Annotated in this window: 222 protein-coding genes (2 of these 222 cut by a window edge); 136 read left to right on the forward strand and 86 right to left on the reverse strand. The window is 70.1% G+C overall.

Features of this window, described 5'->3' with window-relative positions:
- The 5 genes from QU602_RS03400 to QU602_RS03420 all read left to right on the forward strand — a co-directional run.
- Positions 1-324 carry the 3' portion of an ABC transporter permease gene (locus QU602_RS03400; RefSeq protein ID WP_308798762.1) on the forward strand. Its footprint begins 801 nt before the window's first position, so only the last 324 of its 1,125 coding nucleotides appear in the window; its start codon lies beyond the left edge, outside the window; its stop codon occupies positions 322-324.
- Positions 321-1,496 (forward strand): ABC transporter permease, encoded by a 1,176-nt coding sequence (locus tag QU602_RS03405; RefSeq protein WP_308798763.1) that lies wholly within the window; start codon positions 321-323, stop codon positions 1,494-1,496. The genes QU602_RS03400 and QU602_RS03405 overlap by 4 nt, the downstream gene beginning before the upstream one ends.
- On the forward strand, positions 1,496-2,704 hold the full coding sequence (locus QU602_RS03410) for a substrate-binding domain-containing protein (protein WP_308798764.1): 1,209 nt from the start codon (positions 1,496-1,498) through the stop codon (positions 2,702-2,704). Before QU602_RS03405 ends, QU602_RS03410 begins: the two co-directional genes overlap by 1 nt.
- A 137-nt stretch (positions 2,705-2,841) precedes the next feature.
- Complete coding sequence (locus tag QU602_RS03415) at positions 2,842-3,711, forward strand: sugar phosphate isomerase/epimerase family protein (RefSeq protein WP_308798765.1); 870 nt, start codon at positions 2,842-2,844, stop codon at positions 3,709-3,711.
- Positions 3,708-4,751, forward strand: coding sequence for a sugar phosphate isomerase/epimerase family protein (locus tag QU602_RS03420; RefSeq protein WP_308798766.1), 1,044 nt, complete (start codon positions 3,708-3,710; stop codon positions 4,749-4,751). Before QU602_RS03415 ends, QU602_RS03420 begins: the two co-directional genes overlap by 4 nt.
- 80 nt (positions 4,752-4,831) lie before the next feature.
- On the opposite strand, the gene QU602_RS03425 is transcribed toward QU602_RS03420, so the two are convergent.
- Positions 4,832-5,575 (reverse strand): amidase domain-containing protein, encoded by a 744-nt coding sequence (locus QU602_RS03425; protein ID WP_308798767.1) that lies wholly within the window; start codon positions 5,573-5,575, stop codon positions 4,832-4,834.
- A 245-nt stretch (positions 5,576-5,820) separates the two neighbouring features.
- Here QU602_RS03425 and QU602_RS03430 point away from each other — a divergent pair, with 245 nt between their 5' ends.
- The 3 genes from QU602_RS03430 to QU602_RS03440 all read left to right on the forward strand — a co-directional run bounded on the left by QU602_RS03430 (position 5,821) and on the right by QU602_RS03440 (position 10,398).
- The gene (locus QU602_RS03430; protein ID WP_308798768.1) at positions 5,821-6,567 is read left to right on the forward strand and encodes a response regulator transcription factor; all 747 of its coding nucleotides are present in this window, start codon (positions 5,821-5,823) and stop codon (positions 6,565-6,567) included.
- Positions 6,564-8,153 carry a sensor histidine kinase gene (locus QU602_RS03435; RefSeq protein ID WP_308798770.1) on the forward strand — a complete coding sequence of 530 codons (1,590 nt, stop codon included), beginning with the start codon at positions 6,564-6,566 and terminating at the stop codon, positions 8,151-8,153. The genes QU602_RS03430 and QU602_RS03435 overlap by 4 nt, the downstream gene beginning before the upstream one ends.
- Before the next feature lie 247 nt (positions 8,154-8,400).
- Complete coding sequence (locus QU602_RS03440; protein WP_308798771.1) at positions 8,401-10,398, forward strand: serine hydrolase; 1,998 nt, start codon at positions 8,401-8,403, stop codon at positions 10,396-10,398.
- A gap of 181 nt (positions 10,399-10,579) precedes the next feature.
- Here QU602_RS03440 and QU602_RS03445 read toward each other — a convergent pair whose 3' ends face one another.
- The 3 genes from QU602_RS03445 to QU602_RS03455 form a co-directional block, all read right to left on the reverse strand.
- A complete protein-coding gene (locus tag QU602_RS03445; RefSeq protein WP_308798773.1) occupies positions 10,580-10,975 on the reverse strand; it encodes a RidA family protein in 396 nt (131 codons plus the stop codon).
- Between the two features lie 289 nt (positions 10,976-11,264).
- Positions 11,265-11,723 (reverse strand): MarR family winged helix-turn-helix transcriptional regulator, encoded by a 459-nt coding sequence (locus tag QU602_RS03450; protein WP_308798774.1) that lies wholly within the window; start codon positions 11,721-11,723, stop codon positions 11,265-11,267.
- Position 11,724: 1 nt separating this feature from the next.
- Complete coding sequence (locus QU602_RS03455; protein WP_373692878.1) at positions 11,725-13,470, reverse strand: MDR family MFS transporter; 1,746 nt, start codon at positions 13,468-13,470, stop codon at positions 11,725-11,727.
- A gap of 405 nt (positions 13,471-13,875) precedes the next feature.
- Between QU602_RS03455 and rplJ the strand changes: the two genes are divergently transcribed.
- Positions 13,876-14,391 (forward strand): 50S ribosomal protein L10, encoded by a 516-nt coding sequence (rplJ, locus tag QU602_RS03460; protein WP_308798775.1) that lies wholly within the window; start codon positions 13,876-13,878, stop codon positions 14,389-14,391.
- Positions 14,392-14,440: 49 nt separating this feature from the next.
- Positions 14,441-14,830, forward strand: a complete 390-nt coding sequence (rplL, locus tag QU602_RS03465) for a 50S ribosomal protein L7/L12 (protein WP_067947898.1) — start codon at positions 14,441-14,443, stop codon at positions 14,828-14,830.
- A gap of 353 nt (positions 14,831-15,183) precedes the next feature.
- Here rplL and QU602_RS03470 read toward each other — a convergent pair whose 3' ends face one another.
- Positions 15,184-16,395 carry a DUF4185 domain-containing protein gene (locus tag QU602_RS03470; RefSeq protein ID WP_308798776.1) on the reverse strand — a complete coding sequence of 404 codons (1,212 nt, stop codon included), beginning with the start codon at positions 16,393-16,395 and terminating at the stop codon, positions 15,184-15,186.
- Between the two features lie 223 nt (positions 16,396-16,618).
- Between QU602_RS03470 and QU602_RS03475 the strand changes: the two genes are divergently transcribed.
- The 8 genes from QU602_RS03475 to QU602_RS03510 all read left to right on the forward strand — a co-directional run bounded on the left by QU602_RS03475 (position 16,619) and on the right by QU602_RS03510 (position 27,410).
- Positions 16,619-17,653: a LacI family DNA-binding transcriptional regulator gene (locus QU602_RS03475; protein ID WP_308798777.1), complete on the forward strand. Its 1,035-nt coding sequence runs from the start codon at positions 16,619-16,621 to the stop codon at positions 17,651-17,653.
- 200 nt (positions 17,654-17,853) lie between these two features.
- Positions 17,854-18,978: an ROK family protein gene (locus tag QU602_RS03480; RefSeq protein ID WP_308798778.1), complete on the forward strand. Its 1,125-nt coding sequence runs from the start codon at positions 17,854-17,856 to the stop codon at positions 18,976-18,978.
- A complete protein-coding gene (locus QU602_RS03485; protein ID WP_308798779.1) occupies positions 18,975-20,909 on the forward strand; it encodes a class I mannose-6-phosphate isomerase in 1,935 nt (644 codons plus the stop codon). Before QU602_RS03480 ends, QU602_RS03485 begins: the two co-directional genes overlap by 4 nt.
- A 47-nt stretch (positions 20,910-20,956) precedes the next feature.
- Positions 20,957-22,228: an ABC transporter substrate-binding protein gene (locus tag QU602_RS03490; RefSeq protein WP_308798780.1), complete on the forward strand. Its 1,272-nt coding sequence runs from the start codon at positions 20,957-20,959 to the stop codon at positions 22,226-22,228.
- A gap of 7 nt (positions 22,229-22,235) precedes the next feature.
- Positions 22,236-23,195, forward strand: coding sequence for a carbohydrate ABC transporter permease (locus tag QU602_RS03495; RefSeq protein WP_308798781.1), 960 nt, complete (start codon positions 22,236-22,238; stop codon positions 23,193-23,195).
- A gap of 2 nt (positions 23,196-23,197) precedes the next feature.
- Positions 23,198-24,010 (forward strand): carbohydrate ABC transporter permease, encoded by an 813-nt coding sequence (locus tag QU602_RS03500; RefSeq protein ID WP_308798782.1) that lies wholly within the window; start codon positions 23,198-23,200, stop codon positions 24,008-24,010.
- Positions 24,011-24,051: 41 nt separating this feature from the next.
- Positions 24,052-26,229: a hypothetical protein gene (locus QU602_RS03505; protein WP_308798783.1), complete on the forward strand. Its 2,178-nt coding sequence runs from the start codon at positions 24,052-24,054 to the stop codon at positions 26,227-26,229.
- Entirely contained in the window at positions 26,226-27,410 is a 1,185-nt protein-coding gene (locus QU602_RS03510) for a GDSL-type esterase/lipase family protein (RefSeq protein ID WP_308798784.1), read from the forward strand. The genes QU602_RS03505 and QU602_RS03510 overlap by 4 nt, the downstream gene beginning before the upstream one ends.
- A gap of 195 nt (positions 27,411-27,605) precedes the next feature.
- Here QU602_RS03510 and QU602_RS03515 read toward each other — a convergent pair whose 3' ends face one another.
- Positions 27,606-28,622, reverse strand: a complete 1,017-nt coding sequence (locus QU602_RS03515; RefSeq protein ID WP_308798785.1) for a LacI family DNA-binding transcriptional regulator — start codon at positions 28,620-28,622, stop codon at positions 27,606-27,608.
- 280 nt (positions 28,623-28,902) lie between these two features.
- Between QU602_RS03515 and QU602_RS03520 the strand changes: the two genes are divergently transcribed.
- The 4 genes from QU602_RS03520 to QU602_RS03535 all read left to right on the forward strand — a co-directional run bounded on the left by QU602_RS03520 (position 28,903) and on the right by QU602_RS03535 (position 34,355).
- Positions 28,903-30,261 (forward strand): ABC transporter substrate-binding protein, encoded by a 1,359-nt coding sequence (locus QU602_RS03520; RefSeq protein WP_308798786.1) that lies wholly within the window; start codon positions 28,903-28,905, stop codon positions 30,259-30,261.
- Between the two features lie 141 nt (positions 30,262-30,402).
- Entirely contained in the window at positions 30,403-31,371 is a 969-nt protein-coding gene (locus tag QU602_RS03525; protein ID WP_308798788.1) for a carbohydrate ABC transporter permease, read from the forward strand.
- Positions 31,368-32,366, forward strand: a complete 999-nt coding sequence (locus QU602_RS03530; protein ID WP_308798790.1) for a carbohydrate ABC transporter permease — start codon at positions 31,368-31,370, stop codon at positions 32,364-32,366. The genes QU602_RS03525 and QU602_RS03530 overlap by 4 nt, the downstream gene beginning before the upstream one ends.
- A 78-nt stretch (positions 32,367-32,444) precedes the next feature.
- Positions 32,445-34,355 (forward strand): ABC transporter ATP-binding protein, encoded by a 1,911-nt coding sequence (locus QU602_RS03535; protein ID WP_373692880.1) that lies wholly within the window; start codon positions 32,445-32,447, stop codon positions 34,353-34,355.
- A 36-nt stretch (positions 34,356-34,391) separates the two neighbouring features.
- Here QU602_RS03535 and QU602_RS03540 read toward each other — a convergent pair whose 3' ends face one another.
- From QU602_RS03540 to QU602_RS03550, 3 genes are all read right to left on the reverse strand, one after another.
- Positions 34,392-35,096: a DUF305 domain-containing protein gene (locus QU602_RS03540; RefSeq protein ID WP_308798791.1), complete on the reverse strand. Its 705-nt coding sequence runs from the start codon at positions 35,094-35,096 to the stop codon at positions 34,392-34,394.
- On the reverse strand, positions 35,093-35,776 hold the full coding sequence (locus tag QU602_RS03545) for a DUF3105 domain-containing protein (RefSeq protein ID WP_308798793.1): 684 nt from the start codon (positions 35,774-35,776) through the stop codon (positions 35,093-35,095). The genes QU602_RS03540 and QU602_RS03545 overlap by 4 nt, the downstream gene beginning before the upstream one ends.
- A gap of 138 nt (positions 35,777-35,914) precedes the next feature.
- Entirely contained in the window at positions 35,915-36,637 is a 723-nt protein-coding gene (locus QU602_RS03550) for an SDR family NAD(P)-dependent oxidoreductase (RefSeq protein WP_308798794.1), read from the reverse strand.
- A gap of 184 nt (positions 36,638-36,821) precedes the next feature.
- On the opposite strand from QU602_RS03550, the gene QU602_RS03555 reads away from it, so the two are divergent.
- The 3 genes from QU602_RS03555 (at position 36,822) to QU602_RS03565 (ending at position 41,054) form a co-directional block, all read left to right on the forward strand.
- Positions 36,822-38,348, forward strand: a complete 1,527-nt coding sequence (locus tag QU602_RS03555; RefSeq protein WP_308798796.1) for a sugar porter family MFS transporter — start codon at positions 36,822-36,824, stop codon at positions 38,346-38,348.
- A gap of 123 nt (positions 38,349-38,471) precedes the next feature.
- Positions 38,472-39,839, forward strand: coding sequence for a cystathionine beta-synthase (locus tag QU602_RS03560; RefSeq protein ID WP_308798797.1), 1,368 nt, complete (start codon positions 38,472-38,474; stop codon positions 39,837-39,839).
- 54 nt (positions 39,840-39,893) lie between these two features.
- On the forward strand, positions 39,894-41,054 hold the full coding sequence (locus tag QU602_RS03565; RefSeq protein ID WP_308798798.1) for a cystathionine gamma-synthase: 1,161 nt from the start codon (positions 39,894-39,896) through the stop codon (positions 41,052-41,054).
- Here QU602_RS03565 and QU602_RS03570 read toward each other — a convergent pair.
- On the reverse strand, positions 41,051-41,779 hold the full coding sequence (locus QU602_RS03570) for a hypothetical protein (RefSeq protein WP_308798800.1): 729 nt from the start codon (positions 41,777-41,779) through the stop codon (positions 41,051-41,053). The genes QU602_RS03565 and QU602_RS03570 overlap by 4 nt on opposite strands.
- A 117-nt stretch (positions 41,780-41,896) precedes the next feature.
- On the opposite strand from QU602_RS03570, the gene QU602_RS03575 reads away from it, so the two are divergent.
- The 11 genes from QU602_RS03575 to QU602_RS03625 all read left to right on the forward strand — a co-directional run bounded on the left by QU602_RS03575 (position 41,897) and on the right by QU602_RS03625 (position 56,186).
- The gene (locus QU602_RS03575; protein ID WP_308798801.1) at positions 41,897-43,210 is read left to right on the forward strand and encodes an APC family permease; all 1,314 of its coding nucleotides are present in this window, start codon (positions 41,897-41,899) and stop codon (positions 43,208-43,210) included.
- Between the two features lie 57 nt (positions 43,211-43,267).
- Positions 43,268-44,098 carry an aldo/keto reductase gene (locus tag QU602_RS03580; protein WP_308798802.1) on the forward strand — a complete coding sequence of 277 codons (831 nt, stop codon included), beginning with the start codon at positions 43,268-43,270 and terminating at the stop codon, positions 44,096-44,098.
- Positions 44,095-45,495 carry an MFS transporter gene (locus tag QU602_RS03585; protein WP_308798804.1) on the forward strand — a complete coding sequence of 467 codons (1,401 nt, stop codon included), beginning with the start codon at positions 44,095-44,097 and terminating at the stop codon, positions 45,493-45,495. Before QU602_RS03580 ends, QU602_RS03585 begins: the two co-directional genes overlap by 4 nt.
- 137 nt (positions 45,496-45,632) lie before the next feature.
- The gene (locus QU602_RS03590; RefSeq protein WP_308798805.1) at positions 45,633-46,640 is read left to right on the forward strand and encodes a LacI family DNA-binding transcriptional regulator; all 1,008 of its coding nucleotides are present in this window, start codon (positions 45,633-45,635) and stop codon (positions 46,638-46,640) included.
- A 231-nt stretch (positions 46,641-46,871) separates the two neighbouring features.
- A complete protein-coding gene (gene mmsA / locus QU602_RS03595) occupies positions 46,872-48,392 on the forward strand; it encodes a multiple monosaccharide ABC transporter ATP-binding protein (protein ID WP_308798806.1) in 1,521 nt (506 codons plus the stop codon).
- Positions 48,389-49,741, forward strand: coding sequence for a multiple monosaccharide ABC transporter permease (mmsB, locus tag QU602_RS03600; RefSeq protein ID WP_308798807.1), 1,353 nt, complete (start codon positions 48,389-48,391; stop codon positions 49,739-49,741). The genes mmsA and mmsB overlap by 4 nt, the downstream gene beginning before the upstream one ends.
- Before the next feature lie 51 nt (positions 49,742-49,792).
- Entirely contained in the window at positions 49,793-50,911 is a 1,119-nt protein-coding gene (locus QU602_RS03605; protein WP_308798808.1) for a substrate-binding domain-containing protein, read from the forward strand.
- Between the two features lie 149 nt (positions 50,912-51,060).
- The gene (locus tag QU602_RS03610; RefSeq protein WP_308798809.1) at positions 51,061-51,765 is read left to right on the forward strand and encodes an L-ribulose-5-phosphate 4-epimerase; all 705 of its coding nucleotides are present in this window, start codon (positions 51,061-51,063) and stop codon (positions 51,763-51,765) included.
- The gene (locus QU602_RS03615) at positions 51,762-53,498 is read left to right on the forward strand and encodes a xylulokinase (RefSeq protein WP_308798810.1); all 1,737 of its coding nucleotides are present in this window, start codon (positions 51,762-51,764) and stop codon (positions 53,496-53,498) included. Before QU602_RS03610 ends, QU602_RS03615 begins: the two co-directional genes overlap by 4 nt.
- Positions 53,499-53,569: 71 nt before the next feature.
- Positions 53,570-55,093 (forward strand): L-arabinose isomerase, encoded by a 1,524-nt coding sequence (gene araA, locus QU602_RS03620; RefSeq protein WP_308798812.1) that lies wholly within the window; start codon positions 53,570-53,572, stop codon positions 55,091-55,093.
- A 4-nt stretch (positions 55,094-55,097) separates the two neighbouring features.
- Positions 55,098-56,186, forward strand: a complete 1,089-nt coding sequence (locus QU602_RS03625; RefSeq protein ID WP_308798813.1) for a LacI family DNA-binding transcriptional regulator — start codon at positions 55,098-55,100, stop codon at positions 56,184-56,186.
- A 42-nt stretch (positions 56,187-56,228) separates the two neighbouring features.
- On the opposite strand, the gene QU602_RS03630 is transcribed toward QU602_RS03625, so the two are convergent.
- A complete protein-coding gene (locus QU602_RS03630) occupies positions 56,229-56,600 on the reverse strand; it encodes a VOC family protein (RefSeq protein WP_308798815.1) in 372 nt (123 codons plus the stop codon).
- Positions 56,601-56,754: 154 nt separating this feature from the next.
- Between QU602_RS03630 and QU602_RS03635 the strand changes: the two genes are divergently transcribed.
- The 4 genes from QU602_RS03635 (at position 56,755) to QU602_RS03650 (ending at position 60,916) form a co-directional block, all read left to right on the forward strand.
- Complete coding sequence (locus QU602_RS03635) at positions 56,755-57,339, forward strand: HhH-GPD-type base excision DNA repair protein (protein ID WP_308798816.1); 585 nt, start codon at positions 56,755-56,757, stop codon at positions 57,337-57,339.
- Positions 57,340-57,450: 111 nt separating this feature from the next.
- Positions 57,451-58,749, forward strand: a complete 1,299-nt coding sequence (locus QU602_RS03640) for a sensor histidine kinase (protein WP_308798817.1) — start codon at positions 57,451-57,453, stop codon at positions 58,747-58,749.
- Entirely contained in the window at positions 58,746-59,417 is a 672-nt protein-coding gene (locus QU602_RS03645; protein WP_308798818.1) for a response regulator transcription factor, read from the forward strand. The genes QU602_RS03640 and QU602_RS03645 overlap by 4 nt, the downstream gene beginning before the upstream one ends.
- Before the next feature lie 167 nt (positions 59,418-59,584).
- Positions 59,585-60,916 carry an acyltransferase family protein gene (locus QU602_RS03650; protein ID WP_308798819.1) on the forward strand — a complete coding sequence of 444 codons (1,332 nt, stop codon included), beginning with the start codon at positions 59,585-59,587 and terminating at the stop codon, positions 60,914-60,916.
- On the opposite strand, the gene QU602_RS03655 is transcribed toward QU602_RS03650, so the two are convergent.
- Positions 60,905-61,732: an alpha/beta fold hydrolase gene (locus QU602_RS03655; RefSeq protein ID WP_308798820.1), complete on the reverse strand. Its 828-nt coding sequence runs from the start codon at positions 61,730-61,732 to the stop codon at positions 60,905-60,907. The genes QU602_RS03650 and QU602_RS03655 overlap by 12 nt on opposite strands.
- Positions 61,733-62,157: 425 nt before the next feature.
- Here QU602_RS03655 and nrdH point away from each other — a divergent pair, with 425 nt between their 5' ends.
- The 6 genes from nrdH to QU602_RS03685 all read left to right on the forward strand — a co-directional run bounded on the left by nrdH (position 62,158) and on the right by QU602_RS03685 (position 68,042).
- Positions 62,158-62,391, forward strand: a complete 234-nt coding sequence (gene nrdH, locus QU602_RS03660) for a glutaredoxin-like protein NrdH (protein ID WP_308798822.1) — start codon at positions 62,158-62,160, stop codon at positions 62,389-62,391.
- A gap of 82 nt (positions 62,392-62,473) precedes the next feature.
- Positions 62,474-62,884 (forward strand): class Ib ribonucleoside-diphosphate reductase assembly flavoprotein NrdI, encoded by a 411-nt coding sequence (nrdI, locus tag QU602_RS03665; protein WP_308798823.1) that lies wholly within the window; start codon positions 62,474-62,476, stop codon positions 62,882-62,884.
- Positions 62,885-62,910: 26 nt separating this feature from the next.
- Positions 62,911-65,016 (forward strand): class 1b ribonucleoside-diphosphate reductase subunit alpha, encoded by a 2,106-nt coding sequence (gene nrdE / locus QU602_RS03670; RefSeq protein WP_308800265.1) that lies wholly within the window; start codon positions 62,911-62,913, stop codon positions 65,014-65,016.
- A gap of 37 nt (positions 65,017-65,053) precedes the next feature.
- A complete protein-coding gene (gene nrdF / locus QU602_RS03675) occupies positions 65,054-66,079 on the forward strand; it encodes a class 1b ribonucleoside-diphosphate reductase subunit beta (protein WP_308798825.1) in 1,026 nt (341 codons plus the stop codon).
- A 256-nt stretch (positions 66,080-66,335) separates the two neighbouring features.
- Positions 66,336-66,767, forward strand: a complete 432-nt coding sequence (locus tag QU602_RS03680; RefSeq protein ID WP_308798826.1) for an MDR/zinc-dependent alcohol dehydrogenase-like family protein — start codon at positions 66,336-66,338, stop codon at positions 66,765-66,767.
- Between the two features lie 33 nt (positions 66,768-66,800).
- Entirely contained in the window at positions 66,801-68,042 is a 1,242-nt protein-coding gene (locus QU602_RS03685; protein ID WP_308798827.1) for a TMEM175 family protein, read from the forward strand.
- A gap of 169 nt (positions 68,043-68,211) precedes the next feature.
- Here the strand turns inward: QU602_RS03685 and QU602_RS03690 are convergent, their stop codons facing one another.
- From QU602_RS03690 to QU602_RS03700, 3 genes are all read right to left on the reverse strand, one after another.
- Complete coding sequence (locus QU602_RS03690) at positions 68,212-69,180, reverse strand: methyltransferase family protein (RefSeq protein WP_308798828.1); 969 nt, start codon at positions 69,178-69,180, stop codon at positions 68,212-68,214.
- A gap of 25 nt (positions 69,181-69,205) precedes the next feature.
- A complete protein-coding gene (locus tag QU602_RS03695; protein ID WP_308798829.1) occupies positions 69,206-69,613 on the reverse strand; it encodes a VOC family protein in 408 nt (135 codons plus the stop codon).
- A gap of 203 nt (positions 69,614-69,816) precedes the next feature.
- Positions 69,817-70,674, reverse strand: coding sequence for a hypothetical protein (locus QU602_RS03700; RefSeq protein WP_308798830.1), 858 nt, complete (start codon positions 70,672-70,674; stop codon positions 69,817-69,819).
- A gap of 50 nt (positions 70,675-70,724) precedes the next feature.
- Between QU602_RS03700 and QU602_RS03705 the strand changes: the two genes are divergently transcribed.
- Positions 70,725-71,282 (forward strand): GNAT family N-acetyltransferase, encoded by a 558-nt coding sequence (locus QU602_RS03705; protein WP_308798831.1) that lies wholly within the window; start codon positions 70,725-70,727, stop codon positions 71,280-71,282.
- On the opposite strand, the gene QU602_RS03710 is transcribed toward QU602_RS03705, so the two are convergent.
- Complete coding sequence (locus QU602_RS03710; RefSeq protein WP_308798832.1) at positions 71,279-71,659, reverse strand: SRPBCC family protein; 381 nt, start codon at positions 71,657-71,659, stop codon at positions 71,279-71,281. The genes QU602_RS03705 and QU602_RS03710 overlap by 4 nt on opposite strands.
- 88 nt (positions 71,660-71,747) lie before the next feature.
- Here QU602_RS03710 and QU602_RS19095 point away from each other — a divergent pair, with 88 nt between their 5' ends.
- Positions 71,748-71,924: a hypothetical protein gene (locus QU602_RS19095; RefSeq protein WP_373692881.1), complete on the forward strand. Its 177-nt coding sequence runs from the start codon at positions 71,748-71,750 to the stop codon at positions 71,922-71,924.
- On the opposite strand, the gene QU602_RS03715 is transcribed toward QU602_RS19095, so the two are convergent.
- The 4 genes from QU602_RS03715 to QU602_RS03730 form a co-directional block, all read right to left on the reverse strand.
- On the reverse strand, positions 71,854-72,240 hold the full coding sequence (locus QU602_RS03715; RefSeq protein WP_308798833.1) for a hypothetical protein: 387 nt from the start codon (positions 72,238-72,240) through the stop codon (positions 71,854-71,856). The genes QU602_RS19095 and QU602_RS03715 overlap by 71 nt on opposite strands.
- Before the next feature lie 32 nt (positions 72,241-72,272).
- A complete protein-coding gene (locus QU602_RS03720; protein ID WP_308798834.1) occupies positions 72,273-72,878 on the reverse strand; it encodes a nucleotidyltransferase domain-containing protein in 606 nt (201 codons plus the stop codon).
- A gap of 83 nt (positions 72,879-72,961) precedes the next feature.
- Complete coding sequence (locus tag QU602_RS03725) at positions 72,962-73,957, reverse strand: hypothetical protein (protein ID WP_308798835.1); 996 nt, start codon at positions 73,955-73,957, stop codon at positions 72,962-72,964.
- Positions 73,951-74,301 (reverse strand): GntR family transcriptional regulator, encoded by a 351-nt coding sequence (locus tag QU602_RS03730; RefSeq protein ID WP_308798836.1) that lies wholly within the window; start codon positions 74,299-74,301, stop codon positions 73,951-73,953. Before QU602_RS03730 ends, QU602_RS03725 begins: the two co-directional genes overlap by 7 nt.
- A 26-nt stretch (positions 74,302-74,327) precedes the next feature.
- Between QU602_RS03730 and QU602_RS03735 the strand changes: the two genes are divergently transcribed.
- On the forward strand, positions 74,328-74,528 hold the full coding sequence (locus QU602_RS03735; RefSeq protein WP_308798837.1) for a hypothetical protein: 201 nt from the start codon (positions 74,328-74,330) through the stop codon (positions 74,526-74,528).
- A gap of 24 nt (positions 74,529-74,552) precedes the next feature.
- Here QU602_RS03735 and QU602_RS03740 read toward each other — a convergent pair whose 3' ends face one another.
- The 5 genes from QU602_RS03740 to QU602_RS03760 all read right to left on the reverse strand — a co-directional run bounded on the left by QU602_RS03740 (position 74,553) and on the right by QU602_RS03760 (position 78,947).
- Positions 74,553-75,284 carry an alpha/beta fold hydrolase gene (locus QU602_RS03740; protein WP_308798838.1) on the reverse strand — a complete coding sequence of 244 codons (732 nt, stop codon included), beginning with the start codon at positions 75,282-75,284 and terminating at the stop codon, positions 74,553-74,555.
- 133 nt (positions 75,285-75,417) lie between these two features.
- Positions 75,418-76,707, reverse strand: a complete 1,290-nt coding sequence (locus QU602_RS03745; protein WP_308798840.1) for a saccharopine dehydrogenase family protein — start codon at positions 76,705-76,707, stop codon at positions 75,418-75,420.
- 1 nt (position 76,708) lies between these two features.
- The gene (locus QU602_RS03750) at positions 76,709-77,725 is read right to left on the reverse strand and encodes a carbohydrate kinase family protein (protein WP_308798842.1); all 1,017 of its coding nucleotides are present in this window, start codon (positions 77,723-77,725) and stop codon (positions 76,709-76,711) included.
- Entirely contained in the window at positions 77,701-78,039 is a 339-nt protein-coding gene (locus QU602_RS03755) for a hypothetical protein (protein WP_308798844.1), read from the reverse strand. Before QU602_RS03755 ends, QU602_RS03750 begins: the two co-directional genes overlap by 25 nt.
- The gene (locus QU602_RS03760) at positions 78,039-78,947 is read right to left on the reverse strand and encodes an SIS domain-containing protein (RefSeq protein ID WP_308798845.1); all 909 of its coding nucleotides are present in this window, start codon (positions 78,945-78,947) and stop codon (positions 78,039-78,041) included. The genes QU602_RS03755 and QU602_RS03760 overlap by 1 nt, the downstream gene beginning before the upstream one ends.
- 172 nt (positions 78,948-79,119) lie before the next feature.
- On the opposite strand from QU602_RS03760, the gene QU602_RS03765 reads away from it, so the two are divergent.
- Genes QU602_RS03765 through QU602_RS03800 form a run of 8 tightly spaced genes read left to right on the forward strand, consistent with a single transcriptional unit; the run spans position 79,120 to position 86,001 of the window.
- Positions 79,120-80,418 (forward strand): ABC transporter substrate-binding protein, encoded by a 1,299-nt coding sequence (locus tag QU602_RS03765; protein WP_308798846.1) that lies wholly within the window; start codon positions 79,120-79,122, stop codon positions 80,416-80,418.
- A complete protein-coding gene (locus tag QU602_RS03770; RefSeq protein WP_308798848.1) occupies positions 80,418-81,359 on the forward strand; it encodes a carbohydrate ABC transporter permease in 942 nt (313 codons plus the stop codon). The genes QU602_RS03765 and QU602_RS03770 overlap by 1 nt, the downstream gene beginning before the upstream one ends.
- Before the next feature lie 9 nt (positions 81,360-81,368).
- Entirely contained in the window at positions 81,369-82,292 is a 924-nt protein-coding gene (locus QU602_RS03775) for a carbohydrate ABC transporter permease (RefSeq protein WP_308798849.1), read from the forward strand.
- Positions 82,289-83,296 (forward strand): D-2-hydroxyacid dehydrogenase, encoded by a 1,008-nt coding sequence (locus QU602_RS03780; RefSeq protein WP_308798850.1) that lies wholly within the window; start codon positions 82,289-82,291, stop codon positions 83,294-83,296. The genes QU602_RS03775 and QU602_RS03780 overlap by 4 nt, the downstream gene beginning before the upstream one ends.
- Positions 83,280-84,059 (forward strand): DeoR/GlpR family DNA-binding transcription regulator, encoded by a 780-nt coding sequence (locus QU602_RS03785; protein WP_308798851.1) that lies wholly within the window; start codon positions 83,280-83,282, stop codon positions 84,057-84,059. The genes QU602_RS03780 and QU602_RS03785 overlap by 17 nt, the downstream gene beginning before the upstream one ends.
- Positions 84,053-84,928: a class II fructose-bisphosphate aldolase gene (locus QU602_RS03790; RefSeq protein ID WP_308798852.1), complete on the forward strand. Its 876-nt coding sequence runs from the start codon at positions 84,053-84,055 to the stop codon at positions 84,926-84,928. The genes QU602_RS03785 and QU602_RS03790 overlap by 7 nt, the downstream gene beginning before the upstream one ends.
- Positions 84,929-84,940: 12 nt before the next feature.
- Positions 84,941-85,324 (forward strand): hypothetical protein, encoded by a 384-nt coding sequence (locus tag QU602_RS03795; protein WP_308798854.1) that lies wholly within the window; start codon positions 84,941-84,943, stop codon positions 85,322-85,324.
- Positions 85,321-86,001 (forward strand): polysaccharide deacetylase family protein, encoded by a 681-nt coding sequence (locus tag QU602_RS03800; protein WP_308798855.1) that lies wholly within the window; start codon positions 85,321-85,323, stop codon positions 85,999-86,001. The genes QU602_RS03795 and QU602_RS03800 overlap by 4 nt, the downstream gene beginning before the upstream one ends.
- A 198-nt stretch (positions 86,002-86,199) precedes the next feature.
- Here QU602_RS03800 and QU602_RS03805 read toward each other — a convergent pair whose 3' ends face one another.
- The gene (locus tag QU602_RS03805; RefSeq protein ID WP_308798856.1) at positions 86,200-86,901 is read right to left on the reverse strand and encodes a hypothetical protein; all 702 of its coding nucleotides are present in this window, start codon (positions 86,899-86,901) and stop codon (positions 86,200-86,202) included.
- 70 nt (positions 86,902-86,971) lie between these two features.
- On the opposite strand from QU602_RS03805, the gene QU602_RS03810 reads away from it, so the two are divergent.
- From QU602_RS03810 to QU602_RS03830, 5 genes are read left to right on the forward strand one after another with little or no spacing between them, the layout of a single operon-like run.
- Positions 86,972-87,811: a fumarylacetoacetate hydrolase family protein gene (locus QU602_RS03810; protein WP_308798858.1), complete on the forward strand. Its 840-nt coding sequence runs from the start codon at positions 86,972-86,974 to the stop codon at positions 87,809-87,811.
- Between the two features lie 26 nt (positions 87,812-87,837).
- A complete protein-coding gene (locus tag QU602_RS03815; protein WP_308798859.1) occupies positions 87,838-89,205 on the forward strand; it encodes a family 4 glycosyl hydrolase in 1,368 nt (455 codons plus the stop codon).
- Positions 89,202-91,043 carry an IlvD/Edd family dehydratase gene (locus QU602_RS03820; protein ID WP_308798860.1) on the forward strand — a complete coding sequence of 614 codons (1,842 nt, stop codon included), beginning with the start codon at positions 89,202-89,204 and terminating at the stop codon, positions 91,041-91,043. The genes QU602_RS03815 and QU602_RS03820 overlap by 4 nt, the downstream gene beginning before the upstream one ends.
- Before the next feature lie 9 nt (positions 91,044-91,052).
- Positions 91,053-91,541, forward strand: coding sequence for a Rossmann-fold NAD(P)-binding domain-containing protein (locus QU602_RS03825; RefSeq protein ID WP_308798861.1), 489 nt, complete (start codon positions 91,053-91,055; stop codon positions 91,539-91,541).
- Positions 91,523-92,431: a 1-phosphofructokinase family hexose kinase gene (locus QU602_RS03830; RefSeq protein ID WP_308798862.1), complete on the forward strand. Its 909-nt coding sequence runs from the start codon at positions 91,523-91,525 to the stop codon at positions 92,429-92,431. The genes QU602_RS03825 and QU602_RS03830 overlap by 19 nt, the downstream gene beginning before the upstream one ends.
- 48 nt (positions 92,432-92,479) lie before the next feature.
- On the opposite strand, the gene QU602_RS03835 is transcribed toward QU602_RS03830, so the two are convergent.
- Both QU602_RS03835 and QU602_RS03840 read right to left on the reverse strand, forming a co-directional pair.
- On the reverse strand, positions 92,480-93,124 hold the full coding sequence (locus tag QU602_RS03835) for a M15 family metallopeptidase (protein WP_308798863.1): 645 nt from the start codon (positions 93,122-93,124) through the stop codon (positions 92,480-92,482).
- 108 nt (positions 93,125-93,232) lie between these two features.
- Positions 93,233-93,922 carry a TetR/AcrR family transcriptional regulator gene (locus QU602_RS03840; RefSeq protein ID WP_308798864.1) on the reverse strand — a complete coding sequence of 230 codons (690 nt, stop codon included), beginning with the start codon at positions 93,920-93,922 and terminating at the stop codon, positions 93,233-93,235.
- A gap of 99 nt (positions 93,923-94,021) precedes the next feature.
- Between QU602_RS03840 and QU602_RS03845 the strand changes: the two genes are divergently transcribed.
- From QU602_RS03845 to QU602_RS03860, 4 genes are all read left to right on the forward strand, one after another.
- Positions 94,022-95,050, forward strand: coding sequence for an NAD(P)-dependent alcohol dehydrogenase (locus tag QU602_RS03845; RefSeq protein WP_308798865.1), 1,029 nt, complete (start codon positions 94,022-94,024; stop codon positions 95,048-95,050).
- Positions 95,051-95,218: 168 nt separating this feature from the next.
- A complete protein-coding gene (locus tag QU602_RS03850) occupies positions 95,219-95,788 on the forward strand; it encodes a hypothetical protein (protein WP_308798866.1) in 570 nt (189 codons plus the stop codon).
- A gap of 163 nt (positions 95,789-95,951) precedes the next feature.
- Complete coding sequence (locus tag QU602_RS03855) at positions 95,952-96,620, forward strand: GNAT family N-acetyltransferase (RefSeq protein ID WP_308798867.1); 669 nt, start codon at positions 95,952-95,954, stop codon at positions 96,618-96,620.
- A gap of 126 nt (positions 96,621-96,746) precedes the next feature.
- Positions 96,747-98,654, forward strand: coding sequence for an FAD-binding monooxygenase (locus QU602_RS03860; protein ID WP_308798868.1), 1,908 nt, complete (start codon positions 96,747-96,749; stop codon positions 98,652-98,654).
- Here QU602_RS03860 and QU602_RS03865 read toward each other — a convergent pair.
- The 3 genes from QU602_RS03865 to QU602_RS03875 all read right to left on the reverse strand — a co-directional run bounded on the left by QU602_RS03865 (position 98,622) and on the right by QU602_RS03875 (position 103,438).
- Positions 98,622-99,275, reverse strand: a complete 654-nt coding sequence (locus QU602_RS03865) for an IclR family transcriptional regulator (RefSeq protein ID WP_373692967.1) — start codon at positions 99,273-99,275, stop codon at positions 98,622-98,624. The two genes, QU602_RS03860 and QU602_RS03865, sit on opposite strands and share 33 nt — an antisense overlap.
- A gap of 136 nt (positions 99,276-99,411) precedes the next feature.
- On the reverse strand, positions 99,412-100,851 hold the full coding sequence (locus QU602_RS03870) for an MFS transporter (protein ID WP_308798871.1): 1,440 nt from the start codon (positions 100,849-100,851) through the stop codon (positions 99,412-99,414).
- A gap of 223 nt (positions 100,852-101,074) precedes the next feature.
- Positions 101,075-103,438 (reverse strand): glycoside hydrolase family 65 protein, encoded by a 2,364-nt coding sequence (locus tag QU602_RS03875; RefSeq protein ID WP_308798872.1) that lies wholly within the window; start codon positions 103,436-103,438, stop codon positions 101,075-101,077.
- A gap of 307 nt (positions 103,439-103,745) precedes the next feature.
- On the opposite strand from QU602_RS03875, the gene QU602_RS03880 reads away from it, so the two are divergent.
- The 3 genes from QU602_RS03880 (at position 103,746) to QU602_RS03890 (ending at position 105,934) form a co-directional block, all read left to right on the forward strand.
- A complete protein-coding gene (locus QU602_RS03880) occupies positions 103,746-104,579 on the forward strand; it encodes an alpha/beta fold hydrolase (protein ID WP_308798873.1) in 834 nt (277 codons plus the stop codon).
- On the forward strand, positions 104,576-105,337 hold the full coding sequence (locus tag QU602_RS03885; protein WP_308798874.1) for an alpha/beta fold hydrolase: 762 nt from the start codon (positions 104,576-104,578) through the stop codon (positions 105,335-105,337). Before QU602_RS03880 ends, QU602_RS03885 begins: the two co-directional genes overlap by 4 nt.
- 90 nt (positions 105,338-105,427) lie before the next feature.
- Positions 105,428-105,934, forward strand: a complete 507-nt coding sequence (locus QU602_RS03890; protein ID WP_308798875.1) for a bifunctional nuclease family protein — start codon at positions 105,428-105,430, stop codon at positions 105,932-105,934.
- Positions 105,935-106,035: 101 nt separating this feature from the next.
- On the opposite strand, the gene QU602_RS03895 is transcribed toward QU602_RS03890, so the two are convergent.
- The 6 genes from QU602_RS03895 to QU602_RS03920 form a co-directional block, all read right to left on the reverse strand.
- A complete protein-coding gene (locus QU602_RS03895) occupies positions 106,036-106,839 on the reverse strand; it encodes a triose-phosphate isomerase family protein (protein WP_308798877.1) in 804 nt (267 codons plus the stop codon).
- Positions 106,833-107,324: a ribose-5-phosphate isomerase gene (locus tag QU602_RS03900; RefSeq protein ID WP_308798878.1), complete on the reverse strand. Its 492-nt coding sequence runs from the start codon at positions 107,322-107,324 to the stop codon at positions 106,833-106,835. Before QU602_RS03900 ends, QU602_RS03895 begins: the two co-directional genes overlap by 7 nt.
- Complete coding sequence (locus tag QU602_RS03905; RefSeq protein ID WP_308798879.1) at positions 107,321-109,087, reverse strand: dihydroxyacetone kinase family protein; 1,767 nt, start codon at positions 109,085-109,087, stop codon at positions 107,321-107,323. The genes QU602_RS03900 and QU602_RS03905 overlap by 4 nt, the downstream gene beginning before the upstream one ends.
- Positions 109,084-110,094, reverse strand: a complete 1,011-nt coding sequence (locus QU602_RS03910) for a 3-hydroxyacyl-CoA dehydrogenase family protein (protein ID WP_308798880.1) — start codon at positions 110,092-110,094, stop codon at positions 109,084-109,086. The genes QU602_RS03905 and QU602_RS03910 overlap by 4 nt, the downstream gene beginning before the upstream one ends.
- The gene (locus tag QU602_RS03915; RefSeq protein ID WP_308798881.1) at positions 110,091-111,077 is read right to left on the reverse strand and encodes a sugar phosphate isomerase/epimerase family protein; all 987 of its coding nucleotides are present in this window, start codon (positions 111,075-111,077) and stop codon (positions 110,091-110,093) included. The genes QU602_RS03910 and QU602_RS03915 overlap by 4 nt, the downstream gene beginning before the upstream one ends.
- Before the next feature lie 224 nt (positions 111,078-111,301).
- Positions 111,302-112,000 (reverse strand): GntR family transcriptional regulator, encoded by a 699-nt coding sequence (locus QU602_RS03920; RefSeq protein WP_308798882.1) that lies wholly within the window; start codon positions 111,998-112,000, stop codon positions 111,302-111,304.
- A 229-nt stretch (positions 112,001-112,229) separates the two neighbouring features.
- Between QU602_RS03920 and QU602_RS03925 the strand changes: the two genes are divergently transcribed.
- The 5 genes from QU602_RS03925 to QU602_RS03945 all read left to right on the forward strand — a co-directional run bounded on the left by QU602_RS03925 (position 112,230) and on the right by QU602_RS03945 (position 119,247).
- Entirely contained in the window at positions 112,230-113,582 is a 1,353-nt protein-coding gene (locus QU602_RS03925) for an ABC transporter substrate-binding protein (protein WP_308798883.1), read from the forward strand.
- Positions 113,583-113,656: 74 nt separating this feature from the next.
- The gene (locus QU602_RS03930; protein ID WP_308798884.1) at positions 113,657-114,604 is read left to right on the forward strand and encodes a carbohydrate ABC transporter permease; all 948 of its coding nucleotides are present in this window, start codon (positions 113,657-113,659) and stop codon (positions 114,602-114,604) included.
- Positions 114,601-115,533, forward strand: coding sequence for a carbohydrate ABC transporter permease (locus QU602_RS03935; protein WP_308798885.1), 933 nt, complete (start codon positions 114,601-114,603; stop codon positions 115,531-115,533). The genes QU602_RS03930 and QU602_RS03935 overlap by 4 nt, the downstream gene beginning before the upstream one ends.
- Positions 115,534-115,576: 43 nt before the next feature.
- A complete protein-coding gene (arfA, locus tag QU602_RS03940) occupies positions 115,577-117,085 on the forward strand; it encodes an arabinosylfuranosidase ArfA (protein ID WP_308800266.1) in 1,509 nt (502 codons plus the stop codon).
- An 80-nt stretch (positions 117,086-117,165) separates the two neighbouring features.
- A complete protein-coding gene (locus QU602_RS03945) occupies positions 117,166-119,247 on the forward strand; it encodes a family 43 glycosylhydrolase (protein ID WP_308798886.1) in 2,082 nt (693 codons plus the stop codon).
- 391 nt (positions 119,248-119,638) lie between these two features.
- On the opposite strand, the gene QU602_RS03950 is transcribed toward QU602_RS03945, so the two are convergent.
- From QU602_RS03950 to QU602_RS03970, 5 genes are all read right to left on the reverse strand, one after another.
- Positions 119,639-120,076 carry a MarR family winged helix-turn-helix transcriptional regulator gene (locus QU602_RS03950; protein WP_308798887.1) on the reverse strand — a complete coding sequence of 146 codons (438 nt, stop codon included), beginning with the start codon at positions 120,074-120,076 and terminating at the stop codon, positions 119,639-119,641.
- Positions 120,077-120,084: 8 nt separating this feature from the next.
- Entirely contained in the window at positions 120,085-120,321 is a 237-nt protein-coding gene (locus tag QU602_RS03955) for a hypothetical protein (RefSeq protein WP_308798888.1), read from the reverse strand.
- Between the two features lie 72 nt (positions 120,322-120,393).
- Positions 120,394-121,770, reverse strand: a complete 1,377-nt coding sequence (locus QU602_RS03960) for an FAD-binding oxidoreductase (RefSeq protein WP_308798889.1) — start codon at positions 121,768-121,770, stop codon at positions 120,394-120,396.
- A 137-nt stretch (positions 121,771-121,907) separates the two neighbouring features.
- Positions 121,908-124,955 (reverse strand): aminotransferase, encoded by a 3,048-nt coding sequence (locus QU602_RS03965; RefSeq protein ID WP_308798891.1) that lies wholly within the window; start codon positions 124,953-124,955, stop codon positions 121,908-121,910.
- A gap of 176 nt (positions 124,956-125,131) precedes the next feature.
- Positions 125,132-127,159, reverse strand: a complete 2,028-nt coding sequence (locus QU602_RS03970) for an MOSC domain-containing protein (protein ID WP_308798892.1) — start codon at positions 127,157-127,159, stop codon at positions 125,132-125,134.
- Positions 127,160-127,415: 256 nt separating this feature from the next.
- On the opposite strand from QU602_RS03970, the gene QU602_RS03975 reads away from it, so the two are divergent.
- From QU602_RS03975 to QU602_RS04015, 9 genes are all read left to right on the forward strand, one after another.
- Positions 127,416-129,035, forward strand: a complete 1,620-nt coding sequence (locus QU602_RS03975) for an ABC transporter substrate-binding protein (protein WP_308798893.1) — start codon at positions 127,416-127,418, stop codon at positions 129,033-129,035.
- A 4-nt stretch (positions 129,036-129,039) separates the two neighbouring features.
- Positions 129,040-130,221 carry an ABC transporter permease gene (locus QU602_RS03980; RefSeq protein WP_308798894.1) on the forward strand — a complete coding sequence of 394 codons (1,182 nt, stop codon included), beginning with the start codon at positions 129,040-129,042 and terminating at the stop codon, positions 130,219-130,221.
- The gene (locus tag QU602_RS03985; RefSeq protein ID WP_308798895.1) at positions 130,218-131,102 is read left to right on the forward strand and encodes an ABC transporter permease; all 885 of its coding nucleotides are present in this window, start codon (positions 130,218-130,220) and stop codon (positions 131,100-131,102) included. Before QU602_RS03980 ends, QU602_RS03985 begins: the two co-directional genes overlap by 4 nt.
- On the forward strand, positions 131,099-131,941 hold the full coding sequence (locus tag QU602_RS03990; RefSeq protein WP_308798896.1) for an ABC transporter ATP-binding protein: 843 nt from the start codon (positions 131,099-131,101) through the stop codon (positions 131,939-131,941). The genes QU602_RS03985 and QU602_RS03990 overlap by 4 nt, the downstream gene beginning before the upstream one ends.
- Positions 131,934-132,701, forward strand: coding sequence for an ATP-binding cassette domain-containing protein (locus tag QU602_RS03995; protein ID WP_308798897.1), 768 nt, complete (start codon positions 131,934-131,936; stop codon positions 132,699-132,701). The genes QU602_RS03990 and QU602_RS03995 overlap by 8 nt, the downstream gene beginning before the upstream one ends.
- Complete coding sequence (locus QU602_RS04000) at positions 132,698-133,762, forward strand: P1 family peptidase (RefSeq protein WP_308798898.1); 1,065 nt, start codon at positions 132,698-132,700, stop codon at positions 133,760-133,762. Before QU602_RS03995 ends, QU602_RS04000 begins: the two co-directional genes overlap by 4 nt.
- Before the next feature lie 47 nt (positions 133,763-133,809).
- On the forward strand, positions 133,810-134,865 hold the full coding sequence (locus tag QU602_RS04005) for a P1 family peptidase (RefSeq protein ID WP_308798899.1): 1,056 nt from the start codon (positions 133,810-133,812) through the stop codon (positions 134,863-134,865).
- A 112-nt stretch (positions 134,866-134,977) separates the two neighbouring features.
- Positions 134,978-136,054, forward strand: coding sequence for a C45 family peptidase (locus QU602_RS04010; protein ID WP_308798900.1), 1,077 nt, complete (start codon positions 134,978-134,980; stop codon positions 136,052-136,054).
- Between the two features lie 19 nt (positions 136,055-136,073).
- On the forward strand, positions 136,074-137,084 hold the full coding sequence (locus QU602_RS04015; protein ID WP_308798902.1) for a LacI family DNA-binding transcriptional regulator: 1,011 nt from the start codon (positions 136,074-136,076) through the stop codon (positions 137,082-137,084).
- A gap of 120 nt (positions 137,085-137,204) precedes the next feature.
- On the opposite strand, the gene QU602_RS04020 is transcribed toward QU602_RS04015, so the two are convergent.
- The 3 genes from QU602_RS04020 to QU602_RS04030 form a co-directional block, all read right to left on the reverse strand.
- The gene (locus QU602_RS04020) at positions 137,205-137,543 is read right to left on the reverse strand and encodes a hypothetical protein (protein WP_308798903.1); all 339 of its coding nucleotides are present in this window, start codon (positions 137,541-137,543) and stop codon (positions 137,205-137,207) included.
- 86 nt (positions 137,544-137,629) lie between these two features.
- Positions 137,630-138,202, reverse strand: coding sequence for a GNAT family N-acetyltransferase (locus QU602_RS04025; protein WP_308798904.1), 573 nt, complete (start codon positions 138,200-138,202; stop codon positions 137,630-137,632).
- A 111-nt stretch (positions 138,203-138,313) separates the two neighbouring features.
- Positions 138,314-139,174, reverse strand: a complete 861-nt coding sequence (locus QU602_RS04030; protein ID WP_308798905.1) for a CPBP family intramembrane glutamic endopeptidase — start codon at positions 139,172-139,174, stop codon at positions 138,314-138,316.
- A 110-nt stretch (positions 139,175-139,284) separates the two neighbouring features.
- On the opposite strand from QU602_RS04030, the gene QU602_RS04035 reads away from it, so the two are divergent.
- The 5 genes from QU602_RS04035 (at position 139,285) to QU602_RS04055 (ending at position 142,314) form a co-directional block, all read left to right on the forward strand.
- Positions 139,285-140,139, forward strand: a complete 855-nt coding sequence (locus tag QU602_RS04035) for a DUF1345 domain-containing protein (RefSeq protein ID WP_308798906.1) — start codon at positions 139,285-139,287, stop codon at positions 140,137-140,139.
- A gap of 56 nt (positions 140,140-140,195) precedes the next feature.
- On the forward strand, positions 140,196-140,486 hold the full coding sequence (locus QU602_RS04040) for a hypothetical protein (protein WP_308798908.1): 291 nt from the start codon (positions 140,196-140,198) through the stop codon (positions 140,484-140,486).
- 107 nt (positions 140,487-140,593) lie between these two features.
- The gene (locus tag QU602_RS04045; protein WP_308798909.1) at positions 140,594-141,067 is read left to right on the forward strand and encodes a cupin domain-containing protein; all 474 of its coding nucleotides are present in this window, start codon (positions 140,594-140,596) and stop codon (positions 141,065-141,067) included.
- 169 nt (positions 141,068-141,236) lie between these two features.
- Positions 141,237-142,085 (forward strand): alpha/beta hydrolase, encoded by an 849-nt coding sequence (locus tag QU602_RS04050; protein ID WP_308798910.1) that lies wholly within the window; start codon positions 141,237-141,239, stop codon positions 142,083-142,085.
- A gap of 16 nt (positions 142,086-142,101) precedes the next feature.
- Entirely contained in the window at positions 142,102-142,314 is a 213-nt protein-coding gene (locus tag QU602_RS04055) for a helix-hairpin-helix domain-containing protein (RefSeq protein ID WP_308798911.1), read from the forward strand.
- Positions 142,315-142,335: 21 nt separating this feature from the next.
- On the opposite strand, the gene QU602_RS04060 is transcribed toward QU602_RS04055, so the two are convergent.
- Complete coding sequence (locus QU602_RS04060; protein ID WP_308798912.1) at positions 142,336-143,277, reverse strand: hypothetical protein; 942 nt, start codon at positions 143,275-143,277, stop codon at positions 142,336-142,338.
- A gap of 156 nt (positions 143,278-143,433) precedes the next feature.
- On the opposite strand from QU602_RS04060, the gene QU602_RS04065 reads away from it, so the two are divergent.
- Positions 143,434-144,336 carry an RNA polymerase sigma-70 factor gene (locus QU602_RS04065; protein ID WP_308798913.1) on the forward strand — a complete coding sequence of 301 codons (903 nt, stop codon included), beginning with the start codon at positions 143,434-143,436 and terminating at the stop codon, positions 144,334-144,336.
- Here QU602_RS04065 and QU602_RS04070 read toward each other — a convergent pair.
- From QU602_RS04070 to QU602_RS04095, 6 genes are all read right to left on the reverse strand, one after another.
- Positions 144,293-145,288 (reverse strand): alpha/beta fold hydrolase, encoded by a 996-nt coding sequence (locus tag QU602_RS04070; RefSeq protein ID WP_308798914.1) that lies wholly within the window; start codon positions 145,286-145,288, stop codon positions 144,293-144,295. The genes QU602_RS04065 and QU602_RS04070 overlap by 44 nt on opposite strands.
- The gene (locus tag QU602_RS04075) at positions 145,285-146,169 is read right to left on the reverse strand and encodes an SDR family oxidoreductase (RefSeq protein ID WP_308798915.1); all 885 of its coding nucleotides are present in this window, start codon (positions 146,167-146,169) and stop codon (positions 145,285-145,287) included. The genes QU602_RS04070 and QU602_RS04075 overlap by 4 nt, the downstream gene beginning before the upstream one ends.
- 12 nt (positions 146,170-146,181) lie before the next feature.
- Positions 146,182-146,952 carry an SDR family oxidoreductase gene (locus QU602_RS04080; protein WP_308798916.1) on the reverse strand — a complete coding sequence of 257 codons (771 nt, stop codon included), beginning with the start codon at positions 146,950-146,952 and terminating at the stop codon, positions 146,182-146,184.
- Positions 146,953-147,071: 119 nt separating this feature from the next.
- Positions 147,072-147,455, reverse strand: coding sequence for a sigma-70 family RNA polymerase sigma factor family protein (locus QU602_RS04085; protein ID WP_308798917.1), 384 nt, complete (start codon positions 147,453-147,455; stop codon positions 147,072-147,074).
- Positions 147,452-148,354: an RNA polymerase sigma-70 factor gene (locus QU602_RS04090; protein WP_308798918.1), complete on the reverse strand. Its 903-nt coding sequence runs from the start codon at positions 148,352-148,354 to the stop codon at positions 147,452-147,454. Before QU602_RS04090 ends, QU602_RS04085 begins: the two co-directional genes overlap by 4 nt.
- Positions 148,355-148,477: 123 nt before the next feature.
- Positions 148,478-149,212: an alpha/beta fold hydrolase gene (locus QU602_RS04095; RefSeq protein ID WP_308798919.1), complete on the reverse strand. Its 735-nt coding sequence runs from the start codon at positions 149,210-149,212 to the stop codon at positions 148,478-148,480.
- Between the two features lie 305 nt (positions 149,213-149,517).
- Here QU602_RS04095 and QU602_RS04100 point away from each other — a divergent pair, with 305 nt between their 5' ends.
- Entirely contained in the window at positions 149,518-150,414 is an 897-nt protein-coding gene (locus QU602_RS04100) for a dihydrodipicolinate synthase family protein (protein ID WP_373692883.1), read from the forward strand.
- Positions 150,407-151,225 (forward strand): aldo/keto reductase, encoded by an 819-nt coding sequence (locus QU602_RS04105; RefSeq protein ID WP_308798921.1) that lies wholly within the window; start codon positions 150,407-150,409, stop codon positions 151,223-151,225. Before QU602_RS04100 ends, QU602_RS04105 begins: the two co-directional genes overlap by 8 nt.
- 18 nt (positions 151,226-151,243) lie before the next feature.
- On the opposite strand, the gene QU602_RS04110 is transcribed toward QU602_RS04105, so the two are convergent.
- Positions 151,244-152,245, reverse strand: a complete 1,002-nt coding sequence (locus tag QU602_RS04110) for a LacI family DNA-binding transcriptional regulator (RefSeq protein ID WP_373692884.1) — start codon at positions 152,243-152,245, stop codon at positions 151,244-151,246.
- A gap of 209 nt (positions 152,246-152,454) precedes the next feature.
- Between QU602_RS04110 and QU602_RS04115 the strand changes: the two genes are divergently transcribed.
- The 5 genes from QU602_RS04115 to QU602_RS04135 all read left to right on the forward strand — a co-directional run bounded on the left by QU602_RS04115 (position 152,455) and on the right by QU602_RS04135 (position 157,047).
- A complete protein-coding gene (locus QU602_RS04115; protein WP_308798922.1) occupies positions 152,455-153,429 on the forward strand; it encodes a carbohydrate ABC transporter permease in 975 nt (324 codons plus the stop codon).
- Positions 153,430-153,433: 4 nt separating this feature from the next.
- A complete protein-coding gene (locus tag QU602_RS04120) occupies positions 153,434-154,354 on the forward strand; it encodes a carbohydrate ABC transporter permease (RefSeq protein WP_308798923.1) in 921 nt (306 codons plus the stop codon).
- A gap of 72 nt (positions 154,355-154,426) precedes the next feature.
- A complete protein-coding gene (locus QU602_RS04125; RefSeq protein ID WP_308798924.1) occupies positions 154,427-155,710 on the forward strand; it encodes an ABC transporter substrate-binding protein in 1,284 nt (427 codons plus the stop codon).
- Between the two features lie 114 nt (positions 155,711-155,824).
- Entirely contained in the window at positions 155,825-156,472 is a 648-nt protein-coding gene (locus QU602_RS04130) for a helix-turn-helix domain-containing protein (protein WP_308798925.1), read from the forward strand.
- Positions 156,469-157,047 (forward strand): hypothetical protein, encoded by a 579-nt coding sequence (locus QU602_RS04135; protein ID WP_308798926.1) that lies wholly within the window; start codon positions 156,469-156,471, stop codon positions 157,045-157,047. Before QU602_RS04130 ends, QU602_RS04135 begins: the two co-directional genes overlap by 4 nt.
- 26 nt (positions 157,048-157,073) lie before the next feature.
- Here the strand turns inward: QU602_RS04135 and solA are convergent, their stop codons facing one another.
- Positions 157,074-158,285, reverse strand: coding sequence for an N-methyl-L-tryptophan oxidase (gene solA / locus QU602_RS04140; RefSeq protein WP_308798927.1), 1,212 nt, complete (start codon positions 158,283-158,285; stop codon positions 157,074-157,076).
- 157 nt (positions 158,286-158,442) lie between these two features.
- Between solA and QU602_RS04145 the strand changes: the two genes are divergently transcribed.
- The 4 genes from QU602_RS04145 to QU602_RS04160 all read left to right on the forward strand — a co-directional run bounded on the left by QU602_RS04145 (position 158,443) and on the right by QU602_RS04160 (position 161,449).
- A complete protein-coding gene (locus tag QU602_RS04145; protein ID WP_308798928.1) occupies positions 158,443-158,994 on the forward strand; it encodes an SRPBCC domain-containing protein in 552 nt (183 codons plus the stop codon).
- Positions 158,991-159,302: an ArsR/SmtB family transcription factor gene (locus QU602_RS04150; protein ID WP_308798930.1), complete on the forward strand. Its 312-nt coding sequence runs from the start codon at positions 158,991-158,993 to the stop codon at positions 159,300-159,302. The genes QU602_RS04145 and QU602_RS04150 overlap by 4 nt, the downstream gene beginning before the upstream one ends.
- 41 nt (positions 159,303-159,343) lie before the next feature.
- The gene (locus tag QU602_RS04155; RefSeq protein WP_308798931.1) at positions 159,344-160,936 is read left to right on the forward strand and encodes an ABC-F family ATP-binding cassette domain-containing protein; all 1,593 of its coding nucleotides are present in this window, start codon (positions 159,344-159,346) and stop codon (positions 160,934-160,936) included.
- Positions 160,937-161,017: 81 nt separating this feature from the next.
- On the forward strand, positions 161,018-161,449 hold the full coding sequence (locus QU602_RS04160) for a hypothetical protein (RefSeq protein WP_308798933.1): 432 nt from the start codon (positions 161,018-161,020) through the stop codon (positions 161,447-161,449).
- 47 nt (positions 161,450-161,496) lie between these two features.
- On the opposite strand, the gene QU602_RS04165 is transcribed toward QU602_RS04160, so the two are convergent.
- Entirely contained in the window at positions 161,497-162,003 is a 507-nt protein-coding gene (locus tag QU602_RS04165) for a nitroreductase family deazaflavin-dependent oxidoreductase (protein ID WP_308798934.1), read from the reverse strand.
- A gap of 170 nt (positions 162,004-162,173) precedes the next feature.
- Between QU602_RS04165 and QU602_RS04170 the strand changes: the two genes are divergently transcribed.
- Positions 162,174-163,091, forward strand: coding sequence for a M23 family metallopeptidase (locus tag QU602_RS04170; RefSeq protein ID WP_308798935.1), 918 nt, complete (start codon positions 162,174-162,176; stop codon positions 163,089-163,091).
- A 27-nt stretch (positions 163,092-163,118) separates the two neighbouring features.
- Here the strand turns inward: QU602_RS04170 and ectB are convergent, their stop codons facing one another.
- The 3 genes from ectB to QU602_RS04185 all read right to left on the reverse strand — a co-directional run bounded on the left by ectB (position 163,119) and on the right by QU602_RS04185 (position 165,344).
- Complete coding sequence (gene ectB / locus QU602_RS04175) at positions 163,119-164,390, reverse strand: diaminobutyrate--2-oxoglutarate transaminase (RefSeq protein WP_308798936.1); 1,272 nt, start codon at positions 164,388-164,390, stop codon at positions 163,119-163,121.
- A gap of 101 nt (positions 164,391-164,491) precedes the next feature.
- Entirely contained in the window at positions 164,492-164,875 is a 384-nt protein-coding gene (locus tag QU602_RS04180; RefSeq protein WP_308798937.1) for a YciI family protein, read from the reverse strand.
- Position 164,876: 1 nt separating this feature from the next.
- Entirely contained in the window at positions 164,877-165,344 is a 468-nt protein-coding gene (locus QU602_RS04185; RefSeq protein ID WP_308798938.1) for a VOC family protein, read from the reverse strand.
- A 150-nt stretch (positions 165,345-165,494) separates the two neighbouring features.
- Here QU602_RS04185 and QU602_RS04190 point away from each other — a divergent pair, with 150 nt between their 5' ends.
- Positions 165,495-166,280 carry an SDR family NAD(P)-dependent oxidoreductase gene (locus QU602_RS04190; RefSeq protein ID WP_308798939.1) on the forward strand — a complete coding sequence of 262 codons (786 nt, stop codon included), beginning with the start codon at positions 165,495-165,497 and terminating at the stop codon, positions 166,278-166,280.
- 68 nt (positions 166,281-166,348) lie between these two features.
- Here the strand turns inward: QU602_RS04190 and QU602_RS04195 are convergent, their stop codons facing one another.
- Positions 166,349-168,094: a multicopper oxidase family protein gene (locus QU602_RS04195; RefSeq protein WP_308798940.1), complete on the reverse strand. Its 1,746-nt coding sequence runs from the start codon at positions 168,092-168,094 to the stop codon at positions 166,349-166,351.
- Positions 168,078-168,575, reverse strand: a complete 498-nt coding sequence (locus tag QU602_RS04200; protein ID WP_308798941.1) for a COX15/CtaA family protein — start codon at positions 168,573-168,575, stop codon at positions 168,078-168,080. The genes QU602_RS04195 and QU602_RS04200 overlap by 17 nt, the downstream gene beginning before the upstream one ends.
- 186 nt (positions 168,576-168,761) lie before the next feature.
- Here QU602_RS04200 and QU602_RS04205 point away from each other — a divergent pair, with 186 nt between their 5' ends.
- The 10 genes from QU602_RS04205 to QU602_RS04250 all read left to right on the forward strand — a co-directional run bounded on the left by QU602_RS04205 (position 168,762) and on the right by QU602_RS04250 (position 176,981).
- Complete coding sequence (locus QU602_RS04205; protein ID WP_308798942.1) at positions 168,762-170,858, forward strand: sensor histidine kinase; 2,097 nt, start codon at positions 168,762-168,764, stop codon at positions 170,856-170,858.
- Positions 170,859-170,862: 4 nt separating this feature from the next.
- Positions 170,863-171,552, forward strand: coding sequence for a response regulator transcription factor (locus QU602_RS04210; RefSeq protein WP_308798943.1), 690 nt, complete (start codon positions 170,863-170,865; stop codon positions 171,550-171,552).
- A gap of 65 nt (positions 171,553-171,617) precedes the next feature.
- Positions 171,618-171,815: a hypothetical protein gene (locus QU602_RS04215; protein ID WP_308798944.1), complete on the forward strand. Its 198-nt coding sequence runs from the start codon at positions 171,618-171,620 to the stop codon at positions 171,813-171,815.
- Between the two features lie 63 nt (positions 171,816-171,878).
- Complete coding sequence (locus tag QU602_RS04220; RefSeq protein ID WP_308798945.1) at positions 171,879-172,967, forward strand: winged helix DNA-binding domain-containing protein; 1,089 nt, start codon at positions 171,879-171,881, stop codon at positions 172,965-172,967.
- A gap of 58 nt (positions 172,968-173,025) precedes the next feature.
- The gene (locus tag QU602_RS04225) at positions 173,026-173,766 is read left to right on the forward strand and encodes a DUF998 domain-containing protein (RefSeq protein WP_308798946.1); all 741 of its coding nucleotides are present in this window, start codon (positions 173,026-173,028) and stop codon (positions 173,764-173,766) included.
- Positions 173,763-174,125, forward strand: a complete 363-nt coding sequence (locus tag QU602_RS04230) for an ArsR/SmtB family transcription factor (RefSeq protein WP_308798947.1) — start codon at positions 173,763-173,765, stop codon at positions 174,123-174,125. Before QU602_RS04225 ends, QU602_RS04230 begins: the two co-directional genes overlap by 4 nt.
- Positions 174,122-174,673, forward strand: coding sequence for an SRPBCC family protein (locus QU602_RS04235; RefSeq protein WP_308798948.1), 552 nt, complete (start codon positions 174,122-174,124; stop codon positions 174,671-174,673). Before QU602_RS04230 ends, QU602_RS04235 begins: the two co-directional genes overlap by 4 nt.
- Entirely contained in the window at positions 174,670-175,509 is an 840-nt protein-coding gene (locus tag QU602_RS04240) for an alpha/beta fold hydrolase (protein WP_308798949.1), read from the forward strand. The genes QU602_RS04235 and QU602_RS04240 overlap by 4 nt, the downstream gene beginning before the upstream one ends.
- A gap of 107 nt (positions 175,510-175,616) precedes the next feature.
- Positions 175,617-176,090 carry a recombinase family protein gene (locus QU602_RS04245; RefSeq protein WP_308798950.1) on the forward strand — a complete coding sequence of 158 codons (474 nt, stop codon included), beginning with the start codon at positions 175,617-175,619 and terminating at the stop codon, positions 176,088-176,090.
- Between the two features lie 30 nt (positions 176,091-176,120).
- Positions 176,121-176,981 (forward strand): alpha/beta fold hydrolase, encoded by an 861-nt coding sequence (locus tag QU602_RS04250; protein ID WP_308798951.1) that lies wholly within the window; start codon positions 176,121-176,123, stop codon positions 176,979-176,981.
- On the opposite strand, the gene QU602_RS04255 is transcribed toward QU602_RS04250, so the two are convergent.
- Positions 176,965-177,561, reverse strand: a complete 597-nt coding sequence (locus QU602_RS04255; protein WP_308798952.1) for a dihydrofolate reductase family protein — start codon at positions 177,559-177,561, stop codon at positions 176,965-176,967. The genes QU602_RS04250 and QU602_RS04255 overlap by 17 nt on opposite strands.
- Before the next feature lie 64 nt (positions 177,562-177,625).
- Between QU602_RS04255 and QU602_RS04260 the strand changes: the two genes are divergently transcribed.
- The 4 genes from QU602_RS04260 (at position 177,626) to QU602_RS04275 (ending at position 180,982) form a co-directional block, all read left to right on the forward strand.
- On the forward strand, positions 177,626-178,198 hold the full coding sequence (locus QU602_RS04260) for a TetR/AcrR family transcriptional regulator (RefSeq protein WP_308798953.1): 573 nt from the start codon (positions 177,626-177,628) through the stop codon (positions 178,196-178,198).
- 94 nt (positions 178,199-178,292) lie between these two features.
- Positions 178,293-178,751 (forward strand): DUF1801 domain-containing protein, encoded by a 459-nt coding sequence (locus QU602_RS04265; RefSeq protein WP_373692885.1) that lies wholly within the window; start codon positions 178,293-178,295, stop codon positions 178,749-178,751.
- The gene (locus tag QU602_RS04270) at positions 178,748-179,566 is read left to right on the forward strand and encodes a VOC family protein (protein WP_308798955.1); all 819 of its coding nucleotides are present in this window, start codon (positions 178,748-178,750) and stop codon (positions 179,564-179,566) included. Before QU602_RS04265 ends, QU602_RS04270 begins: the two co-directional genes overlap by 4 nt.
- A 51-nt stretch (positions 179,567-179,617) precedes the next feature.
- Positions 179,618-180,982, forward strand: coding sequence for a cryptochrome/photolyase family protein (locus QU602_RS04275; RefSeq protein WP_308798957.1), 1,365 nt, complete (start codon positions 179,618-179,620; stop codon positions 180,980-180,982).
- A gap of 3 nt (positions 180,983-180,985) precedes the next feature.
- On the opposite strand, the gene QU602_RS04280 is transcribed toward QU602_RS04275, so the two are convergent.
- Complete coding sequence (locus QU602_RS04280) at positions 180,986-181,492, reverse strand: hypothetical protein (protein WP_308798958.1); 507 nt, start codon at positions 181,490-181,492, stop codon at positions 180,986-180,988.
- Between the two features lie 247 nt (positions 181,493-181,739).
- On the opposite strand from QU602_RS04280, the gene QU602_RS04285 reads away from it, so the two are divergent.
- The 6 genes from QU602_RS04285 to QU602_RS04310 all read left to right on the forward strand — a co-directional run bounded on the left by QU602_RS04285 (position 181,740) and on the right by QU602_RS04310 (position 186,846).
- On the forward strand, positions 181,740-181,997 hold the full coding sequence (locus QU602_RS04285) for a ribbon-helix-helix protein, CopG family (RefSeq protein WP_308798959.1): 258 nt from the start codon (positions 181,740-181,742) through the stop codon (positions 181,995-181,997).
- The gene (locus QU602_RS04290) at positions 181,994-182,371 is read left to right on the forward strand and encodes a PIN domain-containing protein (RefSeq protein WP_308798961.1); all 378 of its coding nucleotides are present in this window, start codon (positions 181,994-181,996) and stop codon (positions 182,369-182,371) included. Before QU602_RS04285 ends, QU602_RS04290 begins: the two co-directional genes overlap by 4 nt.
- 138 nt (positions 182,372-182,509) lie before the next feature.
- Complete coding sequence (locus QU602_RS04295) at positions 182,510-183,985, forward strand: FAD-dependent monooxygenase (protein ID WP_308798962.1); 1,476 nt, start codon at positions 182,510-182,512, stop codon at positions 183,983-183,985.
- Between the two features lie 67 nt (positions 183,986-184,052).
- Positions 184,053-184,649, forward strand: a complete 597-nt coding sequence (locus QU602_RS04300) for a carboxymuconolactone decarboxylase family protein (protein ID WP_308798963.1) — start codon at positions 184,053-184,055, stop codon at positions 184,647-184,649.
- Positions 184,646-185,539: an RNA polymerase sigma-70 factor gene (locus QU602_RS04305; protein WP_308798965.1), complete on the forward strand. Its 894-nt coding sequence runs from the start codon at positions 184,646-184,648 to the stop codon at positions 185,537-185,539. The genes QU602_RS04300 and QU602_RS04305 overlap by 4 nt, the downstream gene beginning before the upstream one ends.
- Before the next feature lie 206 nt (positions 185,540-185,745).
- Positions 185,746-186,846, forward strand: a complete 1,101-nt coding sequence (locus tag QU602_RS04310) for a Fic family protein (RefSeq protein WP_308798966.1) — start codon at positions 185,746-185,748, stop codon at positions 186,844-186,846.
- 212 nt (positions 186,847-187,058) lie between these two features.
- Here QU602_RS04310 and QU602_RS04315 read toward each other — a convergent pair whose 3' ends face one another.
- Positions 187,059-187,724, reverse strand: coding sequence for a hypothetical protein (locus QU602_RS04315; protein WP_308798967.1), 666 nt, complete (start codon positions 187,722-187,724; stop codon positions 187,059-187,061).
- Positions 187,725-187,855: 131 nt separating this feature from the next.
- On the opposite strand from QU602_RS04315, the gene QU602_RS04320 reads away from it, so the two are divergent.
- Entirely contained in the window at positions 187,856-188,443 is a 588-nt protein-coding gene (locus tag QU602_RS04320; RefSeq protein WP_308798968.1) for a hypothetical protein, read from the forward strand.
- Here the strand turns inward: QU602_RS04320 and QU602_RS04325 are convergent.
- The 4 genes from QU602_RS04325 to QU602_RS04340 are packed head-to-tail and all read right to left on the reverse strand — an operon-like array spanning position 188,436 to position 192,267.
- Positions 188,436-188,993: a hypothetical protein gene (locus QU602_RS04325; RefSeq protein ID WP_308798969.1), complete on the reverse strand. Its 558-nt coding sequence runs from the start codon at positions 188,991-188,993 to the stop codon at positions 188,436-188,438. The genes QU602_RS04320 and QU602_RS04325 overlap by 8 nt on opposite strands.
- 8 nt (positions 188,994-189,001) lie before the next feature.
- On the reverse strand, positions 189,002-189,211 hold the full coding sequence (locus QU602_RS04330) for a KTSC domain-containing protein (protein ID WP_308798970.1): 210 nt from the start codon (positions 189,209-189,211) through the stop codon (positions 189,002-189,004).
- A gap of 37 nt (positions 189,212-189,248) precedes the next feature.
- A complete protein-coding gene (locus tag QU602_RS04335) occupies positions 189,249-191,078 on the reverse strand; it encodes an ATP-binding protein (RefSeq protein WP_308798971.1) in 1,830 nt (609 codons plus the stop codon).
- A complete protein-coding gene (locus QU602_RS04340) occupies positions 191,071-192,267 on the reverse strand; it encodes an SIR2 family protein (protein ID WP_308798972.1) in 1,197 nt (398 codons plus the stop codon). Before QU602_RS04340 ends, QU602_RS04335 begins: the two co-directional genes overlap by 8 nt.
- A 216-nt stretch (positions 192,268-192,483) precedes the next feature.
- Here QU602_RS04340 and QU602_RS04345 point away from each other — a divergent pair, with 216 nt between their 5' ends.
- Both QU602_RS04345 and QU602_RS04350 read left to right on the forward strand, forming a co-directional pair.
- Positions 192,484-195,105 carry an ATP-dependent Clp protease ATP-binding subunit gene (locus QU602_RS04345; RefSeq protein ID WP_308798973.1) on the forward strand — a complete coding sequence of 874 codons (2,622 nt, stop codon included), beginning with the start codon at positions 192,484-192,486 and terminating at the stop codon, positions 195,103-195,105.
- Between the two features lie 318 nt (positions 195,106-195,423).
- Positions 195,424-196,212, forward strand: a complete 789-nt coding sequence (locus tag QU602_RS04350) for a CPBP family intramembrane glutamic endopeptidase (RefSeq protein WP_308798975.1) — start codon at positions 195,424-195,426, stop codon at positions 196,210-196,212.
- A 163-nt stretch (positions 196,213-196,375) separates the two neighbouring features.
- Here the strand turns inward: QU602_RS04350 and QU602_RS04355 are convergent, their stop codons facing one another.
- Positions 196,376-197,032: a hypothetical protein gene (locus QU602_RS04355; RefSeq protein WP_308798976.1), complete on the reverse strand. Its 657-nt coding sequence runs from the start codon at positions 197,030-197,032 to the stop codon at positions 196,376-196,378.
- Between the two features lie 111 nt (positions 197,033-197,143).
- Here QU602_RS04355 and QU602_RS04360 point away from each other — a divergent pair, with 111 nt between their 5' ends.
- Both QU602_RS04360 and QU602_RS04365 read left to right on the forward strand, forming a co-directional pair.
- The gene (locus QU602_RS04360; protein ID WP_308798977.1) at positions 197,144-197,575 is read left to right on the forward strand and encodes a hypothetical protein; all 432 of its coding nucleotides are present in this window, start codon (positions 197,144-197,146) and stop codon (positions 197,573-197,575) included.
- A gap of 91 nt (positions 197,576-197,666) precedes the next feature.
- Complete coding sequence (locus QU602_RS04365) at positions 197,667-198,308, forward strand: VOC family protein (protein WP_308798978.1); 642 nt, start codon at positions 197,667-197,669, stop codon at positions 198,306-198,308.
- A 152-nt stretch (positions 198,309-198,460) separates the two neighbouring features.
- Here QU602_RS04365 and QU602_RS04370 read toward each other — a convergent pair whose 3' ends face one another.
- Positions 198,461-198,646, reverse strand: a complete 186-nt coding sequence (locus QU602_RS04370; protein ID WP_308798979.1) for a hypothetical protein — start codon at positions 198,644-198,646, stop codon at positions 198,461-198,463.
- 24 nt (positions 198,647-198,670) lie between these two features.
- The gene (locus QU602_RS04375) at positions 198,671-199,081 is read right to left on the reverse strand and encodes a hypothetical protein (protein ID WP_308798980.1); all 411 of its coding nucleotides are present in this window, start codon (positions 199,079-199,081) and stop codon (positions 198,671-198,673) included.
- Positions 199,082-199,190: 109 nt separating this feature from the next.
- Here QU602_RS04375 and QU602_RS04380 point away from each other — a divergent pair, with 109 nt between their 5' ends.
- Together QU602_RS04380 and QU602_RS04385 are read left to right on the forward strand one after the other, a co-directional pair.
- Complete coding sequence (locus QU602_RS04380; protein ID WP_308798981.1) at positions 199,191-199,505, forward strand: hypothetical protein; 315 nt, start codon at positions 199,191-199,193, stop codon at positions 199,503-199,505.
- A gap of 51 nt (positions 199,506-199,556) precedes the next feature.
- Positions 199,557-200,423 carry an Fpg/Nei family DNA glycosylase gene (locus QU602_RS04385; RefSeq protein ID WP_308798983.1) on the forward strand — a complete coding sequence of 289 codons (867 nt, stop codon included), beginning with the start codon at positions 199,557-199,559 and terminating at the stop codon, positions 200,421-200,423.
- Here QU602_RS04385 and QU602_RS04390 read toward each other — a convergent pair.
- The 6 genes from QU602_RS04390 to QU602_RS04415 form a co-directional block, all read right to left on the reverse strand.
- Positions 200,420-200,668 carry a hypothetical protein gene (locus tag QU602_RS04390; RefSeq protein WP_308798984.1) on the reverse strand — a complete coding sequence of 83 codons (249 nt, stop codon included), beginning with the start codon at positions 200,666-200,668 and terminating at the stop codon, positions 200,420-200,422. The two genes, QU602_RS04385 and QU602_RS04390, sit on opposite strands and share 4 nt — an antisense overlap.
- Before the next feature lie 44 nt (positions 200,669-200,712).
- The gene (locus QU602_RS04395) at positions 200,713-201,219 is read right to left on the reverse strand and encodes a hypothetical protein (protein WP_308798985.1); all 507 of its coding nucleotides are present in this window, start codon (positions 201,217-201,219) and stop codon (positions 200,713-200,715) included.
- A 68-nt stretch (positions 201,220-201,287) separates the two neighbouring features.
- A complete protein-coding gene (locus tag QU602_RS04400) occupies positions 201,288-201,773 on the reverse strand; it encodes a hypothetical protein (protein WP_308798986.1) in 486 nt (161 codons plus the stop codon).
- Positions 201,774-201,968: 195 nt separating this feature from the next.
- Complete coding sequence (locus tag QU602_RS04405) at positions 201,969-202,745, reverse strand: hypothetical protein (protein ID WP_308798987.1); 777 nt, start codon at positions 202,743-202,745, stop codon at positions 201,969-201,971.
- 227 nt (positions 202,746-202,972) lie between these two features.
- Complete coding sequence (locus QU602_RS04410; RefSeq protein WP_308798988.1) at positions 202,973-203,632, reverse strand: response regulator transcription factor; 660 nt, start codon at positions 203,630-203,632, stop codon at positions 202,973-202,975.
- On the reverse strand, positions 203,619-206,021 hold the full coding sequence (locus QU602_RS04415; protein ID WP_308798989.1) for a sensor histidine kinase: 2,403 nt from the start codon (positions 206,019-206,021) through the stop codon (positions 203,619-203,621). The genes QU602_RS04410 and QU602_RS04415 overlap by 14 nt, the downstream gene beginning before the upstream one ends.
- 139 nt (positions 206,022-206,160) lie before the next feature.
- Between QU602_RS04415 and QU602_RS04420 the strand changes: the two genes are divergently transcribed.
- The gene (locus QU602_RS04420) at positions 206,161-207,246 is read left to right on the forward strand and encodes an alpha/beta hydrolase (protein WP_308798990.1); all 1,086 of its coding nucleotides are present in this window, start codon (positions 206,161-206,163) and stop codon (positions 207,244-207,246) included.
- Between the two features lie 30 nt (positions 207,247-207,276).
- Here the strand turns inward: QU602_RS04420 and QU602_RS04425 are convergent, their stop codons facing one another.
- The gene (locus QU602_RS04425) at positions 207,277-208,284 is read right to left on the reverse strand and encodes an NAD(P)/FAD-dependent oxidoreductase (RefSeq protein WP_308798992.1); all 1,008 of its coding nucleotides are present in this window, start codon (positions 208,282-208,284) and stop codon (positions 207,277-207,279) included.
- Positions 208,285-208,355: 71 nt separating this feature from the next.
- Between QU602_RS04425 and QU602_RS04430 the strand changes: the two genes are divergently transcribed.
- The 5 genes from QU602_RS04430 (at position 208,356) to QU602_RS04450 (ending at position 212,918) form a co-directional block, all read left to right on the forward strand.
- Positions 208,356-208,958, forward strand: a complete 603-nt coding sequence (locus tag QU602_RS04430) for a helix-turn-helix domain-containing protein (protein WP_308798993.1) — start codon at positions 208,356-208,358, stop codon at positions 208,956-208,958.
- A gap of 51 nt (positions 208,959-209,009) precedes the next feature.
- Positions 209,010-209,705 carry a TetR/AcrR family transcriptional regulator gene (locus QU602_RS04435; protein ID WP_308798995.1) on the forward strand — a complete coding sequence of 232 codons (696 nt, stop codon included), beginning with the start codon at positions 209,010-209,012 and terminating at the stop codon, positions 209,703-209,705.
- Positions 209,705-210,601: an alpha/beta fold hydrolase gene (locus QU602_RS04440; RefSeq protein ID WP_308798996.1), complete on the forward strand. Its 897-nt coding sequence runs from the start codon at positions 209,705-209,707 to the stop codon at positions 210,599-210,601. The genes QU602_RS04435 and QU602_RS04440 overlap by 1 nt, the downstream gene beginning before the upstream one ends.
- A 71-nt stretch (positions 210,602-210,672) precedes the next feature.
- The gene (locus QU602_RS04445) at positions 210,673-211,950 is read left to right on the forward strand and encodes a GyrI-like domain-containing protein (RefSeq protein ID WP_308798997.1); all 1,278 of its coding nucleotides are present in this window, start codon (positions 210,673-210,675) and stop codon (positions 211,948-211,950) included.
- 50 nt (positions 211,951-212,000) lie between these two features.
- Entirely contained in the window at positions 212,001-212,918 is a 918-nt protein-coding gene (locus QU602_RS04450) for an oxygenase MpaB family protein (protein WP_308798998.1), read from the forward strand.
- 39 nt (positions 212,919-212,957) lie between these two features.
- Here the strand turns inward: QU602_RS04450 and QU602_RS04455 are convergent, their stop codons facing one another.
- The 7 genes from QU602_RS04455 to QU602_RS04485 form a co-directional block, all read right to left on the reverse strand.
- On the reverse strand, positions 212,958-213,719 hold the full coding sequence (locus QU602_RS04455) for a GntR family transcriptional regulator (RefSeq protein ID WP_308798999.1): 762 nt from the start codon (positions 213,717-213,719) through the stop codon (positions 212,958-212,960).
- Positions 213,720-213,825: 106 nt separating this feature from the next.
- Positions 213,826-214,536, reverse strand: coding sequence for a deoxyribose-phosphate aldolase (gene deoC, locus QU602_RS04460; RefSeq protein WP_308799000.1), 711 nt, complete (start codon positions 214,534-214,536; stop codon positions 213,826-213,828).
- Between the two features lie 94 nt (positions 214,537-214,630).
- Positions 214,631-215,086 (reverse strand): D-ribose pyranase, encoded by a 456-nt coding sequence (gene rbsD / locus QU602_RS04465; protein ID WP_308799002.1) that lies wholly within the window; start codon positions 215,084-215,086, stop codon positions 214,631-214,633.
- A gap of 70 nt (positions 215,087-215,156) precedes the next feature.
- The gene (locus tag QU602_RS04470) at positions 215,157-216,698 is read right to left on the reverse strand and encodes a sugar ABC transporter ATP-binding protein (protein ID WP_308799003.1); all 1,542 of its coding nucleotides are present in this window, start codon (positions 216,696-216,698) and stop codon (positions 215,157-215,159) included.
- Positions 216,698-217,726 (reverse strand): sugar ABC transporter substrate-binding protein, encoded by a 1,029-nt coding sequence (locus QU602_RS04475; protein WP_308799004.1) that lies wholly within the window; start codon positions 217,724-217,726, stop codon positions 216,698-216,700. Before QU602_RS04475 ends, QU602_RS04470 begins: the two co-directional genes overlap by 1 nt.
- Positions 217,727-217,789: 63 nt before the next feature.
- Positions 217,790-218,800, reverse strand: a complete 1,011-nt coding sequence (locus QU602_RS04480; RefSeq protein WP_308799005.1) for an ABC transporter permease — start codon at positions 218,798-218,800, stop codon at positions 217,790-217,792.
- Positions 218,797-219,729 carry a ribokinase gene (locus QU602_RS04485; RefSeq protein ID WP_308799006.1) on the reverse strand — a complete coding sequence of 311 codons (933 nt, stop codon included), beginning with the start codon at positions 219,727-219,729 and terminating at the stop codon, positions 218,797-218,799. Before QU602_RS04485 ends, QU602_RS04480 begins: the two co-directional genes overlap by 4 nt.
- 220 nt (positions 219,730-219,949) lie before the next feature.
- Between QU602_RS04485 and QU602_RS04490 the strand changes: the two genes are divergently transcribed.
- Positions 219,950-223,669 carry a phosphodiester glycosidase family protein gene (locus QU602_RS04490; protein WP_308799007.1) on the forward strand — a complete coding sequence of 1,240 codons (3,720 nt, stop codon included), beginning with the start codon at positions 219,950-219,952 and terminating at the stop codon, positions 223,667-223,669.
- A gap of 102 nt (positions 223,670-223,771) precedes the next feature.
- On the opposite strand, the gene QU602_RS04495 is transcribed toward QU602_RS04490, so the two are convergent.
- Positions 223,772-224,605, reverse strand: coding sequence for an alpha/beta fold hydrolase (locus QU602_RS04495; protein WP_308799008.1), 834 nt, complete (start codon positions 224,603-224,605; stop codon positions 223,772-223,774).
- 108 nt (positions 224,606-224,713) lie between these two features.
- Positions 224,714-225,852 carry the 3' portion of a hypothetical protein gene (locus QU602_RS04500; protein ID WP_308799010.1) on the reverse strand. 910 nt of this gene lie beyond the right edge of the window, so only the last 1,139 of its 2,049 coding nucleotides appear in the window; its start codon lies off the right edge, out of view; the stop codon is at positions 224,714-224,716.

Consider the following 225,852-nt stretch of genomic DNA (forward strand, 5'->3'; position numbering starts at 1 on the left):
CTCGGCGGCACCCTGCTGATGGGCGGTCGCGGGTCGATCTGGGGCACCATCGGCGGCGTCGCGATCTTCGCGGTCGTCGACAACGTGATGAGCGTGCTGCAGGTCAACCCGTTCCTCAAGGACGTGGTGCGGGGCATCGTCATCGTCGCGGCCGTCGCGATCTACACCAGCCGACAGCTCGACCGCCGACGGCCGAGGTTCGGGCCGGGCGGCCTGATCGGCCCGGCGGGCGGCGGCGGGCCGGGTCCGACCACGGCGGCGAGCCCGCACCGCGCCGACGGCGAGTCCGAAGCCGGCGCCGAGACCAAGGAGGTGCAGGCATGACCGCGACCACGCCCCGGACGGCTGCCGAGCAGCCGACCTTCCTCGACCGGCTCGCGCAGTTCGGCCGGACGCTCGTGAGCCCGCGCGGCGCGGTGTTCCTGCTGCTCATCGTGCTGCTCGTCGCGATCACCGTCATGAACCCGTCGTTCGCGGAGCCCGGCCAGTTCATCCGGTTCATCCAGCGCGTCGCCCCAATCGCGATCGTCGCGATCGGCCAGTACTTCGTGATCGTCGGTGGCGAGTTCGATCTCTCCATGGGGTCGGTCGTGACCGCGCAGGTCGTGATCGCGGGCAACCTGATCGGGCAGGACGAGTCGAAGATCGTCCCGGTGACGATCTTCATGTTCGCGTTCGGTGCGCTCATCGGGCTCGTCAACGGCCTGATCGTCTCGTTCCTCCGGGTGCCGAGCTTCATCGTCACGCTCGGCATGATGCTCGCGCTGCTCGGCGCGGTGCTCTACTGGACCGGCGGGGCGGCGACCGGCAACCCGGCCGACTCGTTCCGCGAGATCGGGCGTGGCGGCATCCGCGACATCCCGGTGCTCGAGATCCTGCCGTGGTCGGTCGTGGTGCTCACCGTGATCCTGGCCGTCGCGATCTGGTTCGCGCGCCGGCCGTTCGGCCGCTCCATCATCGCGCTCGGCGACAACCCGGTGACCTCCCGGTATGCGGGCGCCCGGGTGTGGTGGGTCAAGACGTCGACGTTCGTCATCTCGTCGCTCTCCGCGACCGTCGCAGGCATCCTGCTGGTGGGCTACGCGGGTGTGCACCCGAGCGTCGGCCGCGGCTACGAGTTCACCGCGATCACGGCGGTCGTGCTCGGCGGGGTCGTGCTCGGCGGCGGGCGCGGGTGGGTGGTCGCGGCTGCGGCCGGTGCCTTCGCGCTCGAGGCGCTGTTCACCCTGCTGAACTTCGCAGGCGTGCCGTCGACCTACCGTGACGCCGTCCAAGGCGCGATCATCATCCTCGCCGTCGCCTACGCGGCGACGACCTTCCGCGCGCGCCGTCGTGGCCGCGCCCTCGAGACTTCACCCGGCGGGCCCGACCAAGCCCCACCCTCTGCACCTGGGGCCGCCGAGTCGAAGGAGTCGGATGCCACCACGGCGCCGTCTCGTCCTGCACCCGTTCCCTCGACGCCGAGGGCCGACAACGACACCAAAGGAGGTTCGTGATGCGACGCAGGATCACTGTGGCATCCGCCATGATCGGCGCACTCGCGCTGTTCACGCTCGCCGGCTGTACCACCGATCCCAATGTGGGAACGACCGAGTCCGCCGCGCCCGAAGAGACCGAGGAGTCGGTCGACTGGTTCGACCAGGCCCTCTTCGACAAGCAGGACGCCGAACGTGACGTCGTGCCCGAGGGGCCCGAGGGCGAGCCCTATCTGCAGTACATCAACGCCGAGTTCGTGGACACGTCCCAGTACGCGAGCCAGGGCGCCAAGAAGGCCTGCTTCGCGAACGCCTCGATCTCGAACCCGTGGCGGCAGACCGGCTGGATCACCATGAACCAGCAGCTGCAGGTGCTGCAGGAGGCCGGCGCGATCTCCGAGATGGAGACGCGTGACGCGCAGGACTCCGACGACACGCAGATCGCCGACATCGACTACTTCATCGATGAGGGCAACTGCGACGTCTTCATCATCTCGCCGAACTCCACGGCCGCGATGACGCCGGCGGTGCAGCGCGCATGCGACACGGGCAAGCCTGTGATCGTGTTCGACCGCGGTGTCGAGACCGACTGCCCGGTCACGTTCATCCACCCCATCGGTGGATTCGCGTGGGGCATCGACACGGCCGAGTTCCTCATCGAGAACCTGAACGAGGGCGACAAGGTGGTGGCGCTCCGCATCCTGCCGGGTGTGGACGTGCTGGAACAGCGCTGGGCCGCGGCCGACAAGCTGTTCGAGGAAGCCGGCATCGAGGCGGTCGACTACTTCACCGGGGCCGACCCCGCTGAGATCAAGAAGATCATCTCCGACGAGCTCGCCAAGGGCGACGTGCAGGGCGTGTGGATGGACGCCGGTGACGGCGCCGTCGCCGCCATCGAGGCGTTCGAGGACGCCGGCGCGGACTACCCCGTCATGACGGGTGAGGACGAGATGAGCTTCCTCCGCAAGTGGAAGGAGACGGGCCTCACCGGTCTCGCACCGGTGTACTCGAACTTCCAGTGGCGGACGCCGCTGCTCGCCGCGCAGATGATCTTCGCGGGCCAGCAGGTGCCGAAGGAGTGGGTGCTCCCGCAGAGCCCGATCACGGCTGAGGAGGTCGACGAGTACCTCGCGCTGAACGAGGGCATGCCCGACGGCCACTACGCCAAGTTCGGCGGCGAGAACCTGCCCGGCTACCCGCAGGTCTGGGAGGACCGCGTCATCCCCTAACCCCCACCCACCCACCCACCACCCACCCACCCACCACCCCAATCCGCCGAGTGTTAACGATCTGCACCGACTGAGGCCGAAATGATGGCCGATTTCGGGTAGATCGTTAACACTCGGTGCTGGTGAGAGGAGACCGCATGCGGCGCACGATCGGTGTGAACACCTGGGTCTGGGTGTCGCCTCTGACGGACGGCCCGCTACCCCAGCTTGCGGCGAAAGCCGCGGGCATGGGCTTCGGGGCGATCGAGCTGCCGGTCGAGCAGCCGGGCGACTGGTCGCCCGACGCCGCGGCCGAGACGCTGGCCGAGCACGGGCTCGCCCCGATCGTCGTCGGGGCGATGGGCCCCGGCCGCAACCTCGTCGCCGCGCGCGGATCCGAGATCGTCGCGACGCAGAACTATCTCGTGCACTGCGTGAAGGTCGCCGAGCGGCTCGGGTCCCGCGTCGTCGCCGGGCCGTTCACGGCATCGACCGGGCGTACCTGGCGCATGGACGCCGAAGAGCGCGAAGACCTGTACCGGGAGCTCCGCACGAGCCTCGCGCCGGTGGTCAGGCAGGCCGAGGAGCGGGGCATCCGGCTCGCCATCGAACCGCTGAATCGCTACGAGACCAGTCTCGTGAACACCGTCGAGCAGGCGCTCGACGCGCTCGGCCCGCTGCTCGGGCCCGGCCTCGGGCTCGCGCTCGACAGCTACCACCTCAACATCGAGGAGAAGCACGTCGGCGACGCGATCCGCGCGGCCGGCGAGCACCTCGCCCATGTGCAGGTGTGCGGCAACGACCGCGGCGCCGTGGGCGACGACCACATCGACTGGCCGGCGTTTCTCGACGCGCTCGACGACGCGGGGTACGCCGGGCCGCTCGGCCTGGAGAGCTTCACAGGCGAGAACGCGACCATCGCGGTCGCCGCCTCGGTGTGGCGGCCGCTCGCGCCGTCGCAGGATGCGCTCGCCGAGCGGAGCATCCGCTATCTGACCGCGCTGCAAGACGAGAGGGAAGCCCGATGACGGATGCATCCACGCCGGTGTCCGATTCGCCGAAGTCGACCCACCCGGTGACCCTGTTCACCGGACAGTGGGCGGATCTGCCGTTCGAAGAGGTCGCGCGGTTGGCGGCCGAGTGGGGGTATGACGGGCTCGAGATCGCGGCGTCGGGTGATCACCTCGATCTGAAGCTGGCCGAGGAGGAGCCGGGGTATCTCGAGCAGCGGCGGGAGATCTTGAAGCGGTATGGGCTCGAGGTGTATGCGATCTCGAACCATCTGACGGGGCAGGCGGTGTGCGATGCGCCGATCGACTTCCGGCATCAGGCGATCGTGCGCCCGTATACGTGGGGCGATGGCGACGCCGAGGGGGTCCGGCAGCGCGCCGCGGAGGACATGAAGCGGTCGGCGCGGGTGGCGCGGAAGCTCGGGGTCGACACGGTCGTGGGGTTCACGGGGTCGTCGATCTGGCCGTACGTGGCCATGTTCCCGCCGGTGCCGGCGTCGGTCATCGACGCCGGGTATGAGGATTTCGCGGCGAGGTGGAACCCGATCCTCGACGTGTTCGACGCGGAGGGTGTGCGCTTCGCGCACGAGGTGCACCCGGGCGAGATCGCGTACGACTACTGGACGAGCGTGCGCACGTTGGAGGCGATCGGGCACCGTGAGGCGTTCGGGTTCAACTGGGATCCGTCGCACATGATGTGGCAGGGTGTCGATCCGGTGGGGTTCATCCTGGACTTCAAGGACCGGATCTATCACGTGGACTGCAAGGACACCCGGTTGCGGCCGGCGAACGGTCGGGCCGGGATCATGGGGTCGCACCTCGCGTGGGGCGACCCGCGGCGCGGGTGGGACTTCGTGTCGACCGGGCACGGGGATGTGCCGTGGGAGGACTCGTTCCGGGCGCTGGAGTCGATCGGGTACTCGGGGCCGATCTCGGTCGAGTGGGAGGACGCCGGCATGGACCGGTTGCACGGTGCGGCGGAGGCCGTGGGATTCATCCGCTCGAAGCTGTGGCCGCTGCCGACCGCGTCCTTCGACGCCGCCTTCTCGAACCAGTAGCGCGCTCCGCGCCACTTCTGCGCCCCCCGCGCCAGCACTGCTGGCGCGGGGGGCGCAGAAGTGGCGCGGAGGAGGGCCGACTACTCGGGGATGCTCCAGTAGTAGGCGGTGCCGCCAGGGTGCTTCACGGTGATGGCCTCGTCCACCGTGAAATCGTAGGTCGGGTCGGTGTGCCCCGCGTACGCGATCGAGATCGTGCCGTCGGCGTTCGTCGTGACGCCGGTCACGATGCCCGTATGGTCGCGGTCGCCTGAGTTGTCCCAGTCGAACTGCACGATGTCGCCGACCTTCACCTGGTCGCGCTGGTCGTCGGTGAGCGCGGTCGCCCGCTCGGGATGCGCTTCCAGGTAGTCGCGGAAGGCGGTCGAGCTGATCCACGGCGACGCGTGCGCGTACGGGTCGCCGCCCGGCTCGTACCACCACTCGTCGTCGGGCTGCCAGCCGCGTTCGAGCAGCGACTGGCTCGCGAAGTTCACACAGTCGCTCGCCTCGAGGAACCCGAACTCCTCGTTCGACGTCGACTGCCAGTTCGCCTCGACGTACGCGAGCTGTGCGGCGACCGCGGGCGAGAGCGCCGACAAGTCGGTGCCCGCCGCCGCCGACGCCTGCTCATCGGGCTCGGCCTCGGGCCCCGGCTCCGCCGCGGAGATCGACGTGTCGGCCGCGGTGTCGGCAGTGCGGTGGTCCGCCCCGCCCGCCGCGATCGCGACGCTCACCCCGACGACGCCGACGAGCAGGGCGGCCCCGGCACCGAGTGCGATGAGCCGGCGACGGATGAGCAGGGGTGTTTCGCGGTGCTTCGACATCTCCGGCCACCGTTTCATGCGCACATATGTAAATCCCGAGTGCCAAGGTGCCTCGTCGGGCGGGAAGGATCGCTTGCCAGATGCCGAATGCCCTATGCCAGTTCCGCCTCACGTGAGGGGGAACTGGCATACGGATTCTCGACCGCGCTCCTCTTCCTCGGCGCGCGGGGCGCCCAGGCTCCTCGACGGGCATGGACCAGGGGCTCAGACTCGTGACAGCAAGCCCATAGGAATCGCATAGATACGTGCGGATACTTAGGAGCATGAGCACCGAGCAGGCGACCCAGCGCATCCCTCAGCTGCACAAGCCCGACGGGTCGATGGTCCGTCTGCTCGTGGTCGACGACGAGGCATCCCTCGCCGACCTGCTGAAGATGGCGTTCCGCTACGAGGGCTGGGACGTGCGCACCGCGGGCGACGGCCTCGCGGCCGTGAAGGCCGCGCGCGAGTTCCGCCCCGACGCGATCGTGCTCGACATCATGCTGCCCGACATCGACGGCCTCGAGGTGCTGCAGCGCGTCCGCGCCGACGGCACCGAGACGCCCGTGCTCTTCCTCACGGCGAAGGACTCGCTCGACGACCGCATCGCGGGTCTCACCGCCGGCGGCGACGACTACGTCACCAAGCCGTTCAGCCTCGAAGAGGTCGTCGCGCGCGTGCGCGGACTCATCCGTCGCTCCACGCTCACGCTCGCGCAGCAGCGCGACCCGGTCCTGCGCGTCGGCGACCTGACCCTCGACGAGGACTCCTACGAGGTCGAGCGCGACGGCACGCCCATCGAGCTCACGGCGACCGAGTTCGAGCTGCTGCGCTTCCTCATGCGCAACCCGCGCCGTGTGCTGTCGAAGGCGCAGATCCTCGACCGGGTGTGGTCGTACGACTTCGGCGGCAAGGAGTCCGTCGTCGAGCTCTACATCTCGTACCTGCGCAAGAAGATCGACCAGGGTCGCACGCCCATGATCCACACGGTCCGCGGCGCAGGCTACATGCTGAAGGCGGCGAACGGATGACCCATCCGGGCGAGCCCGGGTACGCCGCGGCCTCGCGCGCGGCGCACGCGCGCGAGCAGGCGGACGCAGCGGTCGGGGCGGATGCCTCGGGTCGGACGCACGCCTCGGGGTTGGGCGCCGTGCTCGAGCGCACCCCGTTCGCGCGCGGGCCGTGGACGATCCGGCGCCGTCTGCTCGTGCTCATCGCGGGTCTGCTCGTCGCCATGAGCGTCGCGGTGGGCGTCGCGACCGTGCTGCTCTTCCACGCCTCGTCGGTGGCCCGGCTCGACGCGAGCCTGCGGGCGGCGTCGTCGCGGGCCGACACGGCGGCCGGTACCGGGTTCCCGGCCGACGCGCTCGCCACCGTGCAGGGGTTCCTCGGCGTGCCGGGCCAGCCCGAGGGCACGCTCGGGGGCCTGGTCCGGGGTGCCGCCTCGACGGCGGCGTACATCGACGACGGCCAGATCATCGAGGCCGGTCCGGCGGCGACCGCCGCGCTCGCCGCGGTCTCGCCCGACGGCACGCCGCACACCATCCGGGCCGGCGCGCTGGGGGAGTACCGCGCGCTCGCCGTGGAGTCGGAGCCTGGCGTGCGGGTCGTGCTCGCCCTGCCGTTGGCCGACGTGAGCGCGCAGACCGCGCAGCTCACCGTCACGGTCGTGCTGGTCGCCGCGGGCGGCCTGCTCATCGCGCTCGGCGCGGGCTCGCTCGTCGTGCGCCGGTCGCTCGAGCCGCTCGAGCGGGTCACCGCGACCGCGCAGGCGGTGTCGGAACTCCCGCTCGAACGCGGTGACGTCGACCTCGACGAGCGCGTGCCGGTCGACGAACCGGGCACCGAGGTCGGCCGCCTCGGCACGGCGTTCAACCGCATGCTCGGCCACGTGGCATCCGCACTCTCAGCCCGTGAGGAGTCGGAACGCAAGGTGCGCCGGTTCGTGGCCGACGCGTCGCACGAGCTGCGCACGCCGCTCGCGTCGATCCGCGGCTACGCGGAGCTCACTCGCCTGCACGGCGGCTCACTGCCCGAGGACGTGCTGCACGCGATCGGCCGCATCGAGTCCGAGTCGGTGCGCATGACCGAGCTCGTCGAGGACCTGCTGCTGCTCGCGCGCCTCGACGAGGGCCGCGAGCTCGTCGCCGGCGAGGTCGAGCTCGGCCCGATCGTCGCCGACGCGGTCGCCGACGCGCAGGTCGCGGGCCCCGACCACGAGTGGACGGTCGAGCTGCCCGACGCGCCGGTCGTCGTGCCCGGCGACGAGGCGCGTCTGCGCCAGGTGCTCGGCAACCTGCTCACGAACGCGCGCGTGCACACCCCCGAGGGCACCTCGGTCGTCGCGACCCTGACGACGGATGCCTCGTCGGCCGTGATCACCGTCGCCGATGACGGCCCGGGCATCGACCCGGACCTGCGCGACACCCTGTTCGAGCGCTTCGCGCGCGGCGACAGCTCGCGCTCGCGTCGTGCAGGAAGCACGGGGCTCGGGCTCGCCATCGTGCGCGCGGTGGCCGAGGCGCACCACGGCGAGGTGTCCGTGGACACCGAGCCCGGGCGCACGGTGTTCACGGTGCGGCTGCCGCTCGCGGCGGGGGCGGCTCGGCGCGACTGACGGGTGGGGAGCCTTCCATGATCTCCACCTCCGAGGAATCGACGAGAAGGTGATGCACCTATGTCGTCGCCGTAACGGGCGGGAAATGCGTGGTTACGATCCGGAAATGCCCTCCTGATTGAGTCCACTCGGGCGTACCGACGCCCGAGTCGACTGTCACGGCCTCGGCGCCGCAGAAGGGACGTCCCGAATGCCCCCAGGAATCCGCTCCGTCAAGCGAGCCCGCGTCGTCCGAGCGATATCGGGGGTGGCCGGCGTCGCGCTGGCCGCCTCGACGGTGTTCGTGGCGGCCGCTCCGGCGCACGCCGCCCTGCCGGAGGCCGCTTGGGACGACCTCGAGACTCGACTCGACACGCTCATCGGCGAGGCCGAGGCCGATGGCGTGCGGATGGCCGTCACGGTCGAAGACCTGAGCGGGACGTACGGCGGCGAGGTGCTCTCGACCGGGAGCCAGGAGCCGTACAAGGCGGCGAGCATCATCAAGCTGCCGCTGCTCGCGCTGCTCATGGACGAGGCCGACGCCGGCACGCTGAGCCTCGACGAGCTGATCACCATCCCCGCAGGCGACCCGAATATCGTCGGCGGTTCCGGCACGCTCCGGAATCGTGAGTTCCCGCTCGACATCAGCGTGCGCGAGCTCATGGAGCTCATGGTCCAGGTGAGCGACAACACGGCGACGAACGTGCTCATCGATCGGGCGGGCGGGTTCGACGCCGTGAACGCCTACATGGCAGGTCTCGGGTTCGAGACGCTCTGGCTCGGACGCAAGATGATCCACCCCGCGACACCGCCGCTCGGCGAGAACTGGATCAACGCCGACGAGGTGACCCAGCTGATCAGCATGCTGTACCGCCATGAGATCCTGAGCGCGTCGTCGAGCGAGCACATCATCGACCTCATGAAAGGTCAGTTGGTCGACACCAAGTTCGGTGCGGTCATCCCGCGTGAGCACCTCGGCAACAAGACCGGGGAGCTCGCCGACGTGTCGCACGACAGCGGCACCATCTTCCTCGACGGACGCGAAGTGTCGCTCACCGCGACGACCGAGTTCAGCTCGAGCCGCCCGCGTGCGGAGGTCGACCTGTACGTGCAGCAGGCCGCGACGATCGTCTACGAGTTCCTGCAGGAGCCGGTCGACGCGCCGATCCCCGACCCGACCATCCCCGTGTCGGACGAGTGGCCCGAGCTCGCCTCAGTCGTGCAGCCGATCCTCGACGAGGCATCCGTCGCGGGCGTCGACCTCGGCGTCGCGGTGTCGGACCTCACCGGCTACTACGACGAGCGCTCGCTGTACCTCGGCAAGCTCGACCGGTACACCACGGCGAGCACGATCAAGATGGCGCTCGCGGCGACCGTCATGCACCAGGTGCAGTCCGGCGCGCTGAGCCTCGACGACATCTACACGATCACCGAGGCGGAGCGCTACGGCGGGTCGGGCGTGCTGCTGAACAACCCCTTCCCGCAGGACGTGAGCGTCGGCACGATGCTCGACCTCATGATCACCGTCAGCGACAACACCGCGACGAACAAGCTCGTCGACGTGGTCGGTGGCTTCGACCCGATCAACGCGCTGACCCGGTCGGCCGGCATCGGCCAGGGCGACCTGCACTTCGGCCGCAAGATGTTCGGCCCGATCGTGCCCGTCTACGGCGACATCTGGCTGACGCCGTACGGCATCGACCAGCTCATGACCCTGTTCTACGACCTCGCGGAGGGCGACCTCGTGCGCCCCGACCTGCTGACCGCGGAGTCGGCGCAGACGATCGTCGACCTCATGCTGCAGCAGGAGGTGAAGACGAAGCTCGGAGCGACGATCCCCGCCGAGGTGCTCGCACACAAGACCGGTGAGAACGCCGACGTCAGCCACGACATCGGCCTGCTCCTCGTGCCAGGCCAAGAGCTCACGCTCTCGGTGTTCTCGACCCGGCAGACCGGCTTCACGGGCGACGTGCAGGCGACCGCGAACCCGTACCTGCAGCGCATCGGCGCGGCCGTGTACGCGTACGTGCTCGAGACGGCGCCCGAGGAGGGGCCCGGCGGTGGCGACGGGACCGGCGGCGGGCTGCCGGGCACGGGTGACCCCGACGCCGGCACCGACCCGTCCGCAACTGCGCGCCCCGATGCCGCACTCGCGGCGACCGGTGCACCGGTCGAAAGCTGGCTCGGCGTAGCGGGGCTCGTCATCGCGATGGGACTCGGCGTACTCCTGCTGACCCGCCTCCGGCGGCCCGCAACGGGTCGCTGAGGTCACCGCTGGTCGAGCGGCGCCGGCGAGGAGCGGCGACGCGTGTCGCCGACGCGGGGCGCCGGCGAGGAGCGGCGACGCGTGTCGAGACCTGGCGAGCGAGTCTCATCGGACTCGCATAGGTCTCGATACGTGCGCTCCTCGCTCGCGCCCAGCTCGGCCAGCGGTGGTTCGTCCACGCTCACTCGCGCGGGATCGCGGCGAGCGCCTCGATCTCGACGAGTGCACCGGGGCGGCCCATCTTCGCGACATACTGCACGGTGATCGCCGTGGGGTGCGGTCCCCAGACCCGCATCGAGGCTCCGAACCCCTCGTCGACCGACACGGTCGGGTCGAGGTAGACGGCGAGCCGAGTGACGTTCGTCTGGTCGGCGCCGGCCTCGGCGAGCACCGCGAGCACGTTACGCAGCGCCTGCTCGGTCTGCGCGGCTGCGCCGCCGTCGACGATCGCGCCCGAGACATCCGTGCCGTTCTGGCCGCCCACGACCAGCGTGTCGTGATCGCCGCGCACCAGCACCCCTTGGCTGAACGCCGGATTCGTGTGCAGCGAGGCGGGATTGACGTGTGTGATCTCCATGCCACGCATGCTGCCACCGCCCACCCCCGCCCGCACCCCCCGTCCCACCCACGTCCCTCCGCCCGTCCCGCCCCCGCCGCCCGTCCCGCCCCGTCCCCCCGTCTCACCCCGCCGAGTGATGACGAAACGCCCCGAACGTGCCGCGATTTCGGCATCACTCGGCGCGTTTCGTCATCACTCGGCGCAGGTGGGGTGGCCGGGCGGATGGGGCCGGGCGGGCGGGCCGGCCGGGCGGGCGGGCCGGGCGGGCGGGCCGGGCGGGCGGGGTGGCCGGGCGGATGGGGCGGGGCTAGGCGTCGGGGGCGTCGGCGATGAGGCGGAGCATGCCCGCGAATGCGACGAGCTCCTCGGGGGCCCGGTCTTCCAGCACGCGACGCACGCGCGCCTGGTGCCGCTCGCGCACGGCACGGATCCGCTCGACCGCGACCGGTGTGGGGGCGAGCACCCGCAGCCGGCCGTCGCGCTCGTCGGGGCGGCTCTCGACGAACCCGGCCTCTTCGAGCACGCGCACCTGGCGGCTCACGGAGCTCTTGTCCATGTCGAGCAGGTCCGCGAGCACGTGGGCGTTCGTCGCCTCGAGGCGGACGATCGTCGACAGCACCTTGTAGCCCGCGGGCTGCAGGTCGGGGTGGATCTGCTCGGCCGCCTGCTTCCAGAGCTGGCGCGCGCGGGTGAACACCACACCCAGCTGTTCCTCCACGAGGGCGATGGCCTCGTCGACGGCGGGGTCGGCGGTCGCGGCGGTCATGTCAGGGCCGGCCTTCCTTGCGTGAGTGCGCTTCGCGCGGACGCGCTTCGTCGATGACCGGGACGGTTCCGGTCACGGGCACCGCGACGGTCGCTTCGGATGCCTCGAACAATTCTTCCCCGATCAGCTCTGCTTCCGAAAGCGGGGCGCCCTCGCCGCCGTCGCCGTCACGCTCGTGCTTCGCCCGCTGCACGGCGTTCAGCGTGCCGAGCTGCACGTTCGGCAGGAAGATCACCGTGATGAGCGTGATCACCGCGAGCGGCACGGCCGCGAGGAACACCGCGCCCACACCCAGCCCGTAGGCCGACTCGACGACGACCCGGATCTGGTCGGGAAGCTCGTTCACGTGCGGGATGGCCCCGCCGGCGAGTGCCTTGGCCGCGATGGCCTGCTGCTCGGGCGCGAGCGTCGCGATACCCGACTTGACGTGGTCGGCGACCACGGTGCCGAGGATTGATCCCATGACCGCGACGCCGGCCGTGCCGCCGAGGCTGCGGAAGAACGTCACCGCGCTCGTCGCGACGCCCATGGTGCTGACCTGGGTGGTGTTCTGCACGACGAGCACGAGGTTCTGCATGATCATGCCGACGCCCGCACCGAGCACGAACATGGAGGCGCCGACGTAGAAGAAGTCGGTGTCGTAGTGCAGCTGGGAGAGCAGCACCGTGCCCGCGATCATGAGCACGGCGCCCGTGATGACGTACGCCTTCCACTTGCCGCGCCGCGAGATCAACGCCCCGATCACGGTCGACGAGATGAGCACGCCCGCCATCATCGGGATGGTCAGCAGCCCCGACTCGGTCGGGGTCGCGCCGCGCGCGAGCTGCATGTACTGGCTGAGGAACACGGCCGTGCCGAACATGGCCACGCCGACCGAGATGCTCGCGAGCACCGAGAGCGTGAAGGTGCGGTTCTTGAAGAGCGTCAGGGGGATGAGCGGTTCCTTGGACTTCAGCTCGACCACGACCGCGATCGCGAGCAGCACGACGCCGCCCACGGCCATGAGCCACGACTCCACCGAGTTCCACTCGAACTGGCTGCCGCCGAGCGACACCCAGATCAGCAGCAGCGCGACGCCGCTGGAGATGAGCACGATGCCGGCGTAGTCGATCGAGACCTTGCGCTTGGCCGCCTTCGGCAGGTGCAGCGTGCGCTGCAGGATGACGAGCGCGACGATCGCGATCGGCAGGCCGATGAAGAAGTTCCAGCGCCAGCCGAAGGCGTCGGTCACGACGCCGCCGAGGAGCGGGCCGCCGACGGTCGCGATGGCCATGACGGCGCCGAAGAGGCCGGCGTACTTGCCGCGCTCGCGCGGGCTCAGGATGTCGGCCATGACGATCTGGCTGAGCGCGCCGAGGCCGCCCGCGCCGAGGCCCTGGAACACGCGCATCGTGATGAGCATGCCCGGGTCCTGCGAGAATCCGGCGATCGCCGACGACACCACGAAGATGACCAGCGCGAGCTGTAGCAGGAACTTCCGGTTGAACAGGTCGGCGAGCTTGCCCCAGATGGGCGTCGAGACGGTCGTCGCGAGCAGCGTCGCGGTGACGACCCAGGTGAAGGCGCTCTGGTCGCCGCTGAGGTCGGAGATGATGACCGGCAGCGAGCTGCCGACCACGGTGGTGGCGAGCATCGACACGAACATGCCGAGGAGCAGGCCAGAGAGAGCCGTGAGGACGGCGCGGTGCGTCATGCCGCTCTCGGTGAGCTGCTCACCGGCGGCGGGCTTGGAAGTCTTGCGTGACATGCGGTGTGAGATCTCCAGCACAGATAGTTGATAGGCGTCAACCATAGATCAAGTCGATGACATACGTCAACTATTGCGCTCGGTCAACTATTCCGAGCGGATGCCTCGGGCGGATGCCTCGAGCGGATGCCTCGGGCGGACGGCTTGGCACAGCTACGCGGATTTGGCCGCCCCCGAAGCATCCGTTATGCTGCTCTGAGCCGAAGACCGCTGGTCGTCGCGTGAGCCGCAAGGCGAACCGACCGAAGCTCTGCGAATGCAGGGGCCCGCGCAGGTGTGACGAAGACTTGGTTTCCATGAGCTCCGCGCGTCTGCGCCGGAGCTCTTTCTCATTCCGCAGCCTCGCCAGCGCTCCCAGGCCGCGCATCGCCTCCGCGATGCGCGTTGAAGACACAAGGAGTGGCCATGGCGAACAAGGAAGCCTCGGTTGCCGAACTCAAGAACCTGTTCGAGAGCTCGACCGCCGTTCTGCTGACCGAATACCGCGGCCTCACTGTTGCGCAGCTCAAGACGCTGCGCAAGTCCATCAGTGGGGACGCGAGCTACGCCGTGGTGAAGAACACGCTGACCAAGATCGCCGCCAACCAGGCCGGCATCTCCGCGTTCGACGACGAGCTCAAGGGCCCGTCGGCGATCGCGTTCGTGCACGGTGACCCGGTCGCCGTCGCGAAGTCGCTGCGTGAGTTCACCAAGGCGAACCCCCTCCTCGTGGTCAAGGGCGGCTATTTCGATGGCAAGCCCCTGACCGCCGAAGAGGTAGGCAAGCTCGCCGACCTCGAGTCCCGCGAAGTGCTGCTCGGCAAGCTCGCCGGCGCCTTCAAGGCCTCGCTGTTCGGAGCCGCATATCTGTTCAACGCACCGCTGTCGAAGGCCGTTCGCACGGTCGACGCGCTGCGTGAGAAGCAGGAGTCCGCTGCGTAGGCGCGAGCCTCTCAAGCGGTGAGTAACCAACACATCTAAGGAGAAAATCATGGCGAAGCTGTCCACTGAGGAACTGCTCGAGCAGTTCAAGGGCCTGACCCTCATCGAGCTCTCGGAGTTCGTCAAGGCGTTCGAGGAGACCTTCGAGGTCACCGCGGCCGCCCCCGTTGCCGTTGCCGGCCCCGCTGCCGCTGGCGGCGGCGCCGCTGCTGAAGAGGTTGAGGAGAAGGACTCCTTCGACGTCATCCTCGAGGCTGCCGGCGACAAGAAGATCCAGGTCATCAAGGTCGTCCGCGAGCTCACCTCGCTCGGCCTCGGCGAGGCCAAGGCCGTCGTCGACGGTGCCCCCAAGGCCGTGCTCGAGGGCGCGAACAAGGAGACCGCCGACAAGGCGAAGGCTTCCCTCGAGGAGGCCGGCGCGACCGTCACCCTCAAGTAATCAGTGCAGCCCTTCGAGGAGGGCTGCGCCTACTTGGGTGCGACCGTCACCCTCAAGTGATCGCTGCGCCGTTCGCGGCGCGCACTTGAGGTGACCCGCGTCACCTGATACACACGGATGCCCCGTGCCGAGACCTTCGGCACGGGGCATCCGTCGTCCCTGCCCCTGCCCAGCCCGCCCGCCCACCCCGCCCCTCTTCCTCGCCGAGTGATGCCGAAACGGCTCGAGCGGGTGCGCGAATCGGTATCACTCGAGTCATTTCGACATCACTCGGCGGGGTGGACGGTGGGGTGAGGGCCGGGCGGGCGGGGCCGGGTGGGCGGGGCGGGCTCGGCGGGACGGGCGAGCGGGGCTCAGCCGCAGTGGCCGTTGCGCACCTTCACGTCGGCCTCGATGTAGCGCGGGCGGTAGGTGTCGACCTCGAGGTAGAGGTCGTTGGTGTCGAAGCTGTTCACGTTGTAGGTGATGAACAGCGTGTGGCCGTTGCCGAGCTGCGGGTGCGCCTTGGCGTTGTACGTGAACACGTTGCCGCCGGTCTCGGGCGTGCGGTACAGCTCGGTCTTGTTCGTGAACGGGCCTTCGAGGCTCGTGCTGCGGTACATCACGATGCTCGCGCTGAGCGCCTCGGTCGCGTCGCCGGTGACGAGGGCGTAGCCGCCCTGATGGCGCTGCACGCTGAACTCGTTCGACACGCCCTCGAGCAGGCGCTTCGAGCTCGCGGGATCGGTGGACCAGCCGGCGTCGCCCAGGTATTCCCAGGCGCCGGACGCGAGGTCGCCACCGTCGACCCGCGCGAGGTGCGCGAACTTCTGCGCCTGCAGGTCTTCGACGCCGTAGACGTACGTGTACCCGTCGCTCGGGTGCTCATAGATCGCCGAGCCCCAGTGGATGTTCGTCGTCGCGACCTCGTCGACGGCTTCGAGGGCGAGGGTGGTCACGTCGAAGGTGGCCACCGCGGTGCCGGCGAAGGCGAAGTCGAACACGCCCGTGCCGGTCTTCTCGAACTCGAGCAGTGAGACCTGCAGCTCGTCCCCGTGCACCGTGGCGTCACCGAACCAGTACCAGTTCTGCGACTCGTCGCCGCCCGCGACGGTGACGAGCGATTCGGGCGCCGCCTCGGTGCCGCCCGTGTACGTGGTGAGGCTCTCGCCGTCGTCCACGATGATCGAGTTGTGGATGAACGGCGAGTCGAGCGGCCGGCCGTGCGTCTCGTTCACCTCGCCGAGGAACGTGTCCGAGTAGATCCAGGCCGTGCGGCCGCCGGGCAGCTCGACGCTGTACGCCGAGTCGGCGCCGGTCCACCGGCCGGCCGTGTCGCCGTACGTGCCGAACCGTTCGGTGAACTCGGCGTCGACGCCGACCTCGCCGACGACGATGCACGGCTTGTGGCTGCCAGGGGCCGCCGGTTGGGCGACGGCCGAGAACGGGGCGGATGCCACGGCGAGCGCGAGTCCGAGGGCGGACGCGACGGCGACGGTGCCGGATCGGCGGCGTGGCGCCGAGCCCGTGCGGTGCCTCGGGCCGCGCGGGTCCGCGCTGCGGGCTGAACTGGTTCGGAGTGTCACGGTGTTCCCCCTCCCGGCATCGTTGCCGGTCCGTCGAACGGATGCGGCGAGGCATCCGCGCTGTTAACGTTACCAAGGAGGCACGTTAGCAGCGCCGCCCGGCTGCCGCCACACGAATAGCGTCTTCACCGGCCGCTGGGTCGCGCGGGCGGATGTCCCGGGCCCCGGGTAGTAGCGTGAGAGCGGCCGCACGGGCCGATCGGAACGGAAGGATCGACGCGAGATGGCCGAGGTCGTCCAGTCGGGCAGGCAGCCGACCATCAAGGAGGTCGCGCTCCGCGCCGGCGTGAGCCCGATGACCGTGTCACGCACGCTCGCGGGCGGCCTCAACGTGCGCCCGGACGTGCAGGAGAAGGTGCTCGCGGCGGTCCGCGAGCTCGGCTATCACCGCAATGAGAACGCCCGCAGCCTCCGCCCGGGGCAGGCCAGCGGCCTCATCGGTGTCGCGATCACGAACCTCGGCAACCCGTACTACGGCAACTTCGCGCTCGGCGTCGAGGAGGTGGCCGCGGAGTACGGCAAGCGCATCGTGCTCGGCAACACGGGAGAGGATCCCGCGCGGGAGCGTCAGCTCATCGCCGACTTCCTGGGCCGGCAGGTCGAGGGGCTCGTGCTCGTGCCGTCGGGCGGCGACGCCGCGCACCTGCAGCCCGAGCGGCTCGGCGACGTACCGCTCGTGCTCGCGTCGCGCCGCGTGTACGGGCTCGATGTCGACGCCGTGCTGCTCGATGACGTGGGCGGCGCCTACCGCGGCACGCGTTCGCTGCTCGACGCCGGGCACACGCGCATCGGGTTCCTCGGCAATCTACGCTCGGTGTTCACGGGGCAGCGGCGGTACGAGGGGTACACGACGGCGCTCGCCGAGCGCGGGATCCTGCCCGAGGAGGCGCTCGTGCACCGCGGGCAGCAGGATGTCGACTCCGCGAGCGAGGCGACCCGCCAGCTGCTCGATCTGCCGCAGCCGCCCACGGCGATCTTCAGCGCCAACAACCGGAACACGATCGGCGCGCTGCGGGAGATCGGCCGCCGGCTGCGCGGGGGAGCGGATGTCTCGGCGATGCCGGCGCTCGTGAGCTTCGACGACTTCGAGCTCGCCGAGCTCATGCCCGTTCCGGTGACCGTGATCGACCACGACGCGCGCCAGCTCGGGCGCGAGGCCGCGCGGCTGCTGCTCTCGCGTGTGGGCGCGCGCGGCCACCGCGGCCCCGCGCGGCTCGTCGAGATGCCCGTGCGGCTCGAACGCGGCCCCGCCGACTGACGCCCGCCCGGGCTTCCGGGCTTCCGGCCCTTCCGGCCCTTCCGGGCTTCCGGGCTTCCGGGTCGAACAGTCGCAGATGGCGGGTGTCGCTCGAGAACACCCGCCATCCGCGACCGTTCGGTGAGCGGCGCTCGCGCGCGCCGGACGCGGACGGGTGGGTTGCGCGAGTCCGAATCGATTGGTAACGTTACCAAGCGGCCGTGGCCCCCAAGCGCGGCCGCACCTGGACCACCGCACGCACCGCGCACCGCAACGACGAGGAGGCTGATCGCATGCACACGCTCGCGATCGACCTCGGCGGCACCGCGGTGAAGCTCGGCGTCTTCGCGGCCGGCCGGCTCGTCGCCGACGACGAGTTCGCGCTGGACGGCGAGCTCTCGCTCGACGCCCTCGGCCACGCGGTCGATCGGCTGCTCGCGACGGCCCAGGGCATGGGTGAGGGCGCCTCGTCGCCATCGGACGGCACACCCCGAGCCGCTGCAGTGCCCGCCCAGGCAGCGCCTGCTGCCGCGGCACCCGCCGTCGGGCCGCTCGCGGGCGTCGGGATCGCCGTCCCCGGCATCGTCGACCCCGCGGGCACGCGTCTGCTCGCGGCACACGGCAAGTACGCCGGCCTCCACGACGTCGACCTCTCCGCGTGGTCGGCCGAGCGGTTCGGCCGCGCGGCCGTCGTCGAGAACGACGCGCGCGCCGCACTCATCGGCGAAGCCGCCGACGGCATCGCGCGCGGTGCGACCGACGCCGTCCTGCTGACGCTCGGCACGGGCATCGGCACGGCCGCGCTCATCGACGGCCGGCCGCTCCGCGGTCGCCACGGGCATGCAGGCGTGCTCAGCGGCCACGTCACGGTCGACCTCGACGGGCCGCGCTGCCCCTGCGGCAACATCGGCTGCGCCGAGGCGCTCGCGAGCACCTGGGCATTGCGCGAGGCGGCCGCCCGCGGCGACCTCGACCTCGGCCCGGCGCTCGCCGCCCGGCATGCCGCGAACCGCACGATCGGCATCCGCGACCTCGTGGCGACGAGGGACGAGCCGCAGTCGGCCGCGCTGCTCGACCGGTTCATCCGGGTCTGGGCCGCGGTCATCGTCGCGCAGTGCCACGCATTCGACCCCGAGATCGTCGTCGTGACGGGCGGCGTCATGCGCGCCGCGGGCTCGATCCTCCCGGAGCTCACGGCGCTCGTGCACGAGCACCTCTGGTCCTCGTCGTTCCGGCCGCCGCTGGTGACTCCCGACGCGCCGGCGACCTCGGTGCTCCGAGGCCTCGCACAGCTGACTTCCGAATCGCACCACCAGGGTGCACCGCACCACGAAGGGCCCCGATGACCATCGAAGACCGACCCGAGCTCGCCGCCGATCCGACCCGCTCGCACGTGACGACGCAGTCGCTCGAGGACTACCTCGTCGCCGACCGCTCGGGGTACGTGAAGCTGCCGACCGTGCCCCTGCCCGAGGGCAGCGAGATCCTGGTCGGCGACGAGACCTGGCATGCGGCGCTGCAGCTCGCGCAGGCGCGAGCTCAGGTCCGCGCCGACGCTCACGCCCGGCCCGAGGCATCCGCCCAGGCGCCGGCCGGGAGGCATCCGCTCGCGACCTCGAGCCCCTCGCCGCTCATCGCCGTCGATGTCTACCCGGGCGGCGACGTCGCCGCCGTCGTCTCCCGCATCGCGTCCGCACTGCCCGACGCCGACGTCATCGACGTGGAGGATGCCGCCGCCGCCGACCCCGAGCGCATCGAGGCGCTCATCGGCCGCAACCTCACCGACGATCGCGTGTTCGGCGTCATGAGCCACTTCACGGTCGACGAGTTCTACGATGCCGGCCGCCTCGCTGAGCTGCGGGCGCGCGTCGCGGACCGGCGGCGCACCACCGTGCTCGTGGGCTGGGGCGCCGACCTCGCGGCCGGTTGCGCCGCCGATGCGCTCGTGCTCGTCGACCTCGCGCGCTGGGAGATCCAGCAGCGGCAGCGCCGCGGCGCGCCGAACTGGCGTGCCGGCAACGGTGACGAGGATGCGCTGCGCAAGTACAAGCGCGGGTTCTTCGTCGAGTGGCGCGCGGCCGACCGGCACAAGCGCACGATGTTCGACCGTGTCGATCTCGTCGTCGACGGCAACCAGGCCCCCGAGGTCGCGGGCGCGGTCGAGGGCGGCGCCTTCCGGCGGGCGCTGACGGATGCCACGGCGGCACCCTTCCGCGTCGTGCCCTTCTTCGATCCGGGCGTCTGGGGCGGGCAGTGGATGAAGAGCCAGCTCGACCTCGACCCGTCGGCCAGCAACTACGCGTGGTGCTTCGACTGCGTGCCCGAGGAGAACTCGCTGCTGCTCGAGGCCGGCGGCCGGGTGGTGGAGATCCCCGCGCTCGACCTCGTGCTGCGCGAGCCGCGTGCCCTGCTCGGCGAGCGCACGTTCTCGCGGTTCGGCGCCGAGTTCCCGATCCGATTCGACTTCCTCGACACCATGGGCGGCGGCAACCTGTCGCTGCAGGTGCATCCGCTGACCGAGTACATCCGAGACACGTTCGGCATGTCGTACACGCAGGACGAGAGCTACTACCTGCTCGACGCCGACGACGACGCCGTGGTGTACCTCGGGGTGAAGCCCGACGTCGACCGCGAGGAGATGCTCGCGGCGCTGCGCGCCGCGACCGACGGCGAGCACCCCTTCGACGCCGAGAGGTACATCAACACCTATCCGGCGAAGAAGCACGACCATTTCGCGATCCCGGCGGGCACGATCCATTGCTCGGGCGCGAACTCGATGGTGCTCGAGATCTCGGCGACGCCGTTCATCTTCACGTTCAAGCTCTGGGACTGGGGCCGCGTCGGGCTCGACGGCGTGCCGCGGCCGGTGCACCTCGACCATGGTGAGCGGAACATCCAGTGGGAGCGCGACGCAGAATGGGTCGAGGGCAATCTCGTGGGCCAGGTCGAGGAGCTCCGGCGTGAGCCGGGTCTCGTCGAGGAGCGCACGGGCCTGCACGAGCTCGAGTTCATCGAGGTCCGCCGGCACTGGTTCGAGATCGAGGCCGCCCACGACACCGAGGGCACGGTCAACGTGCTCAACCTGGTCGAGGGCGACGAGGTCGAGATCGTGAGCCCGACCGGCGCGTTCGCGCCGTACACGATCCACTACGCCGAGACGTTCATCGTCCCGGCCGCCGTCGGGCCATACGTGATCCGCCGAACCCCGAACTCCCGCAGCGAGCGCTTCGCCACCGTGAAGGCGTACGTGCGCGGGACCCGCACCACCGACAGCTGAACCCGCACCATCCGCACCCACCTGCACCGAAGGACAAAGGAGTTCCAGTGACATCACGACGCAAAACCGGAACCGTGGTCGCCGCGTTCGCCGCAGCATCCCTGCTTCTCGCGGGATGCTCGGCCGGCGGAGGCGGCGACGACTCGGGCGAGACGACCGGCACGCTCGACTTCTACACGAACAAGGCCGCCTGGGAGCCCGACTTCGAGGAGCTCAACGCGACGAGCGAGGCCGAGGTCGAGATCGCGCTCAACACGACGGGGTACTCCGACGCGAACCAGTACGACGCGTTCATCAAGCAGTCGTTCCGCACGCAGAAGAGCCCGGGGCTGTTCACGTGGCAGACCGGCCCGTCGCTCACCGAGCTGGTCGACGAGGGCCTCGTCGCCGAGACGACCGACATCTGGACGAAGGCGGTCGACGAGGGCTGGGTCTCCGAGGACCTGCGCGAGACGTACACGTTCGACGACAAGCAGTACTGCGTGCCCATGAACATCGCCTACTGGGTCATGTACTACAACGTGAACATCTTCGACGAGCAGGGCCTCGAGGTGCCGACGACGTGGGAGGAGCTGAACGGCGTCGCCGAGCAGCTGACCGCGGCGGGCATCACGCCGTACTACCAGACCAGCACGCTGTTCACGTTCCAGTGGTTCCAGCAGATGGTCGCCGGCACCGACCCCGACCTGTACAACGGGCTGGCGACCGGTGAGGTGAAGTACACCGACCCGGAGATCGTCGACATCATGAACGTGTGGCTCGAGCAGCAGGAGGCCGGCTGGTTCTCCGACGCGGGCAGCACGGTCGACCCGGCCGTCGGCCTCAAGCAGGGCGACTACGCGATGATCAACTTCGGCTCGTTCTTCAACGGCTCGCTCGACGGCGCGGGCATGGTCTCGGGTGAGGACTACGACATGTTCGTGATCCCGGCGACCAACCCCGACCTGCCGCAGATCCCCGTCGCGGTCGAGTCCGGTCCGCTCTGCGTCGCCGAGAACTCGTCGCAGAAGGCGCTCGGCCTCGCGTACTCCGACTGGTGGATGTCGCCCGAGGCGCAGACCGCCTGGAGCGACGCCCGCGGTGACGTGGCGTTCAACCCGAAGGCGACGGTCGCCGACCCGATGCTCGAGAACCTCGGCACGACGGTCGCCGACGGCGACCATGTGCTGTACGACCGCTACTTCGAGGCGACGCCCACGCCGATCCTCACGGTCGCGCTCGAGCAGTTCGGTGCGTTCATCGCGAACCCGTCCGACCCGATGCCGTTCCTCGAGACCATCCAGGCCGAGGCCGACAAGTACTGGGCCGACCAGGGATAATCCGCGCATGGCGATCGCTCAGACGCCCGCACGGGAGCGGGCCGCCCGGGGTTCCACCGAGACCCCGGGCGGCCCGGCCAGCCCGGCCGGCTCCCACCGTCGGAAGACCCCGTACCAGTGGTCCGCCAGGGGGTTCATCGCCCCGGGCGTGCTGTTCGTCGCGGTGCTGCTCTACCTGCCGCTGCTGTGGACCACGTTCCTCAGCTTCACCGAGTACAACGGCCTCGGCGATCCCGACTGGGTCGGCGTCGCCAACTACGGCGAGATGTTCGACGACCCGTCGTTCCTCGTGTCGCTCGGCAACACCCTGCTGTGGGTGGTCGGCACGCTGCTCATCCCGGTGGGGATCGGGCTCGGCATCGCCCTGATGACCTGGAACCTCGCCGGGGGCATCTGGCTGCGCCTGCCGTTCCTCATCCCGTACGCGCTCTCGGGCATCGGCGTCGGCCTCATCTGGTCGTTCATCCTGTCGAGCAATGGCGCGCTCGACCAGGCGCTCGCCATGTTCGGCATCACCGACACCCCGCGCTGGCTCGTCGATGCGCCGCTGAACACGGTGGTCATGATCGTGGCGGCCGCGTGGCAGGGCGTCGGCGTGAACGCGCTGCTGTTCACGATCGGCCTGAACTCCATCCCGAAGGAGCCGCTCGAAGCGGCCCGAATGGACGGCGCGAGGGGGCTGCGCCTCTTCGGCAGCATCCTGTGGCCGATGCTGCGCCCGCTCACGGCGGTCGTCGTCGGGCTCTCGATCGTCGCGAGCCTGAAGACCTTCGACATCGTGCAGGGCATGACCAAGGGCGGCCCCGGCCGCGCCTCCGAGACGCTCGCGCTGACGATGTACAAGGAGACGTTCGTGAACAGCGACTACGGCCTCGGCTCGGCGATCGCGGTGTTCCTCACGATCGTCACGCTGGTCGCCGCCATCCTCTACCTGCGCGAGCAGCTGTCGAAGAAGCACGAGTTGTAGACATGTCGAGAATCATCCGCACCTCCGTCCTCGTCGTCCTCGGCCTCATCTGGCTGCTGCCCGTCTACCTGCTGCTGGTCAACGCCGCGAAGTCGCCGCTGACGTTCACGACCACCGAGTCGTGGATCCCGACCGATTTCGCGCTGTTCTCGAACATCGCCGAGGCGATGCAGCTCTCGGGGCTCAGCGACAGCATCGTGAGCACCCTGGTCTACGCGGTCGTCTCGCCCGCCGTCGCCGTGCTCGTCGGCGCGGCCGCCGGGTTCGCCATCGTCGCGCTCCACCTGAAGCACGGCTTCGCGTGGTTCGTCGTCATCTTCGGCGGCACGGTGTTCCCGCTGCAGATGGTGCTGCTGCCGCTCTTCGACGGCTACTCGAGGGTCGGCCTGTTCGACACGCAGTTGGGCATGATCATCGTGTACACGGCGATCTCGATCCCGTTCTCGGCGTTCGTCATGCGCAACTTCTTCACCGGCATCGCGCACAACGTGTTCGAGGCGTCGGTGCTCGACGGCGCGAGCACATGGCGCATCTTCACGCGCGTCTACCTGCCGATGGCGTCGAGCGCGCTGGTCGCGATCTTCATCCTGCAGGCCACGTTCATCTGGAACGACCTGCTGCTCGGCCTCACCCTCAGCCAGTCGAACGACGTCAGGCCGATCGTCACGACCCTCGCGGGCATGCAATCGACGTACGGCGGCGCCCAGATGTCGACCGTGCTCGCCGCGGGCCTGCTCGTGTCGCTGCCGACGGTCGTGCTGTTCCTGTTCACCCAGCGGTTCTTCGCCAAGGGTCTCGCCCTCGGCCAGTATTGAGCGCGCGCACCGCGGCGCGCGCCACGAGCGGAAAGCAACGGATGCCTCTCCAGCCTGCCATTCCCACGGTCGCCGATCTCGCGGCCGACCCCATCACCCACCACTACGACGACATGGTCGCCCCGGCGGGGTTGACCAACTTCCTCGGCACGGTGCGCGTCGACCACGACCTCACCGCGATCAGTGCCGTGACGTTCCCGCCGGTCTCGCAGGGCCTCGCCGGCACCGCGGTGTGCTTCGTCGACGGCCGCATCCTGCAGTCGTACGGCGCACCGATCACGCACGAGTGGCGGCCCGACCGGGTCGTACGGCGGGTGACGCTGCCGGGGCTCGAGCTCGAGACCACGACGGTCTGCGTGCCGGGCCGCACCGCGGTCGCGATCGAGGTCCGCGTGCGCAACACGGGTGCCGAGGCGCGCACGGTGCGTGTGGGCCTCGCCCTGTCGGCGCGCGCGGTCGCGTCCGGCGAGGCCTGGCTCGGTGCCGAGTCGCCGAGCACGCGCAACGAGGTCGAGACCGACGGATCGCGGTTGGTGTTCACCGCCGACGACGCGTCGGCGGTCAGCGTGCAGGGGGTGGATGCCCCGGCCACCGCCCGGCTCAGCGGTGTCGCCCCGACGACCGAGGAGTACGAGGTCGGCATCGGCGGTACGGGCCGCGGCGGCGAGATCACGGTCGAGCTCGACGTGCCGGGCGGGGGCGCCGCCCGCTTCGGGTATGTGCACGCCACGGCCACCTCGCGCGAGCGTGCGCTCGCCGAGTTCGCGGACGTCGTCGCCGATGTGCCGGGTGCCGCCCTGGCATCCGAAACCTTCTGGAACCGGCAGCTGGAAGCCGCCTTCACCCCAGGCAACCGCGAGTTCTCGGGCCACCTGCCGGTGCTCGAGACGAGCTCGGAGGCGCTGCGCCGTCTGTACTGGTGGGGTGCACTCGGCGTGATCTGGTTCCGGCGCGAGTACGCGGGCAACGTGCTCGGCCGCAGCTACGACACCCTCATGCCGAGTTACTGGGCCACGACGACGTTCATCTGGGACTACAGCCTGAGCTCGATCACCCACGCGTTGCTCGACCCCGAGCCCATGCGACGCCAGCTCAGCCACTGGATCGACAGCGACACCCACCAGCACTTCGGCACGTCGTCGCTCACGGGCGGCCCGGTCGGGCGCTGGTACTCGGTGAACGACTACGCCATGACCCGGCTCGTCAACGACTACGTGCGGTTCACCGGCGACGCGGGCTACCTCGACGAGGCGCAGGCCGACGGCCGCACGGTCGCCGAGCACCTGCGGTTCTGGGCGCGCGCGTGGGAGGGCCTGCGTCGCTCGTCGTCGCTCGCGGACTACGGCGAGATCGACAACCTGCTCGAGTGCGTGAGCTCGTACACGCACGAGGTCGCGAGCTTCAACGCCGCGAACGTGTGGAACCTGCGCACGACCGCCGAACTGCTCGCCGCGCGCGGCGACGAGGCGGGCGCGCACGACCTGCTCGCGTCGGCCGACGAGCTCGTCGGCGCGGTGCTCGACCTGTACGTGCCCGGCGAGGGCGTGTTCGCGGCCGGGCAGCCCGACGGCACGAAACTGGCCGTGCGGCACTGCTACGACTTCAACCTCGTCGGCACGACCATCGCGGACGACCTCGACGAGGGCACGAAGCGCGAGATGGTCGGGTTCTTCCGGAACGAGCTGCAGACGCCCACGTGGCTGCGCGCGCTGTCACCATGGGATCCGGATGCGGCGTACAGCATCCGCCCCGACCACCAGTGGAACGGGGCCTACCCGGCCTGGCCCGCCGACGCGGCCCGGTCGCTCATCGCGCTCGGTGAGCCCCAGGTCGCACTCGACTGGCTGCCCGGTCTCGCGCGCACCGCCAACCAGGGCCCGCCCGGGCAGGCGCACTTCGTCGAGGAGGCGCAGCCCGCGATCAACGGCGGCGCGCGCAAGGCGCCGCCGCAGTTGCCGTACATCAACGACTGGGCGTGCTCGTCGGCGGGCGCGTACGTCGCGCTCGTGATCGAGTCGGTCTTCGGCGTCGACCCTCGGGTCGACGGGGTGCGTGAGGCGAGCGGATGCATCGGGCTCATCGATCCCGACGCGGTGCTGCGCGGGCTGCGCGTGGGCGACCGGCTCGTCGACGTGTACGCAGACGGGCGGGTGCTCGACGTGGTCGAGGTCCTGCCTGCCCTCTCACGGAGCGACCCCGGAAACGCCGCGACGGCATGAGCGGCGCGCTTGGTGACGTCCCGCTCGACTCGGTCGAGGTGCGTGGCGCGGTCGAGCTCGAACGCACCGAGCGCGGGCTGCGGCCGCACCGGCTGCCGGCGTGGGCACGGGCCCAGGTGCCGAGTGCGTTCGCGGTGCAGACCACGGCCGAGTCCGCCGGCGTGCGGCTCGCGTTCCGCACGGCCGCGCGCACGCTCGCGCTCGTGGTGCACGCGCGCCGCATGGTGCCGGATGACACGGGAGAGATCCCGCCCGGCAGCTACGAGCTGACGGCCGGTGGGCGTGTGGTCGCCACGGCGACGGGAGCCGCGGGCAGCCGGTACGTGTTCACATTCGAGAACCCGGAGGGTCGCATCGTCGAAGGGCCGCCGACGACCGTGCGGTTCAGCGGCCTGGCCGGCGCGGACACCGAGTACGAGCTCTGGTTGCCGTACACCGACGCGGTCGAGCTCGTCGCGCTCCGCGCCGACGCCGCCGTCCTGCCGCCCTCGGCGGCCGCCGCGGGCCCGTCGGCCACGCCGCCGGCCGGCGGTCGCCCGCTGCGCTGGCTGCATCACGGCAGCTCGATCAGCCACGGCTACCGCGCCGACACGACGACCGGCACCTGGCCCGTGGTCGCCGCGCTCGCCGCGGGCGTCGAGCTCACGAACCTCGCGTTCTCGGGCAACGCGGTGCTCGACCCGTTCACGGCGCGGACGATGCGCGAGACGCCGGCCGACCTCATCACGCTCAAGATCGGCATCAACCTCGTGAACGGGGACCTCATGCGCATGCGCACGTTCCGTCCCGCGGTCGACGGGTTCCTCGACACGCTGCGGGAGGGGCATCCGACGACGCCCATCGTGGTGATCTCACCGATCTGGTGCGAACCCGTCGAAGACGCCGCCGGCCCGACCGTTCAGGATCCGTCGCGCGCCGACGAGTGGTCGATCGCGGGCGGCACGACCGAGCACGTCGCCGAGGGCAAGCTGTCGCTCCGGAGCATCCGCGCCGCGCTCGCCGAGATCGTCGCACGCCGCAGCGCGACCGACCCGAACCTGGCCTACCTCGACGGCCTCGAGCTCTACGGCGGGGCGGACGCCTCGGCGATGCCCCTGCCCGACAACCTGCACCCCGGCGCCGACGTGCACCGCCTCATCGGCGACCGCTTCGCCACCCGCATCCTCACGCCCCTCGCCTGACCCCCGCCCGCCCGCCCACCCCGTCCGCCCCGCCCGCCCCGCCCCGCCCACCCCGCCCACCCCGCCCCGCCCACCCACCCGCCCCACCCCGCCGAGTGATAACGAAATGCGCCGATCGGCACCTCGGATCGTCATCACTCGGCGCGTTTCGTCATCACTCGGCGAACGGGGGACGGGGGCGCGTCGGCGCACGCCTCAGCGCGGGGGTGCGGTCGTGCTCGCGCGCACGATGAGCCGGGTCGGCAGTGGGGCGCCGGAGTCGGGCAGCGGGTCGGCGACGTCGCCCTCGCCGAGCAGGCGCAGCACCACCTCGACGGCGAGCCGCCCCTGGTCGCCCGGCTCCTGCGCGATGGTCGTGAGGCCGAAGAGCTCGGCGTACTCGTGCCCGTCGACGCCGATCACCGAGAGCTCGGCCGGGATCGAGAGGCCGAGCCGTTCGGCGGCCCGCATGAGGCCGAACGCGAGCTCGTCGGAGGCCGCGAACACCGCCGTCGGGCGGCGACCCGGGTGGCCCAGTAGCTGCAGTCCCGCGGCATATCCACCCGGCAGGCTCATCTCCGCCTCGACGACATCGGTCGACGCGAGCCCGGCCGCCGCCATGGCGTCGGCGAACCCGCGGCGACGCGATCCTGGAACGCCGTTCGGTGCGGCCGCCGATCCGGCGCCCGCGAGATGCGCGATCCGCGTGTGGCCGAGGTGCAGCAGGTGCTCGGTCGCGAGCTGTCCGACGGCGTGATCGTCGATCGCGAGCCTCGCGTCGCCCGCGCCGCTGCCGCCGAGGCAGACCAGCGGCTTCTCGCGTCGCTCGAGCGCGTCGACCTCGTGCTCGACGAGGTCGACGCCGACCGCGAGCACCGCGTCGACGCGTTTTCTGGCGAGGAAGAAGTCGAAGACCCGTTCGCGTTCGGGGCCCGAGGGCGGCAGGTTGTAGAGGGTCAGGTCGTACCCGGCTGAGAGCAGCGTCCGTTCGACGCCCTCGAGCACCTCGCCGAAGAACCACCGGTTCACGAACGGGATCACCACGCCCACGTTCTTCGTGCGGCCCGTGACGAGGCTCGCGGCATCGGGCGAGGCGATGTAGCCGATGTCCGACGCCGCGGCCTGCACACGCCTGCGGGTGTCCGGCGCGACGTGGCCGCGCCCGGAGAGCGCCCTCGACGCCGTCGCCTTGGAGACGCCGGCCAGGCGCGCGACATCGCCGATCGCGGGCATCGAACGACTCCCTCCTTCGGGCGGTTCCGTGCTGAGTGTAGTGTCCGGATGCCCCGGAATGGAACCGATTCCATGCGCGAGTGCGCACGCATGACGAGACATCCGCTCCTTCGGTGGTCGCGCTCTCACTCAACAACCGTGCGATCCCACATCGGTGGCCGGATCGTAACCGTCGATACCTTGTGCCCGGTCTGCGGTGTGTCCTACCGTGGGGGCTGGAATCGGTTCCGGGTACGCCTGCGACCACATCCTGCACTCACGCACTCAACGAGGAGACGACATGAGACTCACACGGCATCGCCGTTGGCTGATCCCCGCAGCGGGCGCCGCCGCGGTCGGACTGGCCCTCACCGGATGCACCGGCGACATCGCGAACGAAGACGCCGCCGACGTCGACTGCAGCGACTACGAGGAGTACGGCACCTTCGACGGCGCCGAGGTCACCGCGAGCGGCACCATCCTCGATCTCGAGGCCGACCGGCTGGACGAGTCCTGGGCCGACTTCGAGACCTGCACCGGCATCGACGTCTCGTACCAGGGCTCGAGCGAGTTCGAGGCCCAGATCGCGGTGCTCGCCGAGGGCGGCAACGCGACCGACGTCGCGTTCGTGCCGCAGCCCGGCCTCATGAACCGGCTCGCGGCCGGCGGCTGGCTCATCCCGGCGTCCGAGGCGGTCGAGGCGAACGCCGACGAGTTCTGGTCGGAGGACTGGAAGGCCTACGGCACCTACGAGGACACCTTCTACGGTGCCCCGCTCATGGCGAGCATCAAGGGCTACGTCTGGTACTCACCGGCCGAGTTCGAGGAGAAGGGCTACGAGATCCCGAAGACCCTCGACGAGCTGCAGACGCTGTCCGAGACCATCGCGGCCGAGGGCGACCACAAGCCGTGGTGCGTGGGACTCGAGTCGGGCGACGCGACCGGCTGGCCCGGCACCGACTGGATCGAGGACTACATGCTGCGTCTGCACGGCGCGGACGTGTACGACCAGTGGGTGACGCACGGTATCCCGTTCAACGACCCGCAGGTCGCCGAGGCGTTCGATGCGGTCGGCACCTACCTGACGAACCCGGACATGGTGAACGGTGGCATCGGCGACGTGTCGACGCTGGTCACCGAGGCGTTCCAGACGGCCGGCCTGCCGATCCTCGACGGTGAATGCTCGCTGCACCACCAGGCCTCGTTCTACGAGACCTTCTGGAACCCCGAGGGCGGCGACGAGGTGACGGTCGCCTCCGACGGCGACGTGTTCGGCTTCCTGCTCCCGCCGGAGAACGCCGATGACCCGCTGTCGGTGACCGGTGGTGGCGAGATCGTCGTGGCCTTCAAGGACGCGGAAGAGGTCGAGGCGTTCCGGGCCTACCTGTCGAGCGACACCTGGGCGAACAACCGGGTGAGCCTGGGCGGCGTCATCAGCGCGAACACGGGCGTCGACCCCGAGAACGCGTCGAGCGAGCTGCTCGTGCAGTCGATCGAGATCCTGCAGGACCCCGAGACGACGTTCCGGTTCGACGGATCCGACCTGATGCCCGGCGCCGTCGGCGCCGACTCCTTCTGGAAGGGCATCGTGGCCTGGGTCGGCGGCCAGAGCACGCAACAGACGATCGACGCGATCGAGGCCAGCTGGCCTGCCAGCTGACCGTCGCCGCCCGCCGCTCGCACTGGGGGTCGGCGGCACGGCATGATCGAGGGGCGGGGTTCGAACCCCGCCCCTCGGCGCCCCAGCTTCACGACCGCTGAAGTTCACACGACTGGTTCAACGAAGAACCCGGGAGGCACGATGACCACCGCCGATCTTCTCGGCAAGCTCCTGCAGGTGGTGATGGGGCTCGCGATCCTGGCAGCGGTCGTCGGCCTCCTCATCTTCTTCATCGACAAGGCTCCGAAGAAGGGCCGCGACTACTGGCAGCTCGTCGGCTTCCTCGCGCCCGCGATGCTCTTCCTGATCGTCGGGCTCATCTACCCAGCGATCCGCACGAGCATCCTCGCGTTCCAGGACTCCAACGGCGACTGGACGTTGAACAACTTCATCTGGACGTTCACGCAACCGGCCGCCATCCGCACGCTGATCAACACGATCATCTGGGTGGCGATCGTGCCGACCTTCGCGACCGCGATCGGACTCGCCTACGCGGTGTTCATCGACCGGTCGCGCGGGGAGAAGTACTACAAGGTCGTGCTCTTCATGCCGATCGCCATCTCGTTCGTGGGCGCCGGTGTGATCTGGCGGTTCGTGTACGAGTACCGGTCGGGCGACCGCGAACAGATCGGTTTGCTGAACGCGATCGTCGTCGCGTTCGGCGGTGAACCCGTGCAGTGGTTGCAAACCGACCCGCTCAACACCTTCCTGCTCATCATCGTCATGATCTGGATCCAGACGGGCTTCGCCATGGTCCTGCTGAGCGCGGCGATCAAGGGTGTGCCGACCGAGCAGATCGAGGCTGCGCAACTCGACGGCACCAACGGGTGGCAGCGTTTCGTCAACGTGACGATTCCCGGCATCCGGGGCTCGCTCGTGGTCGTGCTGACCACGATCTCCATCGCGACGCTGAAGGTCTTCGACATCGTGCGGACGATGACCGCCGGAAACTTCAACACGAGCGTCATCGCGAACGAGATGTACACGCAGGCATTCCGGGCGAGCGAGATCGGACGCGGGTCGGCGCTCGCGCTCATCCTGTTCGTGCTCGTCCTCCCGATCGTCGTCTACAACATCAACGTCCTCAGGAAGCAGAGGGAGATCCGATGAGCAGCGTTGCCCCGGCCGACCTGCCCGTCGGCAAGAACCTGGGATCCATCGAAGCCGCGGAACAGGCAGAGTACGGTGGTGGCGGCACCAAGGCCGGACGGGTCAAGAAGCGACTCACGTCGCGCACCGCGACCATCGTGTCGCTCATCATCGCGGTGCTCTGGACGATCCCGACCTTCGGCTTGTTCCTCTCGTCGTTCCGTCCGGCCGAGCTCATCCGCACGACCGGGTGGTGGACCTTCTTCCAGAACCCGGGACTCACGCTCGAGAACTACTCGTCGGTGCTGTTCTCGACGTCGTCGTCGTCACCGCAGCTCGGCGCGTACATCGTCAATTCGATCGCGATCGCGCTGCTCGGCACGCTCATCACCCTCGTCTTCGCATCGATGGCGGCGTATGCGTTCGCGTGGATCAAGTTCAAGTGGGTCAACTGGCTCTTCATCCTCGTGTTCGCGCTGCAGATCGTGCCGCTGCAGATGGCCCTCGTGCCGTTGCTGCAGTTCTTCTCGACGTGGTTGCGGCCGATGCAGGCGTGGCTGCACGACATCGTTCCGATCATCCCCGAGCAGAACTACGCGCCGGTGTGGCTGGCGCACGCGATGTTCGGTCTGCCGCTCGCGATCTTCCTGCTGCACAACTTCATCTCGGAGATCCCGAACGATGTGATCGAGGCGGCCCGGGTCGACGGTGCGACGCACGGGCAGGTCTTCTTCCGGATCGTGCTGCCGCTGGCCACCCCGGCGCTCGCGTCGTTCGCCATCTTCCAGTTCATCTGGGTCTGGAACGACCTGCTCGTCGCGCTGATCTTCTCGGGCGGCACGCAAGACGTCGCGCCGCTCACCCAGCGATTGGCGGAGCTGGTCGGCTCGAGGGGGCAGGACTGGCAGCTGTTGACTGCGTCGGCGTTCATCTCGATCGTCATCCCGCTGATCGTGTTCTTCAGCCTGCAGCGGTACTTCGTGCGCGGCCTGCTCGCGGGTGCCACGAAGGGGTAGGCGGCAGGCGATTCGGCGGGCAGCGAACGGGTCGTCAAGCCGGCCGGGCCGGTCTGAGGCCGGGCGTAGGGTGAAGCGGTGAGTACCCAGGCGCCCGGCGGCCAGTCGGGCAGGTTCGGAAAGCCGCGCACGCGGATCTCCAACGCGGATCCCGCAGCGCAGCGCGCCGAGAACGCCGAGGCGCCGAAGATCCCGCACCTCCTGCGCCGCATCGGCGAGCTGTTCGCGCCGCACAAGGCGGCGCTTGCGACGACCGTCGTGCTCGTGCTGATCGGCGCGGCGCTCGGCATCGTGCCGCCGCTGCTCACTCAGCGTGCGTTCGACGACGGGCTGTTCCCGGTCGGCGCCGACGGCGAGGTCGGCGCCCCCAACCTGCCGGTGCTCGCCTCGCTCGTCGGGCTCATGATCCTGGTGTTCGTCGTGTCCGCGCTGCTCGGTGTCTGGCAGACGTGGCTCACGGCGACCGTCGGCAACAAGGTCATGGGGGCGCTCCGGGTGCGGTTGTTCACTCATCTGCAGTCGATGGAGCTGAGCTTCTTCACGCGCACCAAGACGGGCGTGATCCAGAGCAGATTGCAGAACGACGTGGGCGGCGTGGCATCCGTGCTCACCAACACCGTCTCGAGCGTGCTCGGCAACACCGTGACCGTGATCTCCGCGTTCATCGCGATGCTGTTGCTCAACTGGCAGCTGACGATCATCGCCCTGGTGCTGTTGCCGGTCATGGTGATCGCGCAGCGCCGGGTCGGTCAGGTGCGTGCGCGCGTGGCCGCGAAGACGCAGGAGTCGCTGTCGGAGATGACGGCGATCACGCAGGAGACCCTGTCGGTCTCGGGCATTCTGCTGTCGAAGAGCTTCACTCGGCAGCAAAGCGAGATCGACCGCTACGCCGACGAGAACCGCAACCAGATCGGGCTGCAGGTCAAGCAGCAGATGACCGGTCAGTGGTTCTTCGCCATGGTCAACATCTTCATGTCATCGATCCCCGCGATCGTGTACCTCGCGTCGGGCTGGCTCATCACGGGCGGCACGGTGGATGTCACGGCCGGCACGATCGTCGCCTTCACGACGGTGCAGGCACGGCTGCTCTTCCCGCTCATGGGGCTCATGCGGGTCGCGCTCGACCTGCAGACCTCGAGCGCGCTGTTCGCGCGCATCTTCGAGTACCTCGATCTGAAGCCCGCGATCACGGACGCGTCGGGGGCGCGCGAGGTGCCGGTCGGCCCCGAGCTCGGGAAGGTCGAGTTCGAGCGCGTCTCCTTCAGGTATCCGGATGCCACGGACGAGGTCCGTCCGACGCTCGACGAGGTGACGTTCACGATCGAACCCGGGGAGTACGCGGCGTTCGTCGGCCCGTCTGGCGCGGGCAAGACGACCGTGTCGTATCTCGTGCCGCGGCTGTACGAGGTCTCGAGCGGCGCCGTGCGCTTCGCGGGCGTCGATGTGCGTGAGTTGCAGCAGGCCTCGCTGGTCTCGCACATCGGCATCGTCAGTCAGGAGACGTACCTGTTCCACGCGTCCATCGCCGAGAACCTCAGGTACGCGAAGCCGGATGCCTCGGACGCAGAGCTCGAGGCCGCGGCTCGCGCCGCGAACATCCACGAGACGATCTCGTCCTTCCCCGACGGGTATGACACCGTCGTGGGGGAGCGCGGCTACCGGCTCTCGGGCGGTGAGAAGCAGCGCATCGCGATCGCGCGCGTGCTGCTGAAGGACCCGCCCGTGCTGGTGCTCGACGAGGCGACGAGCGCGCTCGACACGATCTCGGAACGGGTCGTGCAGCAGGCCCTCGACGACGCCGCGCGGGGACGCACGACGATCGCCATCGCGCACCGGCTGTCGACGGTTGTGAGCGCAGATGTGATCTTCGTGGTCGTCGCCGGCCGCATCGTCGAGCACGGTTCGCACACGGAGCTCATTGCTGCGGGCGGCGTCTACGCCTCGCTGTACCGCGAGCAGGCCGACCGCCCCGAACTCCCGGTCGTCTGAGCTGCGGCTCCGCCGGCGGGGTTGAACCGGGCCGGACTATGCGCGGTCGGCGAGCATGCGTTCCATGAGGGAGATCTCGGCCTCCTGGCTGCGCACGATGGAGTCGGCGAGGCGCAGCACGACGGTGGTGTCGGCCAGTTCGAGCGCGGCCTCGGCCATTTCGACCGCCCCGAGGTGGTGAGCGATCATGAGGTCAAGGAACAGCCGTTCGGCTTCGACACCGGTCGAGCTGCGAAGCTCGTCGAGTTGCGCCTCGGTGGCCATGCCGGGCATGGCGGGCGCCGCCGTGGCATCCAGATCGCTCGTCGCATCCGTAGTCGCCGAACCGTGCTCGTGACCACCTTCGGTCATCCATGCCATCGGCTCCGCGCTGTACTGCGGGAGCCCCCATTGTTCGAGCCAGCCGTACATCTGGCCGGCCTGCTGGGCCTGGGTGGTCGCGAGGTCGTATGACAGCGTCTGCATGTCGTCGGCGTCGGAGATGCCGCGGATGATCATGGCCATCTCGACACCCTGGAGATGGTGCACCTGCATGTCGCGGCTGAAGCCGGCGTCGGCGCTGCGGTCGCCGGGCGTGGTCACGCCGAGGGACGAGAGTCGCCCGATCGAGAACGCGACGACGGCGACGACGATGAGTGCGACGCCTGCGGCGACGAGCACGGCGATCCGTCCGCTCCGCACCGGCCGATGAGGTTCGGCCGGTGCGGGGTGGTCGGCGGTGCCGTGCTCGGATTCGGTCATGCCTTGCCGGGTGCGTCCACGCCGCCGGTGCAGAGCGCGCCGGGCTCGGGCACGAGGTCGCTCTTCCAGAACTCCTCGAAGAACGCGGCGATGCGGGGGTCGTCGGCGTCATCGATCTGGATCTGTGAGTTCCAGCCGCTCACGACGATCGGGGAGGGCAGTCCGTCGAAGGGGGAGAGGATCACGTACGAGGAGGGGAGCTTCGAGCGGAGCGTCGCAAGGTCTTCGTCTGAGATCGACGGGTCGTACGTGACCCAGAGCGCGCCGTGCTCGAGGGAGTGCACCGCGTTCTCGTTCGGTACGGGCTCGGTGTAGACGCCGCAGTTCAACCAGGCGGGGTGGTGCTCGCCGCCGGCGGGAGGGGTCTGCTCGTACTCGACGGGCGTCGTCACGTGATTGGAGGTGTTCTCGAACAGCTCGACGCCCTCGATGTCGGCACCCGTGCCGGTGCCGCCCGCGCTGTAGGTCGCGGGGCGTGGCGCGAACACGATGGACGCGACGAGCAGGCCCGCGATGGCGACCACGCCGACGATCGCGCCGATGAGGCCGAGCTTACGGTTGCGCTTGCTCCGCGCCTCCTTCTGCTTGAACGCCTCGAGCTTGCGCTCGCGCTCCGCGGCGCGCTGCTGCTTCGTGGTGGGGGGCTTGTCGGAGCCGGTCTGGCGAGGCGATGCGCTCACGGAAAGGAGCCTTCCATTCGGAGGGGACGATGAGAATCATCCGAGCGTAACCACCTGGGAACCTGCTGCATTCCATTCACGCGCATGAACTGGTCGGTCGGGCCGTGGTGGCTTCACCGCCGATGCGGCTTGAGGCGATCACGTCGCGCATTGGGGGGAGACGCGGTTGAGGGGCCCATCGTAGGCGGGCGCATCGATGAGCTGCCCGGTGATCAAGTGTGCATCGTCGGAGGCAAGGAATCGTACGATCTGTGCGATCACGGGTGCCGTGCCGATGCTCCTGTGCACCGACTGCATGCGCTCGTCGTACCCCGGCAGGACTGCGTTGATCGTGGCGTCTCGTTCGGCGAGGACCGAGGCGAGCGAGGTGGTCATCGAATCCAGAGCTGCCGTGTTCGCGATGCATGCGACCTGATACGGAGCGGCCACGTGGTTCAAACTCGTCGAGATGTTGATCACTCGACCGTTCGACGCCAGGTACGGAAGCAGTGCTTTGACGATGAACATGGGTGCGGCCAGGTTCAGCCGGGAGAGCGCCAGGAGATGCTGCATCACATGCGAGAACTCATCGCGATCAGCCACACCCGCGTTGTTCACCACGACATGAACCTCGCGTCGGCCGGTTCTCGACTCGGCCGCATCGAGAAAGGTCTCGACGATCTGCCTGCTGGATGACAGCGGATGCTCGACGAGGTCGAACGGGAGGAGCACGGTCTCCACGCCCGCATCCTCGATTCGTGCAGCGAGTTCAACCGTGTCCGCATGCGGTGCGTGGGAGTGCAGGCCGATGAGTCGTGTGTGATCTCCCGCAAGGGTATGGGCGACCTCCGCCCCGAGCCCGCAGGCGGCCCCCGTGACCAACACAATCCGACCATCCATGTGAGACCACCGTTCAACGACTTCGAAAGTACCAACTCGATCCTAGAATACTAGTCGAAACAGGGTGACATCGCGACCTCGTTGCACGCGCGTCCCCCGCGCGCAATCCCCGGACGCGGGGACGCGCGGGAGTAGGCTCAACGTCGCCACCGACAGAGGGAGCGACATGGTCGACGCGCAGGGCGCAGGCGGAGCATCCGGAGTGACCATCGAACCTGCGGAGGCGGGGCGCGGTAGCGGGCTGAACGCGCGGGTGATCTGGCTCGCCGTCGCGGGTGCGGTCGGCGGGTTCCTGTTCGGGTTCGACTCGTCCGTGGTGAACGGGGCGGTCGACGCGATCCAGGCGGAGTTCGACCTGTCGGCCGCGCTCACGGGCATCGCGATCGCGAGTGCGCTGCTCGGGTGTGCCGCAGGCGCTGAGCTGGCCGGGCGGCTCGCCGACCGGTTCGGGCGCATCCCGGTGATGGTCATCGGCGCGATCCTGTTCCTCGTGTCCTCGATCGGTTCGGGCTTCGCGTTCGCCGTGTGGGACCTGATCATCTGGCGCCTCGTCGGCGGTGTCGGCATCGGCATCGCGTCGGTCGTCGCGCCCGCGTACATCGCCGAGATCTCGCCGCGCCGTGCGCGCGGGCGGCTCGCATCGCTGCAGCAGCTCGCGATCGTGTTCGGCATCTTCGCGGCGCTGCTCTCCGACGCTGTGTTCGCCAACACCGCGGGCGGCGCGGGAGAGCCGTTCTGGTTCGGGCTCGAGGCGTGGCGGTGGATGTTCCTCGCGTGCGCCGCGCCCGCGATCGTCTACGGCGTGATCGCGCTGTTCCTGCCCGAGTCGCCGCGCTTCCTCATGAAGGTCGGCAAAGAGGACGACGCGAGACGGATCCTCGCGCGGATCCAGCCGACCGACGTCGAGCGGTCGCTCGGCGAGATCCGCACCTCGATGCAGGAGGACGCCGCGGCCAAGCAGACGAAGGGCGCGCTTCGCGGCCCGGTGCTCGGCCTGAAGGGCATCGTCTGGATCGGCATCCTGCTGTCGGTGTTCCAGCAGTTCGTCGGCATCAACGTGATCTTCTACTACTCGACCACGCTGTGGAAGGCCGTCGGGTTCGACGAGTCCGACTCGCTCACGATCAGTGTCATCACGTCCGTCACGAACATCGTCGTGACCTTCATCGCCATCGCCCTCGTCGACCGCGTCGGCCGCCGCCCGCTGTTGCTGATCGGCTCGGCCGGGATGACCCTGAGTCTCGGCACCATGGCGCTCGCGTTCGCCAACTCGGTCGAGGTGGGCGGCGAGGTCTCGCTGCCCGGCGGCTGGGCGCCGATCGCCCTCGTCGCCGCGAACCTGTTCGTGGTGTTCTTCGGCGCCTCGTGGGGCCCGCTCGTCTGGGTGCTGCTCGGCGAGATCTTCCCCAACCGCATCCGCGGTCGCGCGCTGGGCCTCGCCGCGGCCGCGCAGTGGCTCGCGAACTTCGCCGTCACGGTCACCTTCCCGGTGCTCGGCGACATCTCGCTGCTGTTCACGTACGGCATGTACGCGACGTTCGCGGCGCTGTCGTTCGTGTTCGTCTTCTGGAAGGTGCCCGAGACGAACGGCATGTCGCTCGAGGAGTCGGAGACGCTCTTCCCGGCCAGGGGCTCGGCGCGCGTCAAGCGCGCGAGGTCGGAGACGGAGACTTCTTCCACGCCGACCGGATAAGGTTGCTTGGTGAGCTCCTCGCTGCTGTGTTGAACGTCGCTTGAGCAGGCGACCCCTTCCCCGAGCGTCTCGCCGTGGCATCCGCTCACGGTTCGCGCACTCCACCAGAGGATTGAACACAGCATGAAGTACGCAGAGTCCATCACCGACCTCGTCGGCGACACCCCCCTCGTGAAGCTCCGTCACGTCACCGAAGGCGTGACGGATGCCACGGTGCTGGTGAAGCTCGAATACCTGAACCCGGGCGGTTCGTCGAAAGACCGGATCGCGGCGCGGATCATCGACGCGGCCGAGGCCGAAGGGCTGCTGAAGCCGGGGGGCACGATCGTCGAGCCCACGTCGGGCAACACCGGCGTCGGCCTCGCGCTCGTCGCGCAGCAGCGCGGCTACCGCTGCGTGTTCGTGTGCCCCGACAAGGTCGGCGAAGACAAGCGCAACGTGCTCACCGCCTACGGCGCCGAGGTCGTCGTGACGCCGACGGCGGTCGCGCCCGACAGCCCCGAGTCGTACTACAGCGTCTCCGACCGGCTTGCGCGCGAGATCCCCGGTGCGTTCAAGCCGAACCAGTACGCGAACCCCAACGGCCCGCGTTCGCACTACGAGACCACCGGCCCCGAGATCTGGCGCGATACCGACGGTGAGATCACGCATTTCGTCGCCGGCGTCGGCACGGGCGGCACGATCAGCGGCACCGGCCGCTATCTGCGTGAGGTCTCCGACGACCGGGTGCGCATCATCGGCGCCGACCCCGAGGGGTCGGTGTACTCGGGTGGCACCGGCCGCCCCTATTTCGTCGAGGGGGTCGGCGAGGACTTCTGGCCGGCCGCATACGACCCGGCCGTGCCGCACGAGATCATCGAGGTCACCGACGCGGAGTCGTTCGCGATGACGCGCCGCCTCGCGCGCGAAGAGGGCATCCTCGTGGGCGGTTCGAGCGGCATGGCCGTGGTCGCCGCGCTCAAGGCGGCGGCGAACGCGTCGGCCGACGACGTCTTCGTCGTGCTGCTGCCCGACAGCGGTCGCGGATACCTCGGCAAGATCTTCAACGACAAGTGGATGCGGGCGTACGGCTTCGGCAATGCGCCCGAGGGGCACACCATCGCCGACGTCGTGTCGGCGAAGGCCGGCCGCACGGCACCGCTCGTCTACGTGCACCCGCAGGACACGGTGCGCGAGGCCATCGATCTGATGACCGAGACGGGCGTCTCGCAGCTCGTGGTGCTCTCGGCCGACCCGCCCGTCGTGCTCGGGGAGGTGCTCGGTTCGCTCGGCGAGGAGGGCCTGCTCGGCAAGGTCTTCTCGGGCGACGTGAAGCTCACGGACCAGGTCGCGACCGTGATCGACGACCCGCTGCCGCTCATCGGCGTGAACGAGCCCGTCGCCACCGCGCGCGCCGCGTTCACCGAGGCGCCCGCGCTGCTCGTCACGGACGGCGGCAAGGCGGTCGGCGTGATCTCGCGCACCGACCTGCTCACGTATCTCTCCCACTGAACCGGTCGGCGCGGCGCGGCCGCCGCTTCGACCTTCGACGTGAAAGGCATCACCATGCACGACGACGCACGCTTCGACACCCGCGCGATCCACGCCGGACAGGAGTTCGACCCCACGACCGGTGCGGTCATCCCGCCGGTCTACCTCACGTCGACGTATGTCCAGGACGGCATCGGCGGTCTGCGCGGCGGGTATGAATATTCCCGCGGCGGCAACCCGACGCGCACAGCGCTCGAGACGCAGCTCGCCGCACTCGAGGGCGGCATCCGCGGACTCTCGTTCGCCTCGGGCCTCGCGGCCGAGGATGCGCTGCTGCGCACCGCGCTCCGCCCGGGTGACCACGTCGTGATCGGCAACGACGTCTACGGCGGCACGCACCGGCTCATCCGCCGGATCTTCGGCGACTGGGGCGTCACCCACTCGACCGTCGACACCAGCGACCTCGACGCCGTCCGTGGCGCCGTCGAGCTCGGCACGACGAAGGTGCTGTGGGTCGAGACGCCCTCGAACCCGCTCATGAAGATCTCCGACGTCGCCGCGCTCGCCGAGCTCGGCCAGGAGGCCGGCCTGCTGACCGTCGTCGACAACACGTTCGCGAGCCCGGCGCTGCAGCAGCCGATCTCGCTCGGCGCCGACGTCGTCGTGCATTCGACGACCAAGTACCTGGGCGGCCACTCCGACCTCATCGGCGGCGCGCTCGTGTTCGCCGCCGGCCAGGAGGAGCTCGCCGAGCAGGTCGGCTTCACGCAGTTCGCGGCCGGCGCCGTGTCGAGCCCCTTCGACGCGTTCCTCACGTCACGCGCCATCAAGACCCTGAGCGTCCGGATGCAGCGCCACAGCGAGAACGCCCTCGCGATCGCGGAGCGCCTCGCAGCCCACCCGGGCGTCGCCCGCGTCTTCTACCCCGGGCTCGCCTCGCATCCCGGGCACGAGCTCGCCGCCCGCCAGATGTCGGGCTTCGGCGGCATGCTCTCGATCGAGCTCGCCGGCGGCGGCGAGGCCGCCCACCGGTTCGCGGAGTCGACCGAGCTGTTCCAACTCGCCGAGTCGCTCGGTGGCGTCGAGTCGCTCGTGAACCACCCCTGGTCGATGACGCATGCGTCGGTGCGCGGCACCGACGCCGAGGTGCCCGAGTCGATCGTCCGGCTCTCGGTCGGTATCGAGGACGTCGACGACCTGCTGGCCGACATCGACGCGGCGCTCGCGCGCCTCTAGGCCGGGCAGCCCGCAAGTCGTCGCGCGACCCGCGCCGACGCCTCGGATCCGAGCCGTGGGCGGTGCCGCTGCTCGGCGAGGAAGTAGGCGAGCACCGGCACGTCCCGTGCGTCCCCTCGGATGCGGATCCGCACGGTGCTGCCGGCACCGACGGTGATGCCGAGCCGTTCGGCCGCGGAGCGGCGGACGACGAGGGCCGGACGCCCGTCCTCCGGGTCGGGGCTTGGTTCGACCGCCTCGACGTCGGCCCACTCGAACGCCGTCGGCGCCTCCCGCATGCGCGGCTTCCGCGCGCCGGGGCCGTGCAGGACGTCGCGGATCGTGTGCACCGTGAGGAACTCGGGTGCGAGCGTCAGGATGGCCGCGGGCGCTCGGTGCTTCCGCGTCTCGCGCACGACGTACGGGACGCCGCCCACCGCGATCGCGAGGAAGACGAGGCCGATCAGCCCGTACATCCACGCCGGCCCCGAGAGGGTGACGGCGCGCGCGGGCCCGCCGTCGAGCGTCGTGCCCCACCCGGTCGAGAGCCCCGCGACGACGGCGGGCACGAGCCAGCTCGCGGCGACCGCGAGCAGCGCGATGAGCGTGAACAGCAGGACGAGGAGCTGCGGCAGCCATGACGAGTGCCCGACGCGCTCGAGCGCGGGCGGCTGGGTCGACGTCTGCCATCGGTAGGCGGCGGCGTCGCGCGCCGCTGCGCGGTGACGGGCACGGGTTCGCGGCACGGCTCCATCGTATGGCGGGCGAATGGTCGCGCTCGTGACGGCAGGCTGGCCGGATGTTATCGGACATCGACATTCCGAGGCCGGTGGTCGAGTGCGCGGATGCTCCAGACTGAGCGGGTGAGTTCGCGAACGGATGCCCCGGTCTCGACGCCGAACGTCGACGCGCCCGCGCACGGGACGGCGCACGGCACGCTCGGGCTCGGTCAGGGGACGGCGCTGTACGTCGCGAGCGTGCTCGGAACGGGCATCCTCGTGCTGCCCGGGCTCGCGGCGGCGGCGGCCGGGCCGGCCTCGATCGTCGCCGTCGCGGCCGTACTCGTCCTCTCGGTGCCACTCGCGGGCACCTTCGCGGCGCTCGCCGCACGGTTCCCGGACGCGGGCGGTGTCGCCAGCTACGTCAGGCGCGCCCTCGGCCCGACCGCCGCGCGCATGACCGGCTACTGGTTCTACTTCGGGGTCTGCGTCGGGGCGCCGGTCGTGGCCGTCCTCGGCGGTGAGTATGTGGTGGCGGTGCTCGGCGTCGACCGCGCGGCCGTGCCGATCATCGGGTTCGCGCTCTTCGTGCCGCCGTTCATCGCGAACTGGTTCGGCGTGCGCATCGCCGGGTGGGTGCAGTTCGTGCTCACCGGTCTGCTGCTCGCCGTCGTGATCGGCGTCGTCGCTGCGACGTTCCCCGCCGCGGATGCCGCGAACTTCGAACCGTTCCTGCCGCACGGCTGGGCGGGCGTGGGGCTGGCGATCAGCCTGTTCGTCTGGGCGTTCGCGGGGTGGGAGGTCGGCACCCACATCGCCGGCGAGTTCCGCGACCCGCGTCGCACCATCCCGATCGCCACAGCCATCGCGATCGTCATCGTCGGGCTCGGCTACCTGTCGTTGCAGTTCGTGACCGTGGCGGTGCTCGGCGAACAGGCCGGTGACGGGCAGGTGCCGTTGCTGGCGCTCGTCGAGTCCACCGCGCCGGGCGTCGGATCGGTGCTCGTCGCGATCGTCGCCGGAATCGTCAGCCTGGGTGTGGTGAACGCCTACCTTCCGGCCTTCGGCAAGCTCGGCGCGGCCCTCGGGCGCGACGGCGACCTGCCCCGGTTCCTCGCAAAAGGCGCCGCCGACGGTGAGATCCCGCGCCGCTCGCTTGCCCTGACCGGTGCGCTCATCGTCGTCTATTTCGGACTCATGCTGCTGAACGGGCTCGACCTGACCGCGTTCATCCTGATCCACACCAGCAACATGGTCGCGATCTACGCCGCCGGGATGCTCGCCGCGACGCTGCTGCTGCGCCGTTGGAGCGTCGGCTGGTGGCTCGCGGTCGTCGCAACCGTGATGACCGCGGGGCTCCTCGTGCTCGCCTGGCAGAACCTGCTGGTGCCGCTCGTGCTCGCCGTGGCATCCGTCGCCGTGACCGTCGTGCGCCGCGTGCGCGGCCGCACGCCCTGAGCCATCGCGCGATGCGCGAATGTGGCATCCGATCGCGCTGTGCGTGAGGATGGAGCAATGACCGTTCCCGAGTACGCGCTGCGCGACGGCAACCGGATCCCCGCCCTCGGCCTCGGCACGTACGGGCTCGACGACGAAGTGGGCGTCGAGGCCGTCCTCTCAGCCATCGACGACGGCTACCGCCTCATCGACACCGCCTACAACTACGGCAATGAGGCCGCGGTGGGGGAGGCGCTCCGACGCACCAGCGTCGACCGCTCGGACCTTGTCATCACGACGAAGCTGCCCGGCCGGCACCACGGCACCGACGAGACGCTCGCGAGCTTCGAGGAGTCGAGGCGGCGACTCGGCCTCGAGTGGGTCGACCTGTACCTGATCCACTGGCCGAACCCGAGTGTCGACCGCTACGTCGAGACGTGGCGCACCATGATCACGCTGCGCGAGAAGGGCCTCGTGCGGTCGATCGGCGTGTCGAACTTCACCGAGGGCATGCTCAGACGCCTCCTCGACGAGACGGGGCTCATGCCCGTGGTGAACCAGGTGGAGCTGCACCCGTACTTCCCGCAGGCGGCGCTGCGCGACTTCCACGACGAGTACGGCATCAGGACCGAGAGCTGGAGCCCGCTCGCGAAGCGCAGCGAGCTCCTGCGGGAACCCGTGATCACCGAGCTCGCCGCCCGGTACGGTGTGACGCCGGCGCAGCTCGTGCTGCGCTGGCACGTCGAACTCGAGTCGATCCCGATCCCGAAGTCGGCTGACGCCGAGCGGCGGCGCACGAACCTCGACGTGTTCGGCTTCCAGCTCCTGCCGGAGGACGTCGAGGCCATCTCGTCGCTCGAGCGCGGACGTCTGAACGACGCCGACCCCGAGGTACACGAGGAGATGTGACCGAGGCGACCCCGCGCGAGTCCGGCGCGCCCGGCGGCCCAGCTGCCACCGAGCGCCCGGACGGGGTGTTCTCGGCTCGCTTCCGCTGGCTCAGCCTCGGGATGTTCGCGCTCGTCTTCCTCGCGGCGTTCGAGACCCTCGCGGTGACGACCGTGATGCCGCTGATCGCCGACGAGCTCGACGGCTGGTCCCTGTTCGCGGTCGCCTTCGCGATCCCGCTCGCCTCGGGCGTCGTCGGCATGGTGATCGCCGGCAACTGGTCCGATCGCGATGGGCCGATGGCGCCGCTCATCGCCTCGGCCATCATCTGGCTCATCGGCGTGCTGATCGCCGGAACGGCGACCGACATGGTCGTGTTCGTCATCGGACGGTTCGTCCACGGGTTCGCGGGCGCCGCCGTCATCGTCCCGCTCTATGTGATCGTCGCGCGGAAGTACCCGGAGTACCTCAGAGCCAAGGTGTTCGCGGGCTTCGCCGCGGCGTGGGTGATCCCGTCGATCGTCGGCCCCACCCTCGCCGGGCTGGTCGCCGAGGCGACGAGCTGGCACTGGGTGTTCCTCGGCGTCGCCGTGCTCGCGCTGCCGGTCAGCGTCATGGTGCTGGTGCCGCTCATCCGCGCGCGCCAGGAGCTCGCCGGCGACCGCGATGTGCCGTGGAGTGTACGACGCATCCTCTGGTCGCTCCTGGCTGCGGCAGCGGCGCTCGCGCTCGGCCTCGCGAAGGACCTCGGCGATCCGTGGCGCTGGGTGGCCGCGCCGATCGCGATCGTCGTGGTGCTCATCGCCGTCCGACCGCTCCTGCCCCCGGGAACCCTGTCCGGTCGCCGGGGTCTGCCCGCCACGGTGCTCATGCGCGCCATCGTCGCGGCGGCGTTCTTCGCGACGGAGGTCTATCTGCCCGCGTTCTTCCGCGACACGTACGAGATGCGGCCGAGCGTCGCCGGTGCCGTGCTCACGGGCGCCGGGGTGAGCTGGGCGGTCGCCAGCTGGCTGCAGGGGAAGCTCGACCGGGTGCCGAACACGCGCGTCGTCCGCATCGGCAGTGGCCTGCTGCTCGTCGCGCTCGTCCTCGTGCTCGCCGGCTCGGTGCTCACCTGGCACCCGGCGATCGGGTTCGTGGCCTGGACGCTCGCGGGCTTCGGCATGGGATTCATGTACCCCCGGTTCTCGGTCGCCGTCCTCGAGCTCTCGCCCAGACGGGAACAGGGGTTCAACAGCGCGGCCCTCACGATCGGGGAGTCGCTCGGGGCATCGGTGTCGATCGCGGTCACCGCGCTCGTCGCGAGCGCGTTCGCGTTCGACTGGTACTACCCCGAGTTCACCGTCACCGTCGTCGTGGCGCTCGTAGCGCTGCTGCTCGCCGGCCGGGTCCGGCCGCCGACCACCTCGGCAGGGTAGGTCGGACGGCGTCGCCCCGCCCCGACGGGCCGCGGGGAGAGAACTTCGGGCAGGCTACTACAATCGGACCGGAAATGTGAACGTGCACATTCACGGGCGAACGGTCGCAGGTGATGCAAGAGTCTGATGGAGGGCGAATGCCGAGCATCCGCGACGTCGCGCGCCTGGCCGAGGTGTCGCATCAGACGGTCTCGCGCGTGCTCAACCAGCATCCGAGCATCCGGCCCGAGACGAAGCAGCGGGTCCTCGAGGCGATGGAGACGCTGCAGTACCGGCCGAATCGGGCCGCACGTGCCCTCGTCACGAGCCGTTCGCGGACGATCGGCGTGCTCATGGCGACCACCGGTGAGTACGGCCCCTCGTCCTCGGTCGCCGCGATCGAGGATGCCGCGCGCGAGGCCGGGTACTGGGTCAACACCGCCAACCTCAGTGGCACCACGCCCGAGGCGATCCTCGAGGGTGTCGAGCACCTCATGGAGCAGGCGATCGAGGGTCTCGTGGTGATCGCGCCTCAGGTCCGGGTCTTCAACGTGCTCAGGGACCTCTCGCTCGGCGTGCCGTTCGTGAGCCTGCAATCGGCGTCCGGGGCGCTGCGCACCGAGCTCGCCGCCGACCAGGTGCACGGCGCGCGCGCGGCGACGCAGCATCTCATCGAGCTCGGGCATCACGAGATCGTGCACCTCGCGGGCCCGCGCGACTGGATCGAGGCCGAGAGCCGCATGCAGGGCTACTTGGAGGCGATGTCCGACGCCGATCTGCCGACGAGGCCCCCGATCCTGGGGGATTGGACGGCCGACTTCGGCTACTTCGCCGGCCGCGAGCTCGCGCGCCGTCGCGACTTCAGCGCGGTGTTCGCGGCGAACGACCTCATGGCGATCGGACTGATGCACGGCTTCCGCGATGCCGGGCTCGATGTGCCGAGAGCGGTGAGCGTCGTCGGGTTCGACGACATCCCCGTCTCCCCGCACGTCTGGCCGCCGCTCACGACCGTGCATCAGGAGTTCGCCGAGGCCGGGCGTCGCACGATGGCACTGCTGCTCGCCGAGATGCGTGGCGTCCACGTCGAGCCCGAGTCCCCGCTGCGTCCGAAGCTGGTCGTGAGGGAGTCGACGACCTCGCCGCTGGCGCTCCGCGCCGTGCAGTGACGGTGCCCTGACCGGGCCGGGCGGGGTCGCCCGAACGTCTCGGAATGGCATCGCTTCGCAAGACGTTCCGGATCGACTTGACACCCGGCGGGCCGAGATGCACGATGGTCTCCGATGTGAACGGTCACATGCCGGCGCATCGAGGCATCAGATTCGATTCCATCGACAGCGAGGTCATACGTGAGCCCGACGTTGCATTCGCCCGGGGTCGGCCAACCGCCGATTCTCGAGATGCGCTCCATCACCAAGGAATTCCCGGGCGTCAAAGCCCTCTCCGACGTGTCGATCACGGTGAAGGCCGGTGAGGTCCACGCCATCTGCGGCGAGAACGGCGCCGGGAAGTCGACCCTGATGAAGGTGCTCTCGGGCGTCTACCCCGTCGGCACCTACACCGGCGAGATCTGGTTCCGCGGGGAGCCGGTGGAGTTCAAGGACATCCGCGCGAGCGAGCACGCCGGCATCGCGATCATCCACCAGGAACTCGCGCTGATCCCCGAGCTGTCGATCACCGAGAACATCTTCCTTGGCAACGAGGTGGCCCGCGGCGGCCGCATCGACTGGGTCAAGGCCAAGCGCGAGGCGGTCGACCTGATGGCGCGCGTCGGACTCGTCGACAACCCCGACACCCAGATCAAGCACCTCGGGGTCGGCAAACAGCAGCTCGTCGAGATCGCCAAAGCGCTCGCCAAGAACGTCAAACTGCTGATCCTCGACGAGCCCACCGCCGCGTTGAACGAGGACGACTCCCAGCACCTGCTCGACCTCATCCTCGGGCTCAAGGGCAAGGGCATCGCGTCGATCATGATCAGCCACAAGCTCAACGAGATCGAGCAGATCGCCGACTCGATCACGATCATCCGCGACGGTCGCGCCATCGAGACGCTCGACGTGCGCGCCGGCGGCGTCGACGAGGATCGCATCATCCGCGGCATGGTCGGCCGCTCACTCGAGAGCCGCTACCCCGACCGCACCCCGAAGATCGGCGAGGTGTTCTTCGAGGTCCGCGACTGGACCGTGCAGCACCCGCAGGCGCCCGAGCGACTCGTCGCGAAGCACTCGAGCTTCCACGTGCGCCGCGGCGAGATCGTCGGTCTCGCGGGCCTCATGGGTGCCGGCCGCACCGAGCTGGCGATGAGCCTCTTCGGCCGGTCCTACGGCAACTATCTGTCGGGCACCATCATCAAGGACGGCAAAGAGATCGTCCTGAAAGACGTCGAGGCCGCCATCGATCACGGGCTCGCCTACGTGAGCGAGGACCGGAAGGTGCTCGGGCTGAACCTGCTGGACTCCATCAAGCGCTCGATCGTCTCGGCCAAACTCTCGAAGATCGCCAAGCGCGGCGTCGTCGACGACACCCGCGAGGCGGGTATCGCCGAGGACTACCGGAAGCAGCTGCGCATCAAGACGCCGAGCGTCGACGCCGGCGTCTCGAAGCTCTCGGGCGGCAACCAGCAGAAGGTCGTCCTCGCGAAATGGATGTTCACAGACCCCGACCTGCTGATCCTCGACGAGCCGACCCGCGGCATCGACGTGGGGGCGAAGTACGAGATCTACACGATCATCCAGAAGCTCGCCGCGCAGGGCAAGGGCGTCATCCTCATCTCGAGTGAGCTGCCCGAGCTGCTCGGCATCGCCGACCGCATCTACACCGTCTTCGAAGGCCAGATCACCGATGACATCCCCGCATCCGACGCGACCCCGGAGAACCTCATGCGCAGCATGACCTCCGCCAAGAAGAAGGCAATCGCATGACCAGCGCGACCGAAACCAGCCCGAAGAAGAAGAGCGGCGGGCTCGCCGACATCCGCAAGGCGTTCGGCGGCGGCCAGTCGACCCTGCGCCAGTTCGGCATCCTCGGGTCGCTCATCGTCATCATCGTGTTCTTCCAGATCATGACGGACGGGCTCACCCTCTCGCCGACGAACCTCATCAACGTCGTCAACCAGTACTCGTACATCCTGATCCTGGCGATCGGCATGGTGATGGTCATCATCATGGGGCACATCGACCTCTCCGTCGGGTCGGTGGCCGCGTTCACCGGCATCGTGGTCGCGAAGTCCATGGCGGATTGGAACCTGCCCTGGCCGTTCGCGATCCTGCTCGGCCTCCTCGTCGGCGTGGCGATCGGCGCGTGGCAGGGCTTCTGGGTCGCCTATGTGGGGGTTCCGGCCTTCATCGTGACCCTGGCCGGCATGCTCATCTTCCGCGGCGCGAACCAGGTCGTCGGCCAGTCCACGACCGTGCCCGTTTCGCCCGAGTTCGGCAAGATCGGGGCCGGGTACCTGCCAGAGCTCGCCCTGCCGCTGAACTTCAACGTGCTGACGATGGTGCTGGGCGTCCTGGGCGTCGCCTGGATCGTGTGGAACGAGCTCCGCCTCCGCGCGCAACAGCGCAAGACCGGGTCGTCCATGGCACCGGCGTGGGTCTCGATCCTGAAGGTCGTCGTCCTCTCGGGCGTCATCCTCTGGGCCGCATGGCTCTTCGCGACCGGCCGCCCGGGTACGAGCTTCCCGATCTCGGGCATCATCCTCGTCGTCCTGGTGATCGTGTACTCGTTCGTCACGAACAACACGATCTTCGGCCGGCACATCTACGCGGTCGGCGGCAACCGTCTGGCCGCGACGCTCTCGGGCGTCAAGGACCGCCGTGTCGACTTCTTCGTCATGATGAACATGTCGGTCCTCGCGGCACTCGCCGGCATGATCTTCGTCGCCCGGTCGACGGCCTCCGGGCCGCAGGACGGCAACGGCTGGGAGCTCGACGCCATCGCATCCGTGTTCATCGGCGGCGCGGCCGTCTCGGGCGGCATCGGCACCGTGATCGGCTCGATCATCGGTGGTCTCGTCATGGCCTTCCTGAACAACGGTCTGCAGCTGCTCGGCGTCGGCGCCGACTTCGTCTCGATCATCAAGGGGCTCGTGCTCCTGCTCGCGGTGGGTGTCGACGTGCTCAGCAAGCGCAGCGGCGGCCCGTCCATCCTCGGCATCTGGTCGCGTCGCCGGCAGGCACGTCTCGAGACCGCCGCCCCCGAAGCTCCCGCCGTCGTACCGACGGCCGGGACGAATGAGACGAGCCAGCCGGCCGACGTCGTGCGCGACTGACGCGCACCCGCCGAATCGTCTCACCACACCAAGAGAGAAAGTGACACATCGATGAAGAGAATCGCTTTGACGGCAACCGCCGTGGCAGCGGCGGCAGCATTGGCGCTGGCCGGTTGCGCGAGCGGCGAGCGCGGTGGCTCCGACGCCGGCAGCTCCGAGTCGGCCGGCTTCCCGGCCGACTCCACGATCGGCGTCGCCCTTCCCGACAAGACCTCGGAGAACTGGGTGCTCGCGGGCGGACTGTTCGAGTCCGGGCTCAAGGATGCCGGGTTCAAGCCCGACGTCCAGTACGCTCCCGCGTCGAACACCGTCGCCGAGCAGCAGAACCAGATCTCGGCCATGATCACCAACGGTGCGAAGGTCATCGTGATCGGTGCGAAGGACGGCAAGCAGCTCGGCACGCAGCTCCAGCAGGCTGCGGATGCGGGCGTGAAGATCATCGCGTACGATCGGCTTCTCGAGAACACCGAGAACGTCGACTACTACGTGGCGTTCGACAACTTCAAGGTGGGCCAGCTGCAGGGTGAGGCGCTGCTCGAGGGTCTCGCCGCACGCTCGGGTCACGACGCCCCGTGGAACATCGAGCTCTTCTCGGGCTCGCCCGACGACGCCAACTCGGCGGTCTTCTTCAACGGCGCGATGGACGTGCTGCAGCCGAAGATCGACGACGGCACGCTCGTCGTCGCGTCGGGTCAGACCGAGATCGCGCAGACCGCGACCGAGGGCTGGCTGGCCGAGAACGCGCAGAGCCGCATGGACTCGCTGCTGACCTCGACCTACGGCGACAAGGAGATCGACGGTGTCCTCTCGCCGAACGACACCCTGGCGCGTGCCATCCTCACGTCGGCCCAGCAGGCCGGCAAGGACGTCACCAAGATCACCGTGACCGGCCAGGACTCCGAGGTCGAGTCGGTCAAGTCGATCATGGACGGCATCCAGTACTCGACCATCAACAAGGACACCACGCTCCTGGTCGAGCAGACGATCAAGATGATCGAGCAGCTTCAGAAGGGTGAAGAGGTCGACGTCAACGACACCGAGCAGTACGACAACGGCGTGAAGGTCGTTCCCGCGTACCTGCTCGACCCGGTGATCGTCACCAAGGAGAACGCTGCCGAGGCATACGCCAACAACCCGAATCTCCTCGAGATCGTGAACGCGGCGGGCTGACCCCAGCTCCCGTTCCACACGCGGCCCCCGCGCCGGCTCATCGCCGGCACAGGGGCCGCGTTCGTGTGCCAGGCGTTGTGACGGCGGAGTGTGAGCGCTAACATCACATGCTGTTAGCGCTCACAATTCGGGACGGAGACGTCGGCAGCATGGGATTCAGCCCTGAGATCGAAGCGGCGATCGGCGTGATTCGCGAGGACGTCGCGCGCTTGCACGGCGAGCTGACCCGATACGGACTGGTGATCTGGACGGGTGGCAATGTCTCGGGCCGCGTGCCCGGCGCAGACCTGTTCGTCATCAAGCCCTCCGGGGTCTCGTACGACGACCTCGCTCCCGATAACATGATCCTCTGCGACCTCGAGGGCAACGTGATCCCCGGGTCGCCGGGTTCCGATCGCAGCCCGTCGAGCGACACCGCCGCGCACGCCTACGTGTACCGGCACATGCCCGAGGTCGGCGGCGTCGTACACACGCATTCGACGTACGCGACCGCGTGGGCCGCGCGCGGCGAGGAGATCCCGTGCGTGATCACGGGCATGGCCGACGAGTTCGGCGGCCCCATCCCCGTCGGTCCGTTCGCGATCATCGGTGACGAGTCGATCGGCGAGGGCATCGTGCAGACCCTGAGTGGTCACCGGTCCCGGGCGGTGCTCATGCAGAACCATGGCCCGTTCACCATCGGGGTGGACGCGAAGGACGCGGTGAAAGCCGCAGTGATGGTCGAGGACGTCGCACGTACCGTCCACCTCGCTCGCGAGGCCGGACCCCTCATCCCGATTCCGCAGGACCAGATCGACCGCCTCTTCGATCGATACCAGAACGTCTATGGACAGAGCGGGGACGCGCGTCGATGAGCGAGCAACGCAGGGATCGAGCGGATGCCTCGCGCGAGGCGATCCTCGCCGGCCGCACCACACTCGGCATCGAGCTCGGCTCGACCCGCATCAAGGCGTGTCTGGTCGACGCCGAGGACCCGTCGCTCGTGCTCGCCGTCGGCAGCCATGCGTGGGAGAACGAGTTCGTCGACCGCCGCTGGACGTACTCGCTCGACGCCGTGTGGAACGGGTTGCAGGCGGCGTACGCGGATCTCGTCGCCGATGTGGATCGCCGACACCACGTGCGGCCGGAGACGTTCGGCGTCATCGGGGTCTCGGCCATGATGCACGGCTACCTCGCATTCGACGCGGCCGGCGAGCTGCTCGTGCCGTTCCGCACGTGGCGCAACACCTCGACGGGGCCGGCCGCGGCCGAGCTCAGCGAGCTGTTCGGCGTGAACATCCCGCTGCGCTGGTCGGTCGCGCACCTCGCGCAGGCGGTCCTCGACGAGGAGCCGCATGTGCCGCGCATCGACATGCTCACCACCCTCGCCGGGTACGTGCACTGGCGGCTTACCGGCCGCAGGGTGCTCGGCGTCGGCGACGCGTCGGGCATGTTTCCGATCGGTGCTGCCCCGGAAGGCGCTGCCCCGGAAGGCCCTGCCCCGGAAGGTGGTGCCCCGGAAGGTGCTGCCCCGGTCGGCGCCGCCCCGGAAGGTGGTGCTCGGATCGCCGGCTCCGCCGCGGCGCACGTCTACGACGCGGAGCTGCTCGAGCGATTCGACGAGCGGTTCGCCGCTCGCGCGTCTGGACTGCGGCTCGCCGCGGTGCTTCCCGAGGTGCTCCCGGCCGGCGCTGCCGCGGGCGAGCTCACCGCGGAGGGGGCCGCGCTGCTCGATCCGACCGGCACACTTCGCCCCGGCGTCGCGCTGTGCCCGCCGGAAGGAGACGCCGGCACCGGCATGGTGGCGACGAACGCCGTGTCGCCGCGCACAGGGAATGTGAGCGCCGGGACGAGCATCTTCGCCATGGTCGTGCTCGAGCGCCCGCTCGCGCACGCCCACGACGAAGTCGATCTCGTGACGACGCCGGCCGGCGACCCGGTGGCGATGGTGCATTGCAACAACGGTGCGAGCGAGCTCGCAGCCTGGGCCGGCGTGTTCACGCGGTTCGCCGAGCTCGCGGCGGGGCGCGACGCGACCGTCGACGTCGACGCGGTCTACGAGCTGTTGTTCAGCGAAGCGCTCGAGGGCGAGCCGGATGCGGGCGGCGTGCTGGCGTACAACACCCTGGCCGGCGAACCGATCGTGGAGTTGCCGGAGGGCCGGCCCATGATCGTCCGAACTCCCGACAGCCGGCTCACGCTCGCGAACGTCATGCGTGCCCAGTTGTACGGCGTGTACGGCACGCTCGCGCTCGGCATGCGCGTCCTCACGGATGAGGGGGTCGCGCTGGACCGGATGTATGCGCACGGCGGCATCTTCCGCACGGCGGGCGTCGCGCAGCGCCTGCTCGCGGGCGCCCTCGCAGCGCCGGTCGCCGTCGGTGACACCGCGTCCGAGGGCGGTGCCTGGGGCATGGCCGTGCTCGCCGCCTACGCGGCGGAACCGAGCGGACGCGATCTCGGCGCGTACCTCGACGATCACGTCTTCGCGCAGTCCGCTTTCGCCATCGCCGACCCCGATCCCGACGACGTCGCGGGCTTCGCGACCTATCTCGGCCGGTACCGAGCCGGGCTCGCCGCCGAGGCGGCGGCCGTCGAGGCGCTCTGAACCGGCCGGAGAGACACCCGGCACCCCACACCATCGCCGCACCGCCGCGGCCGAACAGGAAGACGAACCCCATGCCCCGTACACCGCTGACGACGAGCCTCGACCACTCCGAGGTCTGGTTCCTCACCGGGAGCCAGCACCTCTACGGCGAGGAGACGCTGCGGCAGGTCGCCGAGCAGTCCCAGCGCGTCGTCGAACAGCTGGACGGCGCGGCCGACGTGCCCGTGAAGGTCGTCTGGGTGCCGGTGCTGACCGATTCGGCCGCCATCAAGCGCGTCATGCTCGAGGCGAACGCGGCCGAGCAGGTCATCGGCGTCGTGACCTGGATGCACACGTTCAGCCCGGCCAAGATGTGGATCGCGGGGCTCGAGGCGCTGCAGAAGCCGCTCGCGCACCTGCACACGCAGGCCGACGTCGAGCTGCCGTGGGCCGAGATCGACTTCGACTTCATGAACCTCAACCAGGCGGCGCACGGCGATCGCGAGTTCGGGTACATCCAGACCCGCCTGGGCGTGCCGCGGAAGACGATCGTCGGCCACGCGAGCGACCCGCGCGTGCAGCGGGAGCTCGCGACCTGGCAGCGGGCCGCGGCGGGCCTCGCGGCGAGCCGTGACCTCAAGCTCGCGCGCTTCGGCGACAACATGCGCTTCGTCGCGGTGACCGAGGGCGACAAGACCGAGGCGGAGATCCGGCTCGGCGTGCAGGTCAACACCTGGGGCGTGAACGAGCTCGCCGAGTCGGTCGCCGCGGCGACCGACGCCGAGGTCGACCTGCTCGTGCAGGAGTACGAGGATCTCTACGACGTCGTGCCCGAGCTGCGTCGCGGCGGCGAACGGCATCAATCGTTGCGCGACGGCGCGGCGATCGAGCTCGGGTTGCGCGCGTTCCTCGAGGAGGGGGGATTCGGCGCGTTCACGACGAACTTCGAGGACCTCGGCGCGCTGAAGCAGCTGCCCGGCCTCGCGGTGCAGCGACTGCAGGCCGAGGGGTACGGATTCGGCGCCGAGGGTGACTGGAAGACCGCGGTGCTCGTTCGCATCGCCAACGTCATGGGTGCCGGGCTGCCCGGCGGCGCGAGCCTCATGGAGGACTACACCTATGACCTCACGCCTGGTGACGAGCTGATCCTCGGGTCGCACATGCTCGAGGTGTCGCCCTCGCTCACGACGGCCAAGCCGTCGCTCGAGATCCACCCGCTCGGCATCGGCGGGAAGGACGACCCGGTCCGGCTCGTGTTCACCGCGGACCCGGGACCGGCGGTCGTCGTCGCGCTGTCGGACCTGCGTGAGCGCTTCCGCCTGACGGCGAATGTGGTGGAGAACGTGCCGCCGAGGCATCCGCTGCCGAAGCTGCCCGTCGGACGCGCGATCTGGAAGCCGCAGCCCGACTTCCAGACCAGTGCCGCCGCGTGGCTGACCGCGGGCGCCGCCCACCACACCGTCATGTCGACGGCGGTCGGCATCGAGGTCTTCCGCGATTTCGCCGAGCTTGCGAAGATCGAGCTGCTCGTCATCGACGAGGAGACCACCACGCGCGGCTTCGATCGCGAGGTGCGGTGGAACCAGGCGTATTACCGCCTGGCGCAGGGTCTCTAGGCGCATGGCGCAGGTCCGGGAGGGAGGTCGCGTGGGCGAGACGGATGCCTCGGGCCGGGCGGGCCCCCCGGTGGGCTCCGCCGTCCCGGCCGTCGTGCCGACCATGTTCGACGTGGCGCGCCGCGCGGGCGTCTCGCACCAGACCGTCTCGCGCGTGCTCAACGGGCTGACCGGGGTCGCCGCGTCGACCAAGGTGCGCGTCGAGGCGGCGATCGCGGAGCTCGGGTACACGCCCTCGCCGGCGGCGCGGGCGATGGCCATGCGACGGTCTGGGACGATCGGGCTCATCCAGGCGGGGCGACCCGACTACGGGCCGTCGAGTGCGGCGCTCGGCTTCAACGAGGCCGCGCGGGACGCCGGGTACACGGTGAGCCAGGTGAGCATGCGCACGCTGGACGCCGTTGCGCTGCGCCAGGCCGTTCACCAGCTGGTGCTGCAACGCGTCGAGGCGATCGTGCTGATCGCGGGTGAGCGCGAAGCGGCCGAGGTGCTCCGCGGCATCGATGCGGGCGTGCCGCTCGTCGCGGTCGCGTCCGAGCCCGAACCCGGCATGCACCGGGTCGCACTCGACCAGTACGGGGGCGCTGTGCGTGCGACCGAGCACCTCATCGAGCTCGGGCACCGCAGGATCGTGCACGTCACGGGTCCGGACGATTCGATGGACGCCGCGGAGCGGCGGCGCGCGTGGGCGGACACGATGCGCGCGCACGGGCTCGAGGTTCGGCCGGCTCTGGTGGGGGACTGGCTTGCCGCGTCCGGGTACGAGATCGGCCGGGAGATCCTCACCGAGGGCTGGGCGACCGCGGTCTTCGCGGGAAACGATCAGATGTCGTTGGGGCTGTTGCGCGCGTGCCATGAGGCCGGGGTCGACGTGCCGGGCGCGCTCAGCGTCGTCGGGTTCGACGACATCCCTGAGGCGGCCTTCTTCACGCCGACGCTGACGACCGTCCGGCAGGACTTCGACTCGCTCGGACGCGACGTCATGGCGACCGTGCTGGATTCCGTGCGCGATGACGCGGGCGCGCGCGACCGGACGGCGCGTGTCCCCGAGCTCGTCGTCCGCGCGAGCACGGCGCCGCCGCACGTCGAGTAGCGAGCGACGGCGGCGGCGCACGTCGAGTAGCGAGCGACGGCGCTAGTCGCGTGGCGGCAGTTCCTGGAGCGTCCAGCGGTTGCCGTCGGGGTCACGGAACGTGACGAACCGGCCCCAGGCCTGCTCGTCGACGCCCTCGGCGTCGACGCCCTTCGCGACGAGGTCGGCGAGCGCCTGGTCGGCGTCGGGAATGACGACCTGGATCACGTCGAGTGTGCCCGGCTCGACGCCGCTGCCGAGGCCCTCGCCGATCGCGATCGAGCACGCCGAACCGGGCGGCGTGAGCTGCACGAACCGCAGGCCTTCCATGACGCGCTGGTCGAAGTCGGGGTTGAACCCGATGTTGACGTAGAACTCCTTCGCACGGTCGACATCGGTCACCGGCACGAAGATGAGCTCGATCTTCCAGTCCATGGTCTGCTCCTTCAGAGGGATCGACTTCAGTGGATCGACGCGGGCGGCTCCATCCGACCGCGCTGCGGCCAGTCTGGCGAAGCATCCGGTCACAATCTGTCCTGATGAGCGACGTCGATGCGGTGCGCGGATCCCGGATGGAAGGATGGCTCGCATGGCGAATCACGAGCTGCACATCACCGACGACCCCGCGGCCGACGAGCTGTTGTCGTCCGACCCGTTCGCGCTGCTGGTCGGCATGCTGCTCGATCAGCAGGTCGCCATGGAGACCGCCTTCGCCGGGCCACTGAAGATCCGCGAGCGGCTCGGATCGATCGACCCCGAGACCATCGCGGCGACCGACCTCGACGAGTTGACCGCGATCTTCCAGCAGACACCCGCGGTCCACCGGTACCCCGGATCGATGGCCGGCCGGGTCCAGGCGCTCGCGGCGGCGATCTGGGACGAGTGGGGCGGCGAGGCATCCGCCATCTGGACCCGCGGCGAGCCGTCGGGAGCCGACGTGCTCAAGCGGCTGAAAGCGCTGCCCGGCTTCGGCGACCAGAAGGCGCGCATCTTCCTGGCGCTGCTCGGCAAGCAGTACGGCCTCGCGGCGCCGGGCTGGCGCGAGGCCGCCGGCGCCTACGGCGAGGAAGGGTCCTTCCGGTCGGTCGCCGACATCGTGAGCCCCGAGTCCCTGGCGAAGGTGCGCGAGACCAAGCAGGCCGCGAAGGCCGCGGCCAAGGCGGCGAAGGGCTGACGGATGTCTCGGCGCCGGCCCGCGCTCCGGCGGACTCTCCCTCGCGAGTAGGGGGCCGGAACCGCTCTCGCGAGTGATGTGCGGTCGACCGCCCGATGGGAGAGTGAGCGCATGAGCACGCCCGATGCACCCCAGCCGCCGGTGCCGCCCGCGCCCCCGCGGCCGCCGGCCGTGGCAGAACCGCACGGCCCGGACGCACCGACCGGACCGGACCGACCCGACGCGTGGTCGGTGGAGATCGTGACCTGGTCCGTCGTCGTCTCCGCGGCGGTGCCCCTGTACGCGGTGAGCGTGCCGATCGATGCCGCGACATACGGCGTGCACGTGGCCGTCGCATTCGGGATCGGACTGTTGCAAGCCGGTGCGCTGCCGCTCGCGATGCGCTGGCCGTGGGCCGCGGTCGCGGCATTCCTCACGGGTCACGTCCTGTTCCTCCTGCTCGGCGCCGCCCCGCACGGCGCCCCCTGGCCGGTGAGCGTGCCGCAGATGATCCTGCTCGCGCTCATCGTCGGGCTGCTCGCGTGGCGCGGCGGGCTGCGCCCGGCGCTCGTGCTGTGGCTCGGCGGCGTGCTCGTGCCGCTCGGGCTCGCGTTCCTCCCGGACCGTGGGGCGACGCTCGACGGGGTGGTCGCGAACCTCGTGACGAGCGCATCGGTCACGGCGGTCGCTCTCGGTGCGGGCTGGCTCGCCGACACGATGCGGAGCCGGTTCACCGCCGAGCTCGACGAGGAACGCAAGCTCGGCGCTGCCGAGCACGAGCGCCGGCTCATCGCGGAGGAGCGCACGCGCATCGCGCGCGAGCTGCACGACGTGGTCGCGCACCGTATGTCGATCATCCAGGTGCAGGCGACGAGCGCGCCGTACCGGCTGCCCGGGCTCGACGAGCCCGTCGTCGCCGAGTTCGGTGAGATCGCTGCGACGGCGCGCGGGGCCATGGCGGAGATGCGCGAGCTGCTCACGGTGCTGCGTGATCCCGACGGCGAAGCCGAGACCGCGCCTCAGCCGGGCCTCGACGACCTGCCGGCGCTCGTCGACAGCGTGGCCCGCACCGGCCTGCCCGTGACCGCATCGTTCGACGAGTCCGTCCGCGGCGGCGCCCTCGCCGGGCAGATGAGCTATCGGATCGTGCAGGAGGCGCTGAGCAATGTGCTCCGGCACGCCCCCGGCGCGACGACCGCGGTCGCGGTGCGCGCGCAGGGCGCGGCCGTCGTGGTGACGGTCGAGAACGCGCCGACGGATGCCCCGGCGGGCGCGCCCGCGGATGACGGCGCGGGACTCGGTCACGGGCTGATCGGCATGCGCGAGCGTGCGCGGCTCGTCGGTGGCACGATCGAGGTGGGGCCGACGCCGCTCGGCGGGTTCCGGGTGCACGCCGTGCTCCCGATGTCCGCCCCGCGGGAGGATTCGTGACGATCACGGTGCTCATCGCCGACGACCAGGCGATGGTGCGGGCCGGCTTCGCCGCCGTGCTCGATGCGCAGGACGGCATCAGCGTGGTCGGGCAGGCCGCCGACGGCACCGAGGCGGTGCGCCTCGCGCACGAGCTGCGCCCCGACGTCGTCGTCATGGACGTGCGCATGCCCGGAATGAACGGCATCGAGGCCACCGCTGCCCTGCAGACCCCGCCGCGTTCGAGCGACTACGTGCCCAGGGTGCTCATGCTCACCACGTTCGACATCGACGAGTACGTGCACGCCGCGCTCCGTGCGGGCGCGAGCGGGTTCCTGCTGAAGGATGCGCTGCCCGACGAGGTCGCGCGCGCGGTGCGGGTGATCGCCGCCGGCGATGCGCTGCTCGCACCGAGCGTCACACGGCGGCTCATCGAGGACGTGACCCGACGGGCGCCCGCGCCCGTCGTCGACGAACATCTGCTCGCGACGCTTACGTCGCGTGAGCGCGAGGTGCTCGAGCTGGTCGCGCGCGGCCGGTCGAACCAGGAGATCGCGACCGAGCTCTTCATCGCCGAGCAGACGGTCAAGACCCACGTGAGCAAGATCCTGCAGAAGCTCGCGCTGCGCGACCGCGTGCACGCCGTCGTGTTCGCGTACGACACCGGCCTGGTGCGCCCGGGCTCCTGACACGTGGGTGCGACCGGACGGTCGCGCGAAGCGCGCGGGGAGCATGGCGGGCCGTACCGGGGTAGGGGGGTCGGAACGGCTCCGGCGGGCGATGCTCCGGCTGCAACCGCGTTCCTAACCTGCACCGGACGGGCGGAGAGACCGCCCCGTTCGGAGAGGATCCTTCGATGACGCTCGCCGCCGACCGGACCACCGGCCCGCGTACCCCGGAGCCCTCCCGTGGTGGCCGCGACGCGGCCGTCGACGCCGCGCGCGCCGCCTGCCTCCTGGTGGTCTTCGTGCTGCACGCCATGATGGTGGGCGTCAGCGTGGGGCCGGACGGGCCGGTCCTCGAGAACGCGTTCGACGGCTGGGCGTGGTTCGCGCCCGTCTCGTGGGTCGTGCAGGTCATGCCGCTCTTCTTCGTGATCGGCGGCTACGCGGGGTGGACCGCGTGGCGGCGCAGCCGGGAGCGAGGGGACGGTGCGACGGGCTTCGTGCGCGGTCGGCTGGGCCGGCTCGTCCGGCCCGCGATCGTGCTGATCCTCGTCGTCGCTGCGGGCCTCGTCGCGCTCACGATGGCGGGCGTCCCGGCCGACGTCGTCGAGATCGCGGGCCACCGCATCGGCCAGCCGCTCTGGTTCCTCGCTGTCTACCTGGGGTGCACGGCGCTCGTGCCCGCGATGGTGCGGCTGCATGAGCGGCATCCGGTCACCACCGTCGTCGCGCTCGCCGTGGCGGTCGTCGCTGTCGACGCGACGCGCTTCGCGACCGGCATCGACGCGATCGGCTTCGCCAACCTCGCCTTCGTCTGGCTGCTCATGCAGCAGCTCGGCTTCTGGCTCGCAGACGGCCGCATCGAGCGGATGTCCCGGCGTGGACGCATCCGTCTCGCCGTGTCTGCGCTCGCGGCGTTGCTGGTGGTCACGCTCGCGGGGCCGTACTCAGCGGATCTCTTCGCGAACCTCAACCCGCCGACCGTGTGCCTCGTGCTCCTCGGCGTCGCGCAGCTGATGCTCTTCAGCCTGGTGCGGGCACCACTGAGGCGCTGGGCCGGGCGCGATGCGCCGGCCGCCGCGATCGCGCGATTCGGCGAGTGGGGCATGACGCTCTACCTGTGGCATCTGCCGGCGTTCGTCGCGGTCGCCGGGCTGCTGCTCGTCGGCCATGAGGTCGTCGGGGTCGAGCTGCCCGAGCCGCTCACGGCGCCGTGGTGGCTGAGCCGGCCGCTGTGGCTGGTCGCGGCGGCGCTGGCGACGGCGCTCGTCGTGCGCGGGTTCGCTCGGTGGGAGCGGGGGAGCGCGCGTCGCGGCGGCGCGACCCGGCTCGCGCCGACATGGCGCGTGGTGCCGGTGTGGCTCGCGGTGCCGGCCGGGGTGGTCGGCGTCGGGGTTCTGCTCGTCATCGGGTTCGCGCCGGTTCCCGCGTGCGTCGCGCTCGCACTGCTCGCGGTCGCGCTTCGCGGTGCGAGGCGGCCGGTGGCCGAGACATCCGTCGCCCGCGTGGCGCTACGCGCCTGAGCGTTCGGCCGAGCCCGGGCCCTCGACGAGGAAGCCGGCGATGACGAGCGCGAGGGTGCGTGGATCCCAGAGGTGATCGGATGCCTCGAGCTCGCGTCGCTCGGCGTGCGCGAGCGACGACACGAGCGAGTCGGCCGCAGGCCCCATCACCTCGAGGGTCTGTGCGCCGACGAGCACGAGCACGGGCTGGTCGACCCCTGCCAGGAGCTCGGTGCGCGGAGCGGACTGCGCCCAGGCGAGCGCTTCGGCGTCGGGTTCGAGGCTCGGTGCGATCGCGGTCATCACGGGCCATGCATCGCTCGACCTCGACTGTTCGAGCCACTCACGCGGCATGTCGCGCATGAAGAACTCGACCGTGGCGGCGCCGTCTCCCGCCGCGATGCGGTCGCGCAGGTCGGCGAGGAATGCGGCGCCCTCGCCGCCCTGTTCGGGGTCGAGCGGGACCTCGAACACGACGACCTTGGAGACCGGGAGACCGGCGGCGGCGGCCGCGAGCGCGATCGCTCCGCCCGAGGAGTTGCCGAACAGCGTCACCGCATCGTCGGTGCCCTCGGTGAGCACGCCGATCAGGGCGCGCAGGTCCTCGAGCGACTGCGCGAGCGTGATGGGACCGGCCGCCGGGCTGTCACCTCGGCCGCGCCGGTCGTAGCGCACGACCTCGAAGCCGTGGCCGGCGAGCTGGTGCTGCAACTCGGTCGTGGCCGGGTCGAACGCGCGGAACTGGAAGGCGCCGTCGACGAGGATGACGGGCGGCCCCGAGCCCTCCCGGTCGAAGCCGATGCGCGTGCCGTCGCTCGAGATCGTGAACTCGGTCATGTGGCAAGGCTAGGTCGGCCAGGACTTCGCCGCGAGGGGTCTCGCGACACGCTGAGATGGGCCGGGCGATGTCGGTGGGTGGTGGCAGCATTGCAGTCACAACACCATATGTAGGGGTCGGTGGTCCGAGTGGCCACCAGGTGTCCGGGTCGCGACACGCCGAGGCATCCATTCACAGGCAAGTTTCTCCGAATGGGTCACAGGTGTGGATAACCGGAGGCGAGCGGCGTGAATCCGCGGTCGGCGAGGCGCCGGCCTGGGGATGGGCCGTGGATAACCCCGTGGAAAACTACACGAATGTAACTACTGCATCTTGGGGTCGTTCCGTTCGGTGAACACAAGATGTAGTATTGAAGGACGCGAGCGACACCGCTCGAATCGGGGGAGATCGGCTCTTCAGGAGCCCGTGAGAACGAGGGAAACACATGACGGTCACGGTGTACACCAAGCCTTCTTGCGTGCAGTGCAATGCCACGTACCGCGCGCTCGACAGCAAGGGCATCGAGTACGAGGTGCTCGACCTCTCGGTCGACGAGAGCGCGCTCGAGCACGTCAAGGGTCTGGGGTACCAGCAAGCGCCCGTCGTGGTGACCGACGAAGACCACTGGTCGGGCTTCCGCCCCGACAAGATCTCGGAACTCGCTGACCGTCTCGCGTAATCGTTCGGTTGAGGGCCTCGATACGCTCGCGGGCGCTCGCGACTCCACCAACGGGTCCGCACGGAGGATCAGAGGAGAGAAGATGACGAACCTCGTCTACTTCTCGAGCGTGTCCGGCAACACGCACCGCTTCATCGAGAAGCTCGGGCGTCCGTCGGCGCGCATTCCGCTCTACGCACGTGAGGAGCCGCTGCGTGTCGATGAGCCGTACGTGCTCGTCGTACCGACCTACGGCGGCGGTGACGGCAACGGCGCCGTGCCGAAGCAGGTCATCAAGTTCTTGAACGACCCGGCGAACCGTGGGCTGCTGCGTGGCGTGATCGCCGCCGGCAACACCAACTTCGGCACCGCATACGGGCTTGCGGGCGACATCATCGCCCGCAAGACCGGCGTGCCGCACCTGTACAGATTCGAAGTATTCGGAACACCAGACGACGTGCGCGCCGTCAATGAGGGATTGGAAGCATTTTGGTTGAAGCAGCTGACGGCGTAGCGCTCATCGAGGCTCCGCGCCAGGCGATGGACTACCACTCGCTGAACGCGATGCTGAACCTGTACGGCCCGAACGGCGAGATCCAGTTCGACAAAGACCGCGAGGCGGCTCGCGAGTACTTCCTGCAGCACGTCAACCAGAACACCGTCTTCTTCCACTCGCTGAAAGAGCGGCTCGACTACCTCGTCGAGAAGGAGTACTACGAGCAGGCCGTGCTCGACCAGTACTCGTTCGAGTTCATCCAGAAGCTCAACGACCTCGCGTACTCGAAGAAGTTCCGCTTCGAGACGTTCCTCGGCGCGTTCAAGTACTACACGAGCTACACGCTCAAGACCTTCGACGGCAAGCGCTACCTCGAGCGCTTCGAAGACCGCGTCGTGATGACCGCGCTCGGCCTCGCGCAGGGCGACGAGCAGCTCGCCGTGAACCTCGTCGAAGAGATCATCGGCGGTCGCTTCCAGCCGGCGACGCCCACCTTCCTCAACACGGGCAAGGCGCAGCGCGGTGAGCTCGTCTCGTGCTTCCTGCTGCGCATCGAGGACAACATGGAGTCGATCTCGCGCGGGATCAACTCGGCGCTGCAGCTCTCCAAGCGCGGTGGCGGCGTGGCGCTGTCGCTCTCGAACATCCGCGAGGCCGGTGCGCCGATCAAGCAGATCGAGAACCAGTCGTCGGGCATCATCCCCGTCATGAAGCTGCTCGAGGACAGCTTCAGCTACGCGAACCAGCTCGGAGCCCGGCAGGGCGCCGGTGCCGTGTACCTGAACGCGCACCACCCCGACATCATGCGGTTCCTCGACACGAAGCGTGAGAACGCCGACGAGAAGATCCGCATCAAGACGCTCTCGCTCGGCGTCGTCGTGCCCGACATCACCTTCGAGCTCGCGAAGAACGGCGAGGACATGTACCTCTTCTCGCCGTACGACGTCGAGCGCGTGTACGGCACGCCGTTCGGTGACATCTCGATCACCGAGAAGTACCGCGAGATGGTCGACGACCCGCGCATCAAGAAGACGAAGATCAACGCGCGCGAGTTCTTCCAGACGATCGCCGAGATCCAGTTCGAGTCGGGCTACCCCTACATCGTGTTCGAGGACACGGTGAACAAGGCGAACCCGATCAAGGGCCGCATCAACATGTCGAACCTGTGCTCTGAGATCCTGCAGGTCAACACGCCGACGACGTATAACGAAGACCTCTCGTACAACGAGATCGGCAAGGACATCAGCTGCAACCTCGGTTCGCTGAACATCGCGCTCACCATGGACTCGCCCGACTTCGGCAAGACCATCGACACCGCCATCCGCGGCCTCACGGCCGTGTCGAACATGAGCCACATCCGCTCGGTGCGTTCGATCGAAGACGGCAATGACAAGTCGCACGCCATCGGGCTCGGCCAGATGAACCTGCACGGCTACCTCGCCCGTGAGCGCATCTTCTACGGCAGCGAAGAGGGCATCGACTTCACGAACATCTACTTCTACACGGTGCTGTTCCACGCGCTGCGCGCGTCGAACGCCATCGCGAAGGAGCGCGGTGAGACGTTCGACGGCTTCGCCGACTCGAAGTACGCGTCGGGTGAGTTCTTCGACAAGTACACCGAGCAGGCGTGGGTGCCCGCGACCGCCAAGGTCACGCAGCTGTTCGCCGACGCGAACGTGCACATCCCGACGCAGCAGGACTGGCTCGAGCTGAAGGCGTCGATCCAGCAGCACGGCATCTACAACCAGAACCTGCAGGCGGTGCCGCCGACCGGCTCGATCTCGTACATCAACAACTCGACGGCCTCGATCCACCCGATCGCGTCGAAGATCGAGATCCGCAAGGAAGGCAAGCTCGGCCGCGTCTACTACCCGGCGGCGTTCATGACGAACGACAACCTCGAGTACTACCAGGACGCGTACGAGATCGGCTACGAGAAGGTCATCGACACCTACGCTGCGGCGACGCAGCACGTCGACCAGGGCCTCTCGCTCACGCTGTTCTTCAAGGACACCGCGACGACCCGCGACATCAACAAGGCGCAGATCTACGCCTGGCGCAAGGGGATCAAGACGATCTACTACATCCGCCTGCGCCAGATGGCTCTCGAGGGCACGGACATGTCCGAGTGCGTCAGCTGCATGCTCTGAGTCCGAGACATCCGATCGCTTTCCAAGGAACCCACACATGACTCTGACTGACCCGGTGAACTCGGCGAAGAACGACCCGGCGCACGCCGGCGGCGGCAAGCTCAAGCTCGTCGACCACGTCAACGCCATCAACTGGAACCGCATCCAAGACGACAAGGACCTCGAGGTCTGGAACCGTCTGGTGAACAACTTCTGGCTGCCCGAGAAGGTGCCGCTGTCGAACGACATCCAGTCGTGGAACACGCTGACCCCCGAAGAGCAGACGCTCACGATGCGGGTGTTCACGGGGCTCACGCTGCTCGACACGATCCAGGGCACCGTCGGTGCGGTCTCGCTCATCCCCGACTCGATCACGCCGCACGAAGAAGCGGTCTACACGAACATCGCGTTCATGGAGTCGGTGCACGCGAAGAGCTACTCGTCGATCTTCTCGACACTGTGCTCGACGAAGGAGATCGACGAGGCGTTCCGGTGGAGCGTCGAGAACGAGAATCTGCAGAAGAAGGCTGCGATCGTCATGGAGTACTACCGTGGCGACGAGCCGCTGAAGCGCAAGGTCGCTTCGACGCTGCTCGAGTCGTTCCTGTTCTACTCGGGCTTCTACCTGCCCATGTACTGGTCGAGCCGCGCGAAGCTGACCAACACGGCCGACCTCATCCGCCTGATCATCCGCGACGAGGCCGTGCACGGCTATTACATCGGCTACAAGTTCCAGAAGGGGCTCGAGCAGGTCGACCAGGCCAAGCGCGACGAGCTCAAGGACTACACCTTCTCGCTGCTGTACGAGCTCTACGACAACGAGGTGCAGTACACGCAGGACCTGTACGACGGCGTCGGACTGACCGAAGACGTCAAGAAGTTCCTGCACTACAACGCGAACAAGGCGCTGATGAACCTCGGCTACGAGGCCATGTTCCCGAAGACGGTCACCGACGTGAGCCCCGCGATCCTCGCGGCGCTGTCGCCGAACTCCGACGAGAACCACGACTTCTTCTCCGGGTCGGGTTCGTCGTACGTCATCGGCAAGGCGGTCAACACCGAAGACGAGGACTGGGACTTCTAGAGATCCCTCGCGACCCACACGCAACGGGCGGATGCTTCGGCATCCGCCCGTTTTGTGTCTCGATCGCGCGACATCACGCGGGCATTCGCGCGCGCGTCAGCGGGGAACGTGCATTGTCCTCCTGTCGGGTGTCTCTGTGAAGTCCCTCCGCGGATCCACCGGCGGGTGCCGATGATGGCGTCCGTAGCCATGCGTGCGAGCGGTCCTCCGACCTGAGAAGCGCCGGCATGCTTCCCCATCGCTGGAAGGCAGGATCATGAGAGCAGTCGTCTACGAAGGCCCGCGCAATGTCAGCTATGTGGTGCTTCCGTTCGACGAGGACCCGACGCTGACGCTGAACCGGCTCGTGAAGTCGGTCCGCTTCACCGGCGAGATCGGGGTGGTCGGGGTGTTCATCCCGGAGGATCCGGGGGCCGCCGACGAGTTGGCGAAGCAGGGAAAGGTCGCCTTCGACTTCGGTGAGTTCTGGTTCCGTGGCCAGAAGCTCGGCAGCGGCCCATGCCCGGTCAAGCGGTACAACCGGCAACTGCGCGACCTCGTCGCGGGAGGAAAGGCGAAGCCGTCCTGGATCGTCAGCCACGAGCTCTCCCTCGACGAAGCGCCCGAGGCCTACGAGCACTTCGACAAGCGGGACGAGGGTTGGACCAAGGTCGTTCTGCACCCCGATGGCGTCTCGTCGGCGTCGTGATGTGGCCGACGGGCTGACGACGACCAGGGTCACATGGGAGATCGCGGAAGGAGCGCCACACGTGCGGACCCCGGTCGTGCTGCGGCCTTCAGCGACGCCATCATCGCAATCGTCATCACGCTCCTCGTTCTTGATCTCAGGCCGCCCGAGACTGAGCCCGGCGGCCTGCTGGCCGGCCTGCTGAACGAGTGGCCGACCTACCTGGCGTACGCGGCCTCATACGCCTATCTCGCCGTGATCTGGATGAACCACAAGGCCGCCTTCACCCGAATCCGGGAGATGGACATCGGCCTGCAGTGGACCAATCTGGGGATCCTCGCGACGCTCGCGCTGGTGCCATGGCCGACAGCGGTGATCGCCGAGACGGCGAGAACCGGCAATCTGGCTGACGAGCGCGTCGCGGTCGCGTTGTACGCGATCATCGGCGCACTCCTGTGCCTGTCCTGGCTGGTGTTCTTCTCGTACTTGGCGCGGCATCCCGACCTCACGAAAGAGGAGGTCGACGACTCGTACTTCGCACGCGAGCGTCCGCGCGCCCTCATCGGCGTGGTGCTGTACTTGGCGGCGGGAGCGGCGGGCCTGCTCATCCACCCGCTGATGGCGTCGGTGATCTTCCTCCTCCTGCCCGCGTTCTACGCCTTCACCAGCCACGGGTTCGATCAGCGGCCTGCCGTGTTCCGCGGTGGCGACCGTGACGACATGTCGGAAGCGGCGGCGCGCCGAAGGGCGACTGAGGGACCGTACAGCTCGTGCTCGCCATCCGAACCGGCTCGGGCCAAGCTGGAACGCATGACGATCTCAGAGACCGATCTGGTCCATCTGCGGCGGGCGGTCGAACTCGCGCGCGACGCGCTCGACACCGGTGACGGTCCGTTCGGGTCCGTGCTCGTCGATGCCGCGGGCGTCGAGCGGTTCGCCGACCGCAACCGGGAGGCGACGACGGGCGATCCGACGAGGCATCCGGAGTTCGAGATCGCGCGCTGGGCGGCGACGAACCTGCGCGCCGACGAGCGAGCGGCGGCGACGGTGTACACGTCCGGGGAGCACTGCCCGATGTGCGCGGCCGCGCACGCCTGGGTCGGGCTCGGCCGCATCGTCTACGTCGCCTCGGCCGAACAGATCGCGGGCTGGCGCCGCGACCTCGGGGCGCCGGCGTCGCCGGTCAGTGTGCTGCCGATCGAGGCCGTGGCGCCGAACCTCCCCGTGGAGGGGCCGGCGGAGCAGCTCGTCGCTGAGGTGAAGGCGCTCGTCGAGCGCGCGATCCGGCCGCTCTGATCGGGCCCCAGGTCGGAATAGCGGCTCGGGCTCGATCGACCCAGCGGTGCGATCGCGGAGCGCGTGCGCGCGGTCCGGTCAGGTGGAGAGGATCTCGCCGGCGCGCGACGTGCCAGCCGATGGTCTGCGCATCGAGCGCTCGCGGCGGAGCATCCGTTCGCGTGGATCCTCAACGCTCGGTGCGAGACGCGACCGGATCGACCGGCGCGACCGGATCGACCGGCGCGACCGGATCGACCGGCGCGACCGGTCGCAGCCGCGGCACCCAGCAGCGCACCACCGTGCGATAGCGGCGATAGTCCGCGCCGAACCGCGCGTCGAGATCGGACTCCTCGAGGGGGCGGACGACCCAGTTCCAGACGAGCGACCCGGCGATCGCGTACGCGACCACCAGCCACGACGACATGATCAGACCGACCGCGGCACCTTGGACGATGCCGGCCACCGCCATCGGGTTGCGCACGAATCGATACGGTCCGGCGATCACGAGCCGGTTCGGCATCGCGGCCGGAAGCGGGGTGCCGCCGCCCTTCGTCGACATCGCGGCCGCCGCCCAGATACCGAGCGCGCTCGCCGACACGAGCACGACGACGCCGGCCACGCGCAGCGCGGACGGGAACGCGAGCGCGAGTGCCCACCGCGTTTCGAGCGCCGCAATCGCGAGCGGGATGACCACGAGGAAGAGCCCCCAGAAGACTACGATCTGCGCGGCGGTCGCGATGACATGCGCGGATGCCTCGGCTCGCGCCTTCGCGGGCCGGAACCCGAACGGGCCGAGCAGGATCCACTCGCTCGGCAGCCGCCCGAGCAGCAGCAGGCACAGCGCGAGCGTCGAGCCGCAGCTCGCGGCGATCATCGCCAGCACGCCCCAGCCGGCCTCGCCGGTGACGGTCGCGTACCCCGCGAGGGCGATGGTCACGAGCCCCGTCCAGACGGTCGCGACGATCGCGGCGGAGCGCAATCCGAACGCGGCGAGCGCCGACGTGCCCACGAAGAGCGGCACATCGAGCACCGCGACGATCACCGGATCCAGGCCGCCCAGCGTGGCGACGCGCACGACCGGAACCGTGAAGACTGCGACCCACCAGGCCGCACCGGCGATCGCCTGCACGCCGAAGTACACCCGAGCCCATCGCATGTCCGCACCCTATCCGGCGCGTGCCTCAGTCCGAGGACGACTCCGCGGGCGGATTGTGCATGAACTCGAGGCGGATGCCGTTGTCGTCCTCGACGAAGGAGGCGTAGTAGCGGTCGTTGTATCGCGGGTACGGCTTGGGCTCGCGGACGGCCGCCCAACCGGCATCGAGCGCGATCTCGTGCAGACGGTCGACGTCTTCGCGGGAGTCGACGGCAAACGCGAGGTGCTGCCAGCCGACGCGGCCGTGCCGGTGCGGCCCGCTGTCCGCCTCGCGGGCGGGGAAGAGGATGAGCTCCTCTTCGCCGCGGTACCAGGAGACCCCGTTGTCCGCGTCGGTCCTCGTGCAGCCGAGGGCCTGCATCACCGGGTCGAACTGTGCGATCGAGCGGGGGAGATCCTCGACGGAGATGCCGAGGTGGTCGAAGAGCGCCATCGGGCCAGCCTATGCGAGGGTCGATCCCGTTGCCTGCCGAGGCCGATGCGCTCGATCGAGCCGTGACGAGTCGTCGGCACGAGCGGGCGACACGCCGCCGCAGCCCGTGCCTCAGTCGGCCTGTCGTCGAATTCTGCCGACGACTCGTCACCCACCCGGCGCCCCGGCGCAGCCGCCCGGCACCGGCGGGCGGCCGGTACGGATCAGCCGGCGAGCCAGGTGACGACGCCGAACACGCCGAGCGCGACGGGTGCGGCGAGCGAGAGCAGGCTGCCCGCTGACGGGCGGAGCCGCAGGCGGCGGCCGGTCGCCGCGACCGTGCCGGGCGCTGCGCGCTCGTCGACATAGGTGCGAGTCCGGCGGCGGGCCTTCGCGGCGAGGGCGGCGGTCAGCGTCAGCATGGCCGCGAAGCGGTCCGGTCGCCAGAGCTTCCATGGCCGGCCGACGTAGGCAACGAGGGTTCCGTCGATGAGCTCGATCTCGCAGTCGGATGCGACATCGAGCAGCAGTGCCATGAGGTCGGGCGTGAAGATGTAGAGCGCGTCGCGTTCGTAATCGCGTGGGCAGTAGAGCGTGAACGTCCGGTCGAAGCCGCCCTCCAGCCGCAGCCGCTGGTCGGCCCGGACCCTGGATCCGGTCTGGCGCAGCACCTTGGAGCGTCGGTTCACGAGGGCGATGTGCGGGGTCGGGCGGTCGAGTCCGATCTGCACGAAGCCCACCCGGCGAGCGGTCGGGTCCGAGCCGGGCGCGAACGTGGCGGCCAGGAAATCGACCGGTAGGACCGGATCGAAGGCCGGGAACACGGCATCCGTCGCGACCTGCCGGCCCGGGCGGACCAGCGCGGTGCCGGCGAAGCGTGCGAGCGGTTCCCGGGCCGAGTAGGCGAGTCCGTTGTCGCTCGCCAGACGATCGATGCGGACGCGCCGCGCGACGTTCCGCCAGATGAGCGCGCCGAGCAGCCCCGAGTACAGGGCCGTGAGGATCGAGACTCCCGCGAACACCGCGCGTTCGACGTCGTCGCCGAGCCCCGTGGCCGGCAGGATGAACGCCACGAACGCCATCTGGCCGACGAGAACGGCACGGCGGCGCCGTGACCTGAGAGAATCCGACGATGACCGACGACGCGCCGACGCTCCCGCCGATCCGGCTCCCAGAGGGCCGCGCCCTCCCGGCGGGTATGACGCTGCGTCGCCCCGATGCGGAGGATCACGCCTCGGTCGTCGCGGTCATCCCCGAGTGGTGGGGTCTGCCGGCTGGCACGCGCCTGACGGCGCTGCTGCCGCGGTTGTTCTTCCAGCACTTCAGCGACCGCTCCTTCCTCGCGGAGGATGCCTCGGGGCTGGCCGCGTTCCTGATCGGCTTCCACTCGTCGGCGCAGCCCGAGGTGGCGTACATCCACTTCGTGGGCGTCCGGCCCGACGTGCGCGAGGCTGGTCTTGCGCGCACCCTCTACGAGGCGTTCTTCGCCGAGGCGGTGGCCGCCGGCCGCCGCCGCGTCGATGCGATCACCGGCCCGAGCAATCGGCGGTCGCAGTCCTTCCACCGCTCGATGGGATTCGAGGCGACGGGCACCGCCGAGGTCGACGGCGTCCTCGCGTGGCTCGACTACGACGGGCCAGACGAGCACCGTGTCGCCTTCACGCGCCGGATCGGCCCGCCGACGCCTTAGATCGTGCTTGCCAGGTGGGCGTTGCGGGCAGCGATCAGTCGACGGAGGTACGGGCCGAGCACGACCTCGGCGGCGCGACCGAGCAGACCGAAGGGTGCGGCGAAGCGCACGCGGTCGAGCATCAGGGTGCCGCCGGCGTATTCGGTGTACGTGTGCTCATGCCGGAAGCTCGCGAACGGGCCGCTGACCTGCTCGTCGACGAACCGGAACGGCGGGTCGAGCTCGGTGATGCGGCTGGTCATCCGGAACGGCACACCGAAGTGCCAGGCGCGCCAGGTCACCTCCTCGCCGAGCCCGATGCGCCCGGTCGTCACGCCGCCGATTGCACGCTCGCGCGAACGAGCCATCGACGCGACGTGGGCATCGATGTCGGGCACATCGAGAACACCGACTCGCGTGGCGCCGAGACCGGCGTGCGCACCTCGAACTCGACCACGGGATCCACCATAGGGTCCGGGCCGGTGGGTGCTGCCCGGTCGTCTGACTGACAGCGGCTTCCGGTTCGGGTTCACCGATCTCGACGCGGCCATCGACGACGTCCGGAGAACGAGCTCACGCGGCGGACCGAGTATCAGGGCCCTGCGACGAGCTTCTCGGCCGCTTCGACGAGATGGCGAGCGTGCCGGACGGCGCTCCGCGTGACGTCTTGCCGCACCGCCGCAGCGCCATACTGGTACCCGGACTTCTCCGTGAGCAGCGCAGAAAGATGTTTGCGCGGTTCCTTCGACGGCGTCGTGGCCTCTTCGAGTACCGCGAGGGCGTCGCCGTGCGCGTCGCCTTGGGCGCAATAGCCCAGGATCTTCCCGGTGATGGCATCGGACGCCGCGATGCCGGCACTCACCGCGTTCGCACCCGCGACCTGCCAGTCCGACGGGCCGTCGCCTTCCGCGTACATCTCGGCCGCCTCGAGGAACTTCCTTGCAGCTCGCAGCCGGATCTGTACTTCCGCGGCGTTCATAGTGCGGCGTTTCGGGGTGAGGCGTGGGGGTGTCACTGAAGTCCTTCCGGGAGCTGACCGTGGAGTGTCTCACCTTCGCCGACCCATGACACCGCGAACGGGTCATGCTCTCGGATCGACTCGACGAGTTGACGCTGCGTGATGCCGATCACCTGGGCGACATTGCCGGTCCAGCTCTCCACGGCGCGTGCGAGTGCGTCCGTGAACGTCTCGGCGTCGTCGTTCGTCGTGGCATCCGGGTACACGACGACCAGGTCGACGTCGGATTCCGCATCGGCCGTTCCGGAGCTGACCGATCCGAACAGGATGATCGACGTGCCGGCCGGCGCCTCGCGCTCGGCGAGGTCACGGATGCGGTGTCTCAGCTCGATGGCGGCAGAGAGAGCCGCGTGCACGGCCGGCCACAGGAGGTGGTCCCGGTTCAGGCGATAGAGCGTCGCGTAGGGGCGGGGGGTCGCGGTGAGCAGCCCCATCGTGCTCAGCCTCCGCAGCGACGTGTTCACACTGCTGGGGCTGCCCGAGGCGGCGAGGCGGTGCACCTGGCGGCCGCTGTACTCGGCGTGGCTGCGTGCGAACACGCCGAGGACCGCTGCGTCGAGCCTGCCGACCAGCGATGCGAGCGGCATGCCGAGGTCCATGATGCTCCTGCGTCATCTGAGAGTCTGTACTCGATAGCGTACATGTGTTCTGACTTCAGTACAGATATCCAGGCTTCTTACAGCTACGAATGCGGTCGGTCGCCCGGGGCCACGGCGGGTGCGTCGCGGCGAACGCTCAGGGCGCTGAGCAGCGCGGCGGGAGTCTCGGGGTCGTCGAGCGTGAGGGCGAACTGTGAGCCCGAGGTGGTCGTGACCACCAAGCCCGGGCCGCCGCGCAAGATGATCGCCGAGCGGCCGGCCCTGATGCGGTAGCCCCAGCCGCCCCACTCTTCCGGCCGGAGATCGGCGGCCTCGACGGCGGCGATCCGGTCGAGGGGGATGCGCTTGAGCGGGACGCCGAACACGAGGGATGTCACGCGCAGACCCCGCCAGTCGATCGTGACGCGGAGGCGGATGAAGCTGGCGACGAGCATGAGCGCGACCGCAAGCACCACCAGACCGAACGCGAACGCGCCGAGCTCACCGGTGATGATCGCGGATGCGACGATCACGCCGGTCACGACGGCGACGACGCCGGTGGCCCAGATGAAGACGTTCGCGGTGATCGAGCGGCTCCATGCCCCCACCTCGCTCGCTCCGAGCTCCAGCGGAGCGACGCTCGTGCGCGGTTCGGCCGGGCTCCGAGGGGCGATGGCGAACGGGAGCAGGCCGTACAGCACCGAGCCGAAGAAGGCGAGGATCCACCCGCCGAGCACCGCCGCTTCGGGGGAGCCTGCCTGGAGGGTGAGCCACGCGGGCACGAGCCAGATCGTCGCCGCGATACCCACCGGAAGGCCGAGCCAGAACAGCGTGGCGCGGCTCGCACGGGCGTCCACTCGCGGCAGCGCGACGACGATCGCCGCGGCGATGGCGAGCGCGGAGGTGACCGCGAGTGCGCCGATGAAGACCGGCATGGTCGGCAGGCTGTCGTCGGCTGTACCCAGCCCCGACCAGTGCGAGGCGATCCGGGCGGGCAGCCGATCGTTCCAGGCGAGGGCGGACACCCCGACAGCGAGCGCCGGGACGAACATCGCCGCGACGGCGAGCACCCAGCGAACGCGGTCGCTACGGGTCAGCATGCGCGCTCCACGAGACCAGTGATCTCGCGCGGCGAGAGTCCGAGCTTCCGGGCCTCCGCCGCGAGTTGTGCGGCGAGCTCGGTGACCCGCACCATCCCTGCGCTCGCCTCCGGGCGCACCCACGCCCCTCGCCCCTGTCGCATCTCGATCAACCCTTCCTGCCGCAGCTGCGCGTAGGCGCGCAGCACGGTGTGCATGTTGACCTGGAGCGCCACGGCGAGATCTCGCGCCGCGGGGAGCCGCTCGCCCGGTGCGAGCTGCCCGGACACCACGCCGCTGCGCACCTGTGTGGCGATCTGATCGGCCAGCGAGGCCGCCGAAGCAGTGTCCAGTCGGAACAACATGTTTGCAATGCTAGTAGAACAATCCAGTGTCCTCCGTTCGTCGCCGGCAACGTGGCGACCCGGCACTGCGCGACCCGGGCGACTTCGGGGGCGGTTCCGCCGACCCGCTCACCCGGTTCGGCGACTCCTGGCGTCTCGGGCTCCCGTTGTCTGCGATCTTCCTCGCCTTCGCCGTGCTCTACGTGCCCCTCGTCTGGCCGTTCTGGGCTCAGATCTGGCCATTCTGAGCTCAGATCTGGCCGTTCTCCAGCTCAGATGCTCGCGACCGCCGCGCGGATCGCCTCGAGCGCCGCCTCCGGGTGCGACACCATCGACACGTGCGACGCGCTCAACTCGCTCACGGTCGACCCGGCGCGGGCGGCCATACGGCGCAGCACATCGACGGGGATGACCCGGTCGTCGGTGCCGATGACCGCCCAACTCGGCAGCGACCGCCATGCCGGCGGCCCCGATGGCACGACGTTCGCGACGAGCGAGGCCGGTCGCTGGCTGGCGACGATGGTCCAGCGGTCGGCCTCGGCGAGGTCCTGGGCGAACGACTCGTGCACGACCTCGGGCTTCAAGAACACCTCGGCTGCGCCCTCGGGCGCGCCCGGGTAGCCGGCGATGTCGAAGATCGTCGTGGGGTCGGGCACGGCGAGCGCGGAGCCGGATCCCTCGAGGATCTGCACGACCGTCTCGCCCTCGTCGGGCACGAACGCGTTCACATAGACGAGCGCGCGCACGTCGCCCCCACCGGTCGCGGCGTTCGTGATGACCGCGCCGCCGTAGGAGTGGCCGACGAGCACGACCGGACCGCTCGTGCGCTGTGCAAGGAACGACGCGACGTACGCCGCGTCGTCGGTGAGCCCGCGCAGCGGGTTCGGGGGTACCAGCACGGTGTACCCATCGGCCTGCAGTGCCCTCGTCACCGCATCCCAGCTCGAGCCGTCGGCCCAGGCGCCGTGCACGAGCACGATCGTGGGCTTCGTCGCATCCGTCATCATCACCCTCTCGTCGAAGGCGGACGGTCGGGTCCGCCACGGCGCACACTACGCCCGTGAGAGCGCGGCCACCAGAGGTGATGAGTTTTGCTCCGCTTTATTCGCGGGCTCCGGTCGGTGAGACCCGGCGCGATCACGCCACGGTCGCGCCACCGCCACCCCGGATGTGCCAGGGCTGCCCGTACCCGCCGAGATCCTCCGGCCGCGCCATCAGCTCGAGGAACTCCGCGGCGTCGAACGCCTCGGGTCCGAGCACGCCGACCCCCTGCCAGCGGCCGTCGGCGAGCAGCTCGAGGGCGATCACGGGGTTCAGCGCCGTCTGCCAGACGACGCACTGCGCCTCGTACTCGGCCATCGTCCACTCGTTGTCGGACACGTGGTACAGGTACGACTCGCGCGGCTCGCCGGTCTTCGCATCGCGGCCGGTGACCCACACGCCGGCGCAGGTCTTGCCGGTCATGCGCGGGCCGATGGTCGCCGGGTCGGGCAGGCCGGCCGCGACGACATCGCGCGGCGCCACCTCGACGGGCCCGTTCGCGCTGCGCACGCGCACGGGCGTGGTCTTGTCGAGCCCGAGCGTGTGCAGCGTCTTCAGCACGCCGATGAACTCGTCGCCGAGGCCGTACTTGAACGTCACGCGCTTGGCATCGAGCCAGCGCGGCATGAGCAGCACCTCTTCGTGCTCGACGTTGACGCACTCGACCGGCCCGATGCCCTCGGGGAAGTCGAACACCTCGGGCTCGCTGAACGGCGCGGTCGTGTACCAGCCTCGCTCCTGCTCCCAGACCACCGGCGGGTTCAGGCATTCCTCGATCGTGGTCCAGATCGAGAAGCTCGGTGCGAAGATCTCGTTGCCCGCCTCGTCGCGCACGACGAGGTTCGCGCCGTCACGCACACCGAGCTCGTCGATCTCGGAGAACAGGTGATCCGCGGCGTACCGCGCGAACACGTCGGACAGGCCGGGCTCGACGCCCATGCCCACGAGCGCGAGCCGACCCGCGCGCTCCCAGTCGCCGGCCTGCGCGAACTGGTCGTCGCCGAGCTTGACGCCGGTCTGGGTGTAGGGATCGGTCGGATGCGGCTCGGAGAGGCTCATCGCCATGTCGAGGTAGTCCGCGCCCGCGGCCAGGGCCCCGGCGAAGATCGACGGCACGAACTTGGGCTCGACCGCGTTCATCACGTGCGTGGCACCGTGCTCGCGCGCGACGGCGGCGACCACCTCGGGGTCGCTCGCGTCGATCTGCGCGGTGGCGAACGTCGCGGCGACCTCGTCGCCATGCCGCTCCCGGATCCAGTCGACCGTGCGCTGCGCGCGCGACTCGTCGTAGTCACTCACCACGATGCGCTCGTAGAAGGAGCGGCGGGCCGCGATCTTGGCGATGGCGTCGCCGACGCCGCCGGCGCCGATGAGCAGGATGCGCATGTCAGTCTCCGATCTCTGCGACCTCTGGGGTCGCGATCTCCGCGACCTCGACGGTCGCGGCAAGCTGGGTTGCGGTGGTGCGGTCGGGCTGGGCGCTCACGCCGCCGGCTCCGCGCGTGGACGCGGTTCCGCAGGCTACCGCGAAGGCGAGGGCGTCCGGAACGGATGCTCCGCGGAGCCGAGCGGCGATGAAGCCCGCAGCCAGGGTATCGCCGGCTCCGACCGTGTCGACGAGCTCGCCGGTGACCTCGGGCGTTCGGGCGCGGAAGGTCACGGTGGTGCCGCCCGCGCGCTGGACGGCGAGCGCACCGTCGGCGCCGAGCTTCGCGACCACGATGCCGCCATCCGGCATGCGTGCGGTCGCCAGCGCGATCGCCTGGCCGAGCGCAGCCGTGCGTGTGATGCCCGTGAGCTCCTGCTCGTTGCCGAAGAACACGTCGGTGTGGGCCAGGACGTCGAGGATCCCGCCGTCCCACGTCTCGGCGGGGTCGAAGTTGCCGTCGAGCGACGTCGTCAGGCCCTGCGCCCGGGCGTCGGCGAAGACGCGCGACGCGTCGGGCTGCAGCGCATGCTGCAGGAAATAGCTGCCCAGGTGCAGATGGCCGGCCTCACGAATCGCCTCCGCCGGGACATCCGTCGCCGTGACCGTACCGATCGAGCCCATCGACGTGAGGATCGCCCGGTCGCCGCCGGGTCGCGTGAGGTGCGTCGAGGCGCCCGTCGGCAGCGACGGCTCGACCCGGATGAGGTCGGTCGCGACACCACGGCGTGCCAGCTCGGCGTCGAGGAATGCGCCGAACGTGTCGTCCCCGCGCACGCTCACGAGCGCGGTCGGCACCCCGAGCGCGGCCGCACCGCACGCGGTGATGGCGGAGGAGCTGCCCATGGTCAGCGTCGTGGCGGGCACGATCTGCTCGTGCTGACCGAACCTGATCTCGTCGCCGGTCTCGATGATGAGGTCCACGCAGAGCTCGCCCACGACGAGCAGGCGGTTCAGCTCGGGTGCGGGAGCAGCCATTCGCACCACACCCCTTCGATCGCGATCGCGTGCGTGCGACCCCATTCTGCGACAGCACGCGCCGCCGCGTCGCGCGCGGCGGTCATGGCCTCGGCGCCCCGGTCGGACCCGTGGATGGTGACGACCGGCCACGCGCCGGCCGAGCGGTCCGGGTTCGAACCGTCGCCGCTCGCCACATACTCGCCCGATGCGACCGAGGTCGCGATGACGTCGCCGTCCGCCAGGCCGAGCGTGTCGGCGAGCGTGTCGGCGACCGCGGCGAGCAGCGCGCGCGTCGCCGGATGCGGCGGCGCGACGACCGTGACGACGGGCATCAGTCGGTGACGAGGACTGAACGGTTCAGGAAGGGAGGGGTGTCGGGGTTGCGCCCGCGCGTCGCCGCGAGCGCGACCGCGAGCCGGTGCACGAGCGGCAGGTTCGCCTGCGGGTCGAGGTCGTCGCGATAGACGGATGCCCCGGTGCCGAGCACGTCCTCGACGACGATCTCGGGCGCATCGCCGAGGAACCACACGAGTGAGCCGGGTCCGGCGCACGAGATCGGTCCGTGCTGGTACTCCCAGACCGGGTACGCCTCGGTCCAGAATCCGGCGGACTCACGGATCTTGAGGGCCGCCTCCTGTGCGAGGCCGACCGACCAGCGGTGGCCGAGGAAGACGACGTGCTGCAGGGCCTCCGGGTCGGCGGGGAGGTCGAGGGCGAGCGCGGTCCGCGCGTCGTCCACGAGCGATGCCGGAGCCGCGTCGATCGAGGCGCGGAGCACGGTCAGCCCGGTCGTCGCGAACCGGGTCTGCACGACGGACTGCTCGTCGGCGAAGCCGAGGTGCACGGTGCGGTCCGCGCACAGCCGACCGAGCGGGGTGTCGACATCGCCGAGGATCGCGGTGATGCGGTGCGTGTCGCGGTAGCGCTCGACGAACTCGACGACGTCCGCGGTCGTGCCGGAGCGCGAGATGACGACGAGGTGCTCGTCGGGGTCGACCCAGTCGAGCTCACTCGGGATGGCGGCGCGCGTGCGGCCGAGGCCGGCATCGTTGCGCAGATACGCGTACGCGTCGCCCATGTAGTACGACGTGCCGCACCCGACGACGAGCACCTGCTCGCCAGGGCCGGGCAGCAGCGCACGGTGCTCGGTCGCGAGGTCGAGCGCTCGGCGCCACACATCGGGCTGGCTGGCGAGCTCGGCGCGAGTGATCGATCCGGGCTCTGCAGTGGTGTCGTTCATCCTTGCTGCTTTCTGCTGCTTCGACGCGCTCTGCGGCGAACTGAGCAGAGTCAATCAGATATGAGCATGAAATGAAAGTTATTGACGGATTCAGATCGATGATGAATACTGCTGAGACAACCCGGCGGCATCGTGGCACCGGCTCGCCGTCCGATCAGAAGGAGATCGCAGCGTGAATCACAGCAAGAAGCGGATGCTCGGTGTGGCCGGCATCCTGACTGCAGGCAGCCTCGTCCTGTCGGGATGCGCAGGTTTCGGCGGGGGCGGCGGTGACGAGGGCGGCGACCAGACGCTCACGTTCACGACGTGGGGCAGCGAGTCCGAAGAGGAGAGCTTCGCGGAGCTCATCGCCCAGTTCGAGGCCGAGCACGAGGGCGCCGAGATCCGCCTCAATGTCGTGCCGTACGACCAGATGTTCTCGAACATCGACGCGCAGCTGTCGGCCGGCAACGCCCCCGACCTGTTCCGCGTCGACTACGGCAACCTCGGCGTCTACTCGAGCCAGGGACAGCTGCTCGACCTCGGCGAGTACTTCAGCGACGACGAGGCCGCCGAGTTCACGCCCGCGATGTGGGAGGCGATCTCCTACGACGGCGCACCGTATGGCGTCCCCCACCAGACCGACGTGTCGGCGCTGCTCGTGAACACCGATCTGCTCACCGAAGCCGGGATCGACCCCGCCTCGCTGCCCACGACGCAGGACGACGCGTGGACGTGGGAGCAGTTCGCCGAGGTCGCCACGCAGCTGCGCGCGGCGCTGCCGGCCGACAAGTTCCCGTTCGTCTACAACTGGCAGCTGGGCGGCGCGCCGCGCTGGCTGAGCTGGCTGTTCCAGGCCGACGGCACGTTCCTCGACGGCACGACCGCGACCATCGACTCGCCCGAGGGCACCGAGGCGCTCGACTTCACCAAGAGCTTCTTCGAGCAGAACTGGGTGCCGCCGACGAGCTCCACGAAGGCGACGGTCTACGCCGACTCGCTCTTCACCGAAGGCACCGCGGCCATGGCGTTCATCGGCTCGTTCCTCGTTCCCGACATCGACTCGCTCGCGGGCTTCGAGTGGACGGCCGTGCCGATGCCGAAGGATGTCCGCGGCGCGACCGATCTGGGCGGCAACGCGCTCGTCGCGACCAAGGACACCAAGAACCCGGAGCTCGCCGCAGAGTTCCTGAAGTTCATGGTCTCCGCCGACGCGATGGCGCTGTTCTGCGGCAACACCAACGAGCTCCCGACGCGCCTCGACCTCGAGGGCGACGCGGTGACGTTCAAGATCCGCCCGGACGTCATGCCGGTCTTCGTCGACCAGGCGGCGACCATCGAGCCGAGCGACGTCAAGCAGCTCACCTCACCGGCCATGGCCGCGATCAACACCGCGTTGCAGGACCAGCTCGAGGCCGCGTTCATCGGCGGGCAGTCGACCGCCGACACGCTCGCGAACCTCTCGGCCGCCATCGAGGCGGCGGCGCAGTAATGACCGTCACGACCGCCCGCGACCGGGAGCGCACCGCGGTGCCCTCCCGGCCGCGGGCGGCGCGCCGCGCCGCCATCCTCCGCGAGTACCTCGTCGGCTGGGGCTTCGTCGCCCCGAACCTCGTCCTGCTGACGTGCTTCCTCTTCGTGCCCATCATCTGGGCGATGGTCATCTCGTTCCAGGACACCCGCGGGTTCGGCACCCCCGAGTGGGTCGGGCTCGACAACTACGTCACCCTGGTCACCGACCCGGTCTTCTGGCGGAGCCTCCTGAACACGCTCGTCTTCACGGTGGCGACCGTGCCGATCGAACTCGCCGGCGGCCTCGGCCTCGCCGTGCTCCTGAACTCCGTGCTCCCCGCCCGGGGGCTGTTCCGCACCCTCATCGTCCTGCCGATGGTCATCTCCGGCGTCGCGTCGGGCATGATCGCCGTCATCCTCTTCTACGAGTCCAACGGCCTGATCAACAAGGTGCTCACGGCGATCGGGCTCGACCCCGTCGGCTGGCAGTCGCAGGGCGGGCCGGCCATGGTCTCGGTCGTGATCGCGGCGATCTGGCTGCGACTCGGCTTCAACATGATCATCTACCTGGCCGGTCTGCAGTCCATCTCGCCCGAGATGTACGAGGCCGCACGCATCGACGGTGCGAGCCGGTGGCAGCAGTTCCGGTCGGTCACCGTGCCGCTCGTCGGTCCGTCGACCTTCTTCCTGCTCATCATGAACGTCATCGCGTCGTTCCAGGTGTTCGACCTGATCTTCGTGATGACGGGCGGTGGCCCCGGTGACGCCACCTCGGTCCTCGTCACTTACGCGTACCGCAACGGCTTCGAGATCCGGGAGCAGGGCTACGGCGCGGCCATCGGCATCGTCATCCTGATCATCACCCTCGTCTTCACCTTCATCCAGTGGAAGACGAGCCGAACCCGCGATCTCGCCGAATAGGAGGTGAGCATGACCCAGACCACCGCCACCAGCGCCATGCTGGAGATCGCCGAGGCCGACGAGCTCGGCGCCCGAAGGGCCGGACGCGTCCAGCGCCGGCGTCGCAACCGGCCGCCCGGGGACCGCCGCGGCATCGTCTCCCGCACGATCATCGCGACCGTCGTCACCGTGATCGTCGTCTTCCCGCTGTACTGGATGCTCGTCGTCGCGTTCTCGCCGCGCGGTGAGGTGTTCCAGCCCGGCCTCACGCTGTGGCCGAGCACGTTCACGCTCGACAACTTCACGAAGGTGCTCGACCGGTTCCCGGTGATGGGATGGTTCGGCAACTCGGTGGTGATCGGCGCGTTCGTCACGGTGCTCACGGTCATCGTGAACCTGCTCGCGGGATACGCGTTCGCGCGACTTCGGTTCCGCGGTCGCACCGCCGTCTTCCTGCTCGCACTGTCGACGATGATGATCCCTGTGCAGGCGATCATGGTCGCCCAGTTCCGGCTCGTGTCCGGCCTCGGCATCTATGGCACCTACTGGGGTGTGATCCTGCCCGGCGCGGCGGCCGCCTTCGGCATCTTCCTCGCGAGACAGTTCTTCATCAGCATCCCCGACGAGATCGTCGAGGCCGCGCGCATCGACGGGGCCGGGCATCTGCGCACGTTCATCCAGGTCGTGCTGCCGCTCTGCAAGCCGCTCATCGCGGTGCTGACCCTGCTCACGTTGATGGGAAGCTGGAACGACTTCGCCTGGCCGCTCATCGCTCTGAAGGACAACGAACTGTTCACCCTGCCCATCGGGTTGCTGTACCTCAAGAATCAGACCTCGCCCGACTACAACGCGATCATGGCGCTCGCGCTCATCTCGGTGCTGCCCATGGTGCTGCTGTTCCTGTTCTTCCAGCGCTACTTCGTCCAGGGCTTTGCAAGGAGCGGAATCAAGTGACCCTGACCTACCTCTGCACGCTGCCGCTCCCGGACGCGTGGTTCGCCGAACTCGAGGCCCGGGTGCCCGGCGTGGAGATCGTCCGTGCGGCGCCGGACTCGCCCGTCGACCCCGACGTGCTCGGGAGGGTCGGTCTGCTGCACACGAGCGACTGGTTCCCCGAGGCGCACGAGGCGCCCGCGCTGCGCTGCGTGCAGCTCGACACGTCGGGCGTCGACCACGTGCGGGTCACGTCCCTCTGGGCGACGGATGTCCCGATCACGACCCTCGGCGGCATCGCTCCGGTGCCCATGGCCGAGTACGCCATGATGTCGATCCTGGAGCTCGCCCACCGGATGCCGCTCATCGAGCAGCATCGTGCCGCACGTAGCTGGCCGTCGAACGCCGAGCGGCTCTCGACGTTGACGCCGAAGCAGCTCGCAGGGGCGACGATCGGCGTCATCGGCTACGGCCGCATCGGCCGCGAGATCTCGCGGCTCGCGAGCGTGTTCGGCCTGCGTGTGCTCGGGCTCAGCCGCTCCGGCCGTCCGGCCGCGGGCGGCGAGAAGTTCGACACGGGCCGGTCCACCGCGGCCGAGGACCCCACCGAGCTGTTCCCGATCGACCAGCTCGACGAGGTGCTGCGCCGCAGCGACTACCTCGTCGTGGTCGTGCCGCTCACCGAGCTCACCCGGGGCCTGATCGGCGCCGCGCAGCTCGACCTGCTGCCGCACGGCGCCTCGGTCGTGAACATCGCCCGCGGGGGAATCGTCGACGAACCGGCGCTGCTCGAGCGGCTCCGCGACGGACGCATCGGCGGCGTCGCGCTCGACGTGTTCGACGAGGAGCCGCTGCCCGAGGCATCCGTCTGGTGGACCGAACCCGGCGCGCTGATCACACCGCACGTCGCGGGGCTGGCGCCGCAGTACCATGCACAGACACTCGATCTCGTGGTCGAGAATCTGACCCGCTTGGCCGATGACCGGCCGCTGCTGAATGAGGTGGACCGTGCGGCCGGCTACTGAACCCCTGCTCGGACCGAAGCGTCAGCGTGAGCTGCTGAACTACATCCGGGCGTCCGGCTCCGGCTCGGTGAACGAGCTCGCGCGCCTGCTGGGCGTCAGCACGTCGACGGTCCGGCGCGACCTCAACGACCTCCAGGACCGTGGCCTGCTCGAACGCGTGCACGGCGGCGCGGCGCAGGTCGGCGACGACGTGGAACCGCTGCGCCCGCTCCGCGAGATCTCGTACGCCGAAGAGAAGCAGCGCATCGGGCAGGCCGCGGCGGCGCACGTCGCTCCGCACTCGACCGTGCTCATCACCGGCGGTACGACGACCGAGGCGATGCTGCCGTTCCTCGGCAGCGTCGGCGGGCTGACGGTGCTCACGAACAGCCTCATGGTCGTCAACCGGCTTTCGCAGTTCGCCGACATCGACCTCATCGTGCTCGGCGGTCTGCTCAGGCGACAGGAGATGAGCCTCCTCGGCCACCTCACGATCGCGGGCCTCGACGAGTTCGGCATCGACCAGGTGTACACGGGCGCGTTCGGTGTCGATCCCGAGATGGGCGTCACCGGCACGAACCTCTCCGAGACGCAGACCGACCGATCGCTCGCGTCCTCGGCGCGCCAGCTCATCGTGCTCGCGGACCACTCGAAGCTCGCGCAGCGCGGCCCGGCGCGGCTCGTGCCGACGAGCGGCATCTCGCGGCTCATCGTGGACGACGGTGCCGACGCCGGCATCCTGGAGCGGTTCCGTGCCGCGGGGGTGACCGTCGAGACATGCTGATCCCGACCTCCCGCCTGGCGGCGGGGCTGGGCGCGAGCCTGCCCGCAATCGCCGCGTTCAACGTCATCACGCTCGAGTTCGCCGAGGGCATCGTCGAAGGTGCCGAGCGCGCCGGCACGCCCGTGCTGCTCTCGGTCAGTCACAATGCGGTGCGCTTCCACGGGGCGCTCGCGCCCATCGCGGCCGGGTGTCGTGCGCTCGCCGAGGCGGCCGATGTGCCGGTCGCGCTGCACCTCGACCATTGCGAGTCCGAGGACCTCGTGCTCGAGTCGGCCGACCTCGGGTTCGGCTCGGCCATGTTCGACGCGTCGAAGCTCGACTTCGCCGCGAACGTCGCGGCGACGGCACGCGTCACCGAGCGCGGGCAGGCTCGTGGGCTCTGGATGGAGGCCGAGCTCGGCGAGGTCGGCGGCAAAGACGGCGCCCACGCGCCTGGCGTGCGTACCGACCCGGCTGAGGCGGCCGCGTTCGTCGAGGCGACCGGGGTCGACGCGCTCGCCGTCGCGGTGGGCACCTCGCACGCCATGACCGAGCGTACGGCCGTACCCGACACCGAGCTCATCGCCCGGCTCGCCGCGGTCGTACCCGTGCCGCTCGTGCTGCACGGCTCGTCGGGGGTCGGCGATGCCGCGCTCCGCGACGCCGTGGCCGCGGGCATCCGCAAGGTCAACGTGGGCACCCAGCTCTCGGCCGACTACAGCGGCGCGATGCTCGCCGGGCTCGGCGGTCGACCGGACCCCCGGCCGGCGCTTCGCGACGCGCGCGCCGCCATCGCGGACTCCGTCGAGCGGCTGCTTGGCGTGATCTCCGTGCCCGATTCTGTGAACACAGGACATCATGAACATGATTCAGCATCTGCCCGACAGTGAGGAAGCACCACCATGTCCGTAACCGTCTCCGGCCCGTCCTCGCACGAGGGCGAGCCCACCGCGGCTGAGCTGCTCGAGGCCGGTGACATCACCGGGCTCATGCGCGCCTGCCACGACCGCCGGCTCGAGCGGGAGGGGATCCCCATGGTCCTCGGCCTCGCCGACGAGCGCGGCGCGATCCCCGAGAACACGGACGTGGCGCAGCTCGAGGAGGGGCGAACCTTCGCCGACGTCTTCGATCGCTACAGTGCCGCGCTCGTTCCGTGGGCGCGGAACGACGACGAGGGCGCGGTCATCACCGCGATGCAGGTCCTCGCGTACACGCATTTCGCGCCGGGTGCGGCGCCCATCACGGATGCCCCGGCCGCGGCCGAGGCGGAAGGAACGGAAGCATGACCCTGCCCTCGTTCGACACCCAGCGCGAGCAGCTGCGCGGCGGGCACCTGATCCGCGTGGTCAACTACCACTCGACGCCGCGCGGCGCGCGCGACGAGCTCGCGAAGGAGCTCGCGGGCTTCGCGCGCGACTACGCGCCGGTCACCCTGGACGATCTCGACCGGCTGTTCGAGACGGGCACCTGGCACAAGGACAAGCCCGGCCTCATCCCCGTCTTCTACGAGGGGTACCGAAACTCCGCGAGCGTGGCCGCCCCGCTCTGCGATGAGCTCGGCCTCACCGGCTGGTTCCCGATCGCGACGTCGTTCGTGGACTGCGACCCCGCATATCAGGAGGCGTTCGCACGGGCACACTGGATCTCCCTCGTCGAGGAGGACACCAAGGGCGGTCGGATCGCGATGAGCTGGGACGAGGTGGCCGACCTGTCGACGCGGCACGTCGTCTTCCCGCACTCGGCGAACCACGTCGGCTACGACGCCACGCTCAGCGACGAGGAGATCGAGCGCGAGGTCGTCGGCTCGAAGCGGCAGCTCGAGGCCGTCACCGGCCAGCCTGCACCGGCGTTCGTCTGGCTGCACGGCTCGTCGTACGGGCAGAGCCCGCGGCACGATCGCGCCGTCAAGGACGCGGGCTACCGCTACCAGTTCGCGAACACCATGATCCACCGGGTGAACTGACCCGCGCGGGTCGAGCTCCGGCGTCGAAGCCCCGACGCTTGCTCAGGAAGATTCGTGGTGGACGCGGCGTGTCGGGTCCTCTGCCACGGCGTGGCGCCACGATCTTCCTGAGCAGGGGTCGCCGGCCGGCGCGGGGCCCGGCGCGGTCAGCTCGCCGGGCACCGCTGGCCCGGCGCGGGCACCGCTGGCCTGGCGCGGTCACCGCCCGAGGTGGCGGATGCGGCCTGCGGTGTCGCGCCAGGTGAGTTCCGTCGTGCCGCCGTTGCGTGTCGAGCGGGCGCTGCGCGCGGTCCCCGGCGCGATCTGGGCCTCGACCTCGCCCGCGGCGACGATCAGTGCGCGCACGCGCGGATCTTCGCGGGTCGAGCGCGTGTCGGTCTCGCCGGCGGGCGACGTGTTCCATGTGCGGTCGGGATAGCCCGGGGCATCCGCGTCGGAGACGAGGCGCCGCGCGCCGCCGTCGCGACCGACGACGATCGCGTCGAGCGAGCCCGCCACGTGCGTCAGCGTGAAGCGTGAGACGTCGGTCGCGGCATCCGCCGCCCGGCGCTGGAAGCCGAGCCCGGGGGACCAGTACCAGCTCTGCAGCGCGCCCCGCTCGTCGAGCGCGAGCACCTCGAGGTGGTCCGGCCCGAGCGAGGACTGCACGATCTGCGCGTCGAGGTACCGGTGTCCGCTCGCGAACGAGAGTCCAGCGCTCCAGGCTCCCGGCGGGACATCCGGTGTCTCCAGCGGGTCCGTCACGAGGTCGGCGTTGAACCAGAACACCCAGAGCCCGTCGGTCCGGTCGCAGGCGAGGAGCTCGAGGTTGCCGCGGACGCCGTACGCGCCCTGTGCGAGGCTGGGCGCTCCGGCCGTCGAGCGATCCGGACCCACTACGGCGGCGATTTCTGAATGCATGTGCTTATTCTTGCTCATTTCTGCGTGGTTGTGACAGGATGATCGGACGGAGCACTCCCGAAGGAGAGACATGCGCATCGCCAGAGTCGTCGTCGACGGTTCCCCCAGGCTCGTCGTCACCGACGAGACCTCCACCCGGCTTGCACCGGCCGACCACCCCGACGACGCGCTCGCCGCGATCGCGACGGTCCGATCCGGAGCCTCCGCCGGCTGGCCCGCCTTCGACCTGACCGACCACGAGCTGCTCGCGCCGGTCTCCGGTGCGGGCAAGATCATCGCCATCGGTCTCAACTACGTCGATCACACGGCCGAGACCGGCATCGCCCAGCCCGAGCGGCCCCTCACCTTCGCGAAGTACGCGACCTCGATCACCGGGCCGACCAGCGACGTGCAGGTCCCCGACCACGTGACCCAGGGCGTCGACTTCGAGGCCGAGCTCGCGCTCGTCATCGGGCGCCGATGCGGCGGCACGACGCCCGCCACACTCGATGACGTCGCCGCCTACACCGTCGCGAACGACGTCTCGGCGCGGGACGTGCAGTTCGGCGACGTGCAATGGACCAGGGGCAAGTCGTTCGACACGTTCACGCCCGTCGGCCCGTGGCTCGTGACCGCCGACGAGTTCGGCGACCCCCGCGGACACCGCATCTACGCCGACGTCGACGGCGAGCTGTTGCAGGAGGACGACACCGCCGAGATGATCTTCGACGTGCCCACCATCCTCGCGTTCGTCAGCGACGGGGTCACGCTCGAGGCCGGTGACCTCATCCTCACGGGCACGCCGGCTGGCGCCGGCGGGTTCCGCACCCCGCCCAGGTACCTGCAGCACGGCCAGATCGTCACGGCGGGCGTCGAGGGCATCGGCGAGCTGCGCAACCGCTTCGTCTATCGCTCGCGCCTCGCCGCGTGACCGAGCCGAGTCCTCGAAGGAGTCCGATGACCACCGCCAGCCGTACCCTCGTCCTCATCGGCGCGGGATCCGCCGTCTTCACGCGCGGCCTGCTCGCCGACCTGATCGGCGCCGAAGACCTCGGCAGCTGGGAGATCCGGCTCGTCGACATCGACCCCGTCGCGCTCGACGTGGCCGCCGACCTCGCCGAGGCCATGGTCGCCGCGCGCGGCGCCGGCGACACCATCCGGGTGGTCCGCAGTACCGACCGCCGTGCGGTGCTGCCCGGCGCCGACTTCATCGTGACCTGCGTGGGCGTCGGCGGACGGCCGGCGTGGCAGCTCGACCACGAGATCGTGCAGCGGCACGGCATCTTCCAGCCGGTCGGCGACTCGATCATGCCCGGCGGGATCTCACGGCTCCTGCGCACGACGCCCGTGCTCGTCGAGATCGCGCGTGACATCGCCGAGCTCGCGCCCGACGCGTTCTTCTTCAACTACTCCAACCCGATGACCGCGAACGTGCAGGCCATCCACCAGGAGACCGGCCTCGAGGTCGTCGGCCTCTGCCATGGCATGCACCACATCCAGCGCGAGCTCGCGCAGCTCATCGACGCGCCGTTCGAGGAGACCTCGACGCTCTACGCGGGCATCAACCACCTGACGTTCATCTACGACTTCCGGTGGAACGGCCGTGACGCCTGGCCGCTCATCCGCGAGCGCGTCGAGCGCGAGCTCGCCGAGGCGCCCGACCCGGGCGACATCGGCAACATCTTCTACGAGACCCCGACGGCCTGGCACAATCCGTTCGCCTGGGAGCTGTTCGCGAGGTACGGCGCGTTCGCGGCGGCGGGCGACCGGCACGTCGTCGAGTTCTTCCCGGAGCGCTTCGCGTCGGGCGAGTACTACGGCAAGCAGCTCGGCATCGACGCGTTCAGCCTGCCCGAGATCCTCGAGTGGGGCGAGAACCGGTACCAGGCGATGAAGGGCCAGGCGCTCGGCGAGGAGGCGCTCGACCAGTCGATCTTCGACCGTTCGGGCGGCGAGCAGGAGCAGCTCATCGCGATCATCCGCTCGATCACGTTCGACTCGCGCGACATGTTCAGCTGCAACGTCGTGAACACCGGGCTCGTCCCGGGTCTGCCCGAGTGGTCGGCCGTCGAGATCCCCGGTGTGGCGACCGCCCGAGGCATCCGCCCCATCGAGGTCCCCGACCTCGGCAAGCCGCTCACCGCGATCCTCGCGCGCCGGCTCACCTCGGTCGACCTCGCGGTCGAGGCCGCGCTGACCGGCGACCGTGACCTCGTAGTCGAGGCCATGATCGCCGACGGTGCGATCTTCGACGCCGACCGCGCCACGGCACTCACCGACGACCTCATCGCCGCCCAGGCGCAGCACCTGCCGAGGTTCGCGTGACCGCCCGCAACCTCGGCAGGGAAGAGCGCGAGCGCGAGGCGCGCGAGCGCGACGCGCGCTCGAGCGAGGCCGCCGACGAGGCCTTCGTCGGCGTCGAAGGCGTGCCCACGCACGAGTGGGGCGAGGGCCTGCGCAGTCAGCAGTGGTTCGGTGCCGAGGGCAAGACGGGGTTCATGCACCGGTCGTGGCTGCGCAGCGAGGGGCTTCCGGACGACACGTTCCGCGGTCGCCCGGTGATCGGCATCGCGAACTCGTGGAGCGAGCTCACCAGTTGCAACATCCACCTGCGCGCGCTCGCCGAGCACGTCAAGCGCGGCATCTGGCAGGCCGGGGGCGTGCCGTTCGAGTTCCCGACGACCTCGGCCGGCGAGCCCATCGTGCGCCCGACCGCGATGCTGTTGCGCAACCTCATGGCCATGGACCTGGAGGAGACGCTCCGGGCCAACCCGCTCGACGGCGTCGTGCTGCTCGCGGGCTGCGACAAGACCACGCCCGCCTATCTCATGGGCGCGGCGTCGGTCGATCTGCCGACGCTGCTCATCACGGGCGGCCCGATGCTGAACGGGAAGTACCGTGGCACCGACATCGGGTCGGGCACGTCGGTGTGGAAGTTCACCGAGGCGTACCGCGCGGGGCAGATCGACGAGTCGGCCGTGACCGAGGCCGAGGGCTGCATGGCGCGAAGCCAGGGCCACTGCATGACGATGGGCACGGCGTCGACCATGGCGTGCGTGTCGGAGTACATGGGCATGCAGCTGCCGGGCACGGCGGCGATGCCCGCGAACGACTCGCGGCGCGCGACCGCCGCGCACCTCGCCGGCCGGCGCATCGTCGAGATGGTCGAGGAAGACCTGCGCCCGTCGAGGATCCTGACGCGCGAGGCGTTCGAGAACGGTGTGCGCGCCAACGCCGCGCTCGGCGGCTCGACGAACGCGGTCATCCATCTGCTCGCGCTCGCCCGGCGCGTGGGCGTCGAGCTCACGCTCGACGACTTCGACACGCTCGTGCGCGACGTCCCGGTGCTCGCCGACCTCATGCCCAGCGGTCGGTTCCTCATGGAGGACTTCGAATACGCGGGCGGCACGGCCGGCTTCGCGGAGACGCTCGGCGACCTGCTGCACCGCGATGCGCTCACCGTCACGGGAGCGAGCCTCGGCGAGAACTACGCGGGCGCCGAGGTCTTCGACCGCGAGGTGATCCGCCCGCTCGACAACCCCGTGAAGCCCGTCGGCTCGGGCATCGCCGTGCTGCGCGGCAACCTCGCGCCTCGGGGCGCGGTCATCAAGCAGTCGGCCGCCGCGACCGAGCTCATGCAGCACACCGGGCGGGCGCTGGTCTGGGACTCGCTGCAGGACTACCTCGCCGACGCCGATGACCCAGAGCTCGACGTCGTGCCCGAGGACGTGCTCATCGTGCGCAACGTCGGTCCGAAGGGGTATCCGGGCATGCCAGAGGTCGGCAACCTGCCGCTGCCGCGCAAGATCCTCGCCTCTGGCGTCACCGACATGGTGCGCATCTCGGACGCCCGCATGAGTGGCACGTCGTACGGCACGGTCGTGCTGCACGTGGTGCCCGAGGCCGCCGCGGGCGGCCCGCTCGCGTTCGTGCGGACGGGCGATCGCGTCACGCTCGACGTGCCCAACCGGACCCTGCACATGGACGTTCCGGACGACGAGCTCGAGCGACGGCGCGCCGAGTGGGCGCCGCGCACGGTGCCGGGCAGCGAGCGTGGCTGGACCCGCCTGTACATCGAGCACGTGACCCAGGCCGACGAGGGCCTCGACCTCGACTTCCTGCAGGGACGCAGCGGCGCCGCGGTCGGCCCGCAGGCGTTCTAGGCTCGCCTCATGCGTGCTCGTCGGGTCATCGTCGTCGGCGCGTCGGGAATCCTCGCGCCGGCCGCGATCGCGCTGCGGGATCGCGGCGATGCGGTCACGGCGGTCGCGCGCACACGCCCGCTGCCCGCGGGTGTCGCCGGGCTGCACGTCGATGCGACGTCGGCCGATGAGCTCGGTGCAGCGCTCGGCGAGGAGCGCTGGGACGTCGCGTTGGTCTACGCGCCGGCGGTGACGGATGCCTCGGTGGCGCGCCTGCGCGACGCCGTCGACGGCCGTCTGGTGCTGGTGCAGACGACCGCGGCGGTCGATCCGGCGCGGGTCGGCGACGGCGAACCCGCGGTGCCCGGCGACGTCCTGCAGCTCGGCTGGCACGACGAGGCCAGCGGCTCGGCCCGCTGGCACGGACCGACCGAGATCTCGGTCGCGGCCCTCGAGGTGCTCGCCGACGGCGAGGGGCGCGTGCTCGGCAGCATCCGGCCGTGGGGGCGTCGGCCGTGATCGTCGCACTCGCGCTCTCGCCCGGCCTCGACGTCACGTACGAGGTCGATGCGCTCGCGCTGGGTGGGATCACCAGGCCGTCGGCCGTGACGCGGGTCGCGGGGGGCAAGGCCCTCAATGTCGCGCGCGCGGCGGCCGGGCTCGGCGCCGACGTGCACGCGCTCGCCGTGCTCGGCGGTCCGACGGGGGAGTGGGTCGCCGCGCTGCTCGCCGACGACGGCGTGCCCGCCACGGTGGTCGCTGGCACGGGCACGACGCGCACGTGCCTGACGATCGTCGAGGCATCCGGCGGCGCGACCAGCACCGATCTCTACGAGCCGGCCACCGAGCTCGACCGCGCGAGCTGGGCCTCGTTCGCGCGCGCCGCGCGCGATCGGGCCGCCGCGCGCCCGGGTGGGTGGTTCGCGCTGTCGGGCTCGATCCCGCGCGGTGTCCCGCTGGACGAGCTCGCGGGCCTGCTCGTCGAGCTGCGCGCGGCGGGGGCCCGGGTCGTCGTCGACGGTTCGGGTGCCGGATTGCGGGCCACGGCAGGAGCCGCCGATCTCGTGAAGGTGAATCGGCACGAGGCTGAGGAGCTCGTCGGCGCGCCGCTCGCGACCGCGACAGAGGCCGGGCGCGCGCTGCGCGAGCGACTCGGCGTCGACTCGGTCGTGACCGACGGCGTGTACGGGGCCGCTGCGCTGCTCGGCGGCGCCGAGCTGCTCGCCCCGCCGACCCGTCGCCCGGGCCGGTTCCCGGCGGGCAGCGGCGACGCGTTCCTCGGCGGGCTGCTCACCGCGCTCGACCGGGGCGACGCGTACGACGCCGCCCTCGCGCTCGCCGTCTCGGCCGCGGAGCGGAATGCGCACGTGCCGGGGCAGGGGCGGCTCGCGCCGGAGCCGCAAACCTAGCCGGAGTCGCTAGCGGAGCAGGGGCCGTCGCCAGAGCGCGCCCGGGGCTCAGCCCGCGGCGTCGACGGCCGGCGTGGGGCAGGCCTCGCCCGGCGCGACCGTGAGCTCGTAGTGCCAGATCTCGTTCGCGTAGGTCTGGCACAGTCCGTAGTCGGCGCCGTGCTCCATCAGCCAGTACGACGCGTCGGTCATGCCGACGTCGATCGCGTCACCGGTGTTGTGCGACGACGTGCCCGGCCGTTTGACGAAGCGTTCGGCCTCGGCCTCGCTGCCGTACTCCCGGACGGCGTCGTCGAACAGCCGCTGCTGGTACCCCTCGCTGCGCCAGCCGCCCGTGAGGCGCATCTCGATGCCGTCGTCGGCCGCGTCCGCGGCGGCCTGCTGCAGCGCCGTTCGGAGCTCGGGGCTGAGACCCGCGACAGCCGCGTGACCATCGTCGAACGGCGAGATCCCGAAGGCGTCGTCGATGGCGCCGTCGGCGGTCGCGGCGTCGGCGGTCGCGGCGTCGCCCGCCGTGCGGTCGCCCGCCGTGCGGTCGCCGGGCCACGGCGGGCTCATCTGCCCGGTCGCGCCGGCGACGAGCACCTGGGGCAGCGAGATGCCGGCGGTCACGACGGCGGCGCCGAGGAGCACGAGCAGGATGCCTCGGGCGGCGCGTCGGCGGCGGGGGATGAACGTACGACGGCGGTTCATGCTCCCACTCAACGCGCCGCGGTGTTGTCAGGGCGTCTCGGGAAATCGATACGCGCGCGACACGTCGCGAGCCGGCGAGCCGTGAGCTGCGGGTCGTGCGCGGCGCCCTCAGCGGTGCTCGGCCGCCACGCGCCGTTCGAGACCTTCGAGCAGGAGGTCGAGGCCGAACTCGAACTCGGTCTGATCGTCGCACCAGCCGAGGGTCGTGTCGGGGTCATCGTGCACGACCTCGGCGAGCATGGCGGCGAGGTTCGGGGCGAAGGCGGCGAGTTGGGCGAGCTCGACCGGCGCGGGTGCGTTCGTGTCGTCGCTGAGCTCCTGGACGTACCCGTAGACCCGGCTGCCGATCGCGTGCAGGCCGTGGTGGATGAGGTCGTACGACATGCCTCCGGCGTGCATGATGCCGACGATGCCGTCGACATGGCGCGCGGCGGTCGGGCCGGGCGCGCCGCGTTCGTTCATGATCCATGGTGCCCACGGATGCCGCAGGAGGACTCGGCGAGCCCCGAGGATGCGGGCACGGAGCGCCTCCGACCAGGTCGAGGCATCCGTCGCCTCCGGCACCGCGAACCCGCCGACCTCGTCCTCGATCTCGGCGAAGACCGCCTCGACGACCCCGTCGAGGATCGCGTTCTTGTTCGGCAGGTGATGGTAGATCGACATCGCCTCGACGCCCAGCTCGAGCGCGAGCGCTCGCATCGTGAGCGCATCGAGACCTTGCTGATCGGCGAGCCGCAGTGCGGTGTCCAGCACGCGCTCGCGACTGAGCGGCGTGCGTTCGGCGGTCTGTGGCGGCATGCTTCACCTTACAACGTCAGGTATTTCTCCCAGGGACTGGACGCGCGGGCGCGACTGCCGTATCTTACGCCGTAAGTCTTACAACGTAAGGGAGTCGCGATGTCCACCATGCCACGTTCCCGCGAAGCCATCGGCGATGCGACGGCCGAGACGATGCGCACCGCGCGAGCCGATCGATTCGGCCCGCCCGACGTCGTGCACCTCGTCGACGCTCCCAAGCCGCGGCCGGCCCCCGGCGAACTCCTCGTTCGCATCCATGCCTCGACCGTGAGCGTGGCAGATCAGCGCCTGCGCAGCCGCCGGGTCCCGCGAGGGACGCGCCTGCTCGTCACGCCGACGATCGGTCTCTTCCGGCCGCGCCTCCGCGTGCTCGGCATGGAGGCCGCCGGGGTCGTCGAGGCGGTCGGGGCAGGGGTGACGCGGTACGAGCCCGGCGACGAGGTCATCCTGATGCGCGGGGTTCGCATGGGGTGTCACGCCGAGTACGTGACCGTCGCCGAAGCCGGCGAGGTCGCGCGGAAGCCCGCGAACCTGTCGTTCGAGGAGGCCGCAGCCATCATCTTCGGCGGCCATACGGCGCTCCGCTACCTCGACCGCGTGCCGATCGTCGCAGGCACCGAGGTGCTCGTGAACGGCGCGTCCGGCTCGGTGGGCTCCGCCGTCGTGCAGCTCGCAGCCGCGCGGGGCGCGCGCGTCACCGCGGTCACGAGCGGGCGGAACGCCGAGCTCGTCCGTGGCCTGGGCGCGACCCGCGTCATCGATTACACCCGAGAGGACTTCGCGACGGCCGGGGGTTCGATCTACGACGTGATCGTCGAGTGCGTCGGCACGGCGCCGTTCGATCGCGTCGCACTCCTCCTGCGCCCCGGCGGTGCGCTGCTGCTCGTGATCGTCGACCTGCCCGGCATGCTGGCCGCCGGCCGGCAGGCCCGCCGGAGTGGTCTGGTCGTCGATCATCGCGGTGGCGAGATGGGGGCGGCGGGCATGGCACGCCTCGCGGCGCTCGCCGAGGACGGTGTGCTCCGCCCGGTGATCGACCGGACATACGCCCTCGACGACATCGTGGACGCGCACCGCTACGTCGACTCGGGCCGCAAGCGCGGCAGCGTCGTCGTCACGCTCGCCTGATCGGGGCGTCCGGGATCGGGTGGCACATTATGCCGAGATCGCATATCAGGATGCGAATATCAGGATGCATCGGGCACAATGGCCTCCGACGTGTGAGACCGGACGGGGGCGGAGATGCGGCAGACGCGCGCGCGGAGGCGATGGTTCGGTGTCGTGCTGGGAGCGGCCATGTGCGCTGCGCTGGCGGCGTGCACGAGTGCGGCGGCCACGCCGCCGCGGCCGAGTGCATCGGGAGACGCGCTCCTGCCGACCGAGGCCGAACGCGCCTGGGAGCTCACGGGTTTCCCGGCTGACCAGCGCCCGCAGGTGGACCCGATCCGCGTGGTCAGCATCTTCGAGCAGCCCGAGGCGACCGCCGCATGCCTCAGGGCGGCGGGGTATCCGCGGGCCGTCGTCGTGAACGGGCGGGTCGAGCCCGGGGAGGTCGCTGAGGCGCAACTGCCCTCGCTCACACTGTCGACCTACCTCTGCGAGGCGCAGTACCCGGCCGACCCGCTGTTCGACCGGCCGCTGTCTCCCGACCAGGTCCGCACGCTCTACCGGTACCGTTCGACCGAGCAGCGGGAGTGCTTGCAGGGCCTCGGGCACGCGATCGCCGTGCCGCCGACCGAGCGCGCCTTCGTCGACGGGTACGCCGAGCACGGCGGTTGGAACCCGATGAACAGTGTTCCCGCGTTCGGCTTCGCCGGAGCCGAGGCCGCGTGCCCGGCGCTCCCCGCTGAGCTCAGCGAGCGCTGACCTCAGCGCTCCGTAGCACAGCGCGGCCGACGCAGGCAAGGCGTCCACGAAGCTTCGTGGCGCCACGACGAAGCGGGTAATCTCGCTACCCCAGCGAGGTCGTTCGATGATCGTGGCCGTGAGCCCCGCCGGTTGCCGTTCCCCGCACCATTGAGGAGCTGCCGTGAAACTGCCCACTCCCCACACCGCGGCCGAGTACCGCAAGCTTCTGCCGAAGAAGCCGCGGCTGCTCCGTGGGCCGCGGCTGCCGAAGCCCATCGACGCCACCGTCATGACGACGGCCCGCCTTCGTCTGCGTCCGTACCGCGTGGAGGACTTCCATCCGTGGTTGCGCCTGCACCGACAGCCCGACACCACCGAGTATCTGCAGTGGCCGAACGACGATCTCCGAGCGATCCGGGAACATCTGCGGGCCAGGACCCGCCAGACCCGCCTCTGGCAGACCGACGACTTCCTGGCCCTCGCGATCGAGGTCGATGGCGAGTTCGCCGGCGAGGTCTCGCTGCACCTGCGCTCGGTCCGAGCCGGTACCCGCATGGTCGAGGTCGGCTGGGTGCTCGATCAGCGATTCACGGGCCGGGGGCTTGCGACCGAGGCGACCGGGGTGCTGCTGGACTTCGCGTTCGGCACGGTCGAGGCGCGCATCGCGACCGCGGTGATCGACCCCGGGAACGTCGCGTCGATCGCCGTCGCCGAGCGGCTGGGGTTCCAGCAGGCGTCGGCCGGGGACGGCGAGCACACCTACGCATTGCTCGCCGACCAGTCGTTCGCCCACCCGACGCGGAGCGTCGCCGCGCATCGGCTGCCCGGCCGTGCCTCGACATCCAGGTAACGCCGCCGTCTTGTCCGCGCGGATCCTCACGCCTATCATCGTGCTGCGCGATATGTGAACCGAGAGTTCGATAATCGAACACCCGGTGTACGCATGCATGACCGCACACTGGAGTGAGGAGCATCCGTGCAGTTCCACCACCACGGGTACGTGTCCGGCGACCCGCGGGTCGAGCCCGCGGCGGGCGTCGGCGTGAACCGCCCAGACGAGCTGCCCGACGAGGTCGACGTGCTGATCGTCGGCTCGGGCCCGGCCGGCATGATCGCCGCGGCCCAGCTCGCGCAGTTCCCGGACGTGGTCACCCGCCTCGTCGAGCGCCGCCCCGGCCGGCTCGAGATCGGGCAGGCCGACGGCATCCAGGCGCGCAGCGTCGAGACCTTCCAAGCGTTCGGCTTCGCCGAGCGCATCACGGCCGAGGCCTACCGCATCACCGAGATGGCGTTCTGGAAGCCCGATCCCGCCGACCCGGCGCGCATCCACCGCGCGGCCCGCGCCGTCGACGACCCGACCGGCATCAGCGAGTTCCCGCACCTCCTCGTGAACCAGGCGCGCGTGCTCGACTACTTCGCCGAGTACGCGGTGAACTCGCCGGCGCGGGTGCGCCCCGACTACGGCTATGAGTTCACGGGGCTGCAGGTCGCCGAACACGGCGACCACCCCGTCGCGGTCACGCTCCGGCGCACCGCCGGCCCCGACGAAGGACGCGAGCGCGTCGTGCACGCCAAGTACGTGCTCGGCGCCGACGGCGCGCGCAGCCGCGTGCGCGCCGCGATCGGCTGCCACATGGCCGGCGATCAGGCGAACCACGCGTGGGGCGTGATGGACGTGCTGGCCGTCACCGACTTCCCCGACATCCGCACGAAGTGCTCGATCCAGTCCGAGGCCGGCAACATCCTGCTCATCCCGCGCGAGGGCGGCTACCTGTTCCGCATGTACGTCGACCTCGGCGAGGTCGGGGCCGACGATCACGGCGCGGTGCGCCAGACCACGATCGAGCAGATCATCGCCAGGGCCAACGAGATCATGCACCCGTACACGCTCGATGTGCGCAACGTCGCGTGGCACAGCGTCTACGAGGTCGGTCACCGGCTCACCGACCGGTTCGACGACGTGACGGATGTCTCGGGCGGCCGCACGCCTCGCGTCTTCATCGCCGGCGACGCGTGCCACACGCACAGCGCCAAGGCCGGCCAGGGCATGAACGTCTCGATGCAGGACGGCTGGAACCTCGCGTGGAAGCTCGGGCACGTGCTCGAGGGCCGCAGCCCCGAGTCGTTGCTGGCGACGTACTCGGCCGAGCGGCAGGTCGTCGCGCAGAACCTCATCGACTTCGACCGGACGTGGTCGACGCTCATGGCCACCAAACCCGAGGATCTCGCCGACCCCGCCGAGCTCGAGGAGTTCTACGTGCGCACCGCCGAGTTCCCGGCCGGGTTCATGACGCAGTACACGCGGTCGCTCATCGTCGGCGACGCGGCACATCAGGCACGCGCGACGGGCTTCCCGATCGGCAAGCGCTTCAAGTCGGCCGAGGTCACCCGCGTCTGCGACGGCAACCCCGTGCACCTCGGACACCATGCGAAGGCCGACGGCCGCTGGCGGGTGTACGTCTTCGCCGACGCCGCGCGTGCCGGTGAGGCATCCGCCGTCGCCGACCTCGCCGACTGGCTCGCGAGTGCGCCCGACTCGCCGCTCGCAGCGACACCCGAAGAGCTCGACGCGGACGCCTGGTTCGACGTCAAGATCGTGTACCAGCAGCCGCACACCGAGGTCGATCTCGGCGCCGTGCCCGCGGTGTTCCTGCCGCGCAGCGGCCCCTTCGAACTCATCGACTACGAGCACGTCTACGCGGCCGACCCCGAACACGACATCTTCGCGGCGCGCGGCCTCGACCGCGGAGGTGCCGTCGTGGTCGTGCGGCCCGACCAGTACGTCGCGAACGTGCTGCCGCTCACGGCGACCGACGAGCTCGCCGCGTTCTTCGACGGCGTGCACCGCGGCTCAGCCGCCGAGCGCGCCGCGGATCGTGTGTGAGGCGGCCGTGAGACGCTCGGCGATCTGCGCGTCGGAACGCGCGTTCGACACGTAGACGACCGCGACGGCGGCCGGCTGGCCGCTGGGCAGCACGAGCGGCACCGCCGTCGAGCGAAGCCCCTGGATGACCTCGTCGTGACTGATGGCGAAGCCCCGGGCGCGCGCCTCGTCGACGTCGGCACGCCGAGCGGCATCCAGCGCGCCCGGCCACCGGCTCTCGGGCAGCGCCGCGGCGATGGCCTTACCCGGTGCGCCGAGGCCGAACGCGTGCCGGCTTCCCGGCCGCTGCGCGACCGACGCGATCGCGTGTCGAGGCTCGACGCTCGTGAGCGTGACGACCTCGTCGGCGTCGAGCACCGCGAGGAAGCAGGTCATGCCGAGCTCGTTCGCCGCGCTCGTGAGCTCGGGCAGCGCCTCGGCCTGGAGATCGTGCGCGACGCCCGCCGCGAGCGCCGCGAGCCGGGCGCCGAGGGCGATGCGGCCCGCGGCGTCGCGCACCGTGAGCCGGTGATGCTCGAGCGTGCGCAGCAGCCGGTACGCGACCGAGCGGTGCACGCCGAGCCGGCTCGCGAGCTCATCGATGCTCAGCGGCTCACGCGCGTCGGCGAGCAGCTCGAGCATGCGGATGCCCCGGGACAGCGTCTGCGAGGGCGGCGCTGCGTCGGCGTCGGTCGCGCCGGTGCGTGTCGTGTCGGCGCTTGTCGCGTCGGTGCGTGTCGCGTCGGTGCGTGTCGCGTCGGTGCGTGTCGTGTCGGCGTCACCGGCCATCGGCGGCCTCCTCGGGGGTCGTCGCCGCCGTCTCTGTCGTCTCCGCCTGCAGCGAGGCGGCGCTGCCGGGCTCGTCCTCCGGCTTACGGATCCAGATCCACGACACGATGCCGCCCGCGGCGAGCAGCGCGGCGGTCACGATCGCCGCGCGGTGGAACCCGTCGAGGTCGAGCTGCCCGCCGACGATCGCGGCGAGCATAGCGATCACGAGCAGGCCGGCGACACGCGCGACGGCATTGTTGACGGCCGAGGCGATGCCCGACTTGGCGGGCTCGATCGAGCCGAGGATCGCGGAGGTCAGCGGCGCCACCGTCAGCGTCAGCCCGAAGCCGAACACCAGCACGCTCGGCAGCACCTGCCACCAGTACGAGAAGTCGGCCGACACCGTGAGCAGCAGCAGCGCGCCGACGGCCATGAGCAGCGGCCCGACCGTCATGAAGACGCGCGGCCCGATCCTGCCCGACCAGGCGCCGACGCGCGAGCTCAGCACGATCATGATGATCGTCGACGGCAGCGTGGCGAGCCCCGCGAGCGTCGCGGGCAGACCGGCGCCCTGCTGCAGGTAGACGCCGAGCACGAAGCCGTTCAGCGAGAGCGCCGCGTACACGAACAGGGTCGTGACGTTGCCGCTCCAAAAGTTCCGCACGCGGAAGAGCGACAGCGGCATCATGGGCTGCGCCGCGAACCGCTGTCGCACGAGGAATCCGGCGAACGAGAGGACGCCGACGACGAGCGTCACGATGATGAGCGGCGACCAGCCGAGGTTGGGCTGCTCGATGAGCGCGAACACCGCCCCGCCGAGCCCGACCGTGCAGAGCACCGCGCCGAGCCAGTCGATGCGGGCTCCGGGGTGTCGCACGTCGCGGTGGCCGAGCCGCACCAGCAGCCACATGGTGATCGCAATGGGCAGCACATTGATGAGGAACGCGTACCGCCACGAGGCGAAGTCGACGAACAGGCCGCCGATCACCGGGCCGGCCACCATGGCGGCCGTCGTCAGCGCGGTCCAGACGCCGATCGCGCGCGCCTGCGCCGCATCGCGGAAGTTCGACGTGATGAGCGCGAGCGAGCTCGGCACGAGCAGCGCGCCCGCGACGCCCTGCAGGGCGCGCGCGACGATCAGGAACTCTGGGGTCGGCGCGGCCGCGATCGCGATCGACGTGAGGCCGAAGCCGATGAGGCCGATGCGGAGGATGAGGAGCCGGCCGTACACGTCGCTCAGCGACCCGGCCACGAGGATCAGCGCGCCGAGCGTGATCAGGTACGCGTCGACGACCCACTGCTGAGTGGTGAGCCCGCCGCCGAGGTCGTGCATGATCGCGGGCAGCGCGACCGTGACGACCGTGCCGTCGAGGAACGACACGAACGACGCGAGCACCGCGATCGAGAGCACGATCCGCTGGTCACGAGACATCCCGGTCGGAGCCATGGATGCAACGTTAGCCCCGTCGCGCCCGGTGCTGCCCGGCGAACCCGTGCTCGAGCGGTCGCAGATGGCGGGTCCTGCTCGAACACACCCGCCATCTGCGACCGCTCGGCGAGGGAGCGTCGGTCGGCGAGGGAGCGTCGGTCGGCGAGGGAGCGTCGGTCGGCGAGGGAGCGTCGGTCGGCGAGGGAGCGTCGGGGGTCGGGCCGGGTGGGAGTGTCGGGGGTCAGGCGCGGAGCGCCTCCGCGAAGGGGCGCGGAGCGCGATGCTTCGGCTGGGTCGGGCGAGGACCGGCGTCGGGCAGCGGCGGCGTCGGCAGGGTGAGCGGATGCCCCGCCTCGAGCTCGACCGGCTCGCCGAAGTGATGCACGGTCACCGGGGGGCCGTCGCTCAGACGGTAGGTCGTGGCATCCGGTCGCACCTCGAGCCGGAGCGTGTGACCCGCGAGCTTGATGCCGAACGCGATGCGCGTGAGCTGCGGCGGCAGCCGCGGCGCGAACCGTACCCCGGCGTCGCTGTCGCGCATGCCGCCGAAGCCGCACGTGAGTGCGGTCCAGATGCCCGCGAGCGAGGCCATGTGCATCCCTTCGTCCGTGTTGTCGTGCAGGTCGTCGAGGTCGAGGGTCGCCGCCTCGGCGAGGTAGTCGGCGGCGAGATCGAGGTGGCCGACCTCGGCCGCGACGACCGCCTGGACCGCCGCCGAAAGCGACGAGTCGCGTACCGTGAGCTGCTCGTAGTAGCCGAAGTTCGCGGCCTTCTGCTCGGGCGTGAACGCGTCGGGCGCGAAGAACATGGCGAGCGTGAGGTCGGCCTGTTTGACGACCTGCTTGCGATAGAGGTCGAAGTACGGGAAGTGCGCTTGCAGCGGGTACTGGTCGGCCGTCGTGCGTTCGAACGCCCAGCGCGCGTGATCGGTGAAGCCCGCCGACTGGGCGTGCACCCCGCGCCGCTCATCGAACGGGATCGCGACGGCGCCCGCCGCCCTCTCCCAGGCGTCGATCTCGTCGCCGGTCACGCCGAGGTCGCGCGCCCGATCGGCGTGACGACGTGCGGCCGCCGCCGCGAACTCGAGGTTCTGCCCGGCCATGAGGTTCGTGAACACGTTGTCGTCGACGACCGCCGTGTACTCGTCGGGTCCGGTGACGCCATCGAGGTGGAAGCGGCCGTCGTCGTCCCAGCGGCCGAGCGCCATCCAGAGCCGCGCCGTCTCGGCCAGCAGCTCGACGCCGACGTCGCGTAGGAACGCGTCGTCCCCGGTCGCCCGGACGTAGTGCAGCACCGCCGCGGCGATGTCGGCGTTCACGTGGAAGGCCACGGTGCTCGCCGGCCAATAGCCCGAGCTCTCTCGCCCGTCGATGGTGCGCCACGCGAACGCCGCCCCCGCGAGCTTCAGCTGCCGCGCGCGCTCGCGCGCGTGATCGAGCGTCGCGTGCCGCCACATCAGTGCCTGCCGCGCCGCCTCGGGCGCCGTCGACGTCAGCACGGGGAGCACGAATCCCTCGAAGTCCCAGAAGGTGTGCCCTTCGTAGCCGGCGCCGGTGAGCCCCTTGCCGGGGACCGAGCGCACCTCGAGTCGCGCCGCCGACTGGAAGACGTGGAACAGGGCGAACCGCACCGCCTGCTGGAGGCGCGGCGAACCCTCGATCTCGACGTCGGCGCACGTCCAGAAGGCGTCGAGTCGCTCGCGCTGGCCGGCGGTGAGGCCCGCCCAGCCAGCACGCCGGGCTTCGTCGACCGCGGCATCCGCTCGATCGCGGAGCGCCTGCGGGTCCAGCGTCGCCGACCACTCGTGGCCCACGTGCTTGACGACCTCGAGTCGTTCGCCCGCCTCGAGGCGGGCGCTGATGGTCGTGCGGGCGAGATGGTCGGAGACCTCGGTCTCGACGATCGCCCGGCCCGGTGCGGACACCGTGTGGTCCATCGCGACCGCGATGCGCTGACCGCTCTCATACGTCTCGTGCACGAGCGTCGCCGAGGTGCCGAGCACGAACGCGCCGCACGCGGCGAGCGGCTCGTCGAGCACCTCTTTGACCCGGTCGTCGGGGTGCACCTCGGGCAGGGCCTCGTTCGCGACGAGCTCGGACTGCAGCGTCATCGTGGCGGGGCCGTCGACGGCCTCGACCACGTAGCGCACCGCCGCGACCGGGCGGTGCGACAGCGACACCAGCCGGGTCGAGGTGACCCTGATGCGCCGGCCCGCCGGCGACGTCCACTCGACCTCGCGGTGCAGGGTGCCGTCACGGAAGTCCAGGCGCTGCTCGTGCCGGTGCACCTCGCCGCGGCGCACGTCGAACGGCTCGTCGTCGACGAACAGCCGGATGACCTTGCCGTTCGGCACGTTGATGACGCTCTCGCCCGAGCTCGGGTAGCCGTAGCCCGCCTCCGCGTAGGGCATCGGGTGCCGCTCGAACACACCGTTCAGGTAGCTGCCCGTGATGCCGTGCGGGTCGCCCTCGTCGAGCGTGCCGCGCCATCCCACGTGACCGTTCGACAGTGCGAACACCGACTCGCGGTGCGCGAGCTCCGACTCGTCGAGGCCGCTCAGGCCGATGCTCCACGGAGCGACGTCGAAGGGAAGGGGGTCGGTCATGCGTCGTGGGTCTCTTCGGCTGCGCAGCCGGCAGCATCATCGGACGTCTCGGTGCGTGCCACGCTCTCGAACATACCGACGGACCCGCGCCAGCCGGGTGGCAGCCATGCCCGGTTGCCTGCGAACCGACCGGATGCTAAGGGGTACCAGGGCTGATCTCCCACACGCCTGCGTTTCCTTGCTCAGGAAGAATTGGCGGACACGCCGGGGGCACACGCTTCCAGGTCGGTGTGTCGGCCGGTCCTTCCTGAGCAGGGAATTTGGGTACTGTGCGTGTGGCACAGGAGCGGCAGGGAAGAATGAGCGCATGGCTGCTCCCAACCCGGCGATCACCGCGATGCCGTCCCCGCAGTACGTGATGACCGCCGAGGGGCGGCGCATCGCGACCTACGTGTGGGACCCCGACGCGCGGGACGACGATGACGCGCCGACCGTGCTGTGCGTGCACGGGTTCGCGTCGAGCTGCCGCGACAACTGGGTGAGCACCGGGTGGGTGCGTGACCTGACCCGCGCCGGCTTCCGTGTGCTCGGGGTCGACCAGCTCGGGCACGGCGCGAGCGACAAGCCGCACGAGTCGTCGGAGTACACCATGGACGCGCTCGTGCAGGACCTGGTCACCGTGCTCGACACGTATCTGCTCGACGCCGTGCGCTACTCGGGATACTCGCTCGGGGCTCGCGTCGGCTGGCAGTTGGCGGTGCAGGCGCCCGAACGCGTTGAGCGTGCGGTGCTCGGCGGCATCCCCGACGGCCGGCCGCTCGCGCGGTTGCAGATCGAGCAGGCGCGCGCCTACGCCGAGTCGGGGACTCCGATCGACCACCGCGTCACGCAGAACTACGTCACGCTCGCCGAGCGTGTCCCGGGCAATGAGATCCTCGCGCTCGTCGCACTCGCCGAGGGCATGCGCCTCGGCGATGCCGACCCCGACCCGGTGCATCCGCCCGCGCAACCCGTGCTGTTCGCAACCGGCAGCGAAGACGCGATCCTCGAGCAGTCTCGCGCCCTGGCCGCCGCCACGCCCGCTGGACACTTCTTCGAGGTGCCGGGCCGGCACCATTTCAACTCGCCGGGTTCCAGAGCGTATCGGCAGGCCGCCCTCGCCTTCCTCGCCGGCCGCCCACCCGAGGCGGGCGGGGCGTGAGCGGCTCGCGCGACGCGGCCGAACGGCTCGTCCTCATCCACGGCGGCGGCGTCGGGCCATGGATGTGGCGCGCGCAGGCCGACGCCTTCTCGACCCGGTTCGACGTGTGCACGCCGACGCTGCCGGGGCATGACCCCGCGCGTCCGGGTGAGGAGTTCGGCGACCACGAGGCAGCAGCGCGCTCGGTCGCCGAGCAGGCCGGGCTCGACCGGCCCGGCCCGCCCGCCACCGTCGTCGGCTTCTCGCTCGGCGGCCAGGTCGCGCTGACCCTCGCGGCGATGCATCCCGACCGGGTTGGCCGACTCGTCGTCGTCAGCTCGATCGTCGAGCCGATGCCGTCCATGGCGGCGTCGGTGGGGCTGCTGCGGCCCATGATCGGCCTGACCAGGAACGAGCGCTTCGCACGGGCGCAGGCCCGAACCCTGTTCGTGCCCGATGCCGACTTCGCCGACTACTTCGCGCTGTCGCGCGCCATGTCGGCGAACACCCTTGTGAACCTCACCCGGGCGAACTTCACGTTCGCGGTCCCCGAATCGGTGACCGCGTCCGAACGACCGGCATTGCTCATGATGGGTTCGCGCGAACGCGGCACGCTGCGCCGCGGCATGATCCGGCTGCACGACCGATGGGCCGCCAGTGAGCTCGCGATGTTCGAGGGCGGCGGGCACGGCGTGATGCTCTCGCATCCGGACGCCTTCGACGCGCGGTTCTCGGCGTGGCTGGACTCTACGACGGAGCGCCTCGACGACGCGCCGTAGCGAGGCATCCGGTGCTGCGCGACTGGCCCCGATGCGCCCGATCCGCCCTACCATTGGCAGTGTGACCCGCGGTCGCGGGCGGGAGGCGTCATGGTCCAGGTTCGGGTGCTCGGGATCGCGCTCGACGCCGCGCGGCAGCACATCGTATTGCTCAAGCCGCTGTTCGACGACGACGATGAGTCCCGGGTCCTGCCCATCTGGATCGGTACGCAGGAGGCGACGTCGATCCTCATCGCGATCTCCGGCGAACGGGCGCCTCGCCCGCTGACGCACGACCTGATGACGTCGCTGCTCGGGATGCTCGGCGCCGAGGTGACGCGGGTCGAGGTCACCCGCATCGAGGCGGGTACGTTCTTCGCTGAGATCACGCTGTCGACACCGACGGGCACGCGCGTCATCGACGCCCGGCCATCGGACGCCGTCGCCGTCGCCGTGCGCACCGACGCATCGATCTTCGTCGCTGACGAGGTGCTGGCCGAGGCGGGGATCCCGGCCGAGATGGCTGACATCCATGCCGATGAGGAGCCCGACGAGGCGAAGCTCGACGAGTTCAAACGCTTCCTCGACGAGGTCGACCCCGAGGACTTCCAAGGCTAGCCCGCCGCGTCATCTGCCGGGTCGGGTGCAGATGGGACGTGTCTGACAGATCAATCGATGTGCGCCGACATCGCGTGGACCACGCAACTGTCAAGCACGCGCTAGTCGAACGCGGGTCGGATGGACGCCTCGACGAGCGCAGCGACCTCGTCACACACATCACGCAGCGCGGCCGGCTCGTGCGCGAATCGACCGAGGAAGAGTCCCCGGACCTCGCCCCCGAAGCGGGCGAGCGTGCCCGGGCCTGCGCTCCCGCCGTAGATCACGCGACTGCCCGGTCGCAACGGATGCTGCGCGAGATGGGTATCGATGGCCTGTACGACCTCGACGACGTGGTCGGTCGGCGCCGGCCGGTCCGCACCGATCGCCCAGACCGGCTCGTACGCGACAACTACGGGCCCAGTCGTCCCTTCGTCGTCGACCAGGGAGAGTGCGGCGTCGAGCTGCGCGATGGCTAACCTAGCCGCATCTCCTCGGGGATCGACCTCGCCCACACACAGGATCGGCGTCAGGCCGTTGCGAAAGGCCGCCTGCGTCTTCTTCGCCACCATCGTGTCGTGCTCGCCGAACAGCCTTCGCCGCTCGGCGTGGCCGAGTTCGACCATGGAGCACCCGACCTCCGCCAGCACAGCTGGGCTGTTCTCACCCGTGAATGCGCCCGTATCCATCCAGGACGCATCCTGTGCAGCGAGCCGCACTCCGGTTCCGCGAAGCAGTTCCGCCGCGGGTGCGAGCGCCACATGGGACGGCGCGACGAACAACTCGGCCAGCCCACCGACGAGCGCCGGGTGATCCAGAGCGAGTTCGGCCACCGCCGATGTCCATGCAATCGCCCGGGCATGGCTGAGGTACATCTTGTGGCTCACACCGATCAGATACGGGGCCACCACCGCGTGCGTCAGCACGAGCGATCCGCGGGCACGACCGGCTGGCGGCGCTCGTAGGCGAGAATGCCCGCTACCTTCTCGGCAGAGGCCGAGGTCGGGTCGAAACGGTACGCGAGCCACTCGCGAACGAGCCGCCGTGCGAGCTCGAGGCCGACGACGCGCTGGCCTACGCATAGGATCTGGGCATCGTTCGAGAGCACCGCGCGCTCGACCGAGAACGAGTCGTGAGCCGTGACCGCGCGGATGCCGCGGACCTTGTTCGCGGCGATCGCGACTCCGAGCCCGGTTCCGCAGATGAGCAGCGCACGATCGGCCTTACCTGCGGCGACGAGTTCGGCTGCGGTGGTCGCGATGCTCGGGTATGGTGTGTGGCCGTCGGAGGCGACTCCGACATCGCGCACGGAAGAGACAAGCTCGGAGCCTTCCAGGTCGGCGCGTAGCGCCTCTTTGTATGCGAAGCCGGCGTCATCCGACCCGACCACCAGTCGAAGCGGTTCGATCATCGAACTGGGCCATCCTTCGGAGTCGTCTCGGCTCGGAGCCTCGCGCCCACGACCTCGGCGACAGCGGCGAACGACACCGCCCCGGCGTCGGGCGTGCCGAGACTCTTCTCGCCGTGGGGTCGCGCGCGCCCGATACGCGGCAGCAGATCGGCCGTGGCCTGCGCCGCATCCGACGCGGCGGCGGCTGCGGCATCCCAAGCCTCGACCAGGGTCGCACCCGCATCGAGCCGGCTCACGAGTGCGTCGCGGAACGGAATCACGGCATCGACCATCGACTTGTCGCCGAGTGATGCGCCGAACCCGAGCACGGCCTCCGCAGCCGCGACCACGCCGTCGGCGACCTCCTGAGTCGTGGGCTCGGTCTCGTCGGAGAGCGCGAGGCCGATGGATGTGAGCATCGCGCCCCAGAGTGCGCCGGAAGTCCCGCCCGCACGATCGGACCAGGCATCGGATGCGCGCTCCACCACGGTCCGCGAGCCAGCGCCCTCATCGGCGGCCGCGCGTGCGGCCGCCGACGCTGCGCCTGATCCGCGGACCATGCCGATGCCATGGTCGCCGTCGCCGGCGATGGCGTCCAGGCGGCCGAGCTCGTCCGCTCGATCTGCGAGCATGTGCGCGACCGCCTGCGCACCGTCCGCGATCCGCGAGGCGGCCGCGCGCGAGGCGGGCGAGCCGGGGCGGAGCGCGGCGGGCTGCGTGGCGGACGGTACGTCGCCGCCGGAATCATGAGCCGAACTCGCGGACGCCTCCGCCTGAACGACCGATCCTTTCGAATACGCCGGAGCGTCGGCCGGGTCGCGCCACAGCATCTCGAGCTCGTCGTCGAGCCAGCAGAGCGTGAGCGACACGCCGGCCATGTCGAAGCTCGTCACCAGTTCACCGACCTCGGGCTCGACGATCTCGAGCCCCGCAGCCGTGAGCAAGCGTTCGACGGCGGCGTAGAGCACGAAAAGCTCGTCGTATTTGACCGAGCCGAGACCATTGACGATCACTGCAATCCGTCCACGGCCGGCGCGAGCCTCGTCGGGCGTCTCCTCGAGGAGGTCGCGCACGAGCAGGGTGGCCAGGTCGTTCGCGCTGGGGACATCTCGTTCACCGATGCCCGGCTCGCCGTGGATGCCCATTCCGACCGCCATTCGCCCTTCGGGCACGTTGAAGAGCGGGTCGTGCGCTCCCGGCAGGGAGCATCCGGAGAACGCAACACCGAACGATCGGGTCCGTTCGTTCGCCGTGCGCGCTACTCGTTCGACGTCGTCGAGCGAGTAGCCGCGCTCCGCGGCGGCTCCGGCGACCTTGAACACCGCGAGATCTCCGGCGATGCCACGGCGCGTGTGACGCTGTTCGAGCGGGGCGCTCGAGATGTCATCGGTGACGGCGACGATCCGCACGTCGGTACCCGCGGCGACAAGCGCATCTGCGGCCCGGCCGAAGTTGGCGACGTCGCCGGCGTAGTTGCCGAAGGTGAGCAGGATGCCACCGCCCTGGTCGGCCGCTTCTGCTACCTGGCGCACCTGCTGCGCCGACGGCGACGCGAATAGGTTCCCGAGCGCCGCCCCGTGGGCGAGGCCATGGCCGACGAGTCCGCCGAAGGCGGGGTAGTGGCCCGACCCGCCGCCGATGACGACGGCGACCGACCCCGAGGTTCCGGGCGCGGCTCGGAGCACGCCTCCGGGTACCCGGCGCACCCAGCGCCCGCTCGCGGCCACGAACCCGTCGATCGCCTCCTCGGCGAAGTCAGCCGGCTCGTTGTGGAGTCGGGTCATTGCCCCGCCCCTTCTGTGGCCGGCGTGGCGAAGCGCTGTTGCTCGTCGCCGGGATCCGCGATCGGCGCGGGACCGAGCTCGTAGAGCAAGCGCTGCATCTGGGCGTACGCGCGATTGCGATACGCGATGAGGTCGGCGGTCCGTTCGGCGCCGATCTCGAGGTATCCGGCACCCGTCTTCGTTCCGAACCGACCGGCCTCGACGAGTGCGCTCAGCGATGCTGGCGTCGCGAACCGCTCCGGCCACTTCGTCTGCAAGGACGTGTAGCAGAACGAGTACACGTCGAGTCCGGCCATGTCGGCGATCGCGAATGGTCCGAAGAACGGCAGCCGGAAGCCGAACGTGGTGCGCACGATGGTGTCGATGTCGTCAGCCGATGCGACGCCCTCTTCCACGAGCTGGGTCGCCTCGTGGAAGAGCGCATACTGCAGGCGGTTGAGGACGAACCCGGTCGCGTCCTTGACCCGGGCGGTCTCTTTCCCGGCCGCGGCGACGAGATCCTCGACGACGGGCAGGATTGCGGGATCCGTGCCGGAATGCGGGATGAGCTCGACGCCCGGGATGAACGGCGCCGGATTGGAGAAGTGCACTCCGAGGAATCGTTCGGGGCGCTCGACCGCCTCGGCGAGCGAGCCGATCAGGATCGTAGACGTGTTCGATCCGATGATCGCATCGGGCGCTGCCGCTGCGCTAATCCGGGCGAGCGCGGCATGCTTGATGTCGAGTCTCTCGGGCACGGCCTCTTCGATGAATTGGGCGTCAGCGACGGCCTGCTCGATCGACTCCGCCGCACGGAGGTTCGCACGCACGAGCTCGACCGCGTCGGCGGGGAAGAGACCAGCGTCGACGAACTCGCGAGTCTCGGCCACAAGCCGGTCGTAGTTGGCACGCGCGACCTCAGGAGAGACGTCGGCAATCGTGACGGACGCGTTCGCCATCGCGAACACCTGGGCGATACCGCCCCCCATGTACCCGGAGCCGACGACCGCGATCTGCTGTCCACTCATGCGCTGAGCCCCTTGGGGAGCCCAGCCGATGCCGACGCATCGACGCGCGCGCGAACGTCGAGCACACCCAACACGTACTCGCGGTTGGTCGCGCACACGCCGAGGCTGTCACCCCCGTATTGCTCCATCACGAAGATCCCTTCGTATCCGATGTCGATCGCCTCATTGATGACGGCTCGATAGTTAATGAGTCCGCCCTCGAGCGAGGTCGGCGTGACGGCGATCGACGAGGCGTCGGACGCCTCGTCTCGGGAGTAGTTCTTGAGGTGCCAGTAGTTTGCGTAGGGAAGGGTCTTCGCGAACATCTCCCGCCAGTCCTGCTGCGGGCGTCGGAGGCGCACGAGGTTTCCGATGTCGGGGTTCAGCCCGACGTTCTCGAGTCCGATTTCCTCGACGAGCCGGACGGCACTGTCGGGCGTGCCCAGATAGGTGTCCTCATACATCTCGAGGGACATGCTGAGACCGACGTCGGCGGCATGACGACCGAGCTCACGGAGCCGTGAGACGGCGAGCGCCCACACGTCAGGGTCGTCGGGGTCCTTGGCACCCTGCTCCGTCCAAAACCAGAGCGCCTGTCGCTGAGCCAGGGTGAAGGGCTGATGCAGCCCGGTGGAGAAGACGGTCATACCCATCGCGGCCGCGGCGTCGATCGTGCGGTGGGCGTAGTCGAGATTCTCGGACCCTCGACCGGGCTCGATCACGCTGCGGCGCTGCACATGGACCGATGGGAATCGGAGGTGGTGGGATCGCGCGAGCGCGAGCAGGTCGTGCAGCCGAGTCCGATCGAGGTCGGCCGGCCGCACGTGACTGTCGGCGAGCTCGGCGAGGGTGAAGCCGACCCCCTCGATCTCCGCGAGTGCGCGGTCCCAGATCTCGAGCGGCGCATCGTGGAACGCCACGCCGTCGCGGTTGGACACAGGGATGCCGTGCAGGCAGGTCGCCACCTGCCAGGCGCCATCAGTGGGGAGGAGGTCGTGCTTCACATGTGCTCCGTTGCGGTATTGGAAGTCAGATATGCTATTTCCTATAGGAAGGATAGTTCGCGGGCGCCACGGATACAAGGCATGGCCCGGCCGGCCGGGCCGGCCTGCTGTCGCCCCTGGGTGCCACTGCCCGCGATCAGGCGTGCAGCGACCGATTGTGAATCGCCGAACCGCACCACAGCCGTGCCCCGCGTAACCTGCGGCGCTCAGTGACCGCCGGCGCGTCAGCGGTTATCTTCGAGCGAGCGCCGCCGCACATTCTCGATGTGGGTCCGCATGGCCGCCGTGACGGCCTTCTGATCGCCCGCGACGAAGGCGTCGAGGATGGCGCGGTGCTCCGCAGTTGCGTCCCGGACGTCGTGCACGCCGCGGACCACCGCCTGCCGCATCCGATAGCTGCGCGCGCCCAACGTCTCGTACATTTCCGAGACGTATCGATTTCCCGCGTGGCCGAAGATCGCGTTGTGGAACTCGCCGTCGATATCGAAGTACGCGGCTGTCAACTCGGGCGGCACGCCGCCCTCCCCCATGATCTCGAGGATGTGCTCGGCTCGCTCCTCGTGCTCCTGCATGACCCTCGAGAGGGTTGGGATCAGCTCACCCCGATGCGGGAAGGCGAGGCGGGTCGCCTCGACCTCCAACAGGATCCGTGCTTCGAACAACTCGTCCAGCTGTCGGTCGTCGAGCGCAGGTGCCATCCGGTACCCCTTCTGCGCGACGCGCGTGACGAGCCCCGTGCGCTCGAGCATGACGAGCGCCTCCCTCACCGGTGTCGGGGAGACGTCGAGCTCGCGCGCGATCGTGTCGATGGAGAGTCGTCCGCCCGGCTCCACGCCACCGTCCAGCAACGTGCGCAGGATCGCGTCGTAGACATGTTCGCGCAGACCTCGTCGATCGATGTCCGACCCACTACTGAACGACATGCCTACTCACAATCACCGAATCGTTCGCCCCCGAACGCTGAGCCACGCGTTCAACGGTGCCTTGCCACTCATCGTATGGAGCGGAGCACGCAGATCCGGCATTCTCTAGACATTCTTTGCCACTCCCTCTATCCTATAGGAAACATGAAACACGAAGGCGTGTTTGCCGGAGTGCTCGTGCTTCCCCCTAATCACATGCGTTCGTGCATCTTCGGAAGGAACAGTCGCAATGAGAAAGAGGCTCCTCGCATCGGCGGCGATGTCCGCCGCCGCGCTCCTGGCACTCTCGGCGTGCGCCGCCGATACCGGCGGCGAAGCCGGGGGCGGTGACAGCGCGGCGTGCGCCAACACCATCGTCAACCCCGACGCCGAGCAGGTCACCGTCTGGGCCTGGTACCCCGCGTTCGAAGGCGTCGTCGACGTGTTCAACAACGCCCACAAAGACTTGCAGGTGTGCTGGGTCAACGCGGGCGTCGGCAAGGAGGTCTACCCCAAGTTCAGCACCGCGCTCGAGGCCGGCAACGGCGCCCCCGACGTGATCCAACTCGAGAACGAGGTGATCCCGAGCTTCAGCATCCGTGACGGCCTCGTCGACCTCACCGAGCATGGTGCCGCCGACCTCGAGTCCTCGTACGCGCCCGGCGCCTGGAAGGACGTCTCGAGCGGCAACGCGGTCTACGCCGTGCCGGTCGACCTCGGCCCGGTCGGAATGCTCTACCGAGCCGACATCTTCGAGGAGAACGGAATCGAGGTGCCGACGACCTGGGACGAGTTCGCGGTTGCGTCACAGCAGCTCAAGGACGCCGGTTCGGAGGGCTTCCTCGGAAATTACCCCACCAATGGGCGCTCGTTCAGCCAGGCCCTGTTCGCGCAGGCGGGCAACGTGCCCTTCGAGTTCTCGACCGAGAACGTCGAGGAGATCGGCATCGACGTCGATGACGAGGCGACCAGGCAGGTGTTGGAGTACTGGTTCGGACTCATCGACGCCGGGATCGCAAGCGCCGACGACCGCTCGACGCCCGACTTCAACACCGCTGTCGTCAACGGCCGGCACGCGACCTACCTGGCGGCGGCCTGGGGTCCTGGCTACCTCATGGGCCTCGAAGAAGAGGCCGACCCCGACGCGCGCTGGGCCGCAGCACCGCTGCCGCAGTGGGATCCGGAGAACCCGGTGTTCGTGAACTGGGGCGGCTCCTCGTTCGGCGTCACGAGTCAGGCGAAGAATCCGGACGCCGCAGCGACCGTCGCCCGTGAGCTCTTCGGTACCGAGGAGGCATGGCGGGTCGGCATCGAGGAGGGCGCCCTCTTCCCGACCTATCTGCCCGTGCTCGAGTCGGACTACTTCGTCGAGTTGAAGTATCCGTTCTTCAACGATCAGCAGATCAACAAGGACGTGTTCATCGAGGCAGCGGCCGCGTACGACGGCTTCACTTTCAGCCCCTTCCAGACATTCGCGTACGACAAGCTGACCGAGGCGCAGTTCTCGATTCTGCAAGGCGACGCGACGATCGATGAGGCGCTCGCGACCTACCAGGAGACGCTCGAACAATACGCGACAGATCAGGGTTTCACGCTTCAGTAAGCGGCACGAACCCGAGCCGGTCGGGGCGTTCCTCGCGAGCGCCCCGACCGCATTGAGAGATCAGGATCATCGCAATGACCACCCTCGCCAGGGCCTCCTCGAAGCGCGAGCCCGCCCAACGTCAGCGCCGTGCGCTCGTGAAGGTATCGCGCCGAACCACGTTCTTCGGCTGGACGTTCGTCGGGCCGTTCGCCATCGTCTTCATCGCCTTCCTCGCCGCTCCGCTGCTCTACGCCTTCTGGATGAGCCTGAACACGCGCACGCTCACCCGCGGTGTCGTGTTCACCGGATTCGACAACTACGTCAAGGCCTTCACCGATCCCGACTTCCTCGAAGGCGTCCTCTTCGTCGCCGGGTTCTCCCTCGTGCTCATCCCGCTGCAGATGCTGGTGTCGCTCGCGGCCGCGCTCGTGCTCGACGCCATCACCACGCGGCTCGCACGGTTCTCGCGCCTGATGATCTTCATGCCGTACGCCGTGCCGGTGGTCATCGGCGCGCTCATGTGGGGCTTCCTGTACAGCCCGCGCTTCGGCCCGATTGCAGAGATCGCCGGGATGTTCGGCCTCGACGCACCCTTCTTGCTCTCCCCGGAGTGGGTGTTCTTCGGACTGCTGAACATCGTCACCTGGCAGTGGGCCGGCTATTACATGATCATCATCTACTCGGCCCTCCAGGGCATTGACCCCTCGATCTACGAGGCGGCGAAGATCGACGGTGCGAACGCGTGGCAGATTGCGCTGCGCGTGAAGGTCCCGATGATCTCGTCGGCGATGATCCTCATCCTGGTCTTCGCCCTCATCGGGACACTCCAGTTCTTCACCGAGCCGCAGGTGCTGCGCAACGTCGCGCCGGGCGCGATCAGCACGTCGTTCACGCCGAACATGTACGCGTTCTCGCTCGCGTTCTCCTACGACCAGTTCAACTACGCCTCCGCAATCTCGTTCGCGCTCGGACTGTTCGTATTCATCGGCTCCTACCTGTTCATGTACTTCACCCGCAAGAGAAACGGTCTCAACTCATGAGCGCCCTCACCGATGCACCGCAGAAACGGAAGGCGCGCGCCACGGCGCCCGCGACCCGCGAGCGGACGCCGCTGCCGGGCCGCCGCCGACCGAGCCTGTCAGGTCAGGTGTTTCTGCTCGCTCTGGTCATCTACTTCTTCGTGCCGCTCTGGTGGCTGCTCGTCGCCAGTACGAAGTCGACCTCTGCACTGTTCAACGGCTCGGCGGGCGCGCTCTGGTTCGACCAAAACTTCAATCTGTTCGACAACATCGCCCAACTGGTCCAGTACAACAATGGCGAGTACCTGCGCTGGATGGCCAACTCGGCCCTTTACGCGCTCGTCGGGGGCGGCGGCGCGACGGTCCTCGCGGTGCTCGCCGGATACGGGCTGGCGAAGTATCGCTTCCGGGGCCGAACCGTGTCGTTCGCGATCCTGCTCGGCTCGGTCATGGTCCCCAGCACGGCGCTCGTGATCCCGACCTTCGTGCTGCTGAGCCAGGTGGGATGGACGAACACGATCTGGGCCGTCATTCTCCCGTCGCTGCTCAACCCGTTCGGCGTGTATCTCATGCGGGTATACACGCAGGACGCCATCCCGGATGAGCTGCTCGACGCCGCCCGAGTCGACGGTGCCGGCGAGTACCGCACGTTCGTGCAGGTTTGCCTACCGCTGCTCCGGCCGGCGATCGTCACGGTATTCCTGCTGTCGGTTGTGTCCACATGGAACAACTATTTCCTGCCGCTGGCGATGCTCAACGACTCCCGCCTGTTCCCGATCACCGTCGGCCTCGGTGTATGGCAGGGGCAGGCCATCCAGAACTCCGGCGGCCAGCAGATCTGGAACCTCATGATCACCGGTGCGTTCCTTTCCATCATCCCGCTCATCGTCGCATTCCTCTCCTTGCAGAAGTACTGGCGCGGTGGGCTGTCGCTCGGCAGCGTCAAATGAGCCTCGACGCATGAACTCACACCACGAAGGACGCAACCCGATCATGACCTCCGCCTGTATCATCATCGACCGGGACCGCACCATCGGCACGGTGGACCGGCGACTGTTCGGTTCGTTCGTCGAGCACCTCGGGCGAGCGGTCTACAACGGCATCTACGAACCCGGGCACCCGACGGCCGACCAACACGGATTCCGGCAGGACGTGCTCGCCCTCGTGCGCGAACTCGGTGTGACGACCGTCAGATATCCAGGCGGCAACTTCGTCTCCAGCTATCGCTGGGAGGACGGCGTTGGCCCCCGCGACCAGCGCCCACGCCGGATCGATCTCGCCTGGCACTCCATCGAGACCAACGAGGTAGGCCTCGACGAGTTCGCGACGTGGGCGCGACTGGCCGACACCGAGCTGATGCTCGCTGTGAACCTCGGGACCCGCGGCATCGAGGCGGCCGTCGATCTCTACGAGTATGCCAACATCAAGTCCGGAACGAGCCTCGCCGACGCCCGCATCGACCACGGCACGCCCGAGCCTCACGACGTGCGCATGTGGTGCCTCGGCAACGAGATGGACGGACCGTGGCAGGTCGGCTACACCGACGCCGACGCATACGGGCGGCTCGCCGCACAGACGGCGCGCGCGTTGCGAAGAGCCGACGAGAGCTTGGAGCTCGTGCTGTGCGGCAGCTCGAAGCCCGACATGCCCACGTTCGGCGCGTGGGAACGTACAGCGCTCATGCACGCGTACGAAGTCGTGGACTACATCTCGTGCCACGCCTACTACGAGGAGCTCGACGGTGACGCCCCGAGCTTCCTCGCCTCGGGTGTCGACATGGACCGCTTCATCGAGGCCGTCGCCGCCACCGCCGATCAGGTGCGAGCCGAGCTGAAGAGCGACAAGATGATGAAGATCTCGTTCGACGAGTGGAACGTCTGGTACAACCGACGATTTCACCGCGAGGACAAGATCACTGACCCGCAGAAATGGCCCTACGCGCCGCGCCTGCTCGAGGACCGCTACACGGTCACCGACAGCGTCGTGGTCGGCGGCCTGCTCATTTCACTACTGAACCACAGCGACCGGGTGCGGGCGGCAAGCCTTGCCCAGCTGGTCAACGTGATCGCCCCGATCATGACCGAGCCCGGCGGACCGGCCTGGCGCCAGACAATCTTCTACCCGTTCGCCGACATGGCCCGAATGAGCGGAGATGTCGCTCTCGATGTGGTGGTGGAGGCCCCGACGCATCCGACGGCACGTTACGGCGAGGTCGCCGCGATCGATGCGGCGGCGACCATCGACTCGTCGACTGGCGAGCTCAGTGTCTTCGTGGTGAACCGCTCTCTGCACGCGGCGATCGACGTCGAGATCGAGACCCGCGGCCTCGAGACCACCGCGGTCGCTGAAAGCACCGGCCTGTGGGATGCCGACCGGCATGCCGCGAACACGCTCGAGCAGCCCCAACGCGTGACCGCACGGCCGGCGAGCGCACGCCTCGAAGGCGGGCGACTGCGCATCACGGTTCCCCCAGTGTCCTGGACGGCGTTGCGCATGCGCTGAGCGCCCGACCTGCCCGTCGACGCCCTTGACTCCTCCTCCTAGCTCCACCCCACCCGCTCAACGAAGAGAAACGAGGAAAGATGACCATCGCCTCCCGCGTGAAACGTGCGCTGGCATTCGTCGCGGCACTCGCACTCGGTGCCGGACTCCTGTCCGTGGCATCCGCGCCCGCGACCGCCGCCGAACCTCCGTCCGGTCAGCTTGCGCTGTCCGGCAACCTCAACCTGCACGATCCGACCGTCTACCGGGACGGCGACACGTACTACGCCGCCGCCTCGCACCGCGGCATCTGGTCGGCCCCCAGCCTCAACGGGCCATGGACGAATATCGGCAACGTGCCTGCGGCCGACTGGACCGCCTCATCTGGCCGGGCGCTTTGGGCGCCGCACGTGCAGAAGATCGGCGACACGTTCTTCTACTACTACTCGACCTCATCGTTCGGCACGAACAACTCTGCCATCGGCCTGAAGACCACGCAGACACCGGGGATCCCGTCCAGCTACGTCGACCACGGCGGGCCAATCGTCACGTCGGGCACCCTGAGCCCGACGCAGGAGACGTTCAATGCCATTGACCCCGCAGTTCACCAGGACGACGACGGCAACTGGTGGATGGTCTGGGGGTCGCACTTCGACGGCATCTTCATCCAGCAGCTCGCGGACGACATGGTCACGCTCGTCGGCGAGCCTGTGAAGGTAGCCGACCGCGAGAGCGAGCAGTTCCCGATCGACAACCCGAACTTCAACCGGATCGAGGGCCCGTCCGTTTTCAAGCACGGCGACTGGTACTACCTGCTCACTGCCTGGGACTGGTGCTGCAGGGGGAACGGCAATGACAACACGTACAAGATCGTCGCCGGACGGTCTGCAACGATTGACGGTCCCTACCTCGACAAGAACGGCGTCGACCTCGCCGAGGGCGGCGGATCGATCATCCTGAACAGCAGGATGACGCAGCCCGGCGTCACCCCTGAGGGCTTGCACCGCGCTCCAGGCGCACCCGACTTCCTGGTCGAGGGCGACACGGTCTACTTCATCTACCACTCATACATGCCCGGGACCGTGCTCGGCATCCGCCCGTTCGAGTGGGACGGCGGCTGGCCGTACTTCCCCGAGTCGAAAGGGCCCTACGAGGTCACTGAGGGCGCCTCGTATGCGCTCCGACTTCAGGCCGGAAGCATCGACGACCCGAACAGCCTGCAGAACCCCGAGGCGAGCGAGACCTGTCTGACCTCGCTTGACGGGCTCGCGGTCGGTGCCGCCTGCGAGGAGCCTGGCGCGGCGCAAGCCTGGCGTTTGGAGAGTCTCGGAGACGCCTTCTACCAACTGCGGTCGCAGGCCGGTGATCGCGAGACATGCCTCACGATGGCGGACTTGTCCGGCACGGAGGGCACGGGCGTGGCCGTCGAACCGTGCGCCGATGACGAACGCCAGCACTGGTACTTCGACGACACCGGACACGGGTTCCAACGCCTCGTCGGCCGCACCTCAAACCTCGCGCTTGAGGCCACGTCAAACCTCCCCGGCGCCGAGACCGCCGTATTCGGCGGCCACCGCCGCGACGGTGACCACCAGGCAGGCAACCTCACGCAGGCCGCGAAGTGGCCGTACCAGCAATGGCGGTTCGAGAAGCTCGCCGACGCCCTGGAAGCCCCGACCATCACGACGCTCGACGGCGCCGCGAATGCGATCGTCGGCGACGAGGTCGACCTCGCCGTCACCGTGCGTGGCGAGTCGGGTGAGCTAGTGTCTGGTCATGTGAGCCTCTGGCAAGATGGCGACCAGGTCGACTCGGCGACGCTCGTCGACGGGGACGCGAGCTTCGCGATCGCCGCCGACGAGGTGGGCGTATTGTCGCTGACCGCGCGCTTCCACGGCGCCGCGTGGTCTGCCGATGCCGAAGTGGTCTGGAACGGCTCGACATCGACCGAGTTGGTTGTGACCGTCGAGCCCGCGCCCCACCCCGAGCCGCCGGTAACGCCTGGCCCCCAGGAGCCCGGCACCGCACCACCCGGCACCTCTCCCGGCGGATCGGGTTCGGGCAGCGGGCTCGCCTCGACGGGAACCGACGGGGAGGCGCTCAGCGCAATTGGGCTCGGAGCCCTGTTGCTCGCGCTGGGGGGCATGATGCTCGTCGCGCTCAGTCGGCGAAGTCGCGTCTGAGTCGACGTCATGGCGAGGCGCCCGGGCAGGTCTGCTCGGGCGCCTCGTCGCATTCCGCTGCGCCATGCGTACCCTTGGATCGGACGATATCGATTCGTCTCCTTGCGCATATCGTTATGTGTCCTCGATTTCCATAATCACGGGTATGTCGGGCGGCCACGGCACCGCACCATCGGAGGAGAGCGGACTCGTGCTCGCGCATCCTGTGTCGGTCGTCGGCTTGTTCGGGATGCTAGGGATGCTTGGCGCCGAAGTGACGCGGGTCGAGGTCACCCGCATCGAAGCTCGCCGAGGTCAAACGCGTCCTCGACGAGGTCGACCCCGAGGACTTCCAGGGCTGACTCCGGCCGTGCCCGCCACCGGGACGGCCCTAGGGTGTGTCAGACACGCCCTACGCGCGGGCGGCGTCGATGAGGCGGGTGAGGGCGTCCCGGGTGTGTTCGAGCTCGTCGATCGGGAGTCCGAGGCGGTCGATGATCTGCTGCGGAACGGCCTCGGCCTGCGCGCGGAGCGCGCGGCCCTGCTCGGTCAGCTCGATGGAGAGGGCCCGCTCGTCGTGCGCGCTGCGTGCGCGCGTGATGAGGCCGGCCGATTCGAGGCGCTTGACGAGCGGGGTGAGTGTCGCGGGCTCGAGCATCAGCTCGGCGCTCAACCCGCTGAGGGTGCGTGGGCTCTGCTCCCAGAGGGCGAGCATCACGAGGTATTGCGGATGCGTCAGCCCCAGCGGCTCGAGCACCGGGCGATAGAGGCCGATCACGCTGCGCGACGCGACCGCGAGCGCGAAGCAGACCTGCTTGTCGAGCTGCAGCAGATCCGCGGGGGATCTCATCGTGTCGCTCATGAGGTCGGGCAGAGCATGCGAGTCGGCGTGTTCGCGTTACCGCGCTGCATGGTGTGGTCGGCCATGGGCTGCCGGCAGACCGGGCAGACGGGATTGGCGGGCGGCACGTACGGCGCCTCGGTCTTGCCGTACCCGATGCCGACCTGGGCCGGCCCGGCGATGGGGTAGAGGATGCGGTTGACCCGGTTCCAGAACCCCGGACGCCCCTCGAATGGATTCATTCCCTTGCTCACAAATAATTAGTGTACTCACTAATTGGTGCATCCGCCCTGAAGGAGCTCGCGCCGGACTCGGCCAGCTGCGGGCTACACGGCCGCCACCGGCAGCTCGCGGTTGCCGACGATCACGTCGCGCGGGTCGACGCGCCGCTTCACCTCGGCGAGCCGCGCGAGCACCGCGGGCCCGTACGCGTCGGCGAGTGTCGCCCCCCGACCGAGGAAGCTCGGCACGGTGCCCGTCGCCGGATAGGTCTCCACGAGTTCGCGCAGCGGCTGCAGCGCCGCCATCGCATCGATCGAGGGATCCATGAGCAGCACGCCCGCGCTCAGGAGGCCGGGCGCCTCGATCGCACCGATCGCGGCGAGCTCTGACCCGAGCTCTTCGGCGATCGCCCCGCCGAGCACCCGCACGCCGACGCGGGCGAGCCCGAGATCTGCGCCGCGCAGGAACGCGTCGACGAGGTCGTGGATGAACGCGTCGTCGAGTGAGCCCAGCGCCGCGCCGAAGTCGACGGTCGGCATGGGGTCGACCGGTTCGGCCGCGACCGCCGCGAGCGAGCCGATGGTGAACACCGTGAGCGTGTCGGCGATGGGTGCCGCCGCCGAGATGAGCCGGTCGGCGTACCCGCGCCCGGTGACCTCGTCGCCGAGGTGCACGAGGGCGACGGTCGCGACGGTCTGCCCCCGGAGCGGCGGCGGCACGAGCGGCAGGTCGGGGAAGCGGGCGAGCCCGAGGTCGAGGCCGAGCTCGGGGATGTCGCGCGCAAGCTCGACGGCCGCCGAGTGCACCGTGGTCGCGGTCTCGATCGGGAAGGCGAGGGTGCCGCCGAACAGCTGGTCGCCCGGGTATAGCGCGAGCTCGATCGCGGTGACGACGCCGAAGAGGCCGCCGCCGCCGCGCAGCGCCCAGATGAGCTCGGGGTCTTCGGCGTCGGTCACCCGGCGCACCGCGCCCTCGCCGTCGACGAGCTCGACGGCGACGATGGAACGGGCGGTGATTCCGTACCGGCGGCTGAACATGGAGTGCCCGCCGTTGAGCGCGAGCCCGACCACGTTGACCTCGGGGTTCGAGCCGGCCAGCGCGATGAACCCCGTGCCGTCGAGCTGCTGCAGCGCGCGCCCCCAGTTCACGCCGGCGCCCGCGCGCAGCACGCGGGCCTCGGTGTCGACCGAGAGCTCGTCGAACCGCGACGGGCGGATCAGCACGACGCCCTCGAGCGCGCCCTCGGCCCCGTGGCCGTTCGGCTGGGTCGTCACGCCGAAGCCGCCGTCGGGCGCCGCGCGCACGATCGCCTGCACATCGGCGACGTCGGCGGGGGTCGCGACGGCCGCGGGGCGCTGGTCGACGCTCAGATTCCAGGCGAGCCGGGCGACGTCGTAGTCGGGGTCGCCGGCGAGCACGAGCGTGCCGGAGAGCTCATCGCGAAGCCGTTCGAGCGCGGCGCGGTCGGGGGTGCGAGACATGAGGGGTCCTTTCGGTCGAGCACACGGTACCGACCGCCACAGACATCCGGAAGAGTCGCGCTCACATCATGTGGTCGCGCTCTCGCCCCGCCCGCCTGCCCGCGCCCGCGCCCGCGCCTGCCGGTGACGCGTCGCGCTCACCACCCCGTCTCGAGCACGCGGTCCAGCGCGTCGACGAACGCGTCGGCGCTCGCACGCGAGAAGCACAGCGGCGGCTTGACCTTGAGCACGCACTGCCGGTCGCTGGTCGGCTGGATGATCACGCCGAGCTCGCGCATGCGCTCGCAGATCGCGGCGGTCTCCTCGGTCGCGGGTTCGAGCGTCACGCGGTCGCGCACGAGCTCGACGCCGAGATAGAACCCCGAGCCGTGCACGGCTCCGATGAGCGGATGCCTCGTCGCGAGCTCCTCGAGCCGTGACCTGAAGTACGCGCCGGTGTCGCGGGCGTTCTCCTGCAGTCGTTCGTCGCGGATGACGTCGAGCACGGTCACACCGATGACGCTCGACACCGGGCTGCCGCCCGCCGAGGAGAAGAAGTACCCGTTCGACCGGAACCGCTCGGCGATCTCGCGCGTCGTGATGACGGCGCCGAGCGGTTGCCCATTGCCCACCGCCTTCGCGACCGCGACGACGTCGGGCACGACGCCCTGCTGCTCGAACCCCCAGAACCACTCGCCGAGCCGGCCGTAGCCGACCTGCACCTCGTCGGCGACCGCGAGCCCGCCGTGCGCGCGCACCGCGGCGTACACCGCCTCGAGGTACCCGTCGGGCAGCGCGATGCCGCCCGCGTTGCCGTAGAAGGTCTCGGCGATGAACGCGCCCACGGGCGTTCCGTCGGCCGCGAGCCGGTCGACCTCGGCGACCGCGTCGACCGCGTACCGCGCCGCGTCTGCGCCGCGGTAGCGCCCGCGGTAGCTGTTCGGCGCGTCGACGGTGTGCACCCAGCCGGGCCGGGTCTCGAGCGCGTTCGGGTTGTCGGCGATCGACGTCGACACCGCATCGGAGAGGTCGGTCCAGCCGTGATAGGCCTCGCGCACCGCGAGCACGTCGCGCCGGCCGGACGCCGCGCGCGCGATGCGGAGCGCGAGGTCGACGGCCTCGGACCCGCTGTTCACGAGGAACACCTGGTCGAGCCCGTCGGGCAGCAGCGCGCCGAGCCGTTCGGCGAAGTCGACCACCGCGGGGTAGTTGAACCGCGAGTTCGTGTTGAGCAGCTTCCACTGCTCGCTGACGGCGTCGACGAGCCGGGGGTGCGCGTGCCCGATCGAGGTCACATTGTTGACCGAGTCGAGGTACACGCGTGCATCGGCGTCGATGAGCAGGTCCTGCCAGCCGCGGACGATCATGGGCGGCTCGTCGTAGTAGTGCTCCTGCACGTCGGCGAGTGCGCGCTCGCGGCGTGCGACGAGCGCCGCCGCGTCCTGCCGCGGGTCGGGCAGCTCGTGCCCGAGCACGAGCGGCGTCGGGTCGGCGACGACCGCGCGCCACGCGCGCGACAAAGACGCCTGCGTGAACCACGGCGCGCCGGCCCCGTCGCGTTCGACGCGCACACCCAGCGTCGTCGCACCGTGAGCGGATGCCACGCGCCCCACCCGCTCGCCGCGGGTGACGGCCGCGCCGGGGGCCACGGCGAGCTCGGCGCCGTCGAGTGTGAGCGTCAGTCCGTCGCCGCGCAGCTCGAGGCCGTCGAGCGTCTCGTCGACGACGCCGTCCCACGGCGCGAGCAGGTCGACCGGCTCGGCGAACGTCAATTCGATGCCGAGCGCGGTGTTGGCCGGCGCGGCGGCGTTGACGCGTGCGGCGTTCGCTTCGCGGGTGCCGTCTGGGCCGGCGCCGGCGAAGTCCGGTGCCGAGCGCGTGAGTCGCGGCTCGCCGAACCGGGTCAGCGTCGCACTGGCGGTGACGATCGGGTCGCCGGTGCCGTGCGCCAGCGCTGCTGCGGCGATCCGTCCCTCGATGTCCGCCTCGAGCCAGCGGCCCTCGTGCAGTGCGGGGCTCGTCGCCGAGAGGTCGAGCACGGTCACGTGGTCGGTCGTCACGCCGTCGAGCAGGTGGCCGTGCGCGGGCAGCCGCAGCCGATCGGCGACCGACGCGTCGGAAGCCGAGGCGATCGCCGCGGCCACGAGCGCGCTCGCGACCGGGAGCGGCACCGACACCGCGGCGTCGAGGATCGCGAGCTCGTGCCCGAGGTTCTCGGCGGCATAGGCGTTCTCCGGGTCGGTCGCGACGACGTGGTGCCCGCTCGCGACGAGGATCGCGCCGCGCAGGACGACGAGCGGCCAGAGCGCCGCGGCTTCGGCCGAGCTCAGCGGACGCAGCGCGTGGTACGCCGTCACGGCGCGAAGCGCCGCGGGCAGGTCGACCCCGTCGTGGTGCAGCAGCGACGACACGGTGATCGCGAGTTCGCCGACGGTCCAGCTGCGGTTGAGGTCGCCGAGGTCGATGACGCCGTCGGGTCGCTTCGTGAGGGGGTCGCTCCACACGACATTGTCGTCGGTGAGGTCGCCGTGGATCACTTGTTCGGGCAGCTCGGGCGCGAGCCGCTCGACGACCGCCCAGGCCGAGTCTGCGGCGTCGCGCACACGCGCGCGGAGCGCGGGGTCGCCGATGTACGGCAGCAGCGCGTCGAGCACCTCGGGCGCCCGGCGCAGGTCCCACTGGTGCGCGCGCTCGATGCCCGGCAGATCGAAGTCGGCGAGCGCGAGGTCGACGGTCGCCGCGAGACGTCCGATCGCCCGCACGGTCGAGGGGGAGAGGTGACCGCTGCCCGAGAGCGTCGAGCCCTCGAGGAAGTCGAGCACGCGTGCGTGCAGCTGTTCGCCCTCGTGCTCGATCGCCATCGCGGTGGCGCCGGTCGCGCCGGGCCGGCTCCGCGGCACCCGGACGCCGGGCGCCCGCTGCGCGATGCGGTCGGCCGCGGCCGACTGGCACTCGAGCTCCACGGCCGACGTGCCGGGGTTCGCGACCTTGAGCAGGCAGCGCCGGCCGGCGCGGTCGTCATCGCGAACCGGCTCATCGCCGTCGGTCAGCGTGAGCAGGAAGTTGCGGTCCTGGTGGCTGCCGAGCGTCGTCGCCTCGGCGGCGAGCCCGAACGCCTCGGCGGCGATACGGGCTGCGTCGGCCGCGGACAGGTCGGGCGGCGTGGGCTGCACGACGCCGGTGTCGGAGGGCAGGGGGCTGGCCATGAGGTGATCCTGTCATGTGCGGTGGACGGGTGGTGTGAGGCCTCGGGGCGGATGCCTCGGGCGTGAGGTCTGCGGGATCGTGCGGGCCGAGCCGCGGTGCGGCCCGAGCCGCAGTGCGGGCCGAGCCGAGATGCGGGCCGAGCCGCGGTGCGGGCCGAGCTGCGGGCGGGTCCGGCTCAGGTGGCCGGCTCGAAGACGACGTCGGTCGTCGGGGCGCTGCAGCAGACGAGCACCGAGCCCGCCGGGGGAGGCACGAGCGGCTCGCTGAGGTACTCGACCTCGCCCGCCCGCAGCACGCGCGCGCAGGTGCCGCACGCGCCCACGCGGCATCCGCTCGGCCAGTCCACGCCGATGCCCTCGACCGCATCGAGCACCGAGCCCGACTCGGGCCGCCACATGAGCTCGTCCTCGCCGAACGAGATGCGGTGCGGCCCGGTGGTCGACGGCGGTCGCGGCTCGGTGAGCTCGGCCGCGGTCGGCGAGAAGAACACCTCGGCGTGCACCCGGTCGGCGGCGACGCCTGCGGCCTCGACCGCCGCGCGCACCGAGGCCGTGAAGCCGGCCGGCCCGCATACGTACACGTCGGTGTTCGCGGGGGTGAGTCCGGTGAGCGTGGCCGCGAGGGCCTCGGGTGTCGGCCGGCCGGCCGACGCGCCGAGCGCGGTCGCCGCCTCGGTGGTCTCGCGCGTCAGGTAGACGGATGCCTCGGCGTCGCCGATCACGGCGATCGCCTCGCGCACCTCATTCCAGAGCGGCAGCCCCTCAGCGGTGCGGTCGACGTGCAGCACGCGCACGCGCCGAGGTGCGGCGCCCGGGCCGACACCTTCGGCGGCGCGCGCGGCGGATACGCTCGCGGCCAGCGCCCGGAGCATCGCGACCGTCGGTGTGATGCCGGCGCCGGCGCTGACGAACACCACGTCACCCGAGGCATCCGGATCGATCGTCACGTCGCCGAACGGGCCGCTCACGACGAGCTCGCGCCCGACCTCGAACGCGTCGTGCAGCTCCGAGGAGATGCGGCCGTCGCGTTTCACGCTGATACGCATGCGCGCTGGTCGCCCGGTCGCGTCCGGCACGAATGGCACCCCCGTGTCGGCCGCGCCGGCCGCCTCCACGGCGGAGATCGTGTAACACCGCCACGAGGGGGCCGCCGCGCCGGGGATGTGCACGCGCACGTGCTGCCCGGGCCTGGCCTCGGGCAGGAAGCCGAACGGGTCGGAGAGCCACAGGCTCGTCACGTTCGCCGATTCGTCGTGGCGCGCGAGCACGCGTGCCGTGCGCGGCCAGCCATGCTCGGGCTCGAGCGGCTCCGAGAGCGGCGCGCCGCCGGCCGGGGCCGGCTCGTCCAGCAGCGAGATCGGGTCGCCGGGCGCGAAGCGCCCCGCCTCGACCACGCGCGCGTACACGCCGCAGAACATGTGCCCGAACCGGCTCGCGAGCAGGGCGGGCACATTGAGGTCGGAGACGGCGTCGAGCGGGTTGATGGTCGTCGCCCGGCAGCGGTCGGTCGGTTGGAACACCTCGAACACGGCGTCGCCGATGCGGATGCGCCGGCCGAGGAGCGCCAGCTCGCCCCACGCGGGCAGGCCGCCGAGGTACAGGTTGCCGCGGAACCGGCGCTGATCGATGGCCTCGCCCGCGGCCGCGCCGAGCGCGTCGAGCGTCGCGAGGTTGATGATCGAAAGGTGTGCGGCGGGCCAGTCCCAGAGTCCCGCCGCGGTCGTGCGCACGAGCGACGGCGGCCCTGCGGGACCGGCCGGAAGCAGATCGCGGAGGAGCGCATCGACCGGGCTCGCCTGGATCGTGCCCGCGTCGTCGCGCTCGCCGCCGAGGTCGACGCTCGCCGTGCGCCCGTCGGGCGCGGTCACGGTGAGCGTGGGGTGATCGCCCTCGGCGTCGGCGAGCGCGGTGCCGAACGCCGCGATGCGCTCCTGCTTGGCGAGGTGGAAGTACGCCTCCCGCGGGTTCCAGCCGGTGCGCATGCGCGCCGGCACGAGTGCGTGCTCGATGGCGTGGCTGCGGTCCCAGCGGAGTCCCCGGCCGGGGACCACCTCGACCGGCCCGTCAGCGGGCACGCCCCGCAGGCCCTTCACCGGGTAGCGGACGACGCGCTGCACGAACGGCTCGCGCTGCACGAACGGCTCAGGCCGCACGGGCACCTCCCTGCCGTGGCTCGACGGACTCGCACCGGATCGATCCGGCATTCCGAGCCAACGTAGCCGGTACGAACACTGTTCGTCAATGAGTGCCGGAACGATCCGTCATGCGCGGTTACCGGCATGTTTCAGTCCCGCATTTTCCGCCCGGATGTCTTGACGCCCCTCGATCGCACCGCTACATTCGCCAAAACGCCGGAACGATCCGGCACCTCGATAGGTCCACTCGCTCCACCCCTCAGCGCGAACACAGACCGCGGTCGCATCGGCGGCCGCCACCACGCACCCAAGGAGTCGAACACCCATGCGACACACACGCCCCCTGCTGATCGGCCTCGCCGCCGGCGCCCTGCTGCTCACCGGCTGTACCGCCCAACCCGCCGCCGAATCCGGCGGCTCCGAAGAGGTCGCGGAGGGCTTCCTCGCGGTGGCCGACGACTCGATCGAGTCGAGCGGCACCTTCCGCGCCTACCTCGACTACGACACCGTCGAGCCGAACGGCCTCGACCCGCGCTCGGCCGACACGGCCAGGTCGTGGACGATCATGGGCCTGAGCTACGAGACGCTCGTCAACATCGACGAGAACTTCGAGTTCACCCCGGGACTCGCCGAGTCGTGGGAGGAGGTCAGCCCGACCGAGTACGTGTTCCAGCTCCGCGACGACGCGGTGTTCTCGAACGGCCGGCCGATGACCCCCGAGGACGTGACGGGCAGCATCGAGCTCCTGCTCGAGTCGCAGTCGGCCTGGTCGGCCCAGCTCGGGCCCGTGGCGTCCGCCGACGTCACCGGCGAGCACGAGGTGACCATCACGCTCTCGAGCCCGTACACGGCCCTGCTCGGCGCGCTCGCCAACACCCCCGCCGGCATCCTGCCCGTCCAGGAGGTGCGCGACGGCACCGTGGACCTCACGACCGAGATGGTCGGCACCGGTCCGTTCGTCGCCACCGAGCACGTGCAGGACGAGTCGTGGACCTTCGAGCAGAACCCGCACTACCCGGGCCTCGACGAGCTCGGCATCGACACGATCGAGCTCGAGATCGTGCCCGACGAGGCCAACCGCCTCGCCGCGATCCGCGACGGCAGCGCGCAGTACGCGTTCTTCAACAACGCCGACGCGCTCGACCTGCTCGCGGGCACCCCGAACGCGACCGCGGTGAACCAGCAGAACACCGACTTCTACTACGTGATCCTGAACTCCACCGACCCCGACTCGCCGCTCGCGGATCCGAAGGTGCGGCAGGCGGTCAATGCCGCGATCGACCGCGCGCAGCTCTCTGACCTCGCGCTCGCCGGGCACGGCCTGCCCACCGGCGTCACCCCGGTCTCGCTGCCGGGCGCATGCAACCCCGACGACCTGCCGTCCGCGCAGATGACCGACGAGGAGATCACCGCGGCGTTCGAGGAGGCCGGCGGCGACCTCGAGCTCTCGCTCGTCACCTGGAACTCCGAGAGCGCGCCCGGCCAGATCGCCCAGATCCTCCAGCAGCAGCTCGAACCGTTCGGCGTGACCGTCGACATCGAGATCGTCGACGACGCGACCTACGGGGCGGCGTTCTTCAACGGCGGCCCCGCGACGGCCGACATCGGCGTGAGCTGGTTCGCCGGGTACGGTGACGCCGCGATGGTGTCGCGCTGGTGGAACACCGACGTGACCGCGTTCACCGCGGGCTTCATGACGGGCAACCCCGAGGTGAACGCCCTCGTCGTCGACGCGAGCGAGGAGCCCGCGGGTGCGAGCCGCGATGCGATCCTCACGGACCTCTGCGCGGCGGTCGACGAGCAGGCCGAGATGGTGCCGCTCATGACCCGGCCCGGCGTCATCGCCTACCGGACCGACCTGGTCAGCCCGACCATCAACGCGAACGAGGGCTACGGCGACATCTTCCGCTACCTCACGGACTTCCGGCTGATCGGGGCCGAGTAGTCCCATGCGTGTCATCCGTTGGCTCCCGGGGAGGCTCCTCAGTGCGCTCGTCGTGCTGCTCGGGGCATCCATCCTGATCTTCGCGGCGGTCAGGAGCCTCCCCGGGGACTTCGCCCAGATCGTGCTCGGCCCGCTCGCCGACGAGGCGCAGCGGGCCGAGCTCCGGGAGACGTTCGGCTTCGACCGGAGCCTGCCCGAGCAGTACCTGCTCTGGCTCGGCAACGCCGCCCGCGGCGACTTCGGCGTCTCGCTCGCGAGCCAGCAGCCCGTGGTCGACGAGCTCCTGTCGCGGCTGCCCGTCACCGCGTTGCTCGCCGCGATGGCCATGCTCATCACGATCGCGATCGGCGTGCCGCTCGGCGTCTACGCCGGCACCCACGCCTCGACCGGGCGCGGCAGCGTCGCGACCCGCATCGTGTCGACGATCGGCATCAGCCTCCCGGAGTTCGTGCTCGGCTGCCTCGTGGTCTTCCTGTTCTCACGGTTCAGCCTCGGGCTCTCGGTCGGCACGTTCGTCTCGCCCACCGCCGACCTCGGCGGCGGGCTCGTCTCGCTGCTGCTGCCCGCGATCGTGCTCTCGATCTTCTGCGTCGCCGCGACTGCGCGCACGACGCGCGATGCCGTGATGAACGTGCTCGTCGAGCCGCACATCGCCGCGTCGGTCGCCCGCGGCGAACGCAAGTGGTTCATCGTGCGGCACCACGTGCTGCGGAACGCACTCATCCCCGTGCTCACGCTCACGGCCACGATCACCGCGGCCCTGCTCGGCGGCACGATCATCGTCGAGCGGGTGTTCAACGTGCCGGGCATCGGCTCGTACCTCGTGCTCGCGCTCGACCGCCGCGACTACCCCGTCATCCAGACCACGGTGCTGCTCGCGACCGCCGTGTTCGTGCTGTCGAGCCTCGTCATCGACATCCTCACCGGCATCATCGACCCCCGCGTCTCGGTCGAGTCGCGCGCGACGGCGCGCGCGAGCCGCCGGGCGCGGCTTCGCGGCCGGCTCGGCGGGAAGGTCGCGACGGATGTCTCGCGGGCAGCGCCGGATCCCTCGCGGGCGGCGGATTCCTCGCGGGCGCCCCGCGTGGACGCCGCGCAGGACGCCCGGGCGGCTCCCTCGCCGGGCGTCGCGCCCGAGGCATCCGGCCAGACCGCCGACACCGAGTTGAACGGGAGCCGCGCATGACCGCCGTGCTGCAGCACACCGCGCGCCGCCGCAACCCGATCGCCCGCGCCTGGGCGTACCTCGCCTCGTTCGACGGCCTCGCCACCTCTGCCATGTGGACGCTCGCGGTGCTGTTCACGGTCGCCGTGCTCGGTCGACTCTTCGGCCTCGGCGGCAGCCCGACGGCGATCGTCGGGCCGCGGCTCGCGCCGCCGTCGCTCGCGTACCCGGCCGGGACCGACAGCCTCGGCCGGTCGCTGCTGCCCCGGCTCATCGAGGGCGTCATGACGACGCTGCTGCTGTCCGCGCTCGCCGTGCTGCTGACCGCGGTCATCGCGACCGTGTGCGGCATCGTGGCCGGCTACCGAGGCGGCCGCGTGGGCGGCACCATCATGCGCATCGGCGACATCCTGTACGCGTTCCCCGCGATCGTGCTCGCGATCCTCATCGCCGCGGTCGTCGGCCCGGGGTACGTGGCCGCGCTCTGCAGCATCGTGCTCGTGACGGTGCCGCTGATGACCCGGATGGTGGGTCAGGCCGCGCGTCTCGTCGCGCAGCGCGACTTCGTGACCTCGTCGGTCATCAGCGGCGTGCGCACGCCGACGATCCTCGCGCGGCACATCCTGCGGAACGTCTCGGGCACCGTCGCGGTGCAGGGCACCTACGCCCTGTCGGTCGCGATCCTCGTCGAGGGCGGGCTGAGCTTCCTCGGGTACGGCGTCCAGCTGCCCGGGGCCTCGCTCGGGCTCCTCGTGCAGGAGGGGACGAGCTACATGGTCACGGCGCCGTGGCTCATGATCCTGCCCGGCGCGCTCATCGTCATCGCGATCCTCGCCATCAACGTGATCGGCGACAGCCTCCGGGACCGCTTCGAACCGAGAGAAGTGAGGTCGCTCGAATGACCGCCACGCACACCTCGAGCGCCGTGCTGGAGGTCCGCGACCTCGTCGTGGAGTACCAGACCGGCGGCACCGTCGTCCGCGCCCTCGACGGCGCGAACCTCGTGGTCGGTGCGGGCGAGACCGTCGGGCTCGTCGGCGAGTCCGGATCGGGGAAGTCCACGCTCGGCTCCGTCATCGGCCGCCTGCTCCCCGGGAACGCGACGTACCCGCGCGGCAGCGTGCACGTCGAGGGCCAGGACGTGCTCGCGCTCGACCGGGACGAGATCCGGGCGCTCAGGCGCGACTGCCTCGGGTTCATCCCGCAGGACCCGGTCGCCGCACTCGACCCGACCATGCGCGTCGGCCGGCAGCTCGAGCTCGCGCTGCGCGGACTGCCGACGGCGAGGGCCGACCTCGTCGGCCACCTGGAACGCGTGCGCATGCGCGATCCCGAGCGCGTGCTGCGGCTGTTCCCGCACGAGATCTCGGGCGGCATGGCGCAACGCGTCATGATCGCGATCACCATGGCGAGGGCGCCGCGGGTGCTCGTCGCCGACGAGCCGACCGCCGCGCTCGACAGCAACGTGCGCGGCGAGGTCACCAAGCTCATCTTCGGACTCGCGAAGGACGCGGGGACGACCGTGCTCTGGCTCAGCCACGACCTGCGATCGGTCGGCCGCTGGTGCGAGCGGGTCGCCGTCATGTACGGCGGGAAGGTCGTCGAAGACGGGCCCGCGGCGCGGGTGCTCGGGAGTCCGACGCATCCGTACACGAAGGCGCTCGCCGCAGCCGACCCCGCGCTCGCCGCACCCGGCCAGCGCATCGAGACCGTCGGCATGGAGGTGGTGGACATTGGCTGACACCGTGATGGAGCTCGACAACGTGAGCACCGTCTTCAGCACGGGCTGGGGCCGCAACCGCCGGGACCTGGTCGCCATGGACCACGTCACGTTCGCGGTGCGTGCGGGCGAGACCGTCGGGCTCGTCGGCGAATCGGGCTCGGGCAAGAGCACGACCGCCGCCGTCGCGCTCGGGCTCCGCGAACCCACCTCAGGGACGGTCCGCTTCCTCGGCAAGCCGTTCGAAGCGGGCGCGCGGGGGCGGCGCGCACGACTCGGCCAGATCCAGACCGTGCCGCAGAATCCGTCGTGGTCGCTGAACCCGCGACTGCCCGTCGGCCTCTCGGTGGCCGAGCCGCTCGCGGCACTCGACCGGTCGACCCTCGGCAGCCACGGCGCCGCGGTCGAGCGGATGCTCCGCGACGTGCGCCTCGACCCGGTCCTCGCCGGCCGGTACCCGCACGAGCTCTCCGGCGGACAACGCCAGCGCATCGCGATCGCCCGCGCACTCGTCACCAAGCCGAGGTTCATCGTGTTCGACGAGGCCGTGAGCGCGCTCGACGTGTCGGTGCAGGCGCAGATCCTGAACCTCATCGGCGACCTGCAGGCCGAGCACGGCTTCGGTGCGCTGTTCATCTCGCACGACCTCGCGGCCGTGCGCTACCTCGCCGACCGCATCGCGGTCATGCGACTCGGCGAGATCGTCGAGCTCGCCGACACCGAGCGGTTCTACGAGACCCCGCAGCACGAATACTCGCGTCAACTCCTGGAGGCACTGTGACCGAGACCACCACCCCCGCGGCCACCGAGGCACGATTGGCAGGCGTTCCCGACTGGGGCGACCGGCCGACCAACCGCGATCTCACGCTCGAGCCGCGCACCGGGACCGGCATCGATGTGACCGGCGCCCCCGCCGAGTTCGTCGAGTACGACTTCCCGGGCGTCGAGGTCGGCACGGCCGAGTACCCCGAAGGGCCGACGGGGGTGACCGTGCTGCACCTCCCGGCGGGCGCGCGGCTCGCGATCGACGCGCGGGGAGGCGCGATCGGCATGAGCAACGGGTTCGAGTACTTCGCGCACGCGATCTGCCTCACGGGCGGCTCGGTCTATGGCCTGTCGGCCGGGTCGGGGGTCGCCGACGAGCTGCGCGCCCGCGGCGGCAACCGCGGCGCGGTCGACGACCTCAAGCTCGTCTCGACGGCGGTCATCTACGACTACTCGGCGCGCGACACCGCGGTGTATCCGGATGCCCCGCTCGGGCGCGCGGCCACTCGTGCCGCCGCACACGGCCGCGTGCCGGTGGGCCGGGTCGGAGCGGGTGCGACCGCATCCGCGGGGAAGATCGACTACGCACGGACCGAGCTCACGGGCCAGGGTGCCGCGTTCGGGCAGATCGGGCACGTGAAGGTCCTCGTCGTCACGGTCCCGAATCCGGTCGGCGTGATCGTCGACCGCGACGGCGAGGTCGTCCGCGGCAACTACGACGTCGTGACCGGCGAGCGCCGGCGGCTCGAGCCCGACTACGTCGAGGCGATCGCGCGGTCGCAGGCGCCGCGCGCGGAGCGCGGGAACACCACGCTCACCGCCGTCATCACGAACGTGAGGCTCAGCGATCGCGAACTCGTCCATTTCGGGCGGCAGGTGCACTCGTCGATGAACCGGGGCATCCAGCCGTTCCACACGGCGCTCGACGGCGACACGCTGTTCGCGCTGACGACCGACGAGGTCGACCTCACCCCGCACATCCCGGCCGAGGACGACGACGCGCCGGTGAACTCCATCGCGGTCGGCGCGCTCGCGTCCGAGCTGGCCTGGGACGCGATCCTGCGAGCGGCCAGATGAGCGCGCCGCTGGGGAACGCAGGCATCACCACCGAACAGGAGACCAGCATGACCGGCAGCACCGTCGAGCCGACCGCTGACGACGGGGTCGCTCACCGCCTGACGCCACCGCCCTACTGGGGCGATCGTGTCGGCAACGACGACGTCGAGTTGGTGCCCGTGCACGGGCCCGGCCGGGCCGACGTGCCGTTCGACTTCCCGGGTGTGAGCGTCGGCACCGCCGAGTACGCCGAAGGGCCGACCGGCGCGACCGTCATCTCGATTCCCGCGGGCGTGCGCACCTCGGTCGACGCGCGTGGCGGCGCCATCGGCATCATCGGGCGCTACGAGGAGTTCAACCACGCGATCTGCTTCGCGGGCGGATCGGCCTACGGGCTCGCGGCCGCGACCGGCGTCGACGAGGCCCTGCTCGAGGAACGTCGCGGCCGCGTCGGCTGGCAGGATCTGCTGTCGGCGTCGGGAGCGGTCATCTACGACCTCGCCGCACGTGACACGGGCATCGTGCCGGATGCCGCACTCGGGCGCGCGGCGCTCGCCGCGGCGCGCAGCGACGCGATCGCGGTCGGCAGGGTCGGCGCGGGCGTCGCCGCATCAGCCGGGAAGATCGACCTCGCGCGGTGCGAGTTCTCGGGTCAAGGGGCGGCGTTCCGGCAGATCGGCGCGATCCGGATCCTCGTGGTCACGGTCGTCAACCCCGTCGGCGTCATCGTCGACCGCGACGGCACCGTGATCCGCGGCAACTATGACCGCGAGACCGGCGAGCGGCGGCTGCCGGTGCTCGACTACGAGGCCGCGCTGCTCGCGGGCGAGCAGCCGACGACCGCCGCGGGCAACACGACCGTGACGGCCGTCCTCACCAACGTGAAGCTCGACGACAAGGAGCTGCGGCTGTTCGGGCGTCAGGTGCACAGCTCGATGCACCGTGCCATCCAGCCCTTCCACACCAACCACGACGGCGACACGCTGTTCGCGATGACGACCGACGAGGTCGACCTGCCGCCCGCCGGCAGCACCCGGCTCGGTGAGCAGGCGATCAACTCGATCGCGCTCGCCTCGGTCGCCTCCGAGGTGGCCTGGGACGCCGTGCTCGAGGCCGGCCGATGACGGCGTCGATGCGCCTGCGGCACGCGCCCGAGACATCCGTCGCCCCGTCCCCAGCCGGCCCGAGCCGGCCGGCCAGCCAACGCCCGCCCGCCATCCAGAGGAGACCCCGCGCATGACCGTCCGCCGTTTCGAGACCGACGAGCTCGACCCGTACGCGCGGGGCGTCGCGCTCGGCCGGTTCGGCGCCGACGAGATCGCGGCGAACGTCGCCGGCTACTCCGAGCTGTTCGAGGTCGTCGGCGTGCAGCCGGGCGACCTTCCCAGGCTCGGCCGAGAGGCCGCCGAGCAGATCGCGGCGTGGGCACCCGACCTCGCCACCGAGCTCCGCGGCCAGGCCGACGGTGCGGGACTCGAGCTGTGGCAGCTCGGCATGCTGAACGCGCGCACCGAGATCCTCGCGACCGTCGGCGCGATCGGCGAGGGGGAGTGCTCGACCTCGGTCGTGCTGCCCGAGGCGGGGCCGCCCCGCACCGTGCAGACCTGGGACTGGCACGACGTCTCCAACGACGACACACTCGTCGTTCGCTACCTCGCCCGGCCAGGGCATGAGGTGCGGTACTTCACCGAGTTCGGCATCCTCGGCAAGATCGGCGTGAACAGCGCCGGGCTCGGCGTGCACTTCAACATCCTCAACCACGCGAACGACGGCGACGGCATCGGCGTGCCCGTGCACGCGGTCGCCCGGCAGCTGCTCGAACAGGCGACCTCGCTCGACGAGGCGATCGAGATCGCCAGGTCGGCGTCGGTCACGGCATCGACGGTGCTCACGATCGTCGCCTACCGCGACGGGCGATCGGATGCCGCGTGCGTCGAGCTCAGCTCGGGCGGCACCGCCGTCGTGCGGCCGACCGGCGACGGGGTGCTGCTGCACACCAACCACTTCCTCGACGACGCCCTCGCCGGCGGCGAGATGGTTCCGGACACGTCGAGCACGTACCCGCGACTCGAACACCTGCGCGACCGGCTCGGCGCGCTCACGTCCATGGACGCGGTCGAACGGGCGGGCGTCGGCATGCTCGTGCACGAGGCCGACGGGGCGCCGGTGTGCTGCCACCCGGACCCCGCACTGTCGTTCGAGCACCGCTGGCAGACCCTGCTCACCATCTCGCTCGACGTGGAAGGCGGGCACCTGCAGTTCCACGAGGGCGGGCCGTGCACGGTGACGCGCGACTCGTGGCAGGTGTTCTGAGGCGGTCGAGCCTGACACAATGACGGAAACCTTGGGAGGACACGTGGCCGCGACCATCGTGGACGTTGCGCGGGAGGCCGGGGTCTCGAAGACCACGGCCTCCGATGCGCTGCGCGGTCACGGCCGGGTGTCGGATGCCACGCGGCAGGCCGTGCTCGTCGCGGCCCGCAACCTCGGGTACTCGATCAACCGCTCGGCGCGGTCGCTGCGCACGCAGACGACGGGTGCGATCGGGCTGTACATCCCGCAGGTGCTCGTGCGCAGCGAGCACTACATGTCGTTCGTCTACGGCGTGGTGAACGAGGCGGCGGGCTCCGACTACGACGTGACCGTCATCGTCGCGGGCGAGGAGGCACGGCCGAACTACGCGCCGCACGTCGACGGGCTCGTGCTGATCGACCCCGTCGAAGACGACCCCATGGTCGAGCGGCTCACGTCGACGGGGCTGCCGGTGGTCTCATCCGAGCGGTTCCCGAGCGGGCGGCAGCCCGCGGGGGTCGTCTGGTCGGACCACGGGCGCTACGCCCGCGAACTCCTCGACCATCTCGCCGCGCGCGGCGCCCGCCGTCCCGCGCTCATCGGGTCGACCACGGTGTCGGACTGGTCGATGCGCATCCAGGGCGCGTACCGCGCGTGGTGCCGGCTCGCGGGCGTCGAGCCCGTCATCGCGGTCGCGCCGTTCGGTGCCGACGCCTCGCTCATCCAGCGTGAGGCGGGCGCCATGCTCGCGGGTGAGACCGGTGTCGATGCGCTGATCGGCGCCGGTGACGGCGTCGCCGCGGCGGTCGCGCCCACCCTCACCGCGGCCGGGCACGTGATCGGCGAGGACTTCCTGTTGGCGTCGTGCGTCGACAGCAGCGCGCTGCAGGTGCTGAACCCCGCGGTGACCGCGATCGACACCAAGGGCGGCGAGGCGGGCGTCGCGTGCGCACGGATGTTGTTCGAGCTGCTGCGCGGCGACGCCGACCGCGGCACGAGCCTCGAGCTGCCGCTCGAGCTGCTCATCCGCGAATCCACCCGCGGGCGCTGACCGCTCGGAGCCGTGCCGGGCCGTGCCGGGGTCGTGCCGGGGTCGTGCCGCTCAGGTTGGGTCGGGCCGTGCCGTGCCGTGCCGGGTCGGGCCGGGCTGTGCCGGATCGGGTCGCGCCGGTCAGGTCGGGTCGGATTCGACCGCGGGGGAGTCGGCGTCGCGCTGGTCGGGCCAGCGCCAGCGGCGGGGGCGGTCGGCGATGCGCTCGCCGCGGAGGCGGGCGTCGACGTACTTCATGACGAGGCCGGCCGCGATGAGCGCGGCGCCGAGCGGCGGCAGCACCGCGCGAGCGATCGTCAGCACGAGGTTGAGGAGCTCTGCCGCGGTCGACCACTCGGGAGAGTTGGGCAGGAACATCGCATTGAGGATCGGGGGCGAGATCGCGATGAGCAGCGCGCCGCCCACGGCGAGACCGATGCCCCACCAGATCGTCGTCGTCGGCATCGAGTCGAGGCGCATGCAGTGCATCCTAGTAGCCGTGGTGGTCCGCTGGGTTGGGTGCCAGGCGGCCGGGGGCATGGCCCCTGACCGGGGGCCGGCACGGCTCAGCCGAGGTCGAGGCGCATGAGCACCCGCGGGAAGCCGTTGAGCACCGAGTCGGTGTCGGCGGCCTTCGTGAACCCGGCGCGCTCGAAGAGCCCGCGCGTGCCGACGTAGGCCATCGTGAGGTCGACCCGCTCGCCGCGATTGTCGACCGGGTAGCCCTCGATTGCGGGCGCGCCGTGCTCGCGCGCGAACTCGACCGCGCCGTGCAGCAGCTCGTGCGAGATGCCTTCGCCCCGGTGCCCGGGGCGTACACGGATGCACCAGACCGACCACACCTCGAGGTCGTCGACGTGCGGGATCTTGCGGTTCCGCGCGAAGCTCGTGTCGGCGCGCGGATGCACCGCGGCCCAGCCGACGACCTCATCGCCGTCGTAGGCGAGGACGCCGGGCGGCGGGTCTTGGCGCACGAGCTGCTCGACGAACGCCCCGCGCTCGGGGCCCTGCAGTGCGCGGTTCTGCTTCGAGGGGACGCGGTAGCTGAGACACCAGCACACGTTCGCGTCGGGCCGCTTCGGGCCGACCATGGCCGAGACATCCGCAAACCGTGTCGCGGGCCGCACCTCGATTACCATGCCCTCACCCTGCCACCCACCACCCACAGACGTCCCGTGAGCGGTCGCGGATGGCGGGTTCCGAGGCGAGAGACTCGCCATCTGAGACCGTTCGGGGCCGTGTGTGCTGCGTTACGCGAGGGTCCGTGCCCGCGCGAGCCCGTCGACGGGCGCCGTGAGCCGGCCTCGCACGAGGAACAGCGCGATGACCGCGAGGAGCAGGAATGCGAACGTCGAGAGCCCGCCGATCGCGACGAGGGGGTTGTGCGCGGCATTCGCGCCGTTCTGGTCGACGCCTCCGGTCGCGAGGATGACGGACGGGTCGTACAGCGCATGCAGCAGCATGGGCACGAGCAGGGAGCCGGTGACCCGCAGTGTGAGGTACATGCAGATGCCGAATCCGAAGGCGAACCCGATCGTGAGGAGCACGGTGTCGAGCGAGAACCCGGACAGCAGGTTCGCCGAGTGCAGGAGCGCGAACACCAGCGTCGAGAGCAGCATGACCGCCCATTCGCCGTAGCCGCGCCTGCGCAGTAGGTCCACGACCAGTCCGCGGGTGAGCAGCTCCTCGCTGAATCCCACGAAGATGCCCGCCAGGAAGACGACGGCGACCGTCGCGACCGTGTACGAGCCGTAGTCGGCACCCGCGAGCCGGAGCACGATCGCGGCGGCCACGAGTGCCGGCGCGATCCACATCCAGCCCCGGGCCTGCTGCGCCCGGCGGGAGAACAGCTCCCGGAGCCAGCCGAGCGACCAGGCGAACAGCAGCAGCAGGACGCCGCCGACGAACGGGGGCAGGGCGAGTGCGAAGAACACGCTCTCGGGCGTCGCCGCGAGGTCGTCGCGATCGATCAGGTCGCCCGCGAAGTGCCCGATGAGCGCGCCTGCGCCGAGATACAGTGCGAGGTACACGACCGCGGCGATGAGCGCCTTCCACCACCCGCCGCGGTTCCAGAAGCGCCGCCAGCCGTTCGTGGGTGCTGCATCGCTCATCGCGTCCCCGTTCATCTCCTGTCGCGGCCGAGTGGCGCGCATCGCGGTAAACGTACCCGAATCCGGAGCGTCATCCCCGCGCGGCGCTCGACCTTCGGCAGACTTCGCCTATGAGCGACACGCACCCGCCGGCCGACGACGCGGCCGCTGGTCCGAGCGACGCCGGCCATGGGGCATCCGGAGCGGACGCTCCCGGCGTCACCCCCGCGGGCCGGCCGGCGCTCGCTGGCCAGCCGACGCTCGCGGACCGGCCGGGTCGTGCGGGCGATCCGGCGCCTGCGGCCGAAGCGGTCGGCGCCTTCGGTCCGCGAGACGTCCTCGCGCTCGTCGTCGAGTCGGTGGGGCTCGTCGCTCAACTGGTGCTGCTCGCGCTGGGCGGCTTCTTCATCTCCACGGAGGACGAGGATGCCGGGGTGCTGGCCCTCATCGGCTGGTGCCTCGTCGGCACGCTCTACGTGTTCGTCACCGTGGTCTGGATGAACATCGAGGTGCGCGGATCGGAATCGGGCAGCCGGCCGATCCGCTGGATCCTTCTGCACCCGCTTGCTCGCGTGCTGTCGACCACGGGTGCGTTCATCGCGAGCATCGTCGGGCTCTGGTGCGCGATCGAGCTCATCTTCAATCCCGACTGGCACGACGGCATCGACCTCTTCGCGGTGTGGGCGATGCTGCTCGCCTGGGCGCTCTTCCATTGGGGATTCGCGCGCATCTACTTCGCGCGGTTCTACAAGCGGGCGGATGCCCCGCCCCTCGAGTTTCCGAAGACGCCGTCACCGCAGCTGGGCGACTTCGTGTACTTCTCGTTCACGAACGCGACGAACTTCTCGGTGTCCGACGTCATGGTCACCGACCGTCGGATGCGCTGGACCGTCATCTGGCACACGACGATCTCGTTCTTCTTCAACGCCCTCATCATCGTGCTCTCGATCAACACCATCACGAGCGGCGGCTTCGGCGGCGAGTGAGCGCGTGCCCCGATCTGGCGCTGTCGGCGGGCACCGTGGCTCGGTAGGGTGCAGCCATGACTGAGGGAAATGCCGGACGCGCGGTGCTGTCCGAGGAGGCGCGGGCGCAGGTGCTCAACGCCGAGGTTGCGCGCTACGCGCAGCAGGGCTGGACCGTGCAGGCCGTGAGCGCCGGGCAGGCGGTGGTCTCGAAGGTTCGGCGCATGGGCTGGTTCTGGAACACGATCGGTGTGCTCTTCACGGCCGGTCTGTGGCTGATCTACGTGATCTACCGGGCGCTGAATCGGAAGCGTGACACCGTGGTCATCACGGTGGACGCGTACGGCCAGGTGCGCCGGCAGGGGTGAGCTGCGCGGCCGACGCGGGCCGTGACCGTCGTCGCGGCGACCATCGACCGGCGTGACGTGGATGCAAGCCCTGGCGAGCGTTGCGCCGCTCGGGCTAGCTTCGTGCCATGAGCATCGACAACGGACCCCGGCCCAACGCGTTCGACATCGAGTCGGCGACCAAGGAGAACACCGATTACCGCGCCGTCGTCTGGAGCGGCAAGTACCTGCAGGTGACGCTCATGTCGATTCCGGTCGGTTCGTCGGTCGGGTTGGAGAAGCACCCCGAGACCGACCAGTTCCTGCGCATCGACGCGGGGCGCGGACGGGTCAAGATGGGGCCGGCGGAAGACGACCTCTCGTTCCAGGAGGATGTCTCGGACGGCTGGAGCATCCAGGTGCCCGCGGGCACCTGGCATGACGTCGTGAACACCGGTGACGAGCCGTTGCAGCTCTACACGGTGTACGCGCCGGTGCATCACGCCGCCGGCATCGTGCAGGAGACGAAGGACGACGCCGACCGCGATGAAGAGGCGGGCGTCGACGAGCCGCCGGCATGGAGCGTCGAGCCCGAGCAGGGTGAGCCCGATCAGCACGCCTGAGCTGAGCACCGGCGCGCTGGGAGTCGACATCCGCCTCGGGGATGTGGATGGCGCGGCGGTGCCGTGGAAACGGAGCCGAATTCGCACTTGAGGCGGGCTCGGGTTCTCCGCTACCGTGAGCGCACCACTGCCGCACCATACGCATCGTCGATTCTCGAGAGGATCCGCCATGTCAGATGAGAGCGCTCTCAATCCGGCCGTCGCGCCAGACACCATCGTGCTTGTGCACGGGCTCTGGATGACCCCGCGAAGCTGGGGCAATTGGAAGCAGTACTACGAGGCCAAAGGCTTCACCGTGGTCACGCCCGGGTACCCGGGCTTCGAGATCGAGGTCGAGGCGCTGCGCGAGCAGCCCGAGATCATCGCGAACCTCACGGTGCCGGAGACGGTCGACCACCTCGCGGCCGTGATCGAGGCGCTGCCGCGCCCGCCGATCATCATGGGTCACTCGTTCGGCGGCACGCTCACGCAGCTCCTGCTGGCCCGCGGGCTGGGTGCCTCGGCGGTCGTGATCGACTCGGCGCCGACCGAGGGGGTCCGGGTGAGCCCGCTCTCGCAGGTGAAATCGTTGTTCCCGGCGCAGAAGAACCCGGCGAATCGGCACCGCGCGGTCGGGTTCACGCCGGAGGAGTTCCACTACGCGTTCGCGAACACGCTCACGCGCGAGGAGTCTGACGCGGTGTGGCGCGAGTTCGCGATCCCGGCGCCGGGCAACTGGGTGTGGGAGTACGGTCTCTTCGCCAACCTCAAGCCGGGACCGCAGGAGACCTGGGTCGACTATGCGAAGGACCGCGCCCCGCTGCTCTTCATCGCGGGCGGCGAGGACCACATCATGCCGCCGAGCGTGAACCGCTCGAACGCGAAGCACTGGGAGAAGTCGCCTGCGCTCACGGAGTATCACGAGTTCCCGGGTCGTTCGCACTGGACCTGCGCTGAACCGGGCTGGGAGGCCGTCGCCGACTACGCGCTCGACTGGGCGCTCGCGCACGCGCGCCCGGCGGTGAGCACCCACCCCTGACGCGCAGAACGAACGCATGGGCACGAGCCACATCCCCGAGCAGATCGGCGACCTCCCGCCGATCGGGCGCCCGGCGAACAGCGCGCTGCTCGAAGCGGGCATCTCGACGCTCGGCGAGGTCGCGGGCCTCGGTCGCCGCCGGCTCCTCGCCATGCACGGCGTCGGCCCCAAGGCCGTGAGGATCCTCGCCGCGGCGATCGAGGAACACGGGTTGACCCTGGCGCCCTGATCGCGAGGGACGCCGCGCGGACTACTCCACGCCCGCCCAGCGCAGCACGCGCAGTGCACGCAGCGTGTTCCACGGGCTGGGCTCGCCGGGCGGCGCGTCGATCTCGTAGGCGCGACGCCCGGGCCAGCGCTCGCCGGCGGGCCAGCGGCCGTCGTCACCGCGCTGCGCGAGCAGCACGTCGATCGCCTGGGCGACCCGCGGGTCACCCTCCGGCCGCGCCACGCGAAGGTAGTCGAGCGCGCGGAGCGCGTCGTAGAACCAGTACGTCGGGAACGAGAAGTTCAGGTACTTCTCGTCCACGATCTCGCCGGTCGACTTGCGGAGGAACAGGGATCGCTCGAGCAGATACTCCTCGCCCGACCGCCGTGCCTCGGCGATCGCCGCGCCCACGGCGCCGCCGACACCCGTCGCCCGCTCATACGCCAGCAGCCCTTCGAGCACGCACAGGGTCGGGTGGAAGGAACTGCGCGCGGACTCCTCGGGCGGGTCGCAGTTCCACCCGCCGTCGGCGCGGCGCTGCTCGAGCAGCAGGCCCACGATGCGATCGGTGCCCTCGCCGACCACTCCGAAGTACGACGCCGTGGCGAGCACGCCGCCGTTCACGCACTCCTCGACCTCGCCGTGGAAGAACGGCAGGTCGTCCACCTCATCCCACACGACCCCGCGCCGGACGCGATCGATCGCCTCGACCACGTGCGGAGCTCGCGGATCGACGCCGAGCCCGCGCAGGATCTGGAGTGACCACATGACGCTGTCGCGCTCGCGATGCGAGCCGTAGACCGTGCCGCCCCAATACCCGTCGCGGGTCTGCGCGGCCAGGATGCGCGCACCCCAGCCCTCGTTCGCCACGCGGGCCCGTTCGACCGCGACCGGCTCCGCCGGCTCGTCGAGCAGATCGCGGCGCACCTGCCACCGCACCGCGGGATCCTGGTCGAGCAGCCATGCGATGACGTCGGTGTCCATGCCCGACATCGTGACGGATGCCACCCACATCGGCAATCGATCGAGCGCGTGCCCGCGCCGCTCCGCCAGGATGCGCTCTTCCGCGCCTGTCCGCTCCGGCCGTACAGTTGGCCCCAGCATGCGCCCCCAGCACGCGCAACGGAGGATCGTCCGCTCATGCCCGATCATCACGCACCCACGCGAGCGCAGCATGACGAGGCCGCTGCGGTCTTCGCCGGGGTGCGGCCACGACTGTTCGGCATCGCCTACCGCATGCTGGGCAGCGTCGCCGACGCGGAGGACATCGTGCAGGACACCTGGCTCCGTTGGCACCAGTACGATCGCGCGCAGGTGCACGACCCGGCGGCGTTCCTCGCGACCACGACCACCCGGCTCGCGATCAACGAGCTGAAGTCGGCGCGGGTCAGGCACGAGGCCTACGTCGGCCCGTGGCTGCCCGAGCCCGTCGACACCGGGGCCAATCCCGAGCTCAAAGCCGAACGCGCCGAGTTGCTGCACCTCGCGACGCTCCTGCTCATGGAACGTCTCACCCCGATGGAGCGTGCGGCGTTCGTGCTGCGCGAGGCCTTCGACTACGGCTACGACCAGATCGCCCGGATCCTCCGCGCGACCGAGGAGAGCGCACGGCAGCTCGTGAGCCGTGCACGCAAGCACCTCGCCGCCGAGCGACGGACGCCGGTCGAGGCATCCGATCATCGCGAGCTGCTCGCCGCGTTCCTCGACGCGGCGCAGTCCGGCGATCTCACGCGGCTCGAGTCGATCCTGAGCGCCGACGTCGTGAGCACGTCCGACGGCGGCGGGCTCGCGGCACGCGCCGCCCGGGTCCCGATGGTCGGCCGGGAGCGGGTCGCGAAGTTCGTGACCGCCTTCTCGAGCTGGTTCTGGGAGGGCGTCGACGTGCGCTGGATCGAGGCGAACGACCAGCCCGCCGTGCTCCTCACGGGCTCGGCCGGCCCGGTCGCGATGCTCGCGATCGAGCCGTCGCCCGCCGGCATCGACCGCCTCTACTGGGTCCTCAACCCGGCGAAGCTCGGCGGGGTGCTGCCGTCGGCCGACTGACCGCGGGCAGCTCGGCCAGCTGCGCGACCTCGAGCACCGCGTCCGCGAACGCCTCGGGCGCCTCCTGCGGCAGGTTGTGCCCGGCGCCCGGCACGTGCCGGTGCACTCGAGGGCCGGTGAAGTGCTCGGCCTGGGCCGAGGCATCCGTCGCCGGGAAGTTGCCGTCCGCGAGGCCGTCGAGCGTCACCGCCGGCACCGTGATCGGCGGCAGTGCGGCGAGTGCGCCCTCGAGCCGCCGGTAGGCGGGTGCTCCGTCGGCGTGGTCGAGCCGGTGCCGGTACGAGTGGATCACGACCTCGACGTAGTCGGGATTGCGGAACGCCTCGGCGGCGCGGTCGAGGGTCGCATCGTCGAACGCCCACGCCGGCGAGTTGCGGCGCCAGATCACCTCGGCGACACCGCGCGGATCGGCGGTGAGCCCGAGCCGCCCGCGCTCGGTGAGGAAGTAGAAGAAGTACCAGAACCCGGCCTCCAGCACGGGTCTGAGCGGCGCCAGCGAGGCCCGGATGTCCTGGACGAGGTATCCGTTCACCGACACGATCCCCGCGACCCGTTCAGGCCGGAGCGCCGCGGCCACGCACGCGGCGCGGCCACCCCAGTCGTAGCCGGCGAGCGCCGCGCGCTCGATGCCGAGCGCATCCATGAGGTCGATGACGTCCTGACCGAGCGCCGCCTGCTGGCCGCTGCGCGGCGTCGCCCGCTCGCGGAACCGGGTCGGCCCGTGGCCGCGCAGGTAGGGCACGATCACGCGTCGACCTGCTTCGGCGAGCCGGGGCGCGACGTCGACGTAGCTGTGGATGTCGTACGGGAACCCGTGCAGCAGGAGCACCGGCGGCCCGTCGGCCGGGCCATGCTCGACGTACGCGACGTACGCGACGTCGAGCACGCCCGCGGCCACGCGGCGGATCGGGCCCATCCGCGGCAGCGCGGCGCTCCCCGGTGCCGGATTCATGGGGCGGGTTCCACGGCGACGGATGCCTCGTCGGCGGCGCCGGCCGGCCGGCGCCACGCAGCCGGTTCGCGAATCGCCGCATCGTGTGCCCGCGCTTCGGGCGCGATCGGCGTGCCCGCCTCGCCCGGGTCGCCGCCGGCCGCGAGCCAGTCGGCGAAGTGCGTCGGCGCGAGGGTCGCGTCGAGGCCGGGCAGCAGCTCGTCCTCGGCCAGCTGCGTGCCGAAGTACTGCGCGAGCGGGTCAGCCTCCACCTGGCGGGGGTCGTGCAGGATGCGCAGGCCCTGCCGCACGACCTCCTCGATCCGGAACCGGTCGGGGCCCGCGAACTCGATCATGCCGTTCGCGGGTGCACCCGCGACGACACCGGCTACCGCGTCGGCGATGTCATCGGCCGCGATCGGCTGGATGAACGCGTTCGAGACCCGCACGCGGTGCTGGATCGACGCCGAGTCCGCGATGCTCTGGATGAACTCGAAGAACTGCGTGGAATGCACGATCGTGTACGGGCGGCCCGAGCTGCGGATCAGCCGTTCCTGCGCGGCCTTCGCGGCGAAGTACCCGCCCTCGGTGCGCGAGAGCCGATCGGTGCCCACGATCGACAGCGCGATGTGGTGTCGCACGCCGGCGGCCGCGCCGTAGGTCAGCAGGTTGAGGGTCGATGCGTAGAAGAACTCGTTCGCGCCCGCCTCGTCGAGGTATCCCGAGTTCGACACGTCGATGAGGGCGTCCGCGCCCGCGAGCGCCGACGCGAGACCGTGGCCCGTGTACGAGTCCACCCCGGTCGCTCGCGACGCGGTGACCACGTCGTGCCCGAAGGCGGTGAGCCGGGAGACGAGGCGGCCGCCGATGAGGCCGGTGCCGCCGATGACTGCGACGCGCATGATGCGACCGCCCTAGTGTCCGGGCCGCGCGGCCGCGGGCACCTGCGTCTCGGCCCACTCGGTGTAGGAGAGGCTCGAGAGCTGGGCGTCGGGGCCGGGCGTGAGCTCGTCGCCGCGGAGCAGCGTGCCGAAGTACGGCGCCTCGGGGTCGGCCACGACCTCGCGGGTGTCGCCGCGCTGCCCGAGGGCGCGGCCGATGAACTCGGCCATGGGCAGCTGCTCCGGCCCGCCGATCTCGACGATGCGGTTCACGGGGGTGCCTGCGGCCGCTCGCGCGACCGTGAGCGAGACCTCGGCCGCGGCGATGGGCTGCATGAGTCCGGTCGACAGCCGAGCGACGCCGTCGACCGTCGCCTCGTCGGCGATCCGGCCCACGAACTCGTAGAACTGCGTCGCACGCACGATCGTGTACGGCTGGCCCGAGTCGGTGATGAGTCGTTCCTGCGCGACCTTGGCGCGGAGGTAGCCGCTGTCGGGCAGCCGGTCGGCGCCGACGACGGAGAGGGCGACGTGGTGTCGCACGCCGGCGGCGCGCTCGGCCTCGAGCAGGTTCGTGGTCGACGTCGTGAAGAACGCGAGCACGTCGTCGTCGGCGAACGAGGGCGAGTTCGACACGTCGACGACGACGTCGGCACCGGCGAGTGCCTCGGCGACACCCTCGCCGGTCAGGGTGTTCACACCCGAGTTCGGCGAGGCGGGGATCGCCTCGTGGCCGAGCTCGGTGAGTGCGGTGACGACTCGGGATCCGATGAGGCCGGTGCCTCCGATGACGACGATTCTCATGGGTCATACCTTCCGTGTGCGGCGCGGCGAGTCCGCGGCCCTCATCAGCTCTGACCGGGCAGGGCCCCCTGGTGTGACGAACGCGCGTGCTCGTGCCCACGGGCGCCGAGGCTGAGGGGTCACTCGGGCGGCGGCGGGCGGCGGTTCCAGTGCGTGAGCTTCGCGGGCGCCGTCGACAGCCACAGGCCGGTCGCGCGCCCGCGAGCGTCGGCCGCCAGACCGAGCACGGCGGTCACCGCGCCGTCGGCGCGCCTGAGGGCGAGGCCCGGCTCGCCATTGACGTCGACGGTCTCCAGCGAGGCATCCGGATGTCCCGTCAGCCGTTCGACCAGGACGCGCGCGACCCGTGCCCGGCCGCGGGCCTGCCCGCCGGTGCGGTCGCCCGCGTCGACCACGAGGTACGCCGAGGGGTGGAGCAGTGCCGTGACGGCGACCTCGTCTCCGCGTTCGAGCGCGTGGAGCAGCCGCGCGGTGGGGCGCTCGCGCGACACGGGCGGGCTCACGCGGCACTGTTCTTGCTCGGCGGTCTGGCCGCCGCGAGCTTCGCCGGGTTCATCATCCAGAGGACCTGATCGATCGCAGGCGACGTGTCGCCGGCCGAGGCGAGGACCGTGAGCGCGGCGAACACGGTGCCCTCCTTCGACAGCAGGACCGCAGGTTGTCCGTTCAATTCGGCGGCGTCGATCGCGACGCCCTCCCAGAAATGCGTGTGGAACGCGCGCACGTACTTCGCGACGGTGAGCCGCCCGTGCACCGGGAACTTCGATGCGCGCACCGCGCCGCCGCCGTCGGAGTACGACACGACGTCCTCGGCGAAGAGTCGTTCGAGCGCCGCGAGGTCGCCGGTCTGCGCGGCGCTCACGAACGCGGTGAGCAGGCGGCGTTGCTCGGCGTGCGGCACCTCGCGCCGGCGTTCACCGGTCAGGTGCTTGCGGGCGCGGCTGACGAGCTGGCGCGCTGCCGTCTCGGAGACCTGCACGATCTCGCAGATCTGCGCGTAGTCGTAGGCGAACGCCTCGCGCAGCACGTACGCCGCGCGCTCGGTCGGCGTGAGTCGCTCGAGCATGACGAGCACGGCGAAGCCGAGCGCCTCGCCGCGCTCGGCGCCGAGTGTCGGGTCGGCGCTCGTGTCGACCGGCTCGGGCAGCCACGGACCGATGTAGGTCTCCCGCCGCGCACGCGCGGACTGCAGCACATTGATCGCGAGTCTGGTGGTCGTGGTCGCGAGGAACGCGGGCGGGTCGAGCACGGCCGCGCGGTCGGCGTGCTGCCAGCGCAGCCACGCCTCCTGGACGATGTCTTCGGCCTCGGTGGCGCTGCCGAGCATGCGGTACGCGATGCCGAAGAGGCGAGGGCGCACGCCGCTGAACACGGCGAGCGCGTCGTCGATGCCTGTATCCATGGGAGGCTCCCGTCGGTCGGTGGGGGCGCGCTCTCGCGCCCCCACCGACTCTGACCGGATGCTCCGCCGGTTTGTGACGGGCGTGCCGCCCTCCGCGCTCGGGCGCGGAGCGGCAGCCGACGTTCAGGCCGCGCGCGACTCGGCGACGGCGCGCACGGCCTCGGCGACCATCGCCGCGACCGCCTCGGGCTGCGAGACGCTGATCGCGTGCGACGCCCCCGCGACCTCGTTCGTGCCGCGTGCCTCGGCTCGTGCGGCACCCGAACGCATGACGGCCGCGGGGATGTTGCGGTCGTCGCTGCCGAACACGTGCCATGACGGCCGGTCCTTCCAGCCCGGCACGGGTGCCGCTGCGGCATCCTTCAGGGCCGCCTCGGTGACGGGCCGCTGGGTCGCGCCCATGAGTCCTGCGACCTGCGTCGGCGCGTCGCCCGCGAACTGGTCGTGGAACTTGGCGCGCTGGATGACGAGCTCGACGCCGCCGGTCGCGATCGGGTGCGCGTCGAGGGCGTCGCCGAGCGTGCTGCCCGGCTCGCTCGCCGACAGCGAGAACGCGCTGTCGCCGGGCTCGGGCACGAACGCGGACGCGTAGACGAGCGCGGCGACCTGCTCATTGCCGGCGGATGCCTCGCTGATGACCATGCCGCCGTAGGAGTGGCCGACGAGGACGACGGGCCCCTCGATCGACGCGATCACGTCGCGGACGTAGGCGGCGTCGCCCGCGAGGCTGCGCAGCGGGTTCGCGACGGCGGTTGAGGTGATGCCCTGCGCGTACAGGCGCTCGATGACGCCGTTCCAGCTCGCGGACTCGGCGAAGGCGCCGTGCACGAACACGACGTGCGGTTGCTGATCTGACATGACGGTGGTCCTCTCGGGGGCGGTGCACCCGCGGGTGCGGGCGGTGTCGAACAGCTGTGACCGGGCGGGCGGCACGGCTGTGACATGCCGTCGAGGTCGCAGGTGAGACGCGGCATCGGCGGGCGAGTCGTAGACAACGAGAGACACCGCACTGCTCGTGCACGACATTGCGTCCGGAACGCCGCGTGCGCTGACGGCTGAGCCCTGCTAGTCTCACGTTGTCTCACCCACGCCAAAGGAAAGGCCGAGCAAAGATGCCGAAATCGTTGATCGCTGGAGTTCCGCTCGAAGGAATCGTCCCGCCGGTGCTCACCCCGTTCACACCGTCGGGCGAGGTGGACACGGCATCGCTCGCAGCGCTCGCCGAGCACCTCATCGGGGCGGGCGTCAACGGGCTGTTCGCCTGCGGGTCGAGCGCCGAGATCGCGTTGCTCGATGACGCGCAGCGCGAGCAGATCATCGGGACGCTCGTCGACACCGCCGCGGGTCGCGTGCCGGTGGTCGCGGGGGCGATCGACTCCGGGACCCGGCGCACGATCGCGCACGCGAAGCGTGCCGCGGATCTCGGCGTCGCGGCCGTGGTGGTCACCGCGCCCTACTACGTGGACACGCACGACGACGAGGTGCTCGCCCACTTCCGCACGGTCGCCTCGGCCCTCGATGTCCCGGTCATCGCCTACGACATCCCGTCCACCGTGCACCGCTCGCTCCCCGCCGACATCACGATCGCGCTCGCGCGCGAGGGCGCCGTGATCGGCATCAAGGACTCGAGCGGCAATGTGATCAACTTCCGCCGTGTGCTCGTCGAGACCGAGGATCTCGACTTCTCGGTGCTCATGGGCAACGAACCGCTCGTCGAGACGGCGCTCTTTCTCGGCGCGCACGGTGCCGTGCCGAGCCTCGCCAACGTCGAGCCGGCCGGCTTCGTCGGCATGTACCGTGCGGCGCAGCACGGGGACTGGTCGACGGTCAAGCGCGAGCAGACCCGTCTGAACCGGCTCCGTGACATCACGACCATTCCCGACCTCGCACGCATCGGCGGCTTCGCCGCGCTCGTCGGGTCGATGAAGTCGGTGCTCGTCGACGAGGGCGTCATCTCGTCCTCGGTCGGGGCCGCGCCGTTCCTGCCGCTGACCGACGAGGAGCGGGCGCAGGTCGGTTCAGCGGCTTCGCGTCTCATGGCGGTGGCGGTCGATGCCTGATCCCGCGATCCGCACGGGGTCTGGTGCGGAGCTCCCGCAGGTCGGGTTCGGCGTGTGGCAGGTACCCGACGACGAGGTGGCCGCCGCGGTGCAGACCGCGATCGAGAGCGGGTACCGGCTCGTCGACACGGCGCAGGGCTACGCCAACGAGCGCGGAACCGGTGCGGGCATCCATCGCGCGGGCGTCGATCGGTCGGACCTGTTCGTCACGACCAAGCTCGACGCGGGCACATTCGGATACGACGACATCCGCCGGGCGTTCGACGCGAGCCTCGAACAGCTCGGGCTGGATCACGTCGACGCGTATCTGATCCACTGGCCGCGGCCCGCGATCGGGCGCACGGTCGAGACCTGGGAGGCGTTGCGGCGCATCCGGGACGACGGCCAGATCCGCGCCATCGGCGTCTGCAACTTCGAGCCGCACCACCTGCGCGAGATCGTGGACGCCACGGGCGAGGCGCCCGAGCTCAACCAGATCGAACTGCATCCCTGGCTGCCGCAAAACCATCTGAGGGCCGAACACGCTCGGCTGGGCATCGTGACGCAGGCCTGGAGCCCGCTGGCCTCAGGCGCGTTGCTCGACCATCCCGTGGTCGTCGGCATCGCCGCGGCGATCGGCGCCGAGCCCGCGCAGGTCATTCTCGCGTGGCACCGCGCGCGAGGCGACGCGTTCGTCGTGAAGTCGGTGACGCCCGCGCGCATCCGGTCGAACCTCGCGGCAGGAGACATCCGTCTCTCCGATGACCAGCTCGCGGCACTCGACGGCCTTGCATGCGGACGCCGAACCGGGCCGCACCCCGACGAGTTCTAGGGGGATGCGGCCTCCGCGCTACGCGAGGCGCGTTGCCCGCTCGCCCGTGACCGGGGGAGCGGGCAACTCGCCGGACCCGCGGCGGATGAGCTTGGTCGGTACGGTGACCCGGCGCACGGGCCGTGACCGATCGTCGATGCGTGCGAGCAGCATGTTCATCGCGGTCTCGGCCATCGTCTCGAGATCCTGCGCGACGACCGTGAGCGGCGGGTCGAGCAGCGCCGCCAGGGGCACGTCGTCGAAGCCGACGTGGGCGACGTGGCCGCGCAAGCCGAGCGTGCGGAGCCCCTCGAGCGCGCCGATCGTGACGAGGTTCTGACTCGTGAAGAGCGCCGTGGGCGCATCGTCGCGCGCGAACAGGTCGAGCACCGCGGCCTCGGCCTGCCAGCTCGTACGCAGATCGTCGATGACCCATGTGGGGTCGATCGGCGCGCCGGCCGCCTCCATGGCATCGACGTAGCCCTGGTGCCGCTCCTTCGCGGTCGCGAACCCGAGCAGATCGCCCATGTAGGCGATCCGGCGGTGGCCGTGGGCGAGCAGGTGCTGCACGGCATCCCGGGCGCCCAGGTGGTTGGAGCTCATGACGACGTCGGTCTCGACGTCGACGGGCGCGCGGTCGATGCAGACGATCGGCAGGCCGGCTTCGAGGCGCGGCTGCAGGTAGGCCTGCGACGGGCTCGTGGGCGACATGATGATGCCGTCGACGCGTCGCGTCGCGAACGCGCGGACGAGGTTCGGCTCGAGATCGGTCTGCTTGCCGGTGGTCGCGGCCAGCACCATGGTGTCGGACTCGTGCGCGACCCGCTGCAGCGTCGACAGGATCGTGCCGAGGAACGGATTGTTCGGGTCGGTGAAGATGGTCGCGACCTGATAGGTGCGCTGTTCCTTCTTGCGCAGGGTCTGCGCGGCCATGTTCGGGATGAAGGCCAGTTCGTCGGCGGCCGCGAACACCTTCGCCGCGTACCGCTCGTCGACGGACTTCACGCCGTTGAACACGCGCGAGACGGTCTTGAGGCTCACGCCCGCGAGGCGAGCGACATCGCTCATGGTCGGACCGCGATCACCGGCGCGCTGGGGGTCTCCGTGATCATCCACCTCGACATTAAAGCACACGTTGTCTCACGAAGGAAGCCGCGCCACGGCAACGTAGGATTCGGGTGTTGCAATTGCCCGAGTCCATATGTAGTCTCACGTTGTCTCACCTGAAGCATTCCAACGAGGAGGTTCGGATGTCACTCGCGACACGGGTCGGCGCGCGGCTCGGGGCGGAGGAGCCGGATCCCTCGGCGACCACCGGCCTCGCGGCCGTCCGGCCGCCCAGAGGGCGTCGGAAGACGGGCGACGGGCGCGCCGCGTTCTGGTTCCTCCTGCCGTGGACCGCCGGTCTGGTGGTGATCACGCTCGGCCCGATGCTCGGCTCGCTCGCGCTGTCGTTCACCGAGTACAACCTCATCCAGCCGCCCGAGTTCGTCGGGGGCGAGAACTACGAGCGGCTGCTGTCGGACTCGCGGCTGCACAACTCGCTCCTCGTGAGCTTCCTCTACGTGTTCATCTCGGTGCCGCTGCAGCTGGCGCTCTCGCTCGGGCTCGCGATCGTGCTCGACCGGGGCATGCGCGGCCTGTCGTTCTATCGTTCGGTGTTCTACCTGCCGTCGATGCTCGGCGGCAGTGTCGCGATCGCGATCCTCTGGCGGCAGATCTTCGGCAACGACGGTCTCGTGAACCAGGTGCTGAGGGTCTTCGGCATCGAGGCACCGGGTCTCGTGACGACACCGGACACCGCGTTGTCCACGCTGATCCTGCTGAACGTCTGGACCTTCGGCGCACCCATGGTGATCTTCCTCGCCGCGCTGCGCCAGATCCCGGCCATGTACTACGAGGCCGCGAAGGTCGACGGCGCCACGGCACGGCAGCGCTTCTTCCGCATCACGCTGCCGCTGCTCACGCCCATCATCTTCTTCAACCTCGTGCTGCAGCTCATCCACGCGTTCCAGGCCTTCACGCAGGCCTTCATCGTCTCGAACGGCACGGGCGGTCCCGCCGACTCGACCATGTTCATGACGCTGTACCTCTATCAGCAGGCCTTCACGCGATTCGACATGGGGTACGCCTCAGCGGTGGCGTGGCTGCTCATGATCGTGATCGCCGCCATCACCGCCGCCAACTTCTTCTTCTCCCGGTATTGGGTCTTCTACGATGACTGAGCACATGACCGCGCCGGCCCGCCGTGCGCCGGCTTCGCCCTCGTCCGCCACGCGGGCCACGCCCACCCCTCCCGCCCGCGCCGGCCGTCGCGCGTTCCCCGCCCGGGGCGGACGCATCGTCAGGCACACCCTGCTCATCGCGGGCGCGGCGCTCATGCTGTACCCGTTGATCTGGATGGTCGTGAGCTCGTTCCGGCAACCTGACGAGATCTTCCGTTCGCCGGGGCTGCTCCTCACCGATCCCACGCTCGACAACTACGTCGACGGGTGGTCGGCCCTGACACATCCGTTCAGTCACTACCTGATGAACTCCGCGCTCATCGTCCTCGGCTGCGTCATCGGCAACCTGGTGTCCTGTTCGCTCGCGGCCTACGCGTTCGCGCGCCTCCAGTTCCGGCTGAAGCGGTTCGCGTTCGCGGCGATGCTGGTCGGCATCATGCTGCCGATCCACGTGGTGATCGTGCCGCAGTACGTCTTCTTCTCGCAGCTCGGCTGGGTGAACACACTGCTGCCGATCATCCTGCCCAAGCTGCTCGCGACCGATGCGTTCTTCATCTTCCTCATGGTGCAGTTCATCCGCGGCATCCCGCGCGAACTCGACGAGGCGGCGCGCATCGACGGTGCGGGGCATCCGCGCATCTTCTTCCAGGTGATGCTGCCGCTCATGCTGCCCGCGCTCGCGACCACCGCGATCTTCACCTTCATCTGGGCGTGGAACGACTTCTTCACCCAGCTGATCTACCTCACGGCACCAGACATGTACTCGGTGCCGGTCGCACTCAGGGCCTTCGTCGACTCGACCGGCTCGACCTCGTGGGGCGCACTGTTCGCGATGTCGATCGTGTCGCTCATCCCGCTCTTCCTGGCCTTCCTGTTCGGTCAGCGATTCCTCGTCAAGGGCATCGCGACGACCGGCATCAAGTGACCGCCGGGACCAGGGCGCCACGGCACCACCCCGCATCACCAGCACACATCCCGATTGCATAGGAGCACGGACATGACATCACGCATCAGAGCCCTCCGCACGGCGGTCGTCGGCGCCACCGCCGCGGCGCTGCTGCTCACCGGCTGCGCCGGCGGCGGCGGCGCGGGCGAGGGGAAGGACATCGAACTGCGGTTCACCTGGTGGGGATCCGACACACGGCACGCCCTCACCGAAGAGGCCATCGCGCTCTTCGAGGAGGACAACCCCGGCATCACGATCGTCGGCGAGTACAGCGACTTCGCGAGCTACTGGGAGAAGCTCGCGACCTCGGTCGCAGCGAACGACGCGCCCGACGTCATGCAGTTCGACGAGATGTACCTGCGGGAGTACGCCGATCGCGGCGCGCTCGCCGACCTCTCGACGCTCGACATCGACACCGCCGACTACGCCGCCGAGGTGCTCGCGACGGGTGAGAACGACGGTGGGCTCACGGGTCTCAGCATCGGCGTGACCAGCCCGGTCATGATCGCGAACCCCGCGGTCTTCGACGGTGCCGGCGTGCCGGTCCCCGACGGCGACACCTGGAGCTGGGACGACTACCTCGCGACCTCCGCCGCCGTGACCGCGGCCGGCGGCGGCAGCGTCTGGGGCTCGGAGACGCTCGGGTTCGAGGTCCAGGGGCTGATCGTGTGGGCGCGCCAGCACGGCGAGGCCCTCTACGACGCGGACGGGCTCGCGATCAGCGAGGAGACCCTCGCGGGCTTCTGGGAGATGGTGCTCGAGGGCCAGGCCGAGGGTGCCACGCCGCCCGCGTCGCGCGCGGTCGAGGAGATCTCGCTGTCGCTCGAGCAGTCGGGCACGGCGACCGGGCAGCTCGCCCTCGGCGAGTGGTGGAGCCACAATCTCGCGGTGCTCGACGGCGCGAGCGGGCAATCGCTCGAGCTCCTGCGTATGCCCGGCAGCAGCGACGCCGAGGGCAGCGACTACCTGAAGTCGTCGATGTACTGGACTATCTCGTCGCGTTCGGCGAACCAGGAGGCGGCTGCGAAGTTCGTCGACTTCCTCGCGAACGACGAGCGCGTCGGCGAGCTGTTCCTCGCCGAGCGGGGCATCCCGTCGAACCTCGCGATCCGCGAGGCCGTGGCCGATCAGCTGAGCCCGTCGGACCAGACGGTGCTCGCCTACATCGACGCGATCAGCGAGGTCATCGGCGACCCGCCCGTGACCGCGCCCGCCGGTGGCGGCGCGACCCAGTCGGTGCTGCAGCGCTACACGACCGAGGTGCTCTTCGAGCGGATGACTCCGGCAGAGGCCGCGACGGCGTTCATCGACGAGGTGAACGCGAACCTCGGCTGAGCCGTGGCTGGGCGGGGGCCGGGGCGATGCCTCGGCCTCTCGCGCATCCAGGATGCATGTGCTTCGGGAGTCGGTGATTGCATACCAGAAGGTTGCATGGCAAAATTCGCGACTATGACCCTGCAGATCAACACGCCGAGGAGTAGGATGGGTTTGCGTATCCGCAAACACCAGGAGGCCAAGATGACCGAAGCTGCCGCAATCCTGCGAGCCGCTCGAGCGTCCGCGGGCCTCTCGCAGGCCGAGGTCGCGCAGCGTTCCGGAATCGACAAATCGACCATCTCCCTGATCGAATCGGGGCGACGCAGCCCCTCGGTCGACAAACTGGATCGTCTGCTGCATGCAACCGGCCGTCGACTGGGGATCTATCCGACGACGCGCGCGGGGGCGGCGGAGGCCGGCGCATCCATTCGCGAGCACGTCGCCGATGCTGATCACGAAGCTGCGCTTCGCGTGTTCCTTCGCTACAGCGACAATCTCGGCGCGACCAAGGGAGTGGAGCGGGTGATGCTCGCAGCCATCGCGCCCGTGTACACAGGCTCGGATGTCTGGGACGCTGCGCTCGCCGCCGTCACCAGGTATTGGCTCGAGCGAGATGGACTTCCGGAGCCGAGCTGGGTCGACGAGATCACCCGCACACTGCAAGAGCCGACTCCGCTCATCGTCAATCGATGGAGCTCGGCGCGGTCGATTCGCAACGTACCCGGGGCGTTCAGGCGGCACCGGATCCTTGTCGACGAGGCGACCCTGCAGAGCGCATGATCCAGCTCGGCCGAGAGGACATGATCGAGGGGCTGCGCGAGCTGGTTCGTGAGCTCCACCGCCAGGGAGAGTCGGGTGGTGTTCGCATCGTCGGCGGGGCCGCGATGCTGCTCCGCTACTACGGTGAGCGCCGTGTCACGCCCGACATCGACGCCAAGATCCATCCGCCTGGGCCTGCGTTGCGCATCGCGGGCGAGATCGGGAGACGTCGTGGCTGGGACGATGACTGGCTGAATTCGAAGGCGGCGACGTTCATCCCGATCGCGTGCGATGTCGGGTGGGAGCCGCTGTATGACGACGAGGACGTCTCGGTCTGGGTGATCTCAGCCGAGGCGCTCCTCGCGATGAAGATCCGTGCGAGTCGTCCAGCCCGAGACGACGCTGACATCGCGATACTGCTCGCGCTCACGGGCACTGCAACGACCGATGAGGCGGAGGCGCTGTACGAGCGCTTCTACCCGGGCGAGCTGCCGAAGGAGGCGGCGTACGTCTTGCTCGACGACATCTTCGCGATCGGCCTGCCCGAGCCGCCGCCTGCGCCGCCGCGACCGGACCTCGCTCCGAGGTCGAGGTAACTGCTGTCGCCGACGTGCGGTTCGGATCAGCTCGCGAAGCGGCGCGGGTCCATGAATGCGGCGTCCGAGAACTGGGGTTCGCCGGCGATCGATTGCGCGACGAGCTCGCCGAGCGCGGAGGCGTGCTTGAACGAGTGGCCGGAGCAGCCGCCGCCGACGACGATGCGCTCGTCTGCGGTGGGCCCGACGGTGAACTGGCCGTCGGGGGTGTGCGTCATGATGCAGGTCGTGACGCCTGACGGCTCGGGGTCGAGGTCGGGGAAGGCCGCAGCGACGAGGTCGCTGATGCCGTCGGTCTCACCGGCGTGGACGACCCGGTCGATCGCGTCGGGATCGTCGGCGTCGAACGGGCCGTCGAACTCAGGGCCGACCTTCGCGTCGAACCCCGCAGCGCCGTCGGCGGCGGGCATCGCGCCGTGCCCCCAGATCCAGGTGTCCCGACCGGGCACGCTGCGGATGAACACGGGCAGCGTGTCGAGGTCCGCCTCGCGGCCTTCGCGCGCGCGGAACCAGGTCATGACCACGCGATGCGGCGTGACCGGCAGGTCGGGCAAGAATCGCGCGATCCACGGGCCGGATGTCACCGCCACCCGCCGAACCCGGTAGACCGCGTCGGCGGTTCGGACGGTGACGCCTTCCCCGTCGGGCTCGAACGCGGTGACCCGGGTGTTCGTCAGGATGCGTGCGCCGGAGGCGCGCGCGGCGTCGACCGCGGCCACGATCGCGGCCTCGGGCCGGAGGATGCCGGCCTCGGGATCCCACACGCCGATGTCGCCCGGGTTCAGCCGTGCATGGCCCGGGAACCTGCGGGCGATCTCCTCGGCGCTGAGCTGCTCGACGGGCAGGTCGTGTGCCTCGGCGGCGCGGAGGGTGCCCTCGATGATGCGCGAGTCGGGCGGTCCGATCATGAGTCCGCCGGTCTCGTGGAACAGGGTCTGCCCGCTCGAGGCCTCGAGCTCGCGCCAGAGGTCGCGAGCGCGGCGCGCGATCGGCGTGAGCCCGGGGTGCTCGAGGCAGGCGACGCGGAACAGGCGCGTGGCGCCGGTCGAACCACCCCATGCGTGCCCCGGCTCGAACTGCTCGAACCCCAGGACGTCGTGCCCGCGTGCGGCGAGGCGCCACGCGGCGCTCGACCCGACCGCGCCGAGCCCGATCACGGCGACGTCGGCGTCGAACGTGCCGACGTCGGGCGCGTCCGTGGCCCGGTCGGCCGCCGGCGGAGCGAAGCGTGGTTCCATTCTTCGATTCTCGTCGACGCAGGCTCCGATCGCTTGCCGTCGAACGGGCGAGGGTGGCGGGTCTGCGGCGAAGGCACCCGCCATCCTCGACCGCTCAACGAAGTTGCGGCGGCCAAGTGCAATCAGACGGTTGCGTAACCTCGAGTTAAGTGCAACTATGAAGTTGCACGAAACCTCGGTCGAGGCATCCGCTCACCACACGAAAGGCACGATCATGGAGAGCATGACGAAGAACGAGGCATCCGTCGTCGACGATGCCGCCTTCACGGTGCGCCGCACCATCAGGATCGCCGCACCCATCGAGAAGGTGTGGGCCGCCGTCACCGAACCGGCGCACATCTCGCGCTGGTTCGGCCGGGTCACGCTCGACGGGGCCGGCGCCGGCGCGGTCGGCACGATGACCTTCGACGAGTACGGTGCGATCCCGCTGCGGGTCGAGGCGCTGCACGAACCCCGCATGGTGTCGTACCGCTGGAACAACGACGACGCGCTCGGTGCCCTTCCTGATGCGTTCGACGAGACGCGGGCGACGACGTTCACGTTCACCCTCGAGCCGACCGCCGAGGGCACGCAGCTCACGGTCGTCGAGACCGGGTTCGACCTGACGAGCGACCCGGCCGCCAACATGGCCAGTCACGCCGAGGGCTGGACGCTCGAGCTCGACAAGCTCGTCGCGCTGCTCGAGGTCGGCCTGGAGCCCGACGCGTGACCACGCTGGTCCAGGTGTGCGCCGCGCTCGGGGACGAGACCCGGTGGAGCATCCTGTCCGCCCTCGGCGAGGGCGACGCCTCCGCGTCCGCCCTCGCCGGGCGTCTCCCCGTCACGCGGCAGGCCATCGCGAAGCATCTGGCCGTGCTCGAGGAGGTCGGGCTCGTCGAGCATGTTCGCGCCGGCCGGGAGGTGCGGTACCGCGTCATGGGCGCCGAGCTCAGCGCGACCGCGCGACGACTCGACGCGATCGGCGCCGAGTGGGAGCGCCGCCTCGCGGCGATCAAGGAGATCGCCGAGGGGCTGTAGCGGGCGGGGCTCTCAGACGGCGGCCGGTAGTCTTGCTGCCCGTGAGCCTGATCCGCCTGAACGATGTGAGCCTCGACTTCGACGGGCGCCCGGTGCTCAAAGAGGCGTACCTGAAACTCACACGCGGCGACCGCGTCGGGCTCATCGGCAAGAACGGCACGGGCAAGACCTCGTTCCTCGAGCTCGTGCTGGGGCGGCGCGAGCCGTCGGGCGGTACCGTCGACCACACGCCCGGCACGACCGTCGGCTATTTCTCGCAGTTCTCCGAGCTCGATGGCTCGCGATCCGTGCAGCAGATCCTGAGCGGCCACTTCACCGAGGTGCACGAGACGCAGGGCCGGCTCGACGAGATCGGTGCGCAGCTCGCCGAGCCGATGGATGAATCGGCCATGACCCGGCTCCTCACCGAGCAGGGTGCGCTATTCGAGCGCATGGACGCGATCGGCGGCTGGACCTACGAGACCACCATCGACACCGTGCTCACGCGCCTCGGCTTCGACGAGGAGCGGCGGAACCTCCCGGTCGGCCGGCTGTCTGGAGGCTGGCGCAATCGTGCGGCGCTCGCGCTGATCCTCATACAGTCGCCCGACGTGCTGCTGCTGGACGAGCCCACGAACTTCCTGGACCTCGACGGGGTGCGCTGGATCGAGGGCTGGCTCGGCGGATTCACGGGCGCCGTGCTCGTGGTCTCGCACGACCGGCAGTTCCTCGACGGCGTCGTCGACCGCATCATCGAGATCGAGAACTACCGGCTGCAGGAGTACGAGGGCGACTATTCGGCCTACGTGCACGCCAAGCAGTCGCGCCTGAAGATGCTCGAGAAGCAGTTCGCGCACGAGGAGGAGCTGCTCGCCTACGAGCAGGCTGCCGCGACCGCGCGCCGCGAGGCCGCGCGCAACCCGTCGAACGCGGTCGCCCGGCGTCTCGCCGACATCAAGAAACGGCAGGCACCGCGCCCGATCGACCAGATCATCACGGGCATCTACGAGGGGCTGAAGGTGAGCAACGACCTGCTCACGGTCACCGGGCTCACGAAGGGCTTCAATGGCACGCCCCTGTTCGAGGGTGTGTCCTTCGACCTGCAGCGCGGCGACCGGGTCGCGGTGCTCGGCTCGAACGGCTCGGGCAAGTCGACGCTGCTCGACGTGCTGACCGGCGAGGCCGAGGCCGACGCCGGCAGCGTGCGCTGGGCGAAGGGCGCCAGGTTCGTCTCGTACAACCGCGTGTACGCCGAGCTCGACCTGGCCGACACGGTCGGGCACGCCGTGAACGCGTATCCCGACTCGCTCGCGTTCAGCGCGACGAAGAAGAGCGTGAACCGGTTCCTCGCGATGCTGCAGTTCTCCGAGGCCGACCTGCAGCAGAAGATCGGCACCCTCTCCGGTGGCCAGCGGGCGCGCGTCGCGATCGCGCAGTGCCTGCTCTCGGGCGCGGCGGTCATCGTGCTCGACGAGCCGACCAACCATCTCGACATCACGAGCAGCCAGGTGATGGAGCGCGCGCTCACGCATTTCCCGGGAGCCGTGCTCGTGGTGAGCCACGACCGGTTCTTCGTCGACAAGCTCGCCGACCGCCTGCTCGTCTTCGAGGGCGGCGGGCGGGTGCGCGAGACGCCCGCGACGGGCGCGCTGTAGCGCGCCGGTTGCGAGGCTGCGGGTGGCCGAGCGGATGCCTCGGCTTTCGACGTCGAACGGACGATGTCCTAGCATCGTCGGATGTCTTCGAACACGCGAACCCTCGCCCGTCCGCTTGTCACCGCTGCCATCGCGCTTACTGCGGCAGTCGGCATGGTCGGGTGCACGTCGGGCGGCGGCGGGTACGCGGTGTTCGATCGGGACCCCGTCGCATCGGACGAGCTACCCGCAGAGTACGTCGAGCGGGACAGCGACCTGATCGACGCCGGCACCAGCCGCCTCGTCGGAGAGCACGAGGGTACTCGGCTGTACCTCGTCGAGGGTGCCACCGGTTCCTCGATCTGCCTCGTCGTGCTGCCGGCCGACGAGGAGGGCATGGCCGGCTGCGGCGGAGGGGGCGGCCCGATGCAGGTCAGCAACGCGCGCGAGACCTACGAGGTGCGACCCGACGGGTACGACGTGCCCGACGGCGCGGTGCAGATCTCGGAGAACGTCTTCGCCGTCGAGCCCTGAGCCGCTCGCCCCGCGGCGGCCGGGTCTTCGGGTCGACCGGGTGCTCGTCAGCGAGCGCTCGGCGAACCGGGCTCGCCGGCCTCGAGCGGGACGAGTTCGAAGACCGGGTGGCGATCGGCCTCTGCGGCGAACGCCTCGGCCGGGTCGTGGCGGCCGGCGACGAAGTAGGGCAGCACGATCGGGGCGATCGCGACATAGCGCTTGAGCACCGGGCCTGCCTCGGCGGGCGTGGCCTCGCGCACCGCGAAGCGGCGGGTCGTGCGGCGCTTGGCGAGGGTGACCTCGCCGCTCGCGCGCGCATTGCGCACCCACGAAACCGTGCCGTACGGCGAGACGAGCCACAGCGCGCCGCCCTGTTCGATCGCCGTGACCGGCGTCGACCGAGGCAGGCCGCTCGTGCGACCGGTCACGGTGAGCACGGCCGCATGCGGCACGAGGCCGGCGCGCGTGAGCGCGGTCATCGCCCGATTCGCGAGGTGCATGACCCGCCCGTGGTGGTACACCTTCGGCACCCGCTGCTCGGCCATCATCGCTCCCGCCGTCGCTCCTGCCATCCGTGTGCCCGAGCCTACCGACGCCGCCAGGCAGCGTCTGTGGCGCCTGGCCGAAACGGATAGCACTCCCCGGGTTCGCGCACAACGCCTGTCTGCGAGGTGCGACGACCTGATGAGATGAGGGCGAGCCAGTGACGGGCGGTCTGGCGAAGGCGATCAAGGGGCACCGGATGACTCAGCCGAACACGGAACGCACGACACCGCGGCACCGGACTGCGCCGGCCGCTCGCGCGGCCTCGCTGATCCGGCTGCCGACGCTCCGCCTGGGCATGCTGCTCATCCTGGCCGGCATCGTCGTCCTCGTCACGGACCTCTTCGTCGAGGCCGACCTCGGCCGTATCTCAGGTTGGCTGCTCCTCATCGGATTCGTGCCCGCCGTCATCGGCATGGTGCTGACGTTCTGGTCGCCGACCGATCGCAGCGCAGCCCTCGTCGTCGACCCGCCCGTCGCCGGCCGATGGCAGGCCGTGAACAGCCCGGCGAGCGCGGTGCCGAGTCACGGCACGCAGGCGTACGGGCAGGCGTACGCGATCGACCTGGTCTTCCTCCCCGAGGATCGCGAGCATCCCGAGTTCGGGAAGGCCGGCGCCGGGGTGCTTCCGCCCGAACAATTCCCCGCGTTCGGCGAGCCGCTCTTCGCGGGCGCCGGCGGGGTGGTCGTGCGGGCGAGCGACCGGCTGAAGGACCACGGCAGCAGGTCGAACTGGCCCGCGCTGCTGTGGTTCATGATCGCCGAGGGACTGGTCAGGGAGATCGGCGGCGCCGGCCGGGTGATCGGCAACCACGCTGTCGTCAGACTCGACGACGGGTCGCATCTCGTCTACGCCCACCTCAAGCGGGGCAGCCTGCGCGTGCGGCGGGGCGATCGCGTCGACGCTGGCCAGCATCTCGCTGACTGCGGTAACACCGGCAACTCGACCGAGCCGCATCTGCACATCCATCGTCAAGACGTCGCGAGCTTCACGTTCGCCGCCGGGCTGCCGTGGGCGATCCGCGGAGCGGGCGACGGCGACGTCGACGGCTTCCCTGTGAACGAGGCGACCTTCGACGCCGTTCCGGCATCGTCGGGACCGTTGCCGCCGCGCTGAGCAGACGCGCCGGCACGGTGCGCGGGGTCAGCCGGCGAGTACGGCCGCGAGGCTCTCTCGCACGATCTGCAGGCCGCGCGACAGCTCGTCGTCGGTGATCGTGAGCGCCGGGAGGAACTTCAGCACCTGGTCGTTCGCACCCGAGGTCTCGATGACGAGCCCGCGGCGGAATGCCTCGGCCGAGACGCGGCCGGCCAACGTCGGGTCGCTGTCGCAGACGAGCCCCATGAACAGGCCTCGCCCGCGCACCGTGAGGCCGAGATCCGAGTGCTCGGCCACGATCTCGTCGAGCGCGGTGCGCAGCAGCGCCGACTTCGCGGCCACGCCGGCCATGAACGCGCCGTCGCCCCAGTACTCCTCGAGCGCGACGCGGGCGGAGATGAACGCGAGGTTGTTGCCGCGGAACGTACCCGTGTGCTGGCCCGGCTTCCAGACGTCGACCTCGGGGCGTATGAGCACCAGCGACATGGGCAGGCCGGAGCCCGAGATCGACTTCGACACCGCGACGAGGTCGGGCACGATACCGGACTCCTCGAACGCGAAGAACGAGCCGGTGCGCCCGATGCCCGACTGGATCTCGTCGAGGATCAGCAGGATGCCCCGGTCTGCCGTGATCTGCCGCAGCCGCTGGAGCCACGGCGCACTCGCGACATTGATGCCGCCCTCGCCCTGCACCGCCTCGACGATGACCGCTGCGGGTAGGTCGAGCCCGCTGCCGCCGTCCTCGAGCATGCGTTCGAACAGGTCGAGCGTGTCGACGCCGGCACCGAGGTATCCGTCGTAGGGGAGCCGCGTGACGTTGTCGAGCGCGACGCCTGCGGCGTCGCGATAGTGCCGGTTGCCGGTGGCGGCGAGGCCGCCGAGGCTGAGCCCGTGGAAGGCGTTCGTGAAGGCGACCACGTTGGAGCGGCCCGTCGCCTGGCGGGCGACCTTGAGCGCGGCCTCGACCGCGTTCGCCCCGGTCGGGCCCGTGAACTGCAGCTTGTAGTCGAGGCCGCGTGGCTCGAGCACGATCCGCTCGAACGCCTCGATGAACGCCTTCTTCGCGGAGGTCGCCATGTCGAGCCCGTGGATGATGCCGTCGCGCTCGAGGTACTCGATCAGTGCGCGGGTGAAGGCCGGGTTGTTGTGGCCGTAGTTCAGCACGCCGGCGCCCGCGAAGAAGTCGAGGTACTCGCGTCCGTCGGCCGCCGTCAGCGTCGACCCTCGTGCACTGTCGAACACCACGGGGAACGCACGGATGTATCCGCGCACGTTCGACTCGTACTGCTCGAAGATGTCCAAGGACGAGTCGGTCATGGCGTGGTGCTCCTGTTCAGTCGAATGACGCAGGACACGAGCCTACGTCCCCGAGCCGGGGAGTTCGTGCAGCGACGGGGCGTGCGCTCGGCCACCGCGCCTCAGTCGCCGGGCAGCGCGCGGCGGTCGCCGACGAGGCCGTCCGCGAGCGGGAACGCGAGCGCACCGGCGCGCACCCACCACTCCATGACGTCGAACGTGAGCCGGCCGGCGATGACGGACGGGTCGGCCGCTGAGAGTCGCGCTGCCTCGACGGGATCGCACGCGAACACCGACATGCCGCGGTAGGCGTCGTCGCTCTGCGCGCCGAACGGCCCGTTCGCGACGAGCACGCCGCTCCGTGCGAGTTCTGCGCGATACGCCAGATGGCGCGTCTGCAACTCGTCCAGCGCACCCTCGCCCATCGCCGGTGCATCCGCCGGGCGGCGGAGCACGACGACCGTGACCACGTCGAATGCGTCGGGGACGTCAGGATCGCGCGACACCTCAGGCGTGCTCGAGCTCGGCGATGACGATCTTCTTCTGCCGCATCATGACCTGCACCTGCTCGGGGCGGCGGGTCAGCTCGCCCATGCGGGCGGGGATGACCTGCCAGCTCACCCCGAACTGGTCCTTGCACCAGCCGCACTGCTCGGACTCGGGCACGTGTGAGAGCTTCGACCAGTAGTAGTCGATCTCCTCCTGGTCTTCGCACGAGACGATGAACGACACGGACTCGTTGAACTGGAACAACGGCCCGCCGTCGAGGCATGTGAACTCGACCCCGTTCAGGGCGAATTGTCCGTTCAGCACCTTGCCCGACATGCCCGCGAAGTGCTCGTCGAGCGACTCGTCGGGATACTCGTCGATCCGGATGATCTGCGAGTTCGGGAACACGTCGACGTAGTAGTCCATTGCCTCACGTGCCCGGTCATCGAACCAGAGACACGGTTGGATGGGTGCGATCTCGGCCATCAGGACCCCCTTGTTCGGATGCGATCTCGGGCGTCAGGCTACGCGGATGTCGCGCCCGCGGCGAGTGGGTTCCCCGGTCGAATCGCCGTCGACCTCGCCACCGCCGAGCGGACACAGGGCGAGCACGGCACCGTGTGCGTAGATGGACGCATGGCGAAGGACTATCGGGGCACGACCGCGATCATCACCGGCGCGAGTGCCGGGCTCGGTGCCGAGTTCGCGACGCAGCTCGCCGCACGCGGCGCGGACGTCGTGCTCGTCGCGCGGCGGGAGGACCGATTGCGCGAGCTCGCGGGCCGGCTCTCGGGGGCGCACGGCGTCACGGCGACGCCGATCGAGCTCGACCTCGCCGAACCGGGCTCGGCGGCCGCGCTGCGCGCGGCGCTCGACGAGCGCGGCATCCGCCCGCAGACGCTCGTGAACAATGCGGGTTTCGGCATGAAAGGTGCGTTCGCGGAAGCGGATGCCTCGCGGGTCGACGAGATGGTCGCGGTGAACGTCGCGGCGCTCGTGAGCCTCACGCGCGAGTTCCTGCCCGACCTCGTGCGCGACGGGCGCGGCGCGCTCGTGAACATCGCGAGCACCGCTGCCTACCAGCCGTGCCCGAACATGGCGGTCTACGGCGCCACCAAGGCGTTCGTGTTGAGCCTCACCGAGGCGCTCGCCTACGAGACGCGAGCGTCGGGACTCGGCGTGCTCGCGCTCAGTCCGGGGGCCACGGCGACCGAGTTCTTCGAGGTCGTCGGCTCGGCGGATGCCGCGGTCGGCCGGTTCCAGACGCCCGACGCGGTGGTGCGGCTCGCGCTGCGCAGACTCGACCGCATGCGCATGCCGTTGAGCGTGGTCTCGGGTGTCGGCAACGCCGTGAACGCGACGCTCGCCCGGTTCATCCCGCGTCGCCTGGCGGTCTCGGTCTCGGGCCGCGTGCTGCGCTGAGGTGCACCGGCCAGCGCCCCGCCGGCGCGCTGCCGGCGCGCTGCCGGCGCGCCGCCGCGCGGTCGCCCTCACTCGGGGCGGTTGCCCGCCGCGCCGTTGATCGTGAACGGCGTGGTCACGCCGTCGTACATGACGTGGGCGACGAGCCCGTCGACCGCGTGGGGGAGCGTGTGGCAGTGGTCGCTCCAGATGCCCGGATTGTCGGCGACGAATGCGATGTCGTAGCGCTCGCCGGGGTGCACGTCGAGCGAGTCGACGACCCACGGGCTGCCGGTCGCGGCGACCCCGTCGCGCGCGAGCACGACGACGTGGTGGCCGTGCAGGTGCATGGGGTGCACGTCGCCCGAATCGTTCCGGAGATGCATGACGACGACATCGCCCTCGCGCACATGGAACATGGGCATGTCGGGAAACATGCGGCCGTTGACGGTCCAGAAGTTCCCGGGACGGCCGTCGATGATGCCGAATCGGCGGGCGATCACGTAGTCGAACGACCTGTCGGGTGCGGCCGGGTCGAAGTCGAGGGGTGCGGCAGCGCCGTAGGCGAGCAGATCGAGAGTATCGGCGGGCTGTGGGGCGTCTGCGGCATCGGTGGCGGCCTCGGTGGCCGGGTCCACATCGCCGATCAGGATGCTCCGGGCGCCGCCCACGTGCAGTCGGGCGGCACCGTGGGGCGGCGCCTGCACCGAGACATCCGCCCGCCCGCCGGCCGGGATGAGCACCCGCTGATCCGTGACCGGCGTGGGCGAGGTCACCTCGTGACCGTCGGTCGCGACGACGGTGAACGGGGCCGCCGACCACACCGATGCCGTGCCCTGGTCCGTGTTGACCACGCGGACGCGCACGCGTTCGCCCGGCGCGACGGCGACGCGCTCGTCGCCGGCGCGCCCGTTGAGGGTGTGCTGCCCGCCGTAGACGTGCAGCAAGGCGGTGACCTCGGGGCTGCCGGCCGGAGCATCCGCTGAACCTGGAGCCGGCGAACGCGGCTCGATGACCACCGCGCCCAGCAGTCCACCGACCACCTGCTCGTGCGAGACCTGGTGCGAGTGGTACCAGTACGTGCCGGCGTCGTCGGCGACGAAGCGGTACGTGAAGCGCCCGCCGACGGGCACGACGTCTTGGGTGATGCCCGCGACGCCGTCTGCGGCGTTCGGCACGTCCATGCCGTGCCAGTGCAGGGTTGCGCCGGCGGCGACTGTCGCGTTCACGAACTCGACCTCGACGAGGTCGCCCTGTCTGGCGCGGATCTCGGGGCCTGGCGAGGTGCCGTTCACGGTGTACCCCTCGACCGGGTGCCCGCCGGGCACGTCGACGGTGCCCTGCCGGGCGACGAGCTCGACGTGCACGTCGGCGGGGCGATCGGCCGGCGCGGCGAGGTCGGTCACGCTGGTCTGGGGTGCGGTCGCGCTCGCGACGGATGCTCCGGGTGCACCTGCATCGCTCGCGGGATCGTGACCGGCATGGCCGGCATGGCCGGCATGCGCCGCAGGCCCGGGTGCCAGGTCCATGACCGAGTACTCGCCGACGAGCGTCGAGCTCCAGGCGATCGCGCCGACGCCGAGCGCGGTCGCGACGGCGACGGCGGCGGCGACGCGGCGGACGAGTTCGCTCCGGCGGGGGCCGGCGTCCGACGGCTCGCCGCCGCTGGGGCGTTCGGTCGCGGGTGCAGCGGATGCATCGGGCTTCGACGCCTGGTGCGAAGGATGCGGTGCAGGGACGTCCCTGGCTGCGTCGGGCTCGAGGTCGGCGACCGAACGGCGCCACGCCCACCCGCCGTCGGGGACGGGTTGCAGCAGCTCAGGCAGCAGCGACATCTGACGACGCTCCTGACCTGACCGCGGCGTCCGCGCTCGCCGCATCCGGTCGCGCCGTGCGCGGGGGGCGCATGCGGAGGGCGGCGATCGACGCGGTGCCGACGACCGCGACCGCATTGGCGCCGTGGATGAGGCCGAGGTACGGGACGTCCGTCAGCGAGAAGCCGAGCGTGACCTGGAGCAGGACGACCGCGAGCACGATCGCCGCCCACAGGCGCGCTCCGCGCGCCCGCACGAGGAACGACACGACCAGCAGTGCAACGGCGATCATCGGGATGGCGACGCCGCCGACGAGGCCGTGGATCCAGAAGCCGAGCTCGCCGCGCCCGGCGGATCCACCGCTCTCGACGAGCGCCTTGTCGACGACGCCGCCCTCCTGGACGCGGTTCAGGACGCCGCCGAACGCGAAGGCGATCGCGGCGGCCTGGACGACGACGCCCCCGGCGACGCTCCAGGCGAGAACGGTGTAGACCCTGCGCATGATGCCTGCTCCTCGGGCGAGACGGATGGGATGCAGGTGCCACGATCCCCGTCCGGCACGGCCGCCGGAACGCGGCGAACCCGCAATCGACCTGCGGGCAGGTGCACGCTCGATGGAGGACAGCCGCTAAGGGGTGGTGCGGATGACCCCCTCCCGCAGGCGGCCGTGCAGGAGGACCATGGAAGCGTGGACCGCAGGTGGATCTGCCTCGCGACGCTCGGCCCCATCGGGGTCGCCGCACTGGGCTACATCGTCGTCGTCCGCGGATTCGTCGCAGCGGACGCGGACCACGGGCTCGCGTGGCCGCTGCTCGGCGCGTTGCCGCTGTTCGTGCTCGGGATGTGGCTGCTCACGGTGTCGTCGTCGCGCACGGCGGTGTTTGTCGCGCTCGCCTCGACCTCTTTGCTCGTGGGTTCGGCGTACGAGACGCTCATGGTCTGGAACCCGTGGATCGCACAGGAGGAGTGGTTCCCCCTGCTCAACGCGGTCGGCCTGACGGCAGACGGGGTTGCGACGGCGGCATTCCTCTCCGTGTTCGCGACCTTCCCCGACGGTGCGCTCGAGCGTCGGTGGCAGCGGATCGCGGTGTGGCTGCTGTGGGTGCCCGCGCTCGCGGGAGTGCTGACCCTGCTGACGACCCCGTTCGTGGTCGTGTCGCCATACGTCGGCTTCAGCGGCGCCGGAATCGCGAACCCGTTCGCGGTGCCGTGGCTCGAATGGGCCGCGCAGCCGGTGGGTCTGCTCGTCGTGCAGGCGTGGCCGGCCGTGGCCATCGGGCTCACCATCCTCGTGTCGCGGGCGCTGTTCGGCTCGGTCGACGTGCGCCGTCGAACCCGGGTCATGGCGTTGACCGTCGCGTCCGCCGTCGTCGCGTTCGTGCTCTGGGCGATCGCGCCGACGCTGCCCGGCCTCGAGCTGCTCGTCTACGGGTCGCTCATCGCGCTGCCCGTCGCGGCGATCCACGGGATTCTCCGCTACGGCGCCTTCGACATCGCACCGGACGACCGGGGGCGCACGGTCGCCCGCTCGTCCACGCTGCTCATCACCGTGTTCTACGCGATCGCGGTGGCGACCCCAGCCCTGCTGCTCTCCGACGTGCTCGACGTCGTGCCGGCGGTGTTGGTCACCGTCGTGGTCGCGGTGGTGCTGCTGCCGGCGCGGGCGTGGGCGGAGCGGGCGATCCGCCGGGTGCTCTACGGCGACCGCGAACGCCAGTTCAGCATGCTCAGCGCGCTCGGGTCGCAGCTCGAGCAGTCGGTCGAGCCCGCCGTGCTGCTCGACCGGCTCGCGGCCGCGGTGCGCGACGGCTTGGACGCCTCGTGGGTGCGGATCCGGCTCATGGACGCCGACGGGCTGCTCGACCAGACCTCGGCGGGGCTGGCCGGCGAGCTGCCGGTCGACGCGGCGCCTGACCCGGCGCCTGAACCGGTCGAGGCATCCGCCCTGGTGCTCGGTGACGAGACGCTGGGACGCATCGAGGTCGGGCCGCGGCGGCGCGGCGAGTACGGCGACGCCGAGCGCGCGGTGCTGCGGACCGTCGCGGGGCAGTCCGCAGCCTGGGTCGCGAACGTGCGCCTCACCGCGCAGCTCGCCGAGCAGCTGGACGAGCTGACGGCCTCGCGCGAACGACTGGTCGCCGCGCAGGACGACGAACGGCGGCGGCTCGAGCGCGACCTGCACGACGGCATCCAGCAGAACGTCGTCGCGCTGATCGCGGGCCTGCGGCTCGCGCGCAACCGCCTCGAGCGCGGCGAGCTGATCTCGGCGGAGCTCGCCGAGCTGCAGGACCAGGCGCGGGAGACGCTGACGGACCTTCGGGAGCTGGCCCGTGGCATCCACCCGCCGGTGCTGAGCGACAACGGGCTCGTGGCCGCCGTCGAGTCGGGCGTCGCGCGCTACCCGATCCCGCTCGAGGTGGCCGCGGATGCGCGCGTGCGCGCCGAGCGCTACCCGGACGAGGTGGAGACGACCGCCTACTACGTGGTGCGCGAGGCGCTCGCGAACACCGCGAAGCACGCGGGCGCGACGCACGCGGCGGTCGAGCTCATGCGGCGCGATGGGCATCTCGTGGTCTCCATTCGCGATGACGGACGGGGGGTCGGCGTCGACCTCGCCGCCGCGCGGGTCGCGCACGGCGGTCTGGCGAACATCCGCGACCGGGTGGCCGCGTTGAAGGGAACGGTAACCGTCGTGCGAGCCGAGCCGACGGGGACGTCGGTGATTGTGGATATCCCGCTGGTGTCGGCGACCGATGGAGGAATGGAGTCGCGCCCGAGTGGATGACCCCGTGTTGCGCGTCGTCATCGCCGAGGACAACTACCTCGTGCGCGAGGGGTTGCGACGCCTGCTCGAGGACTCGGGGGAGGTCGACGTCGTCGCCTCCGTGGGCACCGCGACCGAGCTGCTCGACGCGGTGCGGCGGCTCGTGCCCGACGCGGTGCTGACCGATATCCGGATGCCGCCCGGCCACCACATGGAGGGCATCGAGGCGGCACACGCGATCCGGGCCGGGTCGTCGTCGACCGGGGTCGTCGTGCTGTCCCAGCACGCCGACGAGAGCTACGCGCTGGCGCTGTTCAACGACGGGTCGGCTGGCCTCGGGTATTTGCTCAAGGATCGGATCGGCGATCTCGAAGACCTCGTGCACGCGCTGCGCGAGGTGCGCGCGGGCGGGTCGGTGATCGATCCGGCGATCGTGGACACGCTCGTGCGCCGGCGAAGCGCGTCGGGCGGGGCGAGCCCGCTCGCCGGTCTCTCGCCGCGCGAGCTCGACGTGCTGCGCGAGATGGCCGCGGGCAAGACGAACGCGGGCATCGAGGCGGCGCTGTTCCTCTCGGCGTCGACCGTGGAGAAGCACGTGAACGCGATCTTCACCAAGCTGCGCCTGCCGGAGAGCGGGGTGCACCGGCGAGTGGCCGCGGTGCTGGCGTTCCTGCGGAGCTCGAGCGGATCGCACGGCTCGAGCGGATCCGCATAGAATGTGCACAGGCATGCGAAGCGAATGTGCACAGGCATGCGAAGCCTGCATGCTAACATACCGAAATGCTCAGCGATCGGACGACGGTGACCGAACAGCAACGCCGCGCGCACGCCGCGCTCCTGAACTCGTCGGCGGAGTCGCGTGAGCGAACCCCGAGCGCCGACCGTCCGACGGCGGCCGAGGAGCGGCGCCGCGTGATCGAAGGTCTCCGGCGTCGGTGGGCCCACCTGCAGATGCAGCGGTTGACCGAAGCCGGCTGACCCGAGCCCGCTGAACCAGCGCCCGCCCCCGGGTATGTCGGTGGCCGCCTCTACGCTGCGGGGGTGATCACCGATCGGGACCTCGCCCGCTGGCGGCTGCAGTCGCAGCTGCTCGCCGCGCCGACCGGCGATGCCGAACACGTGGTGCAAAGCCTCCTCGCCGTCCAAGCCGAGAACCCGTCGCAGTCGGCATGGGCGGTGGCGACGCGCACCGCGTCCGCTCACCAGGACGATCTGGCAGCCGCGCTCGCGCGAGGAAGCGTGCTGCGCACGCACGTGCTGCGCTCGACGTGGCACTACGTGCCCGCCGACGACGTGCGATGGCTGCAAGAGGTCACCTCACCACGGGTGCTGCGCGTCTACGAACAGCAGTTGCGGCCGCTCGGTGACCGGGTCACCGCGCTCGCCGACACGGTCGAGGCGGCGTTGGCCGAGGCATCCGGACCCGCCCTGACGCGCCAGGAGCTCGCCGCCGCGCTCGCCGAGCGAGGCGAACCCCTCACCGGGCAGCCGCTCGGTCTGCTGATGGCCTGGCTCGAGGTGCACAACCGGGTCACGAGCGGCGCGCCTCGCGACGGCGAGCACACCTACGTGCTGTTCGACGAACGCGTGCCGGCCCCCCGGCGACTCGACCGTGACGAGGGGCTCGCCGAACTCGCGCTGCGGTACTTCACGTCGCACGGGCCGGCGACCGAGCGGGACCTCATGTACTGGGCGACCCTCATCGTGACCGACGTGCGGCGTGGCATCGCGGCGGCGGGCGACCGGCTCGAGTCGTTCGAGCACGACGGGCGCACCTTCTGGCACGCCGCCGGCGAAGCGCCGGCTTCCGGAGAACGCGGCGCCGCGGCGCCGTCCGCACACCTGCTGCAGGTGCTCGACGAGATGTACCGCGGCTATCAGGATTCGCGCTGGGTGCTCGATGCCGACGGTCTCGTGCCGCGGGGGCGTGAGGCGGCGATCGGCATGGCGCTGGTCGACGGTCAGCTGCTCGCCGGAATGCGGCGCACAGTCACCCCGACGGCGGTCACGTTCATGCTGCATCCGCATCGCACGCTGAGTGCGCGCGAACGCTCGGCGATCCAGGATGCCGCGGCGCGGTACGCCGCCTACCTGGGCCTCGAGCCGAAAGTCCGGATCCCCGTCGACTAGCTGGCACTGCCGTGAATATCTACTTGTGTGTATATACATCGAAGTGTATTCTCAGGGTATGACTCCATACACCCCGTCCTCGCCGACGCGGATCCGACGCGCACCGGCCCGAGTGGCCGTGCTCGGCGGGGCGCTCTTCGCGGTGCTGTTCGTCGTCGCGCACCTCGTCCAACCGGAGGTCGATCCGTCGTGGCAGCCGCCGAGCGAGCTCGCGCTCGGCACAGCCGGTTGGGTGATGATCGCCGCGTTTCTCGCGCTCGGTATCGGCTGCGCCGCCCTCTGCGTCGTGCTCGCGAACCAGGTCACCACGTGGCCCGGCCGCATCGGCGTCATCGCGGTCGCGATCGCCGCGGTCGGCTGCCTCATCGGCGGAGCCTTCACCGCCGATCCCGTGACCACCCCGCCGGGCGAGGCGACGCTCACGGGCGCGATCCATTCGCTCGGTCCGGTGCTGCTGGACGGCATTCCGGTGGCTGCTGTGCTGCTCGCGATCTCGCTTCCGAGGCACAGTGCGCATTGGCGTCGGGCTCGCCCTGTCCTCATCGCCGGTGCGGCGTGCACCGTCGGTGCCGCACTATTGCTGACCGTGAGCATGGGCGTCTTCATGTCGGAGACCGGACAGCTCGGGCCGGACGTGCCGATCGGGTGGCAGGGGCGCTTCCTGCTCCTCGCCGTCGCCGCGTGGGTCGTGACGGTCGCGGGGCTCGCGCTCAGTATCCACCGCCGCGCCCGCGCGGGAGCAGCGGGGGCTGCCGAGGTATCCGCTCGCTCGACGCTCGCGACCGGAGCGAGCCGGTGAGCGCCGCGCTGCTCGCCCCAGAGGTGTTCGCGGCGCTCGCCGAGCCCAACCGGTTGCGCATCGTCGAGCTGCTACGCGACGGCGCCCGGCCCGTCGGTGAGATCGCCGAGCGGCTTTCGCTGCTGCAGCCGCAGACCTCGCGCCATCTGCGGATCCTCTCCGAGGCAGGCCTGGTCCGAGCCGACCGCCAGGCCCAGTCACGGGTCTACCACCTGCTGCCGACGCCGTTCCGCTCGCTCGAGGCCTGGCTCGGCACCTTCGCGCAGGTCTGGGAGACACGCACTGATCGGCTCGATTCGTATCTGTCCGACCTCGAGGCGCATGAGCGACTCGACGCACCCCAAGGAGACCGGGAATGACCGTCAGCGTCACGAAAGATTTCGCAGGTAATCGGCTCATCGTCGAGCGCTCATACCTGGCATCCGCCGACCTGGTCTGGGCCTGCTGGACACAGGCTGCGCATCTACGGCAATGGTGGGGTCCGCACGGATGGCTCGTCGACATCTTCGAGCTCGACCTGCGCCCCGGCGGGGCCTGGCGATACCGGCTGCGCCCCGAGGCCGAGCACGAGCTCGCCGACGAACAGTGGGGCCGCGCGGTCTACCGCGTCGTCGAGGCGCCAGGCCGGCTCGAGTTCGACGATGGCTTCGCGGATGCCTCGGGCACGGTGATCGAGGGCAGCGAGATGCCGACCGCCGTGCAGATCGTGCGATCGGGCGACCATACCTCGGTCACCATCACGGTCACCTTCGCCGCCGCGGACCATCTCGAGCGGGCCGAGGCGATCGGCATGGTCGAGGGGTTCAGCGATGCGCTCGAACGGCTCGGCGGTGAGCTCTCGCTCGCGGGCGCCGGGCATGCACGGGTCGACGAGATGACGAATGACTCGGAACGGAGTAGATCATGACGCGCACGGATGTCACGACGGCTCGCGCCGGTGGCACGGTCGTCTCGGCCGATGGCACCACGATCGCGTACGAGCGATCGGGCCGCGGTCCCGTCGTGGTGCTCGTCGCGCAGGCGCTGTCCGATCGGAAGGATCTGCGCAAGCTGGCCGAGCTGCTCGCGGCGTCGCACACGGTGGTGAACTACGACCGGCGCGGGCGTGGGGACAGCACCGACGCGGGAGAGTGGGCGATCGCCCGCGAGGTCGACGACATCGAAGCGCTCATCGACGCGCACGGCGGATCCGCTGCGCTCTTCGGAGCGTCCTCGGGGGCGGTGCTCGCGCTCGACGCGGCGGCCGCCTTGCCGTCCAAGGTGGCCAGGGTGGCCGCCTTCGAGGCGCCCGTGATCGTCGACGACTCGCGGCCGCCGGTGCCAGGGGGGCTCGCGGATCGGCTCGCCGCGCTCGTGGACGAGGGGCGTGGATCGCGAGCGGTGACCGAGTTCAACCGGGTCGCCCTGGGTGCGCCGGCCTTCATGGTGGCCTCGATGCGACTCATGGTCCCGGTCTGGCGGGCGATGGTCGGGATGGCCGCGACCACCGTGTACGACGTGCGGCTGTGCGCGGGTCTGCAGGACGGGAGGGCGCTTCCGGCAGATCGCTGGACGAGGCTGGAGGTGCCCGCGCTGGTGCTGGTCGGTGGAAAGGGCGAAGCCTTCATGCAGACCGGGAGTGCGGCCCTCGCAGAGCTGCTCGACGCGAGGCGCGAGGTGATTCCAGGGGCGCACCACGGTACGCCGATGATGAGGCCGGCCGTGCTCATGCCCGAGCTGGCGCGATTCTTCGGCGACCGGTGAGGCTGCGGCCGGTGGTGCTCGTCGGTGCGGACGATGGTCTGCTGTGCAGGGATGGTTGATCCGGGCGAGAATGGGAGCGACGTTGACGGGCCGACCTGGGTGAGCTGATGACGGATACGACGAAGAACGACACGTCCACGGTGCCGGCGACGACCGCGAGCCTGCCGGTCGTCCACGATCACAAGCACGCCGCGATCGGCTGCCCCGAGTGTTTCGAAGAGCTGCAGCTGCACCGCGACTGGTGGAAGGCCCGGCCAGAGGGGTCACGGCTCGTCGGTATCGTCGTGGCGCGCGACGACATGCCGTCGGTGGTCGAGCAGCGCAACGATCTGGCGCGGTTCGGCGTGGCGATCCTCGACTTCAAGCACCCGGCGCCCGAGGTCGAGCTGACCTGGGAGCAGCGGCTGGGCCGGCTGTTCGACTCGCTGCAGGCCGGCGACGTGCTGGTCGTCGCGAACGAGCGCGCGCTCGGCCGGAAGCCCGACGAGATCGCGCGCACGATCCGGGTGCTGCGGCAGCACAACCTCGTCGTCAAGGTGCTGAACCACGGGGCGAAGCACCTGGAGGACGCGCACCTCTGATGCGGGCTGCGCCGGCAGGACACCACGCGGATGTCTCGGGCTGAGGTCCGGCGCTTCCGCGTCGCGCGCCCAGACGGCGCGGAGCTCGCGGCGGAGGTGATCGGCTCGCCGCGGCATCCGGTCGTGCTGCTCGTCGCCGGTGGCGACTGCGCGATGGACTGGTGGCGGCCCGAGTTCTGCGAGGCGATCGCGGCGCACGGGCTGCGGGTGATCCGGTATGACCAGCGCGGCACGGGGGAGACGGCGCTCGGGCCGCCCGAGCGCCGCCGGGCGGGTGCGCAGGTCGCCGTCGACGACGCGCTCGCGCTGCTCGACGCGGTCGATGCGCCAGCCGGGCACTGGGTGGGGTTCTCGGCCGGCGGATGGATCGCACAGCTCGCGGCGCTCGACCATCCGGCACGCGTGCGCGCACTCACGCTCGTCTCGACGACGCCGGCCTGGTTCGGCGGCGGCGACGCCGACCTGCCCGAGCCGTCGCCCCGATTGCAGGCGCGGTGGGCGAGCCCGGTTGCCGACCCCGATTGGAACGACCCCGACGCGATCGTCGAGTACCGCGTGGCGACCGATCGCGACTATGCCGGCGACGAGTTCGACGAGGCGCACGACCGGGCGATCTGGGCCGACACCGTGCGCCGCACGCCCGTGCCGCCTGACGGCGACCTCGCCGCGTTCGACGATCCGCCCCGCTGGCGTGAGCGGCTCGCGGAGATCCGCGTACCGACCACGGTGCTGCATGGCACCTCTGACCCGATGTTCCCGATCGGCAACGGTGAGGCGCTCGCGCGCGACATCCCCGGGGCGCGGTTCGTGCCCCTCCCCGGCATCGGTCACGAGCTGCCGCCGCCCGCGTGGTCTCCGGTGATCGACGCGGTCGTCAGCGAGCGCTCGTAGGCGACTCGGGCATGCGCGAGTACCACTCGACGACGTTGCCGCCGTCGAAGGTGCGTACCGCGTCGAGCGCGAACCGTCGCGGCGAGAACTCAGGGCCGAAGGCCGAGAGGCCGGCGCCCGCGACGACCGGATAGCGCTTGATGACGAGCTCGTCGATCTCGTCGATGAGCTGCCCCGCGAGACGGCCGCCACCCGCGAGGTAGATGCCGAGCGGCGAGTCTTCGGCCTTCAGGGCGCGGACGGTGTCGAGCGGGGCACCCGTCACCATCGTGACCGCCGGATCGAGCTGCTCGAGGCTGCGCGATACGACGTACTGGCGCAGGTGCGCGTACGGCGAGGTGACGCCGAGCTGCAGGGCCGGGTCGTACGTGCGGCGGCCCATGATGATCGTGTCGAAGCGCGTGAGCGGAGCATCCGCGATGCCGAGCTGCTCGCGCCCGTGCGTCGGGACCGCGTCGCCGTAGTCGCCCGCCATCCACGCACGATAGTCGTCGGAGCCGGGGTAGAAGTCGACCTCGTCGTCGGGGCCCGCGATGAACCCGTCGATCGAGAGGGAGATGTAGTAGGTGAGCGTTCGCATATGGCAACCACTATAACTATAGTTGTTACGAGGTCAAGGGGTCCGCGAACAGGAGGCATCCGGGATGGTCAAGAATGCGGAGCGACGACGCGCGCTGCTCGAAGCGGCCGTCGACGTGCTCGCGGGGCAGGGCGCCCGCGGGCTCACGTTCGGCGCGGTGGACCGGGCGGCGGGCGTGCCGGCGGGCACCGCGTCGAACTACTTCGCGTCGCGCGATCAGCTCGTCGACGAGCTCGCGGCGCACGTGTTCGAGCGACTCACACCCGACCCCGAGGCATCCGCCCGCCGCATGGCGGCCGAGCCGAACCGCGCGACCGAACGCGACCTCATGATCTGGCTCGTCGAGCGTGCGCAGGCCGACCGCGCCGCGCACCTCGCGCTGTTCGAGCTGCGGCTCGAGGCGACGCGCAACCCGCGGCTCGCGCCAGCGGTCACGCGCCACTTCGCGGGGAATCTCGCGATCGCGACGTCGGATCATGTCGACGGCGGATTCCCCGGCGATCGTTCGACGGTCCTGGTGCTGTATCTCGCCATGACGGGGCTGCTGCTCGAGCACCTGACGCTGCCGCAGCTCCTCGGTGACGACGAGGTCGAGGCGGTCGTCGACCAGATCGTGACCGCGGTCGTGCCCGAGTAGCCGCGAGGTCGATCAGGAATCGAGAAGCGCGGCCGCGGCGCCATTCCTAATGTGGAGGCACATCGTGCAGATCGCACGGTGAGAAGGGATGTCAGTGACGAAGGCAAGCACGTCCAAGCGGTCGGGATTCTCGGAGCAGGAACGCGCGGCCATGAAGGAGCGCGCCGCCGAGCTCAAGACTGAGGTGGGGCGAGGTCGGGGCGCGGACAGGGCAGCGGCCGAGGAGGCCGACGTGCTGGCGAAGATCGCCGGTATGCCCGAGTCGGATCGGGTCATGGCCGAGCGTGTGCACGCGATCGTGGCGAAGGCCGCTCCCGAGCTGTCGCCGAAGCTGTACTACGGCCAGCCCGGGTATGCACGGAAGGGCAAGGTCGTGTGCTTCTTCCGCAGCGGGCAGCAGGACAAGGAGCGCTACTCGACGTTCGGGTTCAGCGTGCAGGCGCAGCTCGATGACGACAGCGGGTTCTGGCCGACCGCGTACGCGCTGGTCGAACCGACCGAGGCGGCATGGCAGCAGCTCGAAAAGGCGGTCGAGCGGGCGGTAGCGTCGTGACCGCCACCGACGAGGTCACGGCGGCGCTCGCGCTCGCCTCCGTGTCGCTCGGGGCGTCCGACATCGGCGAGGCGCGCGAGTTCTACGCGAGCGCGATGCGGCCGGCCGAGACCGAGGAGGGCGACGCCGTCGCACTCGATCTGCACGGCACCGCCCGCGTACGGCTCGCGTCGTCGAGTGCGCTCGCGGCTGAGGCCGGTGTGCCGGTGACGACCGTGGGCTTCCGGGGGTATGTGCTGACGTACATCCTCGGTCGGCCGGCGGAAGTGAGGACGGTGATGGAACTCGCCGCGAGCGCCGGTGCGGCGACGGTCAAGCCGGCCAGGAAGGCGCTGTTCGGCTCGTTCTCGGGCGCGCTGCGCGCACCGGACGGCTCGATCTGGAAGCTCGCGTCGAGCACGAACGCGGACACGGGCCGCGCCGCGGCCGGCCCGCGCCCGAGCGAGACCACGCTCATCCTCGGCGTGGCCGACCCGGTCGCATCCAAGCGGTTCTACGAGGCGCTGGGCCTCACGACCGATCGCGACTATGGGAGGAAGTACCTCGACTTCCACCCGGCGGCGGGCGCCCCTCGGCTCTGCCTCATGGAACGGGCCGTGCTGGCGAAGGATACCGGCGTCGACCCCGAGGGCAGCGGCTTCTCCAGGATGGTGCTCACGGCGAGGGTCGCCTCGCCCGAGGCGGTGGATGCGGCGCTGGCCGCCGCTGTGGCGGCGGGCGGGCGGATCACGGTCGCTGGGGCGCAGGCCGACCGCGGGTACGTCGGCCACTTCGCTGACCCTGACGGGTTCGTCTGGGCCGTGGTCGCCGGCTGAGTCGCGCGCAACCCCCGCGGATTGCCTAACTCGGTTAGATATCTTCGGGGTATGACGACGGCGGTAGTGCTCTTCACCCGAGACCTGCGTGTACACGACAACCCGACCCTTCGAGCGGCGATGGATCGAGCCGACCGCGTCGTGCCGTTGTTCGTGCTTGATCGGCGGATCCTCGACAGCGACTACTTCCGGCCGAATCGTGCGGCGTTCCTCGCGGACAGCCTCGCCGACCTGCACGACGCGCTGAGCGAGCGGGGCGCGAAGCTGCTGGTTCGCCGCGGGCGGCTCACGGACGAGGTCGTGCGCGTGGCGCGCGAGAGCTCGGCCGACGCCGTCGTCATGTCAGGTGACGTGAGCGGCTACGCGCAGCGGCGGGAAGCGGCGTTGCGCGAGGCCCTGGAGGCGCAGGGCGTCGAGCTGCAGGTGTGCCGCGAGACGAACTTCGTCGTACCGGCGGGTGCGATCACGCCGGACGGCGGGGATCACATGCGGGTGTTCACGCCCTACTTCCGGCGCTGGGAGGACCGGCCCGTGCGCGACGTGCTCGGGGCACCGCGGACGCTCGAGGCGGTCTCGCTGAAGTCGGCCGCCGACGATGCAATCGCCGGCCTCCGGCTCGGTACGACCTCGCCGAAGCTGGCCCGCGGCGGTGAGCAGGAGGGCCGGCGCCGGATGCGCGAGTGGGTGCGCGAGGGGATCGACGCGTATGAGGACGGCCACGACGACCTCGCCGGCGACCAGACCTCGCGGCTCTCGCCCTACCTGCATTTCGGATGCCTCTCACCGGTCGAGCTCGTGCAGCTGGCGCGTGAGCGGGGCGGGCCAGGCGCCGAGGCCTTCGTCAGGCAGGTCGCGTGGCGCGACTTCCACGCGCAGGTGCTCGCGGCCCGCCCGGATGCCGTGCGGGCCGACTATCGACCCCGCGGCGATCGGTGGCAGCGCGACGACGACGGGCTCGAGGCCTGGCGAGCGGGGCGGACCGGGTTCCCGATCGTCGACGCCGGGATGCGGCAGCTGGCCGAAGAGGGCTGGATGCACAATCGGGCGCGCCTGATCGTGGCGCACTTCCTCACCAAGACGCTCTATCTCGACTGGCGGCTCGGCGCCGCGCACTTCATCGACCTGCTCGTCGATGGCGACGTCGCGAACAACACGATGAACTGGCAGTGGGTCGCGGGCACCGGCACCGACACGCGTCCGAACCGGATGTACAACATGACGCTGCAGGCGCAGCGTCACGACCCGTCGGGGGACTATGTGCGCCGCTACGTGCCCGAGCTGCGCGGGGTCGCGGGCGGCGCGGTGCACGAGCCGTGGAAACTGCCCGAGGACGAGCGGGCGACGTTGGACTATCCGGAGCGGATCGTGGACCCCGACTTCGCTCGCGAGCGGTTCCGCCGGGCGCGCGGGAAGTAGCGCTCAGCCGCCGATCGGCGTCACCGTGAGGTCGACGCTGCCGAACAGGAACGGCAAGACGACCGTGCCGCCTTCGGTGACGCTCTCGAGCGGGATCGCGAAGAACCAGACGTAGCCGATGAGCACCGATGCGCCCGCGATCGCGAAGATGAGGATCGCCGCCCGGTCGAGGATGCGGGCCGCGGTGCGCTGGTCGCTCGCCCGCTTCAGCACCCGCGTGATCGCGAGCACGACGATGAGCGCGATGGCGGCGAACACCCACCAACTCGGCCCGAGCGTGAGGTTGGCGCACATCGGAACGGTGTCGGTGGGCTGACCGTTCGCGTCGAGGTATCCGCCGTCGCCGGTGACGCCGCCGGGGCAGCCGCCCCGGCTCGCGGTCATGACCAGGTTGTAGAGGAACGCGGTGACCAGTGCGGCGACGATAAGCCTGCGCGTGCGCAGCAGGGTGGACGCGCCCGGGAGCGTCGACATCTCGGCGGTCGGTGCGCGATCGATGGTCTCGGGCATGCGGCTCCTGCGTCGTCGGTACCGGGCCATGGTTCCAGCGGATGGCTCGGGGATCAAGGGGTGGCGGCGAAGAGTGGATTCGGCCGCTCCTGCACACGCACAGCCTCAACAGATCCCTCCACAGATCCACCGGGACTGAGCTGCCCGACCTCCGCCGTGCTTCAGTGTGAAGGGTATGCGGGTCGGGTACGCGAGTCACAGCGTTCGGTCTCGACGCGAACTCGCACATGTGATGTATTATTACATCATGCTTCGAACCCAGATCTCTCTCACCGACGAAGAGCGCCAGCTCCTCGATGAAGAGGTCAAGCGGACGGGAAGATCGATGTCGTCACTCATCCGTGATGCTGTCACGAAGGTGTACGGACCGCGGCGTGACCTCGAAGCCGATCTTCGCGCGATAGACGAGGCTGCAGGCGCGTGGCGAGACCGGGACGAAGACGGTGAAGCATACGTCGAACGCCTGCGTTCGGGCCGACGGCTCGATGAGGTCCTCGGCCGATGACCGTCGTCGTCGATACATCCCTCGTCATCGATGCCCTCCGTGGGAACGTCGGCGCGCTCGGACTGATACGTGCCTGGCGCGAACAGGATGTCCTGCGAGCGTCTGAGATCACGAAGCTTGAAGTGCTGGCGGGCATGCGCCCCAGAGAAGAGCGTGTGACCCTGAACCTTCTCGGCGTGATCACCTGGCACCCGATCGATGATGAGATCGCTGAAGTCGCCGGCGAGCTCGGCCGTCGCTGGCTCCCCGGCAACCGCAGCATCGATGCCGCTGATCTCGCCATCGCTGCAACCGCGCTCACGCTCGACGCGGAAATCATGACGCTTAACCTCAAGCACTTCCCGATGTTCGTCGGACTCAAGCGGCCGTACTGATCGACGTCGACGACGAATCGGGAGGTGACGTCACCGCGCCGAGGCGCGGGCTGAGCTGTTCGGGTGACGCGTCGAGCATCAAAGGGCGTCGAGCGGATTCCCGTGGATCACATTCACCTGCCGCCGTAGTCTGCTGGCATGCGTGACGTGATCGTCGTCGGCGGCGGGCCGACCGGCATGATGCTCGCGAGCGAGCTGCGGCTGCACGACGTGGATGTGCTGGTGCTGGAGCGGGAGGGCGAGCCGAGTCCGTTGGTGCGTTCGCTCGGGTTGCAGCCCCGGAGCATCGAGATCATGGACCAGCGTGGGCTGCTGGAGCGGTTCTTGGCCGAGGGGCGGCAGTATCCCGGCGGGGTGCGGCAGTTCGCGGGGATTGAGGCGGCACCCGGGGTGACGCTGGATTCAGCGCACGCGTACGTGCTCGGGATTCCGCAACCGGTGACCGATCGGCTGCTCGCCGAGCGTGCGGTCGAGCTGGGGGCTGAGGTACGGCGCGGCGCCGAGGTGACCGGGGTCGAGCAGAGCGAAGACGAGGTCGCGGTCGAACTGGCCGATGGTTCGCGGGAACGCTCGCGCTGGCTGGTCGGCTGCGACGGCGGACGGAGCCTCGTTCGGCGGGCCCTCGGAATCGAGTTTCCCGGGGAGGCGGCGCAGACGGAGTGGCTGCTCGCCGAGCTCGAGGTCACGATGCCTGACGACGAGCTGGCCGCGCTCGTGGCTCAGGTGCGCGAGACGCACCGCGGCTTCGGCGTCGGGCCGGCCGGGAACGGGCTGCATCGCGCCGTCGTGCCGGCCGCGACCGTCGTCGAAGATCGCGCGACGCCGCCCACGCTGGAGGAGTTCCGCGTGCAACTGCGGGCCTACGCGGGCACGGACTTCGGCGCGCACTCGCCGCGTTGGCTGTCGCGCTTCACGGATGCCACGCGATTGGCCGAGCGCTACCGGGTCGGGCGCGTGTTTCTGGCCGGCGACGCGGCGCACGTGCATCCGCCGCTCGGCGGCCAGGGGCTCAACCTCGGTATCCAGGACGCGTTCAACCTCGGCTGGAAGCTCGCCGCCGAGGTGAACGGCTGGGCGCCCGATGGGGTGCTCGACACCTACTTCGCCGAGCGGCACCCGGTCGCTGCCGACGTGCTGAGTCTCACGCGCGCCCAGTCGGTGCTGATCGACCCCGAGCCCGGCCCGCGGGCCGTCCGGCGGCTCGTGACCGAGCTGCTGGCGTTCGAGGACGCGAGCCGCCATGTGATCGAGCGCGTCGCGGGGACGGGGATCCGGTACGACTTCGGCGGGGACGGCGCCGGCGGGAGCGGCGACGGCGGCGACCTGGTCGGGCGCCGGCTCCGAGACATCCGCTTGCGTGGTGGCGGCCGCCTCTACGAACGGATGCATCGAGGCCGGGGCCTGCTCCTCGACCAAACCGGAGCACTTTCGATCGCCGACTGGTCCGATCGCGTCGACCATGTCGTCGCTGCCAGCGACGAGCTCGACGCGTCTGCCGTGCTGCTCCGCCCCGACGGCCACGTCGCCTGGGCCGGCGACGACCAGCGCGACCTCGTCGCGCATCTGGAGCGTTGGTTCGGCGCGGCCGCGCCGAGCGCTCTTCCGCATCGCTGACGTCTGTCACACCTGCGGCGGGACCGGTGTCTTCATGTCATCGCCACCACGAGACACGGGAGCCACCATGACCACCGACGCACGTATCCCCGCGACCGAGATCACCGGCATCCTCGGCGGGGTCATGAAGACCGTGAGCAAGCGCATGCTCGGCAAGGTGCCCGACTCCGTCGGAGTCATGTGGCACAACCGCCGCGTGCTGCTCGACCTGTCGCGCATCGGGCAGAAGTCCGAGAAGTGGGATGCGCTCGACGCGAACCTCAGCAGTCTCGCGCGCATGGCGACGGCCGCGTACGTCGGCTGTAGTTTCTGCCTCGATCTGCATTACTTCCTGGCGCACAATCAGGGCCTCGACGAGGCGAAGGCGCGTGAGGTGCCGCGTTGGCGCGAGGCATCCGTCTTCTCGCCATTGGAACGCAAGGTGATGGCCTACGCGGAGGCGATGTGCCAGATGCCGCCCGCCGTCAGCGATGAGCTGTCGGCGGAGCTGCTCGACGCACTCGGCCCGGCCGCGCTGCTCGAGTTGACCGCGAAGGTCGGGCTCATGGACGCGACCGCGCGCATGAACATCGCGCTCGGCATCCATTCCGACGGGCTGTCGGATGCGTGCGGCCTGCCGCCGCTCGCGGCGCGGCCGACGGCGAGCGTATCGTCGCCGGCATGAGCGAGGACGCCTTCGTCACGCACCGCAACCTGCTGTTCACGGTCGCGTACGAGATGCTCGGCTCGGCGACGGACGCCGAGGACGTGCTGCAAGAGTCCTGGTTGCGGTGGGCGGATGTCTCGGCGGATGCCTCGCACGAGGCCATCCGCGACCCGCGCGCGTATCTCGTGCGGATCGTGACGAGGCAGTCGCTCAACCACCTGCGCACGGTGTCGCGCCGCCGCGAGGAGTACGTGGGGGAGTGGCTGCCGGAGCCGCTGCTGACCTCACCCGATGTCGCCGATGACGTGGTGCTCGCCGAGAGCCTGTCGATGGCGACGATGACGGTGCTGGAGACGTTGGGGCCGACCGAGCGCGCGGTGTTCGTGCTGCGTGAGGTGTTCGACGTGCCGTACGAGGAGATCGCGTCGGCCGTGGGGAAGTCGTTGCCGGCCGTGCGGCAGATCGCGCATCGCGCGAAGGAGCACGTCGCCGCGCGGCGGCCGCGGGTGCGCGTGGAGCGCGACGAACAGGAGGAGGTGCTCGCGAGGTTCTTGGACGCGTTCAACTCGGGGGATCTGCAGCGGCTGATGGACGTGCTCGCGCCCGACGTCGTGGCCATCGCGGATGGTGGCGGCCAGGTGCGGGGTGCGGCACGCCGGCCGATCGTCGGGGCCGAGAAGATCGTGGCGTACCTGCGCGGGTCGATCGAGAAGTACGGGGTGAAGCCGCATCTGACGCTCGCGTGGGTGAACGGGGCGCTCGGGGCGCAGCTGGATGTCGATGGGGAGTTGCTCGGGGTGGTGAGTGTGACGATCGAGGGTGGGCGGGTGACTCGGATCTACTCGGTGGCGAATCCGCAGAAGCTCGTGGGGCTTGATGGACAGACGGCCCACCTCGCGAGCCGATGATTGCGGCTCGCGTGATCGACAACTGTTCGAGGCACTCCGAAATTGCGCTTCATCGTGCCGTAAATTCGCTCTGTGCAGTATACCGATAAATATGCCCCTGACCAGCAAGAACAAAGCCGCCGCATAAATCCGACAAGTCGCTGTGGTAAAAACGTCGCGTGGACATCAGATATCCAGAGTTCGCATTCGACTCGAGTCTCACTCGCGTGATCATCGAACTCGAACGCGCGCGGACGGTCCTGGGCAAGGGGACGACGCCCCCTGTGGTGTACCGACAGTTGAAAGCGCTATCGCAGCTCCTGACAAGCATCATGTCAGCGCGGATCGAGGGCAATCGGACGTCGATTCTCGACGCGGTGTCTGGAGTGGCGAAGACCCGAGGCCCTGGTGAGTTCGACGTCGACGAGGGCGTCGAGGAGATCCTGAACATCCAGCGGGCCGTCGACTTCGTTGACGCTGCTGCGCCCTCCGAACCGATCTCGAACCTCTTCATTCGCGAGCTGCACCGGCTTACCGTCGAAGGTCTGCGCCGGGAGGGCGATCGCACGCCGGGGGCGTATCGCCTCGGTGAGGTCAGGATCGGCCAGTCGAAGCATCAGCCGCCGTGGCCGGCAGACGTGACAGATCACATGAACAGGTTGATCGACTTCGTCGCGGAACCAGTCGAACCGCAGAAACAGCTCCTGCAGACGGCGATTGCTCATCACCGCTTCCTCTGGATTCATCCGTTCGGCAACGGCAATGGCCGCGTGGCCCGCCTGCTGACATACGCGATGCTCGTCAAGCAGGGATTCTCATCGCCGACTGACTACCGCGCGATCAACCCGACGGCGGTGTTCGGCGCAGACCGCGCCGAGTACTACAACCAACTCGAGCACGCCGACTCACTGTCGAACGACGCCATCATCTCGTGGTGCACGTACCTCCTCGAGGGTCTCGCGTCCGACGTTGAAAAGCTGACCAGACTCGGCGACGCCGATTTCGTCACCGAACAGCTCCTGCTCCCCGCTGTCGAGCGCATGCAACGCTCAGGCGGTGTGACCGTCGTGGAAGCGCGAATCCTCGGCACCGCCGCCCGGAAGACGACGATCACCGCAGCTGACTTGACCGAGGTTGTCCCTGGGGTGTCGGCCAAGCGCAGCCAAGCGATCCGGCGCCTACTCGACCGCCATCTGCTCGAGCGCGATCCCGCAAACTCGCGGAAGTACCACCTCGTGTTCTCGCCGAACGACTTCACGATCCACCTGGTGCACCGCCTCGACCGCGTCGGCCTACTCCCACGGATCCTGAGGGATGCCCTCTCCTAGGATGGGTCTGCTGCTTCCGCTGCTCGGCTGCGTATTCGAACGCGGCCAACACAACAGCGACGAGAATGAGCACGAGGCTCACGAACCACAGCCAGCCCCAGCCAGGCACGAGCGTACCGAGCATTGCAATCGCTCCACCGAGCAGTGTCGCCGAGACGGTGAGCCTGCGGCGCAACGAGATCTGGTTCATTCGATGACTGTTCGTCAGGCTCTCACGAGTCGATGAGAAGGCGGACGCCGACCTTGGTGACGGTTTCGTGCGCGCTCGTAGCCAGCGCCATGAGGGCGGCAGCAATCGCGAGGGTCGCGCCCTCGATCACCTTCAGGCCGCGATGGCGGCTAATGAGTGCGTCGATTGAGGCGAACGCCCGCCCTTTCCGGGCAAGGACGAGGATGTCTACCGCGGCTCGAACGCCGCCTGGAAGTGTCTCCGGCACGCGCACTTCGATTAAGGCTCGTTCGAGTTCGGGGTCAGTGAACCACTCGTCGAGCTTGCCCATCGCGACCCCGATGACGTTGGCGACTGACGGCTCGTCAGGATCGGACGGCTCGGGCCGCACGGCCCACACCAGTGACTCGGCCAGCAGCTGCTCGCCGTCGCTGATGGCCCCGACGGCCATGAGCAGCACAACGCACGCGGCTCCCCGACGCACGCCGGTCGGCGTCGAGAGCTCGAGATTACGGCGCTCGACGGCGCGGTCGAGCGCGGCTTGGAGCGTTTCGAGATCGAGCCCTTCGGGATTGTTCAGATCGATCCCGTCGGCGGCGAGCAGAGGGGCGAGCTCGCGCATCAGCTGGTCCGCCATCCCGGGCGTGTGCACCACGCCGGCCTCCGCCATCGCGCGCGCAACTTCAGGGTCATCGAATGGGCCACGCATGCGCAAAGGCTAGCCGGTGGAACTCCAATATGCACGGCCTCGGGGTGCGCGAGCTCCCAGAAACTCGGGGCCTTTGTCGGCGCCAGTCGCTACGCTCGTTGCCAAGTGCCGGAGAGGGAGGAGCGACGGTCATGTCTATTCGTGTACCGATTGAGCCCGACGTCCTGCACTGGGCGGCGGGTCGATCCGGCCGCGATGACGCCGATTTCGAACGGCACTTTCCGGCCTGGAATGCCTGGATCAACGGGGCGAAGGCCCCCACGATGAAGCAGATCGAGGAGGTCCCGCGGTACTCCCATGTGCCGTTCGGGTTCTTCTTCCTGGCCGAGCCGCCCGCGGTTGATCTCCCGATCCCCGATTACCGGCTGGGCGCGGACGGGCGCGCTGACGTGCCGAGTCAGGAGCTGCTCGATGTGATCGAGGCGTGCCAGATCCGACAGGCCTGGTATCGGGACTACGCACTCGCAAACGAGGTCGGTCCTGCCGGGGTCACTCGGATCGACGCCGACACCGACGTGATGACGGCGGCGCAACTCATCACGCGAGATCTCGGATTCGACGTCGCAGCCCGCCGGAGCATGACTCGGGAAGATGCGCGGAATCATCTGCGCCACGCGTTCGAGCGTTTGGGTGGCATTGCCGTCTTCACCAGCATGGTGGGCAATGACAACCACCGCGCTCTGAGTCGAATCGACAGCAAGGCACGTAGCGCTACTTAGCGACTGAGCCGGATTCGCGGCGTGCAGCCACCCATTCAGAACTTAGCTGCCCCCAGATCGCCGAGTTGCGGTCTTGGAATTCGAGCAATGCGTCCCGGTCCAGCTCCGATTCCTTCCTCGATGCGACGTGGAAATATAGTTCGTCCTCCAGCTGGTGCCAGTCAGCAAGCGCGGCGTCGGCCAGCACCCAGCGCGTACGCCAATTGAAGAACGGCTCGAGCGTGGTCACAGTCGTTACGAGGGCTGAACAGATGAAGGCCAGATTGACCGGCCAGGCTGGATTTGACGTCCCCAGCACGATGGTAGCGGTGGCAGAGAGCCCGAAGGCTAGGACCCGAGATGCCGTGGCCCAGAAAGTCCACCCGCCGCGTCGCCAACGTGCGTACTCTTTCGCCTCGCGAATGTGGCTTCGTACTGCTTCAGCGAGTTCAAGGTCTGTCATTCCGGGCGAAAGCGGGTGGCTAGGCAGATCAGGCTTGGGCTGGCGGCGCTGCCACCAACGGCGCTTCCGCGGTGTCATGTCGTGTTCAGTCGGGTCGGCCTGACGCACATCTGTATTCATACGCGTGCGTAACGATAGATCCCGCGAACTTGCTCATGAAAAAACCTGCCGACGCTCGGCGCACGGATAATACCGTCGAATACATGCTCGGGTACGTCGAAGTATTGATAGACGTTGCCTCCCTTGAATTCCATTTCCATCGTCAAAGTATCTGGCTGGTAACCGATGGAGATCACGTTCGATGACTCAACAGCTGTTCGTTCCACTGGTGCGCTCCAAGCAGGTCGGGTTCGTAGGCGGGGCTTAGGTCGATGAGGGCAACGCGCGCGCGTCTTGCGTCTCCCACGCGCGGGCAATCTCGGAGTACTTCGTGGGTTCGCGGTTACGGTCCCAACCACCCGGCCGTCCGGCGCCTGCGATCCGCGGATCCTCGCTGTCCGGCACTTTCAAAGGTTTGGCGACGAGAGTCCGTGTCGGAAGCGGCACGGCCTCTCCAACGATAATCGCCTCTCCGGTCCTCAACACGGGCAACATGCTGAGCATCCCCGCCATGTTGTCGGACGCGGAGGACAGCACGAAGGATCGATCGGCCGAGTTCGTCAGCCGCAGCGCGATCAACGTTCCGCATTGGGAGAGGACCGTGGCATCAAGCTCGGATGGCCGCTGGCTTACGATCATCGCTCCCATCCCGTACTTGCGTCCCTCTCGAACAATCCGCTGCACCGAGGCTCGTGCGGAGCTTGAGCCGGCGGATCCGAGGTACGCGTGCGCTTCTTCGAAGACGAAAAGGAGTGGGCGTTCACGTGCGCCTTCGGAGTGATTCCGCGCCCAGAACATCGCATCGTAGGAGACCCGAGTCATTGAGCCGATCAGATCGCCGACGACCGCCGGGGGTGCTGCAGAGAGATCGATGATCGTTATAGGTTTCGCTGGCCCAAGCCAAAGTTCGAGCAGGTCGCTAAGCGTACTTGCGACAGTGCCGTCTATCTCGGGTTCCCAACGCCCCGGATGCAGCAGGAATTCGAATCGACGGTCGCGAAGCCGGGACGCCAGAACATCTACCTGCCGGCGAATGTTGAGCGTCGAGGAGGAGAGATATACCTTGTCCTTTCCGGCGGCTTGCGTTTGGGGGGAGAAGAGCGGAGGAATCATGGCGTCGGGGTCGCCCGCTTGAACGACCACGTCGCTTGTGTCCTTGAGGAGCGACCATGTGTCGCGGCCCTGCCCGCCGGCCACCGTGTGCGTGGCGTTGAGCAGCACGTGAATCTCAAACCAGAGTTGTTTAACGCTGAATGGCACTGGGCTGTCCACCGTCACATGGTCCGCTGGCAGGACATGGCTTGGGGCGCGCGCGACGGTTTCTCGTTTTAGTCGAGTGATCTCGTCACGTACGAAGGCCCGACCAGCGTCATCTGGCAGCGCGCCGAACAGAAGCGGAATGAGCTCTTCGAACGTTAGGGCCCAGTACGGAATTCTGAGTTTCTGTGAGCCTTCGATTCCATTGTCAGTGGTCAGCACGTTCGCTTGATCGGCGAAGGTGCGGGCATACTCGCCATGAACGTCGAACAGAATTACGCGTGCGGAAGGATAAAGCGTTGAGTCCGACATCGCGGAGAGAAAGGACGCGACCGTCGTGGACTTTCCAGAACCAGTTGAGCCTAGGACAGCCGAGTGCCTCGAAACGAGCTGATTGAGATTGACGCGTGCCTCAATCGATTCGGCTGATGCCACTTGGCCAACCGCGACGAAACCGTCGGCAGCGGATTGATGTCCATAGATCTTGTTTAGGTCGGCTCGAGTGACCATATGAACTCGATCACCGATGCTCGGCAGCTGTGCAACCCCGCGCTCGAATTGGCGTCCAGGCTGAGCTTCACCAACGAGTTGAATTGCCATCCAGCGCGATTGCTCGATGTCGCGCGATACCGGCGCAGCCCCGGCGCCGACTCGCGTAACTACCCCAATCAGATCACGTAGGCCAACCGGAAGGCGAACGAAGCTTCCCACCTGACCAACGCTGTAAGGTTCACCGGCAACGAAGGCGAGGCCGGTCGAGATTTGGGGAGCAATTTCTGCTGCGATTGACGAGCCATCGACATCTCGAACAGTGCCAAGAAAGGTGGCATCACGCACTTTCTGCCCCCTCTTCAAACTGAAGCAGATTCGAGAGGCGTGCAAAATTGCCGATCTCCGAGGGTGCGACTCGTTGGAGATCTTCGGATTGTTGCCAGGGTGCGCGAGTGCCGCCAATGACAGCACCGTCAGGCCCCATCAGCCGTACGTTGGGCGTTCGAGTCGCGATTCGTACCGCTTCTTCGTGCTCGCCGAGGGGCTTGAACAATAGGGCGAACGCCACAGCGCTTGGGTTTCCTGCAAGCCCTTCGATCAGGATCTCGTTGATGTGTTCGTCGGCAAATGAATACCCCTCGATCAGGAGCAGCGCTCCGTCCTGCCGCAGGTACGAACGCAGCCGGTCCTGCATGGCGAGATAGGGCATGCGGCGGCTTTGGTCGTATTTGAGGTGCGAGGGATGAACGAGACTCTTGCTTCGGTTTCCCGCGCCTGCGCTTGCGCGAAAGATCCGCGCTCCGTCGGCGCTCCAATTGACGGAACCGTGCATTTTCCATAGCCGAGTCCAGCGCGTGGGCAAACTGTCGTCCTCCATCGTGCGGAGGTCAAGGAACGGTTCATACGCTCCGAGAAATCCATCGAAGTAGGCGACGCGGTGCCGCTCGAGGGACTGCTCCATGAGGAGGTCGTAGTTGAGCGTGAAAATCTCCAATGGAAACCTGCGGTCGAATGCCCCCGCCCATCGCGAAACTGCATCGAAACCGCCGCCGTCAGCCGGAAGCGCGACTGTCACGATGTCGACGATTTGCTCAACTATGGCGGCTTCAAGCCTTTCGATTTGAATCGCCGTCATGCCCCGAATGGAGTCCCCGCCTGCAATCAACGCCATCGTGCGCAGTCGGGTCAGCCAATGCTCGACAGTCGGTGTGCTCGTGCCGTCGGCGACAAGAGTGTCTTCGAGCACCGACAGCGCCTCATGCGGCGTCGCTAGCTGAGTTCGAATTCTTGCCGTAAGTCCCGCGAGGTCTGGAATCAGCTGATTACCCCGCGGATCACTTAGCGAGCAGGAACTGCCTGCCCCGAGAAGGAAGGCGAACGGCCTGGCATCGTCGAACAGAGCACGCTCGAGGATTGCGAGCGCGGCGCGAAAGAGGTGACCGGCGGAATCGGCATCATTGTGGTTGGTGATGCGCGAGCTCGTTGCCGCACTCGGGGCAATCCCTTGACTCTGAAATGGTGCTCCTTCGCGCATTTCAGGAGTATTTCATTCATCGCAGAATCGGCGCTGGCAACACGCTGTCTCTTGAGGCGCACTCGTCTTGCCAAAGCAGATCTCCAGAACTCGTTTCGGCTCGTAGCCACGGGGCGAGTCGGGGTACCCAGATGTGGTGAAGCTACACCGGGAATACCCAACCGCCCCCAGCGTTGAACTTGAGCGAACACCACTCAACTTCAACCAGGAGGCCAGGTGCCCAACGACTTCGACCCCGAGGCCGGCGCGAGCTCGTTCGACGAGTTTCTTGCCCGATACCTCGAGGGTGAGCGAGCCCGCTCGGCTCGGTCGATCGACCTCAGCCGATTCCTGAGCGCGCGCACCCAGAGCATTCTGCAGCGTGCCGGACGGTTCGCGCTCGAGCGCGGACAGACCGAGCTCGACGCACTCCACATCCTGCGCGTCATCGTCGAGGACGACTCCGTCCAGCAGGCGATCCGACGCGTCGGCGTGAGCCCCGAGCGCATCATCACCGCGACCGAGGCGCGACTCCCGCAAGCGACTGAGTCCCCGGCCGACCTCAACGCGGCCACGATCACGCCGAGCGCGAGCCGCGCGCTGTTCCACAGCTACCAGGTCGCGCGGAGCGCGGGTTCGACGTACATCGACCCCGAGCACCTCTTCTTCGCGCTCGTCCTCGGCCAGGACGCCCCAGCCGGGCAGGTCCTCGCGCGCGCCGGTGTGACCGCCGAGGCGCTCACACAGGGCATGCGCGACACGGTCGAGACCGACGGCGGGTCCGGCTACCAGACCGAGACGGATGCCTCGGGCGAAACCGGCCAGTCGAGCACCCCCATGCTCGACAAGTTCGGCACCGACCTCACCGCACGCGCGGAGGCCGGCGAGCTCGACCCGGTCATCGGCCGGGTCGACGAGATCGAGCAGACCATCGAGATCCTCAGCCGCCGCACCAAGAACAACCCGGTGCTGGTCGGCGAGGCGGGCGTCGGCAAGACGGCGATCGTCGAGGGCCTGGCCCGCGCGATCGTCGAAGAGAGCGTGCCCGAAGCACTCCTCCACAAGCGCGTCATCTCGCTCGATCTCCCCGGAATGCTCGCCGGCACGCGATACCGCGGCGACTTCGAGGAACGATTGACGAAGACCATGGAAGAGATCGCCACCCACAAGGGTGAGCTGATCATCTTCATCGACGAGGTGCACACCGTCGTCGGCGCCGGAGGCGGCGGAGAAGGGGGGATGGATGCGGGAAACATCCTGAAGCCGCGCCTTGCGCGGGGCGACCTCCACCTCGTCGGGGCGACCACGCTCAACGAGTACCGTCGCATCGAGAAGGATCCGGCGCTCGAGCGCCGCTTCCAGCCGGTGAAGGTGGGTGAGCCCTCCATCGAGGACTCCGTGCTGATCCTCCAGGGCCTCAAGCCCGCCTACGAAGAGCACCACGGTGTCGAGTACACCGACGCGGCGATCCGCGCCTCCGTCGAGCTCAGCGCCCGCTACCTCAGCGACCGCGTGCTGCCCGACAAGGCGATCGACCTGATCGACCAGGCCGGTGCGCGCCTGCGGCTGCGCCTCGGCGTGAAGGTGGATGTCTCGGAGCTGATCGAGCGACTCGCAACCCTCGAGGCCGACAAGAACGCCGCCGTCACGGCCGAGCACTACGAAGAGGCGTCGCGCATCCGCGACGAGATCGGCAAGGTGCAGGCCAAGCTCGACGAGGCGACGGAGAAGGCTCGCCAACGGGGTGCCGCTGCGACCGCAGACGGCGACCCCGAGGCATCCGCCCTCGCCACCGTCATCGACGAGGCCGAGATCGCCGCGGTGATCTCGCGCGCGACCGGCATCCCGGTCAACCGCCTCACCGAGGGTGAGCGCGAGCGCCTCGCCGACCTCGAGGGCGAGCTGCACGCGCGCGTCATCGGGCAGGACGACGCCGTGACCGCCGTCGCGAAGGCCGTGCGCCGCAACCGCACGGGCATGGGCGACGCGAAGCGTCCGGTCGGCTCGTTCCTGTTCCTCGGCCCGACCGGCGTCGGCAAGACCGAGCTCGCGCGCTCGCTCGCCGACCGCCTGTTCGACGACGAGAACGCGGTGATCCGGTTCGACATGTCCGAGTTCGGCGAGCGGCACACCGTGTCGCGCCTCGTCGGAGCCCCTCCCGGATACGTCGGCTACGACGAGGCCGGGCAGCTCACCGAGCGCGTCCGCCGCAACCCGTACTCGATCGTGCTGTTCGACGAGATCGAGAAGGCCCACCCCGACGTCTTCAACCTGCTGCTGCAGGTGCTCGACGACGGGCGGCTCACCGACGGGCAGGGTCGCACGGTCGACTTCCGCAACACGGTGGTCATCATGACCTCGAACCTCGGCTCGGAGTTCCTCGCGTCGCGTTCCGGGGCGCTCGGCTTCGTCGCGTCGACGGATGCCTCGGCCAACGGCTTCTCGTCGCAGGACGATGTGCGCCAGCGGGTCATGGGCAAGCTGCGCGAGGCCATGCGGCCCGAGTTCCTGAACCGCATCGACGAGATCGTGCTGTTCAAGAAGCTCACGCAGGATGAGATCGCCGAGATCGTCACGCTCATGCTGGGCGCGACGGTGGCGCGGCTCGCGTCGCGCGAGGTGTCGCTGGATGTCTCGCCCGCGGCCGTCGCCTGGATCGCCGAGCACGGGTACGAGCCCGAGTTCGGTGCGCGGCCCCTGCGCCGCCTCATCCAGCGCGAGGTCGACGACCGCATCGCGGACCTGTTCGTGAGCGGCGACCTCGGTGACGGCGAAGGCGTGCACGTCGACGCGGTCGACGGGGCGCTCGCGGTCACGCCCGTGCCCCGCGCCGCGGTGACCGCGCCGCTCGCGGCGTAAGCCCGAGGCATCCGCCCGGTGCGCACCCAACCCCCGCCGAGACCCGACGTCACGGCACGAAGCACCCCGCCCTCCAGCCGGAGGGTGGGGTGCTTCGCGTATGCCGCCGAAGGTGTGTGAGACGGGCGAACGTGGGATGGAGCTCCGCCCTGCGCGTGTTCCAACCCACGTTCGGGCTACCAACCCACGTTCGGGGTTCCGTACCTACGCGTCCGCCGGGGCGCGACGACCAGAACGTGCGCGCACGGTACGTTGGAAACGCCAGCGCTTGCATCGACAGCCCCGCCGGCCGGCCGGCGGACGAGGAGCCCACGCACCGTGACCCCCGCCAAGGCCGTGCCCGCTGCCGCAGTCGAGGCCACCTTCGCCGGCGCCCAACTGCTCGACTACGGCCTGCTCGTGCTGCCCGGACTCGCCCTCCTCGGCGCCTGCTTCTGGCTCGCGCGGGGCGACCGGGATCCGCTGCTGCGCATCGTGGTGCTGATCCTCGGGTTCATCCTCATCCGCGACGCGATGACCCCTGCTCGACTCTGGGAGTTCGGACTCGTCGGCGGCGTCGTCCCGTGGTTGCGCATGACCTCGGATCCGGTCGTGCTCATCGCATTCGGGCTCGGCAGTCTGGCACTCGTGTTCCTGACCCTGCGTGACCGCGCCCTGAGCGGGCTCGTGCGCTGGGGCAGGCCGAACGTGAGCACGATCGCGATGGGCGTCGGCGGCGGCCTGCTCGCGGCGGCGCCCGTGCTCGCGCTCTCGGCGTGGCATCCGATCGACGGGCGCGGCGGCGCCGTGGCGCTCGCGCTCCTGCCCGCGCTCGCGTTCATGGCCTTCGCCGGAAACCTCGGCGAGGAGGTGTTCTTCCGCGGATACCTGCAGGGCCGGCTCGAGCGGGCGATGCCCGCCGTGCGAGCCGCCGTGCTCTCGGGCGTGCTGTTCGCCGCGTGTCACGCGTTCCTCGCGACGACGGTGACCGACGTCGGCTGGCCGCTGCTCGCGTTCACACTCTGGGAGGGGCTCATCTGCGCGTTCCTGCGGATGTGGCGCGGCGTGATCCCGGCGGCGATCGCGCACGGCCTCGCGATCTTCCTGCTCAGCAGCGGGCTGATCTGAGTCGCGTCGGGTCGCCTCGTCGTGACCAGTCGTCGGGACTGCCTGACGACACGCCGCCCACAGGGGCGAATCGTCGGCGTGTCGGGCGCTGGTCCCGACGACTGGTCACGCACTCGGCGGCGCGCGCGAGACACGGGCCGACGCCCCGGGTGAGCCCGCGGCGCTACTCGTCCTCGCCGAACAGGCCGCCGTCGAGCAGCCAGTTGTAGCGCAGGCGCAGCGCACGCTCGGTGCTCGCGACGAGCGTGGCGACCAAGATCGTGATGTTCAGCCACGCCGGAAGGTGGATGGGGCTGACGAACGTGCCGAAGTTCTCCGCGATGGGCGGGATGCTGGTGACCGTCTCGAGGATCTGCGGCACGCCGAGCACGACGCCGATGACGAGCACGATCACCGAGATGGCACCGAGGCCGCGGCTCAACGTCGGGAAGCGTCGATGCAGGCGTGCACGGAAACCCTCGGCCGACGCGGGCTCGGGTGTGAGTTGCCGCTCGGATCCGTCGTCGGCGACGTAGTGGCACCGCCGCAGGCCGTAGCCGCTCGTGACGACCTCGATGGTGCCGCCCGGCACGGCGAATGCCGCGGGTGACTTGGACCGGGCCTGGTTCACGCCGTCGCGATAGAGCTGCACGTATACCTCGCCGTTGTCGTCGCCCCCGTGGCGGATGTCGACCGACCAGGTCTCCGGCGTACCGTCCGGTCCGAGGAGTCGCAGGTGGAACAGCGACCGCGAGAACGGCTGCCACCAGCGGTAGCGCTGCAGGGCGTGCCCGTCGCCGGGCTTGACCCGTTTCGCCCGTTTCTTCCCGCCGAACGCCATCGTCCATGACCTTATCGACCGGGCGCGGGCACAGCTGCGAACTCCCACCCAATATGGAGGCTGCGCCCCGCCTGGGTTGACTTCCGGCACCCATCGGCGTTGGCTGCTGGGATGTCGGATCACGCGGAAGTCTCCGGCGCGACGGCGGTCGCGGATTCGCGCACGCGTGCCGGCACGCCGTGGTGGTACTACTTCGTCGTCGGCGCCATCGCCGCCGCGGCGGTCATCGTCATGCTGCTCGCCCCGGGGATTCCCGGGGGGCTCGCGGTACTCGTGCTGGTGATCGCGAACCCGCTGCTCGAGGCACTGCGTCGCCGACTCTCGGGCGAACCACCGCCGGCGTTCCGCAGCCCGGCGTTCCCCTACACCGTGGCCGGGATCGTGCTCGTGCTCGGGTCGATGGCCCTCGGCTGGTACCTGGTCCTCTCGCTCGGCATCACCTGGGCCGCGTGGCCGATCGGCGGCGCGGTCTTCGCCGTCATCCTCGTCGGCGGGTGGCTCGGCGACCGAGCGGCGCTCCGATCTTCCACGGCGAACCGCTGAGTCTCCCACGGCGAACCGCAGAGCCGGGCGAGCGAACAACCGAGCAGGAATCGAGAAGCCGCAGCACCGCGGCGGGCGTAGCTTCGGCTGCATGAGCTCCACCGACTCCAACCTCACGACCATCACCTCCATCGACTCGATCACGCTCGAGGCCGACGACCCCGAGGCTGCGCAGCGCTTCTACGCCGACGCGTTCGGCCTCGACGGCGCGCGCGTGCGCACGGTCGGGTCGGATGCCACGACCAGCGGATTCCGCGGATTCACCGTGTCGCTCGTCGTCTCGCAGCCCGCGAACGTGCGGGCCCTGTTCGACGCCGCGGTCGCGGCTGGCGCGAGCGTGCTGAAGCCCGTCGAGAAATCGCTCTGGGGCATCGGCGGCGTGGTGCAGGCGCCCGACGGCGCGATCTGGAACCTCGCGACCTCGTCCAAGAAAGACACCGCCCCGGCGAGCCGCGAGTTCGAGAGCATCGTCGTGCTGCTCGCGTCCGACGACGTCTCCGCGAGCAAGGCGTTCTACACGGCTCGCGGACTCAAGGTCGCGAAGAGCTTCGGCAGCTATGTCGACTTCGCGACGCCGGCGAGCCCGATCGGCCTCGGCCTGTACAAGCGGCGTGCGCTCGCGAAGACCTCCGGTGTCGACGAGGCGGGCAGCGGCTCGCACCGGCTGCGCCTGCACAGCGACGGCGGATCGTTCACCGACCCCGACGGTTTCGTCTGGGAGCCCGCGGCCTGATCACCGCGTGCCGGCGTCGCCGCCGCCGCCGTCGGCGTCGCCGCCGACGCGCGAGGTGTCACTCGCGTTGGAGGACGGATTCCGCGACTGAGGACGAACGAGACCGCACTCCGATGCGAAATCCGACCTCCAACGTGCGAGAGCGCGAAGGGTTACGCCGGGTCGTCGGCGGCCGGGGGCGCGGAGCGCCCCGGTGCGGGCGGGATCAGTCCGTGCTTGCGCAACGCGTGCGCGAACGCGAGCCGGGCGGCCACGTACACGATGCCGAAGACCACGGCTCCGATGACGGCCCAGTACAGCAGGATGATGAGCAAGTGCCCTCCGGGGAACGCGAACATGTGCGCCTTTCGTGGTGTCAGGAGCTAGTCGGTCGAGGCGCCCGCCGGGAGGTGCGGGGTCGACGTGTCCGAGAGGCATGCGAGCCAGACCGCTTCGAACTCCGGGTTCCCGGTGAGGCTCGGGTCACCCGGCGAGAGCGAGCCGTCGGGGTTGAGCGTGACCGTCCAGCCGTACTCGGCGACGCACGCGCTCATCGCGGCGTGGACGAGCGCGGCATCGGCGCGGGTCCCCTCGCGCGGGATCTCGGCGGGCTGCACCGAGGCCGACGCATCGGCGTCGGTCCGGATCTCGAGCGTCGCCGTCGAGGACGGCGACGCGTCCGGCTCGCTCGGCGAACTGCACGCGGCCAGCGCGAGCCCCAACCCGCCGCTGATCAGCGCGAGGGCCACGGCGCGGCGGATGTCTCGCCCTAGGCACGTTCGACGAGTGTGCATGCCCCACATCCTGCCCGAGGCATCCGTCATATGAAAGCTCTTGTCCGCTTGCTGCAACGTCGGGGCACCCGCGTTTGACGGACCGCCGGGTTCGTGTTCGGATGGCTAGATGGGAAGCGGACTGGCCTGGCTCGTCGTCGGTGCCGGCTTCGTCGCGTCCATGTGGTCGATGCGGATGCTCCTCGACGCCAATCCCGATCGCTTCATCCCGTACTTCGGCAACCCCGAGCGCCTTCCGCGCTGGTCGCTCGCGCTCCGCGCCATCGGAGCCGGACTGGTGGTGTACGGTGTCGGGACGCTCGCGGCCGACATCGGCATGTGGAGCGTCGCGATCGTGCTGCTCGCCACGCTCCCGCCAGTGGTCTGGATGCATCGGCACAACCGTCGGCTCGAGCAGGACCAGCGTCACGAGACATCCGGCTGAGCGTGCCTGCTCGCCCTCGACCGTGTCGGTCGCGCGTGCCAGGCTGGGCGCATGCCTGAGTCGCCCGAGGTGCAAGCGCTCGCTGACGAGCTCGACGAGCGGCTCGCGGGCCGCGCGGTCCGCGAGGTCGACGTGCTGGAGTTCCGCGTGAACAAGACGCGGGCGCGGCCGATCGGCTCGATCGTCGGCGAACGCGTGCTGGGGGTGAGCCGCCACGGCAAGCTGCTCGACCTGGCGCTCGACGGCTCAGATCACCTCGTCGTCTCGCTCGGGCGCCACGGTTGGGCGCGCTGGGCGGCCGAGACCACCGACGAGGTCGCGTCGGCCGACGACGAGCCGGATGCCTCGGCGCCCGTCACGCTCGCGACCATCGCGTTCGACGAAGGACCCGCCCTCGAGTTCACCGACGCAGGGGACTGGGTCTCGCTCGGCGGCTGGGTCGTCGACGAGCCCACCGACGTCGCGGCCGTCGCGAAGCTCGGGCCCGACCCGGTGTCGCCGCGGTTCTCACGCGCCGAGTTCGACCACGCGTTCGTCGGCCGGCGCAAGCAGGTGAAGGCCGTGCTGCAGGAGCAGGAGTCGCTCGCCGGCATCGGCAACGCCTACTCCGACGAGATCCTGTTCACCGCGCAGATCTCCCCGGTCGCGCACGCGTCGACGCTGTCGGCCGAGGAGCTCGACCGGCTCTTCGACGCCGTCGTCGCCGTGATGCGCGGGGCGACCGAGGCCCGTCACGGCATCCCGATCTCCGACCTCAAGGCGGCGAAGGTCGCCGCGATGCAGGTGCACGGTCGCGCGGGGGAGCCGTGCCCGGTCTGCGGCGGCACCATCCACTCGTTCTCGTTCGCCAGCACCACCGCCGAGTACTGCCCCTCGTGCCAGACCGGCGGCGAGCTGCTGCCGCTCAAGACCGGCTAACGGCTGGCGTCGTCGTCGGCTTCGGTCGCCCGCGCCCGGCCCTCAGAGGCCACGCCCACGGGTGCGCCCACCCCGCCGGCGTGATCGGCCGCGGCCTGCGAGTCGCCGTCGGAGCCGTACTGCTCGTCCGTCTCCTCGATCGAAGGCTGATCGATGTCAGCGGGCAGGCTGGTCGCCGCGTTGTCGTCGGGGCCGGCCTCGCCGGTACCGCCCTGGGCGTTCCCGGTCGGGTTCTGATGGCTCATCTCCCGAGGCTAAGAACCGTGGCGCTGCCGATGGAGGGGGTTGCCTACGGCGAAGGCGGACGGTAGATGGTTCCGCCGCCGGGCTGGAAGGCGAACCACGCCCGTGATCCGCCGGGTTCCGACGCGACGCGGCGCGCGAGCGCCGCGCGCTCCGCGCGTGCGGCTTCGGCCAATGCCCCGAATGCCGCCGAGGCATCCGGATTCGTCGGCGGCTCAGTCGACCGATAACGAAGCTTCCGCGACTGGTCCATCGGGTCGTCCGACCCGCTCGCGTACTCGACCTCGAAGGCCGAGCCGAGCTCGTCGCCCACCCGGGCGGCGAGGCCGGGAAGCTCGGCCGTGAGTCGAGCGGGCAGCTCGGGCGACGGCCATCTCTCGCCAGCGGCGAGTCCCTCGCCGTGCCGTCGGCCCCAGGCGCGGAGCGCATCGGTGAGCGCCGGGCTCAGACGCGCCTCCTCGTACCGCACCGGATAGGGGAACCACAGCACACTGTCGACGTAGTCGTAGAACAGTCGAACGATCTCCTGCTCGTACCGCCAGTAGTCCTCCACGCGGCCGAGCCTACGCCGGTGCCCGCGTTCCCCGCACGCCGCTCCTCACGCCCCGGTCGGGCGTCGGGTCACTGCCGCGGGCGGCGTGGGCGCGGCCGAAACAGTTCGCCCGTGCGGTTGCCTAAGGTGAACGGGCCGCCGACGCCGCCCTGGCCGAGCATCTCGGCCGCGTTGGGCGTCGCCGCCCAGGCGGCCTCGTCGGCGAGCTCCGCATGGCGAGCACGCGCGGCGGTGGCTCGAGCTTCGAATGCCGCCGAGGCATCCGGATTCGTCGCCGGCTGCGACGAACGGTACCGAGCCGGGCGTGACCGCCTCCACGGCAACCGACTTCGACGCGGCGTTGCGTACTCGACCTCGAAGGTCGAGCCGAGTTCGTCGCCGATCCGGGCCGCGAGGGCGGCGAGATCGCCGCTCGGGGCGCGGAGCGCCGCGGCCAGGCCGGGGGAGAACGCGGCCTCTCCGGGCTCGACCGGGTCGGGGAACCAGACCTCGAGTGCGCCGCCGTCATGGACGAGCCGCACGGTCTCGAGTTCGTACCGGGCGTAATCAGCCATGCCGGCAGGCTACGGCCCGCACACCGAACGAAGGCGGGGGTCGCGGCGGGGGCGGATGGTGTGTATATGGGCGGCTCGTCTCCGCTCCGGAACGTCACGGTACGCCTGCGTACCAGTCCGGGGCGCACCGAAGACCCGGCCCCCAGAGGAGACCGGGTCTTCGACCGAATGGGCGTGGCGGGAGCTCCGCCGGGGTCAGCGCTTCGCGACCAGGCGCACACCGGCGACGATCAGCGGCGCGTAGCAGAGCGTCGCCGCGATGACGCCGATCGGACCGCCGAGGACGGCGGGGAGGATCCAAGGCAGGAACGCCAGCGGTGCGACCCACCACGAGATCGCCTTCGCCCGGGCCAGACCGAGCGAGAGGCCCGCGATGCCGAGGATGCCGGCCGCCATGCCCGAGTACTGCCAGATCGCGACGGATCCCTCCTTCGCGGCCGCGTCGATCGCGGCAGCACTCTCGAGGGGCAGGAAGTTGCCCATGCTCACAAGGAACCAGTCCGAGAGCAGCAGCCCCGACATCTGGATCGCCCCGAACGCGAGCACGACGGAGGCGATCGACATCCACACCCGGCCGCGTCGGCCGCGTACGAGGCCGAGCGCGGCGATCGCGCCGAACGCGAGCGCGACCCAGCCGTAGTGCAGGAAGTTGGCGGACGCGAGGCTCAGTGCAGGGTCGGCCGCGAGTGAGGCGATGTACCCCTCGTTGCCGGGAGCCGTCTGCTGCGGCGACGTGAGCATGCCGCCCGCGAACAGCAGGGGCGCAGCGATGAGGCCGAGGCCGCCGAGGCGCTGCAGCCGATTGGGCCGTACGGGGCCGAGTTCGACGCCGCGCTTCGCGCGGGGTGCGTTCGTCGAAGCATCCGTCGTGCTGGCGATCCGCGCCGCGGGAACGGGGGCGCTCTCGCGGGGGCGCGGGGCGGCGACGGGCTCGGCCGCCGAGGTCACCATGCTGGGGTCGAAGAGGTTCATGATCAGGCCTTCCTGTGTGTGGTCGGCCGCTCTTCGGCCGTGATCCCAGATTCCCGGGCCGCCGCCCCGGGCCCACAGTGAGCGGCGTCCCGCGGATGTCCCGACTCCCGCCCGGGACATCCGCCCGCTCGCCCGCCAACCCCGCCCGCGCGGGCGGCAGCCGATGCGCGGGCGGCGTCAGCCGCGCCCGAGCCCCGCGGCGTCAGCCGCGCCCGAGCCCCGCGGCGTCAGCCGCGCCCGAGCCCCGCGTCGCGGGCGCGCACGATCGCCTCGGCGCGGTCGGCGACCTGCAGCTTCGCAAAGATGTTCGACACGTTGTTGCGCACGGTCTTCGGCGACAGGAACAGCGCCTGCGCGATCTGCGGGTTCGACCGCCCGGCCGCGAGCAGGTCGAGCACCTCGCGCTCGCGCGCGGTCAGCTGCGGGAACACCTCGGCCGGCGAGTTCGCCGGGCCCGCGGCGAAGAACGCCGCCACGCGTTGCGCGATCGCGGCGCCGAACACGAGCTCCCCGCCCGCCACGGCCCGGATCGCGCGCAGGATCTCGTGCTGACTCGCCCCCTTCACGAGGTAGCCGCGCGCGCCGGCGCGCATCGCCGCGAACACGGTCTCATCGTCCTCCGACATCGTGAGCACGACGACGGCGAGATGCGGATGCCTCGTCACGAGCTCGCGCGTCGCGGCGATGCCGTCGAGGTTCGGCATCTGCACGTCCATCACGACGACGTCGAGCTCGTGCTCGTCGATCGCGCGCAGCGCCTCCTCGCCGTCGGCGGCGGTGCCGGCGACCGCCACCTCCCCGGTCGAGTCGAGCAGCATCGACAGCCCGTCGCGGTACACGGGGTGATCGTCGACGAGCAGTACGCGGATCGGCTCAGTGTCGGACATCGGCGGGAGCCTCCTCGGCGTCTGGTTCGGCAGCGTCGGTCGTCGTCAGTGCGGATGCCTCGGAGCGGGCGGATGCCTCGGAGCGGGCGGATGCCTCGGCGCTGGCGTCTGCCTCGGGCTCCACGTCGCCCGCCGGGCCGGGAATCGGCAGGAGTGCGACGAGGCGAGTGCCCGCCGCATGCTCCCCGTGCGTCGCGTGGGAAGTCGAAACGTGGGTTGACGGCGTGGAGGGGTGGCTTCCGACCCACGTTCCGACTTCCAACACACCGTCGGCGGTCTGGGGCACGGCCGAGTCGACCGCCGTGAGGGTCAGCGACCCGCCGAGCTCTTCGGCGCGTTCGCGCATCGAGCGCAGCCCGACGCCGCGCGTCGCGTCAGCGGGGATGCCCGCCCCGTCGTCGACGACCTCGACGCGGAGCATCCGTCCGTCCGCCTCCGGCGCAGTATCCGTGCGCGCGTCACCTGCGGCCAGGGCTCGAGGCAGCCGTCCCGCATCGGCGCGCGGCGACTCGACCGACAACGTCACCGACACCCGCGCCGCGCCCGAGTGCGTGCGCGCGTTCGCGAGCGCCTCCGCCGCGATGCGGAACGCGGCGACCTCGGCCGCCGGAGGCAGGTCGCGCGGCAGCGCGGCCGAGACCGACACGGACATCCCGCCGCCGGACAGCCGTTCGCCGAGCTGCTCGACGGCGCGGCCGAGCCCCAGGTCGTCGAGCGCCGGCGGCCGCAGGTCGTGGGCGATACGGCGGATCTCCGCGATGACCTCGGTCTGCTCGTCGATCGCGGCGTCGAGCAGATCGAGCGACCGCGCGGGTTCGCGCGACGCGAGATTGCGCGAGGTCTCGAGCCGGAGCTTCACGCCAGCGAGCAGCGGGCCGAGCCCGTCGTGCAGGTCGCGGCGGAGCCGCGAGCGCTCCGCTTCGCGCGCGAGCACGAGGCGTTCCCGGATCTCCTGCAGCTCGCGGCCGAGCTCGGCGTTGCGGATGGCGGCGGCCGCGAACTGCACGAGGTCGCCGAGCAGGCGCTGATCGCGCGCGGAGACGACCGGGCGGCGGCTCGCGTCCAGCTCGATCCGTCCGATGACCTCGCCCGAGTACTCGATCGGGATGGTCGTGACGTCGGCGACCCGCTCGCCCGCCTCCGCCGCGAGGGTCGCGCCGCCGCCGCCTCCGCCTCCGGCTCCGTCGGCCCCGAGCGCGTCGAGCTCGACGCGCACGAACCGTGCCGCGAACGCCTCCGCGATCGTCTCGGCGAGGGCGCGGATCCGGGACGCCGCGTCGGGCGTTCGTTCGAGCCGTTCCCCGAGCGAGGACACCACGCCGTAGGGGTCCGCGCGGCGCCCGCTCACGAGCCGGCTCGCGAGTGCGAACAGGCGGCCGCGGAGCGGCGCGTAGGCCACGGTGACGGCGATCACCGAGAGCAGCATGGCCACGCGATCGTCGATGGCGCTGCCGATCGCGAGCAGCACGAGCACGTCGACCGCGACGATCGCCGCCACGAGCACCGCGTACACGAGCGTCCACGACAGCAGCCGGTCGATGGCGTACAGCCGGTATCGGGTCACCGCGACGACCACGGATGCGGCGATGAGCCCCTGCGTCACGGCGAGCAGCACGTCGACGATCTGCGTCGGCACGAACGGGAAGATCGCGAGCGCCGCGACGAACACGAGCCCGGACCAGAGCAGCCAGCGCAACTGCGCCCGTGCTTCCGCGGTCGCGCCGAAGCGCCGGCTGACGCAGACGACGAGCGCGAGCACCAGGCTCGCCATCAGGCACGGGCCTGACGCGCCGAGCAGCGCCGCCCACCAGGCATCCGGAATCAGCGGAAGTGACAGCGACCACCCGCCGAACACCTCGAGCAGCTCGGCCCGCGCTGCGTCGTCCTCGACGAGCGCGCCGACCGGCGCGAACACGAACGCGAACGGCATCACGAGGCCGAGCGCGATCGCCACGATCGACACCACACGCCACGCCCCGCCGCGCAGCCGCCCGTCGGGGAACAGCACGAGCAGCAGCGTCACCGGCAGGATCAGCACCGACCCCGCGCGCGTGAAGAACCAGAAGGCGGGCGCCGCCCACCAGGCGTCGCGGTCGGTGTACCAGGCGAGGTTCACGGCCGCCGACGCGAGCCCGTCGATCACCCAGAGCGCACCGAAGCCGGCCAGGACCACCGCGATCGGATGCCACGGCAACCGCCAGAGCAGCAGACACCCGGGGATCAGCAGCGCGACACCCGGCAGCACGCCCGACCAGCCCGCCGACATCGGCGGGTCGGGGTACGCCGGAAGCACCGCGAGGTCGATCGCAATCGCCGCGATCGCGGCCACGGCCGACACGAACGCGATCGCGAGGGTCGCGATGCGGCTCGTGCGGCGCGCGGGTGACATGCGCTCATGTTGGCAGCACGGGTGTCCCGTTGTCACGGGACCACGGTCCCGTCCAGCGGCGATCTCGGGGGTGTCCTCGCGCAGAGGGCCACACTCGGCACGGCTGGACGCGGCGCCGCGTCTCCGCTTCCATGGGCTTATGGCCCCCATCGACCCGACCCTCCTCGAGATCCCTGCCGGCGCCGAAGACGTGACGGTCGTGCGCGCGATCGACGGGCTGAGCTACATCGACCCGGACGACCCGGCGATGCCGTCGTACCGGGTCATCGCGAACAACCGGCAGCCGGTCGCGCTGCGCGACATGATGATCAGGCCCGTACGCACGGGCTACATCGGCGCCGACCAGCCCAAGCCGGACCCGGCGCTCGTTCCGCCCACGGGCGCCGAAGCCGTGCCCGACGTCGACGTGACGGTCGTCTACCTGCCGGTGCGCGACGGGGTCGCACGTGCACAGATCTCCCGGCCGAAGGACGAAGCAGCAGGTGCAGCCCGGCCGCAGTCCGCGGCGCACGAGGCATCCCTCCCCGTGATCCTCTACGTGCACGGCGGCGGCTTCACGGTCGGGTCGAGCGACGACACCGACTATCTGACGCGCCGGCTCGCGCGCGACAACGGCGCGCTCGTGGTGTCGGCCGACTACCGGCTCGCGCCGGAGCATCCGTTTCCGACGCCGCTCGACGACGTCGTCGACGTCTACCGGTTCCTGACGACGGATGCCTCCCGCCTCGGCGGCGATGCGTCCCGCATCGCGGTCGCGGGTGACTCGGCGGGGTCGAACTACGCCGCCGTGATCCCGCTGGTCGCGCGCGAGCGCGGGCTGCCCGCGCCGAGCGCCGTGGTCATGCTGGGCGCGTTCGTGGACTTCGTGCAGGAGCGGTGGGACTCGTTCCAGCGGCTCGCGCCCCGCGGCATCGTGTATGACAGCCCCTTCTTCGGGTTCATCCGCAGCGCGTACCTGCCGACGACGCCGTGGACCGAGCCGCTCGCGAGCCCGATCTACGCCGATCTCTCGGCGTACCCGCCCGCGTATCTCACCGCGGGCACGCACGACCCGATCGTCGACTCGGCGAAGGCGTTCGTCGCGCTGCTCGACGGCCACGAGGTGCCGGCCGTCGGCTACTGGCCCGAGGGCATGCCGCACGGCTACTACTTCTTCCCGGGCGTGCACGCCGAGGGCGACGTCGCGTACGAGCAGGTGCGCGACTTCCTGTCGCAGCACCTCTGATCTCGTGCGGTGCGGCGACCGGCCAACGGATCAGGCGGCGGTCGGCGCGGTGTTCGACAGCGCCGCGCGCACCTCCGCTTCGACGAGCTCGCCGTTGATCGCGGCGCCGGCCATGGAGCCGGCCGACATGGCGTAGGGCACGGAGGAGCGGCCGTCGGTCAGGTTGCCCGCGGCCGACAGGCCGGGCACGCTCGTGCGCCCCATGGCATCGACCTGGACCCAGTCGACCCCGTCGGGTCCGGTGGCGAACTCGGCGCCGAGCGTGCGCAGCAGCGCGTCGTTCGGCACGGGCGTCGCGCTGACGAAGATCACGTCGGCGGCGGTCACGGTGCCGTCGGTGAGGCGGATGCCTCGCAGCGCACCCTGCTCGTCGGCGACCACGGCCTCGACCGCCCGCTCCTCGACCGCGATGCCTCGTGCGTCCAGCCCGGCGCGCGCCTCCGGCGCGAGCTCGATCCCGCCGGATGCGGTCCCGGCGGCGAACACCGTCACGTCGGGTGAGAGCTGCCGCAGGATCTGCGTGGCGTGCACGTACATCGGGTTCGTGATGAGCACCGCGATGCGCCGGTCGCGGTGCTCCCAGCCGTCGCAGTAGGGGCAGAGGAACGCCCCGCGGCCCCACTGCTCGGTGAGCCCCGGCACGTCGGGAAGCTCGTCGCGCAGGCCGGTGGCGAGGAGCATCCGTCTCGCTTCGTGCCGCTCGCCGTCGGCGAGCGTGACCGCGAAGCCGCCCCCGAGACCCTCGCCGCCCCCGGGACCGTCGCCGTCGCCGTCGATGACGGATGCCTCGGCGATCTCGCCCGACCGGATCACGACGCCGTCGTACCGGCCGAGCTCGGCGCGGCCTGCGGCGAGCAGGTCGAGAGGTGAGGTGTGGTCGCGGCCGAGCACGCCGTGCATGTGCCCCGCGAAGCGGTTGCGCGGTGCGCCGCCGTCGACGACCAGCACGCGCCGGCGCATGCGGCCGAGCATGAGTGCGGCGCTGAGTCCGGCGCTGCCGCCGCCGGCGATGATGACGTCCCAGGTGGTCTGCTGCATGGTTCGATGGTGCGCGAGCGTAGGGTGGAACGGCAAGCCGGTTTGCCGGAACAGCAACGAACGGATGCCTCATGACCGACGCCGACACGCCCGCGCCCGACCTCGACCGCATGCTCGACGGCGTCGCGCCGCGCCTGCGCGCCCTGCGCACGCGCCGCGGGCTGACGCTCGCCGACCTGGCCGAGCAGACGGGCATCTCGGTCAGCACGCTCTCGCGGCTCGAGTCCGGTGGGCGGCGGCCGACGCTCGACCTGCTCATCCGCCTCGCGGCCGTGTATCGCGCGAGCCTCGACGACCTGGTCGGCGCCCCGCAGATCGCCGATCCGCGCGTCCATCCGAAGACGATCTACCGCCACGGCCGCGCGATGATCCCGTTGACCCGGAGCAACCCCGACGTGCAGGCGTTCAAGATGGTGCTGCCCGGGCATTCGCCGGAGGAGTCGGTCGAACAGCGCGCCCACGAGGGCTACGACTGGATCTACGTGCTGAGCGGCCGGGTCAGGCTCGCCCTGGGCGACGAGGAGTTCGTGCTCGAGCCGGGTGAGGCGGCCGAGTTCGACACCCGTACGCCGCACGGCACGGCAAGCGCCTCGCTCGAGCCCGCCGAGATCCTGAACCTGCTCACGCCGCAGGGTGAGCGGGTGCACGTGCGGGGGCGGCCGGGCGTCGTGTAGGGTCGTAGTGACCAGAATGCTTGATCTGGTCACTACGGAAGGAGCCGGCGGATGCCGCGACCGCTCGTGCCCGATCGCCGGCGCCGAATCCTCGACGCGGCGCGCGAGCTGATCCTCGAGCAGGGCTGGCCCGAGACGACCGTGGCGCAGCTCGCGACCCGGGCCGGCATCGGCAAGGGTGCGGTCTATCTCGAGTTCGCCGACAAGCCCGCGATCCTCGACGCGGTGCTGCAGCGCAGTCTGCGGGGGCTCACGGCCCAGGTGCACGCACGCGTCGTCGACGCCCCAGGGCTCGTGGATCTGCCCGCACTGTACCGGTTCGGCGTCGAGGCGTTGCTCGACGAGCCGCTCATGCTGGCGCTCTACGTCGGCGACGAGCGCGTGCTCGGCTCGCATGTGCAGGGCGTGGACGACGAGCGATACCTCACGCGCATGGTGTGGCTCGGCGACTACGTGCTGCGGCTGCAGCGCGCGGGCGTCATCGACGCCACGATCGACGCCGACTCGATCGTGCGCGTGCTCAGCGTGTTCACGGTCGGGCTCATCCACGCGCCGGGCCTGCTCGGCGCCGTGAGTCCCGCGCGACTCCGCGAGAGCGTCGAGCTCTTCGCGGATCTCGTCGGCCGTGGGCTCGCCACCGGTCTGCCGGCCGACCCCGACGCGGCCCGCGCCGCGCAACTCACGCTCATCGAGCGCCTCGGTGCACAGCTCGATGCGGCCCCACTCGACGCACCGGAGGACCCGTGATGACCGAACTCTTCGACACGTACACCGACCTGACCGTCGCCGGCGGCCCGGTCCGCCTGTATCGCGGCGGCGACACCGGCCCGCCGCTGCTGCTGCTGCACGGCGCCATGCTCGACACGGCGCAGGGTGTGTGGCGGCGAGCCGCGCAGGATCTCGCCACGGATCACCGCGTGCACGTCATCGACCTGCCCCGGCACGGTGGCAGCCGGCCGTGGCGCGGCGTGCTCGACGATGCCTTCTACGGCCGGTTCCTCGACGCACTGCTCGACGCCCTCGAACTCCCGCGCGTGGCGTTGATCGGTCTCTCGCTCGGTGGCGGGGTGGCCACGAGCTATGCGCTGCGTCGCCCGGAGCGCGTGAGCGCGCTGCTCGCCGTCGGGCCGGGCGGCATCGGCGCGAAACGCCAGGCGCAGTTCCTCACCTGGCTCTTCATGCGCACCCCGGGTGCGTTGCGGTTGACGACGCGGTACCTGGCGCGGCATCCCGAGGCGATCAGGAAGTCGATGACGACGAACCTCGTCGAGGGCGAGCGCACGACCGACTTCGACGACATCCTGAGGCTCGCCACCGAGGAGGCCGTCGCGAAGGAGCGGCACGGCGAGCTCGCGCTCGACGACTGGCAGATCCACTCGTACGGACCCTTCTCGATGCGCCTCGACCTCTTGCCCGACCTGCCGCGCCTGTCGGTGCCGACCCTCTGGGTGCGGGGCGACCGCGACAGGCTCGTCGGACATGCCGAGCTCGCTGCGGCGGCCGCGGCGGCGCCGGGCTCGCGCCTGGTCACCATGGCCGATGCGGGACACATCGTCACCTACGACCAGCCCGACGCGTTCACGCGCCTCGCGCGCGAGTTCTTGACGAGTGCCCTCGATCGCGGCCCGCGGAGCGCTTCGTAGTCCACCTCTCGGGATGCGTCGACGAGTCGGGACCTTGCGGCGACGCAGTACTCTAGCGCTAGAGTAAACGTATGCTGACCGACGCCGAGCTCGCGCTCATGGGCCTGCTCGCCGAGCAACCCAGCCACGGGTACGACCTCGAGCGCATCATCCAAGAGCGCGGTGTGCGCAATTGGACCTCGATCGGTCACTCGTCGATCTACTACCTGCTGCGCAAGCTCGCCGCGCGCGGCCTGCTCGAGGTGCGCGGCCCGAAGCCCGCACCTCGTAGCAGGGCCGTCTATCACCTCACCGAGCAGGGCGAGCGCACCATGCGTCAAGCCGCGCTCGAGGCGATCGCCATGCCGACGCCGCGCCACGATCGCGTGCTCCCCGGCATCGCGGCCACGCCGATGCTCGACCCCGACGTGGCCGTGCGCTCGCTCGGCGTGCGCCGCGCCGCGCTCGAAGCCGACCTCGCCGGCATCGACGCGGCGCGCCGCGCGCTCGGTGAGCCGCCCGCCCCCGCCGAGATGTTGTTCGACTACGGCGACAGCATGATCCGCGCCGAGCTCGCGTGGATCGAGCGGACCATCGAGGCGGTACGCGGCGAGGCGGTACGCGGCGAGGCGGTGCGCGGCGAGGCGGTGCGCGGCGAGGCAGGCGACGCCGAGGCATCCGCATCTCTTGGAACGACCCGACCCGAAGGAGCCCCGATGTCCGTCATGAAACCGGCGACCGGCGAGAAATACGACGTCAAGCGCGTGCACAAGGCGCTCTACGCCCCGTCCGCGAAGGACTTCGTCCTCGTCGACGTGCCGCCCATGCGCTACCTCGCCGTCGACGGGCACGGCGACCCGAACACCGAGCCCGCCTACGCGCGCGCCGTCGAGGCGTTGTACGGCACGGCGTACACGCTGAAGTTCCGCAGCAAGAAGGAGCTGGGCCGCGACCTCGCGGTCGCGCCGCTCGAGGGGCTGTGGCGGGCGGATGACCCGGCCGCGTTCGCCGCCCGCGACAAGCGCGCCTGGAGCTGGACGATGCTCATCGCGCAGCCCGACTGGATCGACGAGTCGCTCGTGGCGGAGGCCGTCACGGCGGTGCGCGCCAAGGCGAAGGGCGAGGCCGCGAACCCCGCGCTCGACCTGGTGCGGCTCGTCGAGCTGCACGAGGGGCGGTCGGCGCAGATCCTGCACGTCGGCTCGTACGACGACGAGACGCCGACGCTCGCGCGCCTGCACGACGAGTGGATGCCGCAGCACGGCCTCACGTTCAACGGCGACCACCACGAGATCTACCTCAGCGACCCCCGCCGCACCGCACCCGAGAAGCTCAAGACGATCCTGCGCCAGCCCGTCCGCGACGCCTGACTTCGACACCCGACGGGCGCATCCCCGGGCGAACCGGGGTACGGTCGAGTATGGGTGGGAAGGCACGTTCCGGAACCGCCGGCCGCTGGCGACTGCGCAGTCGGTCGAAGCGGTCGCACGACGACCTGCCAGCTTGGACGGTCGCGCTCGCCGAAGGCGAGGACGAGGGCTTCTTCGGCCCCGGCAGCGCGGTCTGGGCGGTGAACGGGTCGCTGCCGACGCTCGTCGCGGGGATCCGCGCGCTCCTCTTGCAGACCCTGCATCCGGGCGCGATGGCGGGCGTGCACGACTGGTCGCGCTACCACGAGGACCCGCTCGGCCGGCTCGACGGCACCATCCGATGGGTCGCGACGACGACGTTCGGCGACCGGAAGGCCGCGACCGCGGCATCCGCGCATGTCGCGCGGCTGCACGAGCGGGTGGCCGGCACCTACACGGATGCCTCGGGCGCGGAGCGCCCCTACTCCGCGAGCGATCAAGAGCTCCTGCGCTGGGTGCATGACGCCTTCACGGAGGCGTTCCTCGGCGCGCACGAGGTGTGGGGCGGGCCCATCCCCGGCGGCCCTGACGCCTACGTGCGCGAATGGGCGCAGGCCGGACGACTCATGGGTGTGGACGATCCGCCGACGAGCGTCGCCGATCTGCACGCCGAGCTCGCCGGGTTCCTCGCCGAGGCGAAGGTCGACGACCGCGTGCTGCAGGCCGTGCGGTGGCTGCGTCGCCCGGGACTCCCCGGGCTGACGGGGTTCGCGTATCCGATCCTGTTCGGTGGCGCGGTCGCGTCGCTGCCCCGGAGCATCCGCACCTTGCTCGGTCTGCGCCGCCCCTGGTGGCCGGCGATCACGCTCACCCGGCTCGCCCTCGCGATCGCGGCGCGCGTGCTCGGATCCGACTCGCCCAGCGAGCGCAACGCCCGAGCCCGCATCGCCCGCCTCGAGGCGCAGCAGGGCTTCGGCCGCGCCGCGTGACCCCGAGGCCGCCTGCCCGCCCTACGACTCCCGCGCGCGTCAGCGTCGCGACAGCAGCGAGGTCACCCGCAGGCGGCCCGAGTGGATCCAGACGTCCGAGTACTCGACCGGGCGGTCGTCGGCGAGGTATGTGACCTGCTCGAGGTACTGCACGGGCGAGCCCGGGTCGAGGTGGAGCAGGCCGGCCACGTCGCCGTCAGCCGCCTCGGCACTGAACGTGCGGCGCGCGGTCGCGATCTTGAGCCCGTACGCGCCCTCGAGGGTGCCGAACAGGCTCGCCTCGGCGAAATCGACGCCCTCGATGCCCGGCGCGAAATCGGTGCGCACGTAGTTGTAGAGCAAAACGACGGGCCCCTGCTCGGTCGAACGAAGCCGCACGAGCTCGAGCACCTTGCCGCCGGGCGGCACCTCGAGCAGGGCCGAGACCGGCTTCGGCGGGTCGATGAGCCGGCATTCGAGCACCGTGGTGCTGGTGACGACGCCCTGGTTGGCGAAGTCCTCCGAGAGGGTGCTGAGTTTCTGCGCGATCGCGGGTTCGATGGTCGTCGACGTGACGAACGTGCCCTTGCCGCGGATCTGCCTGAGCAGCCCCTCCTCGATGAGGGTCGTGAGCGCGCGACGCAGCGTGCCGCGGCTGACGCCGAGTTCGGCGGCGAGCTCGGGCTCGCTCTTCAGCCGGTAGTGCGCCGGCCACTCTCCGGACGCGATCCGCCCCCGGATGCTTCCCGAGATCTGCGCGTGGATCGCGACGGGCAGGCCGCGCTGGATTCCGGCGGTGCCGGCCTGCGTCGATTCGTCCACGTGTGCTCCCATTGCTCGTATCTGGATACCATCGCCCCGGTTCCGGCTCAACTCTCCCGCATCAACGGGGAATCGGGCCGGAACCGGAGCGAACGGCGTCCGGCGGTCAGTAGCTGACGGTGTTCTCGTCGCCGGTGTCGGTGATGATCGAGATGCCGGCGCTCGTGCCGAGCAGCACCGCCCCCGCACCGAGCAGCTCGAGCGCCTGCCGGTAGGACTTGATCGAACCCGAGGCCTTGACCTGCACGCCCTCGCGGGCACGTTCGACCAGGTAGCGGACGCTCGCCGGGTTCGCCGTCTCGATCTGGCCGCTGCTGGCGTTCTTGAGGAACGCCGCGCCCGCCTCCTGTGCGAGCTCGACCGCGGTCTCCTTCTCGGCGTCGGTGAGCAACGGCAGCTCGAGCATCACCTTGACCGGGATGCCCGAGGCGCGGACGACGCCTGCGATGTCCTCGCGGAACTCGTCGTACATGCCGCTCTTCAGCCAACCGAGCTGCACGCCGATGTCGAGCTGCGTCGCGCCGAGCCGGGCGATCTCGGCGGCCTCGGCCGCCTTGCCCGCGCTGGTCATCACGCCGACGGTGGGGAAGTCGAGCGCCGACGCGATGCCGATGCCGGTGCCGGCGAGCTCGGCGGCCACGAGCGGCACCCAGGACGCGGGGACCATCGCGGCGTTGAAGCCGTGCTCGACGGTCTCCTTCACATGGGCGAGCATCTCGTCACGGGTCGTGCCGACCTCGATCTTGGTGTGCTGGATGTAGGGCGCGAGCTCGGCCGGCGACAGGGTGCGCGCCGGGTCGAGAGTGGTGTCGGTCACGGATGGTGCCTTTCTTCGGTGGTGGTCGTGAAATTCAGAGCTTGGATTGGCCGGTCAGAGCTTCGACCGGCCGGTCAGAGCTTCGACTGGCCGGTCAGAGCTTCGACTGGTAGTAGTCGGGCGCGATCACGCCGTCGCCGCCGAACCACTTGGGCACGTCGACGCCGCAGAACAGGCCGATGTTGCCCCAGGGCTCGAATGCGCCGGTGCGGACGATGACCTTCGCCTGGTGGGCGAGCTCACCGAGCATGTCGGCGTGGGTGCGGGTCGTGAACTCGGCGTCGCCGAACCGCTCCCGCAGCCACTCGTCGAGGCGCGGGTTGTTCGAGACCACGTCGTCGGCGCGCACGACGCCCTCGACGACGAGCTCGTCGTCGATCAGGCCGAGCACGGTGCGGAGATCAGGCAGGTTCTCGGCGATCGCGAGGTCGACGCGGTGTGCGTCGCGGGGGATCGGGAAGCCTGCGTCGACGACCATGATGAGGTCGGTGTGGCCGAGCGTCGCGAGGGCGCCGCTCAGTTCGGCGTTCAGGATGCCGGTGCGCTTCATGGGAAGGTCCTTTCGTTCCGGATGTCTGGTGAGACCTGGCAGGCGGATGCCTCGGGCAGGGCGCCTGCGGTCAGACGATGGCCGGCTCGGCGCCGGTCGCGAGCGTCATGATCGATTCCTCGGTCGCCTCGGCGGTGTCGACGATCCCGGCGAGCCGGCCCTGGCTGAGCACCGCGATGCGGTCGGTTACGGTGAGCAGCTCGGGCAGGTCGGACGACGAGCACACGATCGCGACGCCGCGACCGGCGAGCTCGAACAGCCGCTCGTAGATCTCGGCCTTCGCACCCACGTCGACGCCGCGCGTCGGCTCGTCGAGGATGAGCACCCCGGGGTCGATCGAGAGCCAGCGGGCGAGCAGTGCCTTCTGCTGGTTGCCGCCGGACAGGTTCGTGATGGGCTGGTCGATGCTCGCGGTCTTGACCCGCAGCCGAGCGGCGAGCTCGCCGGTCTCCCGGTCGAACGCGCGTCGCCGCACGAGCCCGAGGCGCGTGAAGCCCCTGGCGACGAGCACGCCGATGTTCTCACCGACGCTCATGGTCGTGAGCAGCCCTTGCGCGCGGCGTTCGCCGGGCAGGAAGGCGAGCTTGCGCTCGACGCTCGCGATCGGCGAGCGACGCTCGTACGCCTGGCCGAGCACCTCGACCCGGCCGCCGGTGCCGCGTGCGGAACCGAACACATTGTCGAGCAGCTCGACGCGCCCCGAGTCGGGGAGCCCGGCGATGCCGAGGATCTCACCCGGGCGCACCTCGAACGAGATGTCCTCGTGGCGACGGCCGGAGAGGCCGTCGAGCACGAGTGCGGGCGAGTCATCCGCTCGCGACGCGTCCGACAGCTCGGCACGTGCCGTGAACCGGTCGAGCTCGCGGCCGACCATCGCGGCGACCGCCCGCTCGGGCGTGACCTCGTCGCGCCGCCATGAGCCGACGTGGCGGCCATCGCGGAGCACCTCGATCTGGTCGCACAGGGCGAACACCTCGGGCATGCGGTGCGACACGTAGATCATGGTCGTGCCGCCCTGCTTGAGCTTCGCCATGAGCGTGAAGAGGCGGTCGGCCTCGGCGGGGGTGAGCATGGCCGTCGGCTCGTCGAGGATGAGCACGCGGCAGCCGCGGGCGATCGAGCGGGCCACGACGATGAGCTGCTGCGTCGCGAGGTCGAGCGAGCGCACGATGGTGTCGGGCGCGATCGCCAGGTCGAGCTCGGCGAGGAGCTCGGAGGCCCGACGGAGCATCCGTCGCTTGGATGGGAACAGCCGGTTGCCGGGCTCGATGCCGGCCAGGATGTTCTCGGCCACCGTGCGATCCGGCAGGAGCGACAGCTCCTGCGGCACGATCGCGACGCTGTGCTTGGAGAGGACGGTGTTCGGGTCGTAGGAGGTGATCTCCTCGCCGAAGACCGCGATGCTCCCGCCGCTCGGCGGCTGCAGCCCGGCGAGGATCTTCAGGAGCGTCGACTTGCCCGCCCCGTTCTCGCCGAGCAGGGCCGTGACCTCGCCGGCCGGGACGTCGAACGAGACGTCCTGGAGCGCGGTGACCGGGCCGAAGTTGCGGCCCAGGCCGCGGATCGCGACCGCGATCTCACGAGTGCCGTCGAGCGGCGGGAGCGTGGTCATCAGCCCTCCACCGTGGCTTCCGCGAGGTTGTCCTTGGTGATGAACTGCGCGCCCGTGTCGACGCCCTCGATCTCGACGCCGTCGGCGAGGAAGTCGACCAGCACCTTGACCGCCTGGTAGCCCTGCTCGGCCGGGTTCTGGCTGATCGTGAAGGTCACGACGTCGTTCGCGACGAACTCGGCGGTCTGCGGCAGCAGGTCGAAGCCGACCATGGTGATCTGGCCCGTGTTGCCCGACTGCTGCACCCACTGCGCGGCCGCGGTCGTCGAGCAGCAGTCGAGGCCGGCGATGGCGACGACGCCGGACTGCCCGGCCATGGTCGACTCGACCGTGTTGTAGGCGGCGTTCGGCTCATTGCCGACGTTCACCGGCCCGACGATCTCGAGGTCGGTGCCCGAGAGCCCCTCCTCGAAGCCGCCGAAGCGGTCGTGCGACCAGCCGGCGCCCGTGTCGAGCGAGAAGACGACGACCTTGCCGGTCGCGCCGTCGCCGAGCGTCGCGGCGAGCTCCTCGGCCTGCGCCTGGCCCGAGGCCTTCAGATCCTGGCCGACGAAGCCCATCTGCTCCGAGTCGGGGTTGTCGGTGTTGAACGAGATGATCGGGATGCCGGCCTCATACGCCTGGGCGATGATCGGCTTGAGCGCGTCGCTCGACGCCGACGAGACGGCGAGACCGTCGACCGCCTGCTGCTGGATGAGCGTCTGCAGCTCGGCGACCTGCTTGGCGGCGTCGCCGCCCGTCGGGCCGATCAGCTGCACGTCAGCGCCGAACTCCTCGCCCGCGCGCTCCATGCCCTCGCTGATCGGCGTGGCGAACGCGAGCGACGGGTCGTGGTAACTGAGCTTGATGCGCAGCGGCTCGCCGCTGTCGACGCGCTCCTGGATGTAGTCGGCGAGCTGGAACTCGCCGCCGGCCGCCGTGGCGTCGCTGCCCGACGTGATGGCGCCGCACCCCGAGAGGGCGAGCGCGCCCGCTGCGGCGAGGGCGACGGCCGCCATGAGGCGACGGGTGGTGGTGAGGAATGACATCGGTACTCCTTTGTTGTCCGATTGCAGGGGTGGTGCGGGGTTGAACGTCGGCGCCGGTGAGGCTCAGGCCTTCGTCTTGCGTTTGCGCTGCCAGGTGTCGGCCGCGACCGCGGCGACGATCACGAGGCCCGTGACGACGGTCTGCCAGAACGACGAGATGCCGTTGATGTTGAGGATGTTCTGCAGCAGGCCGATGAACGCGACGCCGATGATGGTGCCCCACATCGTGCCGGAGCCGCCGAAGAGCGCCGCGCCGCCGATGATGACGGCCGAGATCACCGTGAGCTCGAGGCCGGTGCCGGTCACCCCCTGGACGTAGGAGAGGAACGACAGGCCGAGGACGCCGGCGACCGCGGCCGTGAGGCCTGAGAGCACGAAGGCCGTGAGCTTCACCTTCTTGACGTCGATGCCCACCAGGCGCGCGGCCTCCTGGTTGCCGCCGACGGCGTAGGTGTTGAACCCGAGCCGCGAACGGGAGAGCAGGATGACGCCGATCGCGGCGATGACCGCGAAGATGATCAGCTGCATGGGGACGACCCCGAAGAGGCGGCCCTGACCGAGCAGCGTGAACTCGGCCACGCCGGGCTGGCTCGCGCTCAGCGAGATCGGCGCGCCGTCGGAGATCAGCAGGGTGACACCGCGGAACACGCTGAGACTGCCCAGGGTGACGATGAAGCTCGGCACTCCGAGCAGGACGACCGCGAGGCCGTTGAGCAGGCCGGCGACGACGCCCACGCCGAGCCCGATGACGACCGCGAGCGGCCACGCGAGCCCGGCGGCGATCGCCATGCCGGTCGAGATCGCGGCCAGCGCGTAGATCGACCCGACGGAGAGGTCGATCTCGCCGTTCACGATGACGAACGTCGCACCGATCGCCATGATGCCGATCTGCGAGATCTGCTGGCCGACCGACAGCAGGTTGCCGGTCTGCAGGAAGCTCGGCGAGAGCACCGAACCGAGGATGAACAGCAGCACGAGCGCGGCGAACACGCCGGCCTCGCGGGCGTGCAGCAGCTTCCGGAGGTCGAAGCCGGCGCGGCGGACGGGCACGGCAGAGGTGGCGGTCGTGGTCATCGGGTGGCTCCGGTCTGGGTGGCGCTCACGGTCGTGAGCTGATCGGGGGTGGGGAGGGCGGGGATCACGCCGGCGATGGTGACGGCGTGCGCTCCTGCGCGGGCGGCGTAGGCGGCGGCCTCGGCGAGCGTGCGCCCCTCGGCGAGGGAGACCGCGAGCGCCGCGGTGAACGAGTCGCCGGCGCCCGTCGTGTCGACGACGTGCTCGACGACGACGGGTGCGACCTCGGTGAGGCCCGTCTCGTCGGCGATGAGCGCGCCGGCGCTGCCGCGGGTGAGGACGATGCTCGCGTCGGTGCGGCCCTTCAGCTGCGCGATGAGCGCGGCGTCGTCGAGGCCGTGGCCGGCGTCGAGCCCGAGCAGGATGGGCGCCTCCGTCTGGTTCGGGGTGAGCACGTCGATGAGCGGCCAGGCGTCGTCGGGCAGCGGGTACGCCGGTGCGGGGTTGAGCAGCGTGCGGGTGCCGCTCTCGCGGGCGACCCGGAGTGCCGCGACGACCGCCGTCATCGGGATCTCCATGGAGACCACGAGCAGGTCGGCCGCGGCGATCTCGTCGCGGAACGCCTCGACGGCGCGCTCGTCGAGCAGGTCGAGTGCGCCGGGCGCGATCGCGATGCGGTTCTCGCCCGACGGCTCGACGAGGATGAAGCCGACCATGGTCGCGGCTTCGGCGGTGACCAGCGTCTTGGCCGCGTCGACGCCCTCGTCCTGCCAGAGCCGCGCCGCTGCGCGGCCGTAGTCGTCGTCGCCAACGGCCGTGAGGAAGCTCACATCGGCGCCGAGGCGTGCGGCGGCGATGGCCTGGTTCGATCCCTTGCCGCCGGGGCCCTCGGCGAACTGCCCGTTCGAGACCGTCTCTCCGGGCTCGGGGGAGTGTGGGACGCGCATCGTCAGCCCGACGCCGTAGCTTCCAACCACCGCGATCTTCATCGATTCACCGTTACTTCGTTGTACGTGGAGTTGTATGTGGACAACTATGTACAAGTGAGTATGAACACGGACTGCTCTGCTGTCAAATCACATCCTCCGGGTCTGGGTGTGTCGTTCACCGGCGAGACATGTGCGGGTCATCGGCGGGTCGTCTCCGGGTCGGGCACCGCGCATAGCGTGCTGACGCCCCCGACCGACCACGCACGAAGGTTCTCCACGCATGCGCCTGCCCCAACACACCCGCGAACGGCGCGTGACGCGCGTCGCCGCGCTCGCCGTCGCCGCCGCGATCGCGACCGGCGGACTCGCCGCCGCCCCCACGGCCGTCGCGCCGGCCCTCGCCGCGCCCGACACGCGCGGCCTCGACCTCACGGGCGGCGACTCGAGCCTGCTCACGGCCGACACCGAGACGCTCGCGCCCGGGCTCGAGCTCACGGACTTCCGCCGGCTGCAGCCCGCAGGCTGGGTGACCGGCCACGTCATGCGCGCCGACCTGACGACCCCGACCCTCTCGCTCGACGTGCTCGACGGCGGCACGGTGACGGGCGGAGCGACGTTGACCGAGCAGATCGCGGACACGGGCGCGGTCGCGGCGGTCAACGGCGACTACTTCGACATGAACGCCTCGGTCGCCCCGGTCGGCACGAACGTGTCGCCGAGCGAGGGACTGCGCACCGCGAGCGGCGGGCCGCGCCAGGCGTTCACGATCACCGACGGCATCGCCGCGGTGCAACAGCTGCTGGTCCAGGGCACGGTCACGATCGCGGGCAGCCCGACCCCGCTCGGCGGTGTGAACACGCCAGGCCTCGCGGCGAACGCGATCGGCTGGTACACGCCAGCGTGGGGCACGCACCCGCTCAGCCGCCCGCTCGGCGGCCCGGGCGCGCTCGCGAGCCAGGTCGCGATGGCGGTCGTGCAAGACGGCGTCGTGCAGTCCGTCACGACCGACCCCGCGGCGATCTCCGCGGATGCCGCGATCGCCGGCGGCACGGGCGTGCTGATCGGCCGCGAGGCGGGCGCCACGACGCTCGCCGCGCTGACCCCGGGCGACGCCGTCGACGTGGTCGTCGGCACGAGCGCCGACGTCGATCTCGCGGTCAGCGGCTCGCAGCGCATGATCGTCGACGGTGTGCAGACCGACGAGGACCAGGTCGAGGCCGCGCGCACCGCGATCGGCGTGAACCGCGACGGCACCGAGATCACGGTCGTCTCGATCGACGGCCGCGCGACCGACAGCCGCGGCATGACGATCCGCGAGCTCGGTGACCTCATGCTCGACCTCGGCGTGCACAACGCCGTGAACCTCGACGGCGGCGGCTCGACCATGCTCGCCGCGCGTCGCGCGGGCACGACCGAGGCGCAGATCGCGAACCGTCCGTCGGACGGATCCGAGCGCGTGGTCGCCAACAGCCTCGCCTTCTTCTCGAGCGCGCCGGCGGGCGCGGTGACGGATGTCTCGGTCGCGCCCGCGTCGGGCGCTGCGAACGCCGACGCGGTCTTCCCGCGTCTGGGCCGCACGATCGCGGGCACCGGCCTCGACGCGAACCTCACGGGTGTGGCCGTCGACGGCCAATTCGTCGCCGATGCGGCGCTCGAGCTCGCGCTCGACCTCGACCCGGCGGATGCTGCGCCGAGCAGCGGTGCGACGGTGCGCGCGGTGGGCGTGACATCCGGTCGCGGTGGCGTGACCTTCACCGCCGAAGGCAAGTCGGCCACGACCGGGTTGCGCGTGCTCGGCGAGCTCGCCCGGATCCGGCCGAGCAGCACGGTCGTCGCGCTGCCCGAGCCGGGGCAGACCGCGCGGGTGACCCTCTCGGGCCTCGATGCCGACGGCTTCGACGCGCCGCTCGAGACGCAGGACGTGCAGGTCGTGAGCGGCGCCGACGTGACCGTGACCGCCGACGGCCGCGACCGGTTCCTGATCACGCCGAACACCGAGAGCGGCTCGGCCACCGTGACCTTCACGGCCGACGGCCGCAGCGTCGACGTGGCCGTGACGATCGGCTACCGCAGCCTGTCTGTCGCCGACTTCGCCGACGGCACGTCGTGGGCCACCGCGGCCGACCGCGCCACGGGCACGATGACCCCGTCGACCGGCCCGAACGGCGAGCCCGCGCTGCGCATGTCCTACGACTTCGCGTCGAGCACGGGCACGCGCGGGTACTACGCGGTCGCGCCCGAGATGGCGACCGCGGGCAGCCTCGGCCGGCAGCTCGAGGGGCAGCCGCAGGCGCTCACGCTGTGGATCAACGGTGACGGCAGCGGCGTGTGGCCGCGCATCCAGATGAAGAACGGCGCGGGCACGACGATCAACCTCGACGGGCCGAACGTGACCTGGACCGGCTGGCAGCAGGCGAGGTTCACGGTGCCGGCCGGCACGCCGTACCCCCTGCACCTGCAGCGCATCCGCATGCTCGAGACGCGCTCGGCCGTGAGCTACCAGGGCCAGGTCGAGATCGCGGGCCTCGAGTCGATCGTGGCGCCCGACGTCGACCAGCCGGTCGCGCCGGTCGTGCACGACCCGGTGATCGTGACCAACGGCACGGTCGACTCCCGTGCACAGCGCATCGCGGTGATGAGCGACTCGCAGTTCGTCGCGCGCAGCCCCGAGAGCGACGCCGTGCAGGGCGCGCGGCAGACGCTGCGTGAGATCCTCGCGGCCGAGCCCGACCTGCTCGTCATCAACGGCGACTTCGTCGACGAGGCGACGCCGGCCGACTACGAGCTCGCGCAGCGCATCCTCGACGAGGAGATCGGCGACCGGCTGCCGTACGTGTACGTCCCCGGCAACCACGAGATCATGGGCGGGCCGATCGCGAACTTCGAGGCCGCCTTCGGCGACACCACGACCGCGTCGACGCTCGGCCGGACGAAGCTCGTCACCCTGAACACGGCGGCCGGGTCGTTCCGCGCGTCGGAGGCGTCCCAGCTCGCGTTCCTCGAGGACGAGCTGGCGGATGCCTCGGCGGACTCGTCGATCACTGGCGTGCTGGTCTTCGCACACCACCCCATCGACGACCCGCAGCCCGCGAAGGCGAGCCAGCTCTCCGACCGTACGGAGGCCGCCGCCTTCGGCGACGCGCTCGCCGGGTTCCGGGCCGACACGGGCAAGTCGATCGCGCTCGTGAACGCCCACGTCGGGGTGTTCCACGCGACCGCGTTCGACGGGGTCTCGCAGCTCACCAATGGCAACTCGGGCAAGAGCCCGTCGGGCACGCCCGCGACCGGCGGGTTCACCGGCTGGACCATGCTCGGCGTGAACCCGGGCACCGGCGTGGTCGGTACCGACCCGGTCACCGTGCTCGACCGTACCCGCTGGATGCAGGCCGAGGTGCACGCCCGCGTCGACGACCTCACGCTCGACGCGCCCACGATCCTCGAGGTCGGCGAGACCGTGCCGGTGTCGGCGACGATCACGCAGGACGGCGGCCGCGAGGTGCCGGTCGCGTGGCCGATGAGCGCGAGCTGGGGCGGCGACGGCGTGGCGGTCGACGACGGCGCGCTGGCGCGTCTCGAGCGCGCGGTCGCCGCGACCGACACGCTCCGCCTCAACCCCGAGACCGGCGAGCTCACGGCCCTGGCCGCGGGCGAGGCATCCCTCGCCGTGACCGTGAACGGCGTGACCGAGACCGTCGACGTGACGGTCGCGGCCGCACCAGTCGACCCGACGGACCCGGGCACCGGCCCGACCGACCCGGGCACCGACCCGACGGACCCGGGCACCGGCCCGACCGGCCCGGGCACGCAGCCCGGCCCGGGCCAGGGCGCCGACCCCGCGGGCACCGGCGGAGACGCCGCGTCGGGCGACCTCGCCGACACCGGGTTCGACAACGGATGGCTCGTGTGGGTCGCCGTGGGCCTCGTCGTCGTCGGCGGCGTGGTCGCCGCGATCGTCGTGATCCGGCGTCACCGTCAGGAGAAGACCACCGCCGCGGAGTGACGAGCCCCGCGACGCAAGCGACCCCGTCGCCCCACCTCACGGCCGGCCGGCGGGGTCGCTCCGTCCCACGTCCACCCCTTCTCGGCGGGCGGCGCCGACGGCCTATGCGCGCACGAACGCCAGCAGCGCCTCGGTGACCTCGTCGGCGTGCGTCCAGAGCAGGCCGTGCGGAGCGCCCTCGATCTCGACGTACGTCGCGTCGGGCAGGCGCTTGGCGAACTCACGCGCGGTCGAGTCGATCGGCAGGATGCGATCGCCGGTGCCGTGCAGGATGAGCGACGGGACATCGACCTTCTCGATGTCGGCCCGGAAGTCGGTGAGCCACGACTGCACGACCGCCGATGCGGCGAACCACGACGCACCCGCGGCGACGTTCCAGCTTCCCCGGACGGCGGCCTCGCTGATGCGGTTGCCGAGGTTCTCGTCGAGGTTGTAGAAGTTCTGGAAGAAGTCGTCGTACCAGGCGAAGCGGTCGGACGTCGCCGCCTGCTCGATGCCCGCGAAGACGTCGTTCGGCACGCCGGCGGGGTTGTCGGCGGTCTGCAACAGGTACGGCTCGAGCGACGCGAGGAACGCGGCCTTCGCGACGCGCTCGCTGCCGTAGGCGCCGAGATAGCGGCCGACCTCGCCCGTGCCCATCGAGAATCCGACGAGGATCGCGTCACGCAGGTCGAGGGTGTCGAGCACGACCTTGAGGTCGGCGGCGAACGTGTCGTAGTCGTACCCGGTCGTGGGCTTCGAGGACTTGCCGAAGCCGCGACGGTCATAGGTGATGACGCGGTAGCCCGCGTCGAGGAGGGCCGCAGACTGCTTCTCCCATGAGGAGCCGTCGAGCGGATAGCCGTGGATCAGGACGACGGGCTGCCCGGCGCCATGGTCTTCGTAGTACAGGTCGATGTTCGTCGAGTTCTCGGTGCCGACGGTGATGTACGCCATGTTCGTGCTCCTCGCTGATTCGAGGCCGCAGATCCGGTCGGGAGCGGCCCATGGACAGCACAACACACGTTCGCCGGGCTGTCTTCCCCGGATCCGGCGGTCGCGTCGTCAGCGCGCAGAGGTGACCGCCCGCGCGCGGAGCGCGCGCGGGGAGACGCGGCGGCGTGCGGCGATCCCCGCGACCACGAGCAGCGCGCCGGCGAGCAGGGCCAGTACGAGCCCGAGCGTGGCCGCGGCGGGGTTCTGACCGAGCCCCGAGGCCGCCCCGAGCAGCAGGTCGCGCGCCGCAGCGGTCGGCAGGGCGCTCGCGGCTCCCGTGACCGCGGCGGGCACGGTCGACGACAGGCCGGCAGCGAGCGCCAGGACGCCCGCGAGGACCGCGAGCACCCGGCCGATGCCGCCGAACGCCGCCGCGAGCCCTTCGTTCACGACGGCGAACACGGCACCGATGAGCAGGCACGCCCCGACCGTCGCGATGCCCTGCGCCGGCGTCACGGTGAGCGCGACGAGCACCGCGATCGACACGATCGCGCCCTGCACCGCACCGACCGCGGCCATCGGCCAGAGCGCCCGCCAGGCGATCGCGATCGACGACGCCGAGGTCATGAGCTCCCGCCGGGGAACGGCACGCCGTGCAAGTGCGGCCGCGAGTGCGCCGATCCACAGTGCGAGCACCGCGAACAGCGGCACCGACGACAGGCCGGGCGGGATCTCGGTCTGGTCGGCGCGAACGGGGTCGGCGACCACGTTCGACAGCGTCGCGACGTCGTCGTCGGAGTAGACGGGGATCTGCTCGACCGCGGTCGCGAGCCCGTCCGCGAGCTGGGCGGCGCCGGTGTCGAGCTGCGCCGCCCCGGCCGCGAGGCTCTGCGCGCCCGCGTCGAGCGAGGCCGCGCCGCTGGCCGAGGCATCCGCCCCGCTCGCGATCGCGGCCGCACCGCCCGCCGAGCCGTCGATGCCGCCGACCAGCGCGGGCATCGCCTGCGCGAGCGCGTCGGCACCCGATGCGACCTGCCCGGCACCGCCCGCGAGCGCGCCGACCCCGGCATCCGCGTTCTGCAGACGGCCGAGCGCCGCGGTCGCCTCGCCGCACACGGTGCCCGGCCCGGGCAGCGCGCAGATGCGCGCGACGACGGCGGCGAATTCGGCCGTCGCCCCGGTGAGCGCGGTCGACGCGCTCGAGAGGGCGGATGCCACGCCGGTCGCGCCCTGCGCGAGGGCGGCGGTCTCACCCGGGAGCGGCTGCG

The organism is Agromyces protaetiae, from assembly GCF_030866785.1.
In the GTDB taxonomy this organism is placed as follows: domain Bacteria; phylum Actinomycetota; class Actinomycetes; order Actinomycetales; family Microbacteriaceae; genus Agromyces; species Agromyces silvae.

Excerpts from the sequence above, each read along its gene's own strand:
- QU602_RS03405 (WP_308798763.1), top strand. The coding sequence starts at position 321 with ATGACCGCGACCACGCCCCGGACGGCTGCCGAGCAGCCGACCTTCCTC.
- QU602_RS03410 (WP_308798764.1), top strand. The coding sequence starts at position 1,496 with ATGCGACGCAGGATCACTGTGGCATCCGCCATGATCGGCGCACTCGCG.
- QU602_RS03415 (WP_308798765.1), top strand. The coding sequence starts at position 2,842 with ATGCGGCGCACGATCGGTGTGAACACCTGGGTCTGGGTGTCGCCTCTG.
- QU602_RS03420 (WP_308798766.1), top strand. The coding sequence starts at position 3,708 with ATGACGGATGCATCCACGCCGGTGTCCGATTCGCCGAAGTCGACCCAC.
- QU602_RS03425 (WP_308798767.1), bottom strand. The coding sequence starts at position 5,575 with ATGAAACGGTGGCCGGAGATGTCGAAGCACCGCGAAACACCCCTGCTC.
- QU602_RS03430 (WP_308798768.1), top strand. The coding sequence starts at position 5,821 with ATGAGCACCGAGCAGGCGACCCAGCGCATCCCTCAGCTGCACAAGCCC.
- QU602_RS03435 (WP_308798770.1), top strand. The coding sequence starts at position 6,564 with ATGACCCATCCGGGCGAGCCCGGGTACGCCGCGGCCTCGCGCGCGGCG.
- QU602_RS03445 (WP_308798773.1), bottom strand. The coding sequence starts at position 10,975 with ATGGAGATCACACACGTCAATCCCGCCTCGCTGCACACGAATCCGGCG.
- QU602_RS03450 (WP_308798774.1), bottom strand. The coding sequence starts at position 11,723 with ATGACCGCCGCGACCGCCGACCCCGCCGTCGACGAGGCCATCGCCCTC.
- QU602_RS03455 (WP_373692878.1), bottom strand. The coding sequence starts at position 13,470 with ATGTCACGCAAGACTTCCAAGCCCGCCGCCGGTGAGCAGCTCACCGAG.
- rplJ (WP_308798775.1), top strand. The coding sequence starts at position 13,876 with ATGGCGAACAAGGAAGCCTCGGTTGCCGAACTCAAGAACCTGTTCGAG.
- rplL (WP_067947898.1), top strand. The coding sequence starts at position 14,441 with ATGGCGAAGCTGTCCACTGAGGAACTGCTCGAGCAGTTCAAGGGCCTG.
- QU602_RS03475 (WP_308798777.1), top strand. The coding sequence starts at position 16,619 with ATGGCCGAGGTCGTCCAGTCGGGCAGGCAGCCGACCATCAAGGAGGTC.
- QU602_RS03485 (WP_308798779.1), top strand. The coding sequence starts at position 18,975 with ATGACCATCGAAGACCGACCCGAGCTCGCCGCCGATCCGACCCGCTCG.
- QU602_RS03495 (WP_308798781.1), top strand. The coding sequence starts at position 22,236 with ATGGCGATCGCTCAGACGCCCGCACGGGAGCGGGCCGCCCGGGGTTCC.
- QU602_RS03500 (WP_308798782.1), top strand. The coding sequence starts at position 23,198 with ATGTCGAGAATCATCCGCACCTCCGTCCTCGTCGTCCTCGGCCTCATC.
- QU602_RS03505 (WP_308798783.1), top strand. The coding sequence starts at position 24,052 with ATGCCTCTCCAGCCTGCCATTCCCACGGTCGCCGATCTCGCGGCCGAC.
- QU602_RS03510 (WP_308798784.1), top strand. The coding sequence starts at position 26,226 with ATGAGCGGCGCGCTTGGTGACGTCCCGCTCGACTCGGTCGAGGTGCGT.
- QU602_RS03515 (WP_308798785.1), bottom strand. The coding sequence starts at position 28,622 with ATGCCCGCGATCGGCGATGTCGCGCGCCTGGCCGGCGTCTCCAAGGCG.
- QU602_RS03520 (WP_308798786.1), top strand. The coding sequence starts at position 28,903 with ATGAGACTCACACGGCATCGCCGTTGGCTGATCCCCGCAGCGGGCGCC.
- QU602_RS03525 (WP_308798788.1), top strand. The coding sequence starts at position 30,403 with ATGACCACCGCCGATCTTCTCGGCAAGCTCCTGCAGGTGGTGATGGGG.
- QU602_RS03530 (WP_308798790.1), top strand. The coding sequence starts at position 31,368 with ATGAGCAGCGTTGCCCCGGCCGACCTGCCCGTCGGCAAGAACCTGGGA.
- QU602_RS03540 (WP_308798791.1), bottom strand. The coding sequence starts at position 35,096 with ATGACCGAATCCGAGCACGGCACCGCCGACCACCCCGCACCGGCCGAA.
- QU602_RS03555 (WP_308798796.1), top strand. The coding sequence starts at position 36,822 with ATGGTCGACGCGCAGGGCGCAGGCGGAGCATCCGGAGTGACCATCGAA.
- QU602_RS03560 (WP_308798797.1), top strand. The coding sequence starts at position 38,472 with ATGAAGTACGCAGAGTCCATCACCGACCTCGTCGGCGACACCCCCCTC.
- QU602_RS03565 (WP_308798798.1), top strand. The coding sequence starts at position 39,894 with ATGCACGACGACGCACGCTTCGACACCCGCGCGATCCACGCCGGACAG.
- QU602_RS03580 (WP_308798802.1), top strand. The coding sequence starts at position 43,268 with ATGACCGTTCCCGAGTACGCGCTGCGCGACGGCAACCGGATCCCCGCC.
- QU602_RS03590 (WP_308798805.1), top strand. The coding sequence starts at position 45,633 with ATGCCGAGCATCCGCGACGTCGCGCGCCTGGCCGAGGTGTCGCATCAG.
- mmsA (WP_308798806.1), top strand. The coding sequence starts at position 46,872 with ATGCGCTCCATCACCAAGGAATTCCCGGGCGTCAAAGCCCTCTCCGAC.
- mmsB (WP_308798807.1), top strand. The coding sequence starts at position 48,389 with ATGACCAGCGCGACCGAAACCAGCCCGAAGAAGAAGAGCGGCGGGCTC.
- QU602_RS03605 (WP_308798808.1), top strand. The coding sequence starts at position 49,793 with ATGAAGAGAATCGCTTTGACGGCAACCGCCGTGGCAGCGGCGGCAGCA.
- QU602_RS03610 (WP_308798809.1), top strand. The coding sequence starts at position 51,061 with ATGGGATTCAGCCCTGAGATCGAAGCGGCGATCGGCGTGATTCGCGAG.
- QU602_RS03615 (WP_308798810.1), top strand. The coding sequence starts at position 51,762 with ATGAGCGAGCAACGCAGGGATCGAGCGGATGCCTCGCGCGAGGCGATC.
- araA (WP_308798812.1), top strand. The coding sequence starts at position 53,570 with ATGCCCCGTACACCGCTGACGACGAGCCTCGACCACTCCGAGGTCTGG.
- QU602_RS03625 (WP_308798813.1), top strand. The coding sequence starts at position 55,098 with ATGGCGCAGGTCCGGGAGGGAGGTCGCGTGGGCGAGACGGATGCCTCG.
- QU602_RS03630 (WP_308798815.1), bottom strand. The coding sequence starts at position 56,600 with ATGGACTGGAAGATCGAGCTCATCTTCGTGCCGGTGACCGATGTCGAC.
- QU602_RS03635 (WP_308798816.1), top strand. The coding sequence starts at position 56,755 with ATGGCGAATCACGAGCTGCACATCACCGACGACCCCGCGGCCGACGAG.
- QU602_RS03640 (WP_308798817.1), top strand. The coding sequence starts at position 57,451 with ATGAGCACGCCCGATGCACCCCAGCCGCCGGTGCCGCCCGCGCCCCCG.
- QU602_RS03650 (WP_308798819.1), top strand. The coding sequence starts at position 59,585 with ATGACGCTCGCCGCCGACCGGACCACCGGCCCGCGTACCCCGGAGCCC.
- QU602_RS03655 (WP_308798820.1), bottom strand. The coding sequence starts at position 61,732 with ATGACCGAGTTCACGATCTCGAGCGACGGCACGCGCATCGGCTTCGAC.
- nrdH (WP_308798822.1), top strand. The coding sequence starts at position 62,158 with ATGACGGTCACGGTGTACACCAAGCCTTCTTGCGTGCAGTGCAATGCC.
- nrdI (WP_308798823.1), top strand. The coding sequence starts at position 62,474 with ATGACGAACCTCGTCTACTTCTCGAGCGTGTCCGGCAACACGCACCGC.
- nrdE (WP_308800265.1), top strand. The coding sequence starts at position 62,911 with ATGGACTACCACTCGCTGAACGCGATGCTGAACCTGTACGGCCCGAAC.
- nrdF (WP_308798825.1), top strand. The coding sequence starts at position 65,054 with ATGACTCTGACTGACCCGGTGAACTCGGCGAAGAACGACCCGGCGCAC.
- QU602_RS03680 (WP_308798826.1), top strand. The coding sequence starts at position 66,336 with ATGAGAGCAGTCGTCTACGAAGGCCCGCGCAATGTCAGCTATGTGGTG.
- QU602_RS03685 (WP_308798827.1), top strand. The coding sequence starts at position 66,801 with ATGGGAGATCGCGGAAGGAGCGCCACACGTGCGGACCCCGGTCGTGCT.
- QU602_RS03690 (WP_308798828.1), bottom strand. The coding sequence starts at position 69,180 with ATGCGATGGGCTCGGGTGTACTTCGGCGTGCAGGCGATCGCCGGTGCG.
- QU602_RS03695 (WP_308798829.1), bottom strand. The coding sequence starts at position 69,613 with ATGGCGCTCTTCGACCACCTCGGCATCTCCGTCGAGGATCTCCCCCGC.
- QU602_RS03700 (WP_308798830.1), bottom strand. The coding sequence starts at position 70,674 with ATGGCGTTCGTGGCGTTCATCCTGCCGGCCACGGGGCTCGGCGACGAC.
- QU602_RS03705 (WP_308798831.1), top strand. The coding sequence starts at position 70,725 with ATGACCGACGACGCGCCGACGCTCCCGCCGATCCGGCTCCCAGAGGGC.
- QU602_RS03715 (WP_308798833.1), bottom strand. The coding sequence starts at position 72,240 with ATGAACGCCGCGGAAGTACAGATCCGGCTGCGAGCTGCAAGGAAGTTC.
- QU602_RS03720 (WP_308798834.1), bottom strand. The coding sequence starts at position 72,878 with ATGGACCTCGGCATGCCGCTCGCATCGCTGGTCGGCAGGCTCGACGCA.
- QU602_RS03725 (WP_308798835.1), bottom strand. The coding sequence starts at position 73,957 with ATGCTGACCCGTAGCGACCGCGTTCGCTGGGTGCTCGCCGTCGCGGCG.
- QU602_RS03730 (WP_308798836.1), bottom strand. The coding sequence starts at position 74,301 with ATGTTGTTCCGACTGGACACTGCTTCGGCGGCCTCGCTGGCCGATCAG.
- QU602_RS03740 (WP_308798838.1), bottom strand. The coding sequence starts at position 75,284 with ATGACGGATGCGACGAAGCCCACGATCGTGCTCGTGCACGGCGCCTGG.
- QU602_RS03745 (WP_308798840.1), bottom strand. The coding sequence starts at position 76,707 with ATGCGCATCCTGCTCATCGGCGCCGGCGGCGTCGGCGACGCCATCGCC.
- QU602_RS03750 (WP_308798842.1), bottom strand. The coding sequence starts at position 77,725 with ATGGCTGCTCCCGCACCCGAGCTGAACCGCCTGCTCGTCGTGGGCGAG.
- QU602_RS03755 (WP_308798844.1), bottom strand. The coding sequence starts at position 78,039 with ATGCCCGTCGTCACGGTCGTCGCGCCGCCGCATCCGGCGACGCGCGCG.
- QU602_RS03760 (WP_308798845.1), bottom strand. The coding sequence starts at position 78,947 with ATGAACGACACCACTGCAGAGCCCGGATCGATCACTCGCGCCGAGCTC.
- QU602_RS03770 (WP_308798848.1), top strand. The coding sequence starts at position 80,418 with ATGACCGTCACGACCGCCCGCGACCGGGAGCGCACCGCGGTGCCCTCC.
- QU602_RS03775 (WP_308798849.1), top strand. The coding sequence starts at position 81,369 with ATGACCCAGACCACCGCCACCAGCGCCATGCTGGAGATCGCCGAGGCC.
- QU602_RS03790 (WP_308798852.1), top strand. The coding sequence starts at position 84,053 with ATGCTGATCCCGACCTCCCGCCTGGCGGCGGGGCTGGGCGCGAGCCTG.
- QU602_RS03795 (WP_308798854.1), top strand. The coding sequence starts at position 84,941 with ATGTCCGTAACCGTCTCCGGCCCGTCCTCGCACGAGGGCGAGCCCACC.
- QU602_RS03800 (WP_308798855.1), top strand. The coding sequence starts at position 85,321 with ATGACCCTGCCCTCGTTCGACACCCAGCGCGAGCAGCTGCGCGGCGGG.
- QU602_RS03805 (WP_308798856.1), bottom strand. The coding sequence starts at position 86,901 with ATGCATTCAGAAATCGCCGCCGTAGTGGGTCCGGATCGCTCGACGGCC.
- QU602_RS03810 (WP_308798858.1), top strand. The coding sequence starts at position 86,972 with ATGCGCATCGCCAGAGTCGTCGTCGACGGTTCCCCCAGGCTCGTCGTC.
- QU602_RS03815 (WP_308798859.1), top strand. The coding sequence starts at position 87,838 with ATGACCACCGCCAGCCGTACCCTCGTCCTCATCGGCGCGGGATCCGCC.
- QU602_RS03825 (WP_308798861.1), top strand. The coding sequence starts at position 91,053 with ATGCGTGCTCGTCGGGTCATCGTCGTCGGCGCGTCGGGAATCCTCGCG.
- QU602_RS03835 (WP_308798863.1), bottom strand. The coding sequence starts at position 93,124 with ATGAACCGCCGTCGTACGTTCATCCCCCGCCGCCGACGCGCCGCCCGA.
- QU602_RS03840 (WP_308798864.1), bottom strand. The coding sequence starts at position 93,922 with ATGCCGCCACAGACCGCCGAACGCACGCCGCTCAGTCGCGAGCGCGTG.
- QU602_RS03845 (WP_308798865.1), top strand. The coding sequence starts at position 94,022 with ATGTCCACCATGCCACGTTCCCGCGAAGCCATCGGCGATGCGACGGCC.
- QU602_RS03850 (WP_308798866.1), top strand. The coding sequence starts at position 95,219 with ATGTGCGCTGCGCTGGCGGCGTGCACGAGTGCGGCGGCCACGCCGCCG.
- QU602_RS03865 (WP_373692967.1), bottom strand. The coding sequence starts at position 99,275 with ATGCTCGAGCTGCTCGCCGACGCGCGTGAGCCGCTGAGCATCGATGAG.
- QU602_RS03870 (WP_308798871.1), bottom strand. The coding sequence starts at position 100,851 with ATGGCTCCGACCGGGATGTCTCGTGACCAGCGGATCGTGCTCTCGATC.
- QU602_RS03875 (WP_308798872.1), bottom strand. The coding sequence starts at position 103,438 with ATGACCGACCCCCTTCCCTTCGACGTCGCTCCGTGGAGCATCGGCCTG.
- QU602_RS03880 (WP_308798873.1), top strand. The coding sequence starts at position 103,746 with ATGGCTGCTCCCAACCCGGCGATCACCGCGATGCCGTCCCCGCAGTAC.
- QU602_RS03890 (WP_308798875.1), top strand. The coding sequence starts at position 105,428 with ATGGTCCAGGTTCGGGTGCTCGGGATCGCGCTCGACGCCGCGCGGCAG.
- QU602_RS03900 (WP_308798878.1), bottom strand. The coding sequence starts at position 107,324 with ATGATCGAACCGCTTCGACTGGTGGTCGGGTCGGATGACGCCGGCTTC.
- QU602_RS03905 (WP_308798879.1), bottom strand. The coding sequence starts at position 109,087 with ATGACCCGACTCCACAACGAGCCGGCTGACTTCGCCGAGGAGGCGATC.
- QU602_RS03910 (WP_308798880.1), bottom strand. The coding sequence starts at position 110,094 with ATGAGTGGACAGCAGATCGCGGTCGTCGGCTCCGGGTACATGGGGGGC.
- QU602_RS03920 (WP_308798882.1), bottom strand. The coding sequence starts at position 112,000 with ATGTCGTTCAGTAGTGGGTCGGACATCGATCGACGAGGTCTGCGCGAA.
- QU602_RS03925 (WP_308798883.1), top strand. The coding sequence starts at position 112,230 with ATGAGAAAGAGGCTCCTCGCATCGGCGGCGATGTCCGCCGCCGCGCTC.
- QU602_RS03930 (WP_308798884.1), top strand. The coding sequence starts at position 113,657 with ATGACCACCCTCGCCAGGGCCTCCTCGAAGCGCGAGCCCGCCCAACGT.
- QU602_RS03935 (WP_308798885.1), top strand. The coding sequence starts at position 114,601 with ATGAGCGCCCTCACCGATGCACCGCAGAAACGGAAGGCGCGCGCCACG.
- arfA (WP_308800266.1), top strand. The coding sequence starts at position 115,577 with ATGACCTCCGCCTGTATCATCATCGACCGGGACCGCACCATCGGCACG.
- QU602_RS03945 (WP_308798886.1), top strand. The coding sequence starts at position 117,166 with ATGACCATCGCCTCCCGCGTGAAACGTGCGCTGGCATTCGTCGCGGCA.
- QU602_RS03950 (WP_308798887.1), bottom strand. The coding sequence starts at position 120,076 with ATGAGATCCCCCGCGGATCTGCTGCAGCTCGACAAGCAGGTCTGCTTC.
- QU602_RS03960 (WP_308798889.1), bottom strand. The coding sequence starts at position 121,770 with ATGTCTCGCACCCCCGACCGCGCCGCGCTCGAACGGCTTCGCGATGAG.
- QU602_RS03965 (WP_308798891.1), bottom strand. The coding sequence starts at position 124,955 with ATGGCCAGCCCCCTGCCCTCCGACACCGGCGTCGTGCAGCCCACGCCG.
- QU602_RS03970 (WP_308798892.1), bottom strand. The coding sequence starts at position 127,159 with ATGCCGGATCGATCCGGTGCGAGTCCGTCGAGCCACGGCAGGGAGGTG.
- QU602_RS03975 (WP_308798893.1), top strand. The coding sequence starts at position 127,416 with ATGCGACACACACGCCCCCTGCTGATCGGCCTCGCCGCCGGCGCCCTG.
- QU602_RS03980 (WP_308798894.1), top strand. The coding sequence starts at position 129,040 with ATGCGTGTCATCCGTTGGCTCCCGGGGAGGCTCCTCAGTGCGCTCGTC.
- QU602_RS03985 (WP_308798895.1), top strand. The coding sequence starts at position 130,218 with ATGACCGCCGTGCTGCAGCACACCGCGCGCCGCCGCAACCCGATCGCC.
- QU602_RS03990 (WP_308798896.1), top strand. The coding sequence starts at position 131,099 with ATGACCGCCACGCACACCTCGAGCGCCGTGCTGGAGGTCCGCGACCTC.
- QU602_RS04005 (WP_308798899.1), top strand. The coding sequence starts at position 133,810 with ATGACCGGCAGCACCGTCGAGCCGACCGCTGACGACGGGGTCGCTCAC.
- QU602_RS04010 (WP_308798900.1), top strand. The coding sequence starts at position 134,978 with ATGACCGTCCGCCGTTTCGAGACCGACGAGCTCGACCCGTACGCGCGG.
- QU602_RS04015 (WP_308798902.1), top strand. The coding sequence starts at position 136,074 with ATGACGGAAACCTTGGGAGGACACGTGGCCGCGACCATCGTGGACGTT.
- QU602_RS04020 (WP_308798903.1), bottom strand. The coding sequence starts at position 137,543 with ATGCGCCTCGACTCGATGCCGACGACGACGATCTGGTGGGGCATCGGT.
- QU602_RS04025 (WP_308798904.1), bottom strand. The coding sequence starts at position 138,202 with ATGGTAATCGAGGTGCGGCCCGCGACACGGTTTGCGGATGTCTCGGCC.
- QU602_RS04030 (WP_308798905.1), bottom strand. The coding sequence starts at position 139,174 with ATGAGCGATGCAGCACCCACGAACGGCTGGCGGCGCTTCTGGAACCGC.
- QU602_RS04035 (WP_308798906.1), top strand. The coding sequence starts at position 139,285 with ATGAGCGACACGCACCCGCCGGCCGACGACGCGGCCGCTGGTCCGAGC.
- QU602_RS04040 (WP_308798908.1), top strand. The coding sequence starts at position 140,196 with ATGACTGAGGGAAATGCCGGACGCGCGGTGCTGTCCGAGGAGGCGCGG.
- QU602_RS04045 (WP_308798909.1), top strand. The coding sequence starts at position 140,594 with ATGAGCATCGACAACGGACCCCGGCCCAACGCGTTCGACATCGAGTCG.
- QU602_RS04050 (WP_308798910.1), top strand. The coding sequence starts at position 141,237 with ATGTCAGATGAGAGCGCTCTCAATCCGGCCGTCGCGCCAGACACCATC.
- QU602_RS04055 (WP_308798911.1), top strand. The coding sequence starts at position 142,102 with ATGGGCACGAGCCACATCCCCGAGCAGATCGGCGACCTCCCGCCGATC.
- QU602_RS04060 (WP_308798912.1), bottom strand. The coding sequence starts at position 143,277 with ATGGACACCGACGTCATCGCATGGCTGCTCGACCAGGATCCCGCGGTG.
- QU602_RS04065 (WP_308798913.1), top strand. The coding sequence starts at position 143,434 with ATGCCCGATCATCACGCACCCACGCGAGCGCAGCATGACGAGGCCGCT.
- QU602_RS04070 (WP_308798914.1), bottom strand. The coding sequence starts at position 145,288 with ATGAATCCGGCACCGGGGAGCGCCGCGCTGCCGCGGATGGGCCCGATC.
- QU602_RS04075 (WP_308798915.1), bottom strand. The coding sequence starts at position 146,169 with ATGCGCGTCGCAGTCATCGGCGGCACCGGCCTCATCGGCGGCCGCCTC.
- QU602_RS04080 (WP_308798916.1), bottom strand. The coding sequence starts at position 146,952 with ATGAGAATCGTCGTCATCGGAGGCACCGGCCTCATCGGATCCCGAGTC.
- QU602_RS04090 (WP_308798918.1), bottom strand. The coding sequence starts at position 148,354 with ATGGATACAGGCATCGACGACGCGCTCGCCGTGTTCAGCGGCGTGCGC.
- QU602_RS04095 (WP_308798919.1), bottom strand. The coding sequence starts at position 149,212 with ATGTCAGATCAGCAACCGCACGTCGTGTTCGTGCACGGCGCCTTCGCC.
- QU602_RS04105 (WP_308798921.1), top strand. The coding sequence starts at position 150,407 with ATGCCTGATCCCGCGATCCGCACGGGGTCTGGTGCGGAGCTCCCGCAG.
- QU602_RS04115 (WP_308798922.1), top strand. The coding sequence starts at position 152,455 with ATGTCACTCGCGACACGGGTCGGCGCGCGGCTCGGGGCGGAGGAGCCG.
- QU602_RS04120 (WP_308798923.1), top strand. The coding sequence starts at position 153,434 with ATGACCGCGCCGGCCCGCCGTGCGCCGGCTTCGCCCTCGTCCGCCACG.
- QU602_RS04125 (WP_308798924.1), top strand. The coding sequence starts at position 154,427 with ATGACATCACGCATCAGAGCCCTCCGCACGGCGGTCGTCGGCGCCACC.
- QU602_RS04130 (WP_308798925.1), top strand. The coding sequence starts at position 155,825 with ATGACCCTGCAGATCAACACGCCGAGGAGTAGGATGGGTTTGCGTATC.
- QU602_RS04135 (WP_308798926.1), top strand. The coding sequence starts at position 156,469 with ATGATCCAGCTCGGCCGAGAGGACATGATCGAGGGGCTGCGCGAGCTG.
- solA (WP_308798927.1), bottom strand. The coding sequence starts at position 158,285 with ATGGAACCACGCTTCGCTCCGCCGGCGGCCGACCGGGCCACGGACGCG.
- QU602_RS04145 (WP_308798928.1), top strand. The coding sequence starts at position 158,443 with ATGAAGTTGCACGAAACCTCGGTCGAGGCATCCGCTCACCACACGAAA.
- QU602_RS04160 (WP_308798933.1), top strand. The coding sequence starts at position 161,018 with ATGTCTTCGAACACGCGAACCCTCGCCCGTCCGCTTGTCACCGCTGCC.
- QU602_RS04165 (WP_308798934.1), bottom strand. The coding sequence starts at position 162,003 with ATGGCAGGAGCGACGGCGGGAGCGATGATGGCCGAGCAGCGGGTGCCG.
- QU602_RS04170 (WP_308798935.1), top strand. The coding sequence starts at position 162,174 with ATGACTCAGCCGAACACGGAACGCACGACACCGCGGCACCGGACTGCG.
- ectB (WP_308798936.1), bottom strand. The coding sequence starts at position 164,390 with ATGACCGACTCGTCCTTGGACATCTTCGAGCAGTACGAGTCGAACGTG.
- QU602_RS04185 (WP_308798938.1), bottom strand. The coding sequence starts at position 165,344 with ATGGCCGAGATCGCACCCATCCAACCGTGTCTCTGGTTCGATGACCGG.
- QU602_RS04190 (WP_308798939.1), top strand. The coding sequence starts at position 165,495 with ATGGCGAAGGACTATCGGGGCACGACCGCGATCATCACCGGCGCGAGT.
- QU602_RS04195 (WP_308798940.1), bottom strand. The coding sequence starts at position 168,094 with ATGTCGCTGCTGCCTGAGCTGCTGCAACCCGTCCCCGACGGCGGGTGG.
- QU602_RS04200 (WP_308798941.1), bottom strand. The coding sequence starts at position 168,575 with ATGCGCAGGGTCTACACCGTTCTCGCCTGGAGCGTCGCCGGGGGCGTC.
- QU602_RS04215 (WP_308798944.1), top strand. The coding sequence starts at position 171,618 with ATGCTCAGCGATCGGACGACGGTGACCGAACAGCAACGCCGCGCGCAC.
- QU602_RS04225 (WP_308798946.1), top strand. The coding sequence starts at position 173,026 with ATGACTCCATACACCCCGTCCTCGCCGACGCGGATCCGACGCGCACCG.
- QU602_RS04235 (WP_308798948.1), top strand. The coding sequence starts at position 174,122 with ATGACCGTCAGCGTCACGAAAGATTTCGCAGGTAATCGGCTCATCGTC.
- QU602_RS04240 (WP_308798949.1), top strand. The coding sequence starts at position 174,670 with ATGACGCGCACGGATGTCACGACGGCTCGCGCCGGTGGCACGGTCGTC.
- QU602_RS04245 (WP_308798950.1), top strand. The coding sequence starts at position 175,617 with ATGACGGATACGACGAAGAACGACACGTCCACGGTGCCGGCGACGACC.
- QU602_RS04250 (WP_308798951.1), top strand. The coding sequence starts at position 176,121 with ATGTCTCGGGCTGAGGTCCGGCGCTTCCGCGTCGCGCGCCCAGACGGC.
- QU602_RS04255 (WP_308798952.1), bottom strand. The coding sequence starts at position 177,561 with ATGCGAACGCTCACCTACTACATCTCCCTCTCGATCGACGGGTTCATC.
- QU602_RS04260 (WP_308798953.1), top strand. The coding sequence starts at position 177,626 with ATGGTCAAGAATGCGGAGCGACGACGCGCGCTGCTCGAAGCGGCCGTC.
- QU602_RS04275 (WP_308798957.1), top strand. The coding sequence starts at position 179,618 with ATGACGACGGCGGTAGTGCTCTTCACCCGAGACCTGCGTGTACACGAC.
- QU602_RS04280 (WP_308798958.1), bottom strand. The coding sequence starts at position 181,492 with ATGCCCGAGACCATCGATCGCGCACCGACCGCCGAGATGTCGACGCTC.
- QU602_RS04285 (WP_308798959.1), top strand. The coding sequence starts at position 181,740 with ATGCTTCGAACCCAGATCTCTCTCACCGACGAAGAGCGCCAGCTCCTC.
- QU602_RS04290 (WP_308798961.1), top strand. The coding sequence starts at position 181,994 with ATGACCGTCGTCGTCGATACATCCCTCGTCATCGATGCCCTCCGTGGG.
- QU602_RS04295 (WP_308798962.1), top strand. The coding sequence starts at position 182,510 with ATGCGTGACGTGATCGTCGTCGGCGGCGGGCCGACCGGCATGATGCTC.
- QU602_RS04300 (WP_308798963.1), top strand. The coding sequence starts at position 184,053 with ATGACCACCGACGCACGTATCCCCGCGACCGAGATCACCGGCATCCTC.
- QU602_RS04305 (WP_308798965.1), top strand. The coding sequence starts at position 184,646 with ATGAGCGAGGACGCCTTCGTCACGCACCGCAACCTGCTGTTCACGGTC.
- QU602_RS04315 (WP_308798967.1), bottom strand. The coding sequence starts at position 187,724 with ATGCGTGGCCCATTCGATGACCCTGAAGTTGCGCGCGCGATGGCGGAG.
- QU602_RS04320 (WP_308798968.1), top strand. The coding sequence starts at position 187,856 with ATGTCTATTCGTGTACCGATTGAGCCCGACGTCCTGCACTGGGCGGCG.
- QU602_RS04340 (WP_308798972.1), bottom strand. The coding sequence starts at position 192,267 with ATGCGCGAAGGAGCACCATTTCAGAGTCAAGGGATTGCCCCGAGTGCG.
- QU602_RS04355 (WP_308798976.1), bottom strand. The coding sequence starts at position 197,032 with ATGGCGTTCGGCGGGAAGAAACGGGCGAAACGGGTCAAGCCCGGCGAC.
- QU602_RS04360 (WP_308798977.1), top strand. The coding sequence starts at position 197,144 with ATGTCGGATCACGCGGAAGTCTCCGGCGCGACGGCGGTCGCGGATTCG.
- QU602_RS04365 (WP_308798978.1), top strand. The coding sequence starts at position 197,667 with ATGAGCTCCACCGACTCCAACCTCACGACCATCACCTCCATCGACTCG.
- QU602_RS04370 (WP_308798979.1), bottom strand. The coding sequence starts at position 198,646 with ATGTTCGCGTTCCCCGGAGGGCACTTGCTCATCATCCTGCTGTACTGG.
- QU602_RS04375 (WP_308798980.1), bottom strand. The coding sequence starts at position 199,081 with ATGCACACTCGTCGAACGTGCCTAGGGCGAGACATCCGCCGCGCCGTG.
- QU602_RS04380 (WP_308798981.1), top strand. The coding sequence starts at position 199,191 with ATGGGAAGCGGACTGGCCTGGCTCGTCGTCGGTGCCGGCTTCGTCGCG.
- QU602_RS04385 (WP_308798983.1), top strand. The coding sequence starts at position 199,557 with ATGCCTGAGTCGCCCGAGGTGCAAGCGCTCGCTGACGAGCTCGACGAG.
- QU602_RS04390 (WP_308798984.1), bottom strand. The coding sequence starts at position 200,668 with ATGAGCCATCAGAACCCGACCGGGAACGCCCAGGGCGGTACCGGCGAG.
- QU602_RS04400 (WP_308798986.1), bottom strand. The coding sequence starts at position 201,773 with ATGGCTGATTACGCCCGGTACGAACTCGAGACCGTGCGGCTCGTCCAT.
- QU602_RS04405 (WP_308798987.1), bottom strand. The coding sequence starts at position 202,745 with ATGAACCTCTTCGACCCCAGCATGGTGACCTCGGCGGCCGAGCCCGTC.
- QU602_RS04410 (WP_308798988.1), bottom strand. The coding sequence starts at position 203,632 with ATGTCCGACACTGAGCCGATCCGCGTACTGCTCGTCGACGATCACCCC.
- QU602_RS04415 (WP_308798989.1), bottom strand. The coding sequence starts at position 206,021 with ATGTCACCCGCGCGCCGCACGAGCCGCATCGCGACCCTCGCGATCGCG.
- QU602_RS04420 (WP_308798990.1), top strand. The coding sequence starts at position 206,161 with ATGGCCCCCATCGACCCGACCCTCCTCGAGATCCCTGCCGGCGCCGAA.
- QU602_RS04425 (WP_308798992.1), bottom strand. The coding sequence starts at position 208,284 with ATGCAGCAGACCACCTGGGACGTCATCATCGCCGGCGGCGGCAGCGCC.
- QU602_RS04430 (WP_308798993.1), top strand. The coding sequence starts at position 208,356 with ATGACCGACGCCGACACGCCCGCGCCCGACCTCGACCGCATGCTCGAC.
- QU602_RS04435 (WP_308798995.1), top strand. The coding sequence starts at position 209,010 with ATGCCGCGACCGCTCGTGCCCGATCGCCGGCGCCGAATCCTCGACGCG.
- QU602_RS04440 (WP_308798996.1), top strand. The coding sequence starts at position 209,705 with ATGACCGAACTCTTCGACACGTACACCGACCTGACCGTCGCCGGCGGC.
- QU602_RS04445 (WP_308798997.1), top strand. The coding sequence starts at position 210,673 with ATGCTGACCGACGCCGAGCTCGCGCTCATGGGCCTGCTCGCCGAGCAA.
- QU602_RS04450 (WP_308798998.1), top strand. The coding sequence starts at position 212,001 with ATGGGTGGGAAGGCACGTTCCGGAACCGCCGGCCGCTGGCGACTGCGC.
- rbsD (WP_308799002.1), bottom strand. The coding sequence starts at position 215,086 with ATGAAGCGCACCGGCATCCTGAACGCCGAACTGAGCGGCGCCCTCGCG.
- QU602_RS04470 (WP_308799003.1), bottom strand. The coding sequence starts at position 216,698 with ATGACCACGCTCCCGCCGCTCGACGGCACTCGTGAGATCGCGGTCGCG.
- QU602_RS04475 (WP_308799004.1), bottom strand. The coding sequence starts at position 217,726 with ATGTCATTCCTCACCACCACCCGTCGCCTCATGGCGGCCGTCGCCCTC.
- QU602_RS04480 (WP_308799005.1), bottom strand. The coding sequence starts at position 218,800 with ATGACCACGACCGCCACCTCTGCCGTGCCCGTCCGCCGCGCCGGCTTC.
- QU602_RS04485 (WP_308799006.1), bottom strand. The coding sequence starts at position 219,729 with ATGAAGATCGCGGTGGTTGGAAGCTACGGCGTCGGGCTGACGATGCGC.
- QU602_RS04490 (WP_308799007.1), top strand. The coding sequence starts at position 219,950 with ATGCGCCTGCCCCAACACACCCGCGAACGGCGCGTGACGCGCGTCGCC.
- QU602_RS04495 (WP_308799008.1), bottom strand. The coding sequence starts at position 224,605 with ATGGCGTACATCACCGTCGGCACCGAGAACTCGACGAACATCGACCTG.